At 36.6% G+C, this 230,686-nt stretch carries 250 protein-coding genes, 3 tRNA genes, 2 rRNA genes, 5 pseudogenes and 1 other annotated feature (2 of these 261 running past the window's edge); of the genes and pseudogenes, 226 read left to right on the top strand and 34 right to left on the bottom strand.

Annotated elements, in window-relative coordinates:
- A protein-coding gene (locus IGI80_RS02180; RefSeq protein ID WP_438722583.1) for a polysaccharide lyase family 8 super-sandwich domain-containing protein crosses the window boundary here: on the top strand, positions 1–2,119 show its 3' portion. The gene continues 1,787 nt to the left of window position 1, outside the view; 2,119 of the gene's 3,906 nt are visible here — the last part of the coding sequence; its start codon lies off the left edge, out of view; it ends in the stop codon at positions 2,117–2,119.
- Positions 2,120–2,189: 70 nt separating this feature from the next.
- Here the strand turns inward: IGI80_RS02180 and IGI80_RS02175 are convergent, their stop codons facing one another.
- Positions 2,190–3,593: a dicarboxylate/amino acid:cation symporter gene (locus tag IGI80_RS02175; RefSeq protein ID WP_438722582.1), complete on the bottom strand. Its 1,404-nt coding sequence runs from the start codon at positions 3,591–3,593 to the stop codon at positions 2,190–2,192.
- Positions 3,594–3,925: 332 nt separating this feature from the next.
- Between IGI80_RS02175 and gst the strand changes: the two genes are divergently transcribed.
- The 9 genes from gst (at position 3,926) to IGI80_RS02130 (ending at position 14,325) form a co-directional block, all read left to right on the top strand.
- Positions 3,926–4,435 carry a DinB family glutathione transferase gene (gene gst, locus IGI80_RS02170; protein ID WP_002361063.1) on the top strand — a complete coding sequence of 170 codons (510 nt, stop codon included), beginning with the start codon at positions 3,926–3,928 and terminating at the stop codon, positions 4,433–4,435.
- A 137-nt stretch (positions 4,436–4,572) separates the two neighbouring features.
- The gene (locus IGI80_RS02165) at positions 4,573–5,037 is read left to right on the top strand and encodes an RNA polymerase sigma factor (protein ID WP_438722580.1); all 465 of its coding nucleotides are present in this window, start codon (positions 4,573–4,575) and stop codon (positions 5,035–5,037) included.
- Between the two features lie 2 nt (positions 5,038–5,039).
- Positions 5,040–5,966 (top strand): anti-sigma factor, encoded by a 927-nt coding sequence (locus tag IGI80_RS02160; protein ID WP_002365315.1) that lies wholly within the window; start codon positions 5,040–5,042, stop codon positions 5,964–5,966.
- 151 nt (positions 5,967–6,117) lie between these two features.
- Positions 6,118–7,899, top strand: coding sequence for a hypothetical protein (locus IGI80_RS02155; RefSeq protein ID WP_002403446.1), 1,782 nt, complete (start codon positions 6,118–6,120; stop codon positions 7,897–7,899).
- A 111-nt stretch (positions 7,900–8,010) separates the two neighbouring features.
- Positions 8,011–8,751: a tRNA pseudouridine(38-40) synthase TruA gene (gene truA, locus IGI80_RS02150; RefSeq protein WP_002359105.1), complete on the top strand. Its 741-nt coding sequence runs from the start codon at positions 8,011–8,013 to the stop codon at positions 8,749–8,751.
- A gap of 23 nt (positions 8,752–8,774) precedes the next feature.
- Complete coding sequence (locus IGI80_RS02145; RefSeq protein ID WP_002368392.1) at positions 8,775–9,734, top strand: restriction endonuclease; 960 nt, start codon at positions 8,775–8,777, stop codon at positions 9,732–9,734.
- 116 nt (positions 9,735–9,850) lie between these two features.
- Positions 9,851–10,234 carry a potassium channel family protein gene (locus IGI80_RS02140; protein ID WP_002355036.1) on the top strand — a complete coding sequence of 128 codons (384 nt, stop codon included), beginning with the start codon at positions 9,851–9,853 and terminating at the stop codon, positions 10,232–10,234.
- A gap of 128 nt (positions 10,235–10,362) precedes the next feature.
- Positions 10,363–11,625, top strand: a complete 1,263-nt coding sequence (sstT, locus tag IGI80_RS02135) for a serine/threonine transporter SstT (RefSeq protein WP_002355037.1) — start codon at positions 10,363–10,365, stop codon at positions 11,623–11,625.
- Positions 11,626–11,772: 147 nt separating this feature from the next.
- Entirely contained in the window at positions 11,773–14,325 is a 2,553-nt protein-coding gene (locus IGI80_RS02130) for a cation-transporting P-type ATPase (protein WP_438722577.1), read from the top strand.
- A gap of 5 nt (positions 14,326–14,330) precedes the next feature.
- Here the strand turns inward: IGI80_RS02130 and IGI80_RS02125 are convergent, their stop codons facing one another.
- The 5 genes from IGI80_RS02125 to IGI80_RS02105 all read right to left on the bottom strand — a co-directional run bounded on the left by IGI80_RS02125 (position 14,331) and on the right by IGI80_RS02105 (position 20,909).
- A complete protein-coding gene (locus IGI80_RS02125) occupies positions 14,331–15,770 on the bottom strand; it encodes a helix-turn-helix domain-containing protein (RefSeq protein WP_438723400.1) in 1,440 nt (479 codons plus the stop codon).
- A 100-nt stretch (positions 15,771–15,870) separates the two neighbouring features.
- Complete coding sequence (locus IGI80_RS02120) at positions 15,871–17,052, bottom strand: hypothetical protein (protein ID WP_002359110.1); 1,182 nt, start codon at positions 17,050–17,052, stop codon at positions 15,871–15,873.
- A gap of 42 nt (positions 17,053–17,094) precedes the next feature.
- Positions 17,095–18,519 carry an oxamate carbamoyltransferase subunit AllG family protein gene (locus tag IGI80_RS02115; protein WP_438722575.1) on the bottom strand — a complete coding sequence of 475 codons (1,425 nt, stop codon included), beginning with the start codon at positions 18,517–18,519 and terminating at the stop codon, positions 17,095–17,097.
- A complete protein-coding gene (fdrA, locus tag IGI80_RS02110) occupies positions 18,506–20,065 on the bottom strand; it encodes an acyl-CoA synthetase FdrA (protein WP_438722573.1) in 1,560 nt (519 codons plus the stop codon). The genes IGI80_RS02115 and fdrA overlap by 14 nt, the downstream gene beginning before the upstream one ends.
- Positions 20,043–20,909, bottom strand: a complete 867-nt coding sequence (locus IGI80_RS02105) for a DUF2877 domain-containing protein (protein ID WP_002365307.1) — start codon at positions 20,907–20,909, stop codon at positions 20,043–20,045. The genes fdrA and IGI80_RS02105 overlap by 23 nt, the downstream gene beginning before the upstream one ends.
- A gap of 127 nt (positions 20,910–21,036) precedes the next feature.
- Between IGI80_RS02105 and IGI80_RS02100 the strand changes: the two genes are divergently transcribed.
- From IGI80_RS02100 to IGI80_RS02070, 7 genes are all read left to right on the top strand, one after another.
- A complete protein-coding gene (locus IGI80_RS02100; RefSeq protein ID WP_438722572.1) occupies positions 21,037–22,710 on the top strand; it encodes a PucR family transcriptional regulator in 1,674 nt (557 codons plus the stop codon).
- Between the two features lie 33 nt (positions 22,711–22,743).
- The gene (locus tag IGI80_RS02095) at positions 22,744–23,649 is read left to right on the top strand and encodes an EcsC family protein (protein ID WP_002397582.1); all 906 of its coding nucleotides are present in this window, start codon (positions 22,744–22,746) and stop codon (positions 23,647–23,649) included.
- Between the two features lie 259 nt (positions 23,650–23,908).
- On the top strand, positions 23,909–24,511 hold the full coding sequence (locus IGI80_RS02090; protein WP_002397583.1) for a DUF1819 family protein: 603 nt from the start codon (positions 23,909–23,911) through the stop codon (positions 24,509–24,511).
- 3 nt (positions 24,512–24,514) lie between these two features.
- On the top strand, positions 24,515–25,105 hold the full coding sequence (locus tag IGI80_RS02085) for a DUF1788 domain-containing protein (protein WP_002397584.1): 591 nt from the start codon (positions 24,515–24,517) through the stop codon (positions 25,103–25,105).
- A gap of 11 nt (positions 25,106–25,116) precedes the next feature.
- Positions 25,117–28,782 (top strand): BREX system P-loop protein BrxC, encoded by a 3,666-nt coding sequence (brxC, locus tag IGI80_RS02080; RefSeq protein ID WP_116593245.1) that lies wholly within the window; start codon positions 25,117–25,119, stop codon positions 28,780–28,782.
- Between the two features lie 18 nt (positions 28,783–28,800).
- Complete coding sequence (gene pglX / locus IGI80_RS02075) at positions 28,801–31,539, top strand: BREX-1 system adenine-specific DNA-methyltransferase PglX (protein ID WP_438722571.1); 2,739 nt, start codon at positions 28,801–28,803, stop codon at positions 31,537–31,539.
- A 10-nt stretch (positions 31,540–31,549) separates the two neighbouring features.
- On the top strand, positions 31,550–31,735 hold the full coding sequence (locus IGI80_RS02070) for a hypothetical protein (RefSeq protein WP_438722570.1): 186 nt from the start codon (positions 31,550–31,552) through the stop codon (positions 31,733–31,735).
- Positions 31,736–32,131: 396 nt separating this feature from the next.
- Here IGI80_RS02070 and pglX (IGI80_RS02065) read toward each other — a convergent pair whose 3' ends face one another.
- Both pglX (IGI80_RS02065) and IGI80_RS02060 read right to left on the bottom strand, forming a co-directional pair.
- A complete protein-coding gene (gene pglX, locus IGI80_RS02065; protein WP_438723398.1) occupies positions 32,132–33,853 on the bottom strand; it encodes a BREX-1 system adenine-specific DNA-methyltransferase PglX in 1,722 nt (573 codons plus the stop codon).
- Between the two features lie 17 nt (positions 33,854–33,870).
- Positions 33,871–34,806 (bottom strand): tyrosine-type recombinase/integrase, encoded by a 936-nt coding sequence (locus IGI80_RS02060; protein ID WP_061100924.1) that lies wholly within the window; start codon positions 34,804–34,806, stop codon positions 33,871–33,873.
- 140 nt (positions 34,807–34,946) lie between these two features.
- On the opposite strand from IGI80_RS02060, the gene IGI80_RS02055 reads away from it, so the two are divergent.
- The 4 genes from IGI80_RS02055 (at position 34,947) to IGI80_RS02040 (ending at position 42,004) form a co-directional block, all read left to right on the top strand.
- Entirely contained in the window at positions 34,947–35,882 is a 936-nt protein-coding gene (locus IGI80_RS02055) for a hypothetical protein (RefSeq protein ID WP_002397590.1), read from the top strand.
- Between the two features lie 12 nt (positions 35,883–35,894).
- Entirely contained in the window at positions 35,895–38,432 is a 2,538-nt protein-coding gene (pglZ, locus tag IGI80_RS02050) for a BREX-1 system phosphatase PglZ type A (protein ID WP_438722569.1), read from the top strand.
- Between the two features lie 11 nt (positions 38,433–38,443).
- Positions 38,444–40,477 (top strand): protease Lon-related BREX system protein BrxL, encoded by a 2,034-nt coding sequence (gene brxL, locus IGI80_RS02045; RefSeq protein ID WP_010830674.1) that lies wholly within the window; start codon positions 38,444–38,446, stop codon positions 40,475–40,477.
- Between the two features lie 318 nt (positions 40,478–40,795).
- Positions 40,796–42,004, top strand: a complete 1,209-nt coding sequence (locus IGI80_RS02040) for a chloride channel protein (RefSeq protein WP_033599308.1) — start codon at positions 40,796–40,798, stop codon at positions 42,002–42,004.
- 46 nt (positions 42,005–42,050) lie between these two features.
- On the opposite strand, the gene IGI80_RS02035 is transcribed toward IGI80_RS02040, so the two are convergent.
- Positions 42,051–42,803 (bottom strand): MerR family transcriptional regulator, encoded by a 753-nt coding sequence (locus tag IGI80_RS02035; RefSeq protein WP_010713754.1) that lies wholly within the window; start codon positions 42,801–42,803, stop codon positions 42,051–42,053.
- A gap of 111 nt (positions 42,804–42,914) precedes the next feature.
- Between IGI80_RS02035 and IGI80_RS02030 the strand changes: the two genes are divergently transcribed.
- Positions 42,915–44,216, top strand: coding sequence for a PTS sugar transporter subunit IIC (locus tag IGI80_RS02030; RefSeq protein ID WP_438722568.1), 1,302 nt, complete (start codon positions 42,915–42,917; stop codon positions 44,214–44,216).
- Complete coding sequence (locus IGI80_RS02025) at positions 44,209–45,621, top strand: glycoside hydrolase family 1 protein (RefSeq protein WP_080280316.1); 1,413 nt, start codon at positions 44,209–44,211, stop codon at positions 45,619–45,621. The genes IGI80_RS02030 and IGI80_RS02025 overlap by 8 nt, the downstream gene beginning before the upstream one ends.
- Positions 45,622–45,724: 103 nt before the next feature.
- Here the strand turns inward: IGI80_RS02025 and IGI80_RS02020 are convergent, their stop codons facing one another.
- Positions 45,725–46,792, bottom strand: a complete 1,068-nt coding sequence (locus IGI80_RS02020; RefSeq protein ID WP_438722567.1) for a choloylglycine hydrolase family protein — start codon at positions 46,790–46,792, stop codon at positions 45,725–45,727.
- Positions 46,793–46,968: 176 nt separating this feature from the next.
- On the opposite strand from IGI80_RS02020, the gene IGI80_RS02015 reads away from it, so the two are divergent.
- Entirely contained in the window at positions 46,969–48,630 is a 1,662-nt protein-coding gene (locus IGI80_RS02015) for a SulP family inorganic anion transporter (RefSeq protein WP_002396652.1), read from the top strand.
- 165 nt (positions 48,631–48,795) lie between these two features.
- Here the strand turns inward: IGI80_RS02015 and IGI80_RS02010 are convergent, their stop codons facing one another.
- Positions 48,796–49,488: a hypothetical protein gene (locus tag IGI80_RS02010; RefSeq protein ID WP_033596893.1), complete on the bottom strand. Its 693-nt coding sequence runs from the start codon at positions 49,486–49,488 to the stop codon at positions 48,796–48,798.
- Positions 49,489–49,680: 192 nt separating this feature from the next.
- Here IGI80_RS02010 and sylA point away from each other — a divergent pair, with 192 nt between their 5' ends.
- The 6 genes from sylA (at position 49,681) to allE (ending at position 56,333) form a co-directional block, all read left to right on the top strand.
- A complete protein-coding gene (gene sylA, locus IGI80_RS02005; RefSeq protein ID WP_002359121.1) occupies positions 49,681–50,133 on the top strand; it encodes a transcriptional regulator SylA in 453 nt (150 codons plus the stop codon).
- A gap of 18 nt (positions 50,134–50,151) precedes the next feature.
- Positions 50,152–50,664 carry a GNAT family N-acetyltransferase gene (locus tag IGI80_RS02000; protein WP_002386309.1) on the top strand — a complete coding sequence of 171 codons (513 nt, stop codon included), beginning with the start codon at positions 50,152–50,154 and terminating at the stop codon, positions 50,662–50,664.
- 595 nt (positions 50,665–51,259) lie between these two features.
- Positions 51,260–52,756, top strand: coding sequence for an allantoin permease (gene allW / locus IGI80_RS01995; protein WP_002406028.1), 1,497 nt, complete (start codon positions 51,260–51,262; stop codon positions 52,754–52,756).
- A complete protein-coding gene (gene allB, locus IGI80_RS01990; RefSeq protein ID WP_086318177.1) occupies positions 52,757–54,121 on the top strand; it encodes an allantoinase AllB in 1,365 nt (454 codons plus the stop codon).
- Positions 54,122–54,302: 181 nt separating this feature from the next.
- Positions 54,303–55,526, top strand: coding sequence for an allantoate deiminase (gene allC / locus IGI80_RS01985; RefSeq protein ID WP_002383320.1), 1,224 nt, complete (start codon positions 54,303–54,305; stop codon positions 55,524–55,526).
- Between the two features lie 21 nt (positions 55,527–55,547).
- Positions 55,548–56,333: a (S)-ureidoglycine aminohydrolase gene (allE, locus tag IGI80_RS01980; RefSeq protein ID WP_002384779.1), complete on the top strand. Its 786-nt coding sequence runs from the start codon at positions 55,548–55,550 to the stop codon at positions 56,331–56,333.
- Positions 56,334–56,450: 117 nt separating this feature from the next.
- Here the strand turns inward: allE and IGI80_RS01975 are convergent, their stop codons facing one another.
- Positions 56,451–58,076, bottom strand: coding sequence for a PucR family transcriptional regulator (locus IGI80_RS01975; RefSeq protein WP_438722566.1), 1,626 nt, complete (start codon positions 58,074–58,076; stop codon positions 56,451–56,453).
- Between the two features lie 171 nt (positions 58,077–58,247).
- Between IGI80_RS01975 and IGI80_RS01970 the strand changes: the two genes are divergently transcribed.
- Both IGI80_RS01970 and IGI80_RS01965 read left to right on the top strand, forming a co-directional pair.
- Entirely contained in the window at positions 58,248–59,456 is a 1,209-nt protein-coding gene (locus IGI80_RS01970; RefSeq protein ID WP_438722565.1) for a pyridoxal-phosphate-dependent aminotransferase family protein, read from the top strand.
- A gap of 97 nt (positions 59,457–59,553) precedes the next feature.
- Entirely contained in the window at positions 59,554–60,813 is a 1,260-nt protein-coding gene (locus tag IGI80_RS01965) for an MFS transporter (protein ID WP_002368361.1), read from the top strand.
- 45 nt (positions 60,814–60,858) lie between these two features.
- Here IGI80_RS01965 and IGI80_RS01960 read toward each other — a convergent pair whose 3' ends face one another.
- Positions 60,859–61,119, bottom strand: a complete 261-nt coding sequence (locus tag IGI80_RS01960) for a metal-sensitive transcriptional regulator (protein ID WP_002355063.1) — start codon at positions 61,117–61,119, stop codon at positions 60,859–60,861.
- A 168-nt stretch (positions 61,120–61,287) separates the two neighbouring features.
- Here IGI80_RS01960 and IGI80_RS01955 point away from each other — a divergent pair, with 168 nt between their 5' ends.
- The 26 genes and pseudogenes from IGI80_RS01955 (at position 61,288) to IGI80_RS01830 (ending at position 89,066) form a co-directional block, all read left to right on the top strand.
- The gene (locus tag IGI80_RS01955; protein WP_002370047.1) at positions 61,288–61,602 is read left to right on the top strand and encodes a rhodanese-like domain-containing protein; all 315 of its coding nucleotides are present in this window, start codon (positions 61,288–61,290) and stop codon (positions 61,600–61,602) included.
- On the top strand, positions 61,603–63,252 hold the full coding sequence (locus IGI80_RS01950) for an FAD-dependent oxidoreductase (RefSeq protein WP_113803397.1): 1,650 nt from the start codon (positions 61,603–61,605) through the stop codon (positions 63,250–63,252).
- The gene (locus tag IGI80_RS01945) at positions 63,245–63,544 is read left to right on the top strand and encodes a rhodanese-like domain-containing protein (protein WP_438722563.1); all 300 of its coding nucleotides are present in this window, start codon (positions 63,245–63,247) and stop codon (positions 63,542–63,544) included. Before IGI80_RS01950 ends, IGI80_RS01945 begins: the two co-directional genes overlap by 8 nt.
- Positions 63,545–63,715: 171 nt before the next feature.
- Positions 63,716–64,882 carry an efflux RND transporter periplasmic adaptor subunit gene (locus IGI80_RS01940; protein WP_002359132.1) on the top strand — a complete coding sequence of 389 codons (1,167 nt, stop codon included), beginning with the start codon at positions 63,716–63,718 and terminating at the stop codon, positions 64,880–64,882.
- Entirely contained in the window at positions 64,875–65,549 is a 675-nt protein-coding gene (locus IGI80_RS01935; RefSeq protein ID WP_002365285.1) for an ABC transporter ATP-binding protein, read from the top strand. The genes IGI80_RS01940 and IGI80_RS01935 overlap by 8 nt, the downstream gene beginning before the upstream one ends.
- Positions 65,546–66,754, top strand: a complete 1,209-nt coding sequence (locus IGI80_RS01930) for an ABC transporter permease (protein ID WP_438722561.1) — start codon at positions 65,546–65,548, stop codon at positions 66,752–66,754. Before IGI80_RS01935 ends, IGI80_RS01930 begins: the two co-directional genes overlap by 4 nt.
- Positions 66,755–67,134: 380 nt before the next feature.
- Positions 67,135–67,800 carry a helix-turn-helix domain-containing protein gene (locus IGI80_RS01925; RefSeq protein WP_002359135.1) on the top strand — a complete coding sequence of 222 codons (666 nt, stop codon included), beginning with the start codon at positions 67,135–67,137 and terminating at the stop codon, positions 67,798–67,800.
- A 96-nt stretch (positions 67,801–67,896) separates the two neighbouring features.
- The gene (locus IGI80_RS01920; RefSeq protein ID WP_438722560.1) at positions 67,897–69,345 is read left to right on the top strand and encodes an amidase; all 1,449 of its coding nucleotides are present in this window, start codon (positions 67,897–67,899) and stop codon (positions 69,343–69,345) included.
- Between the two features lie 65 nt (positions 69,346–69,410).
- The gene (locus IGI80_RS01915; protein WP_002359138.1) at positions 69,411–69,938 is read left to right on the top strand and encodes a histidine phosphatase family protein; all 528 of its coding nucleotides are present in this window, start codon (positions 69,411–69,413) and stop codon (positions 69,936–69,938) included.
- A gap of 121 nt (positions 69,939–70,059) precedes the next feature.
- Entirely contained in the window at positions 70,060–72,873 is a 2,814-nt protein-coding gene (locus IGI80_RS01910) for a sigma 54-interacting transcriptional regulator (protein WP_025194412.1), read from the top strand.
- A 71-nt stretch (positions 72,874–72,944) separates the two neighbouring features.
- Entirely contained in the window at positions 72,945–73,346 is a 402-nt protein-coding gene (locus tag IGI80_RS01905) for a PTS sugar transporter subunit IIA (protein WP_002365282.1), read from the top strand.
- 19 nt (positions 73,347–73,365) lie between these two features.
- A complete protein-coding gene (locus IGI80_RS01900; protein WP_010776135.1) occupies positions 73,366–73,860 on the top strand; it encodes a PTS system mannose/fructose/N-acetylgalactosamine-transporter subunit IIB in 495 nt (164 codons plus the stop codon).
- A gap of 23 nt (positions 73,861–73,883) precedes the next feature.
- Complete coding sequence (locus IGI80_RS01895; RefSeq protein ID WP_438722558.1) at positions 73,884–74,633, top strand: PTS mannose/fructose/sorbose/N-acetylgalactosamine transporter subunit IIC; 750 nt, start codon at positions 73,884–73,886, stop codon at positions 74,631–74,633.
- Positions 74,633–75,484: a PTS system mannose/fructose/sorbose family transporter subunit IID gene (locus IGI80_RS01890; RefSeq protein ID WP_002355080.1), complete on the top strand. Its 852-nt coding sequence runs from the start codon at positions 74,633–74,635 to the stop codon at positions 75,482–75,484. Before IGI80_RS01895 ends, IGI80_RS01890 begins: the two co-directional genes overlap by 1 nt.
- 11 nt (positions 75,485–75,495) lie before the next feature.
- Positions 75,496–76,599 (top strand): DgaE family pyridoxal phosphate-dependent ammonia lyase, encoded by a 1,104-nt coding sequence (locus IGI80_RS01885; RefSeq protein WP_438722556.1) that lies wholly within the window; start codon positions 75,496–75,498, stop codon positions 76,597–76,599.
- A gap of 3 nt (positions 76,600–76,602) precedes the next feature.
- Complete coding sequence (gene dagF, locus IGI80_RS01880; protein WP_002361094.1) at positions 76,603–77,346, top strand: 2-dehydro-3-deoxy-phosphogluconate aldolase; 744 nt, start codon at positions 76,603–76,605, stop codon at positions 77,344–77,346.
- A 346-nt stretch (positions 77,347–77,692) separates the two neighbouring features.
- Positions 77,693–79,606 carry an endonuclease MutS2 gene (locus tag IGI80_RS01875; protein ID WP_002355085.1) on the top strand — a complete coding sequence of 638 codons (1,914 nt, stop codon included), beginning with the start codon at positions 77,693–77,695 and terminating at the stop codon, positions 79,604–79,606.
- Positions 79,607–79,693: 87 nt separating this feature from the next.
- Entirely contained in the window at positions 79,694–81,139 is a 1,446-nt protein-coding gene (locus tag IGI80_RS01870; protein WP_002392525.1) for an alkaline phosphatase, read from the top strand.
- A gap of 111 nt (positions 81,140–81,250) precedes the next feature.
- Complete coding sequence (locus IGI80_RS01865; protein ID WP_002367340.1) at positions 81,251–82,222, top strand: dimethylarginine dimethylaminohydrolase family protein; 972 nt, start codon at positions 81,251–81,253, stop codon at positions 82,220–82,222.
- A gap of 425 nt (positions 82,223–82,647) precedes the next feature.
- Entirely contained in the window at positions 82,648–83,337 is a 690-nt protein-coding gene (locus IGI80_RS01860; protein WP_002355089.1) for a WxL domain-containing protein, read from the top strand.
- An 87-nt stretch (positions 83,338–83,424) separates the two neighbouring features.
- Entirely contained in the window at positions 83,425–84,558 is a 1,134-nt protein-coding gene (locus tag IGI80_RS01855; protein WP_002385299.1) for a DUF916 and DUF3324 domain-containing protein, read from the top strand.
- Positions 84,539–84,939 (top strand): annotated as a pseudogene (locus IGI80_RS01850) (LPXTG cell wall anchor domain-containing protein). Before IGI80_RS01855 ends, IGI80_RS01850 begins: the two are co-directional and overlap by 20 nt.
- Positions 84,940–84,984: 45 nt before the next feature.
- Positions 84,985–85,209, top strand: a complete 225-nt coding sequence (locus tag IGI80_RS01845; protein ID WP_002355093.1) for a hypothetical protein — start codon at positions 84,985–84,987, stop codon at positions 85,207–85,209.
- Between the two features lie 165 nt (positions 85,210–85,374).
- Entirely contained in the window at positions 85,375–87,384 is a 2,010-nt protein-coding gene (locus IGI80_RS01840) for a BglG family transcription antiterminator (protein ID WP_438722555.1), read from the top strand.
- A 1-nt stretch (position 87,385) separates the two neighbouring features.
- A complete protein-coding gene (locus IGI80_RS01835) occupies positions 87,386–87,685 on the top strand; it encodes a PTS sugar transporter subunit IIB (protein WP_002367331.1) in 300 nt (99 codons plus the stop codon).
- A gap of 13 nt (positions 87,686–87,698) precedes the next feature.
- Complete coding sequence (locus IGI80_RS01830) at positions 87,699–89,066, top strand: PTS ascorbate transporter subunit IIC (RefSeq protein ID WP_002355097.1); 1,368 nt, start codon at positions 87,699–87,701, stop codon at positions 89,064–89,066.
- Between the two features lie 62 nt (positions 89,067–89,128).
- Here the strand turns inward: IGI80_RS01830 and IGI80_RS01825 are convergent, their stop codons facing one another.
- Complete coding sequence (locus IGI80_RS01825; protein WP_010709909.1) at positions 89,129–90,103, bottom strand: alpha/beta hydrolase; 975 nt, start codon at positions 90,101–90,103, stop codon at positions 89,129–89,131.
- Positions 90,104–90,314: 211 nt separating this feature from the next.
- On the opposite strand from IGI80_RS01825, the gene rbsR reads away from it, so the two are divergent.
- The 4 genes from rbsR (at position 90,315) to rbsU (ending at position 93,638) form a co-directional block, all read left to right on the top strand.
- Positions 90,315–91,310, top strand: coding sequence for a ribose utilization transcriptional repressor RbsR (rbsR, locus tag IGI80_RS01820; RefSeq protein ID WP_010709908.1), 996 nt, complete (start codon positions 90,315–90,317; stop codon positions 91,308–91,310).
- 91 nt (positions 91,311–91,401) lie between these two features.
- Positions 91,402–92,319 (top strand): ribokinase, encoded by a 918-nt coding sequence (rbsK, locus tag IGI80_RS01815; RefSeq protein WP_002404607.1) that lies wholly within the window; start codon positions 91,402–91,404, stop codon positions 92,317–92,319.
- Positions 92,320–92,334: 15 nt separating this feature from the next.
- The gene (gene rbsD, locus IGI80_RS01810) at positions 92,335–92,730 is read left to right on the top strand and encodes a D-ribose pyranase (RefSeq protein ID WP_002359153.1); all 396 of its coding nucleotides are present in this window, start codon (positions 92,335–92,337) and stop codon (positions 92,728–92,730) included.
- 20 nt (positions 92,731–92,750) lie between these two features.
- Positions 92,751–93,638, top strand: coding sequence for a ribose/proton symporter RbsU (rbsU, locus tag IGI80_RS01805; protein WP_002359154.1), 888 nt, complete (start codon positions 92,751–92,753; stop codon positions 93,636–93,638).
- A gap of 19 nt (positions 93,639–93,657) precedes the next feature.
- Here rbsU and IGI80_RS01800 read toward each other — a convergent pair whose 3' ends face one another.
- Positions 93,658–94,542, bottom strand: a complete 885-nt coding sequence (locus IGI80_RS01800; RefSeq protein WP_002370030.1) for a LysR family transcriptional regulator — start codon at positions 94,540–94,542, stop codon at positions 93,658–93,660.
- A 107-nt stretch (positions 94,543–94,649) separates the two neighbouring features.
- On the opposite strand from IGI80_RS01800, the gene IGI80_RS01795 reads away from it, so the two are divergent.
- Positions 94,650–95,231, top strand: coding sequence for a DapH/DapD/GlmU-related protein (locus IGI80_RS01795; RefSeq protein WP_002355105.1), 582 nt, complete (start codon positions 94,650–94,652; stop codon positions 95,229–95,231).
- Positions 95,231–95,968, top strand: a complete 738-nt coding sequence (locus tag IGI80_RS01790) for an SDR family oxidoreductase (RefSeq protein WP_438722553.1) — start codon at positions 95,231–95,233, stop codon at positions 95,966–95,968. Before IGI80_RS01795 ends, IGI80_RS01790 begins: the two co-directional genes overlap by 1 nt.
- A 221-nt stretch (positions 95,969–96,189) precedes the next feature.
- Here IGI80_RS01790 and IGI80_RS01785 read toward each other — a convergent pair whose 3' ends face one another.
- The 3 genes from IGI80_RS01785 to IGI80_RS01775 all read right to left on the bottom strand — a co-directional run bounded on the left by IGI80_RS01785 (position 96,190) and on the right by IGI80_RS01775 (position 98,720).
- Entirely contained in the window at positions 96,190–96,867 is a 678-nt protein-coding gene (locus IGI80_RS01785; RefSeq protein WP_438722552.1) for a Fic family protein, read from the bottom strand.
- Positions 96,868–96,879: 12 nt separating this feature from the next.
- Complete coding sequence (locus tag IGI80_RS01780; RefSeq protein ID WP_438722550.1) at positions 96,880–98,025, bottom strand: tyrosine-type recombinase/integrase; 1,146 nt, start codon at positions 98,023–98,025, stop codon at positions 96,880–96,882.
- A gap of 74 nt (positions 98,026–98,099) precedes the next feature.
- Positions 98,100–98,720: a helix-turn-helix domain-containing protein gene (locus IGI80_RS01775; protein ID WP_438722549.1), complete on the bottom strand. Its 621-nt coding sequence runs from the start codon at positions 98,718–98,720 to the stop codon at positions 98,100–98,102.
- Between the two features lie 151 nt (positions 98,721–98,871).
- Between IGI80_RS01775 and IGI80_RS01770 the strand changes: the two genes are divergently transcribed.
- The 7 genes from IGI80_RS01770 (at position 98,872) to IGI80_RS01740 (ending at position 101,929) form a co-directional block, all read left to right on the top strand.
- Entirely contained in the window at positions 98,872–99,081 is a 210-nt protein-coding gene (locus IGI80_RS01770) for a helix-turn-helix domain-containing protein (RefSeq protein WP_438722534.1), read from the top strand.
- Positions 99,082–99,084: 3 nt separating this feature from the next.
- Positions 99,085–99,396 (top strand): hypothetical protein, encoded by a 312-nt coding sequence (locus IGI80_RS01765; RefSeq protein ID WP_438722548.1) that lies wholly within the window; start codon positions 99,085–99,087, stop codon positions 99,394–99,396.
- Between the two features lie 91 nt (positions 99,397–99,487).
- On the top strand, positions 99,488–100,261 hold the full coding sequence (locus IGI80_RS01760; protein ID WP_438722547.1) for an ORF6N domain-containing protein: 774 nt from the start codon (positions 99,488–99,490) through the stop codon (positions 100,259–100,261).
- A 12-nt stretch (positions 100,262–100,273) separates the two neighbouring features.
- Entirely contained in the window at positions 100,274–100,681 is a 408-nt protein-coding gene (locus IGI80_RS01755) for a hypothetical protein (protein WP_438722546.1), read from the top strand.
- On the top strand, positions 100,678–101,409 hold the full coding sequence (locus IGI80_RS01750) for an ORF6C domain-containing protein (RefSeq protein ID WP_438722544.1): 732 nt from the start codon (positions 100,678–100,680) through the stop codon (positions 101,407–101,409). Before IGI80_RS01755 ends, IGI80_RS01750 begins: the two co-directional genes overlap by 4 nt.
- Entirely contained in the window at positions 101,406–101,573 is a 168-nt protein-coding gene (locus IGI80_RS01745) for a hypothetical protein (RefSeq protein ID WP_438722542.1), read from the top strand. Before IGI80_RS01750 ends, IGI80_RS01745 begins: the two co-directional genes overlap by 4 nt.
- A 101-nt stretch (positions 101,574–101,674) precedes the next feature.
- Entirely contained in the window at positions 101,675–101,929 is a 255-nt protein-coding gene (locus IGI80_RS01740; RefSeq protein ID WP_438722522.1) for a hypothetical protein, read from the top strand.
- A gap of 377 nt (positions 101,930–102,306) precedes the next feature.
- Here the strand turns inward: IGI80_RS01740 and IGI80_RS01735 are convergent, their stop codons facing one another.
- Entirely contained in the window at positions 102,307–103,005 is a 699-nt protein-coding gene (locus IGI80_RS01735) for a helix-turn-helix domain-containing protein (RefSeq protein WP_438722540.1), read from the bottom strand.
- 196 nt (positions 103,006–103,201) lie between these two features.
- Here IGI80_RS01735 and IGI80_RS01730 point away from each other — a divergent pair, with 196 nt between their 5' ends.
- On the top strand, positions 103,202–103,390 hold the full coding sequence (locus IGI80_RS01730; RefSeq protein WP_438722539.1) for a hypothetical protein: 189 nt from the start codon (positions 103,202–103,204) through the stop codon (positions 103,388–103,390).
- A gap of 173 nt (positions 103,391–103,563) precedes the next feature.
- Positions 103,564–104,268 (top strand): BRO family protein, encoded by a 705-nt coding sequence (locus IGI80_RS01725; RefSeq protein ID WP_438722537.1) that lies wholly within the window; start codon positions 103,564–103,566, stop codon positions 104,266–104,268.
- A 69-nt stretch (positions 104,269–104,337) separates the two neighbouring features.
- Here the strand turns inward: IGI80_RS01725 and IGI80_RS01720 are convergent, their stop codons facing one another.
- The gene (locus tag IGI80_RS01720; protein WP_438722535.1) at positions 104,338–105,267 is read right to left on the bottom strand and encodes a helix-turn-helix domain-containing protein; all 930 of its coding nucleotides are present in this window, start codon (positions 105,265–105,267) and stop codon (positions 104,338–104,340) included.
- 169 nt (positions 105,268–105,436) lie between these two features.
- On the opposite strand from IGI80_RS01720, the gene IGI80_RS01715 reads away from it, so the two are divergent.
- The 71 genes and pseudogenes from IGI80_RS01715 (at position 105,437) to IGI80_RS01365 (ending at position 155,250) form a co-directional block, all read left to right on the top strand.
- Positions 105,437–105,646, top strand: a complete 210-nt coding sequence (locus tag IGI80_RS01715) for a helix-turn-helix domain-containing protein (RefSeq protein WP_438722534.1) — start codon at positions 105,437–105,439, stop codon at positions 105,644–105,646.
- Between the two features lie 3 nt (positions 105,647–105,649).
- Positions 105,650–105,961, top strand: coding sequence for a hypothetical protein (locus IGI80_RS01710; protein ID WP_438722532.1), 312 nt, complete (start codon positions 105,650–105,652; stop codon positions 105,959–105,961).
- An 89-nt stretch (positions 105,962–106,050) separates the two neighbouring features.
- Positions 106,051–106,932 carry an ORF6N domain-containing protein gene (locus IGI80_RS01705; RefSeq protein WP_438722530.1) on the top strand — a complete coding sequence of 294 codons (882 nt, stop codon included), beginning with the start codon at positions 106,051–106,053 and terminating at the stop codon, positions 106,930–106,932.
- Between the two features lie 56 nt (positions 106,933–106,988).
- Positions 106,989–107,252: a hypothetical protein gene (locus tag IGI80_RS01700; RefSeq protein WP_438722529.1), complete on the top strand. Its 264-nt coding sequence runs from the start codon at positions 106,989–106,991 to the stop codon at positions 107,250–107,252.
- The gene (locus IGI80_RS01695; protein ID WP_438722528.1) at positions 107,242–107,388 is read left to right on the top strand and encodes a hypothetical protein; all 147 of its coding nucleotides are present in this window, start codon (positions 107,242–107,244) and stop codon (positions 107,386–107,388) included. Before IGI80_RS01700 ends, IGI80_RS01695 begins: the two co-directional genes overlap by 11 nt.
- Positions 107,389–107,529: 141 nt before the next feature.
- On the top strand, positions 107,530–107,688 hold the full coding sequence (locus IGI80_RS01690) for a hypothetical protein (RefSeq protein WP_438722526.1): 159 nt from the start codon (positions 107,530–107,532) through the stop codon (positions 107,686–107,688).
- Positions 107,689–108,003 carry a hypothetical protein gene (locus IGI80_RS01685; protein WP_438722524.1) on the top strand — a complete coding sequence of 105 codons (315 nt, stop codon included), beginning with the start codon at positions 107,689–107,691 and terminating at the stop codon, positions 108,001–108,003.
- 51 nt (positions 108,004–108,054) lie between these two features.
- A complete protein-coding gene (locus IGI80_RS01680) occupies positions 108,055–108,222 on the top strand; it encodes a hypothetical protein (RefSeq protein WP_438722523.1) in 168 nt (55 codons plus the stop codon).
- Positions 108,223–108,323: 101 nt separating this feature from the next.
- Positions 108,324–108,578: a hypothetical protein gene (locus IGI80_RS01675; RefSeq protein ID WP_438722522.1), complete on the top strand. Its 255-nt coding sequence runs from the start codon at positions 108,324–108,326 to the stop codon at positions 108,576–108,578.
- Positions 108,579–108,890: 312 nt separating this feature from the next.
- Positions 108,891–108,989, top strand: a pseudogene (locus IGI80_RS01670) (PD-(D/E)XK nuclease-like domain-containing protein); the annotation flags it as partial.
- A 14-nt stretch (positions 108,990–109,003) separates the two neighbouring features.
- Positions 109,004–109,819, top strand: coding sequence for a hypothetical protein (locus tag IGI80_RS01665; RefSeq protein WP_438722520.1), 816 nt, complete (start codon positions 109,004–109,006; stop codon positions 109,817–109,819).
- On the top strand, positions 109,819–110,712 hold the full coding sequence (locus tag IGI80_RS01660) for an ATP-binding protein (protein WP_438722519.1): 894 nt from the start codon (positions 109,819–109,821) through the stop codon (positions 110,710–110,712). Before IGI80_RS01665 ends, IGI80_RS01660 begins: the two co-directional genes overlap by 1 nt.
- 17 nt (positions 110,713–110,729) lie before the next feature.
- Positions 110,730–110,897, top strand: coding sequence for a hypothetical protein (locus IGI80_RS01655; RefSeq protein ID WP_438722518.1), 168 nt, complete (start codon positions 110,730–110,732; stop codon positions 110,895–110,897).
- 161 nt (positions 110,898–111,058) lie between these two features.
- Positions 111,059–111,583 carry a hypothetical protein gene (locus IGI80_RS01650; protein WP_438722516.1) on the top strand — a complete coding sequence of 175 codons (525 nt, stop codon included), beginning with the start codon at positions 111,059–111,061 and terminating at the stop codon, positions 111,581–111,583.
- A gap of 128 nt (positions 111,584–111,711) precedes the next feature.
- Complete coding sequence (locus IGI80_RS01645; protein ID WP_010830781.1) at positions 111,712–111,939, top strand: hypothetical protein; 228 nt, start codon at positions 111,712–111,714, stop codon at positions 111,937–111,939.
- Positions 111,940–111,966: 27 nt separating this feature from the next.
- On the top strand, positions 111,967–112,260 hold the full coding sequence (locus IGI80_RS01640; RefSeq protein ID WP_104681211.1) for a hypothetical protein: 294 nt from the start codon (positions 111,967–111,969) through the stop codon (positions 112,258–112,260).
- A 60-nt stretch (positions 112,261–112,320) separates the two neighbouring features.
- Positions 112,321–113,076, top strand: a complete 756-nt coding sequence (locus IGI80_RS01635) for an N-6 DNA methylase (protein WP_438722514.1) — start codon at positions 112,321–112,323, stop codon at positions 113,074–113,076.
- 63 nt (positions 113,077–113,139) lie between these two features.
- A complete protein-coding gene (locus IGI80_RS01630) occupies positions 113,140–113,622 on the top strand; it encodes a class I SAM-dependent methyltransferase (protein ID WP_438722513.1) in 483 nt (160 codons plus the stop codon).
- The gene (locus IGI80_RS01625) at positions 113,606–114,016 is read left to right on the top strand and encodes a YopX family protein (RefSeq protein ID WP_438723397.1); all 411 of its coding nucleotides are present in this window, start codon (positions 113,606–113,608) and stop codon (positions 114,014–114,016) included. The genes IGI80_RS01630 and IGI80_RS01625 overlap by 17 nt, the downstream gene beginning before the upstream one ends.
- Positions 114,013–114,246, top strand: a complete 234-nt coding sequence (locus tag IGI80_RS01620) for a hypothetical protein (protein ID WP_438722512.1) — start codon at positions 114,013–114,015, stop codon at positions 114,244–114,246. Before IGI80_RS01625 ends, IGI80_RS01620 begins: the two co-directional genes overlap by 4 nt.
- 138 nt (positions 114,247–114,384) lie before the next feature.
- The gene (locus tag IGI80_RS01615) at positions 114,385–114,594 is read left to right on the top strand and encodes a hypothetical protein (protein ID WP_317065494.1); all 210 of its coding nucleotides are present in this window, start codon (positions 114,385–114,387) and stop codon (positions 114,592–114,594) included.
- Between the two features lie 12 nt (positions 114,595–114,606).
- A complete protein-coding gene (locus IGI80_RS01610; protein ID WP_438722511.1) occupies positions 114,607–114,939 on the top strand; it encodes a hypothetical protein in 333 nt (110 codons plus the stop codon).
- Positions 114,939–115,142, top strand: a complete 204-nt coding sequence (locus IGI80_RS01605) for a hypothetical protein (RefSeq protein WP_438722510.1) — start codon at positions 114,939–114,941, stop codon at positions 115,140–115,142. Before IGI80_RS01610 ends, IGI80_RS01605 begins: the two co-directional genes overlap by 1 nt.
- Positions 115,143–115,152: 10 nt before the next feature.
- The gene (locus IGI80_RS01600) at positions 115,153–115,431 is read left to right on the top strand and encodes a hypothetical protein (RefSeq protein WP_438722509.1); all 279 of its coding nucleotides are present in this window, start codon (positions 115,153–115,155) and stop codon (positions 115,429–115,431) included.
- A 12-nt stretch (positions 115,432–115,443) separates the two neighbouring features.
- Positions 115,444–115,899, top strand: a complete 456-nt coding sequence (locus IGI80_RS01595) for a hypothetical protein (RefSeq protein ID WP_438722508.1) — start codon at positions 115,444–115,446, stop codon at positions 115,897–115,899.
- A complete protein-coding gene (locus IGI80_RS01590) occupies positions 115,899–116,510 on the top strand; it encodes a DUF3850 domain-containing protein (protein ID WP_438722507.1) in 612 nt (203 codons plus the stop codon). Before IGI80_RS01595 ends, IGI80_RS01590 begins: the two co-directional genes overlap by 1 nt.
- Complete coding sequence (locus IGI80_RS01585) at positions 116,511–116,690, top strand: hypothetical protein (RefSeq protein WP_438722506.1); 180 nt, start codon at positions 116,511–116,513, stop codon at positions 116,688–116,690.
- Positions 116,691–117,221: 531 nt separating this feature from the next.
- Entirely contained in the window at positions 117,222–117,713 is a 492-nt protein-coding gene (locus tag IGI80_RS01580) for an ArpU family phage packaging/lysis transcriptional regulator (RefSeq protein ID WP_438722504.1), read from the top strand.
- Positions 117,714–118,058: 345 nt separating this feature from the next.
- The gene (locus IGI80_RS01575; protein ID WP_438723396.1) at positions 118,059–118,142 is read left to right on the top strand and encodes a putative holin-like toxin; all 84 of its coding nucleotides are present in this window, start codon (positions 118,059–118,061) and stop codon (positions 118,140–118,142) included.
- Positions 118,143–118,385: 243 nt separating this feature from the next.
- A complete protein-coding gene (locus IGI80_RS01570) occupies positions 118,386–119,282 on the top strand; it encodes a toll/interleukin-1 receptor domain-containing protein (protein ID WP_438722502.1) in 897 nt (298 codons plus the stop codon).
- Positions 119,283–119,614: 332 nt separating this feature from the next.
- Complete coding sequence (locus IGI80_RS01565) at positions 119,615–119,896, top strand: hypothetical protein (RefSeq protein ID WP_438722501.1); 282 nt, start codon at positions 119,615–119,617, stop codon at positions 119,894–119,896.
- A 53-nt stretch (positions 119,897–119,949) separates the two neighbouring features.
- Complete coding sequence (gene terS / locus IGI80_RS01560) at positions 119,950–120,744, top strand: phage terminase small subunit (protein WP_438722500.1); 795 nt, start codon at positions 119,950–119,952, stop codon at positions 120,742–120,744.
- Positions 120,737–122,170 (top strand): DEAD/DEAH box helicase family protein, encoded by a 1,434-nt coding sequence (locus tag IGI80_RS01555; protein ID WP_438722499.1) that lies wholly within the window; start codon positions 120,737–120,739, stop codon positions 122,168–122,170. The genes terS and IGI80_RS01555 overlap by 8 nt, the downstream gene beginning before the upstream one ends.
- 13 nt (positions 122,171–122,183) lie before the next feature.
- Positions 122,184–122,366 (top strand): hypothetical protein, encoded by a 183-nt coding sequence (locus IGI80_RS01550; protein ID WP_438722497.1) that lies wholly within the window; start codon positions 122,184–122,186, stop codon positions 122,364–122,366.
- Positions 122,367–122,637: 271 nt separating this feature from the next.
- Entirely contained in the window at positions 122,638–123,687 is a 1,050-nt protein-coding gene (locus IGI80_RS01545; RefSeq protein WP_438722495.1) for a phage portal protein, read from the top strand.
- Between the two features lie 88 nt (positions 123,688–123,775).
- Positions 123,776–124,417 carry a hypothetical protein gene (locus tag IGI80_RS01540; protein WP_438722494.1) on the top strand — a complete coding sequence of 214 codons (642 nt, stop codon included), beginning with the start codon at positions 123,776–123,778 and terminating at the stop codon, positions 124,415–124,417.
- 219 nt (positions 124,418–124,636) lie between these two features.
- Positions 124,637–125,038: a phage portal protein gene (locus IGI80_RS01535; protein ID WP_438722493.1), complete on the top strand. Its 402-nt coding sequence runs from the start codon at positions 124,637–124,639 to the stop codon at positions 125,036–125,038.
- Entirely contained in the window at positions 125,022–125,192 is a 171-nt protein-coding gene (locus IGI80_RS01530; RefSeq protein WP_438722491.1) for a hypothetical protein, read from the top strand. Before IGI80_RS01535 ends, IGI80_RS01530 begins: the two co-directional genes overlap by 17 nt.
- Positions 125,189–125,485, top strand: coding sequence for a ribosomal-processing cysteine protease Prp (locus IGI80_RS01525; protein WP_438722489.1), 297 nt, complete (start codon positions 125,189–125,191; stop codon positions 125,483–125,485). The genes IGI80_RS01530 and IGI80_RS01525 overlap by 4 nt, the downstream gene beginning before the upstream one ends.
- 12 nt (positions 125,486–125,497) lie before the next feature.
- Positions 125,498–126,727 (top strand): annotated as a pseudogene (locus IGI80_RS01520) (minor capsid protein); the annotation flags it as partial.
- A gap of 24 nt (positions 126,728–126,751) precedes the next feature.
- Positions 126,752–127,192 (top strand): polymorphic toxin type 50 domain-containing protein, encoded by a 441-nt coding sequence (locus IGI80_RS01515; RefSeq protein ID WP_438723395.1) that lies wholly within the window; start codon positions 126,752–126,754, stop codon positions 127,190–127,192.
- Positions 127,189–127,389 carry a hypothetical protein gene (locus IGI80_RS01510; protein ID WP_438722487.1) on the top strand — a complete coding sequence of 67 codons (201 nt, stop codon included), beginning with the start codon at positions 127,189–127,191 and terminating at the stop codon, positions 127,387–127,389. Before IGI80_RS01515 ends, IGI80_RS01510 begins: the two co-directional genes overlap by 4 nt.
- A gap of 204 nt (positions 127,390–127,593) precedes the next feature.
- The gene (locus IGI80_RS01505; RefSeq protein ID WP_438722486.1) at positions 127,594–128,235 is read left to right on the top strand and encodes a DUF4355 domain-containing protein; all 642 of its coding nucleotides are present in this window, start codon (positions 127,594–127,596) and stop codon (positions 128,233–128,235) included.
- A gap of 17 nt (positions 128,236–128,252) precedes the next feature.
- The gene (locus tag IGI80_RS01500) at positions 128,253–128,654 is read left to right on the top strand and encodes a hypothetical protein (RefSeq protein ID WP_438722485.1); all 402 of its coding nucleotides are present in this window, start codon (positions 128,253–128,255) and stop codon (positions 128,652–128,654) included.
- A 14-nt stretch (positions 128,655–128,668) separates the two neighbouring features.
- Positions 128,669–129,754, top strand: a complete 1,086-nt coding sequence (locus IGI80_RS01495) for a major capsid protein (protein WP_438722483.1) — start codon at positions 128,669–128,671, stop codon at positions 129,752–129,754.
- 12 nt (positions 129,755–129,766) lie between these two features.
- Positions 129,767–130,090 (top strand): hypothetical protein, encoded by a 324-nt coding sequence (locus tag IGI80_RS01490; protein ID WP_438722482.1) that lies wholly within the window; start codon positions 129,767–129,769, stop codon positions 130,088–130,090.
- A gap of 12 nt (positions 130,091–130,102) precedes the next feature.
- Entirely contained in the window at positions 130,103–130,438 is a 336-nt protein-coding gene (locus IGI80_RS01485; protein WP_438722481.1) for a phage head-tail connector protein, read from the top strand.
- A complete protein-coding gene (locus IGI80_RS01480) occupies positions 130,435–130,770 on the top strand; it encodes a hypothetical protein (RefSeq protein WP_438722480.1) in 336 nt (111 codons plus the stop codon). The genes IGI80_RS01485 and IGI80_RS01480 overlap by 4 nt, the downstream gene beginning before the upstream one ends.
- Positions 130,771–130,774: 4 nt before the next feature.
- Positions 130,775–131,314 carry an HK97 gp10 family phage protein gene (locus tag IGI80_RS01475; protein ID WP_438722478.1) on the top strand — a complete coding sequence of 180 codons (540 nt, stop codon included), beginning with the start codon at positions 130,775–130,777 and terminating at the stop codon, positions 131,312–131,314.
- Positions 131,311–131,682: a hypothetical protein gene (locus IGI80_RS01470; protein ID WP_438722476.1), complete on the top strand. Its 372-nt coding sequence runs from the start codon at positions 131,311–131,313 to the stop codon at positions 131,680–131,682. Before IGI80_RS01475 ends, IGI80_RS01470 begins: the two co-directional genes overlap by 4 nt.
- Positions 131,683–131,699: 17 nt before the next feature.
- Positions 131,700–132,167, top strand: coding sequence for a phage tail tube protein (locus tag IGI80_RS01465; RefSeq protein WP_438722474.1), 468 nt, complete (start codon positions 131,700–131,702; stop codon positions 132,165–132,167).
- Positions 132,168–132,254: 87 nt separating this feature from the next.
- A complete protein-coding gene (locus tag IGI80_RS01460) occupies positions 132,255–132,665 on the top strand; it encodes a DUF6096 family protein (RefSeq protein WP_438722472.1) in 411 nt (136 codons plus the stop codon).
- An 86-nt stretch (positions 132,666–132,751) separates the two neighbouring features.
- Complete coding sequence (locus tag IGI80_RS01455; RefSeq protein WP_438722470.1) at positions 132,752–133,051, top strand: hypothetical protein; 300 nt, start codon at positions 132,752–132,754, stop codon at positions 133,049–133,051.
- The gene (locus IGI80_RS01450; RefSeq protein WP_438722468.1) at positions 133,041–138,266 is read left to right on the top strand and encodes a phage tail protein; all 5,226 of its coding nucleotides are present in this window, start codon (positions 133,041–133,043) and stop codon (positions 138,264–138,266) included. The genes IGI80_RS01455 and IGI80_RS01450 overlap by 11 nt, the downstream gene beginning before the upstream one ends.
- A 10-nt stretch (positions 138,267–138,276) precedes the next feature.
- Entirely contained in the window at positions 138,277–138,642 is a 366-nt protein-coding gene (locus tag IGI80_RS01445; RefSeq protein WP_438722467.1) for a DUF6711 family protein, read from the top strand.
- Positions 138,643–138,658: 16 nt separating this feature from the next.
- Positions 138,659–141,118, top strand: coding sequence for a tail fiber domain-containing protein (locus tag IGI80_RS01440; RefSeq protein ID WP_438722466.1), 2,460 nt, complete (start codon positions 138,659–138,661; stop codon positions 141,116–141,118).
- Between the two features lie 3 nt (positions 141,119–141,121).
- A complete protein-coding gene (locus IGI80_RS01435) occupies positions 141,122–141,259 on the top strand; it encodes a hypothetical protein (RefSeq protein WP_438722465.1) in 138 nt (45 codons plus the stop codon).
- A complete protein-coding gene (locus tag IGI80_RS01430) occupies positions 141,260–142,375 on the top strand; it encodes a pyocin knob domain-containing protein (protein ID WP_438722463.1) in 1,116 nt (371 codons plus the stop codon).
- Between the two features lie 11 nt (positions 142,376–142,386).
- Complete coding sequence (locus tag IGI80_RS01425; protein ID WP_438722461.1) at positions 142,387–142,701, top strand: hypothetical protein; 315 nt, start codon at positions 142,387–142,389, stop codon at positions 142,699–142,701.
- Positions 142,698–142,811, top strand: coding sequence for a CD1375 family protein (locus tag IGI80_RS01420; RefSeq protein WP_438722460.1), 114 nt, complete (start codon positions 142,698–142,700; stop codon positions 142,809–142,811). The genes IGI80_RS01425 and IGI80_RS01420 overlap by 4 nt, the downstream gene beginning before the upstream one ends.
- A gap of 37 nt (positions 142,812–142,848) precedes the next feature.
- On the top strand, positions 142,849–142,974 hold the full coding sequence (locus IGI80_RS01415; protein WP_438722459.1) for a CD1375 family protein: 126 nt from the start codon (positions 142,849–142,851) through the stop codon (positions 142,972–142,974).
- 55 nt (positions 142,975–143,029) lie between these two features.
- A complete protein-coding gene (locus IGI80_RS01410; RefSeq protein WP_438722458.1) occupies positions 143,030–143,548 on the top strand; it encodes a phage holin family protein in 519 nt (172 codons plus the stop codon).
- 2 nt (positions 143,549–143,550) lie between these two features.
- The gene (locus IGI80_RS01405; RefSeq protein WP_438722456.1) at positions 143,551–144,387 is read left to right on the top strand and encodes a lytic exoenzyme target recognition domain-containing protein; all 837 of its coding nucleotides are present in this window, start codon (positions 143,551–143,553) and stop codon (positions 144,385–144,387) included.
- Between the two features lie 456 nt (positions 144,388–144,843).
- Positions 144,844–144,917: transfer RNA gene (locus IGI80_RS01400), tRNA-Ile, on the top strand.
- 405 nt (positions 144,918–145,322) lie between these two features.
- Positions 145,323–146,591 carry an adenine-specific methyltransferase EcoRI family protein gene (locus tag IGI80_RS01395; RefSeq protein ID WP_438722455.1) on the top strand — a complete coding sequence of 423 codons (1,269 nt, stop codon included), beginning with the start codon at positions 145,323–145,325 and terminating at the stop codon, positions 146,589–146,591.
- Positions 146,592–146,642: 51 nt separating this feature from the next.
- Positions 146,643–147,803, top strand: a complete 1,161-nt coding sequence (locus IGI80_RS01390; protein ID WP_438722454.1) for an HNH endonuclease family protein — start codon at positions 146,643–146,645, stop codon at positions 147,801–147,803.
- Between the two features lie 396 nt (positions 147,804–148,199).
- Complete coding sequence (locus IGI80_RS01385; RefSeq protein ID WP_002355107.1) at positions 148,200–149,513, top strand: NCS2 family permease; 1,314 nt, start codon at positions 148,200–148,202, stop codon at positions 149,511–149,513.
- Positions 149,514–149,672: 159 nt separating this feature from the next.
- Positions 149,673–150,887: a tRNA uracil 4-sulfurtransferase ThiI gene (gene thiI / locus IGI80_RS01380; RefSeq protein WP_438722453.1), complete on the top strand. Its 1,215-nt coding sequence runs from the start codon at positions 149,673–149,675 to the stop codon at positions 150,885–150,887.
- A 129-nt stretch (positions 150,888–151,016) separates the two neighbouring features.
- Positions 151,017–151,664 carry a redox-sensing transcriptional repressor Rex gene (locus IGI80_RS01375; RefSeq protein WP_002365189.1) on the top strand — a complete coding sequence of 216 codons (648 nt, stop codon included), beginning with the start codon at positions 151,017–151,019 and terminating at the stop codon, positions 151,662–151,664.
- 63 nt (positions 151,665–151,727) lie between these two features.
- Entirely contained in the window at positions 151,728–152,216 is a 489-nt protein-coding gene (tpx, locus tag IGI80_RS01370; RefSeq protein ID WP_002367321.1) for a thiol peroxidase, read from the top strand.
- Positions 152,217–152,265: 49 nt separating this feature from the next.
- Positions 152,266–152,505: a binding site (T-box leader), on the top strand.
- A 102-nt stretch (positions 152,506–152,607) separates the two neighbouring features.
- On the top strand, positions 152,608–155,250 hold the full coding sequence (locus IGI80_RS01365) for a valine--tRNA ligase (RefSeq protein ID WP_438722452.1): 2,643 nt from the start codon (positions 152,608–152,610) through the stop codon (positions 155,248–155,250).
- Positions 155,251–155,376: 126 nt separating this feature from the next.
- On the opposite strand, the gene tnpA is transcribed toward IGI80_RS01365, so the two are convergent.
- The 3 genes from tnpA to IGI80_RS01350 all read right to left on the bottom strand — a co-directional run bounded on the left by tnpA (position 155,377) and on the right by IGI80_RS01350 (position 159,186).
- Positions 155,377–155,832 (bottom strand): IS200/IS605 family transposase, encoded by a 456-nt coding sequence (gene tnpA / locus IGI80_RS01360; RefSeq protein ID WP_438722451.1) that lies wholly within the window; start codon positions 155,830–155,832, stop codon positions 155,377–155,379.
- A 197-nt stretch (positions 155,833–156,029) separates the two neighbouring features.
- Complete coding sequence (locus IGI80_RS01355) at positions 156,030–156,629, bottom strand: TVP38/TMEM64 family protein (protein ID WP_002361109.1); 600 nt, start codon at positions 156,627–156,629, stop codon at positions 156,030–156,032.
- Positions 156,622–159,186, bottom strand: coding sequence for a YfhO family protein (locus IGI80_RS01350; protein ID WP_141893383.1), 2,565 nt, complete (start codon positions 159,184–159,186; stop codon positions 156,622–156,624). The genes IGI80_RS01355 and IGI80_RS01350 overlap by 8 nt, the downstream gene beginning before the upstream one ends.
- A gap of 248 nt (positions 159,187–159,434) precedes the next feature.
- Here IGI80_RS01350 and IGI80_RS01345 point away from each other — a divergent pair, with 248 nt between their 5' ends.
- From IGI80_RS01345 to radC, 3 genes and pseudogenes are all read left to right on the top strand, one after another.
- Positions 159,435–160,757 (top strand): bifunctional folylpolyglutamate synthase/dihydrofolate synthase, encoded by a 1,323-nt coding sequence (locus IGI80_RS01345; RefSeq protein WP_002410879.1) that lies wholly within the window; start codon positions 159,435–159,437, stop codon positions 160,755–160,757.
- On the top strand, positions 160,741–161,400 hold the full coding sequence (locus tag IGI80_RS01340) for an HAD family hydrolase (RefSeq protein ID WP_002385286.1): 660 nt from the start codon (positions 160,741–160,743) through the stop codon (positions 161,398–161,400). Before IGI80_RS01345 ends, IGI80_RS01340 begins: the two co-directional genes overlap by 17 nt.
- A 55-nt stretch (positions 161,401–161,455) precedes the next feature.
- Positions 161,456–162,004: pseudogene (gene radC / locus IGI80_RS01335) on the top strand (RadC family protein); the annotation flags it as partial.
- Positions 162,005–162,028: 24 nt separating this feature from the next.
- Here radC and IGI80_RS01330 read toward each other — a convergent pair.
- The 4 genes from IGI80_RS01330 to IGI80_RS01315 all read right to left on the bottom strand — a co-directional run bounded on the left by IGI80_RS01330 (position 162,029) and on the right by IGI80_RS01315 (position 164,977).
- Entirely contained in the window at positions 162,029–163,396 is a 1,368-nt protein-coding gene (locus IGI80_RS01330; protein WP_438722450.1) for a recombinase family protein, read from the bottom strand.
- Between the two features lie 97 nt (positions 163,397–163,493).
- On the bottom strand, positions 163,494–164,222 hold the full coding sequence (locus IGI80_RS01325) for a potassium channel family protein (protein ID WP_438722448.1): 729 nt from the start codon (positions 164,220–164,222) through the stop codon (positions 163,494–163,496).
- A gap of 58 nt (positions 164,223–164,280) precedes the next feature.
- Positions 164,281–164,625, bottom strand: a complete 345-nt coding sequence (locus tag IGI80_RS01320) for an ImmA/IrrE family metallo-endopeptidase (protein WP_438722447.1) — start codon at positions 164,623–164,625, stop codon at positions 164,281–164,283.
- Between the two features lie 19 nt (positions 164,626–164,644).
- On the bottom strand, positions 164,645–164,977 hold the full coding sequence (locus IGI80_RS01315) for a helix-turn-helix domain-containing protein (protein WP_438722445.1): 333 nt from the start codon (positions 164,975–164,977) through the stop codon (positions 164,645–164,647).
- Positions 164,978–165,291: 314 nt separating this feature from the next.
- Here IGI80_RS01315 and IGI80_RS01310 point away from each other — a divergent pair, with 314 nt between their 5' ends.
- Positions 165,292–165,507 carry a Thoeris anti-defense Tad2 family protein gene (locus IGI80_RS01310; protein WP_438722444.1) on the top strand — a complete coding sequence of 72 codons (216 nt, stop codon included), beginning with the start codon at positions 165,292–165,294 and terminating at the stop codon, positions 165,505–165,507.
- Here the strand turns inward: IGI80_RS01310 and IGI80_RS01305 are convergent, their stop codons facing one another.
- On the bottom strand, positions 165,508–165,846 hold the full coding sequence (locus IGI80_RS01305; protein ID WP_438722443.1) for a hypothetical protein: 339 nt from the start codon (positions 165,844–165,846) through the stop codon (positions 165,508–165,510). It abuts the gene before it with no gap.
- A gap of 77 nt (positions 165,847–165,923) precedes the next feature.
- Between IGI80_RS01305 and IGI80_RS01300 the strand changes: the two genes are divergently transcribed.
- The 51 genes and pseudogenes from IGI80_RS01300 (at position 165,924) to IGI80_RS01050 (ending at position 198,848) form a co-directional block, all read left to right on the top strand.
- The gene (locus tag IGI80_RS01300; protein WP_010708393.1) at positions 165,924–166,100 is read left to right on the top strand and encodes a helix-turn-helix domain-containing protein; all 177 of its coding nucleotides are present in this window, start codon (positions 165,924–165,926) and stop codon (positions 166,098–166,100) included.
- A 10-nt stretch (positions 166,101–166,110) separates the two neighbouring features.
- Positions 166,111–166,254, top strand: a complete 144-nt coding sequence (locus tag IGI80_RS01295) for a hypothetical protein (RefSeq protein ID WP_438722441.1) — start codon at positions 166,111–166,113, stop codon at positions 166,252–166,254.
- Between the two features lie 37 nt (positions 166,255–166,291).
- Positions 166,292–166,438: a hypothetical protein gene (locus tag IGI80_RS01290; RefSeq protein ID WP_438722439.1), complete on the top strand. Its 147-nt coding sequence runs from the start codon at positions 166,292–166,294 to the stop codon at positions 166,436–166,438.
- A gap of 9 nt (positions 166,439–166,447) precedes the next feature.
- Positions 166,448–166,837 (top strand): hypothetical protein, encoded by a 390-nt coding sequence (locus IGI80_RS01285; protein WP_438722438.1) that lies wholly within the window; start codon positions 166,448–166,450, stop codon positions 166,835–166,837.
- A 39-nt stretch (positions 166,838–166,876) separates the two neighbouring features.
- Positions 166,877–167,485, top strand: coding sequence for a hypothetical protein (locus tag IGI80_RS01280; RefSeq protein ID WP_438722437.1), 609 nt, complete (start codon positions 166,877–166,879; stop codon positions 167,483–167,485).
- Positions 167,486–167,524: 39 nt separating this feature from the next.
- Positions 167,525–167,806 (top strand): hypothetical protein, encoded by a 282-nt coding sequence (locus IGI80_RS01275; RefSeq protein WP_002399700.1) that lies wholly within the window; start codon positions 167,525–167,527, stop codon positions 167,804–167,806.
- 14 nt (positions 167,807–167,820) lie between these two features.
- Positions 167,821–168,369, top strand: coding sequence for a hypothetical protein (locus IGI80_RS01270; RefSeq protein ID WP_438722435.1), 549 nt, complete (start codon positions 167,821–167,823; stop codon positions 168,367–168,369).
- Positions 168,370–168,371: 2 nt separating this feature from the next.
- On the top strand, positions 168,372–168,665 hold the full coding sequence (locus IGI80_RS01265) for a hypothetical protein (RefSeq protein ID WP_010827739.1): 294 nt from the start codon (positions 168,372–168,374) through the stop codon (positions 168,663–168,665).
- Complete coding sequence (locus tag IGI80_RS01260; RefSeq protein ID WP_438723394.1) at positions 168,655–169,851, top strand: SNF2-related protein; 1,197 nt, start codon at positions 168,655–168,657, stop codon at positions 169,849–169,851. The genes IGI80_RS01265 and IGI80_RS01260 overlap by 11 nt, the downstream gene beginning before the upstream one ends.
- 1 nt (position 169,852) lies before the next feature.
- Complete coding sequence (locus tag IGI80_RS01255; RefSeq protein ID WP_438722434.1) at positions 169,853–170,095, top strand: hypothetical protein; 243 nt, start codon at positions 169,853–169,855, stop codon at positions 170,093–170,095.
- A gap of 12 nt (positions 170,096–170,107) precedes the next feature.
- Positions 170,108–171,019, top strand: coding sequence for a YqaJ viral recombinase family protein (locus tag IGI80_RS01250; protein ID WP_438722432.1), 912 nt, complete (start codon positions 170,108–170,110; stop codon positions 171,017–171,019).
- Between the two features lies 1 nt (position 171,020).
- Positions 171,021–171,239, top strand: a complete 219-nt coding sequence (locus tag IGI80_RS01245) for a hypothetical protein (protein ID WP_438722430.1) — start codon at positions 171,021–171,023, stop codon at positions 171,237–171,239.
- A 13-nt stretch (positions 171,240–171,252) separates the two neighbouring features.
- Entirely contained in the window at positions 171,253–171,660 is a 408-nt protein-coding gene (locus tag IGI80_RS01240) for a hypothetical protein (protein WP_438722429.1), read from the top strand.
- A gap of 1 nt (position 171,661) precedes the next feature.
- Complete coding sequence (locus IGI80_RS01235) at positions 171,662–171,862, top strand: hypothetical protein (RefSeq protein WP_057086713.1); 201 nt, start codon at positions 171,662–171,664, stop codon at positions 171,860–171,862.
- A 2-nt stretch (positions 171,863–171,864) separates the two neighbouring features.
- A complete protein-coding gene (locus IGI80_RS01230; protein WP_438722428.1) occupies positions 171,865–172,785 on the top strand; it encodes an AAA family ATPase in 921 nt (306 codons plus the stop codon).
- A 50-nt stretch (positions 172,786–172,835) separates the two neighbouring features.
- Positions 172,836–173,348, top strand: coding sequence for a hypothetical protein (locus IGI80_RS01225; RefSeq protein WP_438722427.1), 513 nt, complete (start codon positions 172,836–172,838; stop codon positions 173,346–173,348).
- A 22-nt stretch (positions 173,349–173,370) separates the two neighbouring features.
- On the top strand, positions 173,371–174,933 hold the full coding sequence (locus IGI80_RS01220; protein ID WP_438722426.1) for a hypothetical protein: 1,563 nt from the start codon (positions 173,371–173,373) through the stop codon (positions 174,931–174,933).
- An 18-nt stretch (positions 174,934–174,951) separates the two neighbouring features.
- Positions 174,952–176,805 carry a DNA primase family protein gene (locus IGI80_RS01215; RefSeq protein WP_438722424.1) on the top strand — a complete coding sequence of 618 codons (1,854 nt, stop codon included), beginning with the start codon at positions 174,952–174,954 and terminating at the stop codon, positions 176,803–176,805.
- A gap of 310 nt (positions 176,806–177,115) precedes the next feature.
- Entirely contained in the window at positions 177,116–177,535 is a 420-nt protein-coding gene (locus IGI80_RS01210; protein WP_438722423.1) for a hypothetical protein, read from the top strand.
- Between the two features lie 158 nt (positions 177,536–177,693).
- Positions 177,694–177,843 (top strand): hypothetical protein, encoded by a 150-nt coding sequence (locus IGI80_RS01205; protein ID WP_438722421.1) that lies wholly within the window; start codon positions 177,694–177,696, stop codon positions 177,841–177,843.
- A gap of 195 nt (positions 177,844–178,038) precedes the next feature.
- Positions 178,039–178,320: a hypothetical protein gene (locus IGI80_RS01200; protein WP_438722420.1), complete on the top strand. Its 282-nt coding sequence runs from the start codon at positions 178,039–178,041 to the stop codon at positions 178,318–178,320.
- Positions 178,321–178,357: 37 nt separating this feature from the next.
- The gene (locus IGI80_RS01195) at positions 178,358–178,684 is read left to right on the top strand and encodes an HNH endonuclease (RefSeq protein ID WP_438722419.1); all 327 of its coding nucleotides are present in this window, start codon (positions 178,358–178,360) and stop codon (positions 178,682–178,684) included.
- 102 nt (positions 178,685–178,786) lie between these two features.
- Entirely contained in the window at positions 178,787–179,107 is a 321-nt protein-coding gene (locus IGI80_RS01190) for a hypothetical protein (RefSeq protein WP_438722418.1), read from the top strand.
- Entirely contained in the window at positions 179,094–180,755 is a 1,662-nt protein-coding gene (locus IGI80_RS01185) for a terminase TerL endonuclease subunit (RefSeq protein WP_438722417.1), read from the top strand. Before IGI80_RS01190 ends, IGI80_RS01185 begins: the two co-directional genes overlap by 14 nt.
- Positions 180,756–180,777: 22 nt before the next feature.
- Positions 180,778–182,064 (top strand): phage portal protein, encoded by a 1,287-nt coding sequence (locus tag IGI80_RS01180; protein WP_438723393.1) that lies wholly within the window; start codon positions 180,778–180,780, stop codon positions 182,062–182,064.
- Positions 182,048–182,767, top strand: coding sequence for a head maturation protease, ClpP-related (locus IGI80_RS01175; protein ID WP_438722416.1), 720 nt, complete (start codon positions 182,048–182,050; stop codon positions 182,765–182,767). The genes IGI80_RS01180 and IGI80_RS01175 overlap by 17 nt, the downstream gene beginning before the upstream one ends.
- Positions 182,767–183,996 (top strand): phage major capsid protein, encoded by a 1,230-nt coding sequence (locus tag IGI80_RS01170; protein WP_438722415.1) that lies wholly within the window; start codon positions 182,767–182,769, stop codon positions 183,994–183,996. The genes IGI80_RS01175 and IGI80_RS01170 overlap by 1 nt, the downstream gene beginning before the upstream one ends.
- Positions 183,997–184,012: 16 nt before the next feature.
- Positions 184,013–184,204: a hypothetical protein gene (locus tag IGI80_RS01165; protein ID WP_438722414.1), complete on the top strand. Its 192-nt coding sequence runs from the start codon at positions 184,013–184,015 to the stop codon at positions 184,202–184,204.
- Complete coding sequence (locus IGI80_RS01160; RefSeq protein WP_438722413.1) at positions 184,204–184,500, top strand: hypothetical protein; 297 nt, start codon at positions 184,204–184,206, stop codon at positions 184,498–184,500. The genes IGI80_RS01165 and IGI80_RS01160 overlap by 1 nt, the downstream gene beginning before the upstream one ends.
- A complete protein-coding gene (locus tag IGI80_RS01155) occupies positions 184,500–184,847 on the top strand; it encodes a hypothetical protein (protein WP_438722412.1) in 348 nt (115 codons plus the stop codon). Before IGI80_RS01160 ends, IGI80_RS01155 begins: the two co-directional genes overlap by 1 nt.
- A gap of 17 nt (positions 184,848–184,864) precedes the next feature.
- Entirely contained in the window at positions 184,865–185,275 is a 411-nt protein-coding gene (locus IGI80_RS01150) for a hypothetical protein (RefSeq protein ID WP_438722410.1), read from the top strand.
- Positions 185,265–185,732 (top strand): hypothetical protein, encoded by a 468-nt coding sequence (locus IGI80_RS01145; RefSeq protein WP_438722409.1) that lies wholly within the window; start codon positions 185,265–185,267, stop codon positions 185,730–185,732. Before IGI80_RS01150 ends, IGI80_RS01145 begins: the two co-directional genes overlap by 11 nt.
- The gene (locus IGI80_RS01140; RefSeq protein ID WP_438722408.1) at positions 185,733–186,332 is read left to right on the top strand and encodes a phage tail protein; all 600 of its coding nucleotides are present in this window, start codon (positions 185,733–185,735) and stop codon (positions 186,330–186,332) included.
- Between the two features lie 14 nt (positions 186,333–186,346).
- On the top strand, positions 186,347–186,742 hold the full coding sequence (locus tag IGI80_RS01135) for a hypothetical protein (protein ID WP_438722406.1): 396 nt from the start codon (positions 186,347–186,349) through the stop codon (positions 186,740–186,742).
- Positions 186,743–186,768: 26 nt separating this feature from the next.
- Complete coding sequence (locus tag IGI80_RS01130; RefSeq protein ID WP_438722405.1) at positions 186,769–186,891, top strand: hypothetical protein; 123 nt, start codon at positions 186,769–186,771, stop codon at positions 186,889–186,891.
- Between the two features lie 15 nt (positions 186,892–186,906).
- Entirely contained in the window at positions 186,907–189,618 is a 2,712-nt protein-coding gene (locus tag IGI80_RS01125) for a phage tail tape measure protein (RefSeq protein WP_438722404.1), read from the top strand.
- A gap of 14 nt (positions 189,619–189,632) precedes the next feature.
- Entirely contained in the window at positions 189,633–190,355 is a 723-nt protein-coding gene (locus IGI80_RS01120) for a phage tail protein (protein ID WP_438722403.1), read from the top strand.
- Positions 190,346–193,174, top strand: coding sequence for a phage tail tip lysozyme (locus IGI80_RS01115; protein WP_438723392.1), 2,829 nt, complete (start codon positions 190,346–190,348; stop codon positions 193,172–193,174). Before IGI80_RS01120 ends, IGI80_RS01115 begins: the two co-directional genes overlap by 10 nt.
- 17 nt (positions 193,175–193,191) lie before the next feature.
- Positions 193,192–194,070, top strand: a complete 879-nt coding sequence (locus tag IGI80_RS01110) for a phage baseplate upper protein (protein WP_438722401.1) — start codon at positions 193,192–193,194, stop codon at positions 194,068–194,070.
- Positions 194,063–194,389, top strand: coding sequence for a hypothetical protein (locus IGI80_RS01105; protein WP_438722399.1), 327 nt, complete (start codon positions 194,063–194,065; stop codon positions 194,387–194,389). The genes IGI80_RS01110 and IGI80_RS01105 overlap by 8 nt, the downstream gene beginning before the upstream one ends.
- Position 194,390: 1 nt before the next feature.
- Positions 194,391–194,660, top strand: a complete 270-nt coding sequence (locus IGI80_RS01100; RefSeq protein ID WP_438722398.1) for a hypothetical protein — start codon at positions 194,391–194,393, stop codon at positions 194,658–194,660.
- Positions 194,660–195,367, top strand: a complete 708-nt coding sequence (locus IGI80_RS01095) for a pyocin knob domain-containing protein (RefSeq protein ID WP_438722396.1) — start codon at positions 194,660–194,662, stop codon at positions 195,365–195,367. The genes IGI80_RS01100 and IGI80_RS01095 overlap by 1 nt, the downstream gene beginning before the upstream one ends.
- A gap of 11 nt (positions 195,368–195,378) precedes the next feature.
- The gene (locus IGI80_RS01090; RefSeq protein WP_438722395.1) at positions 195,379–195,693 is read left to right on the top strand and encodes a hypothetical protein; all 315 of its coding nucleotides are present in this window, start codon (positions 195,379–195,381) and stop codon (positions 195,691–195,693) included.
- Positions 195,690–195,803 (top strand): CD1375 family protein, encoded by a 114-nt coding sequence (locus IGI80_RS01085; protein ID WP_438722393.1) that lies wholly within the window; start codon positions 195,690–195,692, stop codon positions 195,801–195,803. The genes IGI80_RS01090 and IGI80_RS01085 overlap by 4 nt, the downstream gene beginning before the upstream one ends.
- A gap of 37 nt (positions 195,804–195,840) precedes the next feature.
- Entirely contained in the window at positions 195,841–195,966 is a 126-nt protein-coding gene (locus tag IGI80_RS01080) for a CD1375 family protein (protein WP_438722392.1), read from the top strand.
- A 60-nt stretch (positions 195,967–196,026) separates the two neighbouring features.
- Positions 196,027–196,425, top strand: a complete 399-nt coding sequence (locus IGI80_RS01075; protein ID WP_438722390.1) for a phage holin family protein — start codon at positions 196,027–196,029, stop codon at positions 196,423–196,425.
- Entirely contained in the window at positions 196,422–196,604 is a 183-nt protein-coding gene (locus IGI80_RS01070; protein WP_438722389.1) for a hypothetical protein, read from the top strand. Before IGI80_RS01075 ends, IGI80_RS01070 begins: the two co-directional genes overlap by 4 nt.
- Positions 196,591–197,433, top strand: a complete 843-nt coding sequence (locus IGI80_RS01065; RefSeq protein WP_438722387.1) for a lytic exoenzyme target recognition domain-containing protein — start codon at positions 196,591–196,593, stop codon at positions 197,431–197,433. The genes IGI80_RS01070 and IGI80_RS01065 overlap by 14 nt, the downstream gene beginning before the upstream one ends.
- Positions 197,434–197,991: 558 nt before the next feature.
- Positions 197,992–198,065: transfer RNA gene (locus tag IGI80_RS01060), tRNA-Ile, on the top strand.
- A gap of 267 nt (positions 198,066–198,332) precedes the next feature.
- A pseudogene (locus IGI80_RS01055) lies at positions 198,333–198,494 on the top strand (JAB domain-containing protein); the annotation flags it as partial.
- Between the two features lie 153 nt (positions 198,495–198,647).
- Complete coding sequence (locus IGI80_RS01050) at positions 198,648–198,848, top strand: cold-shock protein (RefSeq protein ID WP_002355121.1); 201 nt, start codon at positions 198,648–198,650, stop codon at positions 198,846–198,848.
- 105 nt (positions 198,849–198,953) lie between these two features.
- Here the strand turns inward: IGI80_RS01050 and rnjA are convergent, their stop codons facing one another.
- The 3 genes from rnjA to IGI80_RS01035 form a co-directional block, all read right to left on the bottom strand.
- The gene (gene rnjA / locus IGI80_RS01045) at positions 198,954–200,639 is read right to left on the bottom strand and encodes a ribonuclease J1 (protein ID WP_002355122.1); all 1,686 of its coding nucleotides are present in this window, start codon (positions 200,637–200,639) and stop codon (positions 198,954–198,956) included.
- A 1-nt stretch (position 200,640) separates the two neighbouring features.
- Positions 200,641–200,853, bottom strand: a complete 213-nt coding sequence (locus IGI80_RS01040; protein WP_002355123.1) for a DNA-directed RNA polymerase subunit epsilon — start codon at positions 200,851–200,853, stop codon at positions 200,641–200,643.
- A gap of 277 nt (positions 200,854–201,130) precedes the next feature.
- Entirely contained in the window at positions 201,131–201,544 is a 414-nt protein-coding gene (locus IGI80_RS01035) for a YbaN family protein (RefSeq protein ID WP_438722386.1), read from the bottom strand.
- 228 nt (positions 201,545–201,772) lie between these two features.
- Here IGI80_RS01035 and efrA point away from each other — a divergent pair, with 228 nt between their 5' ends.
- From efrA to IGI80_RS00940, 19 genes are all read left to right on the top strand, one after another.
- A complete protein-coding gene (efrA, locus tag IGI80_RS01030; protein WP_202576166.1) occupies positions 201,773–203,500 on the top strand; it encodes a multidrug efflux ABC transporter subunit EfrA in 1,728 nt (575 codons plus the stop codon).
- Positions 203,497–205,266 (top strand): multidrug efflux ABC transporter subunit EfrB, encoded by a 1,770-nt coding sequence (gene efrB, locus IGI80_RS01025; protein ID WP_002365186.1) that lies wholly within the window; start codon positions 203,497–203,499, stop codon positions 205,264–205,266. Before efrA ends, efrB begins: the two co-directional genes overlap by 4 nt.
- Before the next feature lie 242 nt (positions 205,267–205,508).
- Entirely contained in the window at positions 205,509–206,000 is a 492-nt protein-coding gene (locus IGI80_RS01020) for a gamma carbonic anhydrase family protein (RefSeq protein ID WP_438722385.1), read from the top strand.
- A gap of 13 nt (positions 206,001–206,013) precedes the next feature.
- On the top strand, positions 206,014–207,165 hold the full coding sequence (gene wecB, locus IGI80_RS01015) for a non-hydrolyzing UDP-N-acetylglucosamine 2-epimerase (RefSeq protein ID WP_002402063.1): 1,152 nt from the start codon (positions 206,014–206,016) through the stop codon (positions 207,163–207,165).
- Between the two features lie 74 nt (positions 207,166–207,239).
- Positions 207,240–207,917 (top strand): HAD family hydrolase, encoded by a 678-nt coding sequence (locus IGI80_RS01010; protein ID WP_002386325.1) that lies wholly within the window; start codon positions 207,240–207,242, stop codon positions 207,915–207,917.
- 207 nt (positions 207,918–208,124) lie between these two features.
- A complete protein-coding gene (gene mltG / locus IGI80_RS01005) occupies positions 208,125–209,510 on the top strand; it encodes an endolytic transglycosylase MltG (RefSeq protein ID WP_002375722.1) in 1,386 nt (461 codons plus the stop codon).
- A gap of 260 nt (positions 209,511–209,770) precedes the next feature.
- The gene (gene greA / locus IGI80_RS01000; protein WP_002355133.1) at positions 209,771–210,250 is read left to right on the top strand and encodes a transcription elongation factor GreA; all 480 of its coding nucleotides are present in this window, start codon (positions 209,771–209,773) and stop codon (positions 210,248–210,250) included.
- A gap of 150 nt (positions 210,251–210,400) precedes the next feature.
- The gene (gene liaF, locus IGI80_RS00995) at positions 210,401–211,132 is read left to right on the top strand and encodes a cell wall-active antibiotics response protein LiaF (protein WP_002387917.1); all 732 of its coding nucleotides are present in this window, start codon (positions 210,401–210,403) and stop codon (positions 211,130–211,132) included.
- Positions 211,129–212,232, top strand: a complete 1,104-nt coding sequence (locus IGI80_RS00990) for a sensor histidine kinase (RefSeq protein WP_438722384.1) — start codon at positions 211,129–211,131, stop codon at positions 212,230–212,232. Before liaF ends, IGI80_RS00990 begins: the two co-directional genes overlap by 4 nt.
- Positions 212,207–212,839: a response regulator gene (locus IGI80_RS00985; protein WP_002355137.1), complete on the top strand. Its 633-nt coding sequence runs from the start codon at positions 212,207–212,209 to the stop codon at positions 212,837–212,839. Before IGI80_RS00990 ends, IGI80_RS00985 begins: the two co-directional genes overlap by 26 nt.
- A 103-nt stretch (positions 212,840–212,942) precedes the next feature.
- Entirely contained in the window at positions 212,943–213,608 is a 666-nt protein-coding gene (locus IGI80_RS00980; protein ID WP_002355139.1) for a potassium channel family protein, read from the top strand.
- Positions 213,609–213,662: 54 nt separating this feature from the next.
- Positions 213,663–213,992: a HesB/YadR/YfhF family protein gene (locus IGI80_RS00975; RefSeq protein ID WP_438722382.1), complete on the top strand. Its 330-nt coding sequence runs from the start codon at positions 213,663–213,665 to the stop codon at positions 213,990–213,992.
- Positions 213,993–214,195: 203 nt separating this feature from the next.
- Positions 214,196–215,134 (top strand): glycosyltransferase family 2 protein, encoded by a 939-nt coding sequence (locus IGI80_RS00970; protein WP_002407364.1) that lies wholly within the window; start codon positions 214,196–214,198, stop codon positions 215,132–215,134.
- 146 nt (positions 215,135–215,280) lie between these two features.
- Positions 215,281–216,414, top strand: coding sequence for an ABC transporter ATP-binding protein (locus tag IGI80_RS00965; protein ID WP_002385276.1), 1,134 nt, complete (start codon positions 215,281–215,283; stop codon positions 216,412–216,414).
- Complete coding sequence (locus tag IGI80_RS00960) at positions 216,414–217,289, top strand: carbohydrate ABC transporter permease (protein WP_002355143.1); 876 nt, start codon at positions 216,414–216,416, stop codon at positions 217,287–217,289. Before IGI80_RS00965 ends, IGI80_RS00960 begins: the two co-directional genes overlap by 1 nt.
- Before the next feature lie 4 nt (positions 217,290–217,293).
- A complete protein-coding gene (locus tag IGI80_RS00955) occupies positions 217,294–218,112 on the top strand; it encodes a carbohydrate ABC transporter permease (protein WP_002355144.1) in 819 nt (272 codons plus the stop codon).
- Positions 218,096–219,385, top strand: a complete 1,290-nt coding sequence (locus tag IGI80_RS00950) for an MBL fold metallo-hydrolase (RefSeq protein WP_128437924.1) — start codon at positions 218,096–218,098, stop codon at positions 219,383–219,385. The genes IGI80_RS00955 and IGI80_RS00950 overlap by 17 nt, the downstream gene beginning before the upstream one ends.
- A gap of 23 nt (positions 219,386–219,408) precedes the next feature.
- Positions 219,409–220,689 (top strand): extracellular solute-binding protein, encoded by a 1,281-nt coding sequence (locus tag IGI80_RS00945; protein WP_002359172.1) that lies wholly within the window; start codon positions 219,409–219,411, stop codon positions 220,687–220,689.
- A 97-nt stretch (positions 220,690–220,786) separates the two neighbouring features.
- Positions 220,787–222,340 carry a bifunctional metallophosphatase/5'-nucleotidase gene (locus IGI80_RS00940; RefSeq protein WP_002406273.1) on the top strand — a complete coding sequence of 518 codons (1,554 nt, stop codon included), beginning with the start codon at positions 220,787–220,789 and terminating at the stop codon, positions 222,338–222,340.
- Between the two features lie 65 nt (positions 222,341–222,405).
- On the opposite strand, the gene IGI80_RS00935 is transcribed toward IGI80_RS00940, so the two are convergent.
- Together IGI80_RS00935 and IGI80_RS00930 are read right to left on the bottom strand one after the other, a co-directional pair.
- Entirely contained in the window at positions 222,406–223,368 is a 963-nt protein-coding gene (locus tag IGI80_RS00935) for a phosphoglycerate dehydrogenase (protein ID WP_002355148.1), read from the bottom strand.
- Positions 223,369–223,516: 148 nt separating this feature from the next.
- Positions 223,517–224,527 (bottom strand): NAD(P)/FAD-dependent oxidoreductase, encoded by a 1,011-nt coding sequence (locus IGI80_RS00930; protein WP_002368301.1) that lies wholly within the window; start codon positions 224,525–224,527, stop codon positions 223,517–223,519.
- Between the two features lie 204 nt (positions 224,528–224,731).
- On the opposite strand from IGI80_RS00930, the gene IGI80_RS00925 reads away from it, so the two are divergent.
- Positions 224,732–225,322 carry a peptidylprolyl isomerase gene (locus tag IGI80_RS00925; protein ID WP_002355150.1) on the top strand — a complete coding sequence of 197 codons (591 nt, stop codon included), beginning with the start codon at positions 224,732–224,734 and terminating at the stop codon, positions 225,320–225,322.
- A 164-nt stretch (positions 225,323–225,486) separates the two neighbouring features.
- Positions 225,487–225,693 carry a DUF3955 domain-containing protein gene (locus IGI80_RS00920; RefSeq protein WP_002359175.1) on the top strand — a complete coding sequence of 69 codons (207 nt, stop codon included), beginning with the start codon at positions 225,487–225,489 and terminating at the stop codon, positions 225,691–225,693.
- Positions 225,694–225,726: 33 nt separating this feature from the next.
- Here IGI80_RS00920 and IGI80_RS00915 read toward each other — a convergent pair whose 3' ends face one another.
- Positions 225,727–226,893, bottom strand: coding sequence for a MalY/PatB family protein (locus IGI80_RS00915; RefSeq protein ID WP_010821090.1), 1,167 nt, complete (start codon positions 226,891–226,893; stop codon positions 225,727–225,729).
- A 183-nt stretch (positions 226,894–227,076) separates the two neighbouring features.
- On the opposite strand from IGI80_RS00915, the gene IGI80_RS00910 reads away from it, so the two are divergent.
- The 6 genes from IGI80_RS00910 to IGI80_RS00885 all read left to right on the top strand — a co-directional run.
- Complete coding sequence (locus IGI80_RS00910; RefSeq protein WP_002365178.1) at positions 227,077–227,445, top strand: CvfD/Ygs/GSP13 family RNA-binding post-transcriptional regulator; 369 nt, start codon at positions 227,077–227,079, stop codon at positions 227,443–227,445.
- A gap of 64 nt (positions 227,446–227,509) precedes the next feature.
- Positions 227,510–227,881, top strand: coding sequence for a hypothetical protein (locus IGI80_RS00905; RefSeq protein ID WP_002385270.1), 372 nt, complete (start codon positions 227,510–227,512; stop codon positions 227,879–227,881).
- Entirely contained in the window at positions 227,865–228,113 is a 249-nt protein-coding gene (locus IGI80_RS00900; protein ID WP_002387756.1) for a hypothetical protein, read from the top strand. The genes IGI80_RS00905 and IGI80_RS00900 overlap by 17 nt, the downstream gene beginning before the upstream one ends.
- Positions 228,114–228,547: 434 nt before the next feature.
- Positions 228,548–230,108: ribosomal RNA gene (locus IGI80_RS00895) — 16S ribosomal RNA — on the top strand.
- Positions 230,109–230,187: 79 nt separating this feature from the next.
- Positions 230,188–230,260, top strand: a tRNA-Ala gene (locus IGI80_RS00890).
- Positions 230,261–230,435: 175 nt separating this feature from the next.
- Positions 230,436–230,686 (top strand): 23S ribosomal RNA (locus IGI80_RS00885) (it continues 2,662 nt past the right edge of the window).
- The 16S and 23S rRNA genes sit together here with 1 tRNA gene alongside, the layout of an rRNA operon.

Genomic DNA, 230,686 nt, shown 5'->3' with positions numbered 1-230,686 from the left:
ATGGCTTCAACAAAGTGGGTCATACTATCATTTCTTTAAAAAACCAAGAGATTTTGAAGCGTTAATTGACTTGAAAAATGTGGTGAATAGTGCGTCACCTGCCCAAGCGACACCACTGCAATCTTTAAATGTATATGGTTCGATGGATCGAGTCCTACAGAAAAATAACGAATATGCGGTGGGTATCAGTATGTATTCACAACGTGTCGGAAACTATGAATTTGGGAATACGGAAAATAAAAAAGGCTGGCATACAGCAGACGGCATGCTTTATTTATACAATCAAGACTTTGCTCAGTTTGATGAAGGATACTGGGCAACGATCGATCCATATCGATTACCAGGAACGACAGTTGACACAAGAGAATTGGCAAATGGTGCTTATACAGGGAAACGCAGTCCCCAGTCATGGGTAGGTGGCTCAAATAATGGACAGGTTGCCTCTATAGGAATGTTTTTAGATAAAAGTAATGAAGGAATGAACTTAGTTGCTAAAAAATCTTGGTTCTTATTAGATGGTCAAATCATTAATTTGGGAAGTGGCATTACTGGTACGACAGATGCTTCGATTGAAACAATCCTCGATAATCGGATGATTCATCCACAGGAAGTGAAGCTTAACCAAGGTTCAGACAAAGATAATTCTTGGATTAGTTTAAGCGCAGCGAATCCATTGAATAACATTGGCTATGTTTTTCCTAATTCAATGAATACGCTTGATGTTCAAATAGAAGAACGCTCTGGTCGCTACGGAGATATTAACGAATACTTTGTTAATGATAAAACCTATACAAATACATTTGCTAAAATTAGTAAAAATTATGGCAAGACTGTTGAAAATGGTACTTACGAATATTTAACAGTGGTTGGGAAAACGAATGAAGAAATCGCAGCTCTTTCTAAAAACAAAGGCTATACTGTTCTAGAAAATACAGCAAACTTACAAGCCATTGAAGCAGGTAATTATGTCATGATGAATACATGGAATAATGACCAAGAAATTGCAGGACTGTATGCGTATGATCCAATGTCGGTTATTTCAGAAAAAATTGATAACGGTGTTTATCGCTTAACTCTTGCGAATCCTTTACAAAATAATGCATCCGTTTCTATTGAATTTGATAAGGGCATTCTTGAAGTAGTCGCAGCGGACCCAGAAATTTCTGTTGACCAAAATATTATCACTTTAAATAGTGCGGGGTTAAATGGCAGCTCGCGTTCAATCACAGTTAAAACAACTCCTGAAGTAACGAAAGAAGCGTTAGAAAAATTAATTCAGGAACAAAAAGAACACCAAGAAAAAGATTACACCGCAAGCAGCTGGAAAGTCTACAGCGAAGCATTGAAACAAGCACAAACTGTGGTAGATCAAGCAACAGCAACGCAAGCAGAAGTAGACCAAGCAGAAGCAAAACTACGCTCGGCAGTGAAGCAATTGGTAAAAGTACCAACCAAAGAAGTAGATAAAACCAACTTGTTGAAAATCATCAAAGAAAACGAGAAACACCAAGAAAAAGATTACACCGCAAGCAGCTGGAAAGTCTACAGCGAAGCATTGAAACAAGCACAAACTGTGGTAGATCAAACAACAGCGATACAAGCAGAAGTAGACCAAGCAGAAGCAGAGCTACGTTCGGCAGTGAAGCAATTAGAAAAAGTACCAACTAAAGAAGTAGATAAAACCAACTTGTTGAAAATCATCAAAGAAAACGAGAAAAACCAAGAAAAAGACTACACCGCAAGCAGCTGGAAAGTCTACAGTGAAGCGTTGAAACAAGCACAAACTGTGGTAGATCAAACAACAGCGACACAAGCAGAAGTAGACCAAGCAGAAGCAAAACTACGTTCGGCAGTGAAGCAATTAACATTGAAAAATAGTGGGGAAAATAAAAAGGAGCAAAAAAATGGGGGGAATAATGGACACTTAAATACTAGTACAGGAGTTGATCAAACTGGTACGAAACAAGTTAAGCCATCAAGCCAAGGTGGTTTCAGAAAAGCTAGCCAATTTTTACCGAGCACAGGAGAAAAGAAATCGATCGCGCTTGTGATTATTGGTCTTCTAGTTATCGCCAGTGGGTGTCTTTTAGTTTTTCGTAAAAGTAAATCGAAGAAGTAAAAAATTACGGATTCACTAAAAACATAATAAAAAAGCAGACTTCCATACAAGAAGTCTGCTTTTTCATTAATCACTCCGCTTCCGCATTTTGCAAGTCAGCGACATCAGTCAGATAAGTGACTTCATCCAACAAATCTTCCGAATGTGCGACATAAATCGCAGTGGCGCTATCACCAACCACGTTTAGGCTAGTAACGAGCATTTCGATTGGACGATTAATGGCTAAAATCAATGAATACGTCGCAATCGCAATCTCATTGTTATAGTTTAAACCAGTTAAAATAGTGAAAAGGATAATTCCGCCAGCGCCAGGTGCCGCCGGTGTACCAATAGATGACATTAAAGCTAAAATGGCAATCAAGGCAATATTAGCTGGTGTCACTTCATAACCAGCTACGCCCGCCACAAAAATAGCCGCAATTACTTGCATAATCGCTGTGCCGTTCATATTAATAGTCATTCCTAACGGCAAGACAAAGGCGGCAACATCGCTGTCGACACCTAACTCTTCAACCGTTGTTTTTGTATTTAACGGTAAAGTGGCTGCCGAAGAAGAAGTAGAAAATCCAAAGACCACAACTTTCATAATCTTTTTAATAAAAGGAACAGGATTTAATTTTGTCGCAAATAAGATAAATAATGGGTAACCGATCATCAAAAAGGCTAAGAGCGTCGCTGTCGTTGTTACGACGTAGACTAACGCTGGTTTTAAATAATCAATCCCGTAAGAAGCAAACGTCCGAACTAACAACATAAAGACGGCGATAGGAGCAAATTTAGTAATTACAAAGGTTAAAAATAACGTGACCATCGCATTGACTTCTTCAATTAATTTTTTGAAAATACGAATTTTATCTCCTAATGCATTAATACATAAACCAGTAATCACTGCCAACACAACAACGGCTAAAATCGCACCATTGTCGCTAAATGCAGAACCGATATTTTTCGTGACAGCATTGACAATCACCATTAATGGGTTGCCGCTCGTACTTACTTCGATAGGAGCTAGCGTTTCAGATAACGACACATTAAAAGCACCAGTTAAATATACGCTATAGCCCACAATTCCAGCCGTTAATAGCGCAATCAGTGACATCGATAAAAAGCCAAAAATTGTTTTATAAGAAATTCGTCCTAATTTTTGCGTATCGGTAATATGACAAATGGCTAAAGTAATTGAAGTAAAGACCATCGGCACAATCACTAATTGTAGGCCGTTGATAAATAGTTGACCAATAATATAGAAAAGCCCAATCGCAGATTGTCCTTTTTCAAGATCTGAAATATCTTGGAAAAGAATCTGATTGATTGTCTGCCACACAGCGCCTTGATTGCTGCGAATAAGGTGCTCTCTTAAAAATAAAAAGCCGAGCCCAACGATTAACCCTCCCACCAATGAAATCACCATTTTTTTGGTAAATGAGATACCTTTCACTTCACGTTTTTTCTTTTCCACTTTGTTGCCTCCCAAATAAATTGATTAAGCACCGCGCAAAAAAAGCCTTGCACACAAAAAAAGGGCAAGACATCTCGTATCATTCACTATACAAAAATACAGAATTTTACAGAACTTTGCCTTGTTAGCCTCTCGGACTATCTTAAAGGTACTTTTCCACATACTAAGGGAAACTACGAGAATTGTCAATTCTTTTTTACTTAGGGGGGTGTTATTTTTGAAGAAAGAAAGTGATCTTTACCATTTCCGCAGATACCGCAGCCAAAAAAGAACTACAACGGATTCTTTTGCAGTATAATAGAAAATAGAAACGAAAGAACAGGCACCAACACAAAGGAGGTATTTTTATGAAAGTCACTCAACTTTCTAGTGAAACCCTTGACCGAGCGCATGAACGTTTTGAAGAAACACTTGCGCAAATGACCGTTGCCGAAGCAAACACGATGCCCGCTCCATTAATCAAGTCTGTTACTTGGCTGATGTGGCACACAGCCAGAGAATTAGACCTACAAATTTCCGCACTTAATCATAGTGAGCCGTTATGGCTTAGCCAACACTGGACAGAAAAATTTGCCTTGGATTTGCCAGATGAGACAGAAGACTGGCATCACACACCAGAAGAAGCGGCGAAAGTCGTGGTGGCAGAAAAGCAATTGCTTAGTGACTATTTGGCTGCTAGTGTGGCACTTACCAAAAGCTATTTAGACCAAATCAAAGAAGAACAATTGTCAGACGTGATTGATAAAAATTGGACCCCGCCGGTGACTAGACAAGTCCGTTTAGTTTCAGCGATTGATGATGCAGTGATGCATTCTGGGCAAGCCGTTTATACACGAAGATTAGTCATTGGAAAATGATAAATAAGCAAAAACAAAAATGCTTCTGCTTAAGCAGGAGCATTTTTTATTGAGAGAAAAATACATAAAAATAATGAACGAAGAACTGTCCACTTTTTCCCTAGTTGAAACGTTGTATAAGTGAAAGGAGAAATCAGATGAAAAAGGAGGCAAATTTTGACGAAGTACTATTTTCTTTGGGGCAAGAAGTCATCCAAGTCTTGATTCGCCGAGGAGCAAGTCTTGAAGATGCACAAGATGCAGTGTCGCAAACGTATACAACGATTTTTTCAATATTACCTGAAATTACATCAGAAAATCTACGCCCGTGGTTTTTCCGAGTAACATTTAATTACTACATTACGATGTATCGAAAAAAGAAACGAGAACGCACTTTTGTGGCAAACAGCCATCCTGTGCAATCAATAGAAAAAATGGAAGGGCAAGAGTTATTATTATTGATCGATTCCTTAAAAGATGAGGAACAAGAACTAGTACTTTTGAAATATTATTATCAATTATCGTATGCCGAGATTGCGTTGATTTTAGAATTATCTGTTGAAAATGTTCGCAAAAAATTGTATCGCACACGTCAAAAATTAAAAAAAGAACTGGAGGTATAGAAGTGGATTTAAAAAAAAGTATTCGTAAAGCGAAAAGAAAACAATTTATCGTGATTGGTGCCATAACCGTTGTTAGTTTTGCCGTATTGTTTGTCGGTTTTTTTGTGGGAATGGATAAACTTTCGACGAAAAACTATCATACCCTACTAGAAGTAATTAATGATCAAGAAATGATTGCTTCACCAAACACTCAATTAGATTCCCAAGTAATTGCTAATAGTTCGCCTTTTGGGGGCGAAGTTGTAACTAATCGTTCAAAAAATATTGATGGTTACACGGTGGAGTGGAGTAATTTACGTAGCAGATATAGCTTTTTCAGAAATTCGATTGACTGGAATGAAGTCTATCCTGGTAGCTATTATTCTTCTAAGAATTTTTATGAATACAACCGACAAACCAAGCAGAAAGTAGCATCTTTTTATAACCCAGCGATTACCAATTACTATGGTGGTATCAAAAACGAATTAAGTGAATTAGATAAAATGGAAAACCAAGTAGCGGAAGTGGCGATTTCTTTTGATAAACCTTATCCATATGAAGAAGTCCGCAAAATGTTACCGAGCAATGTCAACTTAGTTTGGCTCTATGTTTACTCCGAAACGGTTAATGAAAAAGAGGGTCCTTCTGGTACGCTGCCTTATGGTTTTCAATTAAGCATGGACGATCAAAACGAAATATTTGATCCTGAAAACGACAAGCAACACTTTTTTGAAACCTTAGAAAAATCCCCCATGTTTGCTGACAACCAAGAAGGCCAAAAGTTTATCCAACAAAATAAAAATAAAAAAGTCGAAAAATTACCTATTTGGGGAGTCATGCTCACCGGACAAACCAAAAATTTCAAAGCCTTACAAAATGAACCTTTTGTTCGTGGGGCTTCAATTGGCGTGACCGCACCTATCGTTCCTTATATTCAGCCAGAGAAATAAACGTTCTTCAAAACTCTAAGCCTTCCGACTGATTTTGCTTCAACGATATTGTCAGTAAAAATAGAAAACGTTATAATAGAATGGATCACAGGAAGTGCTTCTACAATGCGTGGGAGCACTTTTTTTACTTATCTATGAGGAGGGCAAGTGAATGTTTTTTAATTTTATTGGGTTAACGTTATTTTTTGGTATCGGGATCTTAGTTGCGAATGGCGCCAAAATTGTAGCGAATAAAGGGAAAAAGAGTAAGGGGACTATTCTATTAATGGCGATTGAATTGCTCTTGTTAGGTATCTTTTTATTTGTGACTTTGCCAAGTAAAAATCTTTCAACCGTGTTATGGATTAATCTGATTGGCGCAGTGATTGCTAGTGGGGTGTTATTAAGTACACGCTTAGCTAGTAAAGTCGAAGTTCCTGGTATCCCAAAGGGCCGCAAAGAAGTAGGGAAGAATACCAACAAAACGGCTAACAAAGACTGGTCTGGCAAAATTTTGGGTGTTGCCGTTTTGGCAATGATTTTGTTGACTATTGTCAGTAGTATTACCAGAATCTCTTCTATTGATGAAATTTATCAAACGATTCCTTTAAAAACGGAAGAAAAAGCTGAAGTTTTAACTTCGGCGAAAGAAACACCCATTGCGATTGCACCACAAACGGCGAAACGAAAAATGTTACAGAAATTTTCTGTCATTCCCAATTCCAATATGTTTACTTTGGATGGTATAACGGCACAAGTTGTCAATGGCGAGTATGTTTATGTAGCAACAGTCGAATTTAATGGCTTCTTTAAATGGCTAAAACTGGGGGAGGTACCTGGCTATTTCATCATTAGTGCGACAGATATCAACGCACAGCCAGAATTTGTAGAAAAACCAATTGTTTATACTCCTTCAGCTTACTTTGGCAAAGATGCCGCACGAAAAATTTATTCCGCTTATCCAGGTTATGCAGCAACTGGCACAATCAATTTAGAGTTGGACGACCAAGGGAATCCTTACTATATTCAAACGCTTTACAAAGAGTATGGGGTTTCTGGTCGCATGCACTATAATGAATTTAAAACGGCAGTATTAAATGCTACAACAGGAGAAGTTAACGTTTATGACAGTCAAAAAGCCCCAAGTTTCGTTGATGCGCCGATTACTAGCTCAGCGGCGAATAGCTTAAATGAATTCTTTGGTCGTTACAGTCAAGGCTGGTGGAACCAGACAATGTTTGGTGCCAAAAAAGATGTCAAAATTCCAACTGAAAATGGTATTTATGCATCAGGACAAATTACGCCGATGATGAACAAGGAAGGGAACCAGTTGCTTTATTTTACGGACTTTACAAGTAGTGAAAAAGACCAAGATTCCGCTTTAGGTTACTCCTTAATCAATGCCCGAACAGGTCAAGTTACGTATTATCGTGATACTAAAGTCGGCATTATGGATAGTGATGGCGCCATTTCTATCGCTTCAAAAATTTATCCAGAAAAGAAATGGAAAGCTAGTATGCCAGTCCTTTATAACATTGATGGCGTGCCAACGTGGATTGTTTCGTTAATGGACAGTAAAGGGATTTTCAAAAAATATGTCTATATAAATGCTGTAGATAATGATATTGTAATTGATGCAGACACGGCACAAGGCGCACTAGACGCTTATCGAATTGAGTTAGTAACCAAAGGAAGTAACAATGAAAATACAGACAAAGCCAACTTGAAAACGATGCAAGGTAAAGTAGCTCGTGTCTCAGTAGTAGCTGGGGAAGCGCAAACGGTAGTTTCATTTTTACTAGAAGATGAAAAAACCATTTTTAGCGTAACGACTAATAACAGTCCGCTGGCGCTATTCTTAAAAGAGGGCGACCAAGTGACATTTAAAGCCGTAGTGACTGAAAATGCTAAAGCAGCAAATGTTGAAGAATTGAAAATTGCAGGATTAAACTAAATAAAACACCTCTTTTCTATAGAAAAGAGGTGTTTTATTCTTGGAAAAGAAGAAAAATCCACCTATTTCTGCTATGATAAGAGAGAAAAAGAATACGAAGGAGCTTCGCCCATGCGCAACATAAAATTAACCATTGAATATGATGGTAAAAGATACTCAGGTTGGCAACGACTAGGTAATTCAGAGAAAACGATTCAAGGGAAAATTGAAAGTATTTTAACACAAATGACAGGTGAACCGATTGAAATTATTGGCTCAGGCAGAACGGATGCCGGCACACATGCACGTGGTCAAGTAGCGAATTTTAAAACGACTAGTTCACTAACAACAACCGAAATGTTATCCTTTTTAAATCGATATTTACCTGGCGATATTGTTGTTAAAGAAGTTACAGAAATGCCTGAACGTTTTCATGCACGGTATAACGCCACAGGCAAACAATACAGCTACTATGTTTGGAATAGCCCAATTCCTAATGCCTTTGAACGGTATCATAGTTTTCACTTTCCCAAAGCGTTGGATCAAGAAAAAATGGAACAAGCTTGCCAAAAATTAATAGGGACCCATGATTTTATTGGCTTTTCAGCATTGAAAAAAAACAAAAAATCGACTACTCGAACGATTGAAAAGATTACGATTGAAAGAAACGGCGAAATGTTACAGTTCACTTTTGTGGGCAATGGGTTCTTGCATAAAATGGTCCGCATCCTCGTTGGGACACTTTTAGAAATTGGTGCAGGCACCAAAGAATTAGCGATAATTGACGAATTATTCGCAACAAAAGTCCGAGAAGGCGCAGGTGAAACGGCTCCTGCACAAGGATTGTTTTTAGATGAAGTGTATTATAAATAAACAACTTTAGAGGTGGGGGAAAAGTGAATAAAGATTGGAAAAAACTAAAAGCGTCTAATGAAGGTATTCCAACATTTGAATCATTAATGCCATATACTTTAGAAGTTTTGAAAGATGGAGATGTACTGAACAGAAAGATCATTTTAAAGCGTATTATTCAGTTCTTAGATATTCCGGATGAAATTGCCTCAATGATGTATCCAAACTACCCTCAAGGAGATGGGATTTTAGCAAATCGTTTCAGCTTTGCTATCAGCGATTTGTATAAAGCTAGAGCTGTTGAACGGATTAAACGAGGTATGTATCAAATAACAGAACTAGGTTTGGATTTATTAAATAATTATGGTGAAAAAATCAATAGAAAACTTTTGGAACAACAACCTGCATATCAAAAATATATGCAAGAATTAGTCGAACGGAATAATCGTGTTGGAACGACTACTATCGAAGCAAGCGCACCAATTGAAAGTGCTAAAATAGACATTGAGGATATGATCAACAATCAAAATAATCAAATTGCGATTGAACTATTAAACAAAGTTCGACAAGTGGAGCCAGTATTTTTTGAAAAGTTAGTTATACATTTATTGGAGACAATGGGATATAGTGGAAAACACGGAACGGCAGTTGTTACATCCAAATCAAATGATGGTGGAATAGATGGCATCATCAATCAGGATCCATTAGGAACTAGTACTGTTTATGTTCAAGCAAAGCGATATCATGAAACTAATACCATTGGTCGCCCTGCTATACAAGGATTTTATGGCGCTTTAGCTGCTGTAAATGCAGATAGAGGAGTTTTTATAACAACTTCTAGTTTTAGTGCTAATGCGCACGAATTTGCCAAAAATCAAGGGATAGTTTTAATAGATGGTATTAAATTAACAGAGCTCATGTTAGAGTTTGGTGTTGGTGTAGAAATAGCCAAGACGTACAAGCTATTTAGAATTGATAATGATTACTTTGAAGATGAGCTTTAGCTTATTATAAATAACAAAAAAATAAATTTTCTTTAACCACACCAATTAAAAAGTTGAACTTCATCTAAAAAGTACTAACGTTAAGAAGAGATTAACAATAGAAAGAGGTCATTTTTTTGCTATCTTTACTTATTTCTGTCAAAAAATTATTTTCATCTTTTTTAGGTATCTTAAAAAAAGAAGACACTCGTGCCTTGTTCTTTTTACTGGCAACCACGTTGTTGAGTGGGACCATTTTTTATTCAACAGTGGAAAAATTGTCGCCATTAGATTCTTTATATTTAAGTTTCATGACGTTAACCACGATTGGTTATGGAGATGTGCATCCAGTTACTGACTTGGGAAAAATTTTCACCATGGTTTATGCTACAGTAGGCTTGGGGATTATGGCTATGTTTATTTCGGTCGTAGCAAAATCCTACTTGTATTCTAAACAAAGTCATCACCACCATCACCATAAAAACAAAGAACATTCAGCGGAAAAGTCTTCAGAAAAATAGACGAAATTGATGAGTTGACCAAGTGTTTCTCGAAAAATGAAAGTTTTTTGAGAAACACTCTTTTTTTTGCATAATAATTATGGTAGTATGTCCCAAACTGTATTTTATTTTAAAGGAGCGTGAAGTGAATGGTCAAAGCGATTCGGAAATTATCGTTAATTCAAAAAATCATGATAGGGATTGTGATTGGAACCACCTTGGGTTTCTTGGTGCCAGAATGGACCTTCATCAGCGTTCTTGGTGAATTGTTTGTGGGCGCCTTAAAAGCAATTGCGCCGATTTTAGTTTTTGTCTTAATTATTGCGTCGCTAGCCCAACAAAAGGCTGGGGCGAAAACATATGTTGGATCAATTTTAGTTGTGTATCTGTTAGCGACATTTTTGGCAGCTGTTGTTGCCGTGACGGCAAGCTATCTGTTTCCCGTTAAGATTGTCTTGGAGGCGGCGCAGGAAGCGCAAGCAGCCCCAACGCAACTTAGTGATGTTTTAAGCAATGTGTTAACAAGCGTTGTCCAAAATCCGATTCAAGCGATGATTGAAGGCAATTATTTATCTGTTTTATTTTGGTCCTCATTAATCGGTATTGGGCTACGTCAAAGTTCGGTCGCTACCAAGGATGTGATTGCCAATCTTTCAACAGGGATTACCACGGTCGTTCAAATGATTATCGGCATTGCACCAATTGGAATTCTAGGTTTGGTGTTTCATTCGGTGGCAACAACAGGCATTGCAGGGTTAGCCAAGTATGGTCAGTTACTATTATTGTTAATTGGTACGATGGCCGTGGTTGCTTTAGTCGTTTATCCAGCGATTGTTTTTTGGAATATTCGGCAAAATCCGTATCCGTTAGTCTTTTTTGTATTAAAGGAAAGTGCGATTCCCGCATTCTTTACACGCAGTTCTGCGGCCAATATTCCCATTAATATGGAATTGGCGAAAGCAATGGATTTAAATGAAGAATCTTATGCGGTCTCTATTCCGCTAGGCGCAACGATTAATATGGGCGGCGCAGCCATTACGATTACCATTATGACATTGGCGGCAGTCCACACATTAGGCATGTCCGTGCCAATCTATTTAGCATTATTGTTGAGTATCATCGCCGCTGTTTCTGCTTGTGGGGCTTCAGGAATTGCTGGTGGTTCCTTGTTGTTAATTCCGCTTGCATGTAGTTTGTTTGGCATTTCCAATGACATTGCCATGCAAGTCGTCGGCGTTGGCTTTATCGTCGGCGTAGTCCAAGATTCCATTGAAACAGCGTTGAACTCTTCTAGTGACTTGTTGTTTACCACCTCAGTTGAGTTAGCAGACCGACGTAAAAATGGTGAAATTATTGATGTCAAAGCGTTAATTGGCAAAAGTCAATTGGTGGTCGAACAAGAAAATATTTAAAAGAAAGGAACAACGCTAAAATGCGGGTTGTTCCTTTCTTTAATAATCTCGGCCCCATTTTTTTCAGGGGCCACTGAAATTATCGACCATTTTGTGAAGAAAATCCTCTCTATAATAAAGGTATCAAGTAAATAGGAGGTACACGAAATGAAATGGTATCAACTTTCCTCAACAAAAGTAATCGAGCAGACTAAGACGAAGCAAACGGGTCTTTCTAGCGAAGAACGTCAGCAACGTTTACAAACGAATGGTCCAAATAAAATTGAAGAAAAACAACAACTGAAAACGTGGCAAAAGCTAGCCAAACATTTTACAGATTTACTAATGGTGGTCTTACTCGCTGCCGCAATTCTAAAATTTGCCACAGGCGAAGTGGTCGAAGGAAGTATCATTTTTCTAGTGGTACTTGTCAATGGCTTTGTCGGTTATTGGCAAGAGCGTAAAGCAGAAGAATCATTAGACGGCCTGAAACAGATGATGGGCCAAGAGGCAGTCGTTCTAATTGATGGACAAAAAACAACCGTTTCTTCTGAAACATTGGTTCTGGGAGATGTAGTCACGTTACAAGCTGGCGATGTAGTCCCAGCAGATTTGCGCTTATTTGATGTTCATAATCTGATGATTGAAGAATCAATTTTGACAGGCGAATCAGAAGCCGTGGAGAAAATTACCGGTTCCTTGAATGAGGAATTGCCAACAGGCGATCAAAAGAATTTGGCTTTTTCAGGAACACTTGTCCAAGCAGGTTCGGCCTTAGGTGTTGTAGTAGAAACAGGAGATTCCACTGAAGTTGGAAAAATTAATCACGCGTTGCAGTCAGTAGATCAAAAAACAACGCCGCTCGTACGGAAAATGCACCAATTAAACAAGCAAATTTTCCAAGGGATTATGCTCTTGATCTTGTTCCTGATTTTCTTTACCACTTTTCGTCATGGCATGGAATGGAGCCTCTTATTTTCTGCGATGATTGCATTAATTGTAGCAATGATTCCAGAAGGCTTACCTGCTGTGTTAACGATGATTTTATCGATGGGTGTTCATGAGATGGCTAGAGAAAATGCGATTATTAAAGGCATGCCTTCCGTTGAAACATTAGGCTCAATGACAGTTATCTGTTCAGACAAAACAGGAACGCTAACTAAAAATGAAATGACGGTAATGGATGTAGTGACTGAAGAAATGACCATTGTCAAAGAGATTATGGCCAACTGTCAAGAATTGAAATTACAAGACCAACAAAAAATCGCCGACTTGCAGGGGAATCCTACCGAGTTAGCTTTACTACAATATGTCGATCAGGATCAACTGTCTTTACGCCCTGTAGAAAAGAAAATTCCGTTTAGTTCAAGTTATAAATACATGGCCACTCGCCATCCGCAAGCAGAAGGTTCAATTATTTATGTCAAAGGTGCGCCAGAAGTATTGTTACAACTTTCTACGTTATCTGATAATCAAAAAGGTGCTTGGCAAGCACAAGCTGCGCAATTAGCGCAAAAAGGACAACGGGTATTAGGTTTCGCTTATAAGACAGTTACGTCACAACAGGAACTGACACATGAAACATTGTCAGGATTGACGTTTGCTGGACTGGCAGGCATCATCGATCCGCCAAAAGAAAGTGCCATTCAAGCCGTCAAAGAATCTCAAGAAGCAGGTATTTCCGTCAAAATGATTACCGGAGACCATAAAGATACAGCGCAAGCCATTGGCGAGCAGGTTGGTTTAAAGCATACGAAAAAAGTCCTTGAAGGATTAGAAATTGATGCTATGTCAGATGAAGAATTAGCTCAGCACGTTCAAAAAGTCGATGTATTTGCACGAACGACGCCAGAACATAAATTACGAATTGTCACGGCTTTACAAAACAATGGTGAAATTGTCGGAATGACCGGCGATGGTGTAAACGATGCGCCAGCACTAAAGAAAGCTGATGTCGGAATTGCCATGGGAATTAAAGGAAGTGAAGTAACCAAACAAGCCGCAGATATGGTTTTGGCAGATGATAATTTCCATACGATTGCTAAAGCCGTGAAAGAAGGACGCCGCATTTTTGATAACTTGAAAAAGACGATTACTTTCTTCTTGCCAACTTCTTTAGCACAAGGTTTAATTGTTGTCTGGGCGCTTTTAATGAATCATCCTCTACCGTTGACACCTGTCCAGATATTATGGGTAAACATGGTAACTACGATTACTTTGTCTTATGCATTAGGTTTTGAAAAAGCGAGTGCTGATACCATGAAACGACCACCAAGAGATGTCAACGAAGGCATTTTAACAAAGTACAGTATTTTTAGAATCGTCTATGTGTCGGTACTCATTATGGTGCCAGGTTACCTCATGGCGTTACAATTTGAGGGCCAAGCCTTACAGCAAACGTTCCTCTTACAAAGTATCGTCTTAGCACAAGCAGCGTATATGATCAACTGTCGTAAGTTGGTTGATCCGTCGTTAAGCACAGGCTTTTTCCAAAATAAAGTGTTGTTTGCTTCATTAGGAATCCTCTTTTTACTACAAGCGCTAGTAGTTTACTGGCCAGTAGCGCAGCAATTAATTGGCACAACTTCTTTAAATGGCCTTCAATTAGCAATGATTTTCGTCCATGTTGTGAGTCTGTTTTTCCTTGTTGAAGGGGAAAAATATATAACCAAACGATTCATGACGAAAGAAAGCCAAAAAACTAGCGAATGTCCTCGCTAGTTCCTTTAAAAATAAGAATGAAGAGTGAGCTCTGCTAGTCGGCGGAGTTCATTTTTTGTTGGAATTAAAGAGAGATAAAAGACAGGAAGATCAAGATGATCCAAGGGGAAATTGGAAATAATTATGTCGGCTTCATTTAACGTCAACTGGCTTAGTTCCACATATTCAATAGCTTGTAATTTCACACGAGTACCTAAATAAGCAGCTAATTCTTGTTGCAAAAAAGCTTTCCAAGCAGGTTCCCCTTGAAAGAGGAAATAGGCGGTCATCGTTTGCGCCTGAATAGAATAACTGGCTTGTTTTTCTAACAAAGAAGCCAAACTAAGAAAATAAGTCGGTTCTTCAATCGTGGTGTAGCGAGATAAAATCTCCAAAAGTTCTTGGTTGCTCTTTGATAACGCAAGGTCCTCTGCGGCTTGTTCGGTCATTAATTCTTGATATTCCAATTGAAATTGCTCAGAAAGTGTTGGGGACTCGGTATATTTAATGAATAACAATAACAGATTATCCAATAAATTTGTTTGGATTAAATCAGGCCGGGCTTCTTCATTGGACAAATTAGTGACAAACTGTTGTAACGACTTTCGCAGCTGACTGTAATGAGTGTGGAGCGCAGAAGCCAACGTTTCGCCATAGACATTATCGTAATTCCAACTTTCTAAGAAACAAAAGAAGGCGAAAAAACTTTCTTCCCCTTGCAAATAGATGCCTTCAGAAGCATAAAGTTTTGCCAAGGACGGTTGATAAAGTTGAAACAAGACATCTTTTGAATCAAAAGAAAATTGACTCACTCGGCAATTGGCTTTGTTGCGAATCGTGTTAATAAAAAACCAACAAGCGCCAAAAATTTCTTCCGTTTCCACCGTAAACTCACTACTGTAAACTTGTTTCAAAAATTGGAAATAATGCTCCTCATGAATAGAATAATCGTCAAAAAAATAATTATTATGAGTAAAAGGCACCAACAAACGATGATAAAAAATCCGAATATTGCTTTCTGCCCCGATTAGCTGAATAGTCGTCGTGGTTAGTTGAATCGTTAAATGAAAATCACGTAAGGCCAGATTCATTTTTTTGATATGTCGCTTCAAAGTTTCATAAGAAACACCACTAGTGCTCAAAAAAGAAGTTGTCACTAACTCTTTCGTAAATAGTAGCTCTTTTAATAGCTGAATACTAATGGATTGAGGTAAAAATAATGACCAAAGCTCATTGGTTTGCGCATTCCCCTGATTACGTAACCGAATACCACTGCTATCGGTTTCAATGGACCAGTCGGCGGGTAATTGACTGCGAATATACTGTAAATCCGAAAAAACGGTTCGCTCTGTCGTTTGGATTTGCGTGGCTAAACGCTTGGCTGTCAGCTGGGGAACATTTAACAACTGTTCCAACAAACGAATTTGCCGAAGCAAATCTTTTTCCGTTATCACACGTTTTAACATGGAGTACATGGCAAAACCTCCTTTTGCTTAAGAATACGGATAAAAAGGGGATTGGTCAATTAAAAAAAGAAGCGAATCGTCATTCGCTTCTTTTTATTCACTATACAAAAATATCAAATGTATGCAAAACGGCTGACAATAAAATGGTTACAACAGCCATTCCTGATACAAAGCCGACAGCGCCAGGAACAAACGGAGGTAATCGTTTAGCAATATAGCTACCGACAGGGGCCGCACTAATTCCTGCTAAAACGGCGATGGTCAGGGAAAGCCAAAAGCCACCACCCATCATTAAAATCACACCAGGAACAATGCTGACCAGTGGCATAAACGTTGGATACCAACCTTCTTCAGCGAAATGTTTTCGATAAAGAAAAACACCAACAGCCGAAGCAATCATTTGTCCCATTAAAATGTCAGGAACCAAGCCAGAACCATTTGTAATATGATTAATGTTGACAAACCAATCTGTTAAAACGCCTAGAATTACCAAACCTCCAACTAACTCATTTCCATAAAACCAAGCTTCGGAGAAGTCAGCAAAAGTGCGTCGTATTGACCATTGAAAGGTTTGCGTATTTTCAATTTTAGGTTGTTTTTGCCGCTTCTGAGCGATTGGTGCAACAGAAGGAACCATCCAAGGAAGTTGATGACAGATGGCTGAAACAATCCAGCCAACAAAAGCCATTGTGGTAACGTTGGAAACTGTCCCAGGTACATTTAAAAGGGGCATCAATTGCGCATTCAGCCAATTGGCAAACGGAAAGGTGAAAAGCGCACTCAACAGAGAAATCGTTCCTAATTTTTTCCAGCCAGGACCATAAACGAGCGTTAAAGCTGGCGGCGTGCCGACCACCACAATAAACGTTGGTAACCACAACACTTCTTTTGTAAAAAAGCGTGTAAAATCAAAAACATAAATAGTTAAAAAGAGGGAAAGTAGCTGAGAAGCAAGTACCCAAGGCCAAGCACCAGAACCACCAGCAATTGCAAATCCCTGCCATTTTGAATTTTTCCGATAAAGTTGCCAAGCAATCAGACCGCCGATTAGTAAGAAAAGCGTTGTAAAAAGTCCACCGTAAAATTCCCCTTCCGTGAAGTTCATAACAAAATAGATAAATTTGTAAAATCCCTGCTGATTCACTTTGGTAACTACGTCATTGTAAGGAAAAAAGTTAGACACATGTCGAAAGCCATTCATGATCCAATACAGGAACATTCCCAAAAAAATTTTTACAACAAGAGCTAAAACGGCTTCGTAATTGATCGATTTATTTTTCATATGATCGCTCCAAAAAAATGACATTTTACTAAGTTTTTGAAATTAGTTTATTGTAGCTACTAAAGCTTTTAATGCCTCTTTAAAGACATTCGCTGGCGGATTAGTCAATCCAGCGCCAATCATACCAATCCCCGGTTCTTTATGAGCAATAGCAGTATTAATGACAGGCAGCATCCCTGTTTCTAAGACTTTTAAGACATCGATGCCTGAAGGAATCCCCATAAAATCTAAAACAGGAATCGTGACATTGGGATTTTCTTTCGTAGTAATTTCCAGCATTTCTTTTGAATAATTCAATGCTTCTGCCACTGTTCCGCCAACTAATGGGACAATTGCTGGTGCAGCTGCCATGGCAAATCCGCCAACACCATACGTTTCTGTAATAGCACTATCGCCCATATCCAAACCAGCATCTTCTTGTGTGTAACCAGCAAACATCGGACCAATCACCCGTTGGGCAGGCCCCGTAAACCAGTGATTTCCACCAATCCCACTGACACGAATTCCAAATTCGACCCCGTTTCGACACATGGTGGTGACAATTGTACTATTCTCCACATTATGCCCAGCATCTAACGCACATTTAGCGGCGCCCATCCAAGTCGGACCAGAAAAATAGTCAGAACTGCCAAGAAATTCAAATACTTCTTTTAATTGTTCACGAGAAAAATCAGTTTGAACCATGTAAGGTGTTAATGCTTGGACTAACAACGTACTTCCGGCTACATTGCGATTATGGCACTCATCGCCCATATGCAAGGCTTGCGAAAGCATTAAGCGTAAATCAATGCCTTCTGGACAAAAAGTCATGGTATCATGAAGTAATGGACCTAAAACATCGCGCATCCAAATCAGGCGATCCACGACGGATTGATCATTTGCACCAAATCGTAAAACTTTCGCCAATTGTTCACTTAAATTAGTAAAAGCTGTGTTGCCGTACGTTTCATTTTTGATAATATGAACGTACATATTCGGAGAAGTCACGCCAGCCATAGAACCAACGGCATCATGTTCATGACAAGGAGAAAACGTAATCGCGCCAGAACGAGCAACCCGATCGGCATCAGCTAGATCTTTTGCTAATCCTTCAAAAACAAGCGCTCCTTGAACGGCACCTTTCATCGGTCCGCACATATTTTCATAAGTAATGGGTGGTCCAGCATGTAAAATGGTCGTTTCAGTCATATTGGGCATGACATTAATTGCTTTATCAAATCCTACTAAAATAGGTTTTGATTGAATAATGCGGGTAACCGCTTCTTCGTTGGCTTGTTGGATTTTTTCATAAAGTGTTGGATTTTTTAATTGATCCAATAATTTCAATAGCTCTGGGTCACCATTGGCTGGCGGTGCCCAATTTACTTGATGTGAAGGAATCCCTTGTTTTTTCATATCTTCATGAATAAAGTCAATGCCTACATTGATCGTATCTAAAGGCTGTTTAAAAAGATCATTTCTGCTCATGTTCGTTCGCTCCTTTTACAAAAGTTTTGGTGGCTTCGCAAAGTTGATGACTGCTGTCGACAACGAGAACCTCTAAATCTTCTAAAATTTTCCGCTGTTCATGAATATCTTGTGGATCTTCTTCGGTCCCTAAAACATAGCTAATAATGGCTAACTCACGCCCATCTGCTTTTGCTATTGCTTTGGCTTCCTTTAACGCCTCCGCTAACACGCCAACAGGATTTTCGTGAGAACCATAACCTAATTCAAAATCTAACGCTAAAACTGCCACTTCAGGATCTTTGGCTTCTTGAAGAATGCGAGTAATCCGAGAAGTCGGATCGATCATTGGATGTGGGCGGCCTTCTGTGAAACGATCATCACCGAAATCAATCAATGTATGTGCTTGGCTGTGGTCAGGATTTGCTAATTGTCGTTCAGGAATTTTATGAATATTACTATAAACATCATCAGAGACTTCTGTTAAAGCATACAAAAGTTCATCACAAAGAGTGCCACCACAGAACAACCCACGAACAAATTTTTGAGAAGGGGCTTGTTGCTGTTGGATAGCTGTTAACGTTGCGCCTGTCGGATTTTGATAGAGGCTGGTTTCCGCTTCCTGTGTTTGACTAAATTGAATCACCTTTTGAACTGCATCCAGAGAAGAAGTAGCAAAAGTGACGTTGTCTATTTTTCGTTCCGTTTGTTCACTGCCGATAAAATAAATAACAACTGGTTTAGTTGAAACAGCTAATTTTTTTAAAATTTTCTCTGTTACTTCTGGAGCAGGCGGTTTAGAAATAAGCAAAATTGCCTTAGTTTGTTCGTCAACCATTAAAGCATCCAGCCCGTCAAGCATCATCAGCCCACCAATTTCAGCAGACAAATCACGGCCACCAGTACCAATTAATTGTGAAATCCCATAACCATATTTATGGATTTGGACACTAACTTCTTGGCTGCCTGTACCAGAAGCGCCGACAATTCCAATATCTCCTGAACGTACCTCGTTAGCAAAACATAACCCGACGCCATTAATAATCGCTGTTCCACAATCAGGGCCCATCACAAACAGTTCTTTTTCGTGTGCTTTTTGTTTTAACGCTAATTCCTCGTCAACCGTCACATTATCACTAAAGAGCATGACGTGTTTTTGCTGATCTAAAGCTTTATGCGCTTCTCGTGCAGCAAATTTTCCATTGACAGAAATTACAACTAAGTTGGCATCAGGCTCTTCATGAAGGGCTGAATCTAACGTCTTATAGGTTACTTCAGAAGAAGCGGTTTTCTTTTTCTTCGTAAATAACTCGTCGACTTGCTGTAAAATTTCTTCTGAGTCCGCTTGGTCATCAAGATCTAAAACAATTAATAAATCGCCCGTTGTAACATGATCCAAGGCGGGTGTATATAAACCAACATTCCGAATCACTTCAAGATTCATGTCGGTTCCCATCCCAATCATTGCAGTTTTAACTCCAGCCAGTTCATTGGCTCGTGTTGAAATGGTCATTAAAGTAACTGAATCAAAATAGGCGTTCTCTTTAATTACTGTTTGAATTGTCATGATTATTCTCCTCACAAAATAGTTTTAAACCAAAAATAATGCCGCAAAGTATGTCGCTTCCTGAAGTTGAGCCCACCTCCTCTAAAGCTGAAACCGCTTGAGCCATTTCGTTTGTATTTCCACTTTCAATTGATAAAAAAACACGCTGAACTAGTTGAGAAAACCGCTCGTTCACTGCTTCATGGATTTCCGCATAACTGACCGCATTCGTTCGTTCCTTGGCTAGCACAGCCAGCTGTTGGAAATTCGAGGGAAGTTGCTGTAATGCAGAAAAACTAGCAAGTAATCCTGTGATAAAATCATCGCCAGTGGGGGTTAAACCAATCCCCAATCCCAAAATCTTCGTTAAACAATCAAGAGCTATTTTAAAAGATTTTTGCTCCCAAGCCTGTTGAAAATGAATCATTTCTTTTTGAATCTGGGTCCGACTATAAGAATCAAAAAGAAAGGTTGACGACGAAGCAGGAAAAAGCGCTTGCCAAGGATTGAAACGAGTTTGCTGAATATACGTTAAAAAAATAGCTATTTTTGTTTTACTGGGTGTTAAATAAAGTGGCGTTGGTTGCCAAATTTGGGCATCGGCTAGTGTTAATTGTCGTCGGCCTAACCGGATAAACAGGGGCTCAATTTGGACAGGTAAATCAGCGAAATGGCTAAGTTTTTTTTCATCGAGTATAATCGTGTTAGGTGCTATATGTTCGGGATGCGTTGAAATGGTCAAGAGAATTTCTTGGGTGTCTACATGACCATAATTAATAGCGTGCGTAAAACATTGCAAACTAGTCAATGTTTGATGAGGGAGTTTCGATAAAATCGTTTGGTCATAAGCTAAAATTTTTGTCATTCCAACGACCTCCTTTTTAATAGCGCTTTCACGACTTCATAATAAAAGAATCCAGCACGCTAAACAATTGCTAAAAATGACATTGATTTACAAGTTTGAATGGACAATTTGTACATTGGGAGGATAAATGATGTTAAAAGTGAGTGATTTATTAACGTTAGAAGAATTGCCTGGCATTACCTTAGTGGCAGGACATAAAAATCAGGACCAACCGATTTTAAAAGTCAATATTTTAGAAAATCCTGATATTTTAGATTGGCTAACAGCAGGTGAGCTGCTGTTAACGACAGGGTACATATTTAAAGATGATCGGAAATTACAGAAAAATTTTTTGAAAGAACTAGCCAAACACCATTGTGCTGCCTTGGGATTTAAAACCCAACGTTATTTTGAAGAAGTTCCACCAGGCCTAATCAAATTAGCAGATGAAATGAACGTTCCTATTTTAGCAATTCCTTACAATTACACCTTTTCGCAAATTGCTGACGTGTTGAAAAGTCGTGTCACGTTAGAACAATTTGACATGAATGCGCAAGAAACCGCATTGCATAATAAAATTTATCAAATCTTAGAAACGGGAAGTAGCAGTTTTCATTTGCTGCAGGATCTAGCAGAAACCATTCAAAATCCTGTCTTGTTATTGAATGACCACTTTGAAGGAGTTAATTTTTTTGACTTGCCTAAAAATCCAATTCGTATTTCTAGCATTTTAGAAGATAGACAAGAAACCTCAGAGTTCCAAAAACAATTGCTGGAACAAAGTCATCCATTATTACGCTTTTATCAAGAACCGATTCATTTACAGTTGAAACTCCAGAACCAAGTGGTGCCAATTGAAATTTATCCAATTAAAAAGAAAAATGTTATTTTATATTATTTACTCGTCTGGAACACCTTGGCCCCATTACGACCAGTCGACGTGGCTCATTTTAAAATCACAGCTCATTACTTACTTTTACAATTGCAATTGGAATACTCACGGAAATTTGAAGAATACCAACAACGAAACGAATTATTTTTTAAGCTGATTGCGCATGAAAAAAGGGACCAAGCTGTTTTCCAACAATTTCAACAATATTATCGCTTGGCAATAGATAAGCCCTATGCGATTTTGCTAATTTCATTAACCTTAAATGAACGCCAAAGGCAAGAAAGAATGTCTATTTTAGGTAACCAGTTAAACCAAGTTATCTTAGGGGACAAACAAAAAATTGTTTGTATTGAAATTGACAGTTCCTTTATTTTATTAGTTGAAGATCCACCTGAAAAAGAAGGCGATTATCTGAAAATGATGCAACGCCTAGCAAAAAGTAGCATAAATCAGTTAATGAAAGTACAAGAAGATGTGGAACTTTTCCTAACAATAGGACCTAAGATTCAAGGTCTGACCCAGATTCATGAATCTTATCAACAAGCGATTGACGTTTTAGCCTTTCAACGCCAATTCGTTGCAGAAAAACCTGAAATGAGGATTGCTTCCTACGCGAATTTTCATCTTAGACAGACATTGCAACGTTATTTTTTAGCAGAAGGACAAGCAACCCTCAGAAAAAAATATCTTCAACCATTGCAGAAAAGTGATCAACAGCAACATACCGACTTTGTCCATACACTGAATGTCTATTTTCAATCAAAACGAAACTTGTCTCAAACAGCCAAAAAACTCTTTATTCATCGTAATACTTTATTACAGCGATTGGAGAAAATTGAACAGCTAGTGCTGTTGGATTTTGATAAGGAAGTGGACTTGTTGGCGCTGGAAGTGGCGTTGTTTTTGAAAGATAAAAGGAGTACACTGTAAGAGAATTTATGCGTAAAAATAGGAGGCCTACAGTTGGAAGAAGAAGTATTAGCGTTGAAAGTAGTGAATGAGTCGTTAAAATTACCTGGTGTCAAAGTGAATCGAAATGCTTTTTTGACAAAAATGTTTCAAGATAAAGTGGACAATGTACAAGAATTATTTGATGACGGACCAGAAAAAGTCTTATCAAAAAAAGAACTAGACCGAGCTGCCCAAAAATGTATTAACCAAGCAGTTATGCAGTCGAGCGCAATTTCATTTGCGACAGGAATTCCAGGTGGTCTGGCTATGGCAGCTACCATTCCCGCAGATATTGCGCAATTCTATGGCTATTCTTTGAAATTAGCGCAAGAAATTTCTTATATTTATGGCTACCATGATTTATGGAACAATCAAGATGAATTGACAGAAGAAGCCAAAAATACACTGATTTTATACTTAGGAATCATGTTAGGGGTAACGTCAGCTGGTTCGGTCGTTCGGATTTTGTCTAAACGTTTATCTATCCAAGCTGTAAAGAAAATCCCACAGAAGGCGCTAATGAAAACTTTCTATTATCCAATATTGAAAAAAATATTAGCTATTTTTGGGGCAAAATTAACAAAATCAACTTTTGCGAAAGGTGTTTCTAAAGCAATTCCCGTTTTAGGCGGCGTTGTTTCTGGTGGCATTAATTATGCCTCTATGAAACCAATGGCTATGAGGTTAAAAGATGAATTAAGTAAAAACATAGGCTATACTCAAGAAGATGCAGAAAAAGATCTAGAAATTTTAGAAGCCGATTTTGAAGTTATTTCAGAACAACCTGAAACAGAAACAGCCAAACATGCGGACGATATTTTTAGTAAACTAGAGCGAGCACATGCCTTATTTGAGAAAAAGATTTTGACAGAAGCCGAATATATAAAGCTAAAAGAAACGATTATACAAGAAGGATAATTTAATCAATAAAAAATGGAATCTTTTCAATAAAGATTCCATTTTTTATTGAAAAAGTTGGGGTAATTCATTACACTTACACTGAGGTACTGTGTAAGTTCAAAATTTCTATCTTTGGGAGTTAGACTCCATAAAAGTAATAGTTAGTTTTGAAAGAGGACAACATCTTGAAATCAGAAGTGAAGTAAAGATATTTAGCTCTACAGATAATCTCAGACAATAGAGATATCTGTAAACGTTACTAAAGGAGTAGAACAAGATGTCGAAAAAAATATATAGTGCAGGATTAGTCTCACAGCGATTCTGGTTTTATGAGACTAAAGAATATATAGAAATGCTCAATGAAGGTAAAACACATCAAGAAATAAAAAAATTAAGTGAAGAAATCAATATTTTTGGCGCTGCTAGTAGCAGTCGATCAAACGAAACATACAATGCTGCTAAGCGACGTATAAATGTATTAGGAAAAGAAATGCAAGAATTATTTCCTAATTTAAATATAGATAACCAAAAGATTGTTGTACTAATTTCAGTTTTATTATTGAATGATTTGATTCTGGAATTTATGTTAGAAGTTTATCAAGCTCAAATACAAAAAGGCATCTTAAAATTAACAACAACGGATTATAAACAGTTTTTCTCGGAGAAGCAAAGAACGAATGAAATAGTTGCTAGTTGGCAACCTTATACGTATAGTCGTTTAGGTAGTGCTTATAGGAACTATCTTCTTGAATCAGGATTAATTCGTGAAGATAAAGGGATAGAAATTATTACGCCAAAAATGGTGGATTCAAGAGTGTTATCGTGGTTAAAAGCTATCAATCGATTAGATATTGCTAAAGCGATAACGGGAGGAATTTGACAAATGAAAAAGAAAACAATAGAAGAGCGCTTTGATGTCCTGGAGCGGTTGCTAAAGTCGGATGATTTCCTAGCTAACAGAGGCCTAGGTAACGAGATTGGCTACTACATTTTCGATTATAGCCCCAAAAATGAGTTACTAGTTCGAGAATATATTAATCATTTAGAAGCAAAAAATTATCCAGCGAATGATGGCTACACACTTCAAGTATTCAATCTCTATGAAATTATGATGGAATTACTGGAATCGAAAAGATATATCGATATTATCGCTCAATGGGAGAAAAAACATGGAATTATGTTTGTAGCAACACGTATTAACCGTCTATTGAAAATGGAAGAATTTGATGATGCTGAAATGTATTTTACTGATTATATTAGACAACGAGTGAAAGATAATTCAGTAGTTATTTTAACTGGAATTGGTGAAATTTATCCACTAGTAAGGGCCCATTCTGTTTTAAACAAAATGCACCTTGTTTATACAAAACGTCCAGTTATCATGATGTACCCTGGCGAGTATGATCGATTACGCTTAACAATACTAGATACAAATCGTGATGCTAATTATTATAGAGCTTTCAGAATTGATTAGGAGAGTTGAAGATGAAAATTAATGATATGTTCCAAAAAGATATCCATCGAAATATTGAAGGAGTTATCACAGCTTCACAAGCTAGTGAAGAGCAAGTTTATCAAGAGTTGGATGAGTATGTAGTTACTAAAGAGTTACAAGGTCAGTTTAGAACGTTTTTTGATGCCTATAAACAAGGCATTAATGGTCATACTAGTAAAATGGGTGTTTGGATACAAGGTTTTTTTGGTTCAGGTAAATCACACTTCTTAAAAATTCTTTCTTATATTCTTGAAAATAAAGAAATAAATGGGAAAACAGCATTTGATTTTTTTACAGAGGGGGACGAATTAACTCGCAAGATTAAAGATCCAATGACAATTGCCGATATGGAACTAGCGGTTAAAACGCCAACAAACGTTATACTTTTCAACGTTGAATCTAAGCATCAAACAGGGATAGAGGGAAAAAATAGTCTAGTAAATGTATTCTTGAAAGTTTTTAATAATAGTCTAGGTTATTCCACTAATCCAAAAGTTGCTGATTTGGAACGTCGTTTAGATAAAGATGGAAAATATAATGAATTTAAAGAAGCTTTTAAAGCTGAACATGGACTTGATTGGATTAATGAACGTCATGAAGTGGACTTCATCCAAGATTCTATGGTGAATGCTCTGTCAAGTATCGGTTATATGACTGAAGATGCAGCAAAAACATGGTTTAATAAGCTAGAATCTGAATATATTATTAGTATCGAAGAATTTGCAGTGATGATTGAGGAGTACTTACAATCAAAAGGGAACAATGAGCATATTGTTTTTTTAGTTGATGAAATTGGGCAGTATATAGGTGGAAACAGTGATTTAACATTGCAATTGCAAACAATAGTTGAAGAGCTGGGCAATAAATCACGTGGTAAGGCATGGGTGATTGTAACAAGTCAACAAGCTATTGATGCAATTACAGATATTGCTGGCTCAGCAGCTTTAGATTTTTCAAAAATTAAAGGTCGTTTCGAAACAACCTTATCATTATCTTCTGCTAATGCCGATGAAGTGATCCAAAAACGTATTCTCGCAAAAAACATTTCAGGACAACAATACTTAGAAGCGGATTATCCTAATCACGAAAGTAACATCAAATCGATGCTGATATTTGAAGATAGTCCTGAACTAAAATTATACAACTCTGCTAAAAATTATGCAGATGTTTATCCATTTGTTCCATATCAATTCAATTTGTTAGCGAATATCCTGACACAGGTTTCAAAACATTCAATCCAAGGAGCTAATCTATCTCGTGGGGAAAGATCATTACTTGCGTTCTTTAAAGAAACAGCGGAGCGAAATGCGGATAATGACAGCGGTGTGTTAGTATCTTTAGATCAATTTTATCCTTCTTTAGAAAAATGGCTAAATGAAACAGAAAATGCTAAAGTTATTAAACAAGCAGAAGAAAATACAAACATTGTCTCAGACGGAAAAGACTTATTTAATGTAGAAGTACTAAAAGTGTTATTTATGATTAAATACGTAGATCAAAATATTAAACCAACATTGAATAACATTACAAACTTAATGGTTCGACATGTAAACGAAGATAAATTAGCTCTTCGCAAGAGAGTAGAATTAGCCTTGAAAATATTGATAAAAGAAAATTTAATTCGTCAAAATTTACAAAATTATGTATTTCAAACAGATGAAGAGCAAGAGGTAACCCGTTTAATCAATCATATTGATTTAAGTGCTACAGACGTTGAGGATAGGTTAGCTCGAGATATTTTAGATGATAAAGTTGGTCGTAATTCATTTTCTTATAAAAATGCAAATGCTTCAGGACGTGCATTTGAAAATCGCTATAATTTTATGTATAACTTTTACGTTGATGATTATGCTTATCGCAAAAATAATAATCCGAATTTAGAAGTAAAAATTATCACACCATATTATAATGAATTGTGGAATAATGAGCCACAATTAATTTTAACAAGTACGAAGAATCAAATGCTGATAAATCTTCCAGTAGATACAGAATTTATGAATCATGTTCAAACTTATCTTAAGGTAGAAAAATATATTACAACGGCGAATGTTTCAAGTGCAATTAAGAATTTCGCGGCGGTAAAAGCCGAAAAAACAGCTGAAAATCAAGAACTAGTGGAATCAATTAATTCTCAATTAAACGATTTTTTGAAACAAGCGACCTTCTATTTTAATAACAGTAAGTTAGAGGTTTCTGGATCCGATTTCAAAGTGAGACTGAATGATGCGTTGCAGCAAATGGCAAAGCTAGTCTATCATAAAAATGATTTGGTGGATGCTGCTGTTTCCGAATCAGACATTAATAGTTTGTTGAAAGATAATGGTACGACTCTTGTAGCATATACAGAAAATCAAAATGTTGTCGATGATGTAAAACGATTCATTCAATTACAACACAACCAAAATCTCACAGTTACAATGAAAACGTTGCGAGATAATTATGTTAATCGTGAACCATATGGTTTCATAAATGAAGATTTAGAATGGGCTATTGCCAGATTGTTTAAAGAAGGAAGTATTAGTTTATTTAAAAATGGCATTCCATTAGATACTAACTCTGATATAAATGAGATTTCAAAAGCAATATTTGATCGTAAATCTCCAGAAAAAATTCGTGTTGAACTACGTCAAAAATCAAATGATCTCCAGAAAAAAATGGTGCGCAATTTGGGAGAAGAACTGTTTAATAGTCGGAATATTGTTGATGAAACAAATGATGATACAACACGTATACGCTTTAATGAAAAAGCACAACACATGGTTCGTGAGTTACAACGTTTTAAAGATACTTCAGGGCATCATTATCCTCAATCTGATGAAATTGTGGAAGCCATTAAAGTATTGGATCAGGTAATAAATGCAAGAGATACAAAATCATTTTTTGAAGTATTACAAAATAGAGAAGAGGAGTTATTGGACTGGGCTGAGGATTACGAAGACATCCATAGTTTTCATACAAGTTCTCAGAAAAGCATCTGGGATAAAACGAGAGATTACATCGGTCGCATAGAAGATAGTAAAATCAAAGAATCTACAGAAGAAATGAATACAATTATTTCTGAGATGAAATCTATTAGAAAACAGTCGGTACCCTATAAAGATATTCCAAGATTAAGTGAACTGAATGGTAAATTTGAAATAGAGTACATGAAATTTATGGAAGCTAAGTCAGATAAGGCAACTAGCCAGATAAATGTCATTAAAGAATCAGTATTAGAAGATTTGCTCCGTCGTAATTTTGGAGATGACTTTAGAAATGACGTAAACAAAGAATTTGATAAATTAAATGATGAATTGTCAACTGCAAAAACGTTTGATGAGATCATATTAATTCAAGCGCAAGCTGAACCTTTACAGCGAAAATTCACAGCTAAATTTACAACTGAGGAAAATTATCGTCGTGAAGAAGAGGCCAAAAAAATCAGTATAGCCATCAGCAATAACTGTGATGAGGATACCAACTCTATGGCAGATAAAATACCTGACGTAATAGCTGTAACACCGGTTAAGAAAGTTGAAAATGTTTATGTAAAAGAATTAATCAGTTCTCGTCAACGGATTAAATCGGAAGAAGACATTGATCTCTTCGTGAATAAACTAAAACAAGAATTATTAGCAAAATTAAATGATGATAATGAACTAGACATTTTATTGTAAGCGATAGGAGCCTTATAAATGGACAAAAAAGCAATTAAAAAATTCGCCATGGAATCTCGTGTAAAACTTCGTGAGGGAGTTATCAATAAGCTGGCTAAGCTAGGCATAACTGAAAGTAATATCGAACCTGTTACAGAATTAGGGAATGACACAATTACAATCTCTTCAAGTAAACAACGTTACACAGGAAAAGATGTACTAAATCGTACAAAGTTAGTAGAAGCGTTAAAGGCAAGAGAGAAACAACTTGATTTAGGCGAAAAGAAAAGTAAAGAGATTGCGTTTGATAATTTGGTTGAAGAGGTAGCGTATACATGGTTTAACCGTTTAATTGCGATTCGTTTCATGGAAGTAAACAATTATTTGCCAGAACGACAACGTATCTTATCAAGCGAATCTGGTATTCGTGAACCAGATATCATTACGAATCTTTTAAGTTCAAACTTATATGCAGAAATGGATCCTGCTACAAAAAGTCGAGTAGTGGGTTTAATGTCAGATAACTCAGCAGCTGCTGTAGACGAACTTTATCAATTAGTATTTATTAAACAATGCAATAGTTTGAATCAGTTACTGCCAGACCTTTTTGAAAAAATTGACGACTATACTGAGCTTTTGTTTACGATTTCTTATATTGATGAAAATGGTGTTATTGCAAGCTTACTATCAATCCCAGAAGAAGACTTTGACGTCAGTAAAGAAGGACAAGTCGAAATTATTGGTTGGATGTATCAATACTACAATACTGAGCCGAAAGCTGAGGCAATGAAAGCGCAGAAGAAACGGAAAAGCCGTGCAGATGAAATTCCTGCGCTAACTCAATTGTTTACGCCCGATTGGATTGTGAGGTATATGGTTGAAAATTCACTTGGACGTTATTATATTAATCAAAAACTAGCAATGCCTACTGAAACACGTACAGAAAAAGAAATTGCAGACGAATTTGGTTGGAAATACTATTTACCGACAGCAGAACAACCCGAGAATGTACAATTACAAATTCAAGATGAACGTAAAGATAAAAATGTTATCGCTCTACAAGAGATAAAACTTTTAGACAACGCTATGGGTTCGGGCCACGTATTAGTTTATGCTTTTGATGTGTTTATGCAGTTATATGTTGCAGAAGGATTCCGTGAACGTGATGCAGCAGAGAGTATTTTAATTAATAACTTATTCGGACTTGAAATTGATAAGCGTTCATATCAGTTAGCTTACTTTGCCATTATGATGAAAGGGCGCGAATATAGCCGTCGTATTTTAACTAAGAATGTAAAATTACATTTACATCAATTTATTGATTCAGATGACATTCCTAACGAATACTTTGAGCGATTAGAAGAAATTTCAAGCCTTCCTAGTGATGAGTTTATTGAAAAAAGTAATCTCTTAAAATTAATTTTAGATATGTTTTTACATGCAACTGAAATAGGTTCTGTCTTAAACATTCAGAATATAAGCCAATCTGAAATCAATGAACTTAGACAACTTACTGGTGCATTTGAAGACTTTTCAAATATGGATATTCTTTATCAGCTTCCAGAAGCACACGAAAAAGTAAATCATATTTTAAATATTTTAGAAGTTCTTTCTTTTAGATATACAGCGGTTGTAACTAACCCACCCTATTTGAATAAAATGAGTGCTATTCTTAGTAAATATGTTAAAGATAATTATCCTGAAGTAAAAACAGACTTGTTCTCAGTCTTCATAAAGATGAATAGTCAAATGCTTACGGATGGTGGCTATGCTGGATTTATGACCCCATTTGTCTGGATGTTTATAAAGTCTTATGAAGAACTGCGTAATTTCTTAATTGCTAATAAAAATATTTCTAGTTTAGTGCAAATGGAATACTCCGCATTCGAAGAGGCAACCGTTCCAGTTTGTTGTTTTACTATCAAAAATGCAAAATCAGAACCTATAGGAAACTACTTCAAGCTATCTGATTTTCGAGGTGGTATGAATGTACAAAAAGAAAAAGTTCTTGAAGGTATCAGAAATCCAAATGTAAATTATTTATTTCAAACAAACCAAAATAATTTCACCAAAATCCCTGGTAGTCCTATATCGTTTTGGGTAAGCGAAAATCTTATTCATGATTTTGTTGTAGGGAAACGAATGGATGAAATTGTTGAACCTAAAGTTGGTTTGCAAACTGGAGACAATAATCAATTTCTCAGGGAATGGTGGGAAGTTGATATTAATCGCATAAAATTTGATGCAACTTCCGTCAGTGATTCTGTAAATTCTGGTAAAAAATGGTTTCCTTACAATAAAGGTGGCGCATTCCGTCGATGGTATGGCAATTACGATTACGTAGTAAATTGGGAAAATGACGGGCAAGAAATTAGAAATTTCGTGGATGATAAGGGGAAACAGAGAAGCGTTGTGCGAAATCCTAATTATTACTTCAAAGAAGCGATAACATGGTCTGATATCACGAGCTCAAAGTTTTCTCTTCGGTATAGAGAGCATGGTAGTATTCACGATGTCAAAGGAATGGAGGCATTCGAAAATGTTAATGAACATTTATTTTATGTTTTAGGTGTCTTAAATACCCCTGTTGGAAATCATATATTTAAAGTATTGAATCCAACTATAAGCTTACAGATTGGAAACTTTCAATCTTTTCCAGTTCTAATTGATCACAAAGAGTTAACAGAGGATATTGCTCTTAAAAATATCGCTTTTTCGAAAAAAGATTGGGATTCTTTTGAAACTTCGTGGAATTTTAAATATAGCCCTTTGATATAAGTACAAGCCATTGAAATATACCTTACGCCAAAAACACGAACAGGTGACGAATGAGATGGGTTTTGCCTTACCAGCAGTAAATTTAAGAAAATATCAGTTGAATAGGCTAAGAAAACAGACAGATCTGGCTAGAAATAATAAAAAACAGAAACCAAAATTCATTTTTCTTGAATTTTGGTTTCTGTTTTTGGTTTAGGGTTATGTCCCAAATTCTTTTTCATAATCATGATTCTGTCAAACATTTATGCATCTTCTATCTATACGTGGTTTTCTAGGTTTTGTAATTAAAAAACTATTCATATTTTTAATAATTCATTAAAGTCTTATTTATCTATAGTATGAATATATATTTTTGAAAATGATGTATGATTCACGGAATACTGTATCTTTTAATTATTAATATGCCTATTTTGAAAGTTAAATTCGATTACGACTTTATTAAATAAAAATTTCTATCTAGTGTTAAGAATTAAATATTTCATAAATTAAACTAGAGAAGGATGAATTATTTTCTTTTATCTTGAGTTTTACGAAGAGTTCTTTTCTGGCTAAATGTATCTGAAAAATATTTATTTCAGATACACTACTTTCCTTATACTAGAGGATGTTTATAGAAATCTTTCCAACCTGTTTCCTCATTTAACCAATCTTTTTTACAAATTTCAATGTTGCATTTGACTATATCATTTATCTGTTTACCATTGTGTATATTTGTAAGTGTAGGAAATAATGAAACATAGCCTATATGCATATGAATTGTTGGGTTTAATATTTTGAAGATATAATTTCCTACGGGTGTGTTAAGTAATCCTAATAAATATAATTTATCCTCCAATGAATTGGCAAAAGCGCAATGACCTGTCGAATCAAATATACTTCCAGAATCACGAAACCTCATGGAAAATATACCGCTCGTGATATCAGACCATGTTATCGCTTCTTTGAAGTAATATTCGGTATTTTGTGGTCGAGATCGAAGTTTCCCCTTATCATCAACGAAATTTCTAATTTCTTGCCCGTCATTTTCCCAATTTACAACGTAATCGTAATTGCCATACCATCGACGGAATGCGCCACCTTTATTGTAAGGAAACCATTTTTTACCAGAATTTACAGAATCACTGACGGAAGTTGCATCAAATTTTATGCGATTAATATCAACTTCCCACCATTCCCTGAGAAATTGATTATTGTCTCCAGTTTGCAAACCAACTTTAGGTTCAACAATTTCATCCATTCGTTTCCCTACAACAAAATCATGAATAAGATTTTCGCTTACCCAAAACGATATAGGACTACCAGGGATTTTGGTGAAATTATTTTGGTTTGTTTGAAATAAATAATTTACATTTGGATTTCTGATACCTTCAAGAACTTTTTCTTTTTGTACATTCATACCACCTCGAAAATCAGATAGCTTGAAGTAGTTTCCTATAGGTTCTGATTTTGCATTTTTGATAGTAAAACAACAAACTGGAACGGTTGCCTCTTCGAATGCGGAGTATTCCATTTGCACTAAACTAGAAATATTTTTATTAGCAATTAAGAAATTACGCAGTTCTTCATAAGACTTTATAAACATCCAGACAAATGGGGTCATAAATCCAGCATAGCCACCATCCGTAAGCATTTGACTATTCATCTTTATGAAGACTGAGAACAAGTCTGTTTTTACTTCAGGATAATTATCTTTAACATATTTACTAAGAATAGCACTCATTTTATTCAAATAGGGTGGGTTAGTTACAACCGCTGTATATCTAAAAGAAAGAACTTCTAAAATATTTAAAATATGATTTACTTTTTCGTGTGCTTCTGGAAGCTGATAAAGAATATCCATATTTGAAAAGTCTTCAAATGCACCAGTAAGTTGTCTAAGTTCATTGATTTCAGATTGGCTTATATTCTGAATGTTTAAGACAGAACCTATTTCAGTTGCATGTAAAAACATATCTAAAATTAATTTTAAGAGATTACTTTTTTCAATAAACTCATCACTAGGAAGGCTTGAAATTTCTTCTAATCGCTCAAAGTATTCGTTAGGAATGTCATCTGAATCAATAAATTGATGTAAATGTAATTTTACATTCTTAGTTAAAATACGACGGCTATATTCGCGCCCTTTCATCATAATGGCAAAGTAAGCTAACTGATATGAACGCTTATCAATTTCAAGTCCGAATAAGTTATTAATTAAAATACTCTCTGCTGCATCACGTTCACGGAATCCTTCTGCAACATATAACTGCATAAACACATCAAAAGCATAAACTAATACGTGGCCCGAACCCATAGCGTTGTCTAAAAGTTTTATCTTCTTGTAGAGCGAAACTAGATACTAAGTGCCTGATTCATGATTTTCATGATTAACCTTGTTTCTCTTTCTTCCATTTCTTTAATGACATGTAAGTATACACTTTGTGTGGTTGTCACATCTTTGTGTCCAAGTCGTCGACTTACACTTAGGATATTAACACCTTTAAAAAGGAGAATCGATGCATGGGTATGTCTTAATCCATGAAAAGAAATAGAAGAAAGTTTAAGTTTTTGACAGGCTTTTTCAAGGTGTCTATTAATAGTAGCACTGACAGGTAACTTCTCATTATCATCTGCACAAATTTTGTCATCTCCTCTAAACCTTCTAAAGCGGATAACTTCTTTAATCACCTTTAAAGTTTTTGTATCAACATCCACAGTTCGTACGGAACTAGCATTCTTTGTTTCTTTAAATCCTGTACGATATTTGTAGTCCCAAGTTTTGTTAACAGAGATCAACTTATGTTTGAAATCAATATCTGCAACAGTGATCCCCAAAACTTCAGCAAAACGCAATCCAGTCATCGCTGATAAATAAATAATAAAGTTATTTGGATTCAGTGGTTGACTTCTGGTGTAGTGAATTAATTTTTGCCATTCAGAGTAGGAGTGATACATTACTTTTGCTTTCTTTTTTTCACGTCCTGTTATAATCGCTTTTCTTGTGAAATCAGTGTCAATAATTCCTTCTTCCACAGCATCTAAAATAGCTGCTCGAATTTGTTTATGGAATCCTGAAGTTGTTCTTTTGGCATGATTTTTAGCAAAATCATTTAACCCTTTTTGATACCGATGGCGAGTTATCTCTTTAAGTTTAATATTTCCAAAGTATGTGTAGATATGTTTATGTGAATTTCTATATTTCACATAAGTGACTGAAGTAACAGCAGGTTTTTTAAAGGTTTCCATCCATTGTTGAAAGTAATCAGCCAGTGTTAAAGTTGTAGTCATAAATTCTTTCCTTTCATATTTTCTATTTTTTGTACTTACTACTTATATTACTTTATTAAAGGAAAGAATTTTGATTAGTAATGCAAATATTGAGAAAAAACGGTATAATATAGCTTAAAAGTACACTGGAGGGTTGCAACTTGGCTATATTAATTAAAGATAAATTTGAAGCTTGGCAAAAGGAAGCCCAGGATCGTTTTGATCAGTTGAAAGCAAATGAAGAAGAATTAAATAAAATTTTTATTGAACTTTATGGATTACAAGATGAACTAGATTACCACGTTGATGATAAAGAAGTTTCAGTATCCTTAGCAGATAGAGAACGCGATATCAAGTCACTTATTAGCTATGCAGTTGGCTGTATGTTCGGACGCTATTCATTGGATGAAGAAGGATTGATATTTGCAGGTGGAGAATTTGATATGTCACGTTATAAAAAATTTAAACCTGATGAAGATAATATTCTACTGATTACAGATAATGAATATTTCCAATCTGATGAAAGCGACATTATGACAAGATTTGTAGAGTTTATTACGGTTGTTTATGGAAAAGAAACACTTGAAGAAAATCTTGATTATATTGCCGATGTGTTGCCAGGAAGTGGAAAAAGTCGAGATAAGATACGTAAATACTTTATGTCAAAATTTTTTACAGATCATATGGCAACTTATAAAAAGCGCCCGATTTATTGGCAATTTGATTCAGGAAAAGCGAATGGTTTTAAAGCGCTAATGTATTTACATCGGTTTGATGAAAATTTATTAGGACAGCTTCGCACAGAATATGTTACAAAATTAAGTCAAGCTTATAATTCTCGTATTGAACTACGTGAAAGTCAAAAGATGTCGACTACGAATGCTGGAGAAGTCACTCGTTATGAAAAAGAAATTCAAAAAATCAAGAAACAGTTAAAAGAACTTCAAGAGTTTGATGAAAAATTAGGGCATTTAGCGCTAAAGAAAGTTTCTCTTGATTTAGATGATGGAGTGATTGTAAATTATGATAAGTTACAACGTGATCCAGATACAGGTGAAAAATTCTTGATTTTAACCAAAGGAGTTAAAGAACCTTAAGGAGATGTGATTATGTCAGATTTGAATTTAAATCAGATTCAGAACAGACTAAATGAACTTTTTGTAACATATGGAGAGCGTAAGCTTATTTTTTGGTTCGATCCAAAAAAAGAATTTGAAGAGGATATTATTAATGGGAAAATTGAATTAAAAGATGCGAAAGTTTTTATCCTTGAACCAAATACTCAATTTATGACAAAACGTTTCTTTGAAATTGAAGATACTGATAATAACTATTTAATCTATGCGCCATTTGAAAAGATAAGTGATGACGACCAGGATAATCATTTACTAAGTATTTTGAAATATTCTAGCGAGTTTAGTGCAGATCGTATTTCATTGGTGATGACACAATTAAATATTCCAAATGAGTTACATGATGCTATGGTACATTATGCTAAATTCTTTGGTGCAAGATCACGAATTACTGCTTTTAACAAACTAATAACTACTGAAATTAAATCAAAGCAAGAACTTGAAATAGCAATGATGGCCGTCCTAACCAAAGCTAACACTGCGCAATTTTATAGTATCATTCAATCTTTACTGGTCGAATATGCGTATGAATCAAGTAGCATGTATGAACAATTAGTGACTTTTGATTTACAGAATGCTTTTTGGAAATATGTATCTCTTTATTATGGCTTTATTTCAGAGACACCAACTATCCAAAAGTTGACAGTTTCTTTTTTTGTTAATGCTTTTTATGGGCAATTAGGACATCAAGAATTACCTATACAGTTAAAAGAGTACGAAGTTTTAGAACAAACTACAGCAATTATTTCCTTTATGGATGGGGTAATGAATGACTCTCGCTATACGCAAGCTTTCGATAAATTGAGTGGAAATACATATCGGTTAATTAGCGGAGAGAAGTTGATTTCACTGGTGCCCATTGATGAACTTATTGCAGCTGATATTTTTGAATCTGTTCATAATAACATAATCAAGTATTATATTGGCCAGCTATTGAGTGGGGATTTAACACCGATAATTAATGGGATGACACTTTCTGAAGTTATTACATTGAAGCAGCGAGCGCACTTTGGTGCAAAGTATATTCATGAATATGAAGTAATATTGAATGCACAAAAATTGTTGAATAATACTTTTTCTTCTAATATTAACCAATTTTCAGAAGTTGTTAAAAATTATGAAAATATCTCGTTTAATATTGATCAATCTTATCGTAAATTTATTTGGCATTTTGATAAAGTTTTATCTCCAGATTTATTTACAGAACTTAAATTACGCATAGAAAAACAATACAAAATATTTTTAAATGAGAGTGCCCGTTTGTGGAATGATCTATTGTCTTTAGAAGAACGTTCGTCACTCCTTGATTTTTATGACGACTTTGCAAATAATAAAACAAAAACAGTTGTGATTATTTCTGATGCACTTCGTTATGAAATTGGGAAAGAAATTCAAGAAGTACTGCAGTATGAAAAGAAATTTACAACAAAGATGAATACACTTTTTTCTGTTCTTCCATCAGTAACGGAATTTGGAAAAGCGGCTTTGTTAAGAAGTGGACACGAAACGTATGAATATGTTGAAGGAACCGATATTCGGGTAAATGGAATGAAAACACAGGGGACTCCTGCACGAGATAAAATATTAAAAGCAAAAAATTCCAACTCTTTGGCTATTACGTATGAAGAAGTGATGACTAAAACGAATGCAAAAGAACTTCGTGAGATATTTAATGGCAAAGAAGTGATTTATCTTTATCATGATCAAATTGATAGGACAGGGGATCATGGTCAGGAATCACAAGTTTTTGATGCTGCACAAAAAACAGTTGATGAAATCAAAGCTTTAATACCATTTATTTCAAACGGAGCGAATGTTTATCGATTTTTGATCACCAGTGACCATGGCTTTATCTATACAAGATCCAAAGTTGAAGAACATGAAAAGATTGAAAATCCATCTGAATTTTCTGAAGATAGAGTAGAACGTCGGTTTATAATTAGTGAAAATCATTATGATGAAATTGGAATTACTTCAATGAAATTAGGAGAAATATTGCGCAATGATGACAAACGCTATGTACATTATCCTGAAACATCTGCTATTTTTAAAAAAGTAGGCGGGGGTCAAAGTTATGTACATGGTGGTTCTTCTCCACAAGAAATGCTTGTCCCTGTTTTAGAAGTAAACGTTTCTCGAGGATCGTCTCAAAAAGAACCAGTGAGCGTTCAGTTAATGACAGCAAAAAGAAAAGTTATAGGACTTTCTATATCTTTAGAGTTTTATCAAACGGAAGCGTTAAGTGACTCAATCACTAAAGCAAAATATACGTTATATTTTGAAGATAGTAAGGGAAACTTAATTACGAATCAACATACCTATTATGCCGATTCTACCTCAGAGCAAGCTAGTGAAAGATTTACAAATTTCACTTTTGACTTTATAAATCGTAATTATGATACAAATGAAAAAATTTATTTAGTAGTGAAAAATACAGAGACGAAGATTCAAGTGGAAAGAATTGACTTTGTAATTGATAATCCATTTGCTGGCGGTTTTGGTTTTGATATTTAGGAGGAAAGTTAGTGGATCAAGTTATATTAGATAAATTGGTGGCAAACTTTCCTGGAAAGATTGTCCGTAAAGATTTAACTAAAAAAATAAAAGAAGGAGCAAATGTTCCAGTATATGTGCTTGAATATTTGCTTGGTATGTATGCATCTTCTTTAGATGAAAATTTAGTTATAAAAGGTGTTGAAAATGTAAAAAATATTTTGGTTCGAAATTATGTTCGTCCAGATGAAGCCGAAAAAGTAAAAGCAAAAATTCGAGAGAATGGTGGCTATACAGTCATTGATAAAGTATCGGTATCATTAAATGAACGGCGAGATCAGTATGAAGCTGAATTTTCTAATTTAGGACTTTCTGGCGTACGTATTGGTGATGAATATCCCAAAAAATATGATCGACTTCTTGGTGGTGGGATTTGGTGCATCGTTCAGATGGAATATTGGTATGATGAAACGGATCAAAGAAATTCACCATTTATTGCAAAAAAAGTTGATCCTATTCAAATGCCTGGTTTGGATATTGAAGAAGTTAGGCGTGGTCGTGCTGCATTTACAGAGAAGGAATGGATTGATGTTGTTCTTCGATCGGTTGGAATGGAGCCTACACAATTTACTGAACGTGTAAAATGGTTACATTTGGCTCGCCTTGTCCCGTTGATAGAAAATAATTTTAACTTATGTGAATTAGGGCCACGCGGTACAGGAAAATCGCATGTTTATAAAGAAATCTCGCCTAACTCTATTTTAGTTTCTGGTGGACAAACTACTGTTGCGAATTTATTTTATAATATGGCTCAAAGATCTATGGGATTAGTTGGTATGTGGGATACGGTGGCTTTTGACGAGGTAGCAGGTATTAACGTGAAAGATGGAGATTTAGTTCAAATAATGAAGGATTACATGGCTTCAGGCTCATTTGCTCGTGGTAAAGAAGAAAAAAATGCATCTGCATCGATGGTATTTGTAGGAAATATCAATCAAAGTGTAGATGTTATCTTAAAAACTTCAAATTTATTTGAACCTTTCCCAGAAAAAATGCGATCTGATTCAGCATTTTTAGATCGTATGCATTGTTACTTACCAGGATGGGAAATTCCTAAATACCGGCCAGATTTTTTTACGAATGATTATGGTTTTATAACAGATTACTATTCAGAAGTGATGCGAGAATTACGTAAGACAACTTATAGTGATGCAATTGATAACTATTTTAAGCTAGGTTCACAACTAAATCAACGTGATACTATTGCTGTTAAAAAGATGTTTTCTGGACTTATCAAACTAGTATATCCTCATGGGGAATTTGGAAAAGAAGAGGTAGAAAAAGTACTTAAATTTTCTATTGAAATGAGACGAAGAGTGAAAGAACAGCTTAAAAAAATTGGTGGAATGGAATTCTTTGATGTTAACTTATCTTATATTGATTTAGAAGAAAATAGAGAAGAATATGTTTCTGTCCCAGAACAAGGAAGTGGCACACTAATTCCTGAAGGTATTGGGAAACCAGGACATGTACATGCTGTTTCAGGTGGGGCTAGTGGACGAGTGGGCGTATTTAAATTTGAAACTCAAATGATTTCTGGAAATGGTAAATTTAAAGCGACTGGATTAGGTAGTGATTCTGCAGCCAAAGAAAAAACTTATTCAGCTTATAAATATCTTAGTGCTAATGCTGCTTCGATTAGTGCATCCATATCCATTGCCAGTCATGACTTTGTATTCAATACCCAAGATCTGAATGGTGTCGGAAATCCAGAGTCTCTGACTTTACCAACAATGATTGCACTTTGTTCAGTGGCGTTGAACAAGCCAGTAATCTCCAGTATAGCCGTATTTGGTGATATAACGATTGGTGGCACTTTAGTTAGAGTTACCAACTTAGCAGATATGATGCAAGTGGCTCGTGATGCGGGTGCTAAGAAAGCGCTGGTTCCGATGGCTAATGCAGCTGACTTAGCTACAGTCCCTCCAGAGCTAATGTCGACTTTTAATATTGTTTTCTATAATTCACCAGAAGATGCTGTCTTTAAAGCACTTGGAGTTGAATAATTTACTTAATAGTAGTTAAAGAAATTTTTTATTGATGTGCTTTCTACAATTAATATGTAAAATAATAATCAAAAATCAAAGGAAATAAGAAATATTAGAGAAGTTTAAGTTTTAGCGGAGAGAAGTTCTTCTCTCCGTTTTGATATATATAATATTGGATAGGATTCCAATTAAATCATAAATATGTTTGAAAGTAGTATATGCGACCTGTTGATTATTTAGAAAATTAATATCTCAAATAATCCTTCCCAAAATCTTCAAACACAAACCACTAACTATCTGCTACTATAAAAGAAACAACTATCATTTGGAGGAAGTATGCGTAACAGAAAAATGTGGACAATTATCGTCAGTGGGTTATTTTTAAGTAGTATCATCGCGGGAATTTCAGGAGCGTTTTTAATCATTGAAGGAGAGCTAACGACTCTGCTCTGGGAGGTGTTGCCAGCGCAAATGAAGTGGCCAATCCTCTATTATTTTGTCTTGTGTGTGCTAGGAGCGTTGGTATTGAGTTATCTGAAGAAACGCTTCGGACAAGTACCACAAACGGCGCATGAGGCGCTGACAGAATTGAAGGCGAAACAATCGGTCGATTATTCAGGTGTGTTTAGAAATTTATTGGCCGCCTTGGTAATTTTAATTTTCGGGGCTGGTGTCGGTCCTGAAGCCGCATTGCTGGGAGCGATTATTTCGTTGTCAGTCTGGCAATCTGATAAGTTACGGTACCTTTATTTTCATTATGACGAGCAAGAACAGCAAGTATTTTGGACAAAAATTCAGCGCTTGCTACATCCGCAACAGTTTGTTCAGCGCTACGATACGATGCTCGCTCCTGCGGATAAAAAGAAACTCAAACAAGTGATGAACGGGTTATTTATTGTGAACGGGTTGGTGGTGTTTACCTTTTTAATGAAATTGGTGGGACACCCATCGTTTATTACGAAGTTAGGAACTGGAAAAATTGAAATGGCTTCGTTATGGCTGATTTTACCCGCTTTATTAACTGCTTTTGTAATTGGTAACGCCTATCGATGGTTGCAAGCTGCTCTGGCTAAACTATGCCAACCTTTTGAAGAAAAGCAAAGCATACTGGTAAGCTTTGGTGCAGCCTGTATTTTTCTTTTTGTTATTTTAATGCCAAGATTACTATTTTCAGGACAATCTTTTATGCATTTAGTTCCTAGTTTTGGTAGTCAACAAGCCTGGTATATCTTGGTGGTCGCTGCGATAATGAAACTAGTATTTTTACAAGTTTGTTTACAGACAGGTTGGATAGGTGGCGATATTTTTCCCGTCGTTTTTTCAGCTATTTTAATCGGGTTTGCGGTCGCACAATTTTTCCCAACAATTGACTCGCTTTTTGTTGTCGCAATTTTTGCTACGAGTTTAACAACCCAAATCTTAGGAACGATTCTTGTACCAGGCATTTTTGTGGGGCTCTTTTTCCCAATCACGCTTTGGCCAGTTGTAGTCCTTGTGTTATTTTTACAATGGCTATTGAAAAATAAAATTATTAAGAGTAACTAGAAAAACGTCAAATCGACTTAGGGGATTAAGCCGATTTGACGTTTTTCTAATTAGAACACTCAAACCATAGTTGATAGTAATCTTGATGTTTTTTTGAAAGCAGATAGCGGCCCAATAGTTGATGGACTTGATAGCCTTGTTCTTGTAAGTAAATCAGATTTTTCTGAATTTGTTGTGGCTGCAACTGATTGCTACTTTCTTCTATACGAATCAGTTGACTATAGTAGCTTTTAGAAGCATCGAATTCCCAGTGTAAGACTAAAGGGAAAGCGGCGCTGTCTTTATTAGTCGTTGAAAAATGTTCAATAGTTTGTTCATCTGGTGATAAAACAAAGCCTAAAATACTTGGATCATTTAAGTAAAGCAAAAGATTTTCTGCTTTAGCAGGGTGGAAATAGTAAAGAGTTTTAAACGGCGGTATTTCTTCTTTCAAGACTTCCTCTTGTAGTTGGCTGACTTCTTCATATTTTTGTTGATAAGTGATTAAGTTTCTGTGGATTTGCTTTAACTGTGTAATGCGTTCTTCTAAATCTTGACGTGCATTTTCTAGTAATTTCTGGGTATCTGATAATGGGTTGGTATATAAGTTTTTAATTTCTTTAATGGAAAAATTTAAGTCGCGATAAAACTTGATTTCACAGATAGCAATCAGCTGTTCTGTTGTGTATTGTCGATAATCATTTGTATCGCCTCGAACAGAATGAATCAACCGTTCTTTTTCCCAATAGCGCAATGTGGACTTAGGAATTTTCAACAAGGAAGCAATCGTTTCTAGCGAGTAAAGATGGTCTTGGTTCATCAGCATTCACCTCAATTTTAGTATAACACAAAATTAGTTTATAAAACCGCTTTACCTTGAAGTAACTTTAAGGTGTATACTCAACGTAAATTAGAAAGAGGAGAGAATTGTATGTTTGATAAGTTTCAATGTTTTTTAGAAAAGTTTATTGGTCCAATCGCTGAAAGAATGCAAAAAAGTAAGGTCATTCAAGCACCAACTAATGGGATGATGGCTGTTTTACCCGTTTCTTTAGGGGTTGCTTTTATCGCAATTGTAGGGAATTTTCCTATTCCAATTTGGCAAGAATTTTTAACATCCATTGGGTTAGCTCCAATCATTCAAGAAGTCATTGCTATGACCAGCGGCTTGTACGCTGTTTACATTGTTTGTACCATTGCGTATGAAACTGCGAAGATGGAAAAACAAAATCCCATCACTAGTGTTATTTTATCTTTGGCATTTTTCTTGATCTTGGTACCACAGTTTGCCGTTAAATTAGGTGGAGAAGAAACAATTGTCATTAAAACAGCATCAATTGGGACTGACGGGATTTTTGTAGCTATTCTAGTCGGTTTAGGTGTAACTATGTTATATAGTTATTTAATGAAAAAAGAATTTTTACGAATTAAATTACCTGATTCCGTTCCTACGATGGTGACAGATTCGTTAAGTCCAACCTTTGTAGCCATGATAATTTTTGTGGTAGCTTTATTAGTCAAAGCTATTTTCACATATACTGGTTCGGGGGATGCGATGAGCTTTTTAACCGAGCTAGTGAGTAAACCAATTGCATCATTAGGTCAATCACCAATGACGGTTATTGTAGTCTTTACACTAGCAAATCTATTATGGTTTTTTGGTATTCATCCAAGTCCAATTATTAATATTTTCTTTGCTGTGATGGCGCCAGTTTTTCTAGCTAATATTAATGCATTTATTGCTGGTCAAGCGTTGCCTTATCCAGAAATTATGTTTTTCTCTAGTATTATTATGGTTGGCGGAACTGGGAATACGATTGGTTTAGCCTTTTGTATGTTAAGAGCAAAATCAGAACGATACAAATCCCTTGGTAAATTAGGTGTTGTACCAAGTATTTTCAATATTAATGAGCCATTGATTTTCGGTGTTCCGATTATGCTGAACCCTATTTTCTTTATTCCGTTGGTAAGTTCAACAGCTGTCGGTGGTTTGGTGTTACATTTATTCTATAAAGTTGGTTTCTTAAATTACTATAATCCAACGGTTGAATTACCTTGGGTGACACCACCAGTTGTTGCAGAAACTTTCTATGGCGGCATTCGCTTTGGGTTGGCAATGATTGCTGTGGTAATTGCTCTGACGTTGTTATATTATCCGTTTTTCCGTATGGCTGATGAACGAGCAGTGAAAGAAGAGCAGACCTTAGCGACAGGAGAACAAGAAAATGAGTAGCAGCGAAAAAAAACAATTGAGCAGTATGCCAAATGATTTTTTGTGGGGTGGTGCAATTTCTGCTACTCAAGTAGAAGGTGCCTATAACCGTGACGGAAAAGGCTTGAGTAATTTAGATTTAGCTTTGCGTTGTAAAAAAGGGGAGAAACGTCAAATAACTCAACAAGTGGATGTAAATCAATACTATCCTTCTCATCGAGCGATTGGCTTTTATGAAAGTTATCAAAAAGATATCCAACTGTTCGCTGATATGGGATTTAAAAGTCTTCGATTTTCAATCCAATGGTCACGCATTTTTCCAACTGGAGAAGAGGAACGGCCTAATGAAGCAGGTTTATTATTTTATGAAAAAATTTTGGACGAGCTAGAGCGTCATCAAATCGAACCAATTATAACGATTTCACATTTTGATTTACCAGAAAATTTAGTGACAAAATATGGTTCGTGGAAAAATCGCCAAGTCATTACGCTCTATTTACGCTTTTGTGAAGCGCTATTTCAACGATTCAGTGATCGTGTCCGCTATTGGATTCCGTTTAATGAGATTAATGTTATTACGTATATGCCTTATTTTTCTACTGGGATTCATACAGAAAATTATCAAGAAATTTTCCAAATGGCGCATCATCAGTTAGTAGCAAGTGCAAAAGCGGTTCAATTAGGTCGGAAATATTCAAGTAACTATCGTTTTGCAACAATGCTTATGTATGGCCCGACTTATCCGCACAATTGTCACCCTGAATCTGTTTTTCAAGCAATGATGGATGATGAGGAAACCTATTATTTTGGTGATATTCAGATTCGAGGATATTATTCTCCGTGGGCTAAAAAAATGTTGGAGCAACTGGGTGTCCAACTAGCTATTACAGAAGAAGATGAACAAGACTTACGAGAAGGTGTAGTGGACTTTGTTAGTATAAGTTATTATATGAGTTGGACTACTGCACCAGAAACAGCAGCAGGAAATATGGCAACAGGAGGGAAAAATCCCTTTTTAGAGCAATCTGAATGGGGCTGGCAAGTGGATCCACTAGGACTGCGGATTAGTTTAAATCGTTTGTATCAACGATATGAGAAAGAAATTATGATTGTTGAAAATGGCTTAGGAGCAGTTGATCATTGTTCAGAAAATGGTGAAATTTATGACGATTATCGCATTGATTATTTACAACAACATTTGCTGGCAGTGAAACAAGCGATTGTCTTAGATGGTGTGCCAGTAATTGGTTTTACCGTCTGGAGTGCCATCGACTCAATTAGTGCTTCAACTGGAGAAATTGGTAAAAGGTATGGTTTGATTTATGTAGATTTAGATGATGAAGGTCAGGGGACGCTGGCTCGAAAAAAGAAAGCCTCTTTTTATTGGTATCAAAAGATCATTGAGTCCAATGGTGCAGAGTTGTAAGCTCTATTTTCCGGAGTGGTATGATAAAATAACTGAACAACTAAACGCATGAACGAAACAACGTCTCTGACCAATTACCTGGTCAGAGACGTTGTTTGTGTTTTTATTGATTTAAATCTGTTAGTAGTAGCTCGTTAGAAACAGCAAAAGTAGTAACTTCTGTTAAAGCTGGATCCAAAGTGTATTTTGTAAATGAGGTAGTACTTTCTGGTTGGACATACATGGTTAGATTAGTCACATCATATCCTGACCAATAATGTGTGAAATCAGACAGAGAATTACTTTGACCTAAATGGCCAATTCCCCGAGGAATCATCACTGTTTGGAAGGCGCGATAGAGTTGCATAATCCCTTCAGAGCTATCAAATTCTTGGAGATTGTCAGAATAGTATAACGCACGAATGAAGCGTGACGGCGAAGTGAAGTCTCCTGGGATTCCTAATAGTCCGTAAGAAGTCCCACCTTCAATTGGGTCAAGTATTGCGCCTGATTTTAAAGTGTAAGGTTCTTTAATAGCGTAGTTGCGCATTCCGATATAGTTTCGTGCATTGGTTAAATGATAATTGTATTCTGGGCTGTTTGTGACTACGCCAATCGAATCATAAATGACGAACGCTCCGTTATCTGTTGGTTGCAAAACGATACTATTATTATTTTTATCATTAATGGTCCAGTGTAAGGTGAAATGAACTTCCCCCAATGAATCAAGTTGGAATTTTTGATCTAACAGGCCGATTTTTTCAAAAGCTACTTTTACTTCGTCAACGCTTTCAAAATTACTCAAAATATAAGCAAGTACTTCTTCTGCAATATGAGGTGTTAAACCACGATCTGCTAAACTTTCAGCAGGTGCTGTTGAAGATTCCATTAAATATTGAATATCACCAGATAAGCCGGCTTCGTTGATACCATCTGTGATAGCAAGGCTGACGGTTTTACCATCGTTTGCTGGTTGATCTGTGCCTGACATTGCTAGTCCCATAAAGGCATATTTTGCCGTCCAAGGATTTAGTTGGCTGTTTAGAACTGTACCTTTTGGAAATTGAGCAATTAGAGTAGGGATTTTTGGTGCAATTGGATCTTCGTTGCCAAAAAAGTCAAACGTAAAATCCATCGTACGTCCATAAAAAATATCATTTGTTTTGGAAATAATCTTGATGCCTGTACACATAATAGTTTCCCCCAATTAATGTAAGTTTGTGAAGCCTGTTTACTAGTTAAGCATATCATACTCTAGGAAACAGCGGTGGCTAAATTCCTAAAATATTAGACAATTTTGTCTAAATGAGGTGAAAAAAATTTTTTAGCGATTTCCTTCACAAAACACCTTATTATCTTTCCGAAAATATGATATCTTTAGAATGGAAATTTCATGAAAAGAGGATGCGAATGTTTAAAAAGTACACACAAATGATAAGGGATGAATTTAAAGGGTATAATCAAAAAAAATTGAAAAAAGATTTCTTGGCAGGTTTGACTGTCGCAGCCGTCGCGTTGCCATTAGCGTTAGCGTTTGGGGTCTCTAGCGGTGCTACTGCAGCAGCTGGCATGATCACGGCGATTATCGCTGGAATTGTGATTGGGAGCCTTTCGGGTGGGTTTTATCAAATTTCAGGACCAACAGGTGCGATGGCAGCTATTTTAATGTCAATTGCGGCAGTGCATGGCATGCAAGGGATTTTGTTGGCCACCTTTTTGGCGGGAATTTTCTTGCTTTTGGCAGGGATTTTGCGTTTAGGGAGCTTGACTTCTTTTATTCCGTCACCGGTCATTACCGGGTTTACTTCAGGAATTGCTATTATTATTGCGTTGGGGCAGCTTGATAATTTCTTTGGGGTTCGTTCAGAAGGCCACAATTTAATTGAGAAAATCAGCAGTTATCGTTCATTGGGCTTTGATTTAAGTATACCAACGACGGTTATGTCGATTTTAGTGGTGCTTGGATTAGTGTTCTTTCCGAAAAAGTGGAATGCGATGATACCAGCTTCATTGGTGATGATTATTTTAGCTACTTTAGCAACAGTGGTTTTTCAACTGCCAGTGGCCACTGTAGGGAAAATTCCGACAAGTATTTTTAGTGATACACGTTTGGAACTTGGTTCGCTTCAATTAAGTGCGTTTCAGGATATTTTGGTGCCTTCGATTAGCATTGCTATGTTAGGTATGATTGAAAGTTTGCTTTGTGGCGCTTCGGCTGGTCGCATGACAGGGAAACCATTAGACAGTAATCAGGAACTAGTGGCACAAGGAATTGGTAACTTAATTTTGCCATTTTTCGGTGGCGTTCCTGCGACAGCAGCGATTGCCCGCACGAGCGTAGTGATTAAATCTGGTGCGCAAACACGTTTAGCGGGTATTTTTCATGCAGTCTTTTTATTGTTATCGATGTTGCTTTTATCGCCAGTCATGTCTAAAATTCCCATGCCTGCGTTAGCTGGTGTTTTAGTGGTGACAGCGTGGCGAATGAATGAATGGTCGGTGATTAAAGAATTCTTCCAGAAACGTTTCCACACAGCCTTATGTTTATTCTTTTTAACGATGGTAGCGACCGTTATTTTTGACTTGAGTTTAGCGATTGTTTTAGGGGTCTTAGCGGGTTGCCTGTTTTTCATTGCGAAAAGTGCCGTGATTACGATTAATGTCGAGGAAGTTGATTGGTCAAGAATGGGGCTAGTACCGACCGATTGTACGGAAAATTGGGTGGTGGTTTATTTGAGTGGCCCGTTATTTTTCATGTCTTCTGAACGATTGAAACAAACGTTACTGCAATTGGAAACAAAAAGTGGTGTAGTATTTTCAATGCGAGGAGTTCCTAGCATTGATAGTACGGCGTTAGATATTTTAGAAGAATTTTGTCTCGCAGCAGAAGGTCGCGGACAACAAGTTCAATTTGCCGCTCTGCAACCAGAAGTTGAAAAAATGATTCGAACCATTCAAGGAAATCAAGAGAAAGAATACCATTTCTCAGTCGCAGAATTTTTACAAACGGTGCATGTTGCAGAACAATAATTCATTTTCAAATGAAATGTTCTATTTTCTATCGCGGGCTTAATGGGTGAAGAAATAAGAAAAATAAGTGGGGACTAAAACGAGTTTCTAGAGGAGTTCCTAAAAAATAATAAAGAGAAAACTTCTCAGTATGAAGTTTTCTCTTTATTATTTTTTTTTGGTTATTTATTGAATTACTTCTAACATAACGTCTTTTTGATCATCCGTAACATTGCCTGCGTAGTTAGGAGTGATTAAAGATATCGAACCATTTTTATTGTTGAATAAGTATAAAGTGTCCGGTCTATTTTGTTCATCGTTTGAAGAAATATTAGTTCCTAAAATTAACTCTGTATTTACTTTAACGGTGCGAATACTGTTATCGGCCGCTGAAAATATTCTAATCTCTTTTGTAGGAATTGTATTTATAGCTAGCTCATATTTATTAATGGCTTCTTTCACTTGACCATTTTCAGCCCCAAACAATTTAGTTCGGAAGGTAGCAGTTGGTGTTGAATTTAAGTTCTCTAACGTAATTGAAGTTGGCACATTCATTCCTTTAAAATTAAATACTAGTGGATTGTTTAAGCTACTAAGATCGACAGCATAAGGTGTTGCTTCTAAAGAATTTGCTTCTTCGACATTTGTGGATACTTCATTTTTAGACTTTGCCGAAGCCTGAGCGGTACTGGCACTTTCTGAAGTTTTTTTTAGTTTATTATTAGAGCTTGTTTCTGTGCTAGAACTGTAATGATTAGTACTGCTTTTCATTGATGTTGTATGATTGGTAGAATTTTCTTGTTTTTTAGGTTCATTCGCTTTTTGAGAACTACAACCTGTTAAAAAAATAACTAAAATAACACAAAATAATTTTTTCATACTATTCCTCCTATAGACGCTATAACTAATTTTATCTTACTTGTTAATATAACAAAAGGAATAATTATTTTATTTTCACAAATGCTCAAATTGTTTAAATCTGTAGTTTTTATACTTATTTTTGTTGCATTTGCAACAAAAATAAGTTAAAGTAATGACAATCATAAAATATTAGCGAAAGGAAGTGTCCTAGTGACAGATATTTTAAGAGAAATTGGCATGATTGCGCGGGCCTTAGATTCAATCAGTAATATTGAATTTAAGGAATTATCTTTAACACGAGGACAATATCTTTATTTGGTCAGGGTCTGTGAAAATCCTGGAATTATCCAAGAAAAGATCGCCGAACTGATTAAAGTTGATCGAACCACAGCGGCGCGGGCGATTAAGCGTTTGGAAGAACAAGGCTTTATTTATCGTCAAGAAGATGCAAGCAACAAAAAAATTAAGCGGATTTATGCCACAGAAAAAGGGAAAAACGTTTATCCAATCATTGTGCGCGAAAATCAACACTCGAATCAAGTTGCTTTGCAAGGCTTGTCAGAAGTGGAAATTTCACAATTGGCAGATTACTTAGTCCGGATGCGTAAAAATGTCAGCGAAGATTGGGAATTTGTCAAAAAAGGGAACACTCGAAATTATTAAGGAAAGGACGACTGATTGATGGGAGAAATAAAAAAATTAACAATAGAAGATGCACCAGCGTTACAAGAAATCAGCATTGAAACTTATACAGATACTTTCGGACCATATAATACCCCAGAAAATATGCAAGCCTATTTAGTAGAAGCCTACAATTTAGAAAAATTACAAAAGGAATTGGCTAATCCCCACTCTGACTTTTATTTTATCTTTGTCGATAATCAATTAGCTGGCTACATGAAATTAAATCGTGAGAAGGCACAAACGGAACCGATGGGGCCAGAAAAGCTCGAGGTTGAGCGATTGTATATTTTGCCTGCGTTTAAAGGAAAGAAGCTGGGAACACAATTGTTAGAACTGGCGGAAGAAAAAGCTCGTGAATTTGGTAAAAAAGCACTGTGGCTAGGTGTCTGGGAACACAATGATGCGGCGCGGGCATTTTATAAAACGATTGGCTACCGTTATTATAGTCAACATTCGTTTTTTATGGGAGACGATGAACAGACGGATTTTATTTTGTTAAAGGAATTGTAGCAAGAAAATTTAGAAACAAAGATTTCTGATTTTATCAGAAATCTTTGTTTATTTTTTTGACTAAAATTAAGCATTTTTTTTATTTTCAAAATGTTATTTTTTAAAACGTAAAAATTGAAAAAGAAGATTTTGAATCTGTGAAAAATTGTCGATCTTGTGAGAAAACTCTTTTGTCAGTGTCTTTTTTCAGGATGGGTCTCTTCCTGAAAATCCACTTCAGTTTATCTGTTTTGTGTGTGTTTGATTAAAAAATGTTGTGTTGGATTTCATTTAATTGTATAATTTATTTATGTCATTTTTAATAATAAGCGTATTTTAGCATTGAAAAAGAGAAGTTGTACATAATATGTGAATAAAAAGATTTGTTTCTTATTTTCTAGAGTGATAGGGCGATATAAAAAAGGTTGCTATTTTTTCGTTCAAAGTGAACAAAGAATCGTTTGTTATTTAGTTGGGGTAACTAATGATTCTTGTTATAAAAAGCGCTTACAATTTGTGTGATGAGAGTAGTACGCATGTTTGTGCAAAAGTGACAAAAAAGAGAAGGCAGGGTGTTTTAATAGAAAAAAATTTTTAATAAAAAGGAGAGTTTGTCGTGGAGAAAAATGTGTCTCAAGTAACAGCTCAAGAAGAAACAGCGCTGAAAGCACGTGGCTACAATGAGGATTTGTTGCCAAGTAGCCCGAAACAACGGACAATGAGCGCGCGCAATTTTTTTACATTATGGATGGGTTCGATTCATAATATCCCGAATTATGCAGCAGTGGGCGGCTTTATTTTCTTAGGTTTATCGCCGCTGCAAGTTATGCTGGCAGTTGTGTTAAGCTCATTCATTGTAGCAACTTTCATGAATTTGAATGGCGTGGCTGGCTCTAAATATGGCATTCCTTTTGCGATGCACTTACAGTCTACTTACGGCAGTCTCGGGGCAAAACTGCCAGGGTTCTTAAGAGGTTGTGTGGCCGCGATTGCTTGGTTTGGTCTGCAAACATTTACAGGATCGCTGGCTTTATTAATTATTCTCGGGAAATTTTGGCCGAACTTTTTAGAAATTGGTGGATCATTCCAGTTTTTTGGTCTCAGGCTACCTGAATTAATGGCGTTTACTCTTTTCTGGCTCTTAAATGTGGCAATAGGTTTCGGTGGTAGCAAAATTTTGAACCGTTTTACCGCCATTTTAAGTCCGTTGATTTATGTCGTTATTATTGGATTAACGATTTGGGCCATTCGAGCTGGGGGCGGTTTAACACCAATTTTGTCCTATCAAGTTTCTGGTGCGATTCGTTCAGTCAATCCACTGGTGGCGTATCTGATTATTTTTAACTCGGTTGTGGCCGTTTGGTCAGCGCCTGGTGCGAGTGTGGCGGATTTTACTAAGAATGCGCGCTCGACACGTGCTCAGGTTGTGGGGCAAACAACAGGTTTAGTTGTTGGTTATGGGATTTTCGCTTTTTCCAGTGTGGTGATTCTGTTAGGTGGTTCGCTGTATTTTGGGATTCAAGAATGGAATATTTTAAATATTATTGATCGTTTAGATAATGTGGCAGTGGTGGTCTTAGCCATGTCGGTTTTCTTATTAACGACTATTTCAACGAATGCAACGGGGAACATCATTCCGGCAGGTTATCAATTGGCGGCGCTGTTTCCTAAAAAAATGACGTATAAAAAAGGCGTCATGATTGCCAGTGTTATTAGCTTTCTTATTATGCCTTGGAAACTGATGGAAAACGCCGATAGTATTTTTATTTTTCTGAACGCAATTGGGGCTGTTTTAGGACCAGTCGCTGGTGTGATGATTGCGAATTATTATTTTGTTCAAAAGCAACAAATTGATTTAAATGCTTTATACGTAGATAAACACAAAAAAGAGGAAGCCAATCCTTTTTACGGATTAAACAAGCCGGCATATGTCGCTACTATTCTAGCGTTGGCTCTTTCCTTAAGTGGTCAATTTATTCCACAGGTTAAAATCATTGCTGATATTTCGTGGTTTGTGGGCTTTGCCACAGGTTTTGTGCTGTACTTAGTGTTAAAAAAATGGACTTGGGATTCAAAAAAAGTGAAAGAAACAGCTTATCAGGAGGGAAAATAAATGCAAGCAGAGTTAGTGATTAAAAACGGGTTAGTTATTTTAGAAACTGGAGAAGTCATTACGGATGTCGCCGTTCAAGGAGGAAAAATCGTAGCGATTGGGCAAGACTTGTCAGGAGAACGTGTGATTGATGCGACGGGTTTAGTCGTTAGTCCTGGGATGGTGGATGCCCATGTTCATATTACCGATCCTGGTGGTGGTTACCGCGATGAATGGGAAGGGTATGTCACAGGAACGGCCGCTTGTGCCAAAGGGGGCGTGACGACCTTTATGGAAATGCCTTTAAATCAGATTCCAGCAACTGTGGATAAGACCTCTCTTGAGATCAAATACAAGGCAGGAGAAAATAAACTAAAAGTAGATGTAGGGTCATTTGGCGGCGTGGTCCCGACCAACTTGGCTGGCGGGATTCAGGAACTTGATGAAGGAGGCGTTTCCGGCTATAAATGCTTTTTAGGAACGTGCGGCGATCGTTCAATTGAAGGAGATTTTCAAAATGTCGACGATTATTCGCTATATGAAGGAATGAAACAAGTCGCCAAGACTGGCAAAGTGCTAGCAATCCATGCAGAAAATGCGCCAATTACGGATAAATTAGGCGCGTTAGCTTATCAAAATGGCGAAACGACTTTAGCAGCATATGTAGCTACACGTCCTGTGTTTACCGAAGTTGAAGCGATTCAAAAAGCCATTTTATTTGCCAAAGAAACAGGTTGTCGGATTCATATTTGCCATGTGGCTTGTCAAGAAGGCGTGAAAGAAGTTTTGAAAGCCCAAGCAGAAGGGGTAGATGTGACTTGTGAAACATGTACGCATTATTTATATTTTACCACGGATGAACTTGATGCCATTGGTCCAGTTGTCAAATGTTCGCCGCCGATTCGTGACGCGGACCAACAAGCCGCCTTATGGAACCACGTGCAAACAGGCGGAATCGCGTTTGTAACCTCTGACCATTCTCCTTGTACGCTAGACTTAAAAGATACAACCAATGCTTTTGAAGCTTGGGGCGGCATTTCTGGTGTTCAAAATAACGTCGATGTGTTATTCGATGAAGCCGTCCAAAAACGTGGTTTATCCTTGAAACAATTCGCGGATATGATTGCAGCAAACCCAGCTGACCGTTATCACTTAGCACAAAAGGGCCGCATCAGCATTGGTAAGGATGCCGATTTTGTACTAATTAAACCTAATGCGCCGTATATCTTAAAAGCAGAAGATTTAGAATATCGAAATAAAATTAGTCCTTACATTGGTCGTGAAATTGGGGCCCAAGTGATTCAAACAATTTTAAGAGGCGAAACAATTTACGCACAAGAAACTGGGGTAACCGAGGCGTTTAACGGCGTATTTATCAAAAATTAAACATTTATTTTAGAAATGAAAAGGGACAGAAGCGTGATTGAATTAGCGCCTCTGTCCACGAGTTAGAGGATGTTTATTGGTTGTTTTGCACAAAAAAAGGCTTAATTTTGTTCGATAAGTACAATGAAGATAATTAGGGAAACGTTTACAATCAGAGTGTAATCAGTCAGGGGGTTTTGTGATGGACTTGGAAAAAGTTTTAAAACAAAGAATCGAAGAGTTGTCAGCAATTGGGAGTGATCCTGCTGGAGGGATGACACGCTTACTTTATACAGATTCGTGGTTGGCAGCACAAAAGTATGTGCAAAGCCAAACTGAGGCGTTTGGACTGGAAACGCAATTTGACGAAGTCGGGAATCTGTTTTGTCGAGTGGCAGGAACGGAATTTCCTCAGGAAACGATTTTAACTGGGTCACATATCGACACAGTAGTTAATGGTGGGACATTAGATGGTCAATATGGTGTCATTGCTTCCATGACGGCTGTTCAATATTTATTAGACAAATATGGGAAACCACGGCGTTCTTTAGAAGTGCTTTCCATGGCTGAAGAAGAAGGGAGTCGTTTTCCAACGGTTTTCTGGGGAAGCAAAAATGTCGTTGGTGAAGCCAAACGTGAAGAAGTAGTCGATATCTCTGACAACGAAGGCAAAAAGTTTGTTGATGAGATGCATCGCCAAGGCTTTGATTTTCGGCAAGAGCAAACTAGACGTGAGGACATTGAAGCATTTGTCGAAATTCATATTGAACAAGGCAATATTTTAGAGAACGAAAAGCTCCAAGTCGGTGTTGTTCATAGTATTGTAGGGCAACGTCGCTACACGGTTAACTTAAAAGGGCAAGCCAATCATGCAGGCACTACGCCAATGAGTTACCGTCATGATGCGGTATATGGCTTTGCTAAAATTTGTGCAGAAGCCATTGATCGTGCGAACGAAATTGGGGATCCGTTAGTTTTAACATTCGGCAAAGTCATTCCGAAACCCAATACAGTCAACGTGGTGCCTGGAGAAGTGGAATTTACAATTGACTGCCGTCATACCGACGCTGCTTTTTTACGACATTTTACCGGTGAATTAGAAGAACGGATGAAAACAATTGCTCAAGAATTAGGCTTGACGATTGCAATTGACCGTTGGATGGATGAAGCCCCTGTACCGATGAATCAAGCAATTGTAGAAGTTATTGAACAAAAAGCCAAAGAAGGCAAGTATCAGTATCGTATGATGCATAGTGGCGCTGGGCATGATTCGCAAATTATTGCGCCCCATTACCCGACAGCGATGATATTTGTGCCAAGTATTGGTGGGATTAGTCATAATCCAGCAGAAGCAACGGCATTTCCAGATTTGGTTGAAGGTGTCAAGCTTTTAGCAGATACCTTATATGAATTAGCGTATAAATAAGATAGAAAAGGAAGAATTGTGATGGGTTATAAAAATAATCGAGTTGGTTACCAAAAAGAATTGTTAACATCAAGAGCTGTGATAAAAAAAGACAATTACGCCATTATTCCCCATGATGGTTTGGTGCAAAATGCAGTACCTGGTTTTGAAAATGTCGATATTTCCATTTTGGGATCGCCTAAATTAGGTGCGACATTTGTGGATTACATTGCTACGTTTCATAAAAATGGTCAACAAACAACTGGTTTTGGTGGCGACGGGATTCAAACGTTGGTTTATGTCATTGACGGTCGTTTGCGCGTTTCAGATGGTCAAGAAACTCATGAACTTGAAGCAGGGGGCTATGCCTACTTTACGCCTGAAATGAAAATGTATTTAGCAAACGCACAGGAAGCGGATACAGAAGTTTTCTTATATAAAAAACGCTATCAGCCGTTGGCAGGCCATCAACCTTATAAAGTGGTTGGGTCAATTCATGACCAACAACCCGAAGAATATGAAGGAATGACAGACGTTTTACTATGGAGTTTATTGCCGAAAGAGTTTGACTTTGATATGAATATGCATATCTTATCTTTTGAACCAGGTGCTAGTCATGCCTATATTGAAACGCATGTCCAAGAGCATGGTGCGTATTTAATTAGTGGCCAAGGGATGTACAATTTGGACAATGAATGGTATCCAGTGGAAAAAGGGGACTATATTTTCATGAGTGCCTATGTGCCACAAGCGGCCTATGCGGTTGGCCGTGAAGAACCGCTAATGTACGTTTATTCCAAAGATGCCAATCGTGAACCAGAATTATAACGAAAAGCCGAATGTAAAGTAATGACCTCGGAACAATAGGATTTGAACACGCAGTGGTGAACGGTAGAGTCCTTTTTCTTGGTAGACGTTACTTTTATTCGGCTATTTTCCTGTTAATTATTTTTCTGAAAGTTCTAGCGCTACCCGTAAGAGTAAACTCGTCTCAGGCTCTTGAATAGAGGTGCCTAATAATTTTTCACATTGATTCATGCGATATTTAATGGTGTTTCTATGAAGGTAAAGAGCGTTGGCCGTTTTAGTAATTTCGCAATTGAAATCTAAAAAAACTTTCAAGGTTTTTCGTAATTCTTGTAACGTCGGTTCCGTCGGATAGGCCAACTCTTTCAATTGTTGCTGGCAAAAGTATTCAACATCTTCAGTGCCAATCTTTTCAAAAAGTCCAGCTAGGCCTTTTGGATGGAACAATTGCACAGTTGCTGGTTTTTGAGCGTGTAAAGAAGCCTCTAATGTCGAGGAAGCTTCAATATAAGAATTAGGCAAATCTTCTAGGTTTTCATAAGCATTGCCTAAAGCAAAGCGAATGGTAATAGGCAAAGCCTGTTGCAAACGTTCAGCGAGGTTTTGCAAAATCATCAAATGGTCATTTTTTTTAGATTGAAAAATCAAGATACTTTTATTTTGATTTTTTAATTTAAACAAGGCGACATCTGGCAGGATTTCCGGCAATTGTTCTTTGAGCCATTGGAAAATTAGTTGCCCTTCCGCTTGCTGATAACGAATATGGGTTTCATTTTCTGGTTTAGTCACGCCGTAGACAATCGCTAATTGATAATAATCACTGTTGATTAAACGATAATTTTTCCAAAGTTCCAACCAATTTTGATGTTTACTCAGCGCTTCTTGATGTGTATCAAGCAAGCGGTCCAAAAAGTCTGTTTTGAGATGTTCAAAAGATTCAGCAATTTTCTGGTTTTTAAATAACATAAAAGTCAAAACTAAAATGGCCTGATCAATGGCAAATTCAGAAATAGGATAAGGAATCTGTTCAGGAAATAAGACCAATAGATAATAGGGAAAATAATCGTTCACACGAATTGGAAAGCCAGCTACTTGAATGTTTTCTTGTCGCTCATCCTGTAAACGAAAGATTTTCTTTTCTTGTGCCAATTGTTGAAAGTGGTCTTTTGATAATTGTTCGATGAAAAACTCCGCCGATTTTTGATTGCCATAAAAATAATTCGAGTGGGCAATCACCTGTTGCCAAGGACTTAATAAAATAATTGGCGCATTTAAAATTTTCGCAAATTCAGCGATGAAACGCGTAGCATCAACATCTTGCATTAATAATGTTGAAAAACGCTTTTGGATGTCAAATGCTACAGACATCTGTTCGGTTTTGCTATCACGAAGATAGCCTACAATTTCATGCAACAACCCGCCTAGTGGCTGTGTGCTAGGAATTTTAATCAGGGGCAAATCAACGGCACTGGCATAGGCAACAATTTCTGGTGAAATTTCGTCAAGGAACCGCCCAACTTTGATTCCTAAAGCCGTACACTCTGCTTGTTTTAGCGAGTCAATAAAAGGTTTCAATTTTTCTTGATCATCTTTATAAATCATTGCCGTTGTTAAAATCATGACATTTTTAGGGATAAAATCAGCCACATCAGGTGTTTCCGTGATTTCTACACTTTCCAAGGGCTGTGTTAAGTTTGAGTGAGACGATAATAATTGTAAGTCAGAAAATCTTGGTAAAGCCAAGACCTCAGCTAATATTTTCATCACAACAACCTCCTTTTTTTATAGTATATCGAAGAATAAAAAGGAGTACAAAAGATAGTTATTGAATATGTCTAAAAAACAAAGTCAAAATAGTGCAAATTGAACAATGAATTTCTGGGTTTTTCCAAAGATAATAAAAGAGAAGAATTAAAAATGAAGTGAGGGATTACTATGTATCAACAACTAAATTTTGTACGGCGAACAATCATGACGCCGGGACCAGTCGAAGCCCATCCATCGGTACTTCGTCAAATGGGTCAACCAATTTTAGGGCAATTTGATCCAGAATTTCTACAGATTATGGACGAAGTTCGGGAAATGATTAAAGTACCTTTTGCCACAAAGAATCAACAAGCCTTTGCCATTGATGGCACGTCACGTTCAGGCTTAGAAGCGGGGTTATTTGCATTGATTGAGCCAGGTGACAAAGTGCTTGTGCCTGCGTATGGCCGGTTTGCTTATTTATTAGGTGAAATTTGCGAACGCGCCCGGGCCGAAGTCATTTATTTAGAAAAGGACTGGCTCGCACCGTTTGAACAAACAACGGTGATTGAAGCGATTAAAGAACATCAACCAAAAATTGTTGCGATGGTCCACGGCGAAACGGCGAATGCACAAATGCAACCGCTGGATCAAATTGGCGCCTTTTGTCGGGAAAATGAAATTTTCTTCGTAGTAGATATGGTGGCGACTTACGGCGGTGTCGAAACAAAGGTCGATGATTGGAAGATTGATATTGCGGTAGCAGGCACTCAAAAATGTGTCAGTGTACCTTCAGGCCTTTCTTTGATTACTTACAACCAACGTGTGGCCGACTATCTGGCTGGCCGTTACCAAAAAGAGTTAGGGCTTGGCGCGGATGCGCGGAATGAACGGTTCATTCAAAGTAACTACTTGGATTTATCGCAATTAGAAAAATATTGGGGACCAGAGCGCTTAAATCACCATACAGAAGCGACTACAATGATTTATGGGCTACATGAAGGGCTGCGCTTGTTACTTCAAGAAGGCATGGAAAATGTCTACGCACGCCATCGGAAAAACGATCGTATTTTAGTTGAAAGTCTGCAAAAAATGGGCTTAGAAATTTTCGGGAAGTTAGACACAAAAACACCAACAGTCATTCCTGTGGTCATTCCAGAAGGAATTGATGGTGAAAAAGTGCGGAGCTTATTATTGGATCATTTTAAAGTTGAAATTGCCTCTTCCTTCGGTGATTTAAAAGGAAAAATTTGGCGGGTCGGTAATATGGGTTACAGCAGTCGCGAAGACAATGTGTTGCATTTCTTAAGTGCCTTTGAGACTGTATTGAAACACCAAGGTTATCAATTTGAAGGCGGTAGCGGTAGTACTCATGCATTGGCTGAGTATTTAAACTAAAAAAGAAGGTAGGACAAAGGTCACTACGTAAAAAAGCGTAGTGCTTTTGTTCCTTGTGAAACGTTAACCAAAAAAATGATTGGTGGAGGAAAAGAAAATGACAGACAAGACAAAAAGTTCGTTGGCTTATTGGAAAAAAATCGTTATTTTACTATGTATGGGCTGGGTAACAATCTGGATTTATCGTTCCGCGCTTTCTCCCGTTTATCCACAAATTCGCGCGTCTCTAAATGGTAACGCTTCCGATACGGCCCTAGGGTCCATTTCTAGCTTTTATTTTCTCGGTTACGTAGTCATGCAGATTCCTGCAGGCTTCTTAGTAGACAAAATTGGGAAAAAACGTGTATTAATTCCAGGCTTTATCTTGTTTGCGCTGGCAGCATTACTGATTGCCCAAGCCCAAACGATTGGAACAATTTACTTAGGTAGCTTATTGGCAGGTTTAGGATGTGGTTCTTTCTATGGCTCGGCTTACTCGTTGACGTCGCAAAACATTCCTCAAGCCAAAAAAAGTTTTGCAACAGCTATTGTCAACAGTGGTTCAGCCGTTGGTTCAGGTTTAGGGATGATTTTATCTAGTTATTTAGTTGCCCAAAAAGGATTGCCTTGGCAAGTGATGATGTACATTTCCGCCTTTATGATTATTTGTATGTTAGTGGCTTTTCAAGTGATTATTCGCAATCATAAAGAAGACATGGCCTTGATTCAGCCAACCGTTGTTGATGAAAAAGATAACGGAGCGGTAAAAGAAAAAGTGCCCTTTAAAAAACTGTTTGCGCCACATATGCTATTTGCGTATATTTTATATTTTGGCACTTGTTATGCATATTATATGATTGTGACTTGGTTACCTAATTTTTTAAGTACCGAACGTGGTTTCCAAGGAGCGGCAATTGGATTGTCCTCTTCGCTGGTCGCATTTGCCTCTATTCCAGGAGCGTTATTTTTTAGTCGGTTGGCGGATAAGTACATGCATAAAAAAGTTCAATTCATCGTTGTTTTAGAATTTTTAGCAACAGCCATGCTCTTGTTAACTGTACAAGTAAGTAATGCGACGTTGTTATTAATTGCTTTAATTATGTATGGGTTCTTAGGAAAATTAGCTGTAGAACCGATTATTATTTCTTGGCTAGGTGAAAATGCACCAAAAATTGGAATTGGCACTACTTTGGGCGTGTTTAACTTTTTCGGCATGATGTCATCTGTGATCGCCCCAGCTTTGACTGGGAAAATTTCTGACACAACGGGTTCGAAAGTCATGGGCTTTTATATTGCCGTCGTGATTTTACTAATTGGCACGATTCTTTTTATGCTTGTCAATTTAAAAAAACGCGGGGCAGATTCGTCTAATAAATAAAAAAACAACGCAAACTTATCTTTCGCTGAATAAGTTTGCGTTGTTTTACTTTTTGACAATCATATTAATCGCTTGTGCTAATCGCTCTTCTTGTTCTTTAGGATCTTTTTCAGGATTTTCAAAGCAATGCTTTAAATTCTCCGCAACTATCATCCCCATTACGCGATCAATACTAGAACGGACCGCACTCAACTGAGTGATAACATCGATACATTCTTTTTCTTCATCAATCATTTTTTGAATCCCGCGAATTTGACCTTCTGTGCGGCGTAAACGATTCAGCACTTTCTTTTTTTCTTCAGTCATTTTGCCCCTCCTTAAGAGTAGTGATTGGTTTAAAATATACCTACACGAGGTATTTTTGTCAACTATCTTTTCTTTGAATCTAAAAATGGCAGAAATCTCTTCAGTTGACAAGTCTAACTTTTTCATGTTAAATATACCCCGTAAGGTATATAAGAGAAGGAGAAAAAGATGTTATTTCAATTGTTTAAAAAAACGCCAAGTATTTCAACAAAGGAATTGCAGTCACGTTTATCTAAAGAGATAACGTTATTAGATGTCCGAACACCTAGCGAATACCGCGCAGGGCATATTCCACAAGCGATTAATGTCCCACTTAACAAAATTCCCGCCTACAACAAATCCGCTAACGAGGTCTATGTGATTTGCCAGTCCGGCATGCGCAGTAAAAATGCGGCCAAAATTTTAGCGAGAAAAAACTATCACGTGATTAACGTTCGTGGCGGGATGTCCCAATGGTTTGGTCAAATTAAAGGAGGAAAATAAATGAAAATTGTAATTATCGGAGGCGTGGCTGGTGGCATGTCAGCAGCGACACGTTTACGTCGCTTAATGGAAGATGCTGAAATTGTTGTCATGGAAAAAGGCCCTTTTGTTTCATTTGCAAACTGTGGTTTGCCTTACTACGTTTCTGGCGAAATCGCAGAAAGAGAGCAACTGCTTGTTCAAACACCCGAAGCGTTAAAGGCACGGTTTAATTTAGATGTTCGTCCTCACCATGAAGTCGTGGCGATTGATCCAATAGAAAAAGTGATCACAGTGAAACATGAAACAGAAATTTTAACAGAACACTATGACAAATTAATTTTATCACCAGGGGCGAAACCTTTTGTGCCACCAATTACAGGATTGGCAGAAGCCAAAAATGTTTTTTCATTAAGAAATGTTCCTGATTTAGATCAAATTATGACAGCCTTGACACCAGAAACAAAACGAGCCGTCGTGATTGGCGCAGGCTTCATTGGCTTGGAAATGGCAGAAAACTTGCAAAAACGCGGATTAGAAGTCACTCTCGTGGAAAAAGCGCCTCATGTTTTACCGCCATTAGACGAAGAAATGGCCGCTTTTGTCAAAGCTGAATTAAGCAAAAACAATGTTCAAGTAATTACGGGACAATCTGCGGTTGCTTTTGAAGAAGAAGGGCAAGTGATTCGCTTAGAAGACGGTCAAACATTAGCTTCTGATTTAACCATTTTGTCGGTGGGGGTCCAACCAGAAAATACCTTAGCAGTTGAAGCAGGTGTAGCAACTGGTTTACGTGGCGGTATTGTTGTTGATGAACACTATCAAACGAATCAACCCGATATTTATGCGGTTGGGGATGCTATTGTAGTGAAACAACAAATCACTCAAGAAGATGCGCTGATTTCTTTAGCTTCTCCCGCCAATCGCCAAGGACGTCAAGTAGCGGATGTGATTGCTGGGTTAGAGAGAAAAAATCAAGGAAGCATTGGGACCGCCATTGTGCGAGTCTTTGATTTAACCGCTGCTTCAACTGGTTTAAGCGAACGGGCTGCTAAAGCTGCTGGACTAACAACAGCTGTTGTGCATATCAGTGGAAAAGACCATGCGGGGTATTATCCTGGCGCAACAGATCTTCAGTTAAAATTAGTTTTCCATCCTACGACAGGGGAAATTTATGGCGCACAAGGAATTGGGGCAAAGGGCGTAGATAAGCGGATTGATATTCTTGCGACCGCTATTAAAGGACAGTTAACTATTTTTGATTTGCCTGAATTAGAGTTTACCTATGCGCCGCCGTTTGGTTCAGCGAAAGATCCTGTGAACATGTTAGGCTATGCAGCGATGAACCTTGCAGAAGGATTGAGTGAAAACGTTCAATGGTATGAGTTATCCAACGAATTAGCTAATGGGGCTGTTTTATTAGATGTCCGTAATCCCGCTGAACAAGCCAATGGTCAATTTAAAAATGCTGTCTCTATTCCTTTAAATGAGTTAAGAGAACGTTTGGAGGAATTAGACAAGTCAACGGAGTACATTGTTAGTTGTCACAGCGGTTTGCGTAGTTATATTGCAGAACGGATGCTAAAACAAGCGGGCATCTCAGCCAAAAATTTAGATGGTGCTTTTGCGCTATATCGAATGGTAAAACCGGAGGAACTAGAAAATGTATAACACGATTGGCATGCCTGAATTTTATCAGGAAGCAAAACGAAAAAAATTACCGATTATTGATGTACGAAAAGAAATGGAATACCAACTGGGGCATGTCCCCCAGGCCATCAACTTACCTTTAAGTACTTTAACCGAAAATTATCAGCAATTAGATAAAAACCAACCCTATTATCTGATTTGTCAAATGGGATCGCGCTCCGCACAAGCGTGTGCGTTTCTCAGTCAACAAGGGTATCAAGTAACCAATGTTCTAGGTGGTACATCTGGCTGGTTGGGTCAATTAGAACAATAAAATAACAAAAAACGTTTATCCTTTTACACAGGATAAACGTTTTTTTGTTAGATAAAGATGTGTCAAAACTGTAAGAGGAATGATAGGAAGATGAAGGGACCAGTTTTTTTATTCATTATATACTAAATAAAATGACAAACTCGTCAACAGAAATCAAGGAGGAACAAATAAATGAAAAAGTCAGGCCAGAAGAAGCGAAATAAAAAAGTGTGGTTCGGTATTGGTGCCGCAGTGGTCGTCGTCGGATTTATCGGAGCAAAAACAGTTTTTTCTTCAAAAGAAGTTGAACCTGAATACACAACGTATACCATTACAGAAATGGCCTCATTAAAATTAGATGGTCAAGTGAGTTTTCTAGATACTCGGGATATTTTCTTTGATCCTTCTTTAGGAAAAATTGCCGAAATAAATGTTGAAAATGGTAAAGAAGTCAAGAAAGATAGTCCATTGTTAACGTACAATAACTCAGACATCCAAGCCACAGAAACAGAACAAGCGAATGCTGTTAATCGAAACAATCTTCAAGTCCAACAAGCACAAGAGAACGTTAACTTAGCCACTCAAAAATACAATGAAGCCTTAAACAAAGTTGCTGCAGCCAAGCAAAAATTAAACACCGCAAAAGAGGCTGAAGAGAAAGAAACACTAAATGCGGAAATTCAGCAATTGAATGAAGCTGTTAGTGCTGCGAATAGTGAAGTCGCCCAAGCTAACCAAGCCCTTCAATTAGCCAACAGTGATGCTGTCGGAGCAGCAAACACGCTTGAACAAACACGTGGCAAAGTCAACACAGTCGTTACAGCACCAATTGATGGCCAAGTCACTGTTGATGCTAGTGCCATGAGTAGTACCGACAAACCAGTCATTAAAATTGCAACACAAAAGAAAAATATTCAAGGAAAAGTAACCGAGTATGATTACGATAAATTACAGACAGGGGAAGAAGTAACAGTGACGACCGTTGGTTCAGGTAAATCAGCACCAGGCAAAATTGTTTCCATTGCGCAAACCCCAATAGCTAAAAATGAAGGCAATCCAGTAGTGAGTTATCAATTTACAGTAGAAGGTGATTTTCCTTGGGCAGAAGGCTTGTCTACTAGCATCGCTGTGCCACAAAAGCAAATGATTATACCGACAGCAGCAATCCAAAAAGAAGGCCAAAAAGAATTTGTCTATGTTTACAAAGCGGGCAAAGCGAAAAAAACACCGATTGAAACAGAAACAAATTTAGGTCGTAAAGTTGTCAAAAGTGGCTTGAATTGGAAAGACCAAGTGATTGCCAATCCCAATAAAGAATTAAAAGATAATCAAGATGTTCAGGTAGCTGCCAATGATTAAGCTAGCCCATATTCATAAATATTATTATTCCGAAGAAGAAACACTGCATGTGTTAGATGATATTAACCTCCAAGTAGACGCTGGAGAATTTTTAGCGATTATGGGTCCTTCTGGTTCTGGGAAATCGACTTTGATTAATTTGCTAGGCTTTATTGATAAAAAGTTTGAAGGAACGTATTTATTTGAAGACCGTGAAATTGGCGACTTTTCTGATAAGGAACTATCCCGAATTAGAAATGAAGCAGTCGGCTTTGTCTTTCAGAATTTTAGTTTAATTGAAACACTAACAGTTGAAGAAAACATTGAATTACCTCTTTTATATAGTGGGTTAACCCCAAAAGAAGCCAAAGATCGTGTCCACGAAGTTCTGACAAAAGTCGGCTTGCCAGATAAAGGCAAGAAGCATCCAAAACAACTTTCGGGCGGACAACAACAACGTGTGGCCATTGCGCGTGCGATTGTCAATCGGCCAAGTTTTATTATTGCAGATGAACCAACTGGGGCTTTAGATAGTAAAACATCGGAAGAAATTTTAACGCTCTTTCAGCAATTAAACAATGAAGGTGTCACCATTATTTTAGTGACACATGATGAAGAAACAATTGAATACTGCAATCGTTTGATTAAAGTTCGTGATGGAAAGATTTTAGAGGAGGTGCTGACATGAAACGTTCAATTATTTGGAAAACCGCCTTCCGTTCCATTTTGAAAAATAAGCGACGCAGCTTGTTAACGATGCTAGGGATTGTCATCGGGATCGCTTCGGTGATTACCATCGTGGCTATCGGTAACGGATTTAAAGAAGACATGGTCGATAAATTATCTGCTGAAAAACAAAAAGAAAATGTGAAAAAGATTTCTTTTTCGGCCTACAACACTTCGGATATGTTTAGTGACCAAGCGATGTTTACCGACAATGATTTAGGGGTCGTGCGCATGGTTCCTGGCGTAGAAAAAATTGATTTTGATCAAAGAGAAGTTGATGGCGCCCAAAAAGGCACACTGAATTTTCAAGCAGGACCGAAAAATCTTTCCGTAACCTATGAACTTGCCAACAAAACCACCAAAGAATTGTTGGCGGGACGCCAACTGAATGATGGAGACAATGCAAAAATGGATAAAACAGTGGTGGTGGATGAACTGGTTGCCAAAGAACTCTACCAAGACCCGACTGCAGCAGTTAATCGAACTTTTCCATATAAAGAGCAACTTTTTACCATTGTTGGCGTGACAACCAATACCAGCGGTGCCATTGGTCCAGGTAATGATGACTCATTACTTTATTTTCCAAAAAAGACCTATGAACATTATTTCGGCAAGCTAAAAGATACATCTACGTTGAAGCTAACAGTGGCACCTGGCTACCAACCAGATCAAGTATTGAAAGAAACAATAAAAACTCTCTCTCAACAAGGAACCATGAAAAACAGCGGGACGTATCAAGAATATAATGTTAAAGATACCATCAAAGAAATGGGCTCTTTATTAAATAATTTAACCTTGTTTATTTCCGCAATTGCGGCTATTTCACTGGTAATTGCTGGGGTCGGCGTTATGAATATGATGTACATTTCGGTCTCAGAACGGATTAAGGAAATTGGTATCCGATGTGCATTGGGCGGGACAGCCAGTGATATTAAAAAGCAATTCTTAACAGAAGGGATTGCCTTGACCTTAATCGGCGGAATTACTGGTTATCTTTTAGGAATGATTATTGCCTACTTAGCCTCAATGGCACTACCGTTTTCTGTTCGACCAGATTTAATGACCGTTTCATTAGCCATTGGGATTTCTGTCTTTATCGGGGTTGTATTTAGCTATTTCCCTGCCTCGGCAGCTTCAAAAAAAGACTTAATCGATATTATGAAATAAATATAAATAGCAAAGAAACAGCCATTTTTGGCTGTTTTTTTTAGTGAAAGTAGAAAAAAATCCAAAGATTTCAAGAGAAAGTAGCTAACAAACGTCAAAAGGTTGATATTAGCTACCAACCTTTTGACGTTTGTCAGCTAAATAAAAAAGAAAAAAATTAAAAAAATAGCACGTTGAGGATTAAATAACAAACATTTTTTAAATAAGACTATTGGAAATCCTTTATAAATCGGGGATTACAGGAATGACTGTTAATGACTGATTTGCTTGTAAATTTCTAAATTTTAATTCGAAAAAATTCCAGTATACTAAATATATCAAAACAAAACACGAAAATTGAGAAAATTTTGAACCAAAAAAGAATTAAGGAGGAATCAAGAATGAAAATAATGGTCATCACAAAAAATATTTTATCAGAAACTGCTTTTCAAAACCGCTTACAGCATTTAGATCACCAAGTTTTTTGTACGACGTGTCTGATTGGTGAAATTAAGGAAAGTCATTTGTTTTATCGAAAATTTGATGCCATCATTCTCAGCGAAACGATTCCTCGCAAAGAACAATATTTATATCTAAAGGAATTAGCCAGAGTTAAAACGCCGTTGTTTCTTCGCTCGGAAGATATTCCTACCTCGGAAGAATTGAGCATTAGCTATCAATATGGCATTCTCAATTGGTTACGATTGGATGCGACTTTGGATACGTTAAGAGAAAATCTCCTTTTGGCAGAATTAAATAAACCCATCCAACGAGAAGATGAAAAGTTAGATGTAGAGGGGATAAAGCTAACAGCCGCAGAACGTGCACTACTGGCTGTCTTGTATAGTACGCCAAAAGAACACTTACCAATGGAGCGCCTGTGTAAATTAATATATGACACAGAAGAAACAGCCAATAATCGAAAAAAAATGACCAAACAGCTGACAAAATTAAATAAAAAAATTCAAGTAGGGGGCTTTAAAAAACAAGGTATCCAAAATACACGTTATAAAGGCTACAAACTGCATCCGCAGTTGCTTCCTTACATTGGCGAATTATTTACTTAAATTAGAGAAGCACTTGACGAATGAAAATCACCATCACAGGATGACCCCTAAAAACCATGCTATACTAATAAGGAATAGTATAGGAGGTGGGTCTGTATGAAAGACGGACTATATTGGGTACAACAATTAAAAGAACAGAAAGTAAGTCGCACAGAACTCTTAAAGGATATTGAGAAAAAAGTCCAAAAGTTAAATCCAAAGATCAATGGCTTTGTAACCTTTGATAGCCAAGAAGCAGAAGCAACTTATCAAAAAAATAAACAGCAGGACACACTATTTGCTGGTTTGCCATTTCCATTGAAAATGTTAGGCCAAGAAAAAGCGGGGTGGTCAGCAACGGCCGGCTCGCAATTTTTTAAAAATAGTACTGCAACAACGACCTCTAACTTTGTCAAACAAGCAGAAACGATTGGTTTGATGCCTTTAGGACAAACCAACGCTCCAGAGTTTGGCTTTAAAAATATTACGGACCCTGCGCTTTACGGGCCAGCCCGCAATCCTTGGAACCTGGAACATTCGCCAGGCGGTTCCAGTGGCGGCGCTGCCGCAGTTGTCGCTAGCGGGATTGTTCCTATAGCCGGCGCTAGCGATGGCGGTGGCTCCATCCGAATTCCCGCCTCTTTTAGTGGCTTAATTGGCTTAAAACCTAGCCGTGGCTCCATGCCTGTCGGCCCTGAAGGCTGGCGAGGCTGGCAAGGTGCCTCGATTGACTTTGCGTTGACTATTTCTATGAGAGACACCAAAGCGTTATTCTATGGCCTACGTGGTAGCCACAGTGGCGCCCCCTACCAAGCGCCCTTGGCAGAATGGCAAACACACCCTAAAAAACAACGGCTAAAAATTGCTCTGTGTACCGCTTCGCCTATCGGCTCAATGATTTCGCCAGAAGCAACACTAGCGGCGAAACAAGCGGCTGATTTTCTGGCAGCCGCTGGCCATGAAATCATTGAAATTCCTTATCCAGTCGATGGTGCAGCGCTGATTCGCTCCTATTATCAAATGAACGGCGCAGAAACTACAGCGATGATGAACAGCATTCAACAGGGGCTCGGGCGCCCAATTCGTAAAGAAGAAATCGAACCTTTTTCATGGACCATGCATCAATTCGGCCAAAAGATTCCAGCAGCCACCTATGTTCATTCATTACAGTTGTGGGATCAAGCAGCAGTAACGATGGAAGAACTTTTTCAAAAATTTGATCTGTTTTTATCACCAACAACGGCTTTTTCAGCACCAAAAATTAACGAAGATTTGCAAAGTGAGCACATTCGTCAACGAATGGCGCAAGCAGCAGAATTAACAGAAGCAGAATTAGCTGAATTAATCTATGATTATTTTGATAAAAGTTTACAGCTAACACCGTATACTCAACTAGCTAACTTGACAGGACAACCAGCCATCAGCTTGCCCACACATGTTACGGCAACGGGGTTACCCTTAGGCATTCAATTGCTGGCTGCTCGTGGACGTGAAGATCTCTTATTCCAAGTAGGCGAACAGTTTGAGCAAGAAGGCAAATTTAAATTACCAGAAAGTTACCGCTAAATAGGGTGTTATTGTGACCAAATTTCAGATAAAATAGACACAAGACAAAAAACTGAGGTGGAAAAATGCTGTACGTAGTGAGACATGGTGAAACAGATTATAATGTGGCCCGTAGAATTTGTGGTCATGCGGAAGCGCAATTGACCGAAAAAGGCTATCAACAAGCAGAATTGGTAGCTGAAAAAATTGCCAAACAAGGAATTCAAATCGACCGTTTACTGGCGTCGCCTTTAAAAAGGGCGCAAGAAACAGCCCGTAAAATTGCAGAACGAAATCAATTGACGATTGAAACAGAACCTCGTTTAATTGAGATGAATTTTGGCATTTATGATGGTGAACCGATTGAAACAACGGCTTTCCAAGAAAATCGTTCTGAGATTTCCTTGCCGTTTCCAGAAGGGGAATCAGTCCTAGATGTCGCGGGTCGAATTTATCCCCTGATTGAGGAAGCCTTGGCTTCAGAGGAAACTTACCTATTTGTTTGCCACAATGCGGTTATGCGAGTCATTGATAACTACTTCAATGGTAAAAAAATCCAAGATTTCTTGGACTTTCATTGTGAAAATACACAACTTGTACAATACGGAGAATAAAAATCAAGTCTTTAATCTTTTGGTTAAAGACTTGATTTTTTTTATGGTAAATAAGAAACCGCTTCCGTTTTAATGTATAATAAATTAACTTTTGGATCAAAAAAGAAATGGGGAAAAGACTATGAGAATTGATAATATTCATCAAGCGTTAAAACAGTTTCACGTACAAAATCCAAGTAGCAAAGAAACCTTGTTGCCCGCAACGGCTTCGCAATTAAGTCAGACCTCTGGCTATACCCGAACCGCTGTTAGTGAAGAGCTTTCAGAATTAGTGAGAAAAGACCAAGTCGTTAAAGTTAAATCAAGACCGGTGTTATTTTTTGATAAAGACTACTTAGAGGAACAGTTTCCTTTTTTTAAAAGTAGCACGTGCTACGATTCCCTCGCTTCGCTGCAAGAGGACATTTATCAACAGACAGAACAGATACATAAGAAAAAGCAGCTACTGAAAATGAATCCATTTGCGAACGTAATTGGTTTTGATGGGAGCTTAGCAGACGCCATCAAGAAGTTGAAAGCCGCTATTTTATATCCGCCTAATGGCTTGAATATTTTACTTACTGGAGAATCTGGGGTGGGGAAAACCTTAATTGCAGAACAATTACACCAATTTTATCAAGTTAAAATGAACCAAGAAGTTCCGTTTATTTATTTTAATTGTGCAGAATATTTCAACAATCCAGAATTATTAACTTCGCATCTGTTTGGCTATAAAAAAGGCAGTTTCACTGGTGCCGTCAATGACCAAAAAGGTTTAGTGGAGTTGGCAGATGGCGGTTTTTTATTTTTAGATGAAGTCCATCGATTAACGAGCGAAGGCCAAGAAAAATTGTTTACAGTTTTGGATAAAGGGTATTTTACACGGATGGGCGAAGCCGAAAAACAAAGAAATGTATCGATAAAATTTATTTTTGCAACAACCGAAGCAGTCAATCAACATTTTTTGAAAACGTTTTTAAGAAGGATCCCTGTGACATTAGCCATTCCAGCTTTAGCCGAGCGCTCTTTGAAAGAAAAAATTCAATTGATTTTGTCCTTTTTCTTAGAAGAAAGTCAACGGATTCAAAAGAATATCCATATTCGTTATGAGGCGTTGAAACAATTAACATTTACTCATTTTGAAGCCAACGTAGGCGAATTGAAAGCGGCGATTCAATTTATGAGCGCACAAGCCTATTTAGAGGTGTTCGATCAATTAACGGAAACTATTTGCATTGAAGCAAACGAGGGGACAGTCAAAGAGCAACCTGATGTAGAAAGTCTGCTGGCTTTTAATGAGTGGATACCTAACGATGGCCTCACGATTCAATACAACCATTTTTATTTAAGCAGTCAAGAGTTACTTAAATCAGAAAGTCTGAAAAATGATCGTTTTTATAATTTTCTATTGAAAGAATATGCGGATTTGAAAAAATTAACTCTTTCGACAGAGGATGCGCTAGCAATCATGCAAAACAAAGTCGAGCAACTTTATGATATGGATATTTTTGCTCAAGAACCGCTAGCCATAGAGGCCATTGACGAAACATTGCAGCCAAAAATTCAAGAAGCCATTGTCTTTTTTGAACAATTAATCCAAGAAAAATTGACAGAGGATTTCCAGAATATTTTAATTGTCCACCTTTATTCTGCTGTTTTTTATTCTGCACAAATGAATGAAACATTTTATTCAGATACCAAAAATATCTATTCTGGCAAAGTAACCCAGTATCAAGCTGCTAAGACCATGGTGGACTTTCTACAAACATTGTTTGGGATTTCTTTTGCTGATACGGAAATCCTCTTTTTCGATCTATTTATTCGTAAAGTCACAGCTAAAAAAAGAGCGCACTCAGATGAAGAAAACTGTGGCGTTATCGTCGTTGCACATGGTGCCGCGACGGCCAGTAGCATGGTTGAGTACACCAACCTTCTGTTTTCAACAACGGTCATGCGTGCAGTTGATATGCCGATTAATCAATCAGTGGAAGAAACATTAGAAAAAGTCCGTACAATTGTAAAGCAAAATCAGTATAAAAAAATTATTTTAATGGTGGACATCGGTTCCCTGGTTTACTTTGGTAATGCTATCAGTCAAACGTTTCAAATGGAAGTGCTGCTAATTAGCAATATCAATCTATTAACATTGCTAGAAGTGGCCCGAGAAGTCATTTATGAATCGACGGCGTTTGAGTATCTATTACCAGTCTTAAAAGAAAAAAATCATCGCGCCTTGATTTGCAGTAAAGGTCGCTTCAACGAGGCAAAAGTTCTCATTATTTCCTGTCTAACTGGCATGGGGACTGCTATTAAAATTGAACAGTTGTTACTAAAAACTTTTCCCAATGAATTACTAACGAATGTACGCATCATTACTTTAGAGAAAAGAGAAGTGGAAGACATTGATCGCTTGCATTCTTTTGTTCGGAAAGAAGAGAAAATCGTTGGTATCATTGGCACCGTAAAGACAGAAGTGCCAGATATTCCGTTTATTTCTTTACAAGATTTACTATCGAAGCGGGGCATTCAGCTAGTTTTCGAATTATTAGGCCATCATTTAGAAGAAAAACAAAACCAAGAGTTACTAAAAAAAGTTTCAGCTAAATATATTCAAGGATTATCAATCGAAGCTATTACAGACTTACTAACGGTTTTGAATCCTACAACCATTTCAATCGAATTAGCTAAGATTTATTCAGACATTTGCTTGCAAACTAAAATAAAAAGTGACGAAAAGATTTTACTTCGTTTTATCATTCATTGTGCTTGTATGTTAGAACGGCAATTGTTGAATCCAGAATATGACCCGACAGCTTATGAAGTGTCATATCGAGAGTTGCCAGAAGCTGTATCTGTCATAAAAATGGCGTTTCGACCGCTTGAAGTGTCCTATAATCTGTTGATTCCACCTTTGGAAGTGCGCTATATTTATGAATTGCTCTTTGAAAAGGCTTAATTCAAACGGAAATGAAAGTTGGCACACTTATTGCTTTTAATAAAATGATTAATTAGCAAAGGAGTTTGTTTATGGAAAATGAACCAATTTTACTTTTAACACACAATGGTTGGGGCTTGGAATTAGTCAAAAGCGTCCAGATGATTGTTGGAGAAGTCACAAATGTACATGAAGTTGCATTACAAGCAGAGGATTCACTGGGGGATTATTTAGAACGAGTCACAGAAAAAATTGACCAATTAACGTGGCACAACCAGTTGCTAATTTTAACAGATGTTAAAGGCGGCACACCTAGTAACGTTGCATTACGTTTATCAAAAGATTATGACCTCCTGATTGTGTCAGGATTATGCACATCGTTATTATTAGAATCCGTCATGAAACAAAGTGGTCCTGGATTTCGTTTACAAGATGCAGAGATGATTCAACAAGCAGCAGTAGACAGTTGTCAAATTTTAGAAATTCCAAAATAAGAAAGTACAGGTGAACAGAATGTCAAAAATCGTATTAACAAGAGTCGATAGCCGTTTAATCCATGGACAAGTAGTGACTAAATGGTTACAACAATCAGGTGCAAATGAAATTTTGGTAGTGAGTGATGAACTAGAGCAAGATGAATTTTTACAAAGTATTTATTTAATGGCGGCGCCTCCAGGGGTTTCTGTAGTAATTAAAGGGATTGAAAGTGCCAAAGAATATTGGGGATCGCAAGAAAAGGAAGAGAAAAAGGTGTTATTTTTAGTGCCAGATTTAACGACCTTAAAAGCGATGGTGGACCAAGAAATTATTAAAGAGGAGATTCAAGTTGGTGGCTTAGGTGGCGGACCAAATCGGAAAAATGTTTTAAAAAATATCAATTTATCTGAAGAAGATGTTGCAATTTTGACTGAACTTTTAACGAAGGGCATCCATGTTTTCTTCCAAGCGATTCCCGAAGAAAATCCCCTACCAATTCAAAAATTAATTGAAAAATATCAATCACTATAATCAGAGAAAAAGGAGAGAATCATATGGGCGTTTTAGGTGTTTCAATTATTATGGGACTTTATTATTGGTTTGCACGTTTGCGTTTTGGGTACACATTTTCAGGCATGCTGTCTCAGCCATTAGGCGCAGCGTTGGTGGCTGGTTTAGCAACAGGAAAACTTAGTGAAGCAATGGTTGTGGGGGCGGGGATTCAACTTGTTTATCTCGGAGTCACCTCCACACCGGGTGGCAATGTGCCTAGTGATCCGGCTTTAGCTTCAGCAATCGCGATTCCGATTGCTTTAGGTGTGGGAATGAATGCCGAGGCGGCTGTTGCACTAGCTGTTCCTTTTGGTGTGTTAGGCGTCTTTATGGATCAATTACGGCGCACCATCAATGCGACGTGGGTGCATATGGCTGATAAATATGCGGAAGAGTTAAATTATGGGGGGATTTACCGAGCTGCGTTTGTTTATCCAGCTTTAGCGGTATTTTTAATTCGCTTTCCGTTGGTTTTTGCGGCGAACTTTTTTGGTCAATCTGTGGTGAATAAAGTCTTAGAAGTTATCCCAGCATGGTTGATGCACGGCTTTGAAGTAATGGGTGGTATTTTACCAGCGTTAGGATTCGCCTTAACAATTATGGTAATTGGCAAGAAAAATTTGATTCCTTATTTTTTAATTGGTTTTGTTGCAGTAGTATATTTTGGCGCAGAAGTTATGGCCGTCGCTATTTTAGGAATCTGTATTGCCTTTTTAGTTAGAAACAAGGCATTGAGTGAGGAGGCAGCATAATGGAACAAATGACACAAGCAAATGAACAACAATTGGAACAGAAAAAAATTACTAAAAAAGAATTATCCAAAGCCTTTTGGATTTATCAACTAGGCTGTGAATTATCAAATTCTTATGAACGTCTTCAAAGTTTAGTTTTTTGTGCATCGATGATTCCTGCAATTAAAAAACTTTACGCAGACGATGAAGAACAACAAAAAGAAGCTCTGAAACGTCATTTGAATTTTTTTAATACTGAAGGAACAGTAGGGGCTTCCATTCAAGGGATTGCAATTGCTATGGAGGAAGAAAAATCCAATGGCGCAGCGATCTCTGATACGGCGATCACATCGATTAAAACTGGGCTGATGGGTCCGCTGGCTGGGATTGGCGATTCGATTATTTGGGCAGCATTAATGCCGTTAATCATTTCCATTTTTATTCCAATGGCTAAAGGAGGTAACGTGATTGGAAGTATCGGTCCGTTGGTTCTGTACACAGCCATTACGTTATACATCAGTTGGACGTTAGTAAATAAGTCCTATACATTAGGGCGTAATTCAATCTTAAGTTTGTTAAAAGACGGCAAAATTAAGCAAGTCATTTATTCAGCAAATGTTTTAGGAATGATGATGATGGGCGCTTTAAGTGCGAGTTATGTTAAAATTGCTAGCCCGATGACGTTTAAAGTTACTGGCGGTGCCACGATTGTTTTACAAGATATCCTAGATCAAATTATGAAAGGGTTACTTCCTTTAGCAGCAGTCATGGCTATTTATTTCTTCATGGTAAAAAAAGGCCCACGTTACGGTATCATTATCGGCACGATTGTCTTAGTTAGTTTGGTCACTTCATTCTTTGGTTTGTTATAAAGGAGAAAATAATGAATAGTTACGAAAAATTCCACTTGAAAGAAGTCATCAATGCTTCTGGCAAAATGACCATTCTAGGTGTCTCCAAAGTTTCGGAGGCAGTCCTAGCGGCTCAACGATTCGGCGGCGAACATTTCTTTGAAATGAGTGAACTTAGTGTGCAAACAGGGGCCTTTTTAGCCAACTTGTTGAAGGCAGAAGATGCCCAAATCGTTTCCTCGGCTTCGGCGGGGATTGCCCAATCGGTGGCTGCCTTGATTGGAAAAGGCAGCTTGTACCACGCGTATCATCCCTATACAGAAAAAATCGAACAGCGAGAGATTATTTTACCTAAAGGGCACAACGTGGACTACGGTACGCCTGTAGAAGTCATGGTAGCGCAAGGCGGCGGCCAAGTGGTGGAAGCTGGCTACGCCAACATGTGCAGTCCAGAACACGTGGAAATGATGATTTCCGAAAAAACAGCGGCCATTCTATACATCAAAAGCCATCATACCGTGCAAAAAAGTATGCTGACGGTGGCCGAAGCGGCCAAAGTGGCGCAACGCCACAAGGTGCCGCTAATTGTTGACGCGGCAGCAGAAGAAGATCTTTTCAAATACACTGAAGCAGGCGCTGATTTGGTGATTTACAGCGGCGCCAAAGCCATCGAAGGGCCAAGTGCCGGTTTAGTGGTCGGGAAAAAAGAATACATTGACTGGGTGCGCCTACAAGGCAAAGGCATTGGTCGAGCAATGAAAATTGGCAAAGACAATATCCTAGGCTTTACGCAAGCAGTGGAAGAATACTTGGCGCATGGCAGTGAATCAGGGGCTTTGATGCAAGAACGCTTAAAACCGTTTGTTGAAGCCATCAACAACCTGTCAGATTTAACCGCTAAAATCGTCCAAGATGGCGCCGGACGAGACATTTATCGCGCCAGTGTCAAAGTGGACGGCAGAAAAACCGCCAAGGAAGTCATCCAAGCGTTAAAAGCAGAAAGTCCAGCCATTTATACGCGAGAATATCAAGCAAACAATGGCATCATTGAGTTTGACATTCGTTCTGTCAATCAAGAAGAAATGAACAAAATCGTGCAACGATTACAAGAAATTATGGACACAAAGGAGAAATAAGCCATGTCATTAAAACCTAATTATTTAGAAGAACGCATTTGTTTAAACGTTTTAGCCAATTCAGTAGAAAATGCCCAAGCCTGTTATGAAGCAGCAGAAGGGCATGTTGTGTTAGGCGTCCTTTCAAAAAACTATGAAACCGATGAAGCAGCCATTGACGATATGAAAAAATACCAAGCAGCAACCAACAACGCTTTATCTGTCGGTTTAGGAGCTGGTGATCCAAATCAAAGTCAAATGGTGGCTCGCTTATCAGAAGTTTTACAACCGCAACACGTGAACCAAGTCTTCACAGGTGTCGGCGCTTCGCGGGCCTTACTTCGTCAAGACGAAACAGTGATTAATGGCTTGGTTTCACCCACAGGCAAAGTTGGCTATGTCAACATTGCGACAGGTCCGTTAAGCTCTGGTGCGCCAGCGGCGGAAGTGCCTATCGAAACCGCCATCAAATTGTTGAAAGACATGGGGGGCAGTTCCATTAAATATTTCCCGATGAAAGGCTTGGCTCACAAAGAAGAATACCAAGCAGTAGCAGCAGCTTGTGCCAAGTATGACTTTTATTTAGAACCAACAGGGGGCATTGATTTAGAAAACTTTGAAGAAATTGTTCAAATTGCGGTGGATGCCGGCGTTAAAAAAATCATTCCTCATGTCTACAGCTCAATTATCGATCAAGAAACAGGGGACACTAGAACAGAAGACGTGAAAACGTTACTAACCATGATGAAAAACACATTGAATAAGTAAAGGGCCAATCTTTATTTGACTTTCTTCGCCAGATTTGCTACTCTCAAGTGGAGAATAAATAAAAACCAACAAATGAATGTGGGGTATTTTGGTGAGTGTCGTAGGTATCTAATTGATAAGTTGAATAACCAGTGAACCAAGCAAGGTTTATTTGGTGTGCTTAGAAAGTGATACCTGTCAGTCATCTCATTTACTAAATACCTCCTTTAAAAGAGGTTTCTTTAGTAACCTTTATCCAATGATAAAGAGGACAGCGGTAGAACGCTGTCCTCTTTTTTCTATAGAAACTGGTTTTTATTTAAAGGCGCCAGGTATTCTTTTCATGATAGAAAGGAAGAAAAAACAAATGAATCATGAAACCATTCAAAAATTACAATTTACAACAATTCTTAAAGAAGTTCAAACACGTGCGATTGGCGAGTATAGTAAAGAACGGTTGGCGAAAATGGTCCCTGCAACACGTTTAGAAACAGTGCAGTCCCGCTTAACGGAAACAACCGAGGCCCGCTTAATTATTGATAGCGGACAACACGTCCCTTTCATGGGCTTGAGCCAAATTACCCGCTTGCTTCAACAAGTGAAAAAAGGCTTAATCCTTACACCAAACGAATTGATTGAGGTGGCTGACTTTTTAAGAAGTAGTCAGCGAATCCAGAAGTTTTTTGAAAAAAATCAATACCAAACACCACGCCTATTTAGTTACAGTCAGCACTTAGCTGATTTCAGAGCAATCGAAGAACAAATTTATACGAAAATCCATAACCAAAAAGTTGCCACCGATGCTTCTCGACAACTTCGGAAAATCCGGCGTCAAATCAATGAATGCCAACAAGAAATTGAAACAAAAGTTACCAAATTTTTACGCAATAAAAATAATCAACTGTATATTCAAGAAAATATGATGGTGAAAAAAGGGGAACATTACACGGTACCAATCAAAGCTAGCTATAAAAATAAGGTTTCAGGCACAATCATTGAGCAATCCAATAAAGGACAAACGGTCTTTATTGAACCTGTAGCAATTAGTAAATTAAATGAACAATTGACACTTTTAAAAGCGGAAGAAACAGCGGAAGAATATCAAATTTTGGCAGAACTAACAGGGTTAATCAATGAGCAAGAACGACTAGTCGATCAAGCCGTCGATACAATGACCACCTTAGATATTATTTTTGCACGAGGAAAGTATAGTCGCGAAATTGGTGGGATTACGCCAAAAGTAAACAAAGAAGAACGCTTGCGCATTGTTCAAGGAAAACACCCTCTTTTATTAGAACACGCAGTACCATTGACGTTTTCTTTAGGAGCAGAGTATCGAGGACTTGTCATTACAGGTGCCAATGCTGGTGGTAAAACGGTTGTCTTGAAAACAGTTGGCTTATTGACTGTCATGACACAATTTGGGTTGCAAATTCCAGCACAAGCAGGCACAGAGATTCCAGTATTAGATGAAATTTTTGTCGATATTGGTGATCAGCAAAATCTGGAAAATGCGTTAAGCACTTTTTCTGGGCACATGAAAAATATTGCGGAAATGTTGCGTAATGTTAAGCGACACACGCTTGTTTTATTAGATGAAATTGGCAGTGGTACCGAGCCGAACGAAGGAGCTGGCTTAGCGATTGCTATCATGGAAACGATGTATCAAAAGGGAGCCTTGGTAGTTGCAACGACCCATTATGGTGAAATTAAACGTTTTGCCCAAGAGCATGACGATTTTGTGCCCGCCGCAATGGCCTTCGATCGTGAAACATTAACGCCCAAATATCAATTGAAAATTGGTGAAGTTGGCGATAGTCAGGCGCTTTGGATTGCACGTAAAATGAAGATGGAGCCACAGCTCATTGAAAAGGCGGCTCATTATATTCAGCGGAAAGAATACCCTACTAATCGAAGTCTATTTAAACCCCTGAAAGCAAAAGAAACGACCTTTGCCACGTTTGTAGAAGAAACACACCGTTATCAAAAAGGTGATCGTGTCCTATTGACAGAAACACAACAAATTGGGTTGGTTTTTACAGATGAGGGTGAACAAGAAATCCAAGTATTTGTGAATGATAAAATTGAAAATGTACCACGAAGACGGTTGAAATTACAAGCGAAAGCACAAGATCTATATCCGCAAGACTATGATTTAGAAAGTTTATTTACAGATTTCCATGAACGAAAGAAACTCAAAGATATTGAACGCGGCTCAAAAAAAGCGCAGAAACAATTACGCAAAGAGGCCGAAAAAAGAGCAGCAAGACGCGATAAATAAGGAACTTAACAGAAGCAATACAACAACTTAACACTTTGTTTACTTGTTATTTATCAGAAATCAACTAAGACTTGTTATAGTCAATGTATGGGTAGATATGAAGGAGGAAACAAGGAAATGAAGAAAAGAGCTTTGCTAGGGGTTACCTTATTAACATTCACAACATTAGCGGGTTGTACAAATTTATCTGAACAGAAAAGCGGCGAAAAACAAACAGAGGTTGCTGAAGCGAAGGCAACTGAATCTGAAAAAGCATCAGTAAAAAATGTTATTTTTATGATTGGAGATGGCATGGGGAATCCGTATACAACGGGCTATCGCTATTTCAAAGCCAATCACTCAGACAAGCGTGTTCCCCAAACAGCTTTTGATACCTATTTGGTCGGACAGCAAGCCACTTATCCAGAAGATGAAGAAGAGAATGTCACCGATTCAGCTTCCGCAGCGACAGCGATGGCTGCCGGAGTGAAAACCTATAATAATGCTATTGCACTCGATAATGACAAGTCCAAAACAGAAACAGTGCTCGAACGTGCGAAAAAAGTGGGGAAATCAACGGGTCTTGTAGCAACATCTGAAATAACACATGCAACCCCTGCTGCATATGGCGCACATAATGTTTCACGCAAAAATATGGCAGAAATCGCCGATGACTATTTTGATGATCAAATCGACGGACAACACAAAGTCGATGTGTTACTTGGCGGCGGCTCCGAATTATTTGCCCGGAAAGATCGTGATTTAGTCAAAGAATTTTCCCAAGCGGGTTATGGTCATGTCACAGACAAAAAGTCGTTAAATGAGAACCAAGACGACAAAATTTTAGGCTTGTTTGCACCAGGCGGGCTACCTAAAATGATTGACCGAACGGAAGAAGTCCCTTCATTAGCTGATATGACAGAAGCGGCTCTTCAACGGTTAGATAAAAATGAAAAAGGTTTCTTTTTAATGGTTGAAGGTAGTCAAATTGATTGGGCCGGGCATAGCAATGATATTGTTGGCGCGATGAGCGAAATGCAAGACTTCGAAGCGGCGTTTGAAAAGGCCATCGATTTTGCCAAAAAAGATGGTGAAACATTGGTGGTTACAACTGCAGATCATTCAACAGGTGGCTTGTCTTTAGGCAAAGGAGATCAATACAACTGGTTGACGGAGCCTTTACATGCGGCAAAACGCACGCCTGATTTCATGGCAGAAGAAATTATTAAAAATGGTAATGTGGAAAAAACAGTGACTGAGTATATTGATTTTCAATTAAGTGAGGCTGAATTGAAAGCAGTGAAAACAGCGGCGGAGTCAAAAGATGTTGAAAAAATCGCTCAGGCATTAAGAAAGATTTTTGATGAACGTTCGAATACTGGTTGGACTACTGGCGGACACACAGGAGAAGATGTAAATGTCTATGCTTATGGCCCACAAGCAGAAGCTTTTTCAGGACAAATTGATAATACAGACCAAGCGAAGATTATTTTTGGCTTAGTAGATGGCACCGGGCAAAAAGCTGAGATTAAAGATAAAGGTATTGGTAAATAACAAAATGAAGAAAAAGCAGAACGTATAGAAGTTCTGCTTTTTCTTCATTGAAGGCATAAAAATTTTATCTCTGTTATAATGAAGGTAACCAGATAAAAGTGAGGTCAAATAATGAAAAAAATGCATGTTGAAAGTGAATTTGCACCGTTGCGTTCAGTTGTTTTAGCACAATCGCAATTTTGTTTACCAGATAAATTTGATGAAGCGGATACGACTTTTTTAACAGAGGAAAATGCCCGTTTAACACAGAATAATGAAGGGCGTGATTTAGCAGACTTTGCACCAGAACAACAAGTGCGTTGGGAAAAAGAAAAAGAAGTCATGCAAGGAGTATTAGAATCTTATGGCGTAGAAGTATTTCGTCCACGTTTATTGACAACCTATGAAAAAGAACATGGCAAGGAATTGGGCGTAGGATATAGTAACTTCTTTTCACGAGACCCTTTTTTTACAATTGGCAATCTCTTAATAGAAGGAAACTTAAGATTTCAACACCGTCGACAAGAAATTTTACCAATTCGTCCGATTATTCAGCAGTGGACACAAGAAGCAGAAGGCTATTATTTTGCTGCGCCACAACCTGACATTTCTGAAGGGGCTTTAAGTGAAGCAGGTCCCTTTATTGAAGGCGGCGATGTTTTAGTTCTAGGAACAACAATTTTTGTGGGCTACTCTGGCTTGGCAAGTAACCTAGCAGGAATTCAGTGGTTAGCCAATATGATTGGTCATTTTGGTTATGAAGTGGTGCCGGTTCGGTTACATCCGCATATTCTCCACTTAGATTGTGCGTTGAGCTTGTTGAGAGAAGGCTTGATGATTGTTTGTGAAGAGGCCTTTTTGGATGGACTTCCTGCGCAATTAGCAAACTGGGAAAAAATTCACGTTACTTTGCAAGAAGCAGCGTATTTAGTGACAAATGGTCTACCGCTTAACGAAGAAACGTATATAACGGACCAATCGTTTACAACTTTAATTCCTCAAATAGAAGCAAAAGGTATCAAAGTTGAGGCAATTGATTACCATGTTTCTAGAATGTTAGGTGGTTCCTTCCGCTGTACAACGCAAGCTTTGATTAGAGAATAGTCAGCGAGTGATTATCAATTTTCGTAAGAAAAAATGTACGTTTTGTCTATGAAAACGATATAATTTTAGTTTTCACTATTTTTTTTAAAAATATTGAGGAAATTTCGATTTAATAAATGCGAGAAAACGTCAAAATGTTAGTGTTTGTTACTAATGTTTTGACGTTTTCTCGCTGTTTTTTTATAAAATTACTACTTTATATGTGAAAAAAAACAATATATTTTTTGAAAATTACGTTTTCAAAGACACAAAAAGTCGTTGGAACCTTGCTGTTATAGTAAATTCATTTTTTTTGCATGAGGTGTTTAAAATTTGAAATCACAAGCAGTCTTTTTTTCGCTATACTTAGTTTACGTTCTACTGAGATAGAAAAGTTTTTCACTTTTTTATTCATTAATTAACCAAGATATAAAGGAGAGAGTAAAATGAAGAAAAAAACATTGGTAACTTTATTTGCAGGAACGGCAATTTTAGGGGCAAGCATCGCTCCTGCAGCAGCACATGCAACAACGACTGGTACAACACCAGCAAACGTAGAAATGACGAGTGGTTCATTACCAGGTGGTAATGGTGATGGAGAAGATGGAAGTACCCAAGAACCAGAACCAGGTACGAATACTAACTTTGATTTGTTATATGTTCCAACAGAATTCAAATTTGCTTCGACAGAAGTTAGTTCTGATTTATCAGCGATTTCATTAGATGCAAATGGTACACAAACAAAACGTTATGCGGTCGGGGATGTTCGTGGAACACAAGCGGGTTGGTCAGTTACTGCAGGCGTTGCTGAAATGAAAAATGGTACTGCTACTTTAGAAGGTTCAATTACCTTTGCGCAAACAGGAGCAGTAGCTAAATACGATGAAACAGCAAAAACATACTCACGTGATGTGGCTGCCTTTGCAGCAGATCCAGGAAGTCCTGAATTTGCTGGAACAACTATTCCAGTAGGTGGAGCAGCTGTATCAATTGCTACAGCAGCAGTTGGTAAAGGTCAAGGTACATGGGATTCTGAATTATCAAATGTAAAATTAAACATTACAACACCTAGTTCACAAATTACAAATGGTGCGTATACAGGTAACGTAACTTGGACATTAGTGGCTGCGCCATAAAAAGTTACTAACGAGAATACTGCATTACTAGAAAAGGAGCTGCGCAGTGGTGCACGGCTCCTTTTCGATACATAGGAGGAACAAATAATGAAGACAATGCGCTGGCTAATCGTCACAGTTTTTATTTGTGTGATGGCATTAAGCATCCCTTCTGCTGTACAAGCAGAAGAAGCGGATGACAACATGAATACAAAATTTACAGTTAAACCCAATATTCCTGAGAATCAAGCGAAAAATACGCAATCCTACTACGATCTCATTGTAAAACCAGGACAGAAACAAGAAGTCGAATTATCATTAATTAATAAAACAGATGAAGAATTGACGATTGATTTAAATTTGGCGAATGCTGTGACGAATGACAATGGTTTAATTGTGTACAATGATTTCGAGAAAAAACCAGATTCAAGTTTAAAAGTACCCTTGACAACATTAATTAAATTACCTGAGGAACATGTAAAAGTTCCCGCTAAGAAAACCGTAACAGCCAAAATGACTGTCGAAATTCCAGCGAATGGTTTCCAAGGATTAGTTTTGGGTGGTGTTTATGCTTCGCTTGCAGAAGATGAAAAGGAAGAAAAAGGAAAATCAACGGGTTTAACCAGTCGATATGGATTTAATGTAGCAATTGCTTTACGAATGTCAGAAGATACACCGATGTATCTAGCAGAGACTCTTCAATTAGTTAAATTAGTTCCGACCATTGCTTTAGGAAATAAATCGGTCCAAGCGGTTATTCAGAATCCGACATCCGCTATTTTTCCTGAAGTACGTTTAGAAGGAAAAGTAACGAAAAAAGGCGAAACGAAAGAATATGCCAAACGGATTTTACCAAGTGTTCGTTTTGCGCCAAATTCGACGATGAACTTCCATTTAGATTTCGGGAAAGAAGATGTTCGTCCAGGAACCTATATTTTTGAAGGAAAAGCGGTCTTGAAAGAAGATGAACAACAAGTGTGGCCGTTTAAGCAAGAATTTACCATCAGTAGTCAAGAAGCCAAAAAATTAAATAAAGAAGCAGTAGTGAAATTGGTCCTACCGACTTGGTGGAATCAAGCTTTTTATGGCTTGTTAGCTGCAACAATTGTGAGTCTAATTCTAGCTATTTGGCGTTTTACGCAACAGAAAGCAACACTGAAACAACAAGCCTATTTACAACAAGAAAAACAGGCAGCCTTGAAAAATAGACAAGGAGCACGCTATGATGACAATGAAAAGTAAAGGGTCACTTCTGGTGACGTTGGGAATACTTTTAACCGTTGGCATTGCGAGTCTAATTGTTTCTTCTGAGAGTTTTGCAGAAGAAGTAGGGCAAACGAATATCGGTGTAACGTTCTATGGAGGGAAAGAGCACTAAAAACGGAAGGTGTCATTAAGCCAACAGAGCAACCAGTCACTGATAAAGATAAAAAAAAGTCACAACAACAAGACAAAGTGAGCAGAAAAACCACTGCTAAAACGAATCCGACTAATGCACAGACGTCATTACCAAGGACAGGTGAACGAAATAGCACGTGGCTTTACAGCCTTGGTATTGCATGTTTACTCGTAGTACTAACAAGTTTCTATTATTTGAATAAAAAAAGGAAAAAGGAAAAATAATGTGCTGTTTTTATAAATAGAGTTAATGTAGAAGGAGGAATATAGATGGAGATTACGATGTGGATTTGGATTTGTGCTGGCTTGGCCGTCCTTTGTTTTGCTTTGTTTTTACTGTTCTTAGTAAATAGCATGAATTTTGTACATCTGGCAAAGCCTAAGCAGTCTTTAGTAAAACAATCAATGTTTAGTTGGCTGCTTCTGGTGATGTGTGGCGGCTGGGTAGCGGTGGCTATCTTGCTGAATATCGCATTACAAACACAATTAACATAAAGAAAACCCGTTGTAAGTTTTTAAGAAACTTGCAACGGGTTTTTGTTAACTTTAAAATAAAGAACGGTACAATTTATCAAAAAAGTACAGTAGACATTTGTACCCAACTTAGATAGAAAATAAAGCGCTATCATTATATGATGATTACAGGAGGAGGACACAGCTGTGAATTATAAAATAAGTTATCTCCTTGACGAGTATGCAGGGCAAAAAATTGCGCTCTCTTTGGCTCAACAAATAACCGATCTTTCGCAACGAGAATTAGTGACGCAACTTTCGACAATAGGCGGAGAAGTTCAACAGAATACCGTCAGCATTCCAAACCTTTCCGCAAATGAATGGGGAAAACAACTTTTTCAACAACGTCAAGTGATCTATAGCGAAACAGAAAGACAAGCACTTATTTTTTTGCTCACTTATTCAGAAATCGAAGAACTATCGGTGTATCATTATCAAAATTTTTTAGACGTTTCGAAAGGCACTATTTTAGCGGACATCAAAAAAGTACGACACCAACTAGCAACTGAAAACATTGCTTTATCCTACGAACGAAAACGAGGGTTTTACCTAGAAGGAGATGAATTTCGGATTCGTCGTTTCGGGAAAAATTGGCTTGCCCGCCTCTTACAACAAAAGTCGGGCACCTTCGCTTTATTTTGCTGGCTCAGTCAGCATCAAATGAGCCAATACGCAAAAATGCGTGACGGCATTCAATTAGCCGTCCAGGAAGCGCAGCTTCAACTGGTACCCAGCAGATTGGATGAAATTAGTTACTTTCTTGCTTTTTCTCAAAAAAGATTAGGCAAATATGGAACAGTCGTCTGGCCTGAGAACCAGTTAATTCAGTCCTTACGCGCTTATCCCGTCAGTCGTCGTATTTTAAGTGATTTAGTTGGGCCTGTGGCGAATATAGAAACTGAGAGTCTTTTTTTCACGATTTGTTTAATGACAGCTTTGCAAGGAGAATTGCGAGATATGAAGTTAGAGTTTTTATTAGATATTTCTGGTGAAATTATTCGGAAAATGGAATTATTGGCCGTCGTTCAATTTGAGCAGCCTCGTGAATTGCTCATGAATGTGTATTATCATCTGGTTCCTGCCTATTTTCGGATTAACTATGGCTTTTACTTGCCGAATGTTTTAATCAAGGATATTCGACAATCGTATCGGTCGCTTTATCATCTTTGTGAACAAGCGTTAGCTCCTTTAGAAAAATTAACGAAACGGTCAATCCCGTCAGAGGAAATCGGTTTTTTTACCATATTATTTGGTGGAGAAATTTTCGGGCAAAAAAATGAACAGCGGCAAGAAAAGCTAAAAGCGCTAATTGTTTGTCCCAGTGGCATCAGTTCTTCGTTGATTTTGCAATCGGAATTGCGTCGGCTATTTCCAATGATTGAATTTAAAGAAACGAATGCGGTGAGGGAAATAGAGAATGTATCTGAAAAAAGCTATGACATCATTTTCTCAACGGTCCCTATTGAAACAGCCAAAAAAGTTTATCTTACCAAACCCATTATGAGCTCTTTGGAGAAAAATCAATTGATGCACCAAGTTCAATCAGATTGGCTATTGCCAGGTATTTCCATGCCAGATGTTAAAGATATTTTAGATGCGTTAAAACCTTATATTTCCTTAAAAAAAGGAGTCACAGAAGCGCAGTTATATCGTGTCTTGCATCGTAAAATGAACAAAATTTTAGAAAAAGAGGAGGATCTGCGTCCAATGTTATCGGAATTATTAACAACAGAAACAGTCCAAGTCCTGCCTGAAGTTGCAGACTGGCGAGCGGGAATTACAGAAGCTGCCAAGCCGTTATTAAAAAATGGCAGTATTACGGAAAAGTACATTGATGCAATGATTCAAAAAGTCGAATCGTTTGGGCCATTTATCCATATCTGTCCAGACGTAGCATTGCCTCATGCGCGACCAGAAGATGGCGTTAATCAGTTAGGCATGTCATTACTAAAAATCCAAAAAAGTGTCGATTTATTAGAAGATCCTAAGCATGAAATTCACCTTTTTATTTGTTTAGCTGCTTCAGATAACGAAACACATTTACGGGCCTTATCTAGTCTGACAAAAATTCTATCAAAAAAAGAATCATTACATCGCTTAGTGGCGGCTGAAACCGTCCCAGAAATACTATCAATTATCCAAGAAGGAGAGAAATAAGATGAAGATTTTTACAGTTTGTCAAAGTGGTTTAGGAACAAGTTTTATGGTGCAAATGAATATCCAACAAATTTTAGAGGAAGTCGGTGTTGATACAGATAATTTTCAAATTGATCACACAGATGTCGGGAGTGCCAGTGGCGATATGGCTGATTACTTCTTTGTCGAAAAAACATTGCAAGATGCTTTAGGGTCAATTCCTGCTGAAAAAATCATTCCTTTAAATGCGATTATTGATTACGATGAAACGAAGGAGAAAGTCTTGAAAGTTTTAGATGACAATGGCATTGCACATCAATAAGAAGGAGGAAAACATGGAAACTTTATTGAATTTATTTGTTTCAATTGTTAGCCAGCCAGCGATTCTGGTTTCATTAATTGCTTTGTTGGGATTAGTTTTACAGAAAAAGAAATTTTCTGATGTTGTTCAAGGAACGTTGAAAACATTCGTCGGCTTCTTAGTTTTAATTGGTGGCGCAGGGCTATTGGCGAACTCATTAACGCCCTTTGCGGAGATGTTCCAAACCGCGTTAAATACACAAGGCGTGGTGCCTAGTAATGAAGCAGTTGTAGCGATTGCCTTGCAACAATATGGGACACCAACTGCTCTGATTATGTTGGTGGGCATGGTTGTTAATATTCTGTTGGCGCGTTTTACACGTTTTAAATATATCTTTTTGACAGGTCAAGCGATGATGTACGTTTCGTGTTTGACAGCCGTTATTTTAGTGGGGGCCGGTTTTAGCGTTAGTTTGCCAATGATTCTTTTAGGTGGTTTATTTGAAGGAACTTTATTAACAGTGACACCTGCTCTTTGTCAGCCCTTTATGAAACAAATTACTGGAAATGATAAAGTAGCAATGGGGCATACAGGGAATATTGGTTATGCGGCAAGTGGCTTTATTGGAAAAGTCTTTGGGAATAAAGAAAAGTCAACGGAAGATATTAAAATTCCTAAAAGTTTTGGTTTTTTAAGAGACTCAACCATCTCAATTATGATTTTGATGTCGATTGTCTATGTGATTTTGGCTTTGCTGGCTGGGACAGGCTATGTCGAGCATGAGTTAAGCAATGGCGAAAATGCGATCATCTTTTCATTAATTCAAGCAGGAACCTTTACGGCTGGTTTCGTAGTGGTTTTACAGGGTGTGCGGATGGTTTTAGGAGAAATTGTGCCAGCTTTCCAAGGAATTGCTAAAAAATTAGTGCCTAATTCTAAACCAGCACTTGATGTTCCCATTATCTTTCCTTATGCGCCAAATGCTGTCTTGATTGGGTTCTTTGTGAGCTTTATTGTGGGAACTATTTCAATGTTAGCGATGGTTGGTCTGAATACCACCGTGATTATACCAGGCGTTGTCGGGCACTTTTTCTGTGGTGCCGCGGCAGGCGTTTTTGGAAATTCCACAGGGGGACGTCGGGGAGCGATTTTAGGGGCTGCGTTTAATGGCTTATTAATTAGTTGGTTACCGTTATTCATTTTACCAGTCTTGGGTGATCTACAGTTAGCATCCTCAACGTTTGCGGATACGGATTATTTAATCCCAGGCCTATTTTTAGGCAAATTAGGTGAGGCAGGTCCGAGTCTTTTAGTAGGAGGAATCATTGCTTTTGTAGTGGTTGTTCTTTTGGCTAGCGCTGTTTTGACTATGCGGGAGAAAAAAGTCGCCGAAGAAAACTAAGTGTTTTGTTCTAAAAAGGCAAGTGGGACAGAAGTCGTTTTGACTTCTGTCCCATTTGCCTTTTACCATTGTTCTTGGATAAATTGTGCAATTTGTTTCCGCGCTTGTCGTCCTTCTGGCAAGTACTGTTTCATTGCGAAAACGTGTTGCATGCCAGGCACCAATCGGCAAGTATCTTGTGGTCGTGGCCCTAATTGTTTTAAAAATTGGTGATAGGAAGGGCAAAAAACTTCATGTGTGCCGCCCACGAAAAAAAGTGGCGGAAATTTTTGATAATCAAAGGACAAGCAATTTAAAGAAAGCGTGGAGTGATTGGCCGTGTCGTCAATCTCTTGGGCAATTAATTGTAAATAGTTCATGCCAATCATTTTGTCCTTTTTTTGATAACTTTTGGCAACGGGAATGTCTAAATGTCCATCTAACCAAGGAGAAATTAAAACAGCAGCTTTGGGTAAGCGTTCAGGGAAATCGATGGCTAAATTCTGCAATACGTTTAAAACCAATGTACCACCAGCAGAATCACCTAATAAAATAACATCTTCGGGATCATAATGCTGTAAAATTTCTTGGTAAGCAGCATAGCAATGATTATAAATATCAGCAAAAGACTTATTTGGTGCTAATGGATATACAGGGATAAAATAATCTGTTGCAAAAGAGAGATCTTCAATTAGTTTATAACTAAAGTCTAATTGGCTATAGGCGAGATTCAATGTAAAGCCCCCACCATGCAGGTACAGTACAGCTTTCTTGGTAGGCGCAATAACGGAGTTTGACATGCGATACATCGTAGGAAATTGAGTCATTTCTTGAAGAGAAAAAAGATGACGTAAATGTTTTGGCAAAGTTACTTGTTCATTTAATGATCGTTGCCAATGATAAAAAGCCTTGGTGACTTTCGGATTTCGTTCAAGACGAGCAATTTGGGAAAGACGTAAAGAATCTTCAAAAAGACAGGCTTTTAAGGATTTTTGACGAGAACGTGCGTGAAACAAATATGCGCTAGCTAACAACAAACCAATCGATTTCTTTTTCAATTAAGGCCCTCCATTCAGCAAAAAGTAAATCATTTTTTCTACAGTATAACATTTTAAAAGTAGAACAACGAAATTTGTTGAAGGGATGAAAGGACGGTTTAAACGAATGTACGTATTTATTTGTGGTTGCGTAAAGTAAATGATTGTAGTAAATTAAATGAGATTAAGAGGTCCGGTGAATGGGCGCGTTCACGGCAAGGAGAGAAGTAGGATGACAAATAAAAAGGTTACAATTAAAGATGTTGCCAATGACTCAGGTGTCTCCATTACTACCGTTTCACAAATTTTAAACGGGAATGGGGCACGGTTTAGTGGGAAAACGGTCGAAAAAGTATTGGCTGCAAAAGAGCGATTAAACTATCAGCCCGACTATTTTGCGCAACGTATGGTGATGAAAAAAAGTAAGACGATTGGCGTAATCGTACCTGATATTACTAATCCATTTTTCGCGCAATTGATTCGAGGAATTGAAAGTGTTTTATACAAAGAAAATTTTATACTGATGTTATGTAATGCGGAACAAGATGTTACAAGAGAACATGAATATTTAACAGAGTTGATTCGTCGTAGTGTCGATGGCTTTGTGATTGCAAGTTCTGAAATTTCCAATCAAACGATTAATGAAACGCTACGTGCGAAAAAGATTCCATTTATTGTACTTGACCAAAAAAAAGCAGAAGGCTTTAGCGACGCTGTTTTGACAGACGATTATAGAGGTGGGCAACTAGCAGCAAAACATTTACAAGAGCAACGACATGAACAGGTCGTCGTGGTAATGCCACCACATGCGCCAGTCAATATTCAGCAACGGTTAAAAGGTTTTTGTTCTGTTTATACGGAAAAGGTCCAGTTAATCGAAACAGAATTATCAAAAACTGGCGGCTACCAAGCTGTCCCCGAAATTTTAAAAACAGAGAGCACCGGAATTTTTGCTATCAATGATGAAATTGCTTTTGGTTTATATCGAGGATTAGCAGAAGCGGGCAAAAAAATTCCTGAGGATTATAGTATTATTGGTTATGACAATGTTGATATGTGCGAGTATGTTTCGCCGCCGCTAACAACAATTGCTCAACCTGTTTTTCAATTGGGGCAAACTACGGCGACTCTATTATTGGAAAGAATCCATCAGCCTGCAAAAGATTGGGAGGAGCAAACCTTGCCTGTCCAACTGATTGAACGATTTTCGACAGCACCCTTGAAATAGCTTTCAAGGTGTGCTATATTTTTGTTGTGGAATTAAAACGTTTTACTAAAACGTTTTAATTAGAATGAAAAAATAAATTTTATTGAGGTGGATGAAAATGAACGCGGTTACAATTATCGGAAGTATCAATTTAGACACAACATTAAGAGTCAAAGAAATGCCAAAACCAGGCGAAACAATTCACGCCATTGAACATTTTACAGCGGGTGGTGGTAAAGGAGCAAACCAAGCAGTTGCAGCGAAACGTTCAGGCGCAGAAACATATTTTATTGGTGCTGTGGGAAATGATGGCGCTGGAGCTATGATGACTGATTTAATGAGTCAAGATGAAATTAATTTAACTGGGGTCACCACTTTAGAAAAAACAGCTACTGGCCAAGCCTTTATTATGGTAGATAACGCTGGTGAAAATAGCATTATGATTTACGCAGGAGCCAATAACGCCTTTACGCCAAAACAAGTCCAGGAACATCAAGAAATTATTGAAAAAAGTGATTTTGTGATTGCCCAATTTGAAAGTGCGATTGATAGTACGATTGCAGCGTTTAAAATTGCTAAAAAAGCAGGCGTCAAAACGATTTTAAATCCCGCACCTGCGTTAGAACAAGTTCCTGAAGAATTACTAAACGTGACAGATATGATTGTACCAAATGAAACAGAAACAGAAATTTTAACAGGCATTAAAATCACAGATGAAGAGAGTATGCGTAAAGCCGCAGAAGCACTTCATCAATTAGGGATTGAAGCAGTAATTATTACAGTAGGTAGTAAAGGCGCCTTTTATGACGTCAATGGACGAAGTGGTATTGTGCCTGCTTTTAAAGTGAAAGCGGTTGATACAACGGCTGCTGGCGATACTTTTATTGGCGCATTAAGTAGTATATTAGAAAAAGATTTTAGCAATTTGGAAGAAGCTATTCGCTATGGAAACAAGGCGTCCTCGTTGACTGTTCAACGTTTTGGAGCCCAACCTTCGATTCCTTATCAACACGAATTGGCAGACAAATAAAAAGGAGCGAGCGACATGAAAAAAACAAAAGTTATTAATTCAGATATTTCCCGCGTTATCGCACAAATGGGTCATTTTGATAAATTAAGTATTGGTGATGCAGGCATGCCAGTGCCTCGGACTACAGAAAAAATTGATTTAGCAGTTACCAATGGCGTCCCTAGTTTTATGGAAGTTTTAAACAATGTCCTTGAGGAATTGGCAGTTCAACGAATTTATTTAGCAGAAGAAATTAAAACAGAAAATCCTGACATGTTGGCAGCAATTGAAACTCGTTTACCAGAAACTCCCATCAGTTTTATTCCTCATACAGAAATGAAACAAGAATTAAACAACTGCCATGCATTTATTCGGACAGGGGAAATGACTCCTTACGCAAATATTTTATTAGAAAGTAACGTTGTCTTTTAAACGAGAGAGGGGAAATAGAGATGAATGCGACTGCATTATTAATCGGTTTAGGACCGCTTCTAGGTTGGGGGCTTTTCCCGACAATCGCTTCCAAAATTGGTGGTCGTCCAGTGAATCAAATTCTTGGTACCAGTTTAGGAACATTAATTTTTGCCGCTATTTTTTCAATGATTAATGGTTTAGCTTTTCCAACGGGCATGGATTTATTCTTTTCAATTTTATCTGGTGTCGGTTGGGCCTGTGCGCAAATCATTACGTTTAAATGCTTCACGATGATTGGTTCATCACGTGCCATGCCAGTAACGACCGCGTTCCAACTTTTAGGTGCTTCTCTCTGGGGTGTCTTTTTCTTAGGAAACTGGCCAGGTGCGACAGCCAAATTGTTAGGCGCATTTGCCTTAGTGTTAATCATGATTGGTGCCAAAATGACGGTCTGGTCGGAAACGGAGTCCGCTGAGAGTGCTGGGATTATGAAAAAAGCAGTTCTTCTATTAGCCGTTGGTGAAATCGGCTATTGGGCGTACTCTGCAGCACCCCAAGCAACGGCAATTGATGGCATGCATGCCTTTTTACCACAAGCAATAGGCATGGTAATTGTGGCAGTTATTTACTCAGCAGTTGTCACTATTAAGGGTGGGGAAACATCCCCATTTATAGAAGCTGTTTCTTACAAACAAATTTTTTCAGGCTTTTTCTTCGCCTTTGCAGCGTTAACTTATTTAATTTCAGCGCAGCCAGATATGAACGGCTTGGCAACTGGCTTTATTCTATCCCAAACATCAGTTGTGCTTGCAACGTTGACAGGTATTTGGTTCTTAGGTCAAAAGAAAACAGCCAAGGAAATGACCGTAACGATTATCGGCTTGGTTTTGATTTTGGCTGCAGCTACGATCACAGTGATGATTTAAAAAAGTATTCAACGACCTATTATTCAGGGCGTTGAATACTTTTTTTTATTTGTTCTAAAAATAATGCAGCAGCTGTGGAAAGAACCGTATTTTTGCGCCAAATTAAACTAATTTTGGCTGTTAAAGCAGGATATAGCGGGATAAAACGTAAATTTGTTTGCTTTGTTTCTAGAATACCATCAATGCTTAGGGCGCTACCTAGCCCAGCTTCTACCATCAGTGAAGCGTTGTAAAGTAAGTTGTAGGTCCCAACGATTCGGAACTGATCTAGACTTGCTTCGAGCCAATCAGAGAGTTGGCTCGGAACTTGTGCTTGTCGAGAAATAAATAAAGGTTCTTCTTTTAAATCGGCTGCAGTAATAACATTTTTAGTGGCTAAGGGATGGTCCTTTACAGTGATTAAGCCCCATGTATCTACAACTGGTAATGTTAAATAGCTATATTTTTGTTTAGGTGCAGGCTCAATAATTAAACCAAAATCTAATAATCCTTTGTCTAGCCGTTCTATTACATCATCTGCATTCCCGCTGTATAAATGAAGGTGAATATCAGCTGAGTGCTGGCTTGTTATTTGTTGTAGTGCATTCGCTAAAAAAGACATAGCTTTTGTTTCGCCGCCACCAATCGTGATTTCGCCATTAATGAATTCATTTTGCGACAAGTTGGTGACTGTTTTATTCGCTAAGCTTAAAATATCTTGCCCTTGTTTAGCTAAATATTCTCCTTCAGGTGTTAATTGTATTTGTCGATTTCCGCGTATAAATAATGTCACGCCTAATTCTTCCTCTAATTCTTTTAATTGCTTAGATAATGTTGGTTGTGATACATGCAATTGTTTGGCTGCGCCACTAATCGTTTTTTCTTGGACCACTGCTAAGAAATAGTGAATCACTCGTAATTCCATTACTTTCCCTCCTATAACTAAAACGCATACTTATCTATTTATTATAAGTATTAGACAGAGGAGTTGTCACGTATTACGATAAATTTAGCAAAAGGAGGCGATTAGGAATGCTTACAAAAAATCTCCAAGAACTAATTGCAACAGGTAGCATTGATAAAGATGAACCACTATTTCAACTTATTCATCAGATTCAAGAGGAAAATAGTCGCTATTTAATAGAATTAAATCAACAAGCCTATACACATAATGAAGTAAGGAATCTTCTTGCCACGATTATCCAAGACAAAATTGACGAAACCGTTACGATTTTATTGCCTTTTTATACAGATTTTGGACGCAATATACATTTTGGTAAAAATATTTTTATTAATCGGGCAGCTATGTTTGTTGATTTAGGGGGCATTATAATTGAAGACAATGTTTTAATTGGTCCGCGCGTTAATCTCTTAAGTGTCAATCATCCGGAACTGCCAATGAAACGGCGAGGCGTATTGCTAGCACCAATTACCATTAAAAAATTTGCGTGGTTAGGCGCGGGTGTTACTGTTTTACCAGGTATTACGATTGGTGAAAATGCTATCGTAGCAGCTAATGCGACTGTAACTAAAGATGTGCCAGCTAACGCTATTGTTGCAGGAACACCAGCTAAAATTATTCGTTGGATTCAGGAAGATAAGGAGGAAATATAATGAAATCATTATCAGAAAAAGTTATTGTTATCATGGGCGCTTCCAGTGGAATCGGTGAGGCAACAGCCCGTTTACTTGCCAGAAAAGGAGCGAAGTTAGTCATTGCAGCACGTCGACAAGAACGTTTAATTGCTATAAAAAAAGAACTTCCTGAAGCAACGATTCTCGTGCAACAAGCAGATGTAACGAAAGAAGAGGAAGTTCAGCGTGTAATCAAGCTTACAATGGAAAAATATGGACGAATTGATGTTCTTTTTAACAATGCAGGAGTTATGTCAACGGCGCCTCTTATTGAAGCACCAAAAGGAGAATGGCGTCAAATGCTAGATATTAATATTATGGGTGTTTTAAATGGCATTGCGGCAGTTCTTCCAATTATGGTTGAACAAAAATCAGGGCAGATTATTGCTACTGATTCTGTGGCAGGACATGTCGTTTATCCAGATTCGGCTGTCTACTGTGGAACAAAGTTTGCTGTTCGAGCAATTATGGAAGGATTGCGACAAGAACAAAGAGAGAATAACATTAAATCAACGATTATTTCACCAGGTGCTGTACAAACAGAACTTTATCAAACAATTTCTAATCGAGTAGTAGCTGAAACGTTACATCTAGAACAGTTAAGTTGGGGCTTAAAGGCGGAAGACATTGCGCAAGCAGTGGTCTTTGCCATAGACACGCCAGATCGTATGTCAATCAGTGAAATGGTTGTTCGCCCGACCACACAAACGATTTAATTTAAAAAGTATTCCTAGAAAGGAATACTTTTTTTAATCGTGATTGTTCGTTTTTTACAGAATTTAGAATTTGATATTTACTTATTTGTTGGTTTATTATATGATTAAACACGTTGTTTCATTAATAATGTTACTGATTCTAGCTAGAAACCTTTATATATAAGGTTTCTAGCTCTTTTTTTGTACTTAAAATAGTAAAGGTCTGTGCTTTTGTCTGTGCATTATTCAAATTGCGTCATTCTTTCTTGTTCAAATAACATTGATTTCTTAAAAAGATTTGCTAAGTCATTAGAGTTCTCTTCTGAAAGTAATCTAATATATTGCCCTCTTTGTTCTTTTTCAATGATGATAGGTGGATAACCATATGATAAGGCTAAAAATATATTCAGAAGTCTACCAGTTCGCCCGTTACCGTCACTAAAAGGGTGGATTCTTTCAAATTGAATATGGCTATCCGCTAAGGTTTCTGCCACTTCGTCTATTGTTGTGCTAACACTCATACGGTAAATTGTATTATCTACCCATTGAAGCATGAGAAAAGGAGTGTCTTGTGGGGTGGCTGTTTGAAAAGTTGATCCTAAAATCGCATTCTGTGTTTTTTTGAACTGTCCTTTATCCTCTTGAATACGATCTAATAGCAATGAATGAATATTTTTGACAATCTCAATAGTTAACTCTTTCTTTTCTTCTAACAATTCAATAATATAGTTAAATGCCTGCTTATGGTTTTCTACTTCATAAAACTCACGAATACTATAACCTTGTTCATTCGTTGATATAACACTTTCTAAGATAATTGAGACAGTTTCAGCCAATGAAATGGTGTTACCCTCTATAGCGCTTGAATGGTATGCCATACGAATAAGAACGTCACTCATATAGTCTTGTGTTATTTTCATAATAAGAACCTCCTAGAACCCAACAAAGTGGGCGAATTTTTCTGCTGTTTTTTCTTTTTCTTCGGGCATAACATGGGAGTATATACGATCTGTAATAGTGGTGCTAGTGTGTCCTAATCGTTCTGCAACTTCTTTAATTGGTATGCCTGATTGAAGAAGCAAACTTGCGTGTGTATGCCTAAAATGATGTGGTGTGATTCTAGGTAAATCATACTTTTTTATTAAACAGTTTAGCCATATGTTAACCACGTTTGGTGAAAGTAATTTATTATGGTTATTCGTGAAAATATATTGTTCTTCACTTGATGTATTAAAGCCCATTTGGAAATAGTCGCTCCTTTGGATTGTACGCCATTTAGCCATGATTTGAAGTGTTTCATTGTCTAAGCTGATAGAACGTGTGCTAGAAGCCGTTTTGGGCGTTTGAATGAGTATATTATAGAATTCGTCTTGTGCTACGGTCTTACCTATATACAAGCTCTTATTTGCAGTGTCTAGGTCTTTCCACTGTAAGGCTAGAACTTCACTCTTACGACAGCCAGTAAAGGCTAACAGCCTAAAAAACGCTAACTGTTTGAAATTACCATATTGTTTTAGACATTCAAAAAAATGATTCAATTCATCTTTAGTATAATACTCCAGTTTTGTTTCTTCCTCTTTCCACTTAGGAAGGATTGTTTTACACATAGGATTGCTATTCATTAGCTCCATAGATTCGCCATATCGCATAATTTGAGCTGTGAGTTTTCTATAGAATGAGTATTGCTTATGTCCCTGATTAAACCATTTATTAACTAAGTCCTGGCACTGTAAAACTGTTATCTCATCAAGCTTGTATTCACCAAGATATGGCAGTATGTGTTTTTCAGCAAAACGCTTATTTACAGCGACTGATGAGGGTTTAATCGTCAACCGCTGTTGTGCTAACCATTTCTCGTAAAGTTGCTTAAATGTCAAAACAGAGGGCTTATTGTCCAATCCATTTTCGTCTATATCTTTCAGAATGTCAGCAAGAGCAATCTGTGCTTGTTTTTTTGTTTTAAATCCTTGTCGCTTACGATAAACGTTTTTACCAGTTTTCGGATGACGTCCCACATAAGCATTAAACATATAGGCGGTTGACCCGTCTTTTTTTGTATATTTGTTAATTTGTGTCATTTTCTTTTTCTCCTATCTACCACCACGCCAATAGTATGTAGAAAAGAGGGGATTATTTTGTATATTACAAAAAATTAATCATCACTAGAATCATCTTGGCAATTTTTCATAAATTGTAAAGTTTTCTCTAAATCATCATAGGAAATACGAGTAGATTCTTCTAAAAACTCTAATACTTGGGATACAGAAGCACCGTCAAATTCATTATCAAGGCTTAGCTCTAGTAATTCTATAATACGATCTAATTGCTCAGTTTCTTTTTTTCTGAAATCAAGATACCATTTTAAAGACTTATGATCACTTTCCAACTGTTTTATAAAAAAATGAGCTTCGGTTAATAGTTCTGGATAATCCTTATTCAATAACTCTTGATTTTTTGTCGCCCATAGAGCTAGTTCGAATGAAGTTTCTTTGGATACATTATAGTAATTTATTTCCTTTGTTTGTAATCTTTTTAAAAGATCTATAGCATCGTCGTCAGTAGCTAATGGATAGTCGCGTCTGTCTGTTTCCCCCATAAGGTATTCCAAAGAAACATCGAAAAAATCAGCAAGGGACATCATCATTCCTAACTGGGGTTCTCTTTTACCTGTTTCGTATTGGCTTAGAGTATTATCTCGTATGTTTAGAATTTCTCCCATTTGTTTGAGAGTATATCCTCTTTCTCTGCGTAAATCACCAATTCTATTCTTCATAAAACTCACCTTCCTATCTATTGTTATAAAACTATTATACTAAAAAAATAATTTTTTTCTACAAAAAAATCACAATTTGTGAATTTAACACTTGACACTCACAATATGAGAATGTTATATTTTACTCACAAAACGTGAGGGAGGGGAAATCATGTTTGAACTAGATTTAGAAATGATTGCTAAATTACGTGAGCGCCGAGCAAGAAAAAACATTACTTTAGATGAGGCGTCTCAAGAAATTGGTATTTCATCTAAAACGCTAGGACAGATTGAAAATGAGAAAATCTTGTCTGTGCGTAAAACAGTCTACAAAAAATTAGTTGACTGGCTGGTAAATGAAAAAATTTATAAGGAGGGTTAACCGATGGAACAAGTCGAAACACCGCCAGTAGTCGTTCAGGTATCCCATACACTTGATAAAAAGCAATTGAATGCAATTAGTAAGGAAGTGTATGAAACGATGCTAGAGGCGATTGAGAGAGCTCGTAGAGACAGCGAGCTTGATAATGACCTCATCTATACAAGAGTTGGAGCAAGAAGATTCTTAAATAATTGTTCTGAAGCTTATTTAGATGAATTGATAGCGAAAGGGCTACCAACAGGCCGCCGATTATCTGACAGAAAAACTTGCTGGAGCAAACGTCAACTACGATCTTGGCTTCTCGAAAATGAATAATAAAATCCACCCGCCAATAGAGAAGCAAAGGTAAGCACATAGCCGCAAACATAGGAAGCTATAAAATAATTAGATTGAAGGAGGCGACAAAATGAATACAATGCAAATCACAGCAAATGATATAACGACAGATTTATTAATCAAAGAATATCAGAAACAACGAGTTGTGACTTTTAAAGACGTGGATGAATTACATCAACGACCAGAGGGGACTGCGAGAAGAAACTTTAATGAGAACAAAGAATACTTTGTTGAAGGTGTTGATTACTTTTACTTGAAAGGTGAAGAGTTAAAAGAATTAAAGGCTCGTACGAATTTCGTCGGACCCTATGATAGTCAGTTAGTGTTAATCACTCAAACAGGGTATCCAATGTTAACTAAGTCAATGAACGATCCATTATCTTGGGCAGTCCAACGCGAATTGGTGAATAGCTATTTTAATCCGACTAAGAAGTCAGCAAACAGACCGAAGTCACTAAACACTGTGCTACGTAAAAACGTTACAACAGCAAAATATATGCAAGAACTTGGGGTGAGCAAAGGAATAGCTTCAGCAAAAGCGATTGAGTTAACAGAACAAGAAACCGGCTCTGATTTATCCCCTTGGAAAGCTTTACTTCCATATAAAGAAGGCAAAGAAGAGACATTTAACCCAACTCAAATCGGAAAAATGATTAAGTGCAATGCTCAAGATGTAAACAACCGTTTGATAGAAGCGGGGCTTCAAACCCGTATAGAAGGAAGTAAATACGAAATAACCGATGCTGGGGAGTTTTATGCAGAATTACTCCCGTTCTCTAAAAACAACGGACACAACGGCTACCAAATTCGTTGGAAAAAATCAGTAATTGAATTAATCAAATAGGAGGAAATAACTATGAACAAGCAAGATCAATTATGGGAACAACAGGACAAACTTATCGGAGAGATCGATTTCATTTTGAGAGCATTTCAAGAAGAAACACCTATTTACAACATAGTGACAGACGATTATCCAGCCATTGAAGGATTTATCGGGAACTCTGTATTAGAAACATCAGAAGGAAATGCTGGCTACATCATGCACGGAGAAGATAATGAGATCGTTTTTGCACAGTTCTTTTCTGATGATAAAAAGATTCATACTTATATGAAGGACGGAAAAATCATTAGTCAACAATTTCTAGTGCTTGATCCCGAAATGAAAGGCTCTGCAAATATATTAAACTGTTTAGCTAAGAAAGTTGATGAATTGCGAGCGATCCAAACTGAACTAGACGAGCTCGAAGAGGAGGCAACAAAATGAATGAGCTAATTAAAGTAACAACAAACGAGAACGGACAACAAGTGACAAGTGGCCGAGAATTACATGAATTTTTAGAAGTGAAAACGCCGTACACACAATGGTTCGAAGATATGTGTAGATATGGATTTTCTGAATCTGTTGATTTTATCAAGCTAAATGAACTTTCAGAAAAAAATGAAGGTTCAAGAGTCGTTAAACGGAGCATTATTAATCATGCTTTAACATTAGACATGGCAAAAGAGTTATCTATGATTCAACGTACAGATAAAGGAAAACAAGCTCGACAATATTTTATTGAAGTAGAAAAGCAAGCTAAAGCTTTACCAATGAGCAACACAGAACTATTGCTAGAAACGGCGCTGAAGCACGAGCGAGCTATTGGCGTGGTAAACGAACGCTTAGACAAGTTAGAAACAGAAACTGCTTTAAACGCTAGCCAGCGTAGAAAAATCCAAGGCATGGTTCAATCGACGGTTATCAAGGTATTAGGCGGAAAAAAAGCAAATGCTTATAAAAATAGCAGTATTAATAAGTCAGCATTCAGTAATTGCTACAGTCAGTTAAAGCGAGTGTTTGATGTTAGTTCGTATGTAGATATTCCTAAAGTACATTTTGAAGAAGCTTTACATTTGATTCCGAAGTGGCAACCAGATTTAGAATTACAGTCTAAAATAGACACAGTAAATGGTCAAAGGGACCTGTTTGATGATTTGGAGGTCTACAAATGATTATCCATTTCCAATCAGTAAAAGAGCAAAAAATCAATGAACAGGTAAACTCGTTATCTCAAATAATGAAGAACCTCCCAGAAGAGAAGCGGAATGATATTGTGAACTTTTTAGAATTACTAGTGAAATATCCAGAATGGTTTAAGGCGGTGAAGGTGAAATGATTTATGTAGGTAAAGTAATTCCCTCACTTTAGAAAATATCGAAGCCGGCTTAATTCAACAGGTAAATAAACTTTTAGATTTTGTGGAAGGAGAGGATACAAATGGATGTAAAAAACACAATAATTGAAATTCAAGCCTTACACTTTTGTATTGATGATTACCTCAATATGTTAGCGAACCTTTCAGTGGGTTATGAAAAAAATGAAGCGGGTGCCACTTTTGAGTTGGCTCATGAAACTGCACGTTGTTCTGGTCATATGAGTATTTTAAGCGGCATGCTCTACAAAAAAATAAGTGAATTAGAGGAATATGTAAAAAAAGAGCCTACCTCGTCCACCAACGAAGTAAGGCATTAATCAAAAATAAGTTAATTAAATAATAACATGGAAAGCATTAATTTTAAATACCTAAATATTATCGCTTAAAAACACAGGAAGATTATGACAGTTTAATAGTGTTTTAGAAGCACAAGGGTATAGATGGGCTACTGGTGATAAACCGAGAACTAATCAAATAAAACAAAAAATACCTCCTGCAGTTTCCGCTACAGGAGGCAATCGTTGAAAAATGAATCATAGAATAGTGAGATTGAATGCGATAAAAAATAAAATACACTAGGAGGAAAGTATATCATGGAAAACAAAAAAATTCAAAGATTATTGCAAGAATTAATAGATGAGTATCATTGTTTTCTCCTATCTACCACTACGTGAATAGTATGTAGATATGATTTTTAAGAAAAAACAGCTTTTATTGTGAATGAAGGTTCATTGCTTAAACGCTCAGTATCGGAAAAATCAGGAACTATAGAGTAATAACGGTCATTTAATTCATAATCACCAAGTGGTTCATCGTAATATTCAAAACCGCTAACTAATCTTCTTGAAAAAGAAAAAAGTGATTCAAAATCAATATAAAGATAAGTAAATTTTTTTAACTCATGAAGTTCTTGTTCAGTGAGAGACTCAATAAATTGATGAGCGCATAGTTTTATGATCCTTTTTTCTTCAGTATAATGAAGATTTTCAAACTTATAGTAGTAAGAATTATCTTCAATATTTCTCGGGATAAAATGAAGTCCTGCAGTAGTATCGTTTGCAACTTTCAGAACATAATCTATTACAATGTTCTCCTTATAAGTATAGTCAACACCATTATCAATAGAAATTTCAAATAAGTAAGATCCATTAAAACCATTTTTTTCAATGTGGAAAATAGTTATGTTCCCTGGGTCGTTAATCTCATAAAAAAGTTCACCGTAGTATATATCAAGATGACGAGCTAAAGTTTCAATCGTTTCTAGCTTGACCATTCTGCTTTGGTTGTTAGCTATTTTAGTTAAAGCTTGTCTAGAAATACCGGTTTGTTCGGATAATTTGTTTATGGACAGACCTTTCTCCGCTAAGATCTTATCTAACGTAAATATTAACATATCGAAACACCTCCAATAATAGTTTACACAAACGTTACAATAATAGCAATTTTTATTAACAATTATAAAATAAGAAAAATTGTAACCTATAGATGACGATAATGTTATTTATTATTGACAATTAAAACAAAATGCTTTATTGTTATCAATAGGTTGCAAATTAAGTGATCTATTGATACGAAAAAGAGGTGAGAAAATGAAAGCAAACACAGAAATTCGAAACAAGATTGAATCAAATCGTATCTTGTATTGGGAAGTAGCCGATAAAGTCGGTATTGCACAAAGCAACTTATCAGTATGGCTACGCACACCAATGCGTAAAGATCGCGAAGAACGTGTTAAAAAAGCGATTGATGAATTATTAGCAGCACGGAAAGAAAGCTAATGGGGGGTTGCATAAAAAAGGGATAGCACAAAATTATGCAGACCTTCAAAACATAGAACAAAGATACAAAATGTAACGCTGTATAAGCGAAATGAGAGGCAGGTCGAAAATTTCGACCTCGTTCATATTAATGAAGGTTGCATCCTAAAAAAAGACAAGAAGGGGACTAAGCGATGCAGAATTTAGTTTTAGCACAAGAAGAATTGTTTCAGGGGATTTCTTGCGACCTATGGGTGGATAACAAAAGGAATCCTTACATGACCATTCAACAATTAGCGAATGCGTTGGAATACAGAAGTAAATCAGGTATTGAAAATATAATTATGAGGAATCCATATTTACGGAGTAAGGAATTTTCAAGTACCCACAAATTGAGGGTACTTGAAGGTGAGAGAATTGTTAAGCGTGAAACTTTAGTTTTCACCAAAGACGGAATAATGGAAATTGGGTTCTTATCACCTAAACCAAAAGCTCGTGAGTTCAGAGCGTGGGCTAGAAAAATACTTACTGCTTTTATGTATGGTCAGCTTGAATGGAAAGAAAAACGTCTTCAAGGAAAAGCGATCCGTGTAACTATGACTGACGCAATCAAACAAGCGGGGTTCAGTGCTCATTTTTATAAGCATTTCACTGATCTTGTCTATAAAAAAGCATTGGGCTTCAATGCTAAACAGCTATGTGAGGCTAGAGGGGCTAAGCCAAAAGCCACACCGTTAGATTTTCTCACTACTAAAGAGCAGGCGGCAGTCAATCAGATTGAAGAACTGACAACAGGTCTCATCTTATTAGGGCGCTCATACGATGATATCAAGCTGATTCTGAATGTTGGGGTAGTTATCTATCAAACAACGCTTAAAATGCCAGAAAAGGCTCGTTAGGCGGGTTATCGTATGGAAGCACAACAAAAATTACAGGTCGAAATAAGCCACACAGGGAAGAGAGTTTATTTATTCTTTTGATTGATTTTGAAGTGATTTGATAAATTCTGAAGCGATTTGAATAAATATCTGCTTTGTAGTTTCGGATAGATTTAATTCATCTTTAAGATCGCTAGAGCCAACACGTGACCATAACGGTGAAAAATCATCGTCTATTAGTATAGTTACTTGTTCTATCTTACTAGGTTTATCAGGATATTTTTCTTTTAAACTATAAATCTCAGAACGAGCATTACCCAAAATTTTATTGATATCATCTTTTAGTTCATTATCTATGGAAGTTTCATAATCATATGCAATAAGTGTGGTATCAGTTTCAATTAGTTTTTCTATTTCTTTGTGAAAACTATCGTTTTTAAAAAAACTATAGAAGTCTTTTTCTATTGGTATTTGTATGTCGTCTTTTAAACGTCCGTATTCATCAATATCATCAAAAGAAGGGATATTAAAATAAGTATTTATGATTAAATTTTGATTTGTTTTAACTTTTTTAGAATAAATATTTATTAAGTAACCTCTCAACCACGGATAAAGAAAATCTGTTTTTTCTAAAATTTCCCACTCTGGATCAGTTCCTACACATAATGATGTAAGATATTCTCGCATCGCTTGTGTAAGAATTGAATCTAGATTTTCATTATTAAAATATTCCAAAGCTTTTTTTTTGGTATCACTGAGTTTGTCAGAAGAAAGACAATCATAGTAAGCTTTTTTAGCTACTTTCAAGGCATACTCATCACTAACTCTTTGCTCACTAACTCCCATTAGATAGCCAACTGAAACTTTAAAATAATTAGCAATTTTTTCCCAAGTTTCTTGTTTTGGTTCACTGTCCTCGTTTTCATATCTATTAAGAGTGGAACGGGGAATATCCAATTCTTCGCTTAACTCAACTAAAGTAATATTTTTTTCTTTCCTTAATTCTTTTAGCCTGTTCATTAAGGAAGACTCCTTTCTTGTTAGTATTCTTATGGATAGAGTACATCACTTTTTGTGTAAAATCAAATTTAATTCCTAATAAATGAGAAAAAAGTTTGACTTCCCATTTATTGGGAATTATAATCAAAGTATCAAATCCCAAAAAATGGGAAATAAAGGAGGCGAGAAAATGTTTGAACTAGATTTAGAAATGATTGCTAAATTACGTGAGCGCCGAGCAAGAAAAAACATTACTTTAGATGAGGCGTCTCAAGAAATTGGTATTTCATCTAAAACGCTAGGACAGATTGAAAATGAGAAAATCTTGTCTGTGCGTAAAACAGTCTACAAAAAATTAGTTGACTGGCTGGTAAATGAAAAAATTTATAAGGAGGGTTAACCGATGGAACAAGTCGAAACACCGCCAGTAGTCGTTCAGGTATCCCATACACTTGATAAGAAACAATTGAATGCAATTAGTAAGCAAGTGTACGAGACTACCTTAGAAGCGATTGAGCGAGCTAGAAAAGATAGCGAGCTAGACAATGACCTCATCTACACAAGAGTTGGAGTAAGACGTTTTTTAAATAACTGTTCAGAAGCTTATTTAGATGAATTGATAGCGAAAGGGATGCCAACAGGCCGGCGATTATCTGACAGAAAAACTTGCTGGAGCAAACGTCAACTGCGATCTTGGCTTCTCGAGAATGAATAATAAAATCCACCCGCCAATAGAGAATCCAAGATAAGCACATAGTCAAATGTCAGTTGCAAATGGTTTTAAATTATAGGAGGAGAAAGAAAATGAAGCAATTACATGTAATAGGAAAACAAAAAATTGGAAATTTTGAATTTATCGCAATCGAAGGAGGTTTCGGTGAAGGTAAGAAAGCGATGACGGTGAAAGACATTGCTGGGATTCATGAAACAGAGGTTAGGCGAATCAACGAGGTAATCAATCGTAACAGAAAAAGGTTTATCGACGGTGTGGATATTATCGATCTGAAATCCGCTATCGTTCAGAACGATAACGAAATTTCGAAGTTTGGATTTACTCAGAATGCGTTTAATGCGTCCAAGAACATCTACATCTTATCCGAACGAGGATACGCAAAACTATTAAAAATCTTAGAAGACGACACGGCGTGGGAAATTTACGATCAATTGGTTGATAACTATTTTACTTATCGCAAGACAGTCCAATCAATCGGTTCTGATATGTCAGATTTAGACGTACGACGAGTGAATGCTACAGCACGACTAGAAAATGCGCTAGTTCGTAAAGCGAAATTGCTTGCAGAATTATCTGAGAATGCAACAACTGAAGTGAACAAAGCGCTTTTACAAGATAAAGCAGCCGAAATACTAACCGGCGAAAAAATTCTTGAAATGCCAACGTTACGCCAGCATCTATTCGATAGTGATCAAATTGCTAAAAAAGTTGGTGTATATTCCAAAAACGGCAAACCACACGGAACAGCAGTAAGCCAACTCATCAAGCGGGAAATTTTAGTTGAAGAAGGTGAATCAGAAATCGTACCGGGAGCAACGAATCACTGGGGTGGATCGGTCACCAAATACGCTGAGTCAGTTATCGACAAAGTAAAAGTTTGGTTAGAAGAGCATGATTATCCTACGAAGATTAAAGGGTCAAATATGGATTATCATGTTCAATACGAATTTTAGGGTACTACAAGAATTAGTCGGTCAAATAAATTTATTTGAAATCTAGGAGGAAAGAAATGCTTAAATTAGTATGGGTACCTAAAAAGTACAAAAATTTTTCTATCAGTGAAATCGTGGAAGAAGCAGAAACAATTTTAAAAGAGTGTAAAGAATCCGAAAAACGAAATGCCAAGCTTTACGCAGATTTAATGATTCTTCAAAATAGTATAGCTAATCTTACGGAGGAAGAAGCAAGACACAACTTGTCAGTATTGATTCCGTGGCTAGAAAGTCAGTTCCCTAGTTTGAAAGAAATGGAGGGATTCTCACATGAAAGTTAGAGTGACTAGCGGTCAATTCAAGGATTATCTAGGGAAAGTGTTAACTGAAGTACAAAAAGACATGTTCCTGGTGCAGTTTAACGATCGTACAACAGGTATTATTACAAAAAAGAACCTACGTGTTGTAGGAAATTGATAGGAGCAAATACAATGAATGAAGGCAAAAGAAAAAGCCTTTACTCGAATAGTCTTGGCGGACAGAGTAAAAGGCAGTAAAAAGGCTTAATATAGCCATCTTTTGTCTTCAATTATAACAAAAATTGGAGGAAAACACAAAATGAAACGAAATTTAATGATTTTAGGGCTATTAATCGGCGGAATTTTCGGCTTATTACCATTAATCGCAAAATTAAGTATTTTCACAGGTTTAGCAGTGTATCTCTATACTGCCTACGATGAGCATGCTTATCAAGTGAGAACTGTGGGACGTAAATAGATGTACTATAAATCTGAGATATTAAACACGCCAGATAACTTCGACTTATCAGAAATTAACCAAGGCATTGATGAATTAGAAAAGAATATTGATAAAACATATATAGGCAAACACTTTAAAGAAAAGTTGGCCATTCTATATATTTTAAAAAGTCACGCTGAAAATAAACAAGTGTGTAGAGAAGTTCACACTTTAAAGGAGCAGCTTTTAGCAGAATGGTTGTGTATAACGAATATAAGAGATGCTAGAGTAAGGACATTTAATACTTGGGTTAAAATATCAGAATCAATTAAAAGGCGCTGTATTTGTCCGTGATGGCCTTAAATACGAGCTTGAGAAATTGCAAATAAAGGAGGTAGTGAGCAAATGATTATCCATTTCCAATCAGTAAAAGAGCAAAAAATCAATGAACAGGTAAACTCGTTATCTCAAATAACGAAGAACCTCCCAGAAGAGAAGCGGAATGATATTGTGAACTTTTTAGAATTACTAGTGAAATATCCAGAATGGTTTAAGGCGGTGAAGGTGAAATGATTTATGTAGGTAAAGTAATTCCCTCACTTTAGAAAATATCGAAGCCAGCTTAAATCAACAGGTAAATAAACTTTTAGATTTTGTGGAAGGAGAGGATACAAATGGATGTAAAAAACACAATAATTGAAATTCAAGCCTTACACTTTTGTATTGATGATTACCTCAATATGTTAGCGAACCTTTCTGTAGGTTATGAAAAAAATGAAGCGGGTGCCACTTTTGAGTTGGCTCATGAAACTGCACGTTGTTCTGGTCATATGAGTATTTTAAGCGGCATGCTCTACAAAAAAATAAGTGAATTAGAGGAATATGTAAAAAAAGAGCCTACCTCGTCCACCAACGAAGTAAGGCATTAATCAAAAATAAGTTAATTAAATAATAACATGGAAAGCATTAATTTTAAATACCTAAATATTATCGCTTAAAAACACAGGAAGATTATGACAGTTTAATAGTGTTTTAGAAGCACAAGGGTATAGATGGGCTACTGGTGATAAACCGAGAACTAATCAAATAAAACAAAAAATACCTCCTGCAGTTTCCGCTACAGGAGGCAACAAAACCATCAAATAAGATTGAAAATAATGCTCACAACAGATTATACCATATATCAAAGACTATAGGTAGTGTCTACAATAATCGTTTTAGAGTAACTGAATGATCGAACGTTAAAAAACGATGAGGAAGAACCAGTTAGTTGTGGAACTTGTGAATATTGTAGAGGACACAACAAAATTACCAATTTTACCAGTATGGACGATTTATAGGAGGTGCATAACGAATGAATACTGGATATATAAAATTGTATCGAAAAGTGACTAATTCATTTGTTTGGACTAATTCCGATATGTTCAAGCTTTGGATACTATGTTTAATGAAAGCAAGTCATGAAGACAGTAAGTTTTTGTTTAATGGTCAAGAAGTACGCTTGACAAGCGGACAATTCGTCACGGGAGCCCATGCGATAGCAAAAGAGTACAACGAAGGAGTGTCGAGTGACAAAGCGATTGCATGGAGAACGCTATGGAGATGGCTTAAGAAATTTGAAAATGAAGAATTATTGACAATCCAATCAAACGCTAGATACAGCGTTATAACAATAAAAAATTGGTCTGATTATCAATCAGGTGACAAGCCGTTGACAAGCCAAAGACAATCGAGTGACAAGCCATTGACAACATACAAGAATGAAAAGAATGATAAGAATGAAAAGAATATAAATAATAAAACATTATCGTCGCAACCACGTAAAAAACGTGTTTACGACCTCGACTCTAATTATTATCAACTCGCAGAACGGCTATTCAAACAGATTTGTCAGAATCAGGAAATCAAAGAACCGAATTTACAATCCTGGGCGGATGATATTCGGAAAATGATCGAGATCGACAAGCGGACCGAAGACCAAGTAGGCCGGATGATTGATTGGAGTCAAGCAGATAACTTTTGGTCAGCCAATATTTTATCTGCAAGAAAGCTACGTGAAAAGTACGACACGATGGCAGCGCAAGCTAATCGTCAGTATAAACAATCAAAAAATAGACAGGAAACTTGCGTAAAACAAAAACAGAAATCGAATTCGGAGGTGGAATTTTAATGGACTTTCCGCTTCTAGATGAGTTACGGAAAACGAATGAAAGATGCCCGATACACAATATCCCTTTAAATCAGTTTAAAGATCACGAACCTTTTTGTATGGAGTGTAAAAAAAAATACCTTCGTAATATTGAGCAAGAAACAGTAAATCGTGCTTTTGAAAAACACGAACGCCGACGAACGATTGAGGTTTTGGAAACTGATTCAATTGTCGGTGATCCTAAATTATGGCAAGCGAGTTTTAATAATTATCAAACGGACAACGAAGAAACAAAAAACGCTTTGCTAAAAGCCAGACAGATTGCGGCCGAATATCTGAAAGCTATACAAATTGAGAAACAGTTAGAAAAAAAGATAGCCGTAAGTGAAGACAAGGAAGAAAAAGCAGCGTTAAAAAAGAAACTCCTAGAGGTTCCAAAATTCAATACGATCTTCACTGGCGTGCCTGGTGTTGGAAAATCACATCTTGCTATGGGAATGTTGAGAGCAATCAATGAGACTGCTAATCCAATGATGAGTTGTCTGTTTGTATCAGTAAATGACCTTTTCCGGCTAATCAAATCAAGTTTTGGAAAGCCGGATAGTAAATACTCAGAGTTGAACATGACCAGGTTGCTTTCTAGTGTGGATCTACTGGTTATTGATGATTTAGGTTCAGAAGCGTCATTTCGACGCGGAGAGAAAGATAAAGAAGCTGGAAATTATACGCAAAATGTTCTTTTTGGGATCCTAAACGCGCGGCAGCGAACGATCATAACGACGAATTTAAACAGTGACGATCTTGAAGATGTTTACAATGCAAAAATTGTTTCTCGCCTGTACAAAGGTGTTGAAGGTCGGATCATTAAATTTACGAGCGCAACGAATGATAAGAGAAGCAAAGTCGAATTTTAGAACGCGGAGGAATTTTTATGTCAAATACAAAAAGTTTAGCGGAGGAACTAGAACTTTCTGTTCAGTTCGTAAAAGAGCAAATCGAATCTGGAATTGAAAAAACTGAAATGGTTCAACAAGAATTAATCCAAATTATCGGAAAAGCGGTTCAATTATCTGATGCTATCAGTGAGGAGGCGGAATGATGGGCTGTCCAATATGTAATGGGAAAAAAACGATCTGGCATGGGGCTGAACAAACTGGGATTTTCATTTGTCGTCCTTGCCCAGTATGTAACAATAAAAATTTAACAAACGAAAAAGTTTTACTGAAAAGTGTGTTAGTTCTGGATAAGGGGAAGTAGTGAATGACAAAGTACCCGACACAAGAATCAAAAATCAGGCGCCAAAAACATGTGGCAAATATGCGTCATGAAGCAATGAAAAATATTTATGAGCTAGGCTATCCTTTTGGATACTTCAAAGCCAGTTGTCAATTTGCGATTGAAACGCCTATAGGTGTCATTGATTACTTCGGGATAAATGGCACTTGGGTTGTTCGCAAAGGACAAGATCGAGGAAAAAGCATACGCAAAATGAAGCAGTACATCAAAAACAGAGCAGGTGATCTCGTGGAAAAAGTAAAAGTTGTGAAATGCAGTGGGTACCTGGATAAGAATGGGAATCTCACTAATCAAATTAAGCAGGCGTACCACTTTACAGATGACGAATTGGCGAATCTTGCTGCAGAAATGGCAGGTGGAAAGGTCGTAAACGTTGTAATTCCACCAGAAAAGCCAAAACAATTACTTGCAAAAGTGAAAGAAGAATCATTTCAAGAAAAAACAAAGAAGAAAACCAAGAGCAATCAGTCTTGGATGAATAAGAAATAATTTGTTGTTTTTTGTAGCGTGATTTAACCGTAGCTATATTTAAAAACTAGTTTAGGGTAATTAATCATAAATGATTTAAAACGCCTTAAATCGAAAAATAAAGCGGTAAAATTGTGAGGTAAAAAAAGATGAAATTAACTAGTGTGACCTTTAAGCCGTCGGCTGAACGGTTTCCGCCAATTGTGGCAATAGATTTAGACCAATTAACACCCAATGAGTACGTGACACTTAGAAATTTGGGGTATGACACGCAACTTTCTAAAATTACAAAAAGGACCTTTGAAGAGTTGGAAGGCCATTTGGGAATTCGAGGAGACGTTGCAAAGAAAAATGGATTTTATGTATTAATCAAATAATTAAATTTAAGAAAGAGGTATAAAACTTTGACTAAAGAAGAAACTACGACGCTTGGTTGTATCGCTCAAGTATTATTTATACCGATAGCAGTAGCTATAAGCGGTTGGACAACAATGTATTTATGGAATGGGCTTATCAGTTCTACTTTTGGGTTAATAACATTAAATTTTTGGCAGGCAGCAGGTTTAGACGTGTTTATAAGTTATATGATCTCAGACGGCGGCAAAGATGGACGTTCTACAATCGAAGCAATAGTTGGAGCTTTGGCTAAAACTTTGATTATGTTGTTTATTGGTTGGATTATTATTCAAAATATTTAATTAATCAGAAGGGAGTGGAGTTTGTGGCCACAGTAAAGAATTCTTTACTCCTTTGAAATTATGAATAGTTATCAAAAGAAAATGGTTAAAGTTATGAAAGGCCTTTGCGGAAAAAGAAATATGTACGAAGTGTTTTTCGACTTTACTAAAATGTCAGCATGCAGCATTTCTAATGTTTTTGACAAAGTGCATTTTGAAGAAAGAGAGAAGTTGTATCTGTCTATTCAAGAGAAATACACCGAAGAAGAACAAGAAAAGTTCCATGAATTATTCGCTTTGCTAGTTGAAGCTTTAGAAGAGACTACGACTGATATACTAGGTGAATTGTATATGACTTTGGAAATCGCTAATAAAGATGCAGGGCAATTCTTTACACCATACAATGTAGCTCGTTTAATGGCAGAAATGAATTTTAGCGAAAATGATGAACAATTGAAAAATGGAAAGCCAGTTGTTTTTTATGAGCCTTGCATTGGTGGCGGTGTTACTCTCATTGCTTTAGCAAATATTATGCGAGAAAAAGGCTATAACTACCAAAGAAATTTGAGAGCGTTGTGTGGTGACATCGACGGAAATGTACTTTCAATGGCGTATGTACAGTGTTCCTTGTTAGGAATAGATGCGATAATTGAAAGAAAAAATGCACTGAGTAATGAACCTGCAACAGATGTATGGTTTACACCGTTTTACGCTTTGAATAGAGCAAAAGAAAAAGAAACGCAAAATACATTAGAAATACTAAAAGAAGTAATGGAACTTCTGGAAAATAAAACAAGTAGTTCATTTACTGAACCAGAACAGCTGGCATTATTTTAGAAAATAAATAGAAAGGAGCGGGAGATTTGCGGCCGCATAAAAAGCTTTTTGCTCCTTTAAATTATGAAAAAAATACTTGATGCATGCTGTGGTAGCAGGATGTTTTGGTTTGATAAGAAAAACGAACAAGTTTTGTTTATGGACAACAGAGAACATTACGAAAAATTAGAGAGCGGACACGTCATCGAGGTTAATCCTAACCTTGTTGCAGATTTTAGAAAGATGCCTTTTGAAGATAATTTGTTTTATCATGTTGTATTTGATCCTCCGCATTTATTGAGGGTTGGTAGTAACAGCTGGTTAGCTAAAAAGTATGGCAAGCTAAACGAGAAAACTTGGAAAGAGGATATACAAAAAGGTTTTTCTGAGTGTATGAGAGTTTTAAAGCCTAATGGGACGTTAGTTTTTAAATGGAATGAGGATCAAATTAAGCTATCTGAAATATTAAGCATAATTGATTATGAGCCATTGTACGGCAATAAAAGAGCAAAAACACACTGGTTAGTATTTATGAAAGCGAGTGAAGAAGATGATTCCAAAGTTTAGAGCGTGGGAGAATAAAACAGTAGGGTTGGTTGAAGTTATAAACATTGATTTCAGAGAAAAAGAAATTAAAGTCAGTCATTGGGAGTATGGAGATTCTATTTATTTTCCTCTAGATGACGTTGTCCTCATGCAATCGACAGGATTAAAAGACAAGAACGGCGTTGAAATTTTTGAGGGTGATATTTGCATTCAACGTGGCGAAGAACCTTACTCTGATGAAAATATGACATTGGATGACGATTGGGAATACACAGGCATTATTAAGTTTCAGGATTTTGCATATTGGATTCAGGACAATGAAGGTTTCTCAAAATGGTTGGGAACGGATTGTGACGAAATTGAAGTAATCGGCAATATATACGAAAATCCAGAGCTATTGGAGGTCGCAGAATGAGTCTTGAAAAATGCAAAGCATGTTCTGACTATTTCAAATGGGATGACGATGTTATTCAAGTAGACAATGATTATTACCATAAAGACTGTGTAACGTTATACCCAACCGGCTATTGCGCTTTCCTTTATGAGGACTGCTTAGGAGAAACGGAAAATGATGATGGTGATATGGCTTTTAATCTTTTGAGTAAGGGTGAGTATATAGATTTGGATGAGGAGGAAGCGGAATGAGTTATTCAAGGGTTAAGCGTTTGTATGAAGTCTTTAATTTTGAAAATAGAACCTTTAGAGATTTTTGCTGGCACTTATATGAAAACAGAGTTATTACAATTTCTGAATGTGCAAAATTTATCAGAATGGAGGAAGCAAATGATTGAATACTTTATTAAGTATGTTTTTCCGTTCGCAGTAGGCTATCTTCCTATGCAAGCAGCAATGAGTATCTTTGAGCACAAAATATTGAAAAATCAAAAATATAGATGGTGGACTAAGCTGTTAATTTTAATAGCATTAGCTGTTACCGCGATTTTAGTCATGTTCATGATTGCAAAAATTCTATATATTACAGACATTTGGTAAAGGGGAAGCGGAATGAGTGAATTGAATCAATTAATTAGTTTTCTTGAAGAACAATTAACAGTAAGCGAACCAACACCTGATTATACTAGGCATAATCAGGAAATTATAACATATATTGAATATCTAAAATCAATGAAGCAACTGCAGCTCAACGAAAATCAGCAGATTGTACTTGAACAGCTTTGTTTAATTTACACTAAGCAAATTTACAAGTCGTCTCTTCAAGCAATTTACATTTTTATAAAGAACGGTATGTCTGATGCGTATTTAAACTTATACAGAAAAGAAGCCAGTCAAGTCCTAGAAGTATTCGCTAAGTGGGCGCAGGAACAGGAGGAAGGATAATGAAAAAAAGTGGTCTCAAAATCGGAGAAATTGAGTTCTCTGAAGTTCACTCAGGTGGTGAAGCAAGCATTTTTTTCAGTGTTTTAGATGGAGAGTTAGCGATATGTACAACTAATTCAGCAGATGAAAGTCAACACGATTTTAACATTCCTAAAAATGAGTGGGAAATTATTAAGAGAGTTATTGATATAAATTTGGCGTAGGAGGAAGCGAATGGATAAATTAGTATGTGTTCATTATTGCCCAGAATTAGTCAGTGAGTGGATTGATGGAATAATCTTGCCAAATAAGGCAGATGGAACTACAACTGCTCAACAAATTGCGGAAGAAGTCGTTTTTGAATGTAAAGAAAGGCTTGATAGTGAAACAGCAGAAGTTGATTTTTACTTAACAAGCTGTCATGATCCACTGATTGATTCATGGGTCGTAATACCTGGTCATGAAGAAATTTTAGCAGGATATATTCAAGCTGTTTTTAATACATGGGAATAGGAGGCATTATCATTGCTAACTACCCTGAAAGTATACAAAGAAGGATTCAATGAAAAGATTCGAATTGGTGATTCTATTGAGTATGCGGGCGATAAGTATATTATTATTCGCATACTTGAAATAAAAAAACTGTATTTTAGCAAATCTATAAGGTTAGAAGTAAGAATCTTGGTCCAAAAAGTAGGAGTAACAATTAATTGCAATGAATACAAAAAACAAGCCAAGATAATTGATCGTTATGACCAAAGCAAAGACAGTAAAAGAATGGCAAAAGTCGGCGATATTATAATTGTGGATAAGAAATTAGCTTATGAAGTGATTTCAATTAATGATATTCATTATGAATTTGTTGAGTTAGTTGTCGAATACACAGTTAAAATGATTGCTCCTTGGAATCAGCATGAGATAAATAAAGCGTTAATAGATGAGCGCAAAAGTACATTTAAGGTATTGGAAGGTGGAAAGTAATGGATAAAGAAAGTTTATTAATAAATTTAGCAGCAAAGACAACTAGTGCTGGTGTGGTAAAGTTAGAAAGTACAGATATTTTAAAGCGTGAATACTACAAAGGAATGTATGTTGGCTTTTCTAAGTCAAGAAAGTTAGTTGAACAACTAGACGAACCGAAAAAAGTCGTATTGCCTCGATCAGTGGCTGAAATGATTGAAACCTACCGAGAAAAAGAAATCAGTTTAGCATATTTAATGAGATATTTTAAAGGCTGGCATAACAAAGTTGATAAAGGCACCATGGATAGCAAAGCTTTAGCTTGGATTGTAAATAATTTAGAAGAGTTTTTAGATGCTTGGATTCATGGCTACGAAGTAGAGGAAGAGCAAACCATTCACGAGCTTAAAATTTTACCAGAATACTTTGAAGCGGTTGTTTCAGGTAATAAACGTTTTGAAATCCGTAAGAATGACCGTAACTATCAAAAAGGCGATATCTTACGCTTGAATGAATACCAATATGGACAATATACAGGTAATGTCAATATTGCAGAAATAACTTATATTACAGATTATGCCCAACAAGATGGTTATGTCGTTTTAGGTATTGAATTGTTTGAGGACGAATAAATGGAAGATATCTTAATTATACTGGCATTAGTACTTTACTTTTTGTTAGGCTACATTGTTGGTGAACGTAAATATCATAGAAAAATAAGCGCTGCGTTTTACTATGAACGAGAATTACCTACAAGTGACTATCAAAAAGGATGGCTTGATTGTTTATATTTTGTAATGAAGCGATACTAAAAAATAAACGTTTTTAATTAATTGCAACTTTTTTACAACAATTAGCTGATTTTTGCAACCAATAAAAAAGCCAGCCGACCACTGGCTGACTACAACATGATTGAAAGCGAATATTCACCAGAAAAGATCAACTAGTTTCCGCTAATTAATCCGTGGATAAGACCTTTACCTTAAAACATAATATCATGAAAAAAAATCCTTCTCAAAAAAGTTGCTCAAAACAAAAATAGCCAACTGAACCGCTCAGCTGGCTAATTAAAGGAGTTGATCACTATACAAATGACAACTAACATAATTATGCCATGTAAAATGTTTTGTTTCAACAAATTAGCAGCAAACAAAAAAACTCAACCAGTTTTTTCTAGTCGAGTTTTTTCAGATGACATCATTCAGGATGAATTGAGTTATCTTTATAATAACATAAAAAATGATGCACCTCAACAAACGGCATAAAAAAAGCTGGATTGCTCCAGCTAACGGGATAATATTATTGACTAGTGATATTATACTACAGCGGAGGGATCGAGGCAAATGAATTTAGTTCCAGAAATTGACGTTAAGCAGACGAGAGACAACGCTAGAAGAGTTTTAAAAAGCTGTCGTACTTTACAACGTAGAAGCGGTATAGTTGTGAGCCTTGAATCACCGTTGTTATCAAATATGCCGCGTTATCGTAGCAATAGAAATAATGTAGAACATTCAATGATCAAGTGGCTTGGCAACGTTAACAAGTTTTATATTAACGAAAATAAAAAGTTTAGAGAAATACTGCAAGCGATCGATACCGCGTTAAAGTCATTATCAGAGGTTTCTAGAAAAATTTTGTATTATTCTTATTGTGTGGCTGATCCCTACAGTATGGCTAAGTTAAGTACAATTATAAAAGTATACCGCGAAAACGAGTTTGGCCAAGTAGAAGAAATCACTTATAGTATAAAGAATATTGAAAAGTTAAAGAACAATGCATTAATCGAATTTGCAGAGGCGTATCATTACGAAAATTTGATTGTTCAAAAAAAATAGGGTTTTTTTAGGGTTTATTTAGGGTTTTTAATCGGAAATCCGTGTTATTATGGTATCATCGGAAGATTCCGAGAGAGACATTCAGTTGGGCTTTTCGAGGGCTATATTCTGACCCGGTGATTCGCCACCGTTAAGGGCGATCGAATAATGATATAGGAAACGTCAATAGATGTTTCTATCCTTCACGAGGAGGCACTAGCTTGCAAGTGTCTCTTTTTTATCTGGTAGAAGAATGAAAAATTATGTATAATAGCTTTTGTAGAAAAGTGAAAAGATGGTGGCTAATCTCTTGAATAAAGGGGTGATGCCTATGGTTCATAGCTTTATCCCTAGAAGGGAGTAGGCATGTCTGTATTTGAAGCATTGACGCTAATGATTGCATTTGCAATGTTAGTCTTAGCTATTAAAGATGACAATAACAAAAAATAAACCATCTTTCGCTTTGGCCAGCAAGATGGTTTAAGTAAGAACTATTAAACTGCCACCGTCTTTTTAACGGTTCTACATGGGGCGTGTTCGTAGCACGTCCTTTTTCTATGTTCATTATAACACGAAACAAAATAAATTCAATCAGGATCGCTTAGGCGGTCTTTTTATTTAATGTAGGGTAGATTATTTGGAAATAAAAACATCAAATTCATGAAACGTTGTATAATAAAAGGAGAATCATATATGATTACAAGTGGAACTTTAAAGCTAGAAGAAATAAAAAAAGGTAACACTATCCAAGATAAGATTGACAAATACTTTTTAAAAACATACGATAAATCTGAACAAGGAGGTCAACGTATGAAAAAAACAGTATTCATCAGTCACATATCAGAAGAAGCAACGCTTGCCAAAATGTTAAAAGATGAAATCGAAAAGAAGTTCATGGGATTTGTAGAAGTATTTGTTTCCTCTGATGGTAGTAGCATAGAAACGGGAAAAATGTGGCTAGAACAAATTACAAACGCTCTTAATAATGCTGACGCGATGATTGCGCTTTGTAGCGAAGAATCCGTAAAACGTCCATGGGTTAATTTCGAAATGGGGGCTGGTTGGAAAAAAGGTATAAGTGTTATTCCGGCGTGTCATACAAATATGACAGTATCTAAGCTACCTTCGCCAATTAATTCCTTACAAGCGGTTTCGATAAGTAATAAGTATGGATTGGATAAAATATTCGAAGTTCTAGCTAATTGTCTTGGGGGAGATAAAGACAATCCGATATTAAAAGATAATGATAGTCTACTACTAGCTATTAATAGATTTGAACAAAGAAACAGTATAGATGACAATATACTAATGCAAGTGGATAGATTATTCTCAAAAATGCCGGATATAAAAAATTTATTCTTAGAGGGCGGAAAAGGTGGGGTATATAGTTTTTCAATGTCCGATTATGACTATAATTCAAATAAAGATTTGTTTTCAGAATTATTTGAACTGAAAGTAGCTGAAATCGTTGTTAATAAGAAGTCAGGAATTGGCATTCAGCATGAAGGGTTTCAACTAATGTGTAGAGTAAAATTAATGAAAAGGCACGAGCGGTGGCTGGAGCTATATCAAACAAATAATAATTTTTAACAGTCTCTTTGTAAGGCTGTTTTATTTTTGACTTACTTTTGAAAAAGGTGATAAACGTTGACTTGTAGGGTCTTATTCTTTTGAAATACTTTTGAAAATATATTTTAGATAGGGTCACTCGTTTGAGTGATCTATTTTTATGCAAAAAAACCACTAGACTATGGGAGCTAGTGGCTGGGTAGAGATACTTATGTTACTTCTGGGGAAGGATCATAAGTAGGGATACTTAAAGCATTAGGAATTGCTACCCGATAAAAATATACCAAATAAACTATTGATTGTCTTTAAAAGGACGTGTGCCATGGACAGAATTTTTAGATAGGAGGGACAACATGCCGGATTATTACAACGAAAAACACTATCCTAGCCCGACACAGTTTGAAGCAGAAAAGCGCATTGAACAGGGGAATTATTGGTACATAGCTTTAGATGAAATTCATCTTGATAGTGCGCGGATCAAGAGTATTCAACGCTTAACGAACGTAACGATTGTCGAGTTTGGCACTGAAGCCACACCAGCTGAAATTGACCGTTACAAGTTGGTGTACTGTGGGCATGGTCGTTGGAAGGATAGGCACGTACAGAAGCATTTGAGAAAGTATGTAAAGGGTTAATTACAAAAACGAAACTCAATTAAGAAGTATTGTGAGGTGGTGTTTTATGTCTGATGGATAAAAAGGAACAAGCAAAGAAATATTATGAAGAAGGCTTGAAGTACAAGGATATATCTGAGAAGCTTTCAGTGCCTCTCAATACATTAAAGTCATGGAGAAAACGTGATAAATGGGAAAGAGGGGGTGCAACCAAAGGGGTGCAACCTACAAATAGGGGTGCACCCCAAGGTAACAAAAATGCTATAGGCAATAAAGGTAATGAAAGTGCCTCACCACCAAAAAGAAATAAGAACGCCATTAAAACTGGTGAATACGAAACTATATTTTCTGACTTACTATCAGACGAAGAAAAGGACATTTATTCTAACATGAGCGATGATCCTTTTTTTATTTTGGATGAAGAAATAAGAATACTAAAAGTTCGCCAATATAGAATGCTTAAACGTATTAAAGAAGCCGAGTCTGGTTTAAATGATGAAGAAGTTGAACGTTTGCAACAGTTGAGAAAAGTCAAAGAGCCATCGGTAATTGATGGAAAAGTGGTTACTGTCAAAAGAGAAGTTTTAAAAGATGTACAAGTAACGCGTAAGACCTTTAGAAAGTTAGATGACATCTTAGCTATAGAAGATGCGTTGACTCGTGTTAGCAATCAATTAATAAAGGCAATTAAGCAACAGAAAGAATTATTGTCGACGGATAAAAAATCTCTTTTAATGGAGGCTCAAATTGAGAAGATAAAACTTGAGACAGACAAATTAAGTGGTGGATCATCTAACGATGAAGCTGATTCTTGGAAACAAGCAGTTATAAATGCAGCCAATAAGCGGGCGGTGGAAGAAAATGAATAAAGGGTTTATTCCGTTTGAGGATATTGGTGCAGCAATTGATTATTACTACGATAAACCAGTTGCTTTTTGTCAGGATATCTTGCATCTTGATCCAGATGAATGGCAGGATAAGGTCTTGGATGATTTGGCTAAATTCCCAAAAGTCTCAGTTAGATCAGGGCAGGGGGTTGGAAAAACGGCGTTGGAGGCTGGCGCTATTCTTTGGTTTCTAACATGCCGACCATATGCAAAAGTGATAGCAACTGCTCCGACAATGAAACAATTATATGATGTTCTTTGGGCAGAAGTGGCAAAGTGGCTGAATAATAGTCTGATTAAAGACTTGCTTAAATGGACCAAGACGAAAATTTATATGGTTGGCGATTCAGAACGATGGTTTGCTACAGCTCGAACAGCAACTAAACCAGAAAATATGCAAGGATTTCACGAAGACCACATGTTAATAGTGGTTGATGAAGCATCAGGTGTTGCTGATTCCATTATGGAAGCAATATTAGGTACTCTTTCAGGATTTGACAATAAATTACTAATGTGCGGAAACCCCAACAATATTGAAGGGGTTTTTTATGATTCGCATAATACAGATAGAGACAAGTACAGAACACACAAAGTATCTAGCTACGATAGCAAACGTACTAATAAAGAAAATATTCAAATGATCATCGATAAGTATGGTGAGAATAGCGATGTAGCTCGTGTTCGTATTTATGGCGAATTTCCCAAAGGCGCACTTGATTCGTTTATCAGTCTTGAAATTGTTGAGTTTGCCAAAGATATTAATATTTCTGATTCAGAATTAAAACATGTTAGAGAAGGGCATATAGGTGTCGATGTAGCTCGTTTTGGTGATGATTCAACTATTATATTTCCGAGAATAGGTGTTAAAGCCATACCTTTTGAAAAATACAATAAACAGGACACCATGCAAACAACAGGCAGGGTTTTAAAAGCCGCAAAACAGATGATGGCTAATTACCCGATGCTAAAAAAAGTACTCATTAAAGTAGATGATACTGGAGTTGGCGGTGGTGTTACTGACCGATTAAAAGAAGTTATCAATGACGAGAAACTTCCCTATGAAGTGATTCCTGTAAATAATGGAGAATCTTCTGAAGATGATTATTATGCAAATAAAGGTACTCAAATTTGGGGAGATGTTAAAGAACTGTTAGAACAAAACATTTCCAATTCGATTAATGGTCAAGGACCGGCGATAGAGCTACCCGATGATGCAAATTTAATCAAAGAATTGAGTACACGTAAATTTAAGATGACTAGCAATGGAAAAATACGATTAGAAAGTAAAGAAGATATGAAAAAGCGCAATGTTGGTAGTCCTGATATTGCTGATGCGTTAACACTAGCATTTTATGAGCCTCCTAGTCGAGTAGCTAAAATCAAAAAACGTCCATCATGGATGAATTAAAGAAGGTGAAAGTTTGAAAATTAACATTGATGCAACACCCAAAGAAATAGCAGAGTTGTTCCAAACCGTTGAAGACAGTAGGCAGCAACGATACCCTAAGAACAACCCTGCAAACGTAACAATTACTGGCAAAGAACTAGGTAAAGTTCTTAACGAAGAGATTAAATGTCAACATCGACAATTTTTAGGTCTATGAGCGTTTCTGTTAATGCTTTAGACATGATTTTTAATGTAGTTAACTGAAAAGTCTGATGTGCAACATTTGGATTATCACTACCTAGTATTTTTAAGTTTTTTTTAATACTATATCCCAATAGCCTTCATCCGCAATTTCTTTGTTGGCTTTGTCGATATTTTTGATAATTAAGTTTTCGAGTTCAGATTTATTCATTTTGGCACCTCCTTATCAATTATTTCAGTGACCACTACTGATAAGGAAATTATAACAAACGGAAGGGGTGAATGGATTGGCAATTGCAATTGATCGTGAACTAGCAGGAGATATAAACAATCCTAGCTTTGACGTAATTAATTATTGTATTGAAGAACATGAAAAAGAGATTCCACGACTTCAGATGCTTTTTGATTACTACGAAGGAAAACCACATAAGCTAGGTGGAAATTCAGATAAAACACCTCATGATTTGGATAAGTATTTCGTTAATAATGCGAAGTATGTTACAGATTTGATGGTTGGCTTTACTGTAGGAGCACCGATTTCCTATACAGGTGCAAAAGGGAAAAATATTCAACCAATTCTTGATGCTCTTGACACCATGAAAGTGAAAAAGCACGATAAGGAACTTGAAAAAGGTTTGTCGACGATGGGAATTGGAACTGAGTTACACTACTTGGCAATTAAACCGGGGACAGAAAACGAGACGATCCCTAAGATAGCTTGGATTGACCCACGTGGGATGATCGTTGTTGTGGATGATACAGTTGAAAGGCAAAAGCTTTTTGCTATTAGACCGATTAAAAAACAGGACTTGAAACGAAAAAAATTTTGGGAAATTCAAGTCATTACAAAAAAGGGAACAATCAGCTATAAATCAAAAAACAAAAAATTATCTGAGGATGCTTTATTAGATAAGCCTAAGTTCAAAGAACATTTTTATCAAGAAGTACCTGTTGTTGAGTTTAGAAACAATGAAGAAAAGCAAGGTGACTATGAACAACAGCTTTCTCAAATTGATAAGTATAACCTTTTGCAGAATGACCGAATTAAAGATAAAGAAAACTTTGTCAAGGCGATCATGTTTCTATTTGGTTTTAGTCTTCCAGATGAAAAGCCTAATGAAATCAACGGAACATTGGCTGTAGAAGGACCATCAAAAAAGGAAGGTGGGGACGTAGAATATGCCACGAATACCTTTACCGAGTCAGAAGTTCAGACACTAGCCAATTCTTTATTAGATGATTTCCACAAAACAACGTATGTTCCTAATCTTAATGATGATAGTTTCGCTGGTAATATATCGGGTGAAATTCGCCCCCTAAGGCTAGAAATAGCTTAGAGCAAATCGGGTTAAAATTGGAAGGCTAAATCTTAATTTATATAACCTACTCAACGTCTTATATGTTATAATGATGTTGGAGGTGTTTATGATGAAATACGGTAGATTAACTGTACTAGAAACGTATTCAACTAAAGAACCAGGTAAGAAAGCAATTATGCGCGCTTGGGTAAAATGTGATTGTGGAAATGAAAAAGAAGTAAGGATGAACAGTCTGAAAACTGGTAATACTAAATCTTGTGGATGTTTGTCTAGGGAAATTATAGTCAAACGTAACACTAAGCACGGAATGAGATTTCATCCAGCCTATGACACTTATAACGGAATGATGGCGAGATGTTACAATCCTAAAAAGAGTGCATACAAGCATTACGGTAGTAGAGGTATAAAAGTAGAATATGAATGGCATGATATAAACAAGTTCTTACAATGGTGTGAAGAGAATGGATTTAAACCAGAACTTCAACTGGATAGGATAGATAATGATAAAAATTATGGTCCTGATAATTGTAGATTTGTTACTCCAACGACTAATCTAAGAAATACTCGAAGAAATGTAATGGTTAACGGAATAGCTTTGAGAGAGCACTTAGATATTATAGGAGAAAAGTATGATATAGGTTTTCCTACTTTAAGATACAGGTATTACACAATCAAAAAAGAAGGTCTTGAACCCTCTGAATACAATTTAGTTCATCATGAGCGATGGTTAAAGAAAACGACAAGCTAATCAATTACCAATCTACGCTCGAAAGACGTAGCAGGTTTAACGACTAGATAAAGTATCCTAAGCGAACAACTGTTAATTTCAGTTGTTTTTTGTATGGAGAAATATCCACGAAATCCGACACCTTAACAAGTGGCGTTGCAGGTGATGAGATAGTCTGAACTTATAGGAAACTATAAGAAGTAGGGGATAAAGAGCCTTTACGATAACAAATTGGAAGCCATGAAATATAAGTTATTTGGATTACTATTAGTTTTATCAATCAAAATTGGCTATTTAGAAGATGGAATCGTAGAAAGGTTACGACTTTTGCAAAACATCCTAAGAGTTAAAGGTAAAGATGTTGATGTTGAAGGTGTGACAATTAAGTTCAAGCCAAATCTACCAATTAATCGAGCAGATATTATCAAACAAATTAGTGATTCTCAGGAATTTATCCCATTGCTTATCAGCTTAGGTTGGTTAGATGATATTGATGATCCAAAAGAAGTGATTGATCTATTGGAGGAACAAAAGGAAAAAAATATAAAAATGAAAGCAAAAGCATTAGGTATACAGTCGAAAGATAGTCATTCAGACTTAGACGATCCACCAGAGGAGGAAAATAATGACAAAAGGGAGTAGTTCAGAAGTTAAAATAATGTTTCGACGATTAAGCTTGTTTATATCAGCTCTCATTATTCATAAATTAGCAGGATTTGAATATGCGATGTTTTCTTTAACCGCTTATATCGCCGTTTTGCTTTCTTACTTGGAAGAAAGGAGCAGACCGCGATGATTAAAGCGACATTCAAAAAGAAAAATCATGAACTTTATTGGTTTAAAGTAGAAGGCCACGCAGAATTTGCGGATATTGGGCAAGATATTGTTTGTGCGGGGGTATCTTCTTTGTATATTACTATTGTAAACGAATTGAAAAAGCTCGGCCGTACATTCCAACGTGAAGGAGGATTCTTTATTTTGGATGCAAGTATTAAAGAATTACTCTGTTTAAGGTTACTCTATGATGGATTATCAGCAATCGCTAAAGAGTACCCGCAAAATGTAAAAGTAAAGATCGTTGAGGAGTAAGGAGCTGATTAAATGGCTCAAAAAAAACAAAAGGAAGATAATTCTTATTGGCTTAATCGTGGTATCAAACAAGAGAAAAAAATTAATGATACTGCACAACAAGTTGAACAAAAAGTTATTGTGGCATACCGACATGCTCAAAGTTATCTAACCAGACAAGTAAGAAAATTATTTAATCGTGCCAAACAACGATCTGGAATGAATGAGGATGAAATCAGAGTTCTGCTTAATCAAACTGTTCAGGCAGATGAACTAGTAGAACTTAAAAAGCTTGCTGATGACGTCTCTAATCCTAATCTGCAATCATCAGCTAGAAAACGATTGAATGCATTAGCATTTAAAGAACGAATAACACGAGCAGAAGACTTGAAAGCCAAGTCCTTTTTGGTTTCCAAACAAATTGCTGATGTGCAGTTAGATAAAGCGACTGATTTTTATATTGATGTCATTCATGATTCGTATAATGAAGCTACTGCTGAAGCGGTAATTCAACAAATTGAACAAGCAAAATCGGATTCTATGATTCATGTGTGGAATGGTCAAAAGTATGAGTCGCAAATAGAGACGTTCAAACAAGCACAAAAACGTGGTATATCTATAGAAGTTTGGAATGATCCTAAGTATAGAACTACTGACTATGAATTCAAGGAGCTTTCAACTAAATACACCCAAAATATACTTGATTCTCATTGGCATGGATCCAATTACTCTAAGCGTATTTGGAATGATACCGAAGTATTAGCGAAACGTTTAGAAGAACTCTTAACGGTCGAGTCAATGACGGGTATGTCCGAGTTTGAAATGGCTAAAGCGATAGCAACCGAATTTGACCGCTCAATTGGCGTTGCTCAGCGTTTAATAAGGACTGAGGCCAATTACATGGCCAACCAAGCAAAGCTCAAGGCGTGGCGCGATAGAGGCGTAAAACAGTATCTGTTAGTAGCCGTGCTAGATTTACGGACTTCTTGTATATGTCAAAAGAAAGACGGGAAGGTTTATCTGGTTTCAGAGGCTGTAGTAAATGGGGCTGAGGGGACGTATCCACCGTTCCATCCATGGTGCCGGACAGTGGCAATCGCTTATTATGGGGAAAGAACCATAAGTGGCAATCTTACAGTTAAAGACCCCATAGCAGACAAAACGTTTACCATGAATCGAAGCGTAACATACAATGATTGGATGGATAAACTTAAAGAAAAGTATTCTGCCGAAGAAATAGAGCTACAAAAGAAAAAAATCATCAATCGAAAGAAAGACACTGCTGATTTGAAACGACTAAAAGATATATTAGGTGAGGGTTACAGTCCAAAATCATTGGAAGAGTACCAAGAAATAAAGTATAATGACAGTGAAGGTTGGGAACAACTCAAAGATAACTACTTTGTTAAATCTCGTTTGAAAGATGGTCGATACGGTTCAGTTATCAATCCTGAAAAACAAGCACCACATATGAAATTAACTGTTGGCAAAGGTAAGAGTTATTTCAATGATGATGTGGACGTTCAAGATTTATTTGATAAGTATGCTGGTACTGGGAATGTTGAAAGGAATAGAACCGGGAGAAGTAACAAAGAAATAGTTTACGCTAAAGATTTTGAAGGAATAGCAGTCAATCAAGGTAATGAAATTAAAACAAATTACTTTAAGATACATTACTCAAAAAAACGAACACACATCGTTCCTTATGAAGGGAGAAATCAAGAATGAATCTTCATCAATATCTTGGAGAGAAAATAAAAGTCACATTTACTGACAATCAAGTTTTAAGTGGATTCTGTAATGGTTTCACTGGCAAGCTTGATACTGATGATGAACTTTATGATGAAATTACAATTGAAACTAATAAACATAAATATGTTGGATTCAACGAAAGTGAAATAAAAGAAATCGAAATAATTAACTAATAGCATTTAATCGTTAACACGCGATCAAGTGCTATTTTTATGCCCATTGCTACTTGGGGCAATACAAATTAAGTGAGCAAAATAAACGTGTGTGGATTCAAAATAGAATATCAAAGGTAAGGCACTGTGTCTGGGCGAAAGCGTGGGTGGGGTGCTTTTTGTTATGCCTGTTTTGAGTGTGCATGGGTAAGGAGAGTTTTAGTTATGATGAAAAGTAATCAGAAGATGCAACGCTTTGTTCGATCTCTTTGCAAAGAATCGTTAATCAAAATGAATTTACAATTGTTTGCTGAAGAGGGAGACGGTGATGGGACAGAAGACGAGGAATCTATTTCCTTTAAAAATCAATCGGAATTAGATTCCTGGTTTGATACGAAGCTAAGTAAGTCACTAGAAACTGCACAAGCACGATGGCAAGAAGAAACCGACAAACGTATTCAAGAAGCTGAAAAAAAAGGACAAATGACTGCTGAAGAAAAAGCGCAGTACGAATTGCAACAAGAACGGGATCAATTAGAAGCCGAGCGGCACTCTTTGAAGCGTGAAAAGGACGAAGCTACCACGATTAAACGCTTGGCACAAGATAAGTTACCTGATTCATTGTCAGGCGCTCTAAAGCCGCTCTATGGTGGTGAAGAGAAACAGTTACAAGAAGCGTATCAAGCAATAGCCGAATCGTTTAGAGAAGCGGTTGAATCGGCAGTAAATGAGCGTTTAGCAAACTCTGCTGAATTACCAAATATCGGGGATAACTTAGATAATTCTTTAGAAAAGGGTTCTTTAGGTAAACGCTTAGCACAAGAGAGCTCGCTAAAAAATACAAAAAGTAAATTCTTTAAAAATTAATTAGGAGGTCAAAGAATATGGCAAAACTAGGGACAGTGGTAACAAAAGGAAAAAATATTCATCAGATTTTAGCAAATCCAACGTTATTCCAAGCCTTTGGTGCTCAAATCAAAGCGGATGGCGTAACAGCTGATACTAACGGTCGTAAAATCATTCCAGCAGGAACACCAGTTGGCGGAACTACTCGTTTCTTGGATAACGAGATGGCTGAATTAGTAGTAACGAATACGGATACGGATGCCACACAAACGCAGGGAGTATTGCTTTATGAAGTGGATGTAACTGCAGGTACTCAAAACGGAACAGTGTTAGTGTTTGGTTTTGTGAATGAGAATCGATTAGATGCTAAATTAACAATTAATGATGCTGCGAAAAAAGCTTTAGAAAATAAAGTCGTATTCGTAAAACGAAATGCTTAGGAGGATATAGATAAATGAATAATAAATTATCAATGGATTTACAACTTTTTGCTGAACAATCCATTTATACGATGGTTACAGCACCAGAAGTTGCTGCTTACTGGACAGAGAAACAACAAACATTACCTCCATTTCTTGGGGAAGAACTTTTTCCATCGGTCAAACAGCTAGGAACAGAAATTAAATGGTTAAAAGGTTCAACAGGAGCTCCTAAAATGTTGAAACCATCAGCATTTGGGGCACGAGCAATCCCTCGTGGACGTAAAGAGTTTGACAAAGTATTAACAGAACTTGGTTTCTTCAAAGAGTCTAAATTTGTTGACGAAAATCTACGTCAACAATTGAACTTAGTTATGGCTTCAGGAAACCAATTGATGATTGACACTATTTTGAAAAAGATTTTTGATGATATCACTGATTTGACTTATGGCGCTGCGGTTACCCGCGAAGTAGCACGTATGCAGTTATTAATAACTGGTAAAGCTGAGTTGTCAGGGAATGGTCAAAAATATGAGCTTGATTACGAATTTAATCAAGAACATATGGAGAATGTAAAAGTATCTTGGTCTGACGTAAATAGCTCAGATCCTTTTTATGATATTCAAAAAGGAATTGAAAAAATTCAATTAGATACAGGTGAAACACCAACGCGTGCAGTCACTAATTTATCCACGTTGAACAAGATTGTAGCAAACAAAAAAATAAATAAAACAATCTCTGTTTTTGGCGGTGGAGATATTATTCTTGGTCGTCAAAAAGTCATTGATTTCTTCCGCAATGAGTTAGGAATTGATATTGTATTGTATGACAAACTATATGAAAACGAACAAGGTGCAGCAACTAAATTTATCCCTGATGATAAATTTGTTTTGTTACCAGGAACACCTTTAGGGACGACGGCGTTTGCGACTACGCCAGAAGAATCCGATTTGATGACGAATGGAAAGAGTAATGTATCTATTGTTGATACAGGTGTAGCTATCACGACCATGACGGAAGAAGATCCTGTTACTGTTGAAACAAAAGTATCTATGCTTTCTCTGCCAACTTTTGAGAATATGGAAAAAGTGTATATTTTAGATGCTGTTGCTAAACCTTAGGAGGGAACGACTATGTATTACCAAGTTTTATCTGAATTTATTGAAGATAACCATCACTATAAAAAAGGTGATGGTTATCCTTTTTCTGATGAGGTAGATCAAGAAAGAGTGAAGTACCTTTCTGACTATGAATTGAACGGCAAAGTTACTTTCATCAAAAATCTTGAGTCAGAGGAACAAGACAATGAAAGAGAAAATGAAACAAGCGATCCTTTCAAAGGAGTCAGGAGTGACTCAATGAAAAAAGTTCTTAGTGAAAAAAAGATTGAATTTGATGAAACCATTGAACGAGCCGATTTGATCAAACTAATGATTGAAAATAACCTAACTGTTTAGGAGGAGGTCAAGATGAATCCTGTTAACGAAGCGAAACTAGAAGAATTACAAGAACAATTAGAACGCAAATTATCGATTACGGAAGAAAAAGACAAACGAATTTTAACTGATGATTTGAACGATTGTATGGCGATGGTGCTTGATTATTGTAATAGGAATGTTTTAGTAGGAAATATGGCTAATGCAGTGAAAGAGTTATTGATCGTCAAATACAATCGTGCTGGAACAGAAGGAGAAACGGCTCGTAGTGAAGGTGGTATTTCTCAAACGTTTGAAACAGGACTTCCACAAGCGATTAAAGCTCAATTAAATCGTTACCGCGTAGCTAAAGTTAGGAAGTTTCTATGAAATTAAGTCAAAAAAATCTCAAAAAAATTTATTTGAAAGAAGTGTTATTTACGCAAAATTCCACCGGAAAAGAAATGACAATATATTCAGATAAACCTACAGAAATTGAAATGAATATTCAACCAGCTACAGGGACTGTTCTTGCACAAATTTATGGAAATAAACTAAATACAGTCAAAAGTTGTAAGTATCAAGGAAACAAAATTAATGAAGGTGAACATGAACTTTGGGGAGTTTGTTTAAACGTTTCAAAAAATGAACAACCAGATTATAAAATAGTTGCTATTACTACATTTTCCAGCCATAAGAATATTCTTATTGAGAGGTTGTGATTGGATGGGAGTAACTATAAAGGGACTAGATCGTTTACGAACAAAAATAAAAGCGATGCCTAAAGCAATTTCAGAGGCAGCATTTAATGCGACAGAAGAAACTGCAGAACTCGTTCAAGGCAGAGCAGTTCAAAATGTGCAACGTTCAATCAAAAATGGTAGTGGAAGTCTTTCAAGTAGTATTAAAAAAGATGCTGTTATGACTGATTCCAAAAGCGTAGCTCATGTGTGGACGGATAAAAAACAAGGATTGTATCGTGAATTAGGAACGGGGCCGGTTGGAGAAGCTAGCCAAAAAGATTTGCCACCGGCGGTTATCCCCGTTTATTCACAAGGACCTTGGTTTATTCCAGCTAAAGATGCCCCTGATTTAGAAGCTCTGTACGGCATGTTAAGGATTAGCATCAAAGGGGTGGATTTCTTTCTAACAAGAGGGCAACCAGCGCGTCCATGGTTATATCCAGCTCTTAAAGAAGGAATGGCAGAAGCTCCGGATATATTCACAGAAAAGATCAATTTAAAATTAAAGGAGCTAGCTAAATGACTATTTTTAATATGGAAATAGCAGCTTTTCAGCTTTTATCAGATATTAAAGAGTTGGAAAAAGTGGTTAAGGAATATCCTGAGTCATGGGAAATATTTCCGATGGCAGTTTTTAAGACGAAACGAACACCTCATGTAGTAGATATAAATAAAGAAGAAGTGCAGTCTTATTGGACTGTAACCATAGAAATATATGAGGATAGCTATACTGACTTAATAGGTACAATCATAAATCAGGTTGATCAAGCATTTAAAAATATAGGATTTATTGGGACAGTTACCGATGCGAATACAGCGGGTTTAATAAGAAAAATCTGTGAATATTCAGCGGTTATTGATAATGGTACCCGTTTTGTTTATCAAAAATAAAAATAGGAGGATACAAAATGTTAACAATGAATTTACAAAAATTTGCAGATGGCGAAATGGCCGGATTACTTTCTAAGGGGACTGTATTGTCTTATAAAGATGGAGCAACAACCAAAGTGATTGCTGCAGTAAAATCTATTCCAGCGATCGGATCTGATCCAGAAAAAGTCGATGTAACAAATTTAAGTTCAGAGCGCAAGGAATATATCAAAGGAATTCAAGATACAGAAAATTTAGAATTCGCCATTGTTTATCAAGGAAAGAATTTTTCAGATATTCATGCCATGGTAAAAGCAGGTAAAGCCTATGATTTTACTATTACTTATCCAGATGGTATGAAAGTAGAATTTACCGGCGAACCAGATTATAAACTAGATGGAGTAGAGGTTAACTCTGCAGTAGGATTCTCATTAGTGGTGGTAGTAAACAAAGCACCAGTTGTGACGCCAGCTTCTATTACAGCTATCACAAAGCCGAGCGTTTAATCAGCAATTAATAAATTTTAAAGTTAACAGGGCAGATATTAGAAACTGCCCTGTTTTATTAATAAACAATAGAGGAGAGTATAGTTCATGAATAAAGTAATTAAAATGCCAAATACAAAACAAGTAACATTAGGAAACTTAACTTTACAGTTACGATTAGGTACAAAAGAAATTTATACTATCGAAAATCGCTTAGATGAATCTTTGATGGGGCTGTTTATGAACGGTAAAGGTGGGTTAGGGATGCCAAGCCTTAAAAAAGTACTAATTGTATTGCAAGGAGCGAATCAAACTTCAGGTGTCAAAGACCAAGATATCTTTGATGCAGTAGACAAATTCCTAGCAGAAGGGAATACTACTATGGATATTATTACTATCTTGCAGGAATTATTAGACGAAAGTGGTTTTTTCGGGAAAAACAAAGACGAGAAGGAAGACAAATCGAACAAAGAAACAACGGTGAATTTCGACGAACCGACCACGGACTTCGAAATGTAAAGAATTATCAGACAGTTACTGAGTTGCTGCTGGATATGGAGCCTATCGCTATAGAATGGGGCATACCCGCAAATGAATTTTGGACAATGACTTACGATGAGATTATCAAGCAAGTGACGGCTAATAAAAAACGCTATGAGTTAGAAATGAAAAATCGAGCAATGTTTGATTATAATGCAGCACAATTAAATGCATTTGCTTTTAATAAGCCTGATAAAATGCCAAAGGCAGAAAAAATGTATCCATTCTTAAAATCAGAAGAAGATAAACTACCAATTTCTGAGCAGCCATATGATATGGAAACAGATCGCGCTATTTTTATGCAGTCTTTATTAGGATTACAACAACGCTTGAATAAGAATGGGGGTGGAGACGATGACAATTGAACTAGAAAAACTTGAAGTAATTATTGAGGCGAATGCAGAAAAGATTGAGAAAAATCTTGCAAAAGTAATGCCAACTATTGAAAAAATGATGAAACGAATGGGAATAACTGTAGAAAAAGAGACAGAAAAAATTGAAAAAGGTTTGGATATTTCTAAAACAGAAAGTAAGCTTGAACGTCAAATGGAGCAACTAAACACTACTTTTAAAAAGCAATTAGCTTTCATGGAAAAACAGGCCGAAAATTCGTCAGGTAATATTGGAGTTGGTTTATCTAAAGGAGTTGCTAAAGGACGTAAAAATATTAGCAAAGATATTGACGCAATGATTAATGAAATTAATGCTAAAATGGGTCAAGCGAAAGCACAACAAGAGAAAATCGCTTTCTTAAAAGCGCAAAGACAAGGCTCAGTAGAAAGCGGTAATACTAAAAATCAAATTAAGTATGATGACCAAATTGCTACTGCTCAGGCACAATTAACTAAATATCATGAAGCAGCAAAAAAATTAGCTCGATCAATGAAGGAAGAATTCGACACTTTACCGCAAGAGCTGGATAGCATTGCGAATAAAATGGCGCAAAATGAAGCTCAAATTGAGCATATGCGTTCAAGAATTAAATCTATGAAAACAGAATATTTAGAAGCAAAAACGCCATCAGGAAGTTTTGAGAACGGATTTAAAGGTACTGAAGATAATAGGGTATCGTTAAAAATCCAAGAAAAAATATTACGACAATCCGCTAAAATGAATAAGTTAGTACAAGACAACGATGCTTTACAAAGAGCTTATGCTATGGTGGAAGATCGTTCAAAATCCTTAGCACCAGCTATCGCTAAAATCAACACACAACTAAAAAAACAAACTCGCCAAACTGAGACTGCAGGTTCAGGAATGCGTAAATTCGGCCGTAATATCGAACAATCACGCGGCGCATTTTCAAGGATGAAACTTATAGCCGGCGGAATTGGTTTAGCATTAGGTAAAGGATTTCGTTTTGCAACACGTTCTTTCAATAGGTTTAAAAATCATTTTTCTAGAGGTTCCTCGCAAATTCAGAGAAGAACAAATAAAATGTCTCAAGGATTTAGTCATATGGGACGTAGAATTGGCCGGATAGTGAAACAGGTGTTTATTTTTTCACTAATCTATCATGGATTAAGAATGATGGGTAGAGGTTTGATGTCCGCTTTACAAACGAATGAAGAATTTAGTCAATCATTAAATCAAATTAAAGTAAACTTGTTAACAGCTTTTTATCCTATTTATACAGCTATTCTACCTGCAATCAATGCTTTGATGTCAGCTCTAGCAAAAGTAACTGGCTATATAGCTAGTTTTATAGCTACTTTGTTTGGCACAACGTATTCAGCCGCAAAACAAGGGGCGACTGGTTTATACCAAAATATCCAAGCAATGAATGAAACAGGAACAGCTGCAGATAAAAACAAGAAAAAGATTAAAGAAATGCAACGTTCACTTATGGGCTTTGACGAGATCAATAAATTGACTCTAAATAATAACGATGATAATGACAGTTCCTTAGATACACCTAAAAGGCCTGGGATAGATTTTGGAGCAGCGACAGGTGATTATGCTCCACCAGCATGGATGGAAAGCTTTATGAATACGCTGCAGGATTTTTTCAAGCCATTTCAAGCTGCTTGGAACAACCAAGGTAAAAAAGTAATCGATGCTTGGAACTACGCCTTAAAAGAAGTTGTTGGCCTAGTACAGGCTATAGGTAAGTCATTCATGGAAGTGTGGACCAATGGTACAGGGCAACGTTTTATTGAAAACCTTCTGATTCTATTAGCAGATGTATTATCTATTATTGGTGACATTGCAGGCGCATTTAGAAGAGCGTGGGAAGACGATGGTAGAGGGACAGCCCTTATACAATCTATATTTGATCTGTTGAATAGAATACTAGAGCTGTTGCATTTGGTCGCTCAAGCATTTAGAGATGCGTGGAATGACGGAACAGGTGAATCTATCGCAGCCAACTTGTTAGAAATATTCACAAACATATTTAAAGCGGTAGGGAATATTGCGGAGCAATTAAAAAAAGCTTGGGCTCAAGGAAATACAGGTAAAGAGATATTTTCTATTATCTTAGGTGTGATTAATACTTTACTCGAACATATAAATAAGATAATGCAGGCCACCGAAGAATGGGCTAAAACATTAGACTTCACCCCGTTATTGAATTCAGTGAAAATACTGTTAGAATCCTTACAACCGTTAACTGACAATCTAGGTGCGGGATTGGAATGGTTCTACAAAAATGTATTATTACCGCTAGCAAGTTATGCTATCGAAGATTTGATACCGGTGTTTCTGGATGCTTTAGGAGGGGTAATCACTTTTGTTAACGGAGTAATTGAAGGATCTAAACCTGCTTTTAAATTTTTATGGGAAAAAATACTAAAACCAGCTGCTGAATGGACCGGCGGTGTTATTGTTGAAGTGTTGAAAAAAATCGGTGATGCGTTAAGCGGAATCGGTGACTTTATTTCTGAACACGGAGAAGGTTTTTCAAATTTCGTTATAGCTTTTGGAACATTTGTAGGAGCGATTAAAGTAATAGGAGCTGTTGCAAAAGTTGTTGAAGTTATATCTGAAATCTTCACTTTTCTTTCTGGTATTGGTGGTCTTAGTGGAGTGCTTTCTGCGGTAGGAACAGCAATTGGGACAGTAGTTGGTATTTTAGGAGGACCGATAACGCTAGCGATAGGAGCGGCTATTGCAATAGGAGTGGTACTTTGGAAAAACTGGGATGCCATCATGGAAAAAGCTGGGGAATTAGGCGCTTGGGTTGGTGAAAAGTGGAATGATTTAACTAGAATAACTGGTGAAGTATGGGAATCAATTAAACAATTAGTAGCTGATATTTGGGCGCATATAAGTAGTACTTTTAGTAATGTTATTGAATCTTTCGTACAATTTGGCAAAGATATTTGGGAAGGATTAAAAAAAGGTTTAAACAGTATCATTGAAGGCGTAGAAACATTCTTTCATGATTATGTTTGGAAGCCGATTACGGATTGTTTCAAAAAATTATTTGGTATTCATTCCCCATCTACAGTTTTTGCCGATTTTGGTGGATTCTTAATGGAAGGGTTATTCAATGGTATTAAATCTCTAGTTTCTAAACCATTAGAAGCTTTAGGCGGTTTTTTTACCAGTGCTAAAGAAAAAACAAAAGAGGCCTGGGGAAATATTAAAAAATGGACTGCTGATGCCTGGTCTAATGTTGGTACAACAATTGGCGGAGCCGTTGACAAATCCAAGCAATGGGTTTCTTCTAAATGGTCTGATGTGAAAAAAGCCACTTCTGGAGCATGGGATAACATTAAAAGTTGGACTTCTAAAGCATGGACTGGTACTAAAAAGAGCGTTAGTGAAGCGGTAGATACAGCAAAAACAGCTGTATCTAAAGGATGGTCAACAGTTGGGGATAAAACTTCCAGCACTTGGAACAAAGTGGCAGGAAGTACAACAAAAGCGTGGCATGGAACTAATCGTACAATTTTAGATAAAACTAGAGAAATAGCAAGAACCATTGAAAATGCTTGGAATACAATAAAAAGTAGTACAAATCGAACTTGGAGCGCAGTTTATTCAACGATTGTTAATCACGCATATAATGTGAAAAACAAGGCTTCTAATGCTTTTTGGATTCTCAAGAATAATCTAGTAAATTCTCTAGGAGGCTTGAAGTCAATCGTTGCTTCTACGTTTAATTCTATTGCTCATTGGGCAAATCAATTACCTTATAGAATTGCTAGGGGCTTGAGTAATGGTGTTCAAGCTATTAGAAACGCAGCTTCTTCCATTGCACGAGGGATGGTAAATATTGTCGGTAGTGCAGTGAATAGCGTTGTTAATGGAATTAACTGGGTTTTACGCTCAGTTGGTGCTGGCAGTTATGCTTTGTCAGGTTGGGGCATTCCTAGTTATGCAAAAGGAACTGGTACTCATCCTGGAGGTCTTGCATTAGTGAATGATGCCCCAGGAATCAATTACCAAGAAGCGTATCAAACACCAGATGGTAAGAAAGGTGTATTTCCTAAAATAAGAAATATGTTGGTCTATTTACCAAAAGGTTCTTCTGTCTTAGATGGCCAACGAACGTCTAAACTAACAAGCGATATACCAGCATATAGTCATGGTGTTGGACATTGGTTTAATGAGCGATGGGATCGAGTAAAAGCAATTTCTTCAGATATTTGGTCCTATGATTCCGATCCATCTAAATTATTATCAGCTGCAATTTCAAAATATATTCAACTGAATAATGTAGGACAACCAAACTTAGCCGTGTCAAAAGGATCAATCGCGACTACGGCTAATGGATCTGAGGATTGGGTGGCTAAAAAGTACAATGAAAGTTATCAGAAACATATGGATACCCTCTCATCCGTTAATGGTGGCGATTGGGCGAAACAAATCAAACGAGCTGCTAGCTTGATGCATCAATCAATAACTAACACCGAAGTAAATGGAATCTTAGCGCAAATTCAACGTGAATCTGGTGGAAACCAACGCATTATACAAAGTAGTGCTGTTTGGGATGTAAATACAGCTAGTGGTAACCCAGCTAAGGGTTTATTGCAATACATTCCACAGACATTTGCTGCTTACAAAGTGCCCGGATATGGTGATATATTTAATGGGTTTCATCAGTTGATGGCATTTTTTAATAATTCCAATTGGCGATATGATTTACCCTATGGACATAGCGGTTGGGGACCGAGTGGACATAGAATTGTTGGTTATGAAAATGGTGGTTGGATTAATCAAGAAGGGCTTTATCGACTCGGTGAAGGAAATAAGCGTGAATTAATAATTCCTATGGAAAAACCAACAATCGCTCAGAAATTAATAGAAGAAGCGATTGATTATTTAGGGATTGATTGGACGGATACGAGTTTAAGTATGCCGGAAGTTTTTAAGCCAACCGCATTTACGAAACCTAATCTTAATTTAGCCAATGATAAAACAACATGTTATGAAGGAAGCGGGATGCAGCAAAATATGGAGTCTATGCTAAATGGTGTTATGCTAGCGATTCGTTCTATAGGTGGTACACCACAGCAAGCACCAAATGGAGATATTGTTGTCGAAATAGGTGGCGAAGAATTTGCTAGAATTGCTATTTCTAAAATAAATGAGTATAACCGAAAACTCGGGTATAATGCGCTTGAAATATAGAGGTGAAAAAATGTCTGGAATATTAAAAATTAACGGAATATCTGTTCGATATCCTAAAGAATTTGCAGTAGGTTTGCAAACAATTGATGCTGATTCCAGCGGTAGAAATGCTAATGGTGAAATGGTACGAGATGTAATAGCAGAAAAAACAAAATTAACAATGAAGTGGGGGCCTTTGAGTGATTCAGAGGTCTCTTCTCTTTTACAATCTGTAAAAAGCAGTTTTTTTCAAGTTGAATACCCTGATCCAGTTATTGGAAGACAAAGGATTAAAGTTTTCTATGTTGGGGATAGAACCGCTCCGTCTTACTCATGGAATAGTAAATTTGAAGAACTAAAATGGGAGGGGCTAAGCATGGACTTTATTGAGCAGTAGGCAGAAAGGAGCAAATATGATAAAAGTATCAGAAAAGTTCTTAGAGAAAATAAAAAGCCTCGATAGAAAAATTGTTGCTCGTATAACTACAAAAAATAGAGTGTATACAGACAATGATATCTATTCTTTAAAACTCAATTATGGTGCAATGGTTGGTGAGAGTCTACAAATTGGTTCTACGTATTCCAACTCTTTAGAGGTAGAATTTTGTTCAGTAATTCCAGAATTTAAGGAAATGGATGAAATTATAGTTGAACTAGGGGTTGTTATTCATGATGCAAAAAGTGACATCGGTTCGATTGCTCCAGCAAAGTTAGGGATTGCTAAGGTAGGTACCGCTAAATTAGTTGGATATAGGCCAACTGAATACGAGTATGTTAATATGGGCACTTTTTATATTACCGAATCGGATCCAGATAGAAATGAAAAAAAGACTATGATAAAAGCTTCAGATAGTTTTGTTTATATGGAAGGAATATATAAGTCAGAATTGCCTAAAATGGAAACAATTAGAAATATTGCAATTGATATCGCAAATAGAGCTGGCATCAGAGTTGATTTATCTTCATTCAATGGATTAAGTACAACTAAAATAAAAACGCCTAAAAATTGTACGTATAGACAAGCAATTGGCATGATAGCTCAGTTTGAATGTGGGTATGCTCATTTTAATAGAGATGGTTTGTTAACCATACGGAAATTAGTAGATCCAATAGTTGAAATAACACCTAGTGAGTATTTTATGAAAGGCCTAAGAAAAAATGAATTATTATATAGAATCGGTGGTATTTCTTGTGAAGTCCGTTCTGATGAAGAAGATAGCAGTGAATCAATATTTCTTAAAGCAGGATCTGATAAAGGTGCGCAGATAAAAATAGCTAATAACTCTATGACTCAAGCATTACTAGATGATTTATATGTAAAATTAAGAAGCCTAAATTTTTATCCTTTTAATCTTTCTTGGCGGGGTAATCCAGCACTTGAAGTTGGAGACTGGATCACTTTTGTAGATAGAGAGGGGAATAAATTTAAAAGTCCTAATCTCAGCTACTCTTTGGAATATAGAGGAGGGCTAAAAGGAACTAGCGTAGCCGATACTAAAGCAGTTTCTTCACAAGCTGTTCAATTTAAGGGACCTATTCAGCGACAGATAGATGACTTATATTATAGAGTTGATGCCGCAGGTGAAAATAATGTATATGATGGCATAGACGAACCGATGTATCCAAAAGAAGGTGATATTTGGTTTAAACCGAATGGACCAGATAAAGAAATTTGGGTATATAAAGATCGTCAATGGGTAATGCAAACATCGACTGCTTTAGATGTAGACATTAAGAATAAAATTGAAAACTCTACCCCGAAAGATGAAATTGTCAAAACTATTAACCTAAGTAGTGAAATGGAAGGTAAAGAATGGCTCAAAATAAAAGGAGCTAAACTATGGTTAACAAATGAGACTAAGATTGACAATGCAGTAATTACTGCCGCCATGATTTACTCAGTTAATGCTGGAACGATCAATGCAGGGACATTAGATGCTGGGAAAATTCGTGTGATTAATCTTGATGCTAGCGCTGTAAGCACAGGAATATTGACGGCAATAAAAATAAATGGTGTAACTATTTCTGGTAGTACCATCACAAGTTTAAGCACGGATAGCTTTAACAAAGTAGTTATGTCTAACGGAACAGTAAAGACCTATTTTAACGATGTATTACGTTCCTCAATGGACGCGCTTCAATTTGCTGTTAATGACGGAAATGGCGTAGAAGTGATGTATTTAGATAGATCGGGTGTAAACCTTAATAAAAGTGGTTCAACAGTCCCGTTGGGTAATTTGGGTCGTGGACATGATAAAGTTTCTGGTAAAGAAGAAATCGCTATCAATGTAGAATTTGGGAATATTGGCTCATATTCAGTAAAAGAAAGTGCTTCAGCCACTGAATACATTAGAAAGTTTGCTGTGTCTTCTGCCGGTGCTCATATTTCAAAATTAATAATGGGAGGTGCTTATGTAGGGGGATCTGGAGAGATTGTCAATGCCTACCTAAAAAGCACAGGTGTTACTTCTGCTTTTACAGTTTATAACAATGTACCGTTAGATTTTTATTCTAATTTAAACATGAATGGTTATTCTATTTTAAACCAATCAGATATCAGACTGAAAGAAAACATTGAGAACACTACGATAAATGGTATTGAAGAAACAAAGAAACTTAACTTTGTGGAATTTGATCGAAAACAAAACTATCGAAGTAAAGATCCAGGTAAACAACCAAATGCTAAGCGAGAACTAGGCTTGATTGCTCAGTACTCACCTTTTTTGAGTGCGCTGGAAAGCAGTTCAAGTTACTTAAGCTTAGATATGAATAAACAAATTATGCTAAATAGCCTAACGAATAAACAGCTGATTGAAATAGTTGAAGAGCAAGAAACAAGAATTAATAAAATTGAAAAATTATTGGAGAGATAGTTTATGGAGAAAAATTTTGAAATTGAGCTTGAAGCAGTGGTACCTAAACTCTTAAAAAGAATTTCCCAGTTAGAATATGATAATGCTATTTTGAAAACAGTGTTAGAACAGCAACAAAACGTAAAAAAAGAGGGTGAATAAATGGCTTATGAAAAGCAAACATGGCTACCATACGATGAATTAAAATCGGAAGAAGAAAATATTCAAGCAGGAGCAGTAGTCACTGCTGAAAGGTTAAATTATATAGAAGCCGGAATCGAAGAAGTGACAATTACACCGGCGACTAATTTGAATGATGGTTTAATGACTAAGTTAGATAAAGCAAAATTGGATTCGGTAGCAATGGGAGCTAATAAATATGTTCACCCAATTAGTCACCCAGCCACAATAATTACACAAGATGTTACACATAGGTTTGTGACAGATGCAGAAAAAATAGGGTGGAATGAAAAAGCGTCTAAGGATTTAGCAACAACGTTATCAAATGGCCTAATGTCTGCTGCAGATAAATTAAAAATAAACGGTATTCAGGCTGGCGCTCAAAAAAATCCAGGGAATGCTACAGCAGTTACTAGTGGCTTAATGTCTTCAACGGATAAGGCTAAATTAGAGAACGTTTATTCTAAGACAGAAACAGATAGTTTGTTTGCTGATGCATTAGTGGCCAAAAAAGAGCGAATTACCGCCCAGGATTGGAATACAATTAAAGCGCCAGGAATGTATGCCGTTAACAGCGCAACGGGGCTTAATCGACCAGCGGGAGCTGTTAATGGCAATTTACTGGTTCAACAAGCAGGAAACATGAACTCGTTAGCCCAGTTCTTCATAGGCAATGAACAGTTAAACAGCCGACGATTTGATGGTACAAACTGGCAAGCTTGGCAAACAGTCGCGCTTGAGCCGCAACAAAAGCCATTATGGGTAGGTGGCTGGTATGGTGGTCCGATGAGCATCACTTTATCTAAGGCGTTATCAAAATGCCGCAACGGGATTATTTTACAGTGGCAAGAATATAGCACAACAAGCACAGTACAAGATACACAATTTAGTTTTACGTATATTCCTAAGCAACATCTCCAGAATGCAGGTAGAGGAACAAACTGTTACGTTGGCGGATATGGAAGTAAAGAAATTTATGGAAAATATCTTTATATTAATGACACTACCATTACTGGTAATGATGTAAATGCGCCGGCTACAATTGCGACAGGTGTTGGAATTAAAAAATATGTTTTAGTTAAAATATGGGAAGTTTAGGAGGTAAGCGAATGAAAATATGGATTGAAAACAAAATAGGTTATTTAGATGGCTATTCATTAATGGAGCAGCCGGACCAAGTAGAATTAGAAGTAGAACAAGAACCGCTGGACTTTCCTAATTGGCGTTTTGACGGTCAAACACTCATTCATGATCCGGATAATGTGCCAGCACCTGAACCAGCACCACCAACTAAATTAGAATTGTTAGAAGCGGAAAACAAAGCATTGAAAGCCGAGATCACTGAGACTAGGCAAGAAACAACGGATACGCAGTTAGCAATCGCTGAAATTTATGAAATGATAGCGGGAGGTACTACAGAATGATAAAAATATATGTCGCCTTAATTGAAAAAGGAGAGAAAACACTTGATGATGTCCCGAAAAAACTACAAACACAAGTACAAGTAATCTTGGATGCAAAAGCTGCAGACTAAGATTGTTTTTTATTTATTGCGGAAGGAGGTGGCTGAAATGGCTATGATTTACGCAACGTTGATCATTAAAGGGAAACGTAAAATCGAAAATGTACCTAAAGTACTTCGTCAACAAGTGATCAATATTCTAATCGACTTAGATTTATCAGAATTAACGAAATAAAAAATAGCGACTGGTGGGACAACCTACCGGTCGCTTATTTAGTTGGAGGAAACCAATGAATAATGTATTAGTAATGTTGCTTCAGCAATGGACCAAAATGGTAACGGATAAAAGTTGGCTGATAGGCGCAGCAACCGGGGGAATTTCTTTCGCCATACCTGGTTGGGTGACAGGGAAAGAGCTGCGCTTAGAGCATGTGATTTTATTAGGTATTTTAATGACTTTATTTGTGATTGAGTGGTTAGTTGGTGGTCGACTGGCCAAAAAATCTACGCAAAAAAGAAAAAATAGCACGACGATGATTGATTCTGCAATTCGTGATTTTATCATTTTATTGTGTTGTTTTATCGCGTATGGTTTTGATTATTTACTAGGTACAGGGGCGTTAATTTTCACTGTATTTACCGGCGCGTTTATCTATCATAATTTTTATAGCCTAATGGCTAATATCGTGGTCTTAGGTTGGGGTGATTTTTTTCCAATGTGGTTATTTAAATGGTTAGAAGATGAAATTGAAGCGAAGAAAGATAAATATTTTCCGGAGAAACAAAACAATGATAAGGGGGAGAAGTAGAAATGACTGTGAGCATACAAAAAACGATTGATTACATGTTGGAATTAAAGCGTAAGGGTATCTGTTATTCTATGACGGGTAGTCGGGATGGTTCTGACGGTACCGGTGACTGTTCAGGAACGGTTGTTCGTGCTGTTCAGTTAGCAGGAGGAACTAAGCCAGGTTGGCTATACAATACTGATAGTATGCATGCGTACCTTATTGAAAATGGGTATCAATTAATTTTCGAAAACCAACCAACCTATGAACCTAAAAAAGGGGATATTTTTATTTGGGGAGAAAAAGGTCAAAGTTCAGGTGCTTTTGGACACACTGGTATTTTTTATGATGACCAAGAAAATATTATTCACTGTAATTACGGCTATAATGGTGTAACGATTAATAATGTCGATGAAATCGCTCGAGCCAACGGATACCCCTATTATTATATTTATCGGGCAAGTGTTGTGAATAATAGCCAACCAGGACCGCAAGTACAAGCATTAGCCCAAGAAAAACCAGCACCAAAACCTAAACGTCGCTATGGTTACCGAGTAGACGATTTACAGTTTTTGAATGGTATTTGGCAAGTAAAAAATGATGTATTAGGGCAACCAGACTTTGATTGGACGGATAACGGAATTAATGTCGCTTATATCGATAAAATTGATCCAGGAACCGGAGAAAATACGCCCGACCAAACGTTAAACGTGGGGGATTATTTCGCTTTTCAGCCAGCTTCGGTAGGGATTATTACCGAACAAGTAAACACAGCAGGTAAAACATTATCTCATGTTCAATTTCCCGATGAGTTTATTTGGTTGTATACGCCAAGTATTGAAAAATTGATTTATGGGTAAAAATATTGAAAGAAAACTTGATTCTACTGAATCAAATTTAAAGACAAAGCTATCAAACATTGATCATAAAATTGAGACCAGTATATTTACTTTTAAAGAAGAACTAAGAAAACAAAAAAGCGCAAATATAAAATGGTTTATAGGCACGTCTATAGCCGTTATAAGTGTAATAATAGGAGCTCTAAAATTTTTTATACAGTAAAATCAGCATGAAAACGCTTTACAATTTAGGCGGTAAGTATTAGAATGTAATTGCTCAACCACAATTTTTCACGTTACTTAAAAACTGTCTTGCCCCAATAAGGCAGTTTTTTTGTTGTTTATAGCATAAAAAGGCTTTACAATTTATTAAAAAAGGATTAGTATTAAAGTACCCTAATACGAAAAAGACTTTTTCATTTTAACTCCTTTTTCTAAAGGAATAGGTTGGCCCTCTTTGGAGGGCTTTTTTTAATCGGACCCTTAGCTCAGCAGGTTAGAGCAGACGGCTCATAACCGTCCGGTCGCTGGTTCGAATCCATCAGGGTCCATAAGTATTTGTCCAACAGATTGAGAAAATATTTACAAAATATGTAAAAGGGGTTAGTATAACTATATCATACAAAAATTTTTCATTTTAACTCCTTTTCTAAAGGAATGAGCTTGCCCTCTTCGGAGGGCTTTTTTTGTCTAACCTATTGAGGAAAACTTTACATATTTTATTTATAAGTTTAAAATAAAATTGCTTTAATAACTACTAATAGTTTTGTGTTCACCCCGAGAAAATAGCTTTGTCCATGCAAAGCTATTTTTATTGTGAATTTAGTTAATTTTATGATATATTTCAACCAGACATGGTCTATTTCGTATCTCTAGTGAAACACCGCTCACTATTAGTAGTTGATTGTAGGTGGGTTTGTTGTATAATATAGACTAATATAAGTGAGGAAAAAACATTGGCCAATAAAAATCTGTCAAATGCAAAAAAACAAAAAAATGATGAATTTTATACACAATGGGCAGATATTGAAAAGGAAATGAACGCTTATCTTGAATACAATCCCAATGTATTTCGCGGGAAAACCATTTTATTGCCTTGTGACGATCCAGAATGGAGTAATTTTACGAAATACTTTGCCCAAAATTTTATGAATTTTGGATTAAAAAAATTAGTATCAACCTCATATGCATATGCAAGTAAGCAGCTATCAATACCACAACAATTAACACTATTTGAATTAGAAAGCCCTAAGTACGATGAAAAAAAAGCACGAACGAACGGGAAAATCTTTACGCTAGAGCCTAAAGATGTTAATAAAGATGGAAAAGTTGATATTGAGGGGTTGCAATTTGATTACTTAAAAGGAGACGGAGACTTCCGAAGTAAAGAAGTAAAAAAAATACGAGATGAGGCGGACTTTATTATAACTAATCCCCCTTTCTCTCTGTTCAGAGAATTTGTAGCATGGATTTTAGAATCAAAAAAACAGTTTGCAGTGATTGGTAATTCAAATGCAATAACTTACAAAGAAATATTTCCGTTAATTGCAAGTAACAAACTATGGTTGGGCGCTACAGGTAATAGTAATGATATGGTTTTTGAAGTCCCGCCAGGAACAGAGATCAAAGAAGCTTATAGGTTGAAAGCAGAAAAGATGGGTTATAAGGGTAATTATACAAGGCTGGGTAACTCGTGTTGGTTCGCTAATATTGAACACGGACGTCGTCATCAACCGCTATCTCTTATGACAATGTCTGATAATCTAAAGTTCAATAATCATAAGGGGAAAGTGACATATCCTAAATATGATAACTATGATGCAATTGAAGTGCCATTTACTGATGCAATTCCATCGGATTATGACGGAGTTATGGGTGTACCTATCAGTTTCTTAGATAAATATAATCCAGAACAGTTTGAAATTGTTGCATTTAGAAAAGGAAATGATGGCAAAGACTTGGTCTATAGCTTGACAAATAACGAGGATTGTGATATAATTATAAGCAAGCAAGCAAGCAAGCAAGCAAGCAAGCAAGCAAGCAAGCAAGCAAGCAAGCAAGCAAGCAAGCAAGCAAGCAAGTTCAACCTTACTTCAGAATACTTATCAAGTACATCAATCCCAGGAATTATTAAAAATGCAGAAGGTCAAATTGGGAACCGAATCACCTATGCTAGAATTACAATTAGGCGGAAACATCATGATGCGCCCATGGGGCGGAGCTAAGATAAACGGGATTGAAGTGTATAGAAGAATATCTATAAGAAGGAAGAAAACATGAAAGCAGACTTAAAAAAATATAAAGTTAAGGATATTGTAGAGGGTTTTACCTATAATGAATATGAGGGTAAAGCTCTTTTTGGATTATCTGGAAAATTAACAATACAACCTGAATATCAAAGGAATTATATTTATGCAGATGGTAATAGAGACGTAGCTGTAATTCAGTCAATATTTAAAGGCTACCCTCTGGGATTAATTTATTTTAACAAAACTGCTAATGGCTATTTAGAGGTATTAGATGGGCAACAACGAATTACTTCTATTGGTCGATTTATTAAGTCAAAATTTGCAGTTAAAGATGAAAATGGTATGGAACAATATTTTTCTGGGTTAAACAAAGATACGCAAATTAAAATAATGGATACAGAACTCTTGGTATATGAATGTACAGGTACTGAGAGTGAAATTAAAGAATGGTTCAAAACGATTAATATTGCAGGTATTCCTTTAAATAGACAAGAACTTTTAAACGCAGTATATTCAGGTTCTTTTGTTACTAAAGCTAAAGCAGAATTTTCTAACTCTAATAATTCAAACATTAATAAATGGCTAACTTTTATTAAAGGTGATGTAAAACGTCAAGAGATTCTAGAAGAAGCTTTAAATTGGATATCTAATGGAAAAATTGATAACTATATGGCGATTCATAGAGAAGATAATGATATTACAGAACTAAAATCACATTTTGATACAGTTATAGAATGGGCATCAACATTATTTGAAGTAGTAGAGAAAGAGATGAAGGGACAGCCTTGGGGTGAATTTTATGAAAAGTATCATATGAAACCATATAATATTTCAGAAATAACGAAAGAAGTTCGTTTACTTTACGGAGATGAATATGTAAAAAATCGTCGAGGTATTTACGAGTATATTTTAAGCGGGAGTCAACACCCTGAGCTATTAAATGTACGTATTTTTGATGAATCAACGAAGAAAAAAGTATACATTGAACAAACTGCTAGAGCAAAAGAGCAAACAGTTTCTAATTGTCCTTTATGTGAAATTGGAAATAATAGTAATAAGGATAAAATTTGGTTATTTAAAGAGATGGATGCTGATCATGTTTCTGCTTGGAGCAAGGGTGGTTCTACTTCTATCGAAAATTGTCAAATGTTGTGTAAAACACATAATAGGGCAAAAGGAAATAAGTAGATCCCAAAAACTTTACACTATCTCGAATGGCTTTTTTTATTTACACATAACTATCATTGTGATATATTCTAATCAGACAGATGCATGTAAAACTTCCATTTAGAAATCCCCGTTCTCATTGAGAACGGGGATTATTTTTGTGTGGAATTGAATAGACTAAAAAAACATGATTTTATAAGACTATTGGCATGGTGGATTTGTCTGTGCAAAGGTCTGTGTCTTTAGTCAAAGCTATGTGTATTTAATGGAATAGGCTAGTTTGCAAAATCCTATTGTATCAAGTAAAATGAGACTATTCGTGCTTAATAATATCTGTTCAAGGAAGCACGTTGTTTCATTAATAAATTGAATATTTTACGAACATTGTAAAATGTTTAGATTTTAGGAGGACGGAACATGAAAGAAAAAATAAGTTCATATTTTGAACTTGAACAATTGAATACGAATATGAAACGAGAAATGTTAGCTGGTTTCACCACGTTTATCTCGATGGCGTATATTTTGTTCGTTAATCCAACCGTACTTGGTGCTTCTGGCATGGACGAAGGCGCTGTTTTTACTGCCACCGCTTTAGCGAGTGCCTTAGGTTGTATTTTAATGGGTGTGTTGGCGAAATATCCGATTGCGACAGCACCAGCTTTAGGAATTAATGCATTCTTTGCTTATTCAGTCTCTGTTGGTATGGGGATTCCTTGGCAAACGACATTAGCAGGCGTTTTTGTGGCTTCATTGATATTTATTTTAATTACAATTTTTAAATTACGCGAGCTAATTATTGATGCAATTCCTGCAGACTTGAAATTTGCCATTTCAGGTGGGATCGGGTTGTTTATTGCTTTTCTTGGTTTAAGCCAAGGTGGCTTAATTGTGGCTAATGATGCGACACTCGTTGGCTTAGGACCTTTGAATGTTGGTTCAACGTGGGTTACCATTGTCGGCTTAGTCGTAACTGCAATTTTGTTAGTTCGTCGAGTACCGGGTGGTATTTTTATTGGGATGGCGATTTCAACGATTGTTGGTTTAGCGACAGGCGTTATTCCAATGCCTGATAAGATTATTTCAAGCGCGCCAAGTTTAGAACCAACATTTTTAGTGGCGTTAGGACATGTGAAAGATATCAATACGATTCAAATGTGGGTCGTGGTTTTAACGTTCCTATTAGTAACATTCTTTGATACGGCTGGTACGTTGGTGGGCTTAGCCAATCAAGCAGGTTTTATGAAGGACAATAAAATGCCGCGTGTGGGGAAAGCTTTAGCCGCTGATTCAACAGCGATGTTAGCTGGTTCTCTATTAGGGACATCGCCAGTTGGCGCATATGTCGAATCATCTGCGGGGATTGCTGTGGGTGGTCGTTCAGGAATCACAGCTATTACAACCGGGATTTTATTTATTTTCAGTTTGCTATTTTCTCCTTTGTTAGCAGTTGTCACTTCGCAAGTTACAGCACCAGCGTTGATTATTGTTGGTGTTTTGATGGCACAATCCTTAAGCAAAATTAAATGGAACGAGATGGAAATTGCGATTCCTTCCTTCTTAATCTTGTTAGGAATGCCATTGACATACAGCATTTCAGATGGGATTGCCTTAGGCTTTATCTTCTATCCAATTACAATGATTGCGGCAAAACGTGGGAAAGAAGTTTCGCCAATTATGTATGGCTTGTTCTTTGTTTTTGTCGGATTCATGTGGATCCTGAATGCGCAATAAGCAAGAGAGAAAGTTATCAAATAGTTGATTCATAAGACAATGAACTTATGAATCAACTGTTTTTTTTCGACTAAGCACTAGAAAAACGCCCCTTATTTGATGTATAATTTGCAAAGACATTGACCTGTGAAGATACAGGAACAGAGAGGAATTAATTGAGTGAAATATACAGAAATTATGGTTCGCTATGGCGAATTATCAACTAAAGGAAAAAATCGTAAAACGTTTATCATGCAGTTAGCACAAAATGTGAAACGTGCGTTAGCTGATTTTCCAGCATTGAAAATCCATGCAGATCGAGATAGAATGCATATTTTATTAAATGGGGAAGATAGTGAAGAAGTGATTCCAAAACTAAGTAAAGTGTTTGGAATTCAAAATTTTTCGCCAAGTATTCGTATTGAAAAAGAAATGCCAGCGATTCGTGCAATGGTTCAAGAGGTTGTTCGGGAAGTTTATACGCCAGGTAAGACGTTTAAAATTACTGCTAAACGCTCGGATCATTCATTTGAACTTGATTCAAATGGCTTGAATCAAGAATTAGGTGGGGCCGTTATTGAAGCCATTCCGGAAATTCAAGTACAAATGAAAAAGCCTGATATCAACTTAAGAATTGAAATTCGTAAAGATGCGGCGTATTTATCTTATGAAACGATTCGCGGTGCGGGTGGATTGCCAGTGGGCACCAGTGGTCGTGGTATGTTGATGTTGTCAGGAGGCATTGATTCACCAGTTGCTGGTTATTTAGCTATGAAACGTGGCGTGGAAGTGGAAGCTGTCCATTTTGCTAGTCCACCTTATACAAGTGAACAAGTGTTACAAAAGGCTAAAGATTTAGCTGAAAAATTAGTCCCTTATGTAGGAACTATTCAATTTATTGAAGTGCCCTTTACAGAAATTCAAGAAGAAATAAAACGAGTTGTTCCCCAAGGCTACTTAATGACCATTACACGACGTTTAATGTTACGCTTAACAGATGCAATTCGTGAAATGCGGAAAGGTTTAGTCATTATTAATGGTGAATCGTTAGGACAAGTGGCTTCGCAAACACTTCAAAGTATGGTAGCAATTAATGAGGTTACTTCAACACCGATAATTCGACCCGTTGTTTCAATGGATAAGACAGAAATTATCGAAATTGCCGAAAAAATTGACACGTTTGAATTAGCCATCCAACCCTTCGAAGATTGTTGTACAATTTTTGCGCCACCGCAACCGAAAACACGACCTCGCTTGGATAAAGCGCAAGATTATGAAGCGCGCTTAGACTTAGAAGGTTTAATGGCTCGGGCCTTAGAAGGACTCAAAATTACAGAGATTTCAGCAGAAACAGCGAAAGATAAACAAGAAGACGAATTTGCAGATTTCCTATAAGAAATAAATACAGTGACGGTCGCTTAGACGTCACTGTATTTATTTTGTACTTATTTCACAAACAAGTTGCTCGGAGAGGGGAACCGTGATAAACTGAATATGTGAAGTAGGTAACAAGGAGGACAGAGGATGGAGAAAAAAATGCCTAAAGCAACGGCAAAACGTTTGCCGGTTTATTTACGTTATTTAAAAATGTTAGGGGATTCTGGTGTTAAACGCATTAAATCACGAGAGTTTAGTGAAATGATCCAGATTCCTTCTGCAACGATTCGGCGTGATTTTTCCCACGTTGGTGAACTGGGCCGAAGCGGTTATGGTTACGATGTGCCGTATTTAATTGAGGTATTTAGTAATATTTTAAATACGCAAGAAGAAAAAAGAATTGCTCTGATTGGTTGTGGCAATTTAGGCAAGGCATTATTAAAAAATAATTTTAGACGCAACGAGAATTTGAATATTGTCTGTGCTTTTGATAATGATTCGGCTTTAGTTGGCACCACGATTAATGGGTTATTAGTTCATGATATGTCTGAGTTAGAAGCATTCGTTCGACAAGAAGGGGTCACGGTAGCCATTTCTACAGTACCAAGTCACCATGCTCAAAAAGCCATCGACAAAATTGTACAAGCGGGTGTGACTGCGATTTTAAATTTTGCGCCAGACCGTGTCAGTGTGCCAGCCAACGTTAGTGTGCAGTATATTGATTTAACAACGGAACTGCAAACACTGATTTATTTTAATGAAACTTTTTCACTAGCAAATAGCCCAAAGCAATAAAATTGTCTTCATAAAAATCCTCTACTATACTTATTATTGAAAGTGGAAAAGGAGGATTTCAGAATGAATGTTACAAGAAAAGGGCACGTATTAGAATTGACAGGTGAACAGCCCGAAGTTGGCACAAAAGCCCCCGTCTTTTCTTTGAAAAATTTAAACAACCAAGAAATCAACTTGGCAGATTATAAAGGTAAAACGGTTTTAATTAGTGTGGTTCCTGATATCGACACACGTGTTTGTTCACTGCAAACGAAACGTTTCAATCAAGAAGCGGCGAAATTAGACGGTGTTCAGATTATCACGATTTCCAATAACACAGTTGAAGAACAAGCAAATTGGTGTGCCGCTGAGGGTGTCGAAATGGAAATGCTTCATGATACTGAAGACTCATTTGGTGCAGCTTATGGTTTGTATATTCCAGAAATGGGCCGTTTAGCACGTGCTATTTTTGTGATTGACCCAGAAGGAACGTTAGTTTATGAAGAAATCGTCTCAGAAGTTTCGTCGGAACCCGATTATCAACAAGCGTTAGAAGCTGCAAAAAAAGTGTAATCCCTCTAGATTACAAATTGACTTTGCTTGCGCTTCATTGTAGAATGAAGCAAAGACAGCGAACAAGAGGAGTATCATTGGCGTCGTTTTAGAGAAAAAGTCGTTCAGGTGCAAGACTTTTACACAACCAGTGAGAAGGTAGCTTGTGAGTCAATGGTTTGAACACAGTACGTTAGTAGAACGATTCGTTTCGTGAACGTTATCTCACGAATGAGTGGCATTTGAATGAATTCAATTCAAATGCAATTTAGGTGGTACCGCGTAAATAAGATGAATCTACGCCCTAAAATACGAAAGTATTTTAGGGCGTATTTTAGTGTTTAGCCCAAAAAACTCATTTGTAAAATAATTACCGCTCCAAATCGCGTATTTTAAGAAAGAAGGGGAAAAAATGTCAGAAGAAAAAAACTTACCAACGAAATATCAACCGACAGAAATCGAAGCTGGCCGTTATCAAAAATGGCTAGATCAAGATTTATTTAAACCAAGTGGCGACAAAAAAGCGAAGCCCTATTCAATTGTTATTCCACCACCTAATGTAACAGGGAAGCTACACTTAGGGCATGCTTGGGATACAACATTACAAGATATGATTATCCGCCAAAAAAGAATGCAAGGCTTTGATACGTTATGGCTGCCAGGAATGGACCATGCCGGAATTGCCACGCAAGCAAAAGTAGAAGAGAAACTAGCACAACAAGGAATTTCACGTTACGACTTAGGTCGTGAAAAATTTGTTGATCAAGTGTGGGAATGGAAAGAAGAATATGCTTCTCACATTCGTGAACAGTGGGCAAAAATGGGTCTTTCTTTAGATTACAGCCGTGAACGTTTCACTTTAGATGAAGGGCTATCTGAGGCTGTTCGTAAAGTGTTTGTCTCTCTTTACGAGAAAGATTTGATTTACCGTGGTGAGTATATCATTAACTGGGATCCGAAAGCGAAAACAGCATTGTCTGATATTGAAGTAATCCATAAAGATATTGAAGGAGCTTTTTACCACATGAGCTACCCATTATCAGATGGTTCTGGTGTTGTTGAAATTGCGACAACGCGTCCTGAAACAATGTTGGGAGATACGGCGATTGCGGTCCATCCAGAAGATGAACGGTATCAGGAACTTATTGGTAAGACAGTTGTCTTGCCATTAGTAGATAAAGAAATTCCAATTATTGCAGATGACTATGTAGATATGGAATTTGGAACAGGGGTTGTAAAAATCACACCTGCCCATGATCCAAATGACTTTGAAGTCGGTAATCGTCATGACTTACCTCGAGTAAATGTTATGAACGAAGACGGCACGATGAATGAACTGGCTGGAAAATACGAAGGAATGGATCGTTTTGCCGCACGTAAAGCGATTGTCTCCGACTTGAAAGAACTAGGTCGCTTAATTAAGATCGAAACAATGAATCACAGCGTGGGCCATTCAGAACGAACAGGCGTTGTCGTGGAACCACGTTTATCGACCCAATGGTTTGTAAAAATGGGACCATTAGCTGAAAAAGCAATGAAAAATCAAGAAACAGAAGACGCTGTTGAATTTTATCCACCACGCTTCAATCAAACATTTTTACGTTGGATGGAAAATATTCATGACTGGGTTATTTCGCGACAATTATGGTGGGGCCATCAAATTCCTGCTTGGTATCACAAAGAAACGGGCGAGATGTATGTTGGGATGGAAGCACCAGCCGACAGTGAAAACTGGGTTCAAGATAGTGACGTCTTAGATACATGGTTTAGTTCTGCTTTATGGCCATTTTCAACGATGGGTTGGCCAGATGAAGCAAGCGAAGATTATCAACGTTACTTCCCAACAAGCACATTAGTTACTGGCTATGATATTATTGCCTTTTGGGTAAGTCGTATGATTTTCCAAAGCTTAGAGTTTACAGGCGAACGTCCCTTCCAAAATGTCTTAATTCACGGCTTAATTCGTGATGAGCAAGGACGCAAAATGAGTAAATCATTGGGGAATGGGATTGACCCAATGGATGTCATCGAAAAATATGGCGCAGATGCGTTACGTTGGTTCTTATCAAATGGTTCAGCACCTGGTCAAGATGTTCGTTTTAGTTATGAAAAAATGGATGCTTCTTGGAACTTTATCAATAAGATTTGGAATGCAAGTCGTTTCGTTATCATGAATGTAGAAGGTATGACTGCTGCAGATATTGACTTTAGTGGTGAAAAGACTGTCGCTGATCGTTGGATTTTAACGCGCTTAAACGAAACAGTCGCCCGTGTCACAGAATTATTTGATCGTTTTGAATTCGGTGAAGCAGGTCGCCAATTATACAACTTCATCTGGGATGATTTCTGTGATTGGTATATTGAAATGAGTAAAGAAATTCTTTACGGAGACAATGAAGCAGCTAAACAAACAACACGGAGCATCTTGGTGTACACATTGGATCAAATCTTACGCTTATTGCATCCAATTATGCCGTTTGTAACAGAAGAAATTTGGGAAAAAATTCCGCATCAAGGTGAGTCATTGGTTGTGGCAGAGTACCCAGTTGTTCATGAAGAATTTAACGATGAAGCAGCAGCTCGAGGAATGGAAGTTCTGAAAGAAGTTATTCGTTCGGTTCGGAATATTCGAGCAGAAGTGAATACACCACTTTCTAAACCAATTACCTTGTTAATTAAAACAAACGATACAGAAGTAGAAGAATTTTTAACAGCTAATACTAGCTACTTGGAACGCTTCTGTAACCCAGAGGAATTAGTCATCAGCCGTGAAATAGAAGCGCCAGAATTAGCCATGTCCGCTGTATTAACAGGCGCAGAACTATTCCTACCATTAGCTGGGTTGATTAATATCGAGGAAGAAATTGCTCGCTTAGAAAAAGAATTAGACAAATGGACAAAAGAAGTCAAACGTGTGCAAGGCAAACTTTCAAATGAACGTTTTGTGTCAAATGCACCAGATGAGGTCGTGGAAGCAGAACGTGCAAAAGAAAAAGACTACCTTGAAAAACAAGAGGCTGTCAAAGAACGGATTGCCCAATTACGTTCAATCTAAGTAAATATCCACCCGCATAGCGGGTGGCTTTTTAATAGCCCTAGAAGGGCTCGCTACCTGCTGCTCCCTTTAAGGGAGCTTTTTTTAGAGACCGCCAACCGCTACCTTTCTATTCTTATCTAGCTATTACTTCCTAAATGGATCTTTATACTCTCTTTTGTTTATACTATCCCTTACTCGATCTTCTGCTTCTTGTTCTCGTATATACTTTGCTATCGTTTTTTGGTTCAGTCCTACAGTGCTCACATAATAGCCTTTTGACCAAAAGGATAGATTTCCATAATTGTATTTTAAATTCGCATGACGTTCATGAATGATTACTGCACTTCTTCCTTTTAAGAAACCCATAAAACCTGATACACTCAACTTCGGTGGAATTCTTACCAACATATGGATATGGTCGGGCATTGCATGCGCTTCAATGATTTCGACTTCTTTCATCTCACACAATTTTCTTAGTATTTTCCCTATATCTCGCCTCAATTGACCATAGATTACTTTTCTTCTATATTTTGGTGTAAACACAAGATGATACTTACAATTCCAACGAGTATGTGCTAAACTTTTATCGTCGTTCGACATTCAAAAACTCCTTTCGATTTGATAACGGTTGGTAGCCTTTATCTATTATATCGAAAGGAGTTTTTATCGCTAAAGCTCTGACCTCCACGCGCAGTACGCGTGGTTTTTTTGTCGAAATCTCTTTAGAGATTTCGACTGACTAAAGTCATTAAAAAGAAAAGACAACAAAACCAAACGTTGGTTTTGTTGTCTTTTTGTTATAATTTGCCAAATAATTGAAACAAATACAACATTAAGTAGCTGTAAGTAGCCACAGACCAGAATTTCAATAAAAGAACAATTTTCATGAATTCTTTTAAAGAAATATCTGTAATTCCCGCCACTAAACAAACAATATCATCTGGAGCGAAGGGGACTAACATAGTAAAGATTAAGAGCTTTTTGACATTGTGTTCATTTTTGTCTAAAATCTCTTCAAATTTTTTGTATTTATTGGGTGAAAGGATTATTTTTACAAAGCTACGTCCATAGTAACGAACCAGTAAAAAGCCAATAAACTCACCAATAATCAATCCAAGATAGCTATACAAAAGTCCTTGCAAATTGCCAAACATCAACATTCCTGCAACAGAAGAGATTCCTCCAGGTAGAATAGGGATAATCACTTGGACGATTTGTAAAAGAACGAAACACAGAACCGCATAGTTACCAAACTGTTTAATAAAAGCTTGCAAGGAAGCAACAGAATGAAAAATTCCTCTGGAATATCCCCATAAAATTAAGCCGAAGAAAAGCACCAGTCCAACTAGGGGTAACCACCGAATGAGTCCATTTAAAAATTTTTTCTGATTAGTCATGAGTGGCCTCCTGACGTTTTCGACGGTATTTTTTAAAGCCAAGATAACCAGCCGTTCCCAGTAAAATCGTTCCGCTGACGGCAGTGCCGAGATAAATCATTCTTGGATGATAGGCAAAGGTTAACTGCTGTTTGCCAGCTGGGACTTCAACAGCTAAAAAGCCACCTAGAATGCGTTGTGTTTTTAAGGGTTCTTTTTGTAGCGACGATTTGACTTGCCAATCTTGGTCATAAGGAATGGACGTATACAGTAACTGAGTGTCATTTCCAGGTACATTCAGTGCGCCATTTAAATGGCCTTTTTTAGTTGCATTCACGTGAAGAGCTTGTTGGCGTAATTTGTCAACCGCACGATTAAAGGCTGTTTGGTCTAAAGTTTGAAGTTGCCAATTAGTTAAATCAACCACTTGTTCAGCAGTTAGTGACAGGGTCACGGTAGTTCCTTTTTCAAAATGCCCTAAATTGAACAGTTGATTGGTTGCAATATAAATCGGCGTCGAGATAACTTGTTGGTTTACCTTCAATTGTGTAACTTTTTTCCATTTTAAATTCGGAATATAAAGATGCAAGTCGCCAGTGCTATTCACTTTAAAGGTTGCTTCAATTGTTTCATTGGTATGATGAGGTTCATTTATCAACGAAGCTGTTTTAAAGTAAGGTTTATCCGTCGGCACGAGCGTTTGCAGGAGTTCTTCTTGGGCATCTAAAGGATTATTTTTTGCTAATTTTAACTTGGTTAATGCGGTTGGCGCCAAAAAGCCCATACCGATCGCTTCATCATTTTCCATGATTTTCGTGGAACCAACTGTTTTTAGCAATTTTTCACTCGTAGGTTTTTCAATTGGTAAAAAGTCATATTTCACATTTAAAAGTAAATTGGTTAATTGTGAATTATCCACATAGGCAATCCGGCGATCATTTTTTCGATATAAACCTAGCGCACTTAATGTGTCTTGGGTAGTGGCAGTTAAAGTCGAAGTATAGCTAGAAACGCCAGCATAGCCATAAAGTAAAGGATTATTGTAGCCGTTATTGATTTCACGGAACCCTGTTTCTTTGGAAGGAATGACTTGTTTCATGCGATAAAGTTCTGGTGCTGAGGCCATTTTTTCATCGATTAATTGGCTGTGTTTTCGGTAATCTTGGGCAAATGTTGCTTGGCTACCAAAGGGCATGTGTTTAAAAGAAATCCAGAAATTCGTTGTTAATTCTGTGCTGACCAGTAAGAATAAAGCAACGACTACATAGTTTCTTAAGGCCTTTTTGTGTGCTAAACGCAAGCAAAAGAAAATCAACCAAATAAAAAGTAAACTTAGCCATAAATAATTGATCGAAATTAAGAGATTCTTTTGTGGACCATAATACAAAGATCCGTAGCCAATGACTAACAGCAGACTAAAAATAATAGGTGCGGTCCAAGGAATGGTCACTTTTTTAAGCCAAACTTCATAGGCAAAGACAATCAATAAAAAGCTAAAGATAAAGACATTTCGGTAAGGGAACCCAGCTGGGCTTTGAAACATGTGCCACACAGTGTTAAAGGCTTCTAACCAAAAGCTTAAAAAGAGAATGAATAAAAGAATTGCTGAAGCTATTCTTTCTTTTAACGCAATTTGTTTCGTTTGAAAATAGGCAACACAGAGGAGTGTCACAAATAATCCAGCAAAAACGGTTGGTAAATGGTCTAAACGCAACTCATAATTAATAGAACCTAAGCCTAATTGCGAGAAGAACGAAGTGTTGAACTTAGGCGTTAAAAAGAACGTCGAGACATCAAAATCTGCTTTTTTTGTATAGAGCATCCCTTCTGCTGCAGGTAATAATAAAAAGCTAGTTGCAGTTCCTGTTAAAAAAGAAACGAGGATGAATAACGGACTTTGTTTAAAAAATTGCCGAATAGCATGGGCTTGGGTATTCTTTTTAAAGAACCAATAGATACTGTAAAAAACAGCAAAGAGACAAATCATATAACCCATGTAGTAATTCGTCACAATCGCTAAAAACAGGGTTATACTGTATAAGCCCCATTTGCGTTGATCCCATAAACGTTGGAGTCCCAATAAGATAAGCGGGAATAGAATCAGTGCATCCAACCACATAAAGTTTTGGCTATAGACGGTGACAAAGCCACAGAAACTATAGGACGTTGAAAAAAGTAACGTGGTGCCATCAACTTTTTGATAGGTGTATTTTAAATAGCTAAACATCGTCGTGCCCATCAAGGCAAGTTTTAAGGTAATAATCCATAAAATTGCTATAGGTAATTGTTCATAAGGAAAAAAGAAAGCCAACACATTAAAAGGGCTCAGTAAGTAATAGGCTGCCAAAGGAACAATCGACTCACCAATCTCATTGGAAAAAGAGTAGAATGTAGTTATTCCCTCGTGAAAAGAGCGTTTTAAAAAACTCAAGAAAGGCATGTATTGTGTGCCTAAATCACTAACTAATAAGTTGTTGTCACCAAAAGGCGCAAGTTGTAATGTCATCCATACAAGCAATAGAAGTAAAAACGGCAAGAAAAAACTTCCTAACCATAAAAGCTTCGATTTGTTTTTCATCAAAATAAGTCCACCTTTATAAAAAAATCATGAATAAGCGTGTTGAACGCTCTAAAAATAGTTTTTAATTGGCTGGCTAGAATGAACCATCCAGAATGTTAGTTTACCATAAGTTCATTAATGTATCCGCTAATAACGCAAAATTATGAAAAATGCAAAAAGTTTTCAAGAAAAAGTTTCAATTGGTTATTAGTGAAAAAGTCACCTAACTTAGTTATAATGTAGAAGAAGACAAGGAGTTGGACAAGATGCAATTAACAATAGAAGAAGCCATTGAATGGATTCATAGCCGGTTACCCTTTGGTTCAAGACCTGGTTTGGATCGGATTAATGCGTTATTAGAAAAAATTGATCATCCAGAAAACAAAGTGCCAACGATTCATATCGCAGGAACCAATGGTAAAGGCTCAACCGTGACATATTTACGCTGTCTATTAGAAGAAATGGGCTTGAAAGTCGGAACCTTTACCTCTCCTTATATTGAATCATTTAATGAAAGAATTGCGATAAATGGTCAACCAATTTCAGACGAACAATTGATTACCTATGTGGAAAAGTATCAACCAATCATTCAAGAATTAGACCAGATCACTGAAGTGACTGGAATTACAGAATTCGAAACATTGACAGGAATGGCCTTGGACTATTTCGTGAATGAACAAGTGGATATCGCCGTTGTTGAAGTTGGCTTAGGTGGATTACTTGATAGCACCAATGTCGTGAAGCCATTATTGACGGGAATTACGACAATTGGGAAGGATCACACAGAAATTTTAGGTGAAACAATTGCTGAAATTGCCTATCAAAAAGCGGGTATTATTAAAGAAAAAGTCCCAGTAGTAACAGGCAACATTTGTGCTGATGCGCTAGCAGTCATTGAAAAAGTCGCACAAGAAAAACAGAGTCCAATTTTTCGTTTTGGCAAAGAGTATCAAGTGGAATATCTACATCCTGATACACAATGGGGGGAAGTATTTAATTTCTATGGAGAAATGGGCAAACTGACAAAGATTAAAGTTCCCTTGTTGGGGCGTCACCAAGTAGAAAACGCGGCGGTAGCTATTCAATTATTTGACAAGTATTGCCAACTACAACATTTGCCGTTTAAAGAACGAGACATTACTCAAGGGTTAGCTAAAGCGCAATGGCCAGCTCGAATGGAACGACTTAGTGATGAACCATTGATTGTTTTAGATGGTGCCCACAATGATCATGCAGTAAAACGCTTAGTTGAAAACTTGCGCAAAGAGTTTCCACAACACACGATTCATATTTTATTTTCAGCTTTAGCAACTAAAGATGTGGATGAGATGATTCAGGACTTAAAACAAGTACCGAATGCGCATCTTTACTTAACTAGCTTTGATTACCCTAAAGCTATTGCACTTACAGAAATGGAAAAATATGAAGACGATTTAACAGAAATTGTGTCTTTATGGCAATTTGGCTTAGGCGAAATTTTAGAAAAAATGTCGACAGATGATTTATTATTAGTAACAGGTTCATTATATTTTGTTTCTCAAGTAAGAGAATTACTTTTAACTATAGGAGGAAATGATGAAGAAATTTGATGGCGTAATTTTTGATATGGATGGGTTGCTTTTTGATACGGAGTTGATTTACTATACATCTACTCAAAAAGTAGCAGATGCAATGGGGTTACCATATAGTAAAGAAGTCTATTTAGACTATGTTGGGATTTCCGATGAAGAAGTACAAGAGAATTACCGACGTATTTATGCATCCTATGGTCATGACACAGTGGAAGAATTTATCCGCCGTTCTTATGATGATACCCTGCAAGAGTTTCGATCTGGTAACGTCCCTTTAAAACCAGGGGTGGTGGAATTTCTCGACTTTTTAGATGATCAAAAAATTCCTCGATTAGTTGCCTCAAGTAACGTCCGTCCAGCAATTGAAATGTTATTAAGCCATGCTGGGATTCAGGATCGTTTTGTAGGGATTGTTTCAGCAGAGGATGTTAAACGAGCAAAACCAGACCCAGAAATTTTTCAAAAAGCTCGTCAACTTTTAGGAACAGAAGCCCCGAAAACCTTGATTTTCGAAGACTCATTTCATGGGGTAAGTGCGGCTCATAGTGCGGGCATTCCAGTGATCATGGTACCTGATTTATTGCAACCAACTGAAGTTATCCAAGAGAAAACATTACATGTTTTGGAGAGTTTACATCAAGCGCCACATTATTTAAAATAATAAAAACAACACTCCTTTGCGTAGTTTATTAATGACTAGCAAAGGAGGTTTTTTTATGCAAGTATCGGATCTGTTTATTCGTGAGATGCCGAGTGATTGTTTACCACGAGAACGGCTCTTAGCGATAGGAGAAAAAGCATTATCGAATCAAGAGTTGTTGGCGATTCTGTTACGTACTGGCTCAAAAGAAGCAGACGTGATGACTGTTGCCGCAACGCTGTTAAAACAGTTTAAGCAACTTTCTTATTTGCAGCAAGCCACGTTGAACGAGTTAATGGCTATTAAAGGCATTGGCCAAGTGAAAGCCATTGAATTACGTGCGGCCATTGAATTGGGGTGTCGAATTTATCAAAGTAGTCAAATCAAATTTGGCAAAGTTACGTCCAGTCAACAAGTCGCTCAACGATTACTCCAAGAGATGAAGGGGCTGCAACAAGAACATTTAATTTGTATTTACTTGAATACCAAGAATGACATTATCCAACAGAAAACGATTTTCAAAGGTTCACTGAATCAAAGTATTGCTCATCCACGCGAAATTTTTCGGGAAGCGGTTAAATATTCTTCTGCTCGCATACTATTAGCTCATAATCATCCATCTGGTTAGTATTTGTTAGTGCAAATGAAATCAATATCCTAAAAAATTTATTTTCAAATTTCCATCTGGATAAACTACAATATTTTTAATCACTTGCCGCCATAAAGAACTTTTTTCCGAAATAGTTAGCTGTTTATATCCATCTCTAAATTCAGCAGTAGAGTAGTTATGCAGTAAGTTCAAATCAATTTTAGCAATTTTATTATCTCTTTCAGGAATTAAAAGTGCTTCTAATTCTTCTCTGTCTTTTTTATATTCCTCTAGTGTTATAACCTCATTTAGATAAGCTTTTTTTAGTCTATCTATTTTCTTTTTTATTTTATCATTAGTATTCTTAGTTTTTTTTACTTCGGGTTCTTTTTGCATTCTTACAGACAATTCTTCTGCTTGTTTTTCAATATTTTCCAGAAGGAAATTTTCTAGTCTAGTTTCATATATACCTTTTTTATTAGCACATTTTTTAGCGTTATTGCGATTTTTGGTGCATCTATATAAATGTCTTTCATTATGGTTTGTCGTACCGTCTTTTCGTACATATCGGCTAATAACCGCCGTGGCGGAATAATTACAACCACATTCATTACAAACTAACAATCCAGTAAACATATAGTCGCGTTTTTTATTCATACGAATATTTTTTGAAAGTTGTAATTGTACTCTTTCGAATACGTCACGATCAATAATAGGTTCACAAAAATTTTTATTATCTCGTAATTCACCAATGTATTTTCTATTAGTAAGCATTTGCCGAACACTTTGATAATCTCTTGTCATGCTGAAATGATTTTCTAAATGTCTCACTGTTGCACGCATGCTACCAGTTTCTAAATAGTACTGGAAAATTTCTTTTAATATTTCAGCTTTTTCATTCGGAACAAGATGTTTGTCTTTGATATCGTAGCCAAGCGGTACTTTCCCACTAACAACTTCACCTTTTCGTATTTTATTATCGAAAACGGCCCGAATTCTTTCAGAAGTCATCTGTGCTTCAAGCTCAGCAAAACCCATTGATTGATTTACAAATGAACGGCCCATTGCTGTTTCTGTGTTAAAGAAAGGTTGTGTAACGGCTAACCAAGTAACATTGTTTTTGTCTAGTATTTCTTGAATATTTAAATAATGACGTAAATTTCTAAACCATCTATCTAATTTTGTAAATAAGATCGTATCGATTTTTCCTTTTTTAACATCATCTAATAATTTTTGAAATTCATCACGATATAGTTTCTGGCCTGAAATGCCATCATCTATATAAGTTTTGAATACTCTCATATTTCCTTGCTGTCTTACGTATTCATTTAAAGTGTGTTGTTGTTCATCCAAACTATCACCGTGTTTGGCTTGTTGATCTGTAGACACACGTATGTATAACGCAACTCGTTTTATTTCATTTGCCATTGTTTCACCTCATTATTTTTGGTAAAATAGGCGTAACAAAATAAGCCTATTTTGGTTCTATTTTTAACGCACTAACTTCTTGGTCGGAGAGGGTGCGTTATTTTTTTATTTCCTCTTTTAGCTGTTCAATCGTTGTTTCTAATTGATCAATTTTATTAATAAGTATTTCAATTTTATCATTTGATTCTTCATCTTCATTATTACTTTTATTAAAATATTCTGTAATAGTTGAGGTAAGCATGCCAATAAAGCCAATTCCTAAAATCATTAGAATGATTGCCGCAACTCTACCTAATGGCGTAGCTGGTGAAATATCGCCATATCCAACAGTAGTTGTGGTAACTAAAGCCCACCAAAAAGAATCTAAATATGGAACGTTTTCAGCATAAGAGTATATCATTGCTGAAGTAATAATGAGTATTAAACTTAAATAAATCATATTTAAAAAGCCATTAGTATTTAAGAATGATTTAGTGTTCCTAGTTAGTTTGCCAACTACTCCTATTGCTCGTGTTAGTTTGGCGAGCCTTGCTATTTTAGCTATACGAAATAGTCTAGCAATTCTAAAGAAAGAAAAAATAGTATCAAAAGGAATTATCGCAATCAAATCAAAAATATTTGTTTTAAAAAATTTGATTTTATTTTTTGAAATAGATAGTCTAATTACATAATCAATAGTAAACGTGGTTAGAATAAAATTATCAATAAAACTAAAAGGAGTATTGTTAATATTAATGATATTTGAAAAATCCAAAATAACTAAAAAAATTGATAATACTGACAAAATAACAATAGAGTAGTTATAGAGTTTTTTATTTATTTTCAATACTGTTCACTCACTCTCAAAATGAGATCTAAAGTCCGTGTTCCCAGCACGGGCTTTTTCATATTAAATAAGTTTCTTGCCCCATTTTTAAATTATAATGTGTGATTACATTGGAATAATTAAACTGACCATCATTATTTTCAATCAAACACTCAAACATATAACATTCAGCTTCTGCTTCCATTTTTGATCTAAAAATGGGGATTTTATATAAAGGCATTATGTCTACATGATCTTTGACATGTTTAAATTCATGATATATAGATTCCTCCTGTTCTTTTTTTGTCAGGCTTTGATTAACGAATATTATCCCGTACTTCGGTTCAAAGCATGCTCGTTTGTTTAATTTAATGAAAACTATATCTATCTTATACTTATCTACCAAGTTTTTAATATTTACCATAAAACACAACCTTACATATTTATTTCCCGAATCTACCTTTTAAATATGCTCTAATAACTTCTCTATCATGATCATCAAGTGGTTCACCGTCAAAACTCATCACATTGTCTAAAACTTCATCCAAATCATCTGTTTGTTTTGAATTGGCTGGGTTAGGATTGTCAGTTCTTCCTAATAAGTAATCAATCGATACATTAAAATAATTGGCAATGTTTCTTAGCTTGTCAGCTGCAGGTTCTTTAGTTTTTAACGTATATAAGTAGTTTTTGCTGTAACCAAGTTCTATTGATATCTCTTTTAAGTTTTTATCACGTTTTTTTGCAAGTTCTTGTATCCTTTCAAATGTTGTCATATCAGTATTTCCACGCTTTCTTATAGCTAAAAAAGAAAAAAGTATAAAAAAGTTTGACAAAACTATTGACTGTCTAACTAAAGTTGGATATACTCTTATCGTAAGCTAATTTATTAGCTAATAAGTTCTTAAATAAAACCAATAAATAAAACAAAAAAATCGTTGGGGAACGGTAAAAGGGTTTATTTACTAGTCTTTAGAAGGCTTATTTAGCTATGGATAAATAGTACACTATAGTTGGAAACGTGTCAACAGATTTTATTAAATTAGCTAATTTTTTAGCTTACAAATTAGAAATGAAAGGGGGAATGAAGTTGAATATAAAGGAAGTACTAGTTTTAGCGCATAGTCAAGGGAAATACGTAGTTCGTGAAAAGTGGATTGATATAGGACTTAAATTATCAGTGATGGCTACTAATACAGCGGATTGCTGTTGGTTAATTGATACTAGAACGGACCCCATCGCTCCTGCGAAGAGATGGAATCCGGATTTAGAAGATTTAACTGCCGATGATTGGAAAGTGGTTTGATTATTTGAAAATACCTCTAATTTTGGAAATGAAGTTAATTACTTTATTTAGATCATTGCTAAAGCGATTTTCCATAGTAACGATACTTTTGTCTAGTAGAATTGAACGAAAAATTTTGTTAGAAGCCCATTTATTGGATATATAACCGCTGTTAGCCAAGGAACGCATTGTATCTATAAAGTCATCATATAACCAATTTTCGAAAAAATTTTGGTGTAATTCTTCACCGCTCCCTAATATTTTCGCTTCAGATTTTGAAATACCGTTATTTATTCTATCTAAGTATTCTTTATAGATAACAGAAAGCAATTCTTGAGCGTCTTTTGATAGATCATCCATTAATTTTCACCACCTTATCAGTTATTTCAGCAGACCACTTGCTGATAAGAAAAGTATACCAGAAAGGATGTGATTAGATGTCACAAGACTTAGAGCTTGAAGTAAGAGCTGCATTAGTAAAAGCAAAAAAAACTCAAACATGGTTAGCAGAAGAATTAGACCTTTCAAAACCGTATCTTACAGATATTTTGAAAGGCCGTAGAAGTCCAGAAAAACAAATCAAAAAAATCAAAAAAATCTTAAATATCAAGTGAGGTGAATAATATGGCAGATCAAGTAAATATTGATTTATTAGGTCAAGCATATTGTAACGTTATGACACGTAAAACAGGTATCACGCATACGTACACTATTAAAGGAAAGGACGATAAAAAACACGATGAAAAAAATGTACAAAAACCTAAATAAGTTAACCTACTGCTTATATATCTTTGGAGTAGGGTTATTGATCGGCGCAGAAGCTGACGGAAAAATTTTATTGATTTATGCATTAGTTCTGATGACTTATAACCTTGTCATTGAATTTTGTTCATTTAATAGTTGGATTGACGATAACGCTGGTGAAATTTACAAGAGGAAACAGAATCGCTAGGTGAAGTAAATGGATGTAATCGACGTAATAGGAATAGTCGCAATTCCAACAGTAATTTTAGGCACATGGATTCATATAATTAGTGTGAATTTGAACTATTTAGAATCGATAATAATTGATTCAGGTAAACAATATATTTTACCAAACCCAATAGTAGATAGTAGAACAGGTGCTTTATTACACCAAATGAAAGGGGAAAAAACTATGTTAACAGCGAGTGAAGCCTTTTTAGTACGTGAGGCGGTACGAGAAAAAATTGAAACCTTACTGGAAATAGTACGTCATGAAAGTGCAAAACCTCCCACAAAACAAGATCTGCATGCATTAAAGCATTTCCAAGCAGAATTAGAACGTTACGAAATTGCTTATCAAAAAATGCTCAATGAAGTGGGGTGTTAGTTGATGAAAAGGTGGACTAAAGAGGAAGAGAAGCTAATTTTGAAGAAAATCAAGTATGACCATAGAGGATTTGTTTGTAATGGTCGTGAATTAGCAGAATTATTGGGTTGCGAAGTGAAGGTTATACACTCAAAAGTCTTACGCATGCGAAGAAAAGGCCAACTTTTTGAAATTTATTGGGATGACCCAATAGACCCACCCGCTCATCCTCTTACGAGTAGAGAAAAAGAACGCATTATTTCGTTGTATACAGCAGGTTGTCCGCTAGTAACTATAGCACAGGAGCTAGATCAAACAGAATATGCAATTACAAATAAAATTAATCGGTTATTTAAATCGGGAAAATTGAAGCCAAGTAGACATCGACCTTACACAAAAGAAGATATTAATTTATTGCTCAAAGAAATAAAGTTTGACGAAAATGGTTATGTTTTAAATACGGAATATTTAGCTAGGATTTTGAATAGAAGAAAATATCAGATATCCAGAAAAATATTTGATATGAGAAAAGCAGGCATGATTAATACAATGCCTGATAAAAGTAAAGTAAATAAAAATGGGTATGATGCGATGAAGAAACAGATAAATATATCTTATCAGTTGTATGTAGCAAAACAAAAGAGCCTACCTCGTTTGCAGACGAAGTAAGCCATTAAATAAATATTCTATATAAAGGAAGTGTAACACATGGAAAAAGAATTTGTCATTAAAATTGGAAAACTTTATATCAAAAGAAGTTATCAAGGGAATAGCCGTGAGTATCTAGGCTTTGGGTTTACCAGCGACGTAAACGAGGCAAAACGTTTTTACGAAGATGAACCTGTTACAACTGTAAAAAATGAACGATACGACAGAAGAACTGTTCAAGTTGTTAGCTCTAACGGACTAGAGTACGCCAATTTTGTAGCAGAACAATTGGGTGGTCAAGTTTACGAAGTACAAACAACGATTAAGTTGTCAAAGGTTTAGGAGGAGAAACGCAAATGACAAAATATTATCACGTAAAAACGCAGGAAGATTTTGACAGTTTAATGGTGTTTTTAGAAGTGCAAGGATATAGATGGTCTAGTGGTAATAAGCCAACTGGAATTGATGTTTTTGAAGTGTATAAAGAAGAACTTGTTATTGGAGCTGATGAAGAACTTAAGGAATTAGCGTTTCAAACTACTGATTATTTCGAGCAAATGGTAGGCGATAAAAAAGTTATCGAATGGACACCAGAGTTAGTAGCATATACAAGTAAGGCCATTTTTTCTGCTATGTGTCAACTGTGGAAAATACTTCCTAGATTACAGGATAACGTTGAGGAAATTTATAAGGCTTTAGAAAAAGCTATGAAAAAAGAAACGATGTATGTAATTCCATTACCTGATTTAAAAACAACCGATGGCACAGCGCAATATTTAAGTTTTAAAAATGGAAGTTGGTTTGCTAGCAGAAAAAATACTTGGTTAAAACAACGTTTCACAGAATCAGAACTGAAAGAAAAAGTACCTGAATTTTATCGTGAACAGGCGGTGGAAGTTGGCTAAAAATGAGTGGACCAGAAAAGAAAGTTGAAAACCAGATAAAAAAATATCTCGATTCTTTAGGTGCCTATTATTTGAAAGTACATGGTTCTATGTATCAACCAGCAGGAACACCTGATGTATTGGCTTGTGTTAATGGTTATTTTGTTGCTATTGAAGTAAAGCGGCCAAGCGGTGGAGTTGTCAGTGCATTACAAAAAAGCAAGCTGAAAAGAATCGAACAAGCAGGAGGGATAAGTATTGTCGCAAGAAGTGTGGACGATGTATCCACAATGCTCAAACAAAGAAATGTTATATGACTTTCAAAAGAAAATAATTGATTCCATCGATGCCAATTATCTATTAGCAATGGATACAGGAACAGGAAAAACAATCACTGCAATTCATCAATATTTGAAGTATGGACGTGGTGAACCAATTTTAATTGTTGCACCTCCGCAGAAAATCAAAGAAGGCGGCTGGCGAAGAGATATACAGGCCGTGTGTGATTTCTACAAGATTGAAATTTCATTTACTGAATTAAGTTATGGGAAATTAACGGATAGTTACAAACTGTATAAAGGTTGGTTTGTCATTTTTGATGAAGCACATTACATCAAGAATTCAACTTCACAACGTGGGAAAGCAGCTGCGAAGTTAACTAAACAATCTAGTCATTTTCTTCTTTTAACAGCAACGCCAGCCAGTAATGGTTGGGAAGATACCTACAACTATTTCATTATGTTTGGTTACTTCAAATCAAAAAAAGAAATGAATGATCAGCATGCGCAATGGGGGACGATGTATCTTGGTACACGGCGAGTACCAAAAATTGAAGGATGGCTTCATGAAGAAAAATTGTATTCAAAATATGATTCTTTCACTATCTCAATATCAAAAGATGAAGCATTAGACTTGCCACCATTGATTTTTGAAGATGTGAAATTTAAGAAGAGTAAAGACTATATGACAGTGGCCAAAGACAGAGTGCTAGGTGATGAAGAATACGACACACCATCTAAATTGGCTCATGGGTTGAGATACTATGCGAACCAAAAAGACAAATTAGACTATGCCCAAATGCTTTGTGAAGGTACAGAAAACAATATCATTATCTTTTATTACTATCAAAAAGAAGTTGAAGCATTGAAGGGAAAAATTAAAAATAAAACATTTTTTGAAGTGAACGGAAAGCATTCTAATTTACCGCCTAAGCAGTCTTGGAAATCATTGAAGAATAGTGTCACTTTTGTTCAATATATGGCTGGTAGCGCAGGAATTGAACTGCAATATGCGAATACAGTTATTTTCTACACACCAACTTATTCTTATCAAGATTATAGTCAAGCGCTGGGCCGAGCTTATCGTAATGGCCAAACTAAGAAAGTAACGGTTTATCGTTTTATAACACAGCAGACAATTGAGCAAGCCGTTTACCAAGCATTAGAAAACAAAGAAGATTTTTCAGAAGAATTGTATATGACTACAAGAATGGGAAGTGAGTAATATGGAAGATAAAACAAATTGGTTAGAAATCAAATTAACTTTTTTTAAGTCTACAGGAAAATTTTATTCGGAAGAATTAGTGTTTATTCCAAATAAATTATCTTTGTATGATCGAAGAAAGTTTTTAGAAGAATATATAGAAAGCATTGATGGTAATGAAGTGTTCACATATGTTTCATTAGATTCAAGCGTAATTGGATATCCCTATATGCGTTGTGCAAAAAAAGATTGGTATGAAAATTAAAGGAGGAATAGCATGTTTGGTGTGCAGAAACAAGATAAAAATGTAACTGAAAAACGTACACAATATGTCGGTGGTTCAGATGTACCAGTCATTCTTGGTCTTTCAAAATATAAAACACAATTTGAATTGGCCAAAGAAAAAGCTGGCATTGTAGTACCAGAACAAATTAGCAATCCGTATATAAACTTTGGTAACAAAATGGAACCAACTATACGTGAATACATTAATACCATGAATAGCTTAAATTTTCATCCAGAAACATTTATAGATAAGGATGACTATATTCGTTCAAATGTTGATGGTATTGATAACGAAAATAAAATTTTATTAGAGATTAAAACTCATGGAACAAAACCAACAGTTGCCGTTTACGAAGCCCAAATGCAGCTTTATTTTCATCAAACAGGTTGTGATTATGGCTGGTTGGCAATGTATCGAAGACCAACAGATTTTGATTTGGAATTTGATTCTTCATTATTGAAAATTAAAGAAATTGAACGCGATGAAGGACAAATTGAAAAGATTTTGGATGCAATTGAAACTTTTTGGATCCGTGTGGAATATTTAAAAGAAAAACCTGATATGACTGAAACTGAATATTATTCTGTCGGGAATGATGTAAATAAATTAGTTGCACGTGTAGAACGATTTGAACTTGAAATGTTGGACTTTAACAAGAAAGTTAAGCAATTAAAAGAACAACAAAAAGAGTTCCGCGAACTTCTTTACAAAAAAATGGAAGAACAAGATATTAAAAGTATTGATACTGGTGACGTTGTGATTACTCGTATTTTACCAACTATTCGTGAATCAGTTGATAGTACAACGTTAAAAAAAGAAAAGCCTGATATTTACAACAAGTATTTAAAAAAATCACCAGTTAAAGGTTTTATAAAAATTACAGAAAGCAAAGGGGAAAAATAACATGATTAGACCATTGAAGAAAACAAGCAAATTCTATGCATCAACTAGAAAAGAAGCTGATGATCATATTGAAAAAATGATAAAGGAATCAGATGGGATTGTTGTTGGACAAAAAGTCATTCAAAAAGAACATAAAGAAGCAGGTACTTACTATGAATTTGAAGTGACTGAAGAGCTGAACCGCAGTAAAGACATATTGGATAACGGGTTTCTTTCATAAGGAGGATTTGATAATGATTTATCCTGAATTAAAAGAAGTAGTTGAAAAAGAAGGAAATGAGAAGGATTTTGAGTACAAAGGTTATCTATGTCATATCAGACGTGTAGGTGTTCCTTACATGGGGCATTTATGTGGATATATTGAAATCCCAAAAGGTCATGAACTTCATGGCATGACTTACGATGAGATCGAAGATCATTATAATTATGAATTACCAGCACACGGTGGGTTAACTTTCAGTACAGAAGTTGATAATAGCTATTGGATTGGTTTTGATTGTGCACACTATGGTGATTTATGCCCGATGTTTTTAGATGGCTATGATAAATTTAGAAGCGGATGCGATGTATATAGAAACATGGAATTTGTTGAAAACAATATAAAAAAAATAGTTGATTTTATTTTTAAGGAGGATTTTTAGCATGAGTATTTTAAAAGTTGGTCAAACAGTAAAGTTAATTTCAAAACTTGATAAGGGCTTAGATGCTGAAGTGGGAGATATTGGTGAAATTAAGGAACTTACAACTGATCCTGAATATTCAGTGAATGTCTATTGGTTTGAGCGTGAAGAAATTGAAGCAGTCCATCCTAGTGAAATTGCTATTTTTAAGGAGGAAAAATAAATATGAGTATTCTACCAGAAAATAAACCACAAACACCAAAAGATACACCACGTAATTATTTTATATGGGGTCCTACAATGGGCGGAAAATCTTTTCTAGCTTCACAATTTCCAAACCCAGTCATTTTTAACACTGATGGAAATGCAGAAGCAAACACCGTTCCTTCGGTTCAGCTTAGAAATATTAAAGACACGAATGGTAAGATCAAGCGTTCAGTGATTGATCAGTTAGACAAATTGATTACTGCATTACAAACAGAAAAACACACTTATGAAACAGTAGTTCTTGATGTAATTGACGACATTGTAGTAATGATTGAGCAATACATTTGTGACAAAGAAGGCGTTGAAACTTTGGGTGATATACCTTACGGAAAAGGGTATGCAGCTTTTACAAACATTTTTCAACAGCTAGTGATTGAATTAAAATCTTTACCAATGAATGTGATTTATATTTCAAGAAATGCAACAAAACTTGAAGGGACAACGGAAATAGAAATTCCTTCATTGAAAGAAAAACATCAAAACATCGTAAATGGTAACTGTGATTTGTCTATTCAATGTAAAAAAGTTGGGAAGAACTATATTAGAGTTGCAAAGGCACGCCGTAAAGACTATATGCGTGATCAAGTAGATGACAAAACCATTTTAGCTATTTTAGACACAATCACAGGTGTTTTTGGACGAACACCGAAAACAACGAAGAAACAGCAGAATGAAATTGTGAAGCAATTGGAACAAAATGAAGATGTGCTGAAACCAACGGATGAAGATACACCCAGTGAAAAAGCAACTGAAGAAGTTAGCGAAACTAAGCCAACTAAACAAAAGGCAAAAGCGACAGCACCAGTTAATCAAGCGGCATCTAAAGTGGAACCAGCAAAAACAGCGATTGTTCAACGCCGTATCAAACCAAAAATCTAAAAAACAACAAAAAAATAAAACTAAAAATATATTGAAAAGAGGAATTTAACATGGGATTAAAAGATTTAGCAAATGAAGTATTAGCAGGATTCGATCCAAAAACAGACGATCCAAACGCAGGTGGATTCGAAGGATTATCTGATGGTGAATATGATGTAACGTTGGAAAAAGTAGAACACAAAGTATTTAACAGCGGTTGGGAAGCTTTGTCTTTCACTAATGAAGTAACTGTTGGAGAAGCTGCAGGACGAAAAGAATTTATCAGTTTAGGATTTGATGAAAGCGCAGTGCCATCTTTTGTGCTAAACAAAAACATTAAATTAGTAGGGAAATTAGCGAGTGTTGTTGGTTTACAATTAACCGATGATGATTGGGAAGATGAAGAAACACTAGCAAGAGCCTTTCAAGATGTAATTGGCAGCCAATATATTTTAGTGGTATCCTCATCAACAAATAAAAAAGACCAGTCAAAACCATATAAAAATTATGATTTTGTTGCGTATGAAGATGAACCAGAAACCACTGATGTTATTGATATTTCTGATGAAGATTTGCCATATTAAAAATTAGAAAGGGGTCTGGTCAATGTTTACTTTTTACTGGTTATACCAAAATAAAAATGATTGGCTAGCAGTTTTCAAAACAGATAACACGTACACGACCGCAAATGACAGAGAGAGCCTAACACAGGCTCTTTCATCTGTCACTTATCTTGTTAGCTATGGAAACCATCGTGGAACAGACAAATTTTTGGCCAAAATTTTAACTGATGGAAAAAGTTCATTTTTACAAAAACAGCTTTGTATTGATTTAAGTCAAGAAGCTAGGAATTGTACTATCGAAGAAATAGCATTTAATCTACGTATGGATATTTCAGCGCAAACGTTAGAAGAATTTTGTAAGAAACGAATTGACGTATGCGAAAAGATTTTTGAAGAACGTGAAGAATATTTAGAAACAAAATTCGAGATAGTCAAAGAATTTAATTTATCACCACGATCTGTGACAAAAACACGTGCGAATTTAGCTGCAGAAATTTTACAAGCTAAGAAAATGCCGAAGCGGCCAAATATTTTATTTTTTGATATTGATAAAAATGTACCTAAGCATGAACTACCTGACCGCGTGTTAAATTTCTATGAATCAATAAAAAATAGCTATAAGAATACGCTAGAGGAAAAACTCAAAACGGAAAAGTTCAAGATGACATTAGCAGGATTAACGCATATCTACGGTTTTGGTGGCTTGCATGCAGCAAAAGAAAAATACAAAGGAAACGGACGTTTTCTACTTATAGATGTGAAGCAGTTCTTTCCAACTATTATTTTGAATAATAATTTTCTAAGTAGAAGTATAAAAAATCCTAGTGCTTTTTCTGATTTGTACGATAAAAAAGTTCAGACAGAAAAACTAACTTACAAGACGTTAATTAACGCAGTGAATGGATCAATGAATAATCCTTATTCAGCTATGTACGATCCACAAAAGTTTTTTTCAGTAACGGTCAGTGGGCAATTAATAATTACGCATTTAATTTTAGTTTTGGAACACTTTGTTGAAGAATTAATTCAAACTAACACTGACGGCATTCTTGTAAAGATAAATCCAATCATGGAGCCACTGATTCGGGATTTATTAAATCGTTGGTGTGAACAAGTGCATGTGAATGTATCTATCACATCAATAAAACAGGTGTGGCAAAAAGCGGTTAATGATTATGTGTTTCAAACAACTGATGGTGATTTTATTCGTAAAGGAATATTTGCACCACCTACTTATCTATCTAATAATATGCCAATTGTCAGTGCTGGTGTATTTGCAAATGTAGTTGCTAACATCAAACCACAAGATTTTGTTATCCAGCAATTCAAAAGTGGCGATATTGAAGATTTTTATTATATTGGTAAATTACAAGGCGATTTTGAACACATCGAACAAAGAGTAAATCAAACGTACAAACGAATAAATAATACAGTGTGTGGAATTGCAACCACGAACAAAAAATGCGGTGGTGTTTTTCAAGTAAAAAAAGACCTACACTCGAAATTACCTGGATCACCAGATAAATTTTTATCTTCGAGTGTGGCCACAAAAAAAGATATTGATGTTCAGTGGTACATTAAACAAATTGAAAAAAATATTTTCTAAGGCAGGTGAAAAAATAGTGTGTTAAATTTTATAAAATTAAGCCCAGGGGAGAAAAAGCCAGATCAAAAAAGTTTGGATGATTTCTATACTGATTTATCAAAACTTGATAATGCAGCTGTTTTGTTAAACAAAGAAACAGTTGTGGTTGATTTTGATGAATTTCCAGAAATTGGCCGTAAGTTATTAGAAAAATATCCAACCATGGCTTTTGAAACCAAGCGTGGTATTCACCTTTACTATAAACGACCTGTCCAAATTAATGGCCATAAAATTCTATTAAAAAACTGGACCAAGAAATTAACGGTTTCAGGTGCGCAAGTTGATTACAAAACAGGTAATAAATCAACAGCAACCATTAAACAAAACGGCCAACTTAGAAAAATGCATGGCACATTTGAAATGTTTGATGATTTACCTGCTTTGCCACTCGAATTATTGCCAGTGAAAGTTAAAAATGTGCTTGCTGGCATGAAAGAAGGAGCAAGAAATAGTTCACTCTATTCTCACTTAATGGCAGTACGCGAAATGTATGAACTCGATTATGATACATTGACAAAGATTGCCGAGTTTATCAATGACGATGTTTATGAAGAATCACTGCCAGTAACTGATATTCATGTATTGGTCAATTCAGTTAGTGAGAAAGAAATTCGTGAACAATTGTACCTCGATCCAAAAGACATGATCATGACGAGTGAAGCATTGGCCCAAGAATTCCAAGTAAAGTTTTTCAATGGTTCAATTTTCCACAAGGAAGATAATTATTGGATTAACGACCGAAATAAGCTGCTAAGGAAAATTGATAAGCGTATAAAACTATTGCCAGCGAAATGGAAACAAATTTTAGACTTGTTACCAGTCAAAGGTGAGTTGATTGAAGCTGCAGATTTTCCAATTCAATTTCGTAATGATTTCATGTTGGATGGTGCAGAAATTATTCCAATGTCAACCAGAGAATTTACGCCTTTCTTTTTAGATGTTGATTACGATCCAGATGCATATGATAAAATAGTCGATGAATTTCTGAACTTTCTTGTTTCAGATAAGAAAGATTTACGCTTAATCGTAGAAGAAATGCTTGGTCATATTTTAATGACTGCAGGTTTTCCGCACAAAGTATTTTTCTTGGTTGGATCATCTGGAGCAAACGGAAAATCCACTTTTTTAGAAATGCTCAATTCATTTATTGGTGATTTAGGTTTAAACCTGGCATTGGAACAATTCAACGACCAAACTTCCGTGATGGAATTAGAGGGCAAGCTTGTAAACATTGGAGATGATATTGATGCCGGCTATATGGAAAAATCAATGAATTTCAAAACGTTGGCATCAGGAAATACCATCATGGTTCGGCCAATTTATTCCAAGCCATACAAATTAAAGAATAAAGCAACGTTAATTTTTACGGCAAACGAAATGCCAACGTTTAAAGACAAATCAGGTGGGATTGCTCGTCGTGTAGTAATTATTCCATGCGACAACAAAGTAAAAAAATCAGACCCAAAAATTGATGAAAAATTATCTTCAGATAATGCAAAATCATATTTATTGAATATCGCTTTAAATGCAATGGAGCGAATTAATAACAATGGCGGCCAACTTTCTTCTTCCGAAACCGTCGCGAAAGTTACAGAAGAATATTTTGTTGAAAGTGATTCTATTTTAACGTTTATTCATCAATGTGGGATTGACGAGAACATGACAACAAAAGGTGTTTATGATGAATACTTGAAAACTTGTGAAGAATCTGGAAATAAGCCATATACACAAACAAAATTTACTCAACGTCTGAAATCTTTAGGTTATGAAAAAACACAACGCAGAATGATGGGGAAAAGATATTTTTATTATAAATCTAATGAAACAGAATAAAAGCCACACTTTTTGTAAAAAGCCATACTTTGTACACACTTTTTTGTAAAAGTATGGCTCGTATAAACCATTGGTACTATTGACTTTATATACTACTGTCCATACTTTTCATACTTTTTTTAATTACTTAAAGAAAAAAAGAAGAATAATAGTATATATATTATATATATAAGATAGTCAAAAAAGTGTGGCTTCTGTGGCTAACAAGTCAAAACCGTTGAGGGAGTAGGAGTTTATTCGGCCACACTTTCAAAATAAAAGTATGTACAAAGTGTGGCTGGCCACACTTTTTAGAATAAGGGGTGAGAAATTGAAAGACGAAACAAAAAAGAAAAAATATTTTCTTAAACGTTATCGAAACTATCTTACAAGGATTAATCGCTTGGAAGAACAACTTGCCTCCGTAAATGAACGATTAGTAGGATTACAGTCAAAAGTAATGACCGATATGCCTGGTGGAGGATTACCAATAACAAAAGATGATTTGTTAGAAAAGAAAGAAGAGCTTCAACATAGAATTTATACTTTAACAAACACATCCAAAAAAGTAAGACGAGAAATTTTAGATTGTATTGATGCGCTTGATGATTTTCGCTTTGCTGAAATACTTGAAGAATATTTTATTGAAATAAAAACACTAGAAGAAATTGCGGAAGAGAATCATTATTCAATAAGACATTGTGGTTTTCTATATGCTAAAGCTTTAGAAACAATCAACGTTGATGAGTAAAACACTTCATTTTTATAGCATTTTTAGTTCATTTTTATAACACTTTTATCTCATGTTTATATCTAAAAAAATGAGGTACTATGATATTGTCAAAAAAATATCAAAGACGGCAGCTATTCATTTAGTTGTCGTCTTTTCATTTTGAAAGGGGAATTAAGATGTTTAAATTCAAATTGAAAAACGGAATTACCGGAACAGCAACACCAGCAGGTAGGGTACACAAAGTAGTATTCAGTAATGGCGTGGAAACAAAAGTAGATAATAAGCTTGTAGAGAAGTATGTAAATAATGGAACATGGAAGAAATAGCAGTCTCTTTGCGAGGCTGTTTTATTTTTCGCACAAAAAAACCGCTAGACTTGCTAGCTAGCGGCTGGGTAGTTAAGTTATGTCTAGATAACAAGCAATGTTAATTAGTCGGAGTGGCTACCCGATAAAAATATACCAAATAAACTAATGATTGTCTTTAAAAGGACGTGTGCCATGGACAGAAGGAGGGACAACATGCCGGATTATTACAACGAAAAACATTATCCTAGCCCGACACAGTTTGAAGCAGAGAAGCGCATTGAACAGGGAAATTATTGGTACATAGCTTTAGATGAAATTCATCTTGATAGTGCACGGATCAAGAGTATTCAACGCTTAACGAACGCAACCATTGTCGAGTTTGGCACTGAAGTCACACCAGCTGAAATTGATCGTTACAAGTTGGTTTACTGCGGTCATGGTCGTTGGAAGGATAAGCACGTACAGAAGCATTTGAGAAAGTATGTAACGAGTTAATTACAAAACAACACAGATTGTGAGGTGGTGTCGATGGATGGCTAAAGAAATTGATTATATGAATCTAGCAATGTATCGAAAAATATTGAAATGGATTGATGAAAATAAACTAGTTAAGTTTTATCAAACTAAAACATGGCTGAAAGTCAGAAAAATTGTAATTAATATGAATGGTGGAAAGTGCGCTCAATGTGGTAATAAAGCTCATATGGTTCACCATTTAAAGAAAGTCAAAGAATTTCCATCTTTAGCATTATTATTATCAAACTTAGAGCCTTTATGTAATTCATGTCACAACAAAGAACATCCAGAAAAATTATCAGCTTTTAAAAAAAAGAAATTCAAGAATGAGGAGCGCTGGTAGTCCCCCGATCTAAAGCAAATGCAAATTCTTTTAGGAGGAACACGAAACGGGAAGGGGTGGTGCCAAAAGAAAAAATTTCGCGCGCATGATAGGGGGGGTTAGATGCCAAAATTAACGCGAGAAGCCCGTAAAATAAAGCTTAAAGCAAGATTGATAAATCAATTGGAACGTGATGGAAAGACCGCAAACTATTGGTATGATTTGGTTTTGGACTACTTAACTTTTTGGGAAATCAAAGAGAAACTAAAAATTGATATTGAGCGAAATGGAGTAATGGTTGTTATTAAAAATGGTTCTCAAAAATTTCGTAAACGAAATGATGCAGTTGTTGAGTTACCAAAAATTCATAAGCGAATGACAGATATTTTAGAAATACTGGATATTAAGCCAATTGAAGAAGTAGATGACAATGACGACTATTGAAGGTAAAACATTTCCTAAATTTCCTAACAAATATCATCATGCAATTTCTGAGTGGATGTATTTAGTTGAATCTAGGGAAATTGAAACTTGTCAGGAACAAAAAGAACTAATGCCACTAGTAAGAGAAAAATTAGATCGTGAAGATGTATTTATTGATAATAAAAAGATTGAGAAAGTTATTAAACGTTCAGAAAAATATTTTTTCACATTACACCCTTTTCAAAAATTTTTTATCTCTTTTGTAGTTGGTGTATATTATTCAGATCAAACGCTAGTTTTTGATGAATATCTTTTTCTATCGGGAAGGGGTACAGGGAAGAATGGATTAATCAGTGCGTTAGTCTTTAGCTTACCAGAAATTAATAATATAAATAAATATAATGTTGACATAGTAGCAAATACTAAAGATCAAGCACAGACAAGTTTTGAAGATGTTTTCGATGTCATTGATGAATCAGTTAAATTACAAAAACATTTTAAACATACAAAATCTGTTATTACGCATAAAAAATCACGTTCAAAGATAAAATATCACACTAGTAATGCCCGTACGAAAGATGGATTACGACCAGGCGCGATAATTTTTGATGAAATTCATGAATATGAAAACGAGGACTTAATTAATGTATTTTCATCAGCGTTAGGTAAAGTGGCATTTCCCAGAATCTTTTATTTAACAACAGACGGATATATTCGTGGTGGCTTTTTGGATAGTATAAAGGACTTAGTTAAAAGAATTTTTGCAGGAGAAACAAAGAGTTCAAAATTATTTCCATTTATTTTTAAGCTGGATAATTTAGAAGAAGTTCATGATAAAAAGAACTGGATTAAAGCTATTCCGAGATTACTTTACGATAAGATTTTAATGGCCCAAGTCGAGAAAGAATACAATAAAGCTTTAGAATCTCCTTCTAAAATGATTGAATTTTTGACGAAAAGGATGAATATACCTATACAAGATGCTTTTGCTGCAGTTGCCGAATGGAAAGATATCTTAGCTACAGAACAAGAAATACCTGATTTGACTTCTGTACCATGTGTAGGTGGAATTGATTATGCAGATATACGTGACTTTGTTTCATGCGGTTTATTATTCCGTATTGGTGAAAAACGTTATTTTATTCAGCATACATTTATCTGCCATAGGTCATTAAGAGTTACTAAATTTAAATTTGATATTGATCGGGCAGTACGGGAAGGATACGCAACGATTATTAATGATGACATGGTTAAACCAGAATATTTAGCACAATGGTTTTTGGAGCAGCGAAAGAAATACAGAATTCAAAAAATTGCGGCTGATTCTTGGCGATATTCAGCTTTGAAAGACAAATTCGAAGAATACGGTATTGATATAGAACAAGTTCGTAATGGACCTATTACACATGGTAAAATTGCCGGTTTAGTGGATAGTTTATTTGCCTTGAAAAATATCGTGTTTGGAAAGGATTTTATGATGCGTTGGTATACAAATAATGTCTATGTAAACTTTGATGCTAAGGGAAATAAAACCTATGAAAAAATAGAACCGAAGACGAGAAAAACGGATGGTTTTATGGCTTTTATTCATGCATTAGTTATTGAGCCGCCATACAAGAAACCAATTAGTAGACCTAATAAAAGGTTAAGAAGTGTTGTAGGAAATTGAAGGGAGTGATGATTTATTGGGAGTGTTAGCGATTAGAGAGTGGCCAATTGTAAAAAATCTATTTGATAATAAGAATTCTGGGACATCTTTTAAGGAAAGAGAAGCGATTTTTATAGAATCTATTAATCATGTTAGGTACAAAAATTATGCGCTAAGTCTTTGTATCAGTAGAATCGCAAATGCTATTTCTTTGTGTGGGTTTCAGACATTTATTAGAGGAAAGCCACATAAAGGAGATATATGGTGGCGGTTAAACTATGAGCCAAATCAAAACCAAAATCAAGCAGATTTTATTTATGATGTAGTCTATAAAATGGTTTATAACTATGAAGATGGGGCATTAATTATTCAATCGAAAACAGGAGAATTAATTGTTGCGGAATACTTTGATGTGGAAAAATTTTCATTTAAACCTAATATTTATAAGAATATTATTTTACCTAGTGGAATGAACTATTCAAAAGTTTTGTATGAACATGATGTTATTAATTTGAAATTTAATAATAGGAAAGTAAAGGAAATTGTGGATCAGGTTTATGAAGATTATGGACGACTTCTAAACGATTCGATTAGAAATTATAATCGTGGAAATGCGATAAAAATGAAATTAAAAATCGCTACACAATTTGAACAGTTTAAGGACAAAGAAATATTTGACAAGGAAGGAAATGTAATCGGAAATGAATACGATGACATTTTAGATGATATCTTCGAAAATAGATTCAAGGCTATTTTTAGCGATAAAGATTCTATTTCACCGCTTGAAGAAGGGCTAGACCTAGATAAAATTGAAGTAGTGCCAGGTAACACTAAAAGTGGTGCCGTAACATCGAGAGACATTACAAGTATTTTTGAAGATATTATTAACCAAGCGGCAGATGCTTTTCATATTCCGCGGGGGATTATTAAAGGAGATACAGCGGATAATGAAGGAATGAGAGAAAGTTTAATTGATGATGCTATCAGACCGATTATTGAAAACTGGCAAACTGAGTTTAATCGAAAATTATATGGCAAAGAAGAATTTATTAAAGGAAATAAATTAACTATTCAAACCGATTTTATATTTACAAAAGACCCAATTTCGTTTGCAAATGCGGCAGAAGCCTATTTACGGATTGGTGTTTACTGTGTCAATGATATTCTTCAAAAATTAGGAGAAGAAATTATTGATGAGTCATGGGCATGGAAACATTATATAACGAAAAATTATGAAAACATTAATCAGAACACTGAAGAAATTAAAAGTGCGATCAATAAATTAATGACTTATTTAGGAAGGAGTGAATCGCTTGAAACAGTTACTTAAAACAAAAAGTTTAAGATTAGGAACAATTAAAACAAAAGTACAAACAGCTATTAATGCTAGTGATGAAGCAAACCTTTATTTGCATGGTGATATTGGCGATAGCTGGTGGGGAGAAGGTGTAACAGCTAGAAAAGTAATTCAGGCATTGGATGGTATTGAAACGGACAAAGTAAGAGTACACATTAATACTTATGGTGGTGACGTTTTTGAGGGAATTGCTATCTACAATATTTTGAAGGAATCGGATAAAAATATTATTACGTATATTGACGGAATAGCAGCAAGTGCCGGTTCGCTAATTGCTTTAGCAGGAACCAAATTAGTAATGCCGATTAATTCACAATTGATGATCCACAATCCTTGGACTTATGCTGTAGGAAACGCGGATGATTTGGATAAAGTGGTAAGCTCTTTAAGAGCAACTGAACAATCTATAATTGCAACATATATGCAAAAATTCATTGGAAATGAAGATGAAATAAAAGAATTGTTATCCGCTGAAAAATTTATGACTGCAGAAGAAGCAGTAGCGTTTGGTTTTGCTGATGAAATTGTTGAAAATAGTATTAAAGACAACCAATCAGCTTCTATTACAGAAAAATTAATGAGTAAATATGGGAAGCATTACGGAGCTAAAGTAAGTGAAACACAACCTAATCTATTAAAAAATTTTATGAATTTATTTGAAGGAGGAACTAAATAATGTTTAACAGTGATTTAGTGAAAGAAAAATTAAGTGAACAACGTGCTGATTTCTTTAATGCAATGAAAGGTGATGACGAAAAAGCACAAGAACAAGCGCTAGATGCATTCTTAGCAGGTATTCAAAGCGTTGTCGTATCAGAAGCAGAAAAAGTTTTTGAAGAAGAAGGAGAAAAATATACGGATGAAAGTGTTCTCGTTTCTCGCGGAGTTATGAAACCAATGACTTCTGTAGAAAGAAAATATTTTAATGCGGCTGTTGAAAAACAAAGTCTTGATAAATTAGACGAAGCGTTCCCAGAAACTTATGTAGAAGATATTTTTTCTAGACTTACTGAAGAACATCCATTGATTTCAAAAGTAGATGCGCAATCAACTGGGGCATTGTTTAAATATATGTACGCAGATCCAACAAAAACAACGGCCTTTTGGGGAACGATTCCAGACGATATTAAACAGATTCTTATTAAGAGTATCAAAGTTATTAATTTTGAAACAAGTAAGCTCTCAGGATTTGTTCCAGTAGTGAAGGGATTCTTTGCATTAGGACCAGCATGGTTGGCAAAATATGTCTTGACTGTGATGTATGAAATTATGGCTGCTTCTTTAGAGATCGCTATTGTAAAAGGCAATGGTAAAAATCAGCCGATTGGAATGAATAAAAAACTATCTGGAGCAGTAGATGGTGTTTATCCTGATAAACAAAAACATTCTTTAACAAACTTAGATCCTGAATCTTTAGCAGGAGTAAGAGCGGCTTTTGCAAGGGATAAATTAGATAATGGTCCAATTATTGCTCTTGTTCATCCGGTTACGTATTGGACAAAACTATTTCCTAAATTAGCTCAAATGACAGACGATAAGAAATGGGTACTAACACAACTTCCAACAGGGGAAGAAATTGTTCAATCTTATGCAGAAGATGAGAATATTATTACGGTAGGGAATCCCAAGAATTATCTTTTGGCTATCTCCAGTACTACAGAATTAAAAAAATATGAAGAAACATTAGCCATTGAAGATTTAGATTTATTTATCGCCAAATTTACAGGAACTGGTTTAGCGAAGCATCAAGATGCATTCTACGTTTATGACTTATCAGGAATGACAGGGGCTAAGATGCCCGATTCAGATGGTGAAGCAAATATCAAACGTCAACAACCTACAGGGTTATTGAATGAAACATCAGAATCGATAAAGCCAGAAGTGGATGGGACGGAAAGAGTTTAATGAGAGGTGATTTTTAATGGAATATAAAGTTATTCGACCGTTTTATGATAAACAAGACCATGATAAATTATATAGTGAGGGAGATATTTATAATGGTAAAAAAGGGGCAAAGCGAATTTCAGAATTAACAAATCCAGATAAAAACGAATTTAATCAAGTGTATATTGAAAAAATCAAACCCGATGAATCAATAGCAAAGGATTTATAATGGATCAAAGTCAATTATTTAAATCAATTAAAAAGAGCTTAAGAATTTCATTTAATGGATTTGATGAAGAATTAAAAGAACTAATTGATGAAGGCCAGTCTTACTTATGCAGTAAGGCTGGTTCTTTGCCTTTTGAGGAAACAGATACCAGTGACTTAGGTAATCAAGCTAGATCACTGTTAAAAGCTTACTGTAAGTATTATTGGAATGATAATGGGCATCTGTTTGATAAAGATTTTTGTAGTAAAATTTTAGAACTACAAATTGAAGCTGTAAAAGTTAGGAGGAATAGATAATGGGAGAACGTTATGAAAGTTTAAATGCCGGTCTTCTGACTTATGGTAAGAAGCACACACGATTGAGCGTTACAAAAAAAGTGTTGGGTTATGAATTTATTCCCGAAGGAGAACTGTACTTTAATGAGCTGAATGCTAGAGAGCAAGATTATGATTTAGCTAAAGCTAAAGGTAAAGAGCTTGAATTAAAGCTCAAAACATTTTATCCACCATCTTTGCATAAAAAGAATAAACCAAACTATTTGTTAGTAATTGATGGAACGGAATATGAAGCTTTTAAAGTTGATTGTGATCAAGATAAACGGTATTTATTCTGGTATTTATCTAGAATGGGTAATTTAGCATAAAAGGTAGGTAGTTAAAAATGAAAATTGATGATAGAAAGCTAATTGATCATTTGGATAAGTCCAATAAAAAGCTTGTTTCTATTCTAGAAGAGGTTCAACCATTTAAAGTGTTTCAAGACATAATTAGCGATGATTCATTAAATGAAGTAATTGAAACTACCGGGGGATATAACTATTTTAGATTTGAAACTGGCGGTATGAATCTATCAATGGATGAAAATACCATTACTCAAGAATTGCTTATTTCGTTTTATTCAGAAAATAGAGATGACTTGGACGTATTGTCAATTAAAATTATTGCAGCGATGCATGGGAAACTATTTAAGTTTATACGATCAAAAAAATACTTAATCAAAAAAAATAAAGAAGATAAGTATATCGATGAAATTCAGTTTTTCTTTAATAGGAGAATGAAAAATGTCTGCTAATAGTGATTGGAGAACAGATAGTTGGAATGTTAATTTAGTGGAAGTTGATAAATTACAAGAAAAAATGATACAAATTCCTCATCTTTCAGAAGTAGTTATCAACAAAACACTAGAAAACAAGAGTGAACCGCAAACTACAGAATCTATAAAACAACTATTTCCAATTTCAAAAAGAAATCCACAACTACCAATTACCCTAGAAAGTGGTAAAAGAGCAACAGTAGGTCATATCCAAAATGCGGATTCGTTAAAAATTATGCATGAAAATTTAGGGTTTACAGTTCGTCCTAAACCTAACTGGCGGTATATAGTCTATCCAGACTTAGGTATAGGCAATGCTAATCCGTTGCCACAAGAGTTTATGAGAAAAGGAATGGAACGTAGAATTCCAGCTATTACAAAAGAGTTAGAAGAAGCTTTACAAGAAGAAGTTAATAAATATTTAGGAGGAAACTAAATGAATACACAAGTTGTATCAACCTTTACACCGATGGAAATTTCACAAGTATCATTAAAATTCAAAAAGAATGACCAATTAATTTCATTTGGATGCGCCGGAGTTTTGTCATCAGAAACAGAAATGGCCTTTAAACAGGTTAAATGCGGGATTCAAACAATTAAACGCAAAGGGAAACCGGTACAATTAAATGTAAAATTAACTGGTCACGCACGTACAGATACTGTGTTAGCTTTGATTGGATTGAGTAATGAAGGTCTGAAGCCAGGAATTTATTCGTATAACGAAGATAGTTCTTCTGGCGACTTCACATTGACTGCAGATGTTATTGATGATTTTGATGACGTAACGAAACTCGTTGCTTTTCCAAAGTGTACTAGTGAAAGTGGGTTACAATTTACAGTTGATCGAACAGCTGATGAATACCAAATGGTGGAATATTCGTTTACTGCTATGTTTACTAAAATAAATGGGAAATTACGTGCTTATGTAGAAGCGTTTACGGATCAAATTAGCGAAGAAATAGCCAATAAATGGCGGACAAGTTTTTCAGAAGAGCTAGTTTCAGATGCAGCTGATGCAATAACTGAAACAGTTTAAAGAAGGAGATAAAAATGGATAATAAAGAATTAACCCCAGTTACGCACATACTTTTAGGAAATAAAAAAGTGGCAGTAAACCCTAAATTTAATGCTTTTCTTTTACACCAATTAAGAGTAAAAGAAAATTATCGTACTAGATTAGTTTTAAATGCAATGATTCGTGATGAAGAAATTGATGAAATGGCATTGATTGACGCGGTTTTTATTTCATACCGTAATGCTAATCCCGAAGGGTTAACATATATTGAATTTTTGAAGTTATATGAATTAGACGTTGAAGAAGCCGCGCCGCTTTTAACAGCTGTTTTAACAAAGAAAGGGCGTAATCAATTTGCCCAGGAGTTCATGAATAAAACGCCAAAAAAGCAGAAACCAGCCCACTACCGAAAATCAAAATCGAAGAAATAGAAGATTTATATGCCGTCTATGTTATTATGTGCGGTGTAAATGAACATGACTTTTGGCATTTGCCATTACAAGATGTAAATACGATTGCCATGAATAAATTAGCGATTGAAAATTGGCGTTATGCAGAACAAGAAAGAAGAAATAAATAGCGAGGCGGTGAAGATATGAGCAGTGGCGCAGAAGCAAAAGTTACGTTTAAAGCGTTTAATCAAGAATATAAACAAAAAATAAATGAAAATGTGAATGCCGGAAAGTTGTTAAAACAAGACTTAAAGTTAACGCAAGAACAGCTTAAGAACACAGGGACGAATGTTGATAAATTATCTGCCACTTTAACGAGTTTAGAAAAGCAATATACGTTACAAAAAAGCACAACTGAACAAACAAGAAACCAGTTAGAGCTAGTAAAAAAGCAATTTGGTGAAAATTCAGTAGAAGCACAAAAAATGGAGAAAGCATTAAAAAGTGCTGAAATAACTGAACAACAGCTAGCTAATAAAATTAATACAACTAAGAATTCATTAGAACAAGCGGAATCAGCCCAAAGCGGCTATACAGCAAAAGTTACTAAGTTGGAGCAAGAACAAAGAGACTTAGAATTATCCTCTGAACATTTAGCTTCTGAATACAAGTTATTACAAGAAACCACTTTGAAAAATGCAGATGAAGCTGAAAAATTTGCCGCTGCTCAAAAGTATGTTTCTGAACAATCTGAACTAGCTGAGAAAAAAATTGATAGTATGGAACAACAATTATCCGAAGTTCGTAAGGAATATGGTGATAATTCCAAAGAAGCTAAGGAGATGGAAATTAAAGTTAATGAGGCTAAAGTAGCATTTGCTAATTTAGAGGGTGAAGCGAAAGAATTATCTGGTGGATTAAGCAAAACAGGTGATGCAGCACAATCATTAGGCGAAAAACTAGATGCTAGCAATCTAATGGCTGCTGCTGAAGCCTTAAGTGGTATCGGTGATAAATTAAAAGAAATTGGACGCTATGCACAAAATGCTTATAGGGAAGTAGCTGAAGGTGAAGAAGTTATTACCACTAAAACTGGTGCCACTGGTTCAGCTGCTGAGAGTATGATGGCGTCCTACAAAAAATTAACGAATTCAATGGTAGTAGATTCTTTTGAAGATGTCGGCTCAGCCATTGGCGAAATGAATACGCAATTTGGTTTTACCGATGAACAACTAGAACAAACGAGTGAGAACTTATTAAAGTTTGTCCGTATTAATAAAGCGGATATAAGTAAAACAGCTATTGATTCACGAAAAGCGATTGAAGCTTATAATCTTTCTTATGATGATTTTAACCACGTATTAGATGTAACAACTAAGGTAGCACAAAATACCGGCCAATCAGTGGATAAATTATTTGATAACGCAATTAAAGGAGCGCCACAAATAAAAGCTCTCGGATTAAGTTTTGATGAGGGCGTACAACTGTTAGGACAATTAGAACAAGCAGGGGTAGATTCAGGCGCAACGTTAAGTGGATTGTCAAAAGCGACTGTTTTATATGCTAAAGATAATAAATCGTTAGCTCAAGGACTTAATGAACTTCAGGATAAAATTAAAAATGCTACGAGTGAAACAGAAGCGATTAATGCTGCTAGTGAAATATTCGGTTCAAAAGGCGGACCACGTATGGCGGATGCAATTAAGCGCGGAGCATTAAATTTAGAGGATTTAGCTAGTATCGCTATAGAAAGCAATGGTACGGTAGCTGAAACATTTGAAAATATTTTAACCCCGATTGATGCACAGCAACTAGCGATGCAAAACTTAAAAAATGTTATGGCTGATTTAGGTAAAGAATTAGCATTAGTACTGGAGCCGATTCTAACGGCATTAATTCCATTAATACAAGGTTTTGCCAATTGGTTTAGCAATTTGCCAGGTCCAGTAAAGTCACTTGTTATTATTATCGGTATATTAATTGTTGCTTTTACCGCATTGATGCCAATAATAGCAGCGCTAGTAGTTTCTGTTGGTATATTAGCCAGCCCTTGGACGTTAGTTGTTATTGCCGTCTTAGCAGTGATTGCTATTTTAATTTATTTATATGTGAAATTTGAATGGGTAAGAGAAGGAATTAAAGCATTTATTTTATTTCTTAAAGATGTTTTTGTAGTAGGTTTTGATTTTATTGTAGATACAATTAAGGGGTATTTAGATGCAACCATTCAAAATTTTATGAATTTTTTCAATGCGGGTAAAAAAATATTCAATGGATTTATTGATTTTTTTGTAGGTGTGTTTACTGGTGATTGGAAAAAGGCTTGGCACGGGTTAAGTGATATTGTCAGTGGTATCTTTGATGGTTTTATTGCACTACTTAAGACACCATTAAATTATATGATTGGATTGTTAAACGCCTTTCTTAAAGGCTTAAATAATATTAAGTTGCCCAAATGGGTTCCAGGTATAGGCGGAAAAGGGTTTAATATACATCCAATTCCGTTGCTAGCTAAAGGTGGTTCTTTTATTAATGGAGCGGCAATTGCTGGTGAAGCAGGACCAGAACTTATTACAGCAAGAAATGGAGTTACTAAAGTAACGCCTTTAAGTGCTAATGAAAGATCATCAGGAATGTTAGGGAAACTAATAAATCTATTTCAAGGAAAAGGCAATGTGCCTATTTTACAAGGCTTGCAAGAAGCAGCGACTTTAAGGATAAATCAAACTGAAACCAATCAGAGTGATAACAAGAGACTAGAATATTTGTTAGAAACATTGATAGAAGTTGTAGAAGCTAAAAAAATCACTTATGAAGGAATGTATAGACAATCATCAAGTGGTTTTGAAAAATTTGATAGTATTAACCGAGCTATGGCATCTTCTGAAGCTATGATAAATCTTGGGTTTAATTAGGAGGGGTAAATTAGATGATTGATAGACTAGATTACGAAGGGCAGCCATGGTTTGTCTTCAAAAATTTACATTCAATTAATGATATGGATTGTTATACAGATTATCTACCAGAAATCGCACCAGTAAAAATTTACGCTTCAAAAAAAGTACGTGGCAGAAGCGGGAGATTGAATATAACTTATGAGGACTATGATTCTTATGAGTACACGATTGATATTCAATTGGCAGAATATGATCGATTAGAGGCAGTGAAAAAATGGTTAACAGGCTCTGGAAAACTAATTATATCTACTGATCCAAATAAGTATCGGAATGTAATTGTAACAAATGCCAGTAAACCGATTGAATTTGAGAATGAAGCAGGATTCTTTTGGAAATTCAAGATTACTTTTCTAAGTGAACCATTTAAAAAAAATTTGAATGAACGCTTTATACCTTTAAATATTAGTGGAAGTACCAAAATTCATAATAACGGAGATGAAACAGCAAAGCCCATAATTAAACTAGTTTCAGAGGGTGGCGACGTAGCAATTAAATGGGAGGCGGGTTTATTTAAATTATTAGATACGCCGGAAGGAATAATAGAAGTGAACTCAGAAACAGGTTTAGTTATTTCTGATGGTAAAAGAATAAAAAATAAAGGAGACCGGCCCTTACTTCTTAAAGGGTTCAATACCATTTCGTTATCCGGTAAAGTAAAAAAAGCAGAAATATACCGAGGGTGTGTATTCTTATGAATTTTCCAGAAGACATTTATATTTATGATTTGAATGAAACAGATTTTAGCCACAATGGGTTTCCGATTACTGATTTTTGGGAAGAACCAGAAATAAATCGTCAAATTAATGGACGATATGCATTGACAGGAACTTATATAAAGAGTGGACAGCTATCAGACTTAATTTTAAAAAATGCAGTAATACGAGCAAAAGTTCCAGATGGTTCATGGCAGTTATTTCGTATTTCTACAACGGAAGATGATAGTTATGTGATTACATTTACCGCAAGATTCAAAGCATTAGATGTAAACAGAAATTTTATTGATTCTTTGTTTGTAGCAGACGGATCAGTAACTAGTATTATGAATAAAATAGAAGAGACATTAGAATTTGAGCAAGAATATAAGTTTAAATCTAATATGGCTCAGAGGCATCAATTTACTATTAAAAGAAACCACCCGATTGATGCCATTATAGGTAGTAATAATAATGCTCAAAATTTAGTTAGTGTAGCAGGTGGAGAACTAGATATGTATGATGATACATTCTATTTAAAAGAGCGAATTGGACGAAATAATGGATTCAGAATTGATTTTGGAATTAATTTAGAAGCGATTAAAGAAACTGTATTAGAAGAAGAACCGCCAAATACCCTTTATTTAATTGGAGCTATTCCAGAAGGAGATTATGATGAAAAACGCGAGCCAGTAACTTTAAAATATCTTGAAGCCCCAGGTATTATAATAACATCTGAAAATCGTGTGATTAAAACTTTTACAAATGAAAATTGTAAGACACAAGCAGAATTAAAACAATGGGCCGATGAAGAATTATTTGGTAAGCAAAAAGTTCATATTCAAAAAACAGCACATGAAATATCATTAATTGACTTAGCTAATACATTGGAATATGAAGATTATTTATCTTACGTAGAACTGCAATTAGGCGATGTTATCTATGGTAGGTTACAAAACTCTAATAAGGAAGTTGTGGAGCGAGTAATTGAATATACTTGGTTTCCTAGATTAAAAGAATATAAAAAAATAGGAACAGGTAGTAGTGTAGAATATTATTCGAAAAAAGCAGAAAGCAAATTAAATTTATTAGCAAAGAAAGTTGATCATGATACAAATTTTTTAAAAGAAAGCATTATCAACGCAACGGAATTAATAACAGGCAATGATAGCGGACATATCATGTTTTGGCCAAAAAATAGGCCGCGAGAATTGCGTATTATGGATTCTGAAGATGCTGATTCGGCTAAAAATATTTGGCGCTTTAATTTAGCAGGATTTGGACATTCTTCCAATGGGATTGAAGGACCTTTTGAAACCGCAATTACACAAGATGGTAAAATAGTTGCGAATTTTATTACTGCAGGTATTTTAACAGGAATCTTAGTGCAGGGTGTGGCTTTAAAAACATTAGATGATAAAGATTTCCAAGTTGTTATAGAAGGTGGTAAGGTTTCTTTCGAGAGAAAGAGAGTAAGTACTGGACTAAATGATGTTCATGGCGAATTGTTTGGTGATATTAGTGCCACGTATGATGGAAGCGGGAAAAAAGCAAATGGATTCGCTGTTAGACAAAAACCTGGTTACATTTTTTCAATCAATACGATTAGCAAAAATAATGATGTACAATCAGTCCCAATTATTCAAATACCACCAGATGTTCATCCAGATAATAGGAAAGTGAATAGTTATGCTAGTTGGTCTCATGAAGGTAATTTTAGAGTTTCTAATGAAGTAGATATCAGTGGGATTTTGACAGGTACAATAGCTAAATTTGATAAGTTATATGTCGGCGGCCAAGAAGTGATAGCTGGCCAAAATGGTGGTGGCGGTTCTGGAGCTGGCACAGGTGGTTATCCGTCAGAAGTTATAAGTGATGTGGATAAATTTGCTTGGGATTTATGGAGTTATCTATTAGCCAACGGCTACAGTAAAGCAGCAGCGGCAGGTATTCTCGGCAATGTACAGGGAGAAGTTGGCTCAAGTATGAATCCCGACACCGAACAAATAGGCGGTCCAGCTTACGGATGGGTTCAATGGGACGGATCAGCGTATCCATTGGTAGGTACACCAACTTGGAACGGTAGAGAATACGTACAACGTTTAATTGCCGCGGCAGGTATCAAACAAGACTACCGAACTTCATTAGCGCAAGCACAATTAATTAACTGGTGTATGTTTAATGGACAATGGTTAGGCCAAGTTAGTCCATTAACCGTGAATGAATATAAAGTAGTTAGTTCACCTAAAACAGCCGCTTATGCTTTTGAATTAAATTTTGAGCGTCCAGCTACTGCACACCCAGAAAGACAAACGTACGCCCAAACATGGTACGAAAAATTCAAAGATTTAACCGCTTCAACCGCTACAGGGAAAGCTGGGATTGCCCACTTGGAACAATTGATAGGGCAACCATTAGGGAACCAGGAGTGTTACGCTGTTCCCGCTGAATATTCAGGCTTTTTAGGTGGTTGCGGTTTAGGTGCAGGAACCATCTACGGATTTTCACATGTCATTGGCGATACCTCATCGGCCGCAGATATTGGTGAAGCTTATGATTGGAACGCGATAGGCTGGAAAGTAATTCAAAATCCAACGTATCAAGAGCTAGTTGTAGGTGCCATTGCGAATATAAAACGTAATGGCCGTTGGGGAAATTGGTTAGCTGATCCAAACTATGGACATACCGTGGTGATTTATGGCTTAGATAATGGACGTATTCAATGTATAGAGCAGAACGCTGAGCAAGGGAAAATTGTCACCAAATACGATCGTCTGTATTTTGATGGTTCAATTCAATCAATAGTAATACCACCAAAATAAAGAAAGGAGGCTTTTTTATGGTTAAATGGCAAGCAACACTAAGCACTACCGAGCACAATTATGTTGGCATTATTAATGTTCGGCAAGGAAACAAGAATACCGAAGTTTTAGAAGCGATACTAATTGAAAATGCTTTGCCGTTAGATTTAACTAATTGCAAGGTTTTTTTTGAATCCTTAATAGGGAATAAATATCCAATTCAACGTCCAGCCAAAATTGTGGATGCCCAAAAAGGGATTATTCAGTATATTTTCGACGAGTATTCTATGCAGTCGTTACACAGACAAGAAGCGTATTTCAGTATTTATAAAGGCGGCGATTTAATTGGCTCAACGCAGAACTTTTCATACTTTGTTATAAATACCGCTTCGAAAACAGAAGGTGAAATGGGCCCCTATTGGCAATCAATTGAAGACTTAATAGCAGATATGACCGCTTTTATCAAAGAAAACAAGGGTGATTTTACCGATTGGATGAATGCTAGAAAAAAAGAATTCGAAGCATGGCGAGATGCGCAAAAAAACGATTTCACTTCATGGTTTGAAACAGTTAAAGAGATTCTGAAAACTATCGATCCCGGCGGTACGATGTTAGCCGAGCTGATGGATGCACGGGTAGATATTCAAGGAGTGCGCCACAATTCACTTTTTGAGCGTTTGTTGGCGGATATGGAATATTTGTATCAGAAATTAGAGAAACGCTTATATACGTTAGAATATGGCGAAATAAGCGATGTTGTTCTTTTACAAGATGATGCTTTTTCGTTGAATCATGAAGCAGAAATAGTTGGAACGGTTGACGCTGCTATTACTGATGGCGCATTGGTTATTGCAACGATTGATGATCTCAAACAAAACACTTATATGTTTGAAAAAGTGGGTGAAATAAGTGGTTAAAGTAAAACGAATGATGGAAACCGATGAAAATGGCGTGAAACGTCAGTGTTATCCGATTACAGACGTATCTGCTGTTCGAGGATTAGAAAAAATTATTGCGGGTCAATCAAACGTAGTATCTGTTAATAACAAGACGGGACCAGTAATCATTACTAAAGAAGATTTAGGGCTACCCACAGATGGTGTTTTGATTTCTAAAGAAGAATACGAAATACTAAAGCAAATTATAGCGGATTATGAGGCGGGAAAATTAAATGATAGGGGTGCTGAAAGTGACACGCCCACGCATATAACTGTTGAGAAAGTAGGGGAAATATAAAATGACAGATATTGTTAAAGTTAAGCAAGGTGTGGATCAAGTGTATCCACAAACCCATTGGGAAGCAGTAGAAGGAAAACCAGCGATATTGAAAGGGGATCCTGGAGATCAGGGAGTACCAGGTCCACAAGGACCGAAGGGTGATCCCGGACAAAATGCGACTACCACTCTAGTTGCCACATCGACGAGTAAAGGGTTGATGGCTGCCGCAGATAAAGTTAAGTTAGATGCATTACCAGCTATTACCTTTGAGAAAGTGGGTGAAGTATAATGATTGATATCGTTCAGTTAAAAGAAAAAGGCGTAGCGAAGTATCTTAAAACACATACTGCCGCTATTGAGGGATTAGATGATTACCTAAAAAATGAAACATTAGTGGCAAAAAAAGAGCGAATTGTCGCTCAAGATTGGAACACAATTAAAGCGCCAGGAATGTATGCCGTTAACGCCGCAACAGGGCTTAATCGACCAGCGGGAGCTGTTGCTGGCAATTTACTGGTACAACAAGCAGGAAACATGAACTCGTTGACCCAGTTCTTCATAGGCAATGAACAGTTAAATACCCGACGATTTGATGGTGTAAACTGGCTAGCTTGGCAAACAGTCGCGCTTGAGCCGCAACAAAAGCCATTATGGATGGGTGGCTGGTATGGCGGCGGTCCGATAATCATCACTTTATCTAAGGCGTTATCAAAATGCCGCAACGGGATTATTTTACAGTGGCAAGAATATAGCACAACAAGCACAGTACAAAATACACAATATAGTTTTACGTACATTCCTAAGCAACACCTTACTAATGGTGGTGCACGGGGAACCAACTGTTACGTTGGAGGATACGGAAGTAAAGAAATTTATGGAAAATATCTTTATATTAATGACACTACCATTACTGGTAATGATGTAAATGCGCCGGCTACAGTTGCGACAGGTGTTGGAATTAAAAAATATGTTTTAGTTAAAATATGGGAAGTTTAGGAGGTAAGCAAATGAAAATATGGATTGAAAACAAAGTAGGCTATTTAGCTGGCTATTCATTAATGGAGCAGCCAGACCAAGTAGAATTAGAAGTAGAACAAGAGCCGCTAGACTTTCCTAATTGGCGTTTTGACGGTCAAACACTCATTCATGATCCGGATAATGTGCCAGCACCTGAACCAGCACCACCAACGAAATTAGAATTGTTAGAAGCGGAAAACAAGGCATTGAAAGCCGAGATTATTGAGACTAAACAAGAAACAACGGACGCACAGTTAGCGATTGCTGAACTTTATGAAATGATGGGGGGAGGTAGCGCAGAATGATAAAAATATATGTTGCTTTAATTGAAAAAGGAGAGAAAACACTTGATGATGTCCCGAAAAAACTACAAACACAAGTACAAGCAATCTTGGATGCAAAAGCTGCAGACTAAGATTGTTTTTTATTTATTGCGGAAGGAGGTGGCTGAAATGGCTATGATTTACGCAACGTTAATTATTAAAGGAAAACGTAAAATCGAAAATGTACCTAAAGTACTTCGTCAACAAGTGATCGATATTTTAAACGACTTAGAATTACCAGAATTAACGAAATAAAAAATAGCGACTGGTGGGACAACCTACCGGTCGCTTATTTAGTTGAGAGAGGTGGCAAATATGACAATGTTTGATTACTTTAGACATTTTTTAGAAACAGAGGACACAAAAATTTTATTCATTTTAGCTCTAATATGCGGGGCAATGGTTATTGATTTTTTCACAGGAACCTTTGCAGCAAAAATTAACCCGTCTATTGAGTTTAGATCAAAAATAGGCATTAACGGCATTTTACGAAAACTGACGAGTATTTTTTTACTGATCTTTTTTATTCCGTTGTCGGTTATTGTACCAGGTGGTGCAGGAGTAGCTTTATTATATACGCTTTACCTTGGTTACCTATTAATGGAAATAAAATCAGTTATGGAAAACTACCAAAAGATGGGTGGCAAAACGGATTTGTTTCAGCGGTTTATTGACAGTTTTAAACCATCAGATAGAGAGGACGATGACAAATGACACTAACAGAAAAAGCCCAAGAAATCGTTTTAGCATTAGAAAAAGAAAATGTTTCTAATCAAACAAAAAAAAGAACAGCGGTCGCAAAAATGAATGAGTGGGCCTTAGCCAAAGGAGTAGAAGTTTCAAACGAAGAAATCGAAAAAGAGATTGAAGGTGCATACAATGGGCTTAAATAATCAATTAACCGTTGAATGGTTTCTAGCTAGAATAGGTAAATTGACTTACTCTATGACTGGTTCCCGTAATGGAGCAGATGGCACAGCGGATTGTTCTGGATCAATGACGCAGTCTATTAAAGATTCTGGAGGAGTAAACTATGACTACCTATATTCAACTGTAACACTAGGAAATTATTTAGGTAAAAATGGCTATCAACGTATTTCTGTTAACCAAGATTGGGACGCCCAAAAGGGTGATGTAGTTCTAATGAGCTGGGGCAAAGATATGAGTACAAGTGGAGGAGCTGGCGGCCATGTCGGTGTCATGGTGAACGCCACTGACTTTATTAGTTGTGATTATTGGACGAGTGGTCAACCAGGAACAGCGATCACACAACATAACTGGAATGAGTATTACGCAGTAACGCAACCTAATTATATTGAAGTATGGCGAGTTAATAATAGCCAACCAGGACCGCAAGTACAAGCATTAGTCCAAGAAAAACCAGCACCAAAACCTAAACGTCGCTATGGTTACCGAGTAGACGATTTACAGTTTTTGAATGGTATTTGGCAAGTAAGAAATGATGTATTAGGGCAACCAGACTTTGACTGGACGGATAACGGAATTAATGTCGCTTACATCGATAAAATTGATCCAGGAACCGGAGAAAATACGCCCGACCAAACGTTAAACGTGGGGGATTATTTCGCTTTTCAGCCAACTTCTGTAGGGATTATTACCGAACAAGTAAACACAGCAGGTAAAACATTATCTCATGTTCAATTTCCCGATGAGTTTATTTGGTTGTATACGCCAAGTATTGAAAAGTTGATTTATGGGTAAAAATATTGAAAGAAAACTTGATTCTACTGAATCAAATTTAAAGACAAAGCTATCAAACATTGATCATAAAATTGAGACCAGTATATTTACTTTTAAAGAAGAACTAAGAAAACAAAAAAGCGCAAATATAAAATGGTTTATAGGCACGTCTATAGCCGTTATAAGTGTAATAATAGGAGCTCTAAAATTTTTTATACAGTAAAATCAGCATGAAAACGCTTTACAATTTATTGGAAAAGAATTATTATGAGTATGTCACAATAAAACTTTTTCATTTATAACCTCCTTTGTTGCAAAAGGACGTATGCCCTCTTCGGAGGGCTTTTTTTTGTCTAAATTATTGAGGAAAACTTTACATATTTTATTCAATAGGTTTAAAATAAAATTACCTCAATAACTACCAATAGTTTTGTGTTCACCCCGAGAAAATAGCTTTGTTCATGCAAAGCTATTTTTATTGTGAATTTAGTTAATTTTATGATATATTATGTATCGTAAAATGATGCATACAGAATACCACTCACTATTCTAGTTGATAGTGAGTGGTGTTCTGTGATTGGACCCTTAGCTCAGCAGGTTAGAGCAGACGGCTCATAACCGTCCGGTCGCTGGTTCGAATCCATCAGGGTCCATAAGTATTTGTCCAACAGATTGAGAAAATATTTACAAAATATGTAAAAGGGGTTAATATGAATGTACCCTAAAAAAATAACAAAGCTTTTTCATTAGACACTCCTTTTTCTAAAGGAATAGGCTGCCCCTCTTCGGAGGGCTTTTTTTATTTACACATAACTAGCATTGTGATATATTCTAATCAGACATATGCATGTAACACTTCCATTTAGAAATCCCCGTTCTCATTGAGAACGGGGATTGTTTTTGTATGCACTAAAATATATCATCCATCTGGCAATCCGACACCGTCTCCACAAGATATTCAATTTACCAAACGAATGGAAGAATGTGGCGAAATGATGGGGATTCAATTGTTGGATCATATTATTGTTGGTGATAGCGGATACATTAGTTTGAGAGAAGAGAATTTTTTTGCTTCAGAATGAGGACAATTCTTGCAAAAATATTTTATCACGTGTAAAATGAAAGGGTAATCTTGTTTGGAATTATGTAGACTTTTTAAATTTTTTTAAATATTCTATTGGAAGCGAGCAAAGTTACGACTATTTATGTGCAAATGCACGAGGAGGAACAAAAGAATGGAACAAGGAACAGTAAAATGGTTTAACGCAGAAAAAGGTTTTGGTTTTATCTCACGCGAAGACGGAAGCGACGTATTCGTACACTTCTCAGCTATCCAAGGTGATGGTTTCAAAACTTTAGAAGAAGGTCAAGCAGTGACTTTTGATGTTGAAGATTCAGACCGTGGCCCTCAAGCAGTTAACGTAGAAAAAAACTAATAAAAAATAATCCAAAAACACCTAACATGCGTTAGGTGTTTTTTTGTTAGAAAAAATAGAGAAGAAAAATGGACAAGCATTTTTCTTCTCTATTAAATGAGAGCTTTATTGATCACTAACTGTGGCAGTCATAATCATTGGTAGAATCATTGGATGACGTTCTGTTTGTTCAAACAAGAAAGGCTGTAAAGCGGTCGTCATGGCTTCGCCTAATTTTGCTTCGGTACAGTTTTTATCTTTCATTGCTTCACGTAGAGCATTGAATAAAAGACGTTGGCCTTCATGAATCATATCACCAGACTCACGCATGTAGACAAAACCACGGGAAAGAATGTCTGGACCAGCCATAATTTCTTTATTTTTAATATCAACTGTTGCTACCGCTAAAACTAAACCTTCTTCAGATAAGATACGACGATCCCGTAAAACAACATTCCCGATATCACCGACACCATTTCCATCAACGTACACGTCATTAGCGTTGAAGTGACCAGCAGGACGTGCGCTATCAGCCGTTAAAGCTAAGACATCGCCGTTGCCCATGATAAAGCAATTTTCTTCAGGAACCCCTGTATCTTGAGCGAGCGAAGCATGGATTTTTAACATTCTAAATTCACCATGAACAGGCATGAAATATTTAGGCTTCATCAAACGAAGCATTAATTTTTGCTCTTCTTGTCCACCGTGACCAGAAGTATGGATATTATTGATTTTTCCGTGGATAACTTCTGCACCGGCTTCAGATAATAAGTTGATTAAACGGTTAACGCTTGTCGTATTCCCAGGAATTGGTGAACTTGAGAAAACAACCGTATCGCCTGGTTGAATACTAATTTGGCGATGTGTACCGTTAGCAATCCGACTAAGCGCGGCCATAGGTTCTCCTTGAGAGCCAGTACATAAAATCATTGTTTCATTTGCTGGCAATTGATTCAGTTCCGCCGCATCGACAAACGTTCCTTTTGGCACTTTGATGTAGCCTAAGCGTTCGCCATTGACAATGGCATTTTCCATGCTACGACCAAAAACAGCAATTTTGCGACCGGTTTTCACGGCTGCATCAGCAGCTTGTTGTAAACGGAAAATGTTTGAAGCAAAACTGGCAAAGATAATCCGACCATCAATTTTTTCAAAGATTTTTAAAATAGAGGTCCCAATTGTTTTTTCGGATTTTGTAAAGGTGGGTATTTCAGCATTGGTACTGTCTGAAAGAAGACAAAGGACGCCTTCTTCACCTAATTTCGCCATTCTGTGTAAGTTGGCTGGCTCACCAACGGGTGTAAAGTCAAACTTAAAGTCACCTGTTGCGACAATGTTACCAGAAGGCGTTTTAACCACAACGCCCAAGGCATCAGGAATACTGTGAGTCGTCCGGAAAAAGCTAATCGCTGTTTTTCTAAAACGAATCACCGTATCTTCATTAATTTCGTGTAATTCCGCTTCTCGCAATAAACCATGTTCATCTAGTTTGTTGGTAATTAAAGCCAAGGCTAGTGGTCCCGCATAGATTGGGATATTCGCTTGACGTAAAAGATAAGGAACGCCACCAATATGGTCTTCATGACCGTGGGTAATAACGAGTGCTTTGACTTTATGCAAATTTTGAACGATGTAGCTATAATCTGGAATCACGTAGTCAATCCCAAGTAAATCATCTTCTGGGAATTTGATCCCAGCATCAATAATGATAATTTCATCTTGGAATTGTACCCCATATGTGTTTTTTCCAATTTCGCCTAAACCACCGATTGCAAAAACGCCAGTTTCGTTATTTTTTATGTTTACTTTCATGTTAAAACTCCGTTAGAGTGAAGTCCGCATGTTCTTGCTCGTAAGCAAGATGTTTTTCGTCTAATAATTGAACGTATTCAATATTGTATGGGGTATTTTCTTCAACTAATTGGCGCACGATTACATCGCTATCGGCTTCCATGTAAAGAGATTTTGTGTCTTCTCTTTTTGGGTTTCTGATTTTTGTTTCTTGATAGTATACTTTGTAAATCATCGATTCATTTCTCCTTCAGCTACTAATAGTAGCAATTTATAGTTTTTTTCATTTTAAGACAGAAAATTAAACACAACAAAACGAGGTGCTGATCACCTAAAAAAGAATGCTCATCAAAAACATCTGTTAATGATGAAATGAAGCCTCGACTTTGCTTCATTCTGGGTATTTGATTTTATGTGTTCTTTTTTCAACCGTCCCGTGTGTTGTGAATAACAACAATTAAGCTTATTTTATCATAGAATGATAAGGAAGTATAGAAACACTCACTGGACTTTTAAAAAAAACAAACTTCTTGTTTCAACTTATTCTTGATCAAGTTCGAGTGCCTTTTTTTAGGACGCCAATACCAACTTAAGCCGATCACGTGGGCTAAATAAACAATCGCTAAAGTCGTAGTCATCAACGTATTTCGGACAATTAAACACGGAATGGCAAATAAAAGAAACATGGAAATAAATAGTTTCCATTTACCTTTACGAGTAATTTTTTTCTCAAAGAAGGCTTCTTGGATATATTTTTGATAATAAGAAGAAGCTAAAAATTTGTTATAAAGTTTATCTGAACTACGCATCCAAAAAAAGGCCGTTAATAAATAAAAACCAGTGGTGGGTAAAAGCGGCAAAAAGATTCCTAACGTGCCTAAAGCAAACGTACAGGAACCGAGAAAAATGAAGAATAATTTTTTCATTCAAAGGGTCCTTTCAGTTTTTCCCAATTATGGCACAATCAAAAGGAAGTAGCAATTTTAATCGTATAAGTAAATCATTAAAATTATCTATTTTTTAGAAAATCTAAAAGAGAAAGGATAGAAAGAGAAAGGCTGTTTTTTCTAGCCAGACAGCTTGTATTACCGATTTCTTTTTGATACAGTGGGAGTACTAGAAAATTTAAAGTAAGATAAGAAGGAGATGATTAATTGAAGTTAATGTGGCGTTACACAATGCGTTATAAGAAATTACTTTTTGCTGATTTTATTTGTGTGTTTGGTTTTATTTTGATTGAATTAGGCTTGCCGACCATTTTAGCACGAATGATTGACAAAGGAATTATTCCTAGAGATATGGACTATATTTATCAGCAAGGGATTTGGATGGTTGTAATTACGATTATTGGTGTCGCAATGAATATTTTGCTGGGGTACTTTGGTGCCAGAATTACAACAAACATTGTTCGTGATATTCGTGATGATTTATTTGAAAAGATTCAAACTTTCTCACACAGTGAATATGAAAGTATTGGGGTTTCTTCCTTAATTACGCGAACGACCAATGATGCATACCAAATTATGCTCTTCTTGGGAAATATTTTACGTCTTGGCTTTATGACGCCAGTGATGTTTATTGCCAGTCTTTACATGGTGATGCGAACGAGTCCGTCGTTAGGAATGTACGTTTTAGGTGCCTTGCCTTTTCTGCTGCTAGCAGTTGTCGGGATTGCTCGTTTGTCAGAACCGTTATCTAAAAAGCAACAAAAGAACTTAGATGGAATCAACGGGATTTTAAGAGAAAATCTTTCTGGATTGCGGGTAATACGCGCATTTGTTAATGAAAAATTTGAAGAATCTCGTTTTAATAAAGTCAATGAAACTTACACTAAAAGTTCAAAAAGTTTGTTTCGTTTAATGGCAGCAGCCCAACCAGGGTTCTTTTTCTTATTTAATATTGTGATGGTCTTAATCATTTGGAGCGGGACTGTTCAAATCAGCCATGGGGATTTAGAAGTTGGGAATTTAATTGCTTTTATTGAATATATTTTCCATGCGCTGTTCTCGTTTATGTTATTTGCCAGTGTCTTTATGATGTATCCTCGGGCTGCGGTTTCGGCTTCACGGATTCAAGAAGCCTTAGACATGGAACCAGCTATTCGTGAAGAAGAAGGCGTAACAGAAACAGCTACTAAAGGCTATCTAGAGTTTAAAAATGTAACCTTTGCCTATCCTGGACATGCGGAAAGCCCAGTTATCCGCAATGTAAGTTTTAAGGCGTCACCTGGTGAAACAGTGGCCTTTATTGGGAGCACAGGTAGTGGGAAATCAACATTAATTCAATTGATTCCACGGTTTTATGATGTATCAGAAGGTGAAATTTTAATCGATGGAGTGAACGTAAAAGATTACCAACTTAGTGCATTACGCAATAAGATTGGCTATATTCCACAAAAAGCGTTACTTTTTACTGGTACAATTGCTGATAATCTTCGCTACGGTAAGGAAGATGCGACGTTAGAAGAAATGGAACGAGCAATTGACATTGCTCAAGCTACAGAATTTGTTTCACAAAAACCGCAAGGCTATGATGAACCTCTTTCAGAAGGTGGCACGAACTTTTCTGGTGGTCAAAAACAACGTTTAGCTATCGCACGGGCGATTATTCGCAATCCGGAAATTTATATATTTGATGATAGTTTTTCTGCGTTAGATTATCAAACAGATGCAAATTTACGAGCGCGTCTGAAAAAAGAGACAACAGAATCTACTGTTTTAATTGTGGCACAACGTGTTGGAACAATTATGCATGCGGACCGCATTGTTGTTTTAAACGAAGGCGACGTGGTCGGAATTGGCACACATCGTGAATTACTTGAGACTTGTCCAATTTACTATGATATTGCGGCTTCTCAATTGTCAGAGGAGGAATTAGCATGAAACACGCCTTTTCTTCTATGAAACGAATCGGTCGCTATATTAAACCGTACCGAGTGACGTTTTATTTAGTTATTTTATTTACAATATTAACCGTTGCCTTTAATGCAGCGTTGCCTTATTTGACTGGATTACCAACGACAGAAATTAGCCGTAATATTGCGGCTGGCGAATCCATTAATTTTGATTATGTAATCCAATGTTTAATTTGGATTTTAGTTGTGGGAACAGGTTATTGTGTGGCACAATTTTTGTCAGGCTTTTTAATGACGAATGTCGTTCAACAATCCATGCGCGATTTACGCCGCGATATTGAAGAAAAAATCAATCGTTTGCCAGTTTCTTATTTTGATAAGAACCAACAAGGAAATATTTTGTCACGGGTGACGAACGATGTGGATGCTGTCAGCAATGCGATGCAACAAAGTTTTATCAATATTGTTTCAGCAGTCTTAGGGATTGTGATGGCGGTAGTGATGATGTTCTTAATCAATCCGCTGATGGCGATTTTTTCAGTGATTATGATTCCGTTGTCTCTGATTATTTCCAGAACAATTGTTAAAATCTCCCAGAAATATTTCCAAGGAATGCAAAATTCTTTAGGAGACTTAAATGGTTATGTCCAAGAAAATATGACTGGGTTCAGTGTTTTAAAACTATATGGTCGGGAAAAAGAAACTCTTGAAGGCTTTAAACAAGTCAATCATCGTTTAAATGGTTTTGGTTTCAAAGCATCCTTTATCTCAGGATTAATGTTGCCATTGGTTCAAATGACCGCTTATGGGACCTATATCGGGGTAGCTGTCCTTGGTAGTTACTATGTGGTTGCTGGTGTGATCGTAGTGGGGCAGTTACAAGCGTTTATTCAATATATTTGGCAAATTAGCCAACCAATGGGGAATATTACGCAGTTGTCTGCAGCTTTACAAAGCGCTTCAGCTTCGACCATGCGGATTTTTGAAATCCTAGATGAACCAGAAGAAGAACTTAACGAACAAGATGTTCCTTTACCAGAACCTATTTTAGGCTCTGTTGAATTTGAAAATGTCAGCTTTAGTTATGACCCAGAAAAACCGTTAATTCGTAATTTGAACTTTAAAGTTGATGCGGGCCAAATGGTTGCGATTGTGGGACCAACTGGCGCTGGGAAAACAACCTTAATCAATTTGCTAATGCGTTTTTATGATGTAACAGAAGGTGCCATTAAAATTGATGGCATTGACACGAAAAAAATGAACCGTAGTGATGTCCGATCTGTATTTGGAATGGTATTGCAAGATGCTTGGTTGTATAAAGGTACCATTGCAGATAACATTCGTTTTGGGAAGTTGGATGCCACGGATTATGAAGTTGTGGATGCAGCGAAAACGGCCAATGTGGATCACTTCATTCGGACAATGCCAGATGGGTATGAAATGGAAATCAATTCTGAGGGAGATAACGTTTCCCTTGGTCAAAAACAATTGTTGACCATTGCCCGAGCGGTAATTTCTGATCCGAAAATTTTGATTTTAGATGAGGCGACTAGTTCAGTCGATACACGCTTGGAAGCCTTAATTCAAAAAGCAATGGATCGTGTTATGGAAGGACGAACGAGTTTCGTTATTGCCCACCGCCTATCAACTATTCGTGAAGCTGATTTAATTCTTGTTATGAAACAAGGAGAAATCATTGAAAAAGGTACGCATCATGAGTTGCTGGAACAAGGTGGCTTCTATGAAAAACTATACAATAGTCAATTTGCTGAAGAAGGCGACTATGAGGAATAAAAAGAGGTCGGGACAGAAGCGTTTAACTCCGAGAAATAAGAAGGAATTTCCGAAAATTGTTCTGTAATTTTTGGAGAATTCCGGCTTATTTCCGAAGGAGTTGCTTTTGTTCCCGCCGTTTATCAGTTTTTGAGCGTGGAGCAAAAATCCAAAGTGATTTTTGTCCCACGCTCTTTTCTTGTCTTTTTTACTATGAAAGTGAGGAATTCTTGTCTATACTTAATGAAAAGAGGTGACAGAGTTTGAAAAAAGAATATTTTATTGCTGCTAGTGCAGATGTCTATGGAAACGTACAACTAGCGAAGGATAGTAATATTTGGTTTCAGTCGGTCTTAAGAGGTGACAGTAACACAATTACCATTGGTGAAGGTAGTAATATTCAAGATGGCACGATTATTCATGTTGATGAAGATGCCCCGACAATTGTAGGCAAGTATGTAACGGTGGGCCATCAATGCATGTTACACAGTTGTAAAATCGGTGATGGTGCTTTGATTGGCATGGGTTCAACGATTCTAAATAACGCTATTATTGGAGAAAACAGCCTGATTGGTGCGGGCTCTTTAGTGACAGAAGGCAAAATTATCCCGCCAAATGTTTTAGCATTTGGTCGACCCGCGAAGGTTATCCGTCCGTTAACGGCAGCAGAAATAGCCAGTAATCATACGAACGCCTTACATTATATTCAACGAGCAGAAGAATTTCGCCAACAAAAATACCCGAAACTAACATAGAATTAGGAGGAAAATGATGAAGAAAATTAAAGTAATGACGGTTTTTGGAACACGGCCAGAAGCAATCAAAATGGCCCCTTTAATCAAAGTTTTAGAAGAGCAAAGTCAAGGATTTGACTCTGTAGTAGTCGTAACAGCGCAACATCGCCAAATGTTGGATCAAGTGTTAGAAGATTTTCAAATTACACCGAATCATGATTTAAATATCATGAAAGATGGGCAAACCTTAACAGATATTACAAGTCGTGTTTTGAATTTATTAACTGAGGTTCTTGTGACAGAACAGCCGGATATTGTCTTGGTTCATGGCGATACTACCACGTCATTTGCGGCTGCGTTAGCTGCTTTTTATCAACAGATTCCAGTGGGACATGTGGAAGCAGGATTGCGGACCTGGCAAAAATATTCTCCGTTTCCGGAAGAAATGAATCGTCAACTGGTAGACGTGTTAACTGATATTTATTTTGCCCCAACCACTCAAAGTAAGGACAATTTAATCAAAGAAAATCATCCAGAAGAACATATTTATGTAACTGGCAATACAGCGATTGATGCGATGGCGTACACCGTTGATGCCCACTATCAAAATGATTTATTGGAAAAAATCCCTACAGACCAACGCATTGTACTAATCACAATGCATCGTCGTGAAAATTTAGGCCTGCCAATGGCAAATGTGTTTAAAGCTGTTCGTCGACTTGTAATGGAACATCCAGAAATTGAAGTCATTTTCCCTATGCACAAAAATCCCAAAGTCCGTGAAATAGTAGCGGAACATTTAGGTGAATTAGCTCGTGTGCATTTAATTGAACCATTGGACGTCAAAGATTTTCAAAATTTTGCAGCGAAAAGTGCGTTAATTTTAACTGATTCTGGCGGTGTGCAAGAAGAAGCTCCTTCCTTAGGTGTGCCAGTTTTAGTTTTACGAGATACAACGGAACGTCCAGAAGGCGTAGCGGCAGGAACATTGAAATTGGTTGGTACAGACGAACAAGTAGTCTATCAAGAGGCGAAAACATTATTGACTGATTCTGATGCTTACCACGCGATGGCGCATGCACAAAATCCGTATGGGGATGGTCAAGCTAGCCGTCGAATCGTTGAAGCCATTGCCTATGAAATGCAGCAATCAGATAAAAAACCAGATACGTTTACAGCAAAATAAATAAAAAGGCAGAGAAGCGCTGAAAAATGTGCTTCTTTTGCGTATCTTATTTTGAAGAATCAATTAGACAAAAAATGCTAGAAAGTAGTGAAGTGAAGATGTATCAAACGATTTTATTTGATTTAGATGGCACAATTACGGATTCTGGTAGCGGCATTATGCGTTCTATTTTATATGCAACAGAACAATTAGGCTGGCCAGCTCCTAGCGAGGAGACGTTACGTTCTTTCATAGGGCCGCCTTTATATGAGTCGTTTTTGCACATGGCGCCTTCAGCTGAAGCAGCGCAACAAGCCGTGGGTCATTATCGAGCGTATTATCAGAGAAAAGGCATGTTTGAAAACCATGTGTATCCAGGGATTCCAGAAGTGTTAACAAGGTTAAAGGAAGCGGGAGCAAAGTTATACATTGCGACTTCCAAGCCAGAAGAATTTGCTAAAAAGATTATTACTCATTTTGATTTAGATCGTTATTTTACAGGCATCTATGGAGCGAGCATGGACGGTCATCGTTCTAAAAAAGCAGATGTGATTCAGTATGCATTAACGGAAGCTCAATTAGACCCAACCAAAGAAGCGATTATCATGGTTGGTGATCGTAATCATGACATTCTTGGTGCTCAACAAAATGGCTTAGATAGTATAGGTGTCTTGTATGGATTTGGTGAAGAAACAGAATTACAAGAGGCGGGAGCAACATTCCTAGTACAATCGCCTAAAGACTTAGGTGCTATTTTGCTACAAAATTCTTAATAGAAAATGGATTTTCGATAAATTTAGGAGGATTTTAAGATTTATTATCGTTTCAATAGAAAAGCGCCATCATAGGCTTTAAACGTTGTCAATGATGAATTTTTTATCGGGGAATGACGGTCTTTTTATTAAAAACATTTAATTTTAAAGAGGTTTCATGTATAATAGTTTCAGTCATAAACGATAGAATAGTAAGGAGGGTTAGTTTTGGCTAATGATAACCAAAATAACCAAGATCCCAAATCTTCGCTTAGAGATCAAGTAACTGGGTCTTTAAAAGGTAGAAATGATGGCGATCAACCTGATTCCTCTGAAAAAAATGATAGGTCTCCCCAACCTTCATCTGATGAATCACAAGAAACAGCGAGCCGCACAACACAAACACGTGCAGGTTCTAGAGCTGCTCGAAGACGTGGGAAAGACAAGACAACACAGACAGTCGAAGAGCCAACCCCGATTGAAACAGACGAAAAGCCAACAAATACAAAAAAACAAACACGTAAAAAAGAAGATCGTTTAGTCGGTCGTATCGTGTTAATTGTAGTTTCTGTATTGGTTTTAATGATGGCAATCTTTGGGTTTACTTTTTATAAATATGTAGATGCTGGGCTACAACCACTAGACAAGAACAATAAGAAGCTTGTTCAAGTGCATATCCCAGAAGGATCTTCTAATAAGCAAATTGCTGCGGTTTTAGAAGAAAGCAACGTCATTAAAAGCGGAATGGTTTTTAACTACTACGTAAAATTTAAAAACTTAACAGATTTTCAAGCGGGCTATTATCAAATGTCTCCAAGCATGACACTCGATGAAATTGGTGAAATGCTAAAAGAAGGAGGCACGCCAGAACCAACTAAAATTGCAGATGGCAAAGTAACGATTCCTGAAGGCTACGATATAGATAAAATTGGCGAAGCTATTGAAAAAAATACAGATTTCAAGAAAGCAGATTTCATTGCATTAATGAAAAACGAAGACTTCTTCAATCAAATGAAAGCTAAGTATCCTGATTTACTTGAAAGTGCTGCAACTGCAGAAGGTGTTCGTTATCGCTTAGAAGGCTATTTGTTCCCGGCAACTTATGATTACTACAAAAAAGCAACACTTCCTGAATTTGTCGAACAAATGATTGCTAAAATGAACACAGTAATGGAACAATATACGCCGACAATTCATGCAAAGAATTTAACCAATCAGCAAGTCTTAACGTTAGCTTCATTGGTTGAAAAAGAAGGAGTCAAAGAAGCAGACCGCAAACAAATTGCGCAAGTATTCTTTAACCGCTTGGCTGCCGATATGCCGATCCAATCAGATATTTCTATTTTGTATGCTCTAGGAGAACACAAAGAAACTGTAACGTATGCTGACTTGGAAGTGGACTCGTCTTATAACTTGTATAAAAATACTGGTTATGGACCAGGACCATTAGATAGCCCAAGTGAGGAGTCAATTAAAGCAGTCTTGAATCCGACACCAAGTGACTATTTATACTTTGTAGCAGATATTTCTACAGGAAAAGTCTACTTCTCAAAAACATATGAAGAACATCAAGTATTAGTAGATCAGTATGTCAATAATTCAAGTAGTGAATAAAATGAAAACATAAAAGAGCTTGGTGAATCAATTTTGTATGATTCACCAAGCTTTTAGATACTCAAAAAGTAATCTGTTTAGCAGAGGGAAAGAGTAGCAACTAGAAATTTATATAAATAAAATTTAGCAAAATCACAAAAATTCAATAATTATATTTACAATTTAGAAAAAGCGTGGTACTCTTTTGTGGATTGAAAGCGGAATTTTTTTCAATAACCAACCAAGAACTACGTATCGTTAAGCGAAAAAGGAGAATTAACATGGTAGAAAAAGTATATCCAATGACTCTTGAAGGAAAAGAAAAATTAGAACAAGAGCTAGAAGAATTAAAAACAATTAAACGTAAAGAAATCGTAGAGCGTATTAAAATCGCTCGTAGCTTTGGGGATCTTTCAGAGAACTCAGAGTATGAATCAGCTAAAGATGAACAAGCTTTCGTTGAAGGACGTATTACAACGTTAGAAAATATGATTCGTTTTGCAGAAATCATCGATAATGATGGCGTGGACCAAGACGAAGTTTCCATCGGTAAAACAGTTACTTTCCAAGAATTGCCTGATGGAGAAGAAGAGGAATACACAATCGTAGGAAGTGCCGAAGCCGATCCATTTTCTGGTAAAATTTCTAACGATTCACCGATTGCGCAAGCCTTAATTGGTAAACAATTAGGTGACCAAGTGATTATTGCAACACCTGGTGGCGACATGACAGTTAAAATTACAAAAGTTGAAGCAAACTAAATAATTGAGTAGGGCAGGCAGCTTCCAAGGCCTGTCCTTTCGCAATCTAAGACATTTAGGGCTAAAGTCCTATGGTAACCTGAGGCGCAAACCACTATGATTAAATAAAATAAACGAGTAAAATAAATGACAGAGGGAGGAGGCAAATCTATGAATAACCCTTGGCGCTTTTTTATCGTCGCAGAAGCATTACTTTTTATTCTGGCGTTATGGCAAATTGTACATAATCCTGGATTAGCTGTTTTATTAACAATTGGCATTTTACTTGTGGCCTACGTTTCCAGGAAAGCATCTAAAACACATTTTAACAACTTTCAATTCGTCCTCGGCGTTGTTTTTATTGTCATTGGTGCAATGAACAGCACGGCTGTTTGGTTTATGTTGATTTTTGGCGTACTCTTTATCGGCTTAAAAGGCTTTGAGATCTCAGGCGTGGATATAGCTGAGCGAGCACCTTGGCGTAAAAAACAAATGATTATGGTGGAGACGGCGGCAAAAGAACCTAAAAATGGCAAACGATTTAAACGCCGCTGGTTTGCCAACGAACGCATTGGTAACAATATCTATGAATGGGACGATATCAATATTGATTTAATCTCTGGGGACACCATTATTGATTTAGGTAATACGCTACTACCGAAAGAAGACAATATTATTATTATTCGTAAAGGTTTTGGCCGCACGCGAATTCTAGTGCCGTTAGGTGTAGCTATTTTGTTAGAACATTCAACTTTTTACGGAACGGTACGTTTTGAAGAAGAAAAATATCAATTGAAAAACGAATCATTAAAAATTTACAGCAATGATTATGATACCAATCTTCGTCGTTTGAAAATTATGACGAACACTTTAGTAGGAGATGTTGAGGTGATCCGTGTATGACCGATCGGATTTCAAGACGCATGATTTCATTATATGCGTCCCTTAGCACCTTTATTGTTATCTTAATTACATTGTTTTCATATTTTCATTCGATTAAACAAAACCGGTGGCTATTAGAGCTTCTTCAGAGAAAAGTCTTTTATTTACCACTAATTGTGCACATTGTTCTCATATCCTTACTAATAGGCTTATTGACCTTTTTACTGATTTCATTGGTTCAAAAAGGGCAATATGGACGGATTGAAGAAAAACTTCGGTTATTGGCCAACGGTAATTATGAAAGTCCAGTCTTAAACAAACCAACGACCAGTGAAAATCAAGATCATTATCTAACCGAAGTCGAACAAGATATTTGGTCGATTAAAAATAAATTATTAGAGATGTCTAAAGAATTGCAATTATTAAACAGTCGACCGCAATTAATGGATGGGCAAACAAAAGAAGAAATTTTAGAGAACGAGCGGCATCGTTTGGCGCGGGAGTTGCATGATTCAGTCAGTCAACAACTTTTTGCAGCCATGATGATGTTGTCTGCCTTAAATGAACAAGCACAACGAACAGAAACCCCGGAACCATATCGCAAACAACTAGCCATGGTGGCAGAAATCATTAATGCCTCCCAATCGGAAATGCGCGCGTTACTATTGCACTTGCGTCCTATCAGTCTAGAAGGAAAAAGTTTGCGTAAAGGTATTGAACAATTACTGAAAGAACTACAAACAAAAATTAAAATTGAATTGATTTGGGATGTTGAAGATGTTCATTTAAATAGCAGCATTGAGGATCATCTTTTCCGAATTGTGCAGGAATTACTTTCAAATACCTTAAGACATGCCAATGCAAAGGAATTAGAGGTATACTTACACCAAGTCGATAAAAACGTGTTATTGCGTATTGTTGATGATGGTGTCGGCTTTGATATGAAGGAACAAAGTAATAAAGCCGGTAGTTATGGCTTAAATAATATTCGAGAACGTGTTGTCGGCATGGGCGGTACAGTTAAAATTATTAGTTTTAAAGGGCAGGGAACCAGCGTTGAAATTAAAGTTCCTGTCATAAAGGAGGAAACTGCAAGTGATCAAAGTAATGTTAGTGGATGACCATGAAATGGTCCGTTTAGGCGTTTCATCATATTTATCTATTCAAGAGGATATAGAAGTCGTAGGCGAAGCAGAAAATGGTAAGATTGGCTATGAAAAAGCATTGGAACTACGTCCAGATGTTATTTTGATGGATTTGGTAATGGAAGAAATGGACGGCATTGATTCAACAAAAGCGATCTTGAAAGATTGGCCAGAAGCCAAGATTATTATTGTGACGAGTTTTATTGATGATGAAAAAGTGTATCCGGCGATTGAAGCTGGTGCAGCGGGCTACCTATTAAAAACATCAACAGCACATGAGATTGCTGATGCAATTCGGGCGACTTATCGCGGAGAGCGTGTGTTGGAACCTGAAGTGACGCATAAGATGATGGAACGGTTGACAAAAAAACAAGAGCCGGTGCTGCACGAAGATTTGACAAACCGGGAACACGAAATTTTAATGTTGATTGCACAAGGTAAAAGTAATCAGGAAATAGCTGATGAACTCTTTATCACTTTGAAAACAGTTAAAACACATGTTTCAAACATTTTAGCAAAACTAGATGTGGATGATCGGACCCAAGCGGCGATTTATGCTTTTCAACATGGTTTAGCCAAATAAATATCAGATAAATCCATAAATAAATTCTAGGAAATCCTTCTAGGAATTTATTTATGGATTTGTTATACTAATTTTAACGAACAGACAGGAGCGGTCAGAAGAAATGAAACAAAATTTTGCAATTATTGGTTTAGGACGTTTTGGCGGCAGCATATGCCAAACTTTGGTGGAAGCTGGTCAAGAAGTTTTGGCCATTGACAGCAGTGAAGACCGTGTCAATGAATATATGAATATTGCAACGCATGCAGTGGTGGCTAACGCCCAAGATGAAATGACGTTGCGTTCTTTAGGGATTCGGAATTTTGATCACGTAGTGGTGGCAATTGGTGAAGATATTCAAGCGAGTATTTTAGTAACATTAATGGTTAAAGAGATGGGGGTTCCCAATGTCTTAGCCAAAGCAGTCAATGAATATCATGCCCGTGTCTTAGATAAAATTGGGGCAGACATGGTCGTTCACCCAGAGCGGGATATGGGCATTCGAATTGCTCACAAACTTGTTTCACGCAATATTTTAGATTATATTGAATTATCTAGCGAATTTTCATTAGCTGAGGTTCGGGTCACCAATCCTAAATTTTACAATAAAACCTTAGCAGAATTAAATTTCCGTCAGCGATTTGGTTTAACTGTGGTAGCGATCCGCCGCTCGAAAACAGAAGTAATTGCTTCGCCAGATGCTTCTGAAATTGTTCGAGAAAACGACAATTTATTAGTTATCGGTGATACCGCAGACGTGGATTTATTAGATGAAAAAATGAATGGCTAAGCACTTTATTCTCTAAAAGCACTGCGCTGTGCTACAATAAATGGCGACAGAGATGTGAAGGAGGAACAAAGAATGAAATTAGAAGTGACACCGAAAGCCCAACAATGGTTTAAAGAAGAAACCGGGGTTCAGCCTGAGACAGGCATTCGTTTTTTCGAAAAAATTTACGGAAAAACACCTGTTCATGATGGTTTTTCCATTGCGATGTCTGTAGAAGCGCCAGATGAGCCAATGATTAAAGAGAACCTAGATGGGATTACCTATTTTATTGAAGAAACAGATGATTGGTTCTTTAAAGGGTATGATTTGATTGTTGATTATGATGAAAAGAATGATGAACCGCGTTATCAATTTGAAGCAAACCAAGAAGATTTAACAAAATAATTTTAGTGCTAAACAAAAGAGGCTGAAGTAGTGCGTAGGACTATTTCTGTTGCTTTCGTTTAACCGCTAGTCAGCCTGAGAAAAAATCGTTTTGGATTTTTTCTCAGGTTCTTTCTATTTAAGTTATTTTTAGTTGGATATCGTTATTTAATAAGGCTATTATATGGTATAATGATAATTAACTGAAGTGTGGAGGAAATAAAATGTTATCAATTGTTGTCCCTTGTTATAATGAGGAAGCAGCGATTCCGCTGTTTTTTGAAGAAGTAGAAAAAATTAGCCAGCAACTGTCTCATTCAGTAGAATATATATTTGTGAATGATGGCTCAAAAGATAAGACGTTAGCTGTTTTAAGACAGCTTTATCGCGAACATCCAGAGAAGGTCCGTTATCTTTCTTTTTCACGAAATTTTGGGAAAGAAGCAGGCTTATACGCTGGTTTAAAAGAAGCAACAGGTGACTTAGTGACAGTCATGGACGTTGATTTACAAGACCCGCCCGAGTTATTACCTCAAATGATTGAGATGATTGAAACCAGTACAGATTTAGATTGTGTTGGCACACGACGCATAACAAGAGACGGCGAACCGCCCATTCGTAGCTTGTTTGCACGGATGTTCTATAAACTCATTAATCGAATTGCTGAGACGGAAATGGTGGATGGTGCCCGTGACTTTCGTGTCATGACCCGACAAATGGTCGATGCGATTTTAGAGTTATCTGAGTATAATCGTTTTTCAAAAGGGATTTTTAGTTGGGTCGGTTTTAAAACAGAATATATTGAATTTAAAAATCGAGAACGAATTGCTGGAGAAACCTCTTGGTCTTTCTGGAGTCTATTAAGTTATTCAATTGACGGGATTGTCAATTTTTCAGAAACACCATTGAATATTGCTTCATACGTTGGCGCCTTTTCGTGTATTGGTTCTGCACTAGCAATGTTAGTGATTATCTTTCGAACATTAGTTAATGGTGATCCAACAAGCGGCTGGCCTTCAATGGTTTGTATTGTACTTTTTGTAGGTGGTTTGCAACTATTATGTTTAGGAATTATTGGCAAATATATCGGCAAAATTTTCTTAGAAACGAAAAAACGACCTATTTATATTGTAAAGGAATCAGAAAAAGATTCTAAAAAATAACCAAAAAAGCAGAGAAAAATTCTCTGCTTTTTTGTTATGCGTTAAAAAAAGTGTAAACAGGCTTTTCAGAAAAACAACATTTTTTACATAAAAAATACATTAACTTTACCTATTTTTATCTTAATGAAACAGCTTTGCTCTCGCGGTTGCAAGAAATAAATGTTAAAATCAAAAGGTATGCTATTAAATGTTTTTTTGGAGGTTGGGTCATGATAGAAGTTATCGACTTGAAAAAAGTATTCGATAATGGGTTTGAAGCGTTAAAATCGGTCAATTTTACGATTGAGCAAGGGGACTTGGTTTGTTTGTTAGGACCAAGTGGGTGTGGGAAATCCACAATTTTAAACTTAATTGCAGGTTTATTGCATCCAAGTGATGGAGATATTCAGTTTCGACAGCAATCGGTTGTCAAAACAGCACCAAAAGATCGGAACATCGGGTTCGTTTTTCAAAACTATGCCTTATATCCACATATGACTGTTCTAGAAAACGTAATGTTTCCTTTGACGGTAGGAAGTAAGAAAGTTCCCAAGGCAGAGGCACAAGCTATTGCCGAAGAATATATGAAACTAACGAATATTGAAGAGTTAAGCCATAAAAAGCCAGGCACACTTTCTGGTGGTCAACAACAGCGTGTTGCGATTACCCGGGCGTTAGTTCAAAAACCAGATGTTTTATTATTAGATGAGCCTTTAAGTAACTTGGATGCACGTTTGCGTTTGAAAATTCGTGAAGAAATCCGCCGCTTGGTGAAAGAAGTAGGGATTACAACAATCTTTGTAACGCACGACCAAGAGGAAGCGCTATCAATCAGTGATAAAATTATTTTATTAAACGAAGGGGTTATTCAACAAAATGATGAACCTCAAAACCTTTACTTAGAACCAAATAACTTATTTGTTGCTCAGTTCATAGGTAACCCAATTATTAATTTATTGTCTGTTGAAGTGAAAGACGGCAAAATGTACCACGAAAGTTTTGAAATTCCGCTTGAGCGTTTTGAGCAAGCACGCTTTAAAATGCCAATGACTGACGGGAAATATACGTTTGCTTCTCGTCCAGAAGATGTGGTACCAACTGAAACAGGTCTCTTTACCACAACGACAGATTTAGTGGAATTGATTGGTCGAGAACGTATTTTACGATTTACATTAGGAAATGAACAAGTGAAATCAATTGTAAGTGTAGAAGAAGCGATTGAAGAAGGAGACACTTTATCTTTTGATTTTTCATATAAAAAAGTATTTATCTTTAACGAAGCGGGAGACCGGGTTTACTAATGAAAAAATACAATCCAGAAAATCAACCAAAAGCATGGCTCTTCCTTCTGCCATCATTAGGAATCATTTTACTGTTTAGCGTTTATCCACTGTTTCGTTCTTTGTGGATGAGTTTCCAAAAAGGTTCCTTAATTAACCAACGCTACGCTGGTTTAGAAAATTATCAACGTGTATTGAATGATCCAATCTTCTATAAAGCGTTAAAAAATACAGCGCTCTATGCATTTGCTGTGGTACCGATTGCCTTGATAATTTCCCTAGCAATTGCTTGGATTATCTTTGAAAAAGTTAAACATAAGAGTTTCTTTGAAACGATTTTCTTTATGCCTTATGTAACGAGTACGATTGCCATTGGGATTGTCTTCCGTTACTTCTTTAATGGCGATTATGGAATTGTCAATTACGTCTTAGGCTTTTTCGGCATTCCTTCTGTCAACTGGCTAGATAATGTTCAAATGAGTATGCCAACATTGATTATTTTTGGGGTTTGGACGAGTTTAGCATTTAATATTATTATTTTGTTGGCTGGGTTGAGAAATATTGATGAAGAACATTTTAAAATTGCAAAAATGTTTGGTGCCTCAGACGGCGAAATTTTCCGACGTATTACGTTTCCGCAGCTAGTCCCGACCATTGCCTTTTTATTAACGGTCAATTTAATTGGCGCCTTTAAAGTTTATACACAAGTTTATGCTTTATTCGGTGGTCGTGCGGGGATTGCCAACAGTGCCACAACCGCAGTGTACTATATTTATGACAAATTCCACATTGCAGGGCGTCCCGGAATTGCGATGGCCGCCACAGTGATTTTATTTGTGATTATTTTAGTGGTCACTTTCTTACAAAATAAACTCTTAAAGAAAGTGGGGCAATAAGCCAATGAAAAAAGTTTTAACGATTATCGCATTTGTTTTCTTAGGCATTTTAGCCGTTATTACGTTATTTCCATTTGTCTATATGATTTTAGCTGGTTTAATGAGTTACTCTGAAGCGACCAGCATGCCGCCAACCATGTTTCCAAAACAACCACAATGGCAAAACTACACAGAGGTCTTTCAAAAAGCACCCTTTCTTCGGTATTTCTTGAACACAGTCTTTGTTTCAGGCGTTACAACGATTGCTACGGTAGTCACCGCCGTTTTAGCTTCATTCGCGTTAACGAGTTTGAAGTTCCGTTTTAAAAATGTGGTCATTGCTTTGATGATTTCGTTGTTAATGGTTCCGTATGAATCTATTATTTTTACCAATTATCAAACGATTGCGCAATTAGGTTTGTTAAATACTTACAGCGCCTTAATTATTCCATTTTTAACTAGTATTTTTTATATTTACTATTTAAACGGTTATTTAAAAGGTATTCCTGATACTTTTTACAAGGCTGCCAAGATTGATGGCGCTAGTGATTTAGAATATATTTGGCGTATTTTAGTACCAATGTCAAAACCAGCGTTGGTAACAGTAGGGATTTTAACATTCATTTCTAGTTGGAATTCTTTCTTGTGGCCATTGTTGGTGACGAACGAGAAAAAATACCGTCTATTGAATAATGGACTATCGGCCTTTGCGACAGAGAGCGGTAGTGACGTACATTTACAAATGGCTGCTGCAACATTAACCGTTATTCCAATTTTAATTATTTACTTGATTTTCAGAAAAGAAATTATCAGAGGAGTTGCAAAAAATGGAATCAAAGGCTAAAACAACTGTGACTTTTCACAGTGGCATTTTAACAATTGGAGGAACCGTGATTGAAGTGGCGTATAAAGATGCCCACATCTTCTTTGATTTTGGTACAGAATTTCGACCAGAATTAGATTTGCCCGATGATCACATTGAAACCTTAATTAATAATCGTTTAGTGCCAGAATTAAAAGACTTATATGATCCACGTTTAGGTTATGAATATCATGGTACAGAAGACAAAGAGTATCAACACACCGCTGTTTTCTTATCTCATGCCCATTTAGATCATTCACGCATGATTAATTATTTAGACCCAGCTGTTCCGTTGTACACCCTAAAAGAAACGAAAATGATTCTAAATAGTTTAAATCGAAAAGGTGATTTTTTGATTCCATCACCGTTTGAAGAAAAGAATTTTACCCGAGAAATGATTGGTCTTAATAAAAACGATGTGATTAAAGTTGGCGAAATTTCAGTGGAAATCGTACCTGTTGATCATGATGCGTACGGTGCTTCGGCATTACTGATTCGCACGCCTGACCATTTCATCACATACACAGGTGATTTGCGCTTACATGGCCATAATCGTGAAGAGACTTTAGCTTTTTGTGAAAAAGCCAAACATACTGAATTATTAATGATGGAAGGCGTAAGCATTAGCTTCCCAGAACGTGAACCAGATCCAGCCCAAATAGCGGTTGTCAGTGAAGAAGATCTTGTTCAGCACTTGGTTCGTTTAGAACTAGAAAACCCGAATCGACAAATTACCTTTAATGGTTATCCAGCAAACGTGGAACGTTTTGCTAAGATTATTGAAAAGTCACCACGTACAGTCGTTTTAGAAGCAAATATGGCTGCGTTGTTACTTGAAGTATTTGGAATAGAAGTTCGTTATTATTATGCTGAATCTGGTAAAATACCAGAATTGAATCCAGCGTTAGAAATCCCGTATGACACGTTACTAAAGGACAAAACAGACTATTTGTGGCAAGTTGTGAACCAGTTTGACAACCTCCAAGAAGGTAGTTTATACATTCACAGTGATGCACAACCGTTAGGGGACTTTGATCCACAGTATCGCGTGTTTTTAGATTTGTTGGCTAAAAAAGACATTACTTTTGTCCGCTTAGCTTGTTCAGGACATGCAATTCCAGAAGATCTGGATAAAATTATTGCATTGATTGAACCTCAAGTATTGGTTCCAATCCATACGTTAAAACCAGAAAACCTGGAAAACCCGTATGGTGAAAGAATATTGCCAGAACGTGGCGAGCAAATTGTTTTATAAATTTTTTTAAGGGAGAGAAAAAAATGAAGTTCAAAACTCTAGCAACAACAGTGTTAGCAACCGCAGCTATTTTCGCATTGGGGGCTTGTGGTAACGGTAATGGGGCCAAAGAATCAAACGATATTGTGAAAGAAGTGAAGGAAGATACGACAATCACTTTCTGGCATGCAATGAATGGGGTTCAAGAAGAAGCGTTAACAAAATTAACGAAAGACTTCATGAAAGAAAATCCAAAAATTAAAGTGGAATTACAAAATCAATCTGCTTACCCAGATTTACAAGCCAAAATCAATTCGACTTTAACTTCACCAAAAGATTTACCAACAATTACGCAAGCGTACCCAGGCTGGTTATGGAATGCTGCACAAGATGAAATGTTAGTGGACTTAAAACCATATATGGATGATGACACAATCGGCTGGAAAGATGCAGAGCCAATTCGTGAAGTATTATTAGACGGCGCCAAAATCGACGGCAAACAATACGGCATTCCATTTAATAAATCGACAGAAATGTTATTCTATAATGCTGATTTGTTGAAAGAATATGGTGTTGAAGTACCGAAAACATTAGAGGAATTAAAAGAAGCTTCTAAAACAATTTACGAAAAATCCAACAAAGAAGTCGTTGGTGCTGGTTTTGACTCGTTAAATAACTATTACGCAATTGGAATGAAAAACAAAGGCGTTGATTTTAATAAAGACTTAGATTTAACAAGCAAAGATTCACAAGAAGTCGTGGACTATTACCGTGATGGTATCGAAGCAGGTTACTTCCGCACAGCTGGTTCAGATAAATATTTATCTGGCCCATTTGCAAACAAAAAGGTAGCAATGTTTGTCGGTAGTATTGCTGGTGCTGGTTTTGTTCAAAAAGATGCTGAAGCTGGTGGCTATGAATACGGTGTTGCACCACGTCCTGAAAAAATCAACTTACAACAAGGAACAGATATTTATATGTTCGATAGTGCTACGCCAGAACAACGGACAGCGGCATTTGAATTCATGAAATTCTTAGCAACGCCTGATTCACAATTGTACTGGGCACAACAAACAGGTTATATGCCAATTTTAGAATCTGTTTTACACAGTGATGAGTACAAAAATTCTAAGACAACCAAAGTACCTGCACAACTTGAAAACGCAGTAAAAGATTTATTCGCTATCCCAGTAGAAGAAAATGCTGATTCAGCCTATAATGAAATGCGGACAATTATGGAAAGTATTTTTGCTTCATCAAATAAAGACACGAAAAAATTATTGAAAGATGCAACATCACAATTTGAACAAGCATGGAACCAATAATCAATAAATAAACAGACGTGGGAGGTTGGGATCTGAGTCGTTATGGCTCGTGTTCTAACCTTCCTGTTCTTTTGGGCGGAAGAAGGAGAGAAACAAAATGCAAATAAAAATTTTAGCAACAAGTGATATGCATGGGTACATTATGCCAACAAGTTATAGTGAAAAAAAGATGGATTTGCCTTTTGGAACCGCAAAAGCAGCAACCATGCTGAAAAAGTTACGGGCGTCTGCCAAAGGACCAGTTTTTCAAATTGAAAATGGGGATTTTATTCAAGGTTCGCCGCTTAGTTACTACGTAAGAAAAGCAGAAACACATTCAGTGGAAGCCATCACTAAAATCATTAATCAAATGAATTATGATGTTAGCATTTTAGGTAACCATGAATTTAATTACGGATTAGATTATTTAAAGGAAACGATTGCCAGTTATCAACAGCCAGTTTTAGCTGCCAATATTCTTGGTAAAGATGGACAACCTTATTTCGGTCAGCCGTATGTCATCATAGAAAAACAAGGGGTTAAAGTAGCCATTCTTGGCGTGACGACTCAATATATTCCTCATTGGGAACAGCCGGCAACAGTCAAAGATTTAACGTTTAAAAGTGTCGTTGAAACAGCGGCAGAATACGTGCCAAAACTGCGGGAAGAAGCGGACCTAGTTGTTGTCGCTTACCATGGCGGTTTTGAAAAAGATTTAGAAACAGGGGAACCCACGGAATTACTAACAGGAGAAAATGAAGGCTACGATTTATTGGAAAAAGTTCCTGGGATTGATGCCTTAGTCACGGGTCACCAACATCGAGAAATTGCTACAAAACTGAATGGAATACCTGTGATTCAACCAGGTTTTCGAGGAGCTTTCGTTGGAGAAATTACTTTAGAAATTGAACCTATGGCTAAAGGCTATCGCGTTATTGGAAGTGACGCAGCTATTCATCCTGTTGGAAACGAACAACCAGATACAGAAGTTTTAGCTTTGACAACAGCGTTACATGACGAGGTAGAAGAGTGGCTTGACCAACCAGTGGGAAATGTGGAAGGGGATATGACGATTCAAAATCCGAATGCCGTACGCCTCAAAGAACATCCATATATAGAATTTATTAATAACGTCCAAATGGCTTCAAGCGGAACGGATATTTCAGGGACTGCACTTTTTAACAATGAAGGCAAAGGATTTAATAATCAAATTACGATGCGCGATATCATTACCAACTACATTTATCCAAATACTTTGGCTGTATTGCGTGTCACTGGACAAGACCTCCGTGAAGCGTTAGAACAAAGCGCTACTTATTTTGTGTTAGAAAAAGGCCAACCAATTTTTAACCCGAAATATGTCGATCCAAAACCACAATACTATAATTATGATATGTATGAAGGCATTGAGTATACGCTTGATTTAAGACAACCGTTTGGTGAAAGAGTGACGAAACTTAATTATCATGGCAAAGCAGTGCAAGCAGAAGATGTTTTGGAAATCGTGACAAATCAATACCGAGCAGTCGGTGGCGGAAACTATCAAATGTTCCAACCTGAAAAAATTATTCGAGAAATTCAAATTGATATGACGGAACTGATTGCAGAATATTTAAAAAAACATCCAATCATTCAAGCGTCGACAAATGATAACTTCAAGGTTATCTGGTAAAAAATAGCAAAAAAAAGCCTTCAACCATGCAATTACTTGAAAGATGGTTGAAGGCCTTTTTTGAGTTAATAGCCTTTTTTTAAGGAAACTTGGTTTTTGACGAGGGTCTGATCCGTCACAAATTGATTTAAGTTTGGAATAAAAATCGCCAGTAATTTTGATTTGAACTTCGGTGTCATGCCAGAAATATGAGGTGTTAATAAAACATTCTGCATCTCCCATAAAGGGCTATCTTCGGGAAGAGGTTCTTCTTCAAAGACATCTAAGGCAGCAAAAGCAATGGTTTTATTGTTTAAGGCAGTTATCAAATCGTTCGTTGCTACTGAGGCGCCTCGACCAACATTTACGAAAATTGTTTCAGGAGCCATTTTTTCAAAAAGTGCCTGATTGTATAAATGTTTTGTTGTTTCAGTCAAAGGAAGAATGTTCACAACAATGGACATTTCATGGATAATTTTACTCATATTCTTCTGTGAATAGCATTCAATGAAGCCTTCCGTCACATGTCCAGAGGTATTCACGCCATAAACTTGAAGATTTAAACCTTTAGCAAATTTAGCTAATTGTTGTCCGATTTGCCCGGTGCCTACGATTAACATTTTTTGCCCAGAAAGTTGTTGATAGGAAGGGGCTGTTTGATTCCATGTGTGTTGCATTTGTTGTTGGATACTTTCTTGCAGTCCGCGGGTATGTGCTAATAAAACGCCTAAAACATGTTCTGAGATAGAAACACTATGGATTCCGCTACCATTAGACAACAGAATGCCTTTTTCTCTTAATTTATCAAAATCCATATAATCAGCACCAGCAGAAATGAGCTGAATCCATTTTAGGTGACTAGTATCAGAGGCTAATAAACGCGGACCAATTTCTTTATGCCAGCCTAACATAATTTCGATTGCCTCTTCTTCAGCAGAGGATAAATGATCGGTAGATGTTTTAACTAGATAATTGGGCGCCACAGCTTTCACTTGTTCCAGTTGTTCTTCATTGAATACTTCATTTAAATAAATAATTGGTTGGTTCATCTTTCTTCCTCCTAGCACTTTTTATTGTATCAAAAATAAATTTAAAAGAGAAAAAGAAAGGCTTTTCAGTAAAGCAGAAAGCCAAGGACAAAAATCCGATTTAGATTTTTGTCCTTGGCTTAAAAACTGCTAAAGTCCAGTGCTAACCTTATTTAGGTACGCCGTTTTCAAATAAACTTGTACTATGAACTGGTTGACGTCGAGCATCGGGCCGTAAGTAATGTAAAGCATTATTTACGGCAGTAGGTGCCTCACCAAAGCCTGTAGCGATTAATTTCACTTTTCCCTCATAGGAACAGATATCCCCTACAGCGTATACACCAGGAATGTTAGTTGACATATCGGAATGAACATTAATAGCATTTCTAGAAACGTCTAATCCCCATTCTTTGAGGTGTGTTAAAGAAGAAGTGAAGCCATAATTGATAATTAAATCATCCAGAGGGAGATCCAATGTTTGGTCACCTTTTGTCTCCGTTAATTGGATGCCTGTGAACGTTTCATTTTCCTTTAAAATATCACTAATGATATAAGGAGTTCTGATAGAAACGCTAGATTTTTCCAGTTGTTCCACGCTATGTTCATGGCCGCGAAATTGTGGGCGACGATGGATAATAGATACTTCTTCTGCAACGTTTTCTAGCATTAAAGCCCAGTCAATTGCGGAATCGCCGCCACCAGCAATCGCAACTTTTTTGCCAGCGAATTTTTTCATGTCAGTCACATAATAATGGATTGACTCACCTTCAAAGGCTTCAACATTTTCGATAGCTAAACGTCGAGGTTGGAAAGCGCCGTTACCAATCGCAAAGATAACCGTTTTAGAATAATGTGTGCCTTTAGTTGTGTCTAAGCGCAAAAGTCCATCTGCTTCCTGTGCAAGGTGTGTGACCTCTTCTTCCAAACAAACATCGTGCTGAAATGGCTGCATCTGTTTTTCCAAATTGGCAATTAACTCACCGGCTTTAATAGCAGGGAATCCAGGAATATCATAAATATATTTTTCGGGATACAGCATTGTTAGCTGACCACCTAATTGCGGCAGGCTATCAATGATTTTCGTTTTCGCTTTACGAATTCCCGCATAAAAAGCGGCAAATAATCCAACAGGACCGCCGCCGATAATCGTTAAATCATAAATATCTTTTTCATCAGACATTTGAAAATTCCTCCTAATTCATTTAGGGTTGAGACAACTATTGATCGTTTTGCGAACACTTCACAAAATAGCACGGCTTTTCGAAAAAAGCAAGTTTGGCTAACGAATCAAAGCATTCTTTAATCATTGGAAAAAGATCATAGCAATTTTCAGCATTTTTCGATATGATGGAACTATAAAATAATTATCTAGGAGGACATTCTCATGTCACAATTTCCACAATTAGATTTAGAAAATGCTAAAGGCCCAAAAGCGGTCATTAAAACAAACCGAGGCGACATCACTGTTCAATTATTCCCAGAACAAGCGCCTAAAACGGTTAAAAATTTTGTTGAATTAGCGAAAAAGGGCTACTATGATGGCGTTATTTTCCATCGTGTGATTCCTGATTTTATGATTCAAGGCGGTGACCCAACCGGAACAGGAATGGGCGGCGAAAGTATTTATGGAGAAGCATTTGAGGATGAATTTTCTCGGGATGTTTTCAATTTGCGCGGCGCATTGTCAATGGCAAATGCTGGTCCTAACACAAATGGCAGCCAATTCTTTGTTGTTACTAATCAAAATGTTCCAGCTCAAATGATGAGTCAGTTAGAAGACGCTGGTTTTCCAGAAGAAATTATTGAAGCTTACAAACAAGGCGGAACACCTTGGTTAGACTTCCGTCATACTGTTTTTGGTCATGTTGTTGATGGTATGGATGTAGTGGATGAAATTGGTGGAGTCCAACGGGATGCCCAAGACCGTCCAACATTTGACGTCGTGATGGACACAGTTGAAATCATTGGTGAATAAGTTTAACCAATTGAAAAAGAGAGTACCAACGAGGGACAAATTCGTTGGTACTCTTTATTTTTTTCTTAAAACGACTAACTTTTTTTTAAAAGCATCCAAATCTCTTCTTTTAATGAAGTCTTTATAGGATACTGAGTTAAAGAATAGAAGGAGAGGAAGCAAATTTGTTAGAAAAATACAGATATCCAATGGCCTTGGCTTTGTTTGCAGTAATACTCCCATTTATAGGAACGTTTTTTACGTATGTAGATCAGCAAGGAATCGTTCATGAACCAGGATTTTATACAATCATAATTGGAGAAATTTTACTTCTATTTTCAGGTATCTGGTTCGTCAGAGTTTATTTAACTAAACGCAAAAGAAAGAATTAAAAACAGCTGTCCTAAAAACTAGGACAGCTGTTTTTAATTAAAGGCTTTTTTGATACGTAAAAGGCCTTCTTCGAGAGTTTCTTTTGAACAAGCTAAGTTTAAACGCATGTGTTGAGAACCTTGGGGACCAAAACTAATTCCTGGATTTAAAACCACTTTCCCCTTATGAATTAAGGTATCGCGAAGTTCTCGATCCGTTAGTGAATAAGAACTAAAGTCTAACCATAAAAGATAGGTTCCTTCAGGCTCCATTACACGAACGCTAGGCAGCTCTTCACGGAAAAAGGAAAGGGCAAAATCAATATTTTCTTTTAAATAATCCAGTAACGCCGTTAGCCATTCTTCCCCTGTTTGATAGGCAGCTGCCGTTCCAACGTAGCCAAAAGTATTGATGCCGCCTTGATGATTTTTGTCTTGTAAAGATACGAAAGATTGCCGTAGTTTTTCATTAGGAATGAACAGCATTGAATTTTTAATCCCCGCTAAATTAAAGGTTTTCGTTGCCGCGGTTAAGGTAACAGTGAATTCCTTAAATGCTTCATCAGCGACAGTGAAGGAAGTGAAGGTATGCGGTTTGAAAATCAAATCCTGATGAATTTCATCGCTAACCACAGTTACTTGGTGTTTTTGGCATAAACGGCCAATTGCTAGCAATTCTTCTTTTGTCCAAACACGTCCACCAGGATTATGGGGATTACAAAAAAGTAACAGTTTCACCTTTTCTTCGATTATCTGTTGTTCCATTTTAACCAAATCAACTTCATAATGTCCGTTAACTTCTAGTAAGGAATGTCGCACGAGTCTACGCTCATTTTGTTTTACCACATCTGCAAAAGGGGGGTAGACTGGATCACAAATCATGACAGAATCAGCAGGTGCTGTATACGCTTGAACGGCTGTGGCCAAACTGGGTACCACGCCACTATTAAACAAAATTTCTTCTTTTTCAACAATCAATTGATGGTGTTGCCGTTGCCAATCTTGAATTGCTTGATACAGTTCATTAGGTGCAATCGCATATCCTAGAATGCCCTGTTCAATAACTTGTGACAAGGCATCAAGAATAGGCTGATGTACTTTGAAATCCATATCAGCAACCCATAAAGGTAGTAAATCTTTTTCGTGGTAACTCGTTTCAACGGTGTCCCATTTAACACAATTCGTGTGGCGACGATCAATGGTTTCATTAAAATTAAACATAAGATAACTCCTTTTCTTCTATATAAAGTCTTACTTCCTATAGTATAGTAGATTTTGCTTAAAAGATGAAACAATACTTTTAACAACTAGGGAAGAAATAATGCACAAACGTTGAAAAAATGCTATTATTTTAAATGAGTAGAAACGGAAAAAGAAATTTATCGTATGAAAAGAGGAAATTTGATGAAGTACAAAATTGGTATGGTACTTTCTGGCACAATTACCGGACTTCAACCATATGGCGCATTTGTTTCTTTAGACGAAGAAACACAAGGACTGATTCATGTTTCGGAAGTACAAGCTGGCTTTACTAAAAATATCCATGGACTCTTAACCGTTGGACAAAAAGTAACCGTTCAAGTTATTGATGTTGATGAATATTCTCAAAAGATTAGCTTATCTTTACGAACCCTTGAAGACAAGGTTCATTCAGTGAACCATCGACGCAAAAAATATTTTACGGATAAGAATAAAAAAATTGGCTTTGCAACCTTAGACAAAGAACTTCCAGAATGGATTGATGAAGCAATGGATAAGTTGCTTGAAAAATAATTCTGTATTTTTTCAGAAAGTGTGTTACAATTTCTTTTGTTAGTGAATCTAAAAATTAATTGAGGTGGATGTCGTGTCTAACAAAAAAGTCGCTGGAACAATCATACTGAACTTAAACGATGGTAGTAAAAAATTTTTGATGCATCCAATAGGTGAAGCGATTGAGTTTGCGATGGCAAAAGTTTCTGATGAGATGACGGGTTTAGCTAGTATGCTACAATGGTTCAAAGAAGAGGTTCAATTGGACGTTACTTCAATTAGCTTAGTAGAATTAACTAACGCGCATATCAATAAAGAAAATGTTCCGCTGTTTGTCTTCGAGATGGATGAACAAGCACTTAAAAATGAAATGGATAAAGACTATACATGGGTAGCACCTGCAGAATTAAAAACGATTTGGTCAAAATATCATATTGAAGGTGTCCCAATGTTTTAAACAAAAAAGAAAGAATCTGTCGATAATCGAACAGATTCTTTCTTTTTTTATGTTGGACGTAAAAAAGTTAATCGAACTATTTCAAATATATGATTCAAATTGTTCGATTTTTAGTAAGGAATTAAACTGTTTTGATAGACAATTAGGATTTAAAAAGTTTAAAAACGAAATAATTGAAAAGAATGAAAACAGATTGAAAACTTCTTTTAATTTTTTTGAAAAAAAGTGTTGACCAAATATCAAAATCTTGATATATTATTACATGTCGCAAGGCGAGTCACACAGCTGAGCGATTCAGAAATCAATAATTAAATAACAATTCTTGATTTCAAATCTCTCGAAAAAAGTTTGAAAAAACAACAAAAAAGTTGTTGACAAATAACAAACGAGATGATAAGATATAGAAGTTGTCATAACAGGCAACAACAACCGAGCAAAACAACTTAAAAAAACTTTTTTAAAAAAGTTCTTGACATCCGAACGAAAGTTTGTTATGATATAAAAGTTGCTGCGAGGTAACGTAGACCTTTGAAAACTGAACAAAGAATAGACGAACCAAATGTGTAGGGCGTCTTGATTCAATTCAAGACAACAAACATTTTTAACAAGCAAGCAATATGCTAGCAAACAAATTGAGCTTAACAATCGCAAGATTGTTCTAACTTTTATTATGAGAGTTTGATCCTGGCTCAGGACGAACGCTGGCGGCGTGCCTAATACATGCAAGTCGAACGCTTCTTTCCTCCCGAGTGCTTGCACTCAATTGGAAAGAGGAGTGGCGGACGGGTGAGTAACACGTGGGTAACCTACCCATCAGAGGGGGATAACACTTGGAAACAGGTGCTAATACCGCATAACAGTTTATGCCGCATGGCATAAGAGTGAAAGGCGCTTTCGGGTGTCGCTGATGGATGGACCCGCGGTGCATTAGCTAGTTGGTGAGGTAACGGCTCACCAAGGCCACGATGCATAGCCGACCTGAGAGGGTGATCGGCCACACTGGGACTGAGACACGGCCCAGACTCCTACGGGAGGCAGCAGTAGGGAATCTTCGGCAATGGACGAAAGTCTGACCGAGCAACGCCGCGTGAGTGAAGAAGGTTTTCGGATCGTAAAACTCTGTTGTTAGAGAAGAACAAGGACGTTAGTAACTGAACGTCCCCTGACGGTATCTAACCAGAAAGCCACGGCTAACTACGTGCCAGCAGCCGCGGTAATACGTAGGTGGCAAGCGTTGTCCGGATTTATTGGGCGTAAAGCGAGCGCAGGCGGTTTCTTAAGTCTGATGTGAAAGCCCCCGGCTCAACCGGGGAGGGTCATTGGAAACTGGGAGACTTGAGTGCAGAAGAGGAGAGTGGAATTCCATGTGTAGCGGTGAAATGCGTAGATATATGGAGGAACACCAGTGGCGAAGGCGGCTCTCTGGTCTGTAACTGACGCTGAGGCTCGAAAGCGTGGGGAGCAAACAGGATTAGATACCCTGGTAGTCCACGCCGTAAACGATGAGTGCTAAGTGTTGGAGGGTTTCCGCCCTTCAGTGCTGCAGCAAACGCATTAAGCACTCCGCCTGGGGAGTACGACCGCAAGGTTGAAACTCAAAGGAATTGACGGGGGCCCGCACAAGCGGTGGAGCATGTGGTTTAATTCGAAGCAACGCGAAGAACCTTACCAGGTCTTGACATCCTTTGACCACTCTAGAGATAGAGCTTTCCCTTCGGGGACAAAGTGACAGGTGGTGCATGGTTGTCGTCAGCTCGTGTCGTGAGATGTTGGGTTAAGTCCCGCAACGAGCGCAACCCTTATTGTTAGTTGCCATCATTTAGTTGGGCACTCTAGCGAGACTGCCGGTGACAAACCGGAGGAAGGTGGGGATGACGTCAAATCATCATGCCCCTTATGACCTGGGCTACACACGTGCTACAATGGGAAGTACAACGAGTCGCTAGACCGCGAGGTCATGCAAATCTCTTAAAGCTTCTCTCAGTTCGGATTGCAGGCTGCAACTCGCCTGCATGAAGCCGGAATCGCTAGTAATCGCGGATCAGCACGCCGCGGTGAATACGTTCCCGGGCCTTGTACACACCGCCCGTCACACCACGAGAGTTTGTAACACCCGAAGTCGGTGAGGTAACCTTTTTGGAGCCAGCCGCCTAAGGTGGGATAGATGATTGGGGTGAAGTCGTAACAAGGTAGCCGTATCGGAAGGTGCGGCTGGATCACCTCCTTTCTAAGGAATATTACGGAAATACACATTTCGTCTTTACTTTGTTCAGTTTTGAGAGGTCTACTCTCAATCAAATAAATTCGGGGCCTTAGCTCAGCTGGGAGAGCGCCTGCTTTGCACGCAGGAGGTCAGCGGTTCGATCCCGCTAGGCTCCATTGATAGCTTTTGCTATCAGATTCGTTCATTGAAAACTGGATATTGAAGTAAAAAGAATCAAAACAAACCGAGAACACCGCGTTGAATGAGTTTTTAATAAGTTCAATTGCTTATTTATTGATTAACCTTCTATCGCTAGAAGAAGTGATCAAGACCCAACCGTAAGGTTGATAAGGTTAAGTGAATAAGGGCGCACGGTGGATGCCTTGGCACTAGGAGCCGATGAAGGACGGGACTAACACCGATATGCTTTGGGGAGCTGTAAGTAAGCTATGATCCAGAGATTTCCGAATGGGGGAACCCAATATCTTTTATAGGATATTACTTTTCAGTGAATACATAGCTGATTAGAGGTAGACGCAGAGAACTGAAACATCTTAGTACCTGCAGGAAGAGAAAGAAAATTCGATTCCCTGAGTAGCGGC

It is taken from the genome of Enterococcus sp. DIV1420a (genome assembly GCF_051712165.1).
Lineage (GTDB): Bacteria > Bacillota > Bacilli > Lactobacillales > Enterococcaceae > Enterococcus > Enterococcus faecalis.
This window is presented reverse-complemented; position numbering and strand designations above follow the sequence as displayed.

Excerpts from the sequence above, each read along its gene's own strand:
- IGI80_RS01915 (WP_002359138.1), top strand. The coding sequence starts at position 69,411 with ATGCTGTACGTAGTGAGACATGGTGAAACAGATTATAATGTGGCCCGT.
- IGI80_RS01295 (WP_438722441.1), top strand. The coding sequence starts at position 166,111 with ATGGCAGATCAAGTAAATATTGATTTATTAGGTCAAGCATATTGTAAC.
- IGI80_RS01365 (WP_438722452.1), top strand. The coding sequence starts at position 152,608 with ATGTCAGAAGAAAAAAACTTACCAACGAAATATCAACCGACAGAAATC.
- IGI80_RS01135 (WP_438722406.1), top strand. The coding sequence starts at position 186,347 with ATGGATAATAAAGAATTAACCCCAGTTACGCACATACTTTTAGGAAAT.
- IGI80_RS01270 (WP_438722435.1), top strand. The coding sequence starts at position 167,821 with ATGACAAAATATTATCACGTAAAAACGCAGGAAGATTTTGACAGTTTA.
- IGI80_RS01575 (WP_438723396.1), top strand. The coding sequence starts at position 118,059 with ATGTCTGTATTTGAAGCATTGACGCTAATGATTGCATTTGCAATGTTA.
- IGI80_RS01800 (WP_002370030.1), bottom strand. The coding sequence starts at position 94,542 with ATGGAATTACGAGTGATTCACTATTTCTTAGCAGTGGTCCAAGAAAAA.
- IGI80_RS00955 (WP_002355144.1), top strand. The coding sequence starts at position 217,294 with ATGAAAAAAGTTTTAACGATTATCGCATTTGTTTTCTTAGGCATTTTA.
- IGI80_RS01950 (WP_113803397.1), top strand. The coding sequence starts at position 61,603 with ATGAAAATTGTAATTATCGGAGGCGTGGCTGGTGGCATGTCAGCAGCG.
- IGI80_RS01835 (WP_002367331.1), top strand. The coding sequence starts at position 87,386 with ATGAAGATTTTTACAGTTTGTCAAAGTGGTTTAGGAACAAGTTTTATG.
- IGI80_RS01440 (WP_438722466.1), top strand. The coding sequence starts at position 138,659 with ATGATAAAAGTATCAGAAAAGTTCTTAGAGAAAATAAAAAGCCTCGAT.
- IGI80_RS01605 (WP_438722510.1), top strand. The coding sequence starts at position 114,939 with ATGAAAAAAAGTGGTCTCAAAATCGGAGAAATTGAGTTCTCTGAAGTT.
- IGI80_RS01650 (WP_438722516.1), top strand. The coding sequence starts at position 111,059 with ATGACAAAGTACCCGACACAAGAATCAAAAATCAGGCGCCAAAAACAT.
- IGI80_RS01480 (WP_438722480.1), top strand. The coding sequence starts at position 130,435 with ATGAAATTAAGTCAAAAAAATCTCAAAAAAATTTATTTGAAAGAAGTG.
- IGI80_RS01095 (WP_438722396.1), top strand. The coding sequence starts at position 194,660 with ATGATTGATATCGTTCAGTTAAAAGAAAAAGGCGTAGCGAAGTATCTT.
- IGI80_RS01695 (WP_438722528.1), top strand. The coding sequence starts at position 107,242 with ATGAAAGTTAGAGTGACTAGCGGTCAATTCAAGGATTATCTAGGGAAA.
- IGI80_RS01495 (WP_438722483.1), top strand. The coding sequence starts at position 128,669 with ATGAATAATAAATTATCAATGGATTTACAACTTTTTGCTGAACAATCC.
- IGI80_RS02100 (WP_438722572.1), top strand. The coding sequence starts at position 21,037 with ATGATGTTAAAAGTGAGTGATTTATTAACGTTAGAAGAATTGCCTGGC.
- IGI80_RS01090 (WP_438722395.1), top strand. The coding sequence starts at position 195,379 with ATGAAAATATGGATTGAAAACAAAGTAGGCTATTTAGCTGGCTATTCA.
- IGI80_RS01065 (WP_438722387.1), top strand. The coding sequence starts at position 196,591 with ATGGGCTTAAATAATCAATTAACCGTTGAATGGTTTCTAGCTAGAATA.
- IGI80_RS01230 (WP_438722428.1), top strand. The coding sequence starts at position 171,865 with ATGAGTATTCTACCAGAAAATAAACCACAAACACCAAAAGATACACCA.
- IGI80_RS01170 (WP_438722415.1), top strand. The coding sequence starts at position 182,767 with ATGTTTAACAGTGATTTAGTGAAAGAAAAATTAAGTGAACAACGTGCT.
- IGI80_RS01975 (WP_438722566.1), bottom strand. The coding sequence starts at position 58,076 with ATGAAAATATTAGCTGAGGTCTTGGCTTTACCAAGATTTTCTGACTTA.
- IGI80_RS01450 (WP_438722468.1), top strand. The coding sequence starts at position 133,041 with ATGACAATTGAACTAGAAAAACTTGAAGTAATTATTGAGGCGAATGCA.
- IGI80_RS01730 (WP_438722539.1), top strand. The coding sequence starts at position 103,202 with ATGAAAGCAAACACAGAAATTCGAAACAAGATTGAATCAAATCGTATC.
- IGI80_RS01355 (WP_002361109.1), bottom strand. The coding sequence starts at position 156,629 with ATGACTAATCAGAAAAAATTTTTAAATGGACTCATTCGGTGGTTACCC.
- IGI80_RS01900 (WP_010776135.1), top strand. The coding sequence starts at position 73,366 with ATGTCAAAAATCGTATTAACAAGAGTCGATAGCCGTTTAATCCATGGA.
- IGI80_RS01300 (WP_010708393.1), top strand. The coding sequence starts at position 165,924 with ATGTCACAAGACTTAGAGCTTGAAGTAAGAGCTGCATTAGTAAAAGCA.
- IGI80_RS01765 (WP_438722548.1), top strand. The coding sequence starts at position 99,085 with ATGGAACAAGTCGAAACACCGCCAGTAGTCGTTCAGGTATCCCATACA.
- tpx (WP_002367321.1), top strand. The coding sequence starts at position 151,728 with ATGAATGTTACAAGAAAAGGGCACGTATTAGAATTGACAGGTGAACAG.
- IGI80_RS01775 (WP_438722549.1), bottom strand. The coding sequence starts at position 98,720 with ATGAAGAATAGAATTGGTGATTTACGCAGAGAAAGAGGATATACTCTC.
- IGI80_RS01865 (WP_002367340.1), top strand. The coding sequence starts at position 81,251 with ATGAAAAAAATGCATGTTGAAAGTGAATTTGCACCGTTGCGTTCAGTT.
- IGI80_RS01905 (WP_002365282.1), top strand. The coding sequence starts at position 72,945 with ATGGAAAATGAACCAATTTTACTTTTAACACACAATGGTTGGGGCTTG.
- IGI80_RS02085 (WP_002397584.1), top strand. The coding sequence starts at position 24,515 with ATGAAAAAGAAAACAATAGAAGAGCGCTTTGATGTCCTGGAGCGGTTG.
- gst (WP_002361063.1), top strand. The coding sequence starts at position 3,926 with ATGAAAGTCACTCAACTTTCTAGTGAAACCCTTGACCGAGCGCATGAA.
- IGI80_RS01645 (WP_010830781.1), top strand. The coding sequence starts at position 111,712 with ATGAAATTAACTAGTGTGACCTTTAAGCCGTCGGCTGAACGGTTTCCG.
- IGI80_RS01035 (WP_438722386.1), bottom strand. The coding sequence starts at position 201,544 with ATGAAAAAATTATTCTTCATTTTTCTCGGTTCCTGTACGTTTGCTTTA.
- IGI80_RS00930 (WP_002368301.1), bottom strand. The coding sequence starts at position 224,527 with ATGTCTGATGAAAAAGATATTTATGATTTAACGATTATCGGCGGCGGT.
- IGI80_RS01490 (WP_438722482.1), top strand. The coding sequence starts at position 129,767 with ATGTATTACCAAGTTTTATCTGAATTTATTGAAGATAACCATCACTAT.
- IGI80_RS01305 (WP_438722443.1), bottom strand. The coding sequence starts at position 165,846 with ATGGATGATCTATCAAAAGACGCTCAAGAATTGCTTTCTGTTATCTAT.
- IGI80_RS01910 (WP_025194412.1), top strand. The coding sequence starts at position 70,060 with ATGAGAATTGATAATATTCATCAAGCGTTAAAACAGTTTCACGTACAA.
- IGI80_RS01830 (WP_002355097.1), top strand. The coding sequence starts at position 87,699 with ATGGAAACTTTATTGAATTTATTTGTTTCAATTGTTAGCCAGCCAGCG.
- IGI80_RS02130 (WP_438722577.1), top strand. The coding sequence starts at position 11,773 with ATGAAATGGTATCAACTTTCCTCAACAAAAGTAATCGAGCAGACTAAG.
- fdrA (WP_438722573.1), bottom strand. The coding sequence starts at position 20,065 with ATGACAATTCAAACAGTAATTAAAGAGAACGCCTATTTTGATTCAGTT.
- IGI80_RS01570 (WP_438722502.1), top strand. The coding sequence starts at position 118,386 with ATGATTACAAGTGGAACTTTAAAGCTAGAAGAAATAAAAAAAGGTAAC.
- IGI80_RS02020 (WP_438722567.1), bottom strand. The coding sequence starts at position 46,792 with ATGTGTACAGGCATCAAGATTATTTCCAAAACAAATGATATTTTTTAT.
- IGI80_RS01580 (WP_438722504.1), top strand. The coding sequence starts at position 117,222 with ATGAATTTAGTTCCAGAAATTGACGTTAAGCAGACGAGAGACAACGCT.
- IGI80_RS01740 (WP_438722522.1), top strand. The coding sequence starts at position 101,675 with ATGGATGTAAAAAACACAATAATTGAAATTCAAGCCTTACACTTTTGT.
- IGI80_RS02010 (WP_033596893.1), bottom strand. The coding sequence starts at position 49,488 with ATGAAAAAATTATTTTGTGTTATTTTAGTTATTTTTTTAACAGGTTGT.
- IGI80_RS01470 (WP_438722476.1), top strand. The coding sequence starts at position 131,311 with ATGACTATTTTTAATATGGAAATAGCAGCTTTTCAGCTTTTATCAGAT.
- sstT (WP_002355037.1), top strand. The coding sequence starts at position 10,363 with ATGGTCAAAGCGATTCGGAAATTATCGTTAATTCAAAAAATCATGATA.
- efrB (WP_002365186.1), top strand. The coding sequence starts at position 203,497 with ATGAAACACGCCTTTTCTTCTATGAAACGAATCGGTCGCTATATTAAA.
- IGI80_RS01700 (WP_438722529.1), top strand. The coding sequence starts at position 106,989 with ATGCTTAAATTAGTATGGGTACCTAAAAAGTACAAAAATTTTTCTATC.
- IGI80_RS01720 (WP_438722535.1), bottom strand. The coding sequence starts at position 105,267 with ATGAACAGGCTAAAAGAATTAAGGAAAGAAAAAAATATTACTTTAGTT.
- IGI80_RS01525 (WP_438722489.1), top strand. The coding sequence starts at position 125,189 with ATGATTAAAGCGACATTCAAAAAGAAAAATCATGAACTTTATTGGTTT.
- allE (WP_002384779.1), top strand. The coding sequence starts at position 55,548 with ATGGGTTATAAAAATAATCGAGTTGGTTACCAAAAAGAATTGTTAACA.
- IGI80_RS01140 (WP_438722408.1), top strand. The coding sequence starts at position 185,733 with ATGAATACACAAGTTGTATCAACCTTTACACCGATGGAAATTTCACAA.
- IGI80_RS01600 (WP_438722509.1), top strand. The coding sequence starts at position 115,153 with ATGGATAAATTAGTATGTGTTCATTATTGCCCAGAATTAGTCAGTGAG.
- IGI80_RS01930 (WP_438722561.1), top strand. The coding sequence starts at position 65,546 with ATGAAACGTTCAATTATTTGGAAAACCGCCTTCCGTTCCATTTTGAAA.
- IGI80_RS01585 (WP_438722506.1), top strand. The coding sequence starts at position 116,511 with ATGGAAGATATCTTAATTATACTGGCATTAGTACTTTACTTTTTGTTA.
- IGI80_RS01040 (WP_002355123.1), bottom strand. The coding sequence starts at position 200,853 with ATGATTTACAAAGTATACTATCAAGAAACAAAAATCAGAAACCCAAAA.
- IGI80_RS02125 (WP_438723400.1), bottom strand. The coding sequence starts at position 15,770 with ATGTTAAAACGTGTGATAACGGAAAAAGATTTGCTTCGGCAAATTCGT.
- IGI80_RS01755 (WP_438722546.1), top strand. The coding sequence starts at position 100,274 with ATGAACAAGCAAGATCAATTATGGGAACAACAGGACAAACTTATCGGA.
- IGI80_RS01155 (WP_438722412.1), top strand. The coding sequence starts at position 184,500 with ATGGGAGAACGTTATGAAAGTTTAAATGCCGGTCTTCTGACTTATGGT.
- IGI80_RS01220 (WP_438722426.1), top strand. The coding sequence starts at position 173,371 with ATGTTTACTTTTTACTGGTTATACCAAAATAAAAATGATTGGCTAGCA.
- IGI80_RS00990 (WP_438722384.1), top strand. The coding sequence starts at position 211,129 with ATGACCGATCGGATTTCAAGACGCATGATTTCATTATATGCGTCCCTT.
- IGI80_RS01340 (WP_002385286.1), top strand. The coding sequence starts at position 160,741 with ATGATGAAGAAATTTGATGGCGTAATTTTTGATATGGATGGGTTGCTT.
- IGI80_RS01435 (WP_438722465.1), top strand. The coding sequence starts at position 141,122 with ATGGAGAAAAATTTTGAAATTGAGCTTGAAGCAGTGGTACCTAAACTC.
- IGI80_RS01690 (WP_438722526.1), top strand. The coding sequence starts at position 107,530 with ATGAAACGAAATTTAATGATTTTAGGGCTATTAATCGGCGGAATTTTC.
- IGI80_RS00935 (WP_002355148.1), bottom strand. The coding sequence starts at position 223,368 with ATGAACCAACCAATTATTTATTTAAATGAAGTATTCAATGAAGAACAA.
- IGI80_RS01885 (WP_438722556.1), top strand. The coding sequence starts at position 75,496 with ATGAATAGTTACGAAAAATTCCACTTGAAAGAAGTCATCAATGCTTCT.
- IGI80_RS02040 (WP_033599308.1), top strand. The coding sequence starts at position 40,796 with ATGCGTAACAGAAAAATGTGGACAATTATCGTCAGTGGGTTATTTTTA.
- IGI80_RS01130 (WP_438722405.1), top strand. The coding sequence starts at position 186,769 with ATGTGCGGTGTAAATGAACATGACTTTTGGCATTTGCCATTACAAGAT.
- IGI80_RS01150 (WP_438722410.1), top strand. The coding sequence starts at position 184,865 with ATGAAAATTGATGATAGAAAGCTAATTGATCATTTGGATAAGTCCAAT.
- IGI80_RS01405 (WP_438722456.1), top strand. The coding sequence starts at position 143,551 with ATGACTGTGAGCATACAAAAAACGATTGATTACATGTTGGAATTAAAG.
- IGI80_RS01770 (WP_438722534.1), top strand. The coding sequence starts at position 98,872 with ATGTTTGAACTAGATTTAGAAATGATTGCTAAATTACGTGAGCGCCGA.
- IGI80_RS01970 (WP_438722565.1), top strand. The coding sequence starts at position 58,248 with ATGTATCAACAACTAAATTTTGTACGGCGAACAATCATGACGCCGGGA.
- IGI80_RS01860 (WP_002355089.1), top strand. The coding sequence starts at position 82,648 with ATGAAGAAAAAAACATTGGTAACTTTATTTGCAGGAACGGCAATTTTA.
- IGI80_RS01710 (WP_438722532.1), top strand. The coding sequence starts at position 105,650 with ATGGAACAAGTCGAAACACCGCCAGTAGTCGTTCAGGTATCCCATACA.
- IGI80_RS01010 (WP_002386325.1), top strand. The coding sequence starts at position 207,240 with ATGCTAGAAAGTAGTGAAGTGAAGATGTATCAAACGATTTTATTTGAT.
- allC (WP_002383320.1), top strand. The coding sequence starts at position 54,303 with ATGGACTTGGAAAAAGTTTTAAAACAAAGAATCGAAGAGTTGTCAGCA.
- IGI80_RS02015 (WP_002396652.1), top strand. The coding sequence starts at position 46,969 with ATGATATCTTTAGAATGGAAATTTCATGAAAAGAGGATGCGAATGTTT.
- IGI80_RS01225 (WP_438722427.1), top strand. The coding sequence starts at position 172,836 with ATGGGATTAAAAGATTTAGCAAATGAAGTATTAGCAGGATTCGATCCA.
- rnjA (WP_002355122.1), bottom strand. The coding sequence starts at position 200,639 with ATGAAAGTAAACATAAAAAATAACGAAACTGGCGTTTTTGCAATCGGT.
- IGI80_RS01855 (WP_002385299.1), top strand. The coding sequence starts at position 83,425 with ATGAAGACAATGCGCTGGCTAATCGTCACAGTTTTTATTTGTGTGATG.
- IGI80_RS01500 (WP_438722485.1), top strand. The coding sequence starts at position 128,253 with ATGGCAAAACTAGGGACAGTGGTAACAAAAGGAAAAAATATTCATCAG.
- IGI80_RS01385 (WP_002355107.1), top strand. The coding sequence starts at position 148,200 with ATGAAAGAAAAAATAAGTTCATATTTTGAACTTGAACAATTGAATACG.
- IGI80_RS02060 (WP_061100924.1), bottom strand. The coding sequence starts at position 34,806 with ATGACTACAACTTTAACACTGGCTGATTACTTTCAACAATGGATGGAA.
- IGI80_RS01315 (WP_438722445.1), bottom strand. The coding sequence starts at position 164,977 with ATGACAACATTTGAAAGGATACAAGAACTTGCAAAAAAACGTGATAAA.
- IGI80_RS01145 (WP_438722409.1), top strand. The coding sequence starts at position 185,265 with ATGTCTGCTAATAGTGATTGGAGAACAGATAGTTGGAATGTTAATTTA.
- IGI80_RS01255 (WP_438722434.1), top strand. The coding sequence starts at position 169,853 with ATGGAAGATAAAACAAATTGGTTAGAAATCAAATTAACTTTTTTTAAG.
- IGI80_RS01960 (WP_002355063.1), bottom strand. The coding sequence starts at position 61,119 with ATGACTGAAGAAAAAAAGAAAGTGCTGAATCGTTTACGCCGCACAGAA.
- IGI80_RS01655 (WP_438722518.1), top strand. The coding sequence starts at position 110,730 with ATGTCAAATACAAAAAGTTTAGCGGAGGAACTAGAACTTTCTGTTCAG.
- IGI80_RS01205 (WP_438722421.1), top strand. The coding sequence starts at position 177,694 with ATGTTTAAATTCAAATTGAAAAACGGAATTACCGGAACAGCAACACCA.
- IGI80_RS01675 (WP_438722522.1), top strand. The coding sequence starts at position 108,324 with ATGGATGTAAAAAACACAATAATTGAAATTCAAGCCTTACACTTTTGT.
- IGI80_RS01610 (WP_438722511.1), top strand. The coding sequence starts at position 114,607 with ATGAGTGAATTGAATCAATTAATTAGTTTTCTTGAAGAACAATTAACA.
- IGI80_RS01120 (WP_438722403.1), top strand. The coding sequence starts at position 189,633 with ATGATTGATAGACTAGATTACGAAGGGCAGCCATGGTTTGTCTTCAAA.
- IGI80_RS01870 (WP_002392525.1), top strand. The coding sequence starts at position 79,694 with ATGGGTAGATATGAAGGAGGAAACAAGGAAATGAAGAAAAGAGCTTTG.
- IGI80_RS01245 (WP_438722430.1), top strand. The coding sequence starts at position 171,021 with ATGATTAGACCATTGAAGAAAACAAGCAAATTCTATGCATCAACTAGA.
- IGI80_RS00950 (WP_128437924.1), top strand. The coding sequence starts at position 218,096 with ATGGAATCAAAGGCTAAAACAACTGTGACTTTTCACAGTGGCATTTTA.
- wecB (WP_002402063.1), top strand. The coding sequence starts at position 206,014 with ATGATGAAGAAAATTAAAGTAATGACGGTTTTTGGAACACGGCCAGAA.
- IGI80_RS01375 (WP_002365189.1), top strand. The coding sequence starts at position 151,017 with ATGGAGAAAAAAATGCCTAAAGCAACGGCAAAACGTTTGCCGGTTTAT.
- IGI80_RS01615 (WP_317065494.1), top strand. The coding sequence starts at position 114,385 with ATGATTGAATACTTTATTAAGTATGTTTTTCCGTTCGCAGTAGGCTAT.
- IGI80_RS02120 (WP_002359110.1), bottom strand. The coding sequence starts at position 17,052 with ATGAAAAATAAATCGATCAATTACGAAGCCGTTTTAGCTCTTGTTGTA.
- IGI80_RS01275 (WP_002399700.1), top strand. The coding sequence starts at position 167,525 with ATGGAAAAAGAATTTGTCATTAAAATTGGAAAACTTTATATCAAAAGA.
- IGI80_RS01555 (WP_438722499.1), top strand. The coding sequence starts at position 120,737 with ATGAATAAAGGGTTTATTCCGTTTGAGGATATTGGTGCAGCAATTGAT.
- IGI80_RS01390 (WP_438722454.1), top strand. The coding sequence starts at position 146,643 with ATGAAAGCAGACTTAAAAAAATATAAAGTTAAGGATATTGTAGAGGGT.
- IGI80_RS01285 (WP_438722438.1), top strand. The coding sequence starts at position 166,448 with ATGGATGTAATCGACGTAATAGGAATAGTCGCAATTCCAACAGTAATT.
- IGI80_RS01940 (WP_002359132.1), top strand. The coding sequence starts at position 63,716 with ATGAAAAAGTCAGGCCAGAAGAAGCGAAATAAAAAAGTGTGGTTCGGT.
- IGI80_RS01260 (WP_438723394.1), top strand. The coding sequence starts at position 168,655 with ATGTTATATGACTTTCAAAAGAAAATAATTGATTCCATCGATGCCAAT.
- IGI80_RS00910 (WP_002365178.1), top strand. The coding sequence starts at position 227,077 with ATGAAGTACAAAATTGGTATGGTACTTTCTGGCACAATTACCGGACTT.
- IGI80_RS02090 (WP_002397583.1), top strand. The coding sequence starts at position 23,909 with ATGTCGAAAAAAATATATAGTGCAGGATTAGTCTCACAGCGATTCTGG.
- IGI80_RS01410 (WP_438722458.1), top strand. The coding sequence starts at position 143,030 with ATGAATAATGTATTAGTAATGTTGCTTCAGCAATGGACCAAAATGGTA.
- IGI80_RS01075 (WP_438722390.1), top strand. The coding sequence starts at position 196,027 with ATGACAATGTTTGATTACTTTAGACATTTTTTAGAAACAGAGGACACA.
- IGI80_RS01250 (WP_438722432.1), top strand. The coding sequence starts at position 170,108 with ATGTTTGGTGTGCAGAAACAAGATAAAAATGTAACTGAAAAACGTACA.
- IGI80_RS01790 (WP_438722553.1), top strand. The coding sequence starts at position 95,231 with ATGAAATCATTATCAGAAAAAGTTATTGTTATCATGGGCGCTTCCAGT.
- IGI80_RS01190 (WP_438722418.1), top strand. The coding sequence starts at position 178,787 with ATGCCAAAATTAACGCGAGAAGCCCGTAAAATAAAGCTTAAAGCAAGA.
- liaF (WP_002387917.1), top strand. The coding sequence starts at position 210,401 with ATGAATAACCCTTGGCGCTTTTTTATCGTCGCAGAAGCATTACTTTTT.
- IGI80_RS01630 (WP_438722513.1), top strand. The coding sequence starts at position 113,140 with ATGAAAAAAATACTTGATGCATGCTGTGGTAGCAGGATGTTTTGGTTT.
- greA (WP_002355133.1), top strand. The coding sequence starts at position 209,771 with ATGGTAGAAAAAGTATATCCAATGACTCTTGAAGGAAAAGAAAAATTA.
- IGI80_RS01920 (WP_438722560.1), top strand. The coding sequence starts at position 67,897 with ATGAAAGACGGACTATATTGGGTACAACAATTAAAAGAACAGAAAGTA.
- IGI80_RS00970 (WP_002407364.1), top strand. The coding sequence starts at position 214,196 with ATGTTATCAATTGTTGTCCCTTGTTATAATGAGGAAGCAGCGATTCCG.
- IGI80_RS01665 (WP_438722520.1), top strand. The coding sequence starts at position 109,004 with ATGAATACTGGATATATAAAATTGTATCGAAAAGTGACTAATTCATTT.
- IGI80_RS00915 (WP_010821090.1), bottom strand. The coding sequence starts at position 226,893 with ATGTTTAATTTTAATGAAACCATTGATCGTCGCCACACGAATTGTGTT.
- IGI80_RS01160 (WP_438722413.1), top strand. The coding sequence starts at position 184,204 with ATGGATCAAAGTCAATTATTTAAATCAATTAAAAAGAGCTTAAGAATT.
- IGI80_RS02030 (WP_438722568.1), top strand. The coding sequence starts at position 42,915 with ATGTTTGATAAGTTTCAATGTTTTTTAGAAAAGTTTATTGGTCCAATC.
- IGI80_RS01715 (WP_438722534.1), top strand. The coding sequence starts at position 105,437 with ATGTTTGAACTAGATTTAGAAATGATTGCTAAATTACGTGAGCGCCGA.
- IGI80_RS01505 (WP_438722486.1), top strand. The coding sequence starts at position 127,594 with ATGATGAAAAGTAATCAGAAGATGCAACGCTTTGTTCGATCTCTTTGC.
- brxC (WP_116593245.1), top strand. The coding sequence starts at position 25,117 with ATGAAAATTAATGATATGTTCCAAAAAGATATCCATCGAAATATTGAA.
- IGI80_RS01680 (WP_438722523.1), top strand. The coding sequence starts at position 108,055 with ATGATTATCCATTTCCAATCAGTAAAAGAGCAAAAAATCAATGAACAG.
- IGI80_RS01725 (WP_438722537.1), top strand. The coding sequence starts at position 103,564 with ATGCAGAATTTAGTTTTAGCACAAGAAGAATTGTTTCAGGGGATTTCT.
- IGI80_RS01735 (WP_438722540.1), bottom strand. The coding sequence starts at position 103,005 with ATGTTAATATTTACGTTAGATAAGATCTTAGCGGAGAAAGGTCTGTCC.
- IGI80_RS01050 (WP_002355121.1), top strand. The coding sequence starts at position 198,648 with ATGGAACAAGGAACAGTAAAATGGTTTAACGCAGAAAAAGGTTTTGGT.
- IGI80_RS01660 (WP_438722519.1), top strand. The coding sequence starts at position 109,819 with ATGGACTTTCCGCTTCTAGATGAGTTACGGAAAACGAATGAAAGATGC.
- IGI80_RS01465 (WP_438722474.1), top strand. The coding sequence starts at position 131,700 with ATGTTAACAATGAATTTACAAAAATTTGCAGATGGCGAAATGGCCGGA.
- IGI80_RS01925 (WP_002359135.1), top strand. The coding sequence starts at position 67,135 with ATGAAAATAATGGTCATCACAAAAAATATTTTATCAGAAACTGCTTTT.
- IGI80_RS01895 (WP_438722558.1), top strand. The coding sequence starts at position 73,884 with ATGGGCGTTTTAGGTGTTTCAATTATTATGGGACTTTATTATTGGTTT.
- pglX (WP_438722571.1), top strand. The coding sequence starts at position 28,801 with ATGGACAAAAAAGCAATTAAAAAATTCGCCATGGAATCTCGTGTAAAA.
- IGI80_RS01430 (WP_438722463.1), top strand. The coding sequence starts at position 141,260 with ATGGCTTATGAAAAGCAAACATGGCTACCATACGATGAATTAAAATCG.
- IGI80_RS01625 (WP_438723397.1), top strand. The coding sequence starts at position 113,606 with ATGATTCCAAAGTTTAGAGCGTGGGAGAATAAAACAGTAGGGTTGGTT.
- truA (WP_002359105.1), top strand. The coding sequence starts at position 8,011 with ATGCGCAACATAAAATTAACCATTGAATATGATGGTAAAAGATACTCA.
- IGI80_RS02025 (WP_080280316.1), top strand. The coding sequence starts at position 44,209 with ATGAGTAGCAGCGAAAAAAAACAATTGAGCAGTATGCCAAATGATTTT.
- IGI80_RS01750 (WP_438722544.1), top strand. The coding sequence starts at position 100,678 with ATGAATGAGCTAATTAAAGTAACAACAAACGAGAACGGACAACAAGTG.
- IGI80_RS00925 (WP_002355150.1), top strand. The coding sequence starts at position 224,732 with ATGTCACAATTTCCACAATTAGATTTAGAAAATGCTAAAGGCCCAAAA.
- terS (WP_438722500.1), top strand. The coding sequence starts at position 119,950 with ATGGATAAAAAGGAACAAGCAAAGAAATATTATGAAGAAGGCTTGAAG.
- IGI80_RS02115 (WP_438722575.1), bottom strand. The coding sequence starts at position 18,519 with ATGAGCAGAAATGATCTTTTTAAACAGCCTTTAGATACGATCAATGTA.
- IGI80_RS00940 (WP_002406273.1), top strand. The coding sequence starts at position 220,787 with ATGCAAATAAAAATTTTAGCAACAAGTGATATGCATGGGTACATTATG.
- IGI80_RS01485 (WP_438722481.1), top strand. The coding sequence starts at position 130,103 with ATGAATCCTGTTAACGAAGCGAAACTAGAAGAATTACAAGAACAATTA.
- IGI80_RS01535 (WP_438722493.1), top strand. The coding sequence starts at position 124,637 with ATGAAATATAAGTTATTTGGATTACTATTAGTTTTATCAATCAAAATT.
- IGI80_RS01705 (WP_438722530.1), top strand. The coding sequence starts at position 106,051 with ATGAAGCAATTACATGTAATAGGAAAACAAAAAATTGGAAATTTTGAA.
- IGI80_RS01540 (WP_438722494.1), top strand. The coding sequence starts at position 123,776 with ATGATGAAATACGGTAGATTAACTGTACTAGAAACGTATTCAACTAAA.
- rbsR (WP_010709908.1), top strand. The coding sequence starts at position 90,315 with ATGACAAATAAAAAGGTTACAATTAAAGATGTTGCCAATGACTCAGGT.
- pglZ (WP_438722569.1), top strand. The coding sequence starts at position 35,895 with ATGTCAGATTTGAATTTAAATCAGATTCAGAACAGACTAAATGAACTT.
- rbsD (WP_002359153.1), top strand. The coding sequence starts at position 92,335 with ATGAAAAAAACAAAAGTTATTAATTCAGATATTTCCCGCGTTATCGCA.
- IGI80_RS01795 (WP_002355105.1), top strand. The coding sequence starts at position 94,650 with ATGCTTACAAAAAATCTCCAAGAACTAATTGCAACAGGTAGCATTGAT.
- IGI80_RS01425 (WP_438722461.1), top strand. The coding sequence starts at position 142,387 with ATGAAAATATGGATTGAAAACAAAATAGGTTATTTAGATGGCTATTCA.
- IGI80_RS02155 (WP_002403446.1), top strand. The coding sequence starts at position 6,118 with ATGTTTTTTAATTTTATTGGGTTAACGTTATTTTTTGGTATCGGGATC.
- IGI80_RS02165 (WP_438722580.1), top strand. The coding sequence starts at position 4,573 with ATGAAAAAGGAGGCAAATTTTGACGAAGTACTATTTTCTTTGGGGCAA.
- IGI80_RS01845 (WP_002355093.1), top strand. The coding sequence starts at position 84,985 with ATGGAGATTACGATGTGGATTTGGATTTGTGCTGGCTTGGCCGTCCTT.
- rbsK (WP_002404607.1), top strand. The coding sequence starts at position 91,402 with ATGAAAATGAACGCGGTTACAATTATCGGAAGTATCAATTTAGACACA.
- IGI80_RS01185 (WP_438722417.1), top strand. The coding sequence starts at position 179,094 with ATGACGACTATTGAAGGTAAAACATTTCCTAAATTTCCTAACAAATAT.
- IGI80_RS01620 (WP_438722512.1), top strand. The coding sequence starts at position 114,013 with ATGAGTCTTGAAAAATGCAAAGCATGTTCTGACTATTTCAAATGGGAT.
- IGI80_RS00960 (WP_002355143.1), top strand. The coding sequence starts at position 216,414 with ATGAAAAAATACAATCCAGAAAATCAACCAAAAGCATGGCTCTTCCTT.
- IGI80_RS01420 (WP_438722460.1), top strand. The coding sequence starts at position 142,698 with ATGATAAAAATATATGTCGCCTTAATTGAAAAAGGAGAGAAAACACTT.
- IGI80_RS01330 (WP_438722450.1), bottom strand. The coding sequence starts at position 163,396 with ATGGCAAATGAAATAAAACGAGTTGCGTTATACATACGTGTGTCTACA.
- tnpA (WP_438722451.1), bottom strand. The coding sequence starts at position 155,832 with ATGTCGAACGACGATAAAAGTTTAGCACATACTCGTTGGAATTGTAAG.
- IGI80_RS01685 (WP_438722524.1), top strand. The coding sequence starts at position 107,689 with ATGTACTATAAATCTGAGATATTAAACACGCCAGATAACTTCGACTTA.
- IGI80_RS01240 (WP_438722429.1), top strand. The coding sequence starts at position 171,253 with ATGATTTATCCTGAATTAAAAGAAGTAGTTGAAAAAGAAGGAAATGAG.
- IGI80_RS02000 (WP_002386309.1), top strand. The coding sequence starts at position 50,152 with ATGGGAGAAATAAAAAAATTAACAATAGAAGATGCACCAGCGTTACAA.
- IGI80_RS01200 (WP_438722420.1), top strand. The coding sequence starts at position 178,039 with ATGCCGGATTATTACAACGAAAAACATTATCCTAGCCCGACACAGTTT.
- IGI80_RS01965 (WP_002368361.1), top strand. The coding sequence starts at position 59,554 with ATGACAGACAAGACAAAAAGTTCGTTGGCTTATTGGAAAAAAATCGTT.
- IGI80_RS01100 (WP_438722398.1), top strand. The coding sequence starts at position 194,391 with ATGACAGATATTGTTAAAGTTAAGCAAGGTGTGGATCAAGTGTATCCA.
- IGI80_RS01455 (WP_438722470.1), top strand. The coding sequence starts at position 132,752 with ATGACTTACGATGAGATTATCAAGCAAGTGACGGCTAATAAAAAACGC.
- rbsU (WP_002359154.1), top strand. The coding sequence starts at position 92,751 with ATGAATGCGACTGCATTATTAATCGGTTTAGGACCGCTTCTAGGTTGG.
- IGI80_RS01345 (WP_002410879.1), top strand. The coding sequence starts at position 159,435 with ATGCAATTAACAATAGAAGAAGCCATTGAATGGATTCATAGCCGGTTA.
- IGI80_RS01460 (WP_438722472.1), top strand. The coding sequence starts at position 132,255 with ATGAATAAAGTAATTAAAATGCCAAATACAAAACAAGTAACATTAGGA.
- IGI80_RS01235 (WP_057086713.1), top strand. The coding sequence starts at position 171,662 with ATGAGTATTTTAAAAGTTGGTCAAACAGTAAAGTTAATTTCAAAACTT.
- IGI80_RS01165 (WP_438722414.1), top strand. The coding sequence starts at position 184,013 with ATGGAATATAAAGTTATTCGACCGTTTTATGATAAACAAGACCATGAT.
- IGI80_RS01565 (WP_438722501.1), top strand. The coding sequence starts at position 119,615 with ATGCCGGATTATTACAACGAAAAACACTATCCTAGCCCGACACAGTTT.
- IGI80_RS02105 (WP_002365307.1), bottom strand. The coding sequence starts at position 20,909 with ATGACAAAAATTTTAGCTTATGACCAAACGATTTTATCGAAACTCCCT.
- allB (WP_086318177.1), top strand. The coding sequence starts at position 52,757 with ATGCAAGCAGAGTTAGTGATTAAAAACGGGTTAGTTATTTTAGAAACT.
- IGI80_RS01265 (WP_010827739.1), top strand. The coding sequence starts at position 168,372 with ATGAGTGGACCAGAAAAGAAAGTTGAAAACCAGATAAAAAAATATCTC.
- IGI80_RS01935 (WP_002365285.1), top strand. The coding sequence starts at position 64,875 with ATGATTAAGCTAGCCCATATTCATAAATATTATTATTCCGAAGAAGAA.
- IGI80_RS02035 (WP_010713754.1), bottom strand. The coding sequence starts at position 42,803 with ATGAACCAAGACCATCTTTACTCGCTAGAAACGATTGCTTCCTTGTTG.
- IGI80_RS01320 (WP_438722447.1), bottom strand. The coding sequence starts at position 164,625 with ATGGTAAATATTAAAAACTTGGTAGATAAGTATAAGATAGATATAGTT.
- IGI80_RS01110 (WP_438722401.1), top strand. The coding sequence starts at position 193,192 with ATGGTTAAATGGCAAGCAACACTAAGCACTACCGAGCACAATTATGTT.
- IGI80_RS01785 (WP_438722552.1), bottom strand. The coding sequence starts at position 96,867 with ATGAAAATAACACAAGACTATATGAGTGACGTTCTTATTCGTATGGCA.
- IGI80_RS01125 (WP_438722404.1), top strand. The coding sequence starts at position 186,907 with ATGAGCAGTGGCGCAGAAGCAAAAGTTACGTTTAAAGCGTTTAATCAA.
- IGI80_RS01530 (WP_438722491.1), top strand. The coding sequence starts at position 125,022 with ATGACAAAAGGGAGTAGTTCAGAAGTTAAAATAATGTTTCGACGATTA.
- IGI80_RS00980 (WP_002355139.1), top strand. The coding sequence starts at position 212,943 with ATGAAACAAAATTTTGCAATTATTGGTTTAGGACGTTTTGGCGGCAGC.
- IGI80_RS01780 (WP_438722550.1), bottom strand. The coding sequence starts at position 98,025 with ATGACACAAATTAACAAATATACAAAAAAAGACGGGTCAACCGCCTAT.
- IGI80_RS00945 (WP_002359172.1), top strand. The coding sequence starts at position 219,409 with ATGAAGTTCAAAACTCTAGCAACAACAGTGTTAGCAACCGCAGCTATT.
- IGI80_RS01745 (WP_438722542.1), top strand. The coding sequence starts at position 101,406 with ATGATTATCCATTTCCAATCAGTAAAAGAGCAAAAAATCAATGAACAG.
- IGI80_RS01415 (WP_438722459.1), top strand. The coding sequence starts at position 142,849 with ATGGCTATGATTTACGCAACGTTGATCATTAAAGGGAAACGTAAAATC.
- IGI80_RS01085 (WP_438722393.1), top strand. The coding sequence starts at position 195,690 with ATGATAAAAATATATGTTGCTTTAATTGAAAAAGGAGAGAAAACACTT.
- IGI80_RS01510 (WP_438722487.1), top strand. The coding sequence starts at position 127,189 with ATGAATCTTCATCAATATCTTGGAGAGAAAATAAAAGTCACATTTACT.
- IGI80_RS01590 (WP_438722507.1), top strand. The coding sequence starts at position 115,899 with ATGGATAAAGAAAGTTTATTAATAAATTTAGCAGCAAAGACAACTAGT.
- IGI80_RS01070 (WP_438722389.1), top strand. The coding sequence starts at position 196,422 with ATGACACTAACAGAAAAAGCCCAAGAAATCGTTTTAGCATTAGAAAAA.
- IGI80_RS01445 (WP_438722467.1), top strand. The coding sequence starts at position 138,277 with ATGTCTGGAATATTAAAAATTAACGGAATATCTGTTCGATATCCTAAA.
- IGI80_RS01875 (WP_002355085.1), top strand. The coding sequence starts at position 77,693 with ATGAATCATGAAACCATTCAAAAATTACAATTTACAACAATTCTTAAA.
- IGI80_RS01945 (WP_438722563.1), top strand. The coding sequence starts at position 63,245 with ATGTATAACACGATTGGCATGCCTGAATTTTATCAGGAAGCAAAACGA.
- IGI80_RS01760 (WP_438722547.1), top strand. The coding sequence starts at position 99,488 with ATGAATACAATGCAAATCACAGCAAATGATATAACGACAGATTTATTA.
- dagF (WP_002361094.1), top strand. The coding sequence starts at position 76,603 with ATGTCATTAAAACCTAATTATTTAGAAGAACGCATTTGTTTAAACGTT.
- IGI80_RS01080 (WP_438722392.1), top strand. The coding sequence starts at position 195,841 with ATGGCTATGATTTACGCAACGTTAATTATTAAAGGAAAACGTAAAATC.
- IGI80_RS01635 (WP_438722514.1), top strand. The coding sequence starts at position 112,321 with ATGAATAGTTATCAAAAGAAAATGGTTAAAGTTATGAAAGGCCTTTGC.
- IGI80_RS01890 (WP_002355080.1), top strand. The coding sequence starts at position 74,633 with ATGGAACAAATGACACAAGCAAATGAACAACAATTGGAACAGAAAAAA.
- IGI80_RS01195 (WP_438722419.1), top strand. The coding sequence starts at position 178,358 with ATGGCTAAAGAAATTGATTATATGAATCTAGCAATGTATCGAAAAATA.
- IGI80_RS01350 (WP_141893383.1), bottom strand. The coding sequence starts at position 159,186 with ATGAAAAACAAATCGAAGCTTTTATGGTTAGGAAGTTTTTTCTTGCCG.
- IGI80_RS01475 (WP_438722478.1), top strand. The coding sequence starts at position 130,775 with ATGGGAGTAACTATAAAGGGACTAGATCGTTTACGAACAAAAATAAAA.
- IGI80_RS01955 (WP_002370047.1), top strand. The coding sequence starts at position 61,288 with ATGTTATTTCAATTGTTTAAAAAAACGCCAAGTATTTCAACAAAGGAA.